The following is a 229,723-nucleotide window of genomic DNA, read 5'->3' on the forward strand; positions in this document are numbered from 1 at the left end:
CGACAACGTGACGCTGACACAGAAGGCCTCAGCTCGCGCCAGCCCCAGCTGAGGCCTTTCTATCGCTTGTGTACCGGCACCACTGGTGGTCGGAGCACTACGGGCAGCCGTCCCCAGACAGTCGCGTTTTCTATCTTAATACCTGGCCTCAAGATCGAAACTCATCCAGGACGGCCGCATCCACATCGAGAAGATCAACGCGCCCTTTCTCTCGCAGAACGGCTGCAAGGCGACGGGCGCCGAATTCAGGGCCGGCATCAAGCTTGCGATAGAGCGCGGCTGACTTGAGCTCTGAAGTCCCCCGGCAGCGGCCCCACCAACGCATCAACATATGGCGGGGCCGCTTCATCCTTCGGGCTCTGAAGCAGGGGGGCCTAAGTCCGAAGGGACGCGGCATTTTACGTCTGGCTGCAGGGACTGACAATTGCTCGAAAGAGGCACTCCCTCTGAGTGTCTGCGGGCGCTGGATGCTGCAAGTAACATGGCCGGATCGTGTCGTGGCGGAGCGCGAAGCACCCCTCGGGAATGTTTACCGCGCCCTTCAGTCCAGCTTTGTGTTGGGGGAAGCGATGAAAACGAGCGCTTGCGGCGATATGATCGACGTGAAATTGGCTCGCCAGCGCGCGCACGAAAACAACATCGCGCGATATCGCCGTTTGCTCCAAACACGACTGTCGGATGTCGAGCGCCACTTCATCGAGCATCGCCTTGCCGAAGAGCTGACTTCCCTATCAACGCTTACTCCGGTGTTCGGGCCGGCTTCGACAGGCGCCACTGGCAACCCTGGCGGCACCTGTGAGGCTGCTGCCGCCGGGCGAAGGTCTGGTCAAATAGGAACTAGGGAAACCGGCTGGCTATTGTCATCGGCTGGCTCGCCGCACGAGCCGGCGGAGCGGCCCCGGCCGATACCCCCCTAGCCCCCTGCGAGTCGGGGCCGTCTCTCCGCCCTCAAAGCCCCTCCAGCCGGCGCGTATGTCAAAGAGCGCATAGCCTGCCGCAAGCATGGCAGGTGCTGTCCGTAACTAACCCATGTTAAATTTGGGCGTGCCCTAAATAACTTTGGGGGTCCTAATTCGATTGACTGCCAAGCTCCGGAGGCTCAACCTACAAACATCACCGTCCGGATCGTGGCTAATATCTGTGCCTGAGACCGGTTGCGCTCCCGCCCGAACCACAGCGGGAGGCGTCTGATGAAAGACGTACAGGCGCACTTAGAAAAATTGCGCGCCCAAATCGCCGAATGCGAATTAATCCGACCCTGCTACCAATTCTCTGAAGCGCGACACGTTCGGAAGGATGGCGGAGCACTTCAAGGTGCTCGCGGATCAGCTTGAATCTCTCATCAAATACGGGAACGCGAACGCCCCGTGGGTCGGTCAAAATCCCCCGGGTATGGTCACTTGAAACTCCCCCACCTGATGTTCACCGTCAGCGCCGCTGAACAGCGGTAGCCGGTCAGGCAGGACGTTTATTTTCGGTCCCTTTAGCCAGCAAGGGGCCAGGGAGTTGAACGTCTTGAAGCCACACCTGCAAAGCACGGTATTTACGCTACTCGATCGCAACGCCAGCCAGCGCGAGATCCACAGGCTGACGGGGATCGATCGCAAGACGATCCGGCGTTACCGGGCGCTGCGGGCCGGTGCGGAGGCAAATTCCCCCGGGGAAGCGACCACCGGCCCGGTGAGCGTGGACGGCCAAATTCCTCCACCCCGACCACCGGCTTCTGGGGCATCAGGAGCGACGGTCACCAGCAGCCTGGCCCGTTCGGCTTGCGAACCGCATCGGACGTGGATCGAAGAACAGGTCCGCCTGAAGCGGAATGCGCAGGCGATTTACCAGGACCTTGTCGATCATTTTGGCTTTCCGTCCAGCTACCAGAGCGTCAAGCGGTTTGTGCGCACGTTGCGACACAGCGATCCCGAGCAGTTTGATCGACTTGAGTTCCTGCCCGGCGAGGAGGCCCAGGTCGACTATGGCGAGGGCGCTCTGACGATTGATCCCAGGAGCGGCCGGTACCGCCGTCCCCGCCTGTTCGTGATGACGCTGCGCTACTCGCGGCGCAGCTTCCGGCGGGTGGTCTGGAAGTCCAGCCAACACGTCTGGGCGCAGCTCCACGAAGAGGCGTTCCGGTATTTTGGCGGGGTCCCCAGCTATGTCGTGCTCGACAATCTGAAGGAAGGCGTCCTCAAGCCGGATTTGTACGAGCCCGAGCTCAACCCGATTTACAGCGCGATGCTGGCTCATTACGCCGTGGTCGCCGATCCCGCGCGTGTGGCCGATCCCAATCGGAAAGGATGCGTCGAGAGTGCGATTCAACATACCCAGGGCACCGCGCTGGCCGGACGGCGCTTCGAGACACTGGAAGCCCAGAACGAGTTCTTGAGGAACTGGGAGGAGAATTGGGCCTCCAAGCGCATCCACGGTAGCACGCGTCGTCAGGTCGAGGCGATGTTCCAGGAGGAGAAGCCACACCTGCGGCCGTTGCCAGTGGCTGCCTTCCGCATCTTCACCGAGGTCGTTCGGACCGTCTGCGACGATACCACCGTGCGTGTTGATAGCAGCTATTACGCCGCGCGGCCTGCGCCCATCGGCAGTCAGGTCGTGGTGCGGATCTACGCCTCCACGATCGAGATCCGTGATCGCCACACCCATGCGCTGCTGCGTGTTCATCCCCGGATGACGCACTCCGGTTCTGTCGTCCTGCCGACCAGCGAACGGCCGTTCAATCCGTCGCGGCAAACCGCCGTGCTGCTGGCGAGCGCCGAGCGCATCGGGCCGCAGACCAGGGCGCTGTGCCAGCAAGTGTTCGACACCGAGGGGCGCCCCGGACAGCGCGCGATGTGGGGCATTGTCGGGCTGGGCCGGAAGTATCCGGCACGGCTGGTCGAGCAAGCCTGCGCGCACGCCGTCGAGAACCGCATCTACCGCTACAAGCACGTGCGTGCGACCGTCGAGCGGTTGTTCGAACAGGCGATCGCGCAGGTTGGAGCGACGCCACAGCCGGCATCGTCGCTCACCCAGGATCATCCGCTGATCCGCGCTCCAGCCGAATACGGCGATCTCTTCAGCCGTGCCGTGCGGCACGATGCCGGCGACAATGGCCGGCAGGCCGAGGCTCACGGCGACCGCACCCCTGCAACCCGCGCTCGTGGCGCCTGCGCAACCCCGGCCAGCTCCGGCGCCACGAGCGCTCCCGCGGCTTCTCACCTCACACTGGAGACCAAACCACATGATGACCATGCCGGAAATTGAGCGTTGCCTGCGACAGCTGCGCCTGTCGGGCGTTCGCGACACGCTGCAGACGCGCGTGCTGCAGGCGCAGGGCGCCAACCAGCCATTCCTCGAGACCTTCTCCCTGATCCTGCAGGACGAACTGGACCGTCGTCAGTCCCGCCTTATCGAGCGACGATACCAGCAATCCGGGCTCGACGAAAAACTGACGCTCGCCGAGTTCGACTGGACCTTCAATCCCAGATTGCCGCGCCAGACTTGCTTCCAGCTCCACACCCTGGCGTTCATTGCCGCCGGCGAAAACGCGCTGCTTGTCGGCAAACCTGGCACCGGGAAGTCCTACATCGCCAAGGCGATTGCCTATCAGGCGATCCTGCAAAGCCACAAGGTCCAGTATCTTGAGACCGACGACTTCTTCCACCGCTACGCCATGAACTCCCCGGCACAACGCGAGGTCCGGCTGCGAACCATCATCGACTGCGATCTCCTCGTGCTGGACGATCTGTTCCTCGCACGCGCCATCCCTGACGACGCCGGCGCATTGCTGCAGACCCTGATCCATCAGCGCTACAAACTGCGCCGCAGCGTCATCGTTACCTCCAATCGCGTCGTGCAGGACTGGGGGACATACCTGGGGGACAACACCATGAGCACGACGATCCTCGATCGCCTGATGCATCATTGCCATCTGCTTGAGTTCGACGGACGCAGCTATCGGCTCAAAGAGGCCGCTGAAACTCTTGCCCGGGAAACAAAGGCAAACTAACAATCACCATGTCCTGCCTCGCGGGTGGAGGAATTTGACTGACCATACCCGGAGGAATTTGAAGTGACCCGCGGGGAACGAGACCTTTTTAGGCCGGAAGACCTAAGAGCCTTTACCAACGGGGACCTCAACCCCTAGTTCTTCGACGAATGACCGAGTGTCCTATTTCGTGGAACTATGGCGGTGTCAGGTGTAGCAGCCTCACGCCTCGACAACGTGACGCTGACACAGAAGGCCTCAGCTCGCGCCAGCCCCAGAGCGGCATCACTCGGTGCCGCAATACGCCGCCTGATCCTAGCCCTGCCGGCGATTGCCAGCGCCTGATCAATCCGCACGCGGCGGGGTGTTCGCGGAATTTGAAACGAACTTGAGGCGAGAACGTCAGCTTGAAGGAATAGCCAGCGCGAAGACGCGCGGCGTCTACAAGGGTCGTAAGGCGGCGCGCGCGCGAGCATAGACACCGCCAAGATCAAACAAATGAGGGCGGATGGCATCGGCCCTTGCCAAAGCCCTTAAGATCGGCAGGGCATCAGTCTATCGGGCACTGGCGGATTAGCGAGCAACGTCAAACCGACTGACTGGTCAGTCGATTGGCGGTTCGTTCCACCGCGCCGCAAGGTCTTTGATCTGCTCAAAATACAGGATCGCCGGGTCACCCTCACGGACGATAGTCGTCCGCTTGCGTTCCTTGGGTAGCAACATCATCGCGCGCAATACTGCCGCGCGCAGCTTCATCGAGCCGTGATCTGTCAGGGTGACGAGCTCGTCCGGGTCAAGGGTCATGGGTCCACGCCTACGCTACCGGCTGGCCCGAAGCCAGCACACGCGCCCCGAATGCCCAATTCTCCAGATAGCCCAACGTGGTTAATAGTTAGTTATCGTTTGGCTCTCTCATTTGAATTGGCGCGCGCGGTCACGCGGCGCGGTGGTCCCGTCAGGAATAATAAGCCTGCACCGGCCCCTGTTTGGTTGACCGCATCCCGCCCGATTTCAATGCAAAGGGCGGCGGGTACCACTAAGCTGACAGCGCGGGTGAGTTCGCCCTGCGGCGGCCTACCTCGCGGTAAGCCATTGCAGTCCCAATCGATCAGGCTACCGCTGCCATCCTGCCATCGGCATGCGGGTTTGCGCAAAGCAGACGCTTGCGAATGGCCTCTTCGACGAGCGCGAGCGCTTCCTTGGCTTGTCGCGTTTCGGCTTCGGCAACTTCGGCACGAAGCTCCGCGGCCGTCAACTTGTCCTTCTGCACTTCAATACAGGATTGGGCTTGTTCCAGCGCACGGCACGCATGTTGCATCTTGCGTTCGGCAGTGACGATCAGTTCACGCTGTGCCCGCTCGGCGGCCTCCGCTCGCGCTTCCGCAAGCCGCAATCTTTCCAGCGCACTCGTGCAAAGCGACTGGGCACGGGCTTCGATCTCGCGGGCGCGCTCCTCCATACCGCGGAAGACATCGGCCGCTTGATATACCAGATCGAGGGCGGTTGCTCCCTTGTCTGGTGCTAGCGGTGAGGGAAAGCTTAGGACGTCCTCATCCCCACCAACCGGTGCTGTGGAACTACGCTGCGCCATGCAGTTCGAGCTCGTCGCGAACACACACTCACGAGCAGGATCATGACTAAGCAATGGTTAACGGATTGTTAAACAGTTGCATGCCGGGAGGTGTCGCGATGGCGCACGGCGGGCAGCCTGCGTATTTACACGCAGGGTGCCGAGCAACGGCGGCGGATTTGCCGCAACGGTCGTACCGGCTGGCGCCGCTCTTACGAGTCTACGCAGAATGGGGGCGCGGACCGTGCCATCGGGTCCAAAGTAAGAAAGCGAACCGATTTAGCGGTCGAATTCATCTACGTTCGCCAGACGTCCCCTAAGAGAGGCCAAGGACCTCCAACGGCCCCGGCAGGGCCCCCAGACGCCACAGCCGGGACCGTTTTTTATCAAGGGACTGGCGTCCGAATCGCCGATCCGTCGCATCCCATCAAACCAGGCTCGCATCAGTCCGGCTAATGAGGCCTTTCACTGTCTCGACTCCGCGCTGTCACCTCCGGACGATTGCGGAGTGTCTGCGAAAAACTTTAGGACCTTCCCTTCGCCCTCAGTGGCCGCCCCATGGTTGCGCTCGCTGCGGAAAAAGGCCCACGTAAAAAGCGGGGTGAAAACCAAGCTGAAAAGCATGTAGGTCCCGATCGTCGCCGCGATGACGGTCATGCGCGTGCTCCGGCTGGGCGGCCCGGATCGTGGGCAATTGCCCGGATGGGGCCAACCTTAGCCGCTGGCGCGCAAGTCGCAACTAGACTCGCACGTTAAACTTGATATCCGCGCCCTGGAAACCATTGAGGAGCGAAGCGGCGGTCTGATCTGCGCTCTCGCCGCCGATACACAAGATGGGGGCCCCGCCCGGCGGCCAAACCGGGACCGGGTTCTGTGGGTCTCAGAGCGCGGTACGCATGACTATTTCCGCGCCAACTCACTATCGACGCTAAAGCTTAACGCGCGGTTTCGAGCGGCATGACCGGCGGGCTTCGACCGCAGTCGTTACTCGTACAATCCCGCAAGGTACTTGCGTCCTGAATTAATTCCTTTGTCGGTGCTCCGCCTGTGCCTATGATGGCAAGAAAATTGCTTCCTGGCTTTTGTCCTTTTTTTCAATTCTTTGCAACGGCGTCCCTCCCCTAGTGTTCGCGCGACAGAAAAACCGGGATGGGAACGGACATGGCCATTGGGACGGATACGTTCGAGCAACGACGCGTGACCGCGCCGACCGTGCGCGATGCCGTCATCGCTCTGCTGCGTCGTCTCAACATGACGTCCGTCTTCGCCAACCCGGGATCGACGGAATTGCCGTTGTTCCGCAATTTCCCCGACGATTTCCGCTACGTTCTCGGACTTCAGGAGGCGGTCGTCGTTGGCATGGCCGACGGTTTTGCGCAGGCGACGCGCAACGCAGCCTTCGTTAACCTGCATTCGGCCGCCGGCGTCGGCAATGCGATGGGAAACATCTTCACCGCGTTCAAGAACCGCACGGTGGACAACAGGCCCGCTCCATCCTGCCATTCGATCCGTTTCTCGCTTCCAGAGAAGCTACCGAGCTTCCGAAGCCCTATGTGAAATGGAGCATCGAGCCGGCACGTGCCGAGGACGTGCCGCACGCGATCGCGCGCGCCTACTACATTGCCATGACCCAGCCATGCGGCCCGGTCCTGGTTTCTGTGCCCGTGGACGATTGGGATCGGCCCGCCGAGTATCTGCCGGCACGCGTGGTCAGCCAGCAGGTCCGCCCCGATCCAGCCATTCTCGAGCAGATCGGAAACGCCCTCGATCGCTCCAAGCTGCCGGCCTTCGTCGTCGGAGCGGCAGTTGATCGCGACGGGGCCTTCAACGAGGTCCGCCAGCTCGCCGAAGCGCACAATGCGCGAGTCTTCACTGCGCCGATGTCCGGCCGCTGCAGCTTCCCCGAGGACCACCGATTGTTCGCGGGGTTCCTGCCGGCGATCCGCGAGAAGATCGTCCACCTGCTCGACGGACACGATCTTGTCTTCGCTATCGGCGCGCCGGCGTTCTCGTATCATGTTGAGGGGTTCGGTCCGCATCTGCCACACGGAGCCGAGCTCTTTCAGTTGACGGACGATCCCCAGACGGCCGCATGGACGCCGGAGGGAATGGCTGCGATCGGGGGCGTGCGGCTCGGCCTCCTGGAGCTTCTTGCACGTGCGACGCCACCGACACGCGCTACTCCTCCTGCTCGCACCATCGCGCGGCGCGTGGAGGCGACGGCACCGCTCTCAACGGCCTTCGTGATGCAAACCATTGCGGACATGAAGCCCACCGCTGGGATCATCGTTGAGGAAGCGCCGGGTGCCAGGCCGATGACGCAGGCGCACCTGCTTATCACGCAGAGTGAAGCCTTTTACACGATGGACAGCGGCGGCCTCGGGTACGGCATGCCGGCGGCTGTCGGCGTGGCCCTCGCAAAGCCCGGCCGCCGTGTGATTGCCCTGATGGGCGACGGCTCGAGCCTCTACTCGATCCAGGCCATCTGGAGCGCCGCACAACTTAGTCTGCCCGTCACCTTCGTCATTTTCAAGAACGGGCGTTACGCCACGCTACAGGACTTCGCGCCCGTGTTCGGCTTCAGTTCGCAAGAGCACGTCCAAGGCACCGACCTTCCCGGGCTCGATTTCGTCTCGATTGCGCGGGGCCTTGGCTGCTCTGCAGTCCATGTCGGGAACGCCAAGGGCCTCCACGACGCTTTGGCCAAGGCATTTTCGTCCGAGCGACCAACACTGATCGAAGTCGAGGTCGAGGACAGAGACCTGCAGAAATAGAACAGAACCCAGGGAGTGAATATGAACATGATTTCGATGTTGATCGCGGGCGAGCAGCGAGCTGCCACCGTTAACGCCGCGTTCGAGCGCCTCAATCCGCTCGATGGGCAGATTGCAACGCGAGCACCGGCAGCCACTGCGCACGATCCGGTTGCAGCTGTCGAAGCAGCCGCAGCAGCCTTCCCGAGTTGGTCTGCCACAGGTCCCTCGGAGCGCCGCGCCCTTCTGACCAAGGCAGCGCACGCGCTCGAAGCCAAGGCCGCTGCATTTGCCGCGTCCATCGCTGCAGAGACGGGCGGCTCTGGGATCTGGGCCGGGTTCAACGTCCATCTCGCCGCCGGCATGCTGCTCGAAGCCGCGGCCATGACAACGCAGAGCAGCGGCGAGATCATTCCCTCTGATGTGCCCGGCAGCTTCGCAATGGCGGTGCGGCAACCCGCCGGGGTGGTCTTGGGCATGGCGCCCTGGAATGCGCCTGTGATCCTCGGCGTGCGAGCTATCGCGCTTCCGCTGGCTTGCGGAAACACCGTCGTTTTGAAGGGATCCGAGCTGTGCCCCGCAACCCACGGGCTGATCTTCAAAGAGGCCGGCTTTCCCAGGGGCGTCGTCAACTACGTCACCAACGCTCCATCGGACGCAGGGCCCGTCGTCGAAGCGATGATCGCACATCCCGCCGTGCGCCGGGTCAATTTCACGGGATCGACCCGCGTCGGATCATCGCCGCCACATGCGCGAAGTACCTCAAGCCGGCGGTCCTCGAACTCGGAGGCAAGGCGCCGCTCGTGGTTCTTGATGATGCCGACATCGACGCCGCCGTGAACGCAGCGGCGTTTGGTGCTTTTGCGAATTCGGGACAGATCTGCATGTCGACCGAGCGGATCATTGTTGACGAGACCATCGCAGACGAGTTTGTGCGCCGTCTCGCCGAGAAGGCGTCCAAGCTGCCGCTTGGCGACCCGAGAAAGGGCCCCGTCGTTCTCGGCTCCGTCGTCGACATGACCACCGTCAAGCGCTGCAACGAGCTCATCGATGACGCGCTCGCGAAAGGTGCGAAGCTGCTTTGCGGCGGGAAAGCTGAAACCACACTGATGCCGGCCACGCTGATCGACCACGTCACATCCGCTATGCGTATCTACAGCGAGGAGTCCTTCGGACCGATCAAGCCGATCGTTCGGGTCAAGGGCGAGGACGCCGCGATCGCCTGCGCAAACGACAATGCCTACGGCTTGTCGTCCGCTGTGTTCACCAGGGATACGTCGAGAGGCATGCGCGTCGCCTCGCGCATTCAATCCGGGATCTGCCACATCAATGGTCCTACCGTGCATGATGAGGCCCAGATGCCGTTCGGAGGCGTCAAGGACAGCGGGTACGGACGATTTGGCGGCAAGTCTGGAATCGCGGAGTTCACAGATACCCGTTGGATGACCATCCAGACAAGCGAACGACATTATCCGTTCTGACAAGGCCCGAGCCCGATCTCAATCTCCAATGAAGTGACGTCGCCTCCTCAACATTGCTGGGGAGGCACGGGGAAGCTCATCCAGAGGGAGCGCAGGATGTCAGATCCGCAGCTACAGCGCCATGGGACCGCCATTCTCGGCTCCCCCGCGAACGGACCCTTGTTCGGTCCTTTGAAGGCCGATCGGACGTCACGGTGATCCAACACATCGATGCAAAGCAACAGGGAGGGAAGTTGTGACAGAGACGTACCCCATGGGCCCCTTGTCCACTCCGCACATCGCGGCAATCGGCTCCGATACTACTCGCCTTTCCGGAGAGGTGAGCAGCAGCTGCGACGGCGCATATCCCTCGTTGGACATTGGCCAGTTCCTTGATGATGGCCCCTGGACCGTCTTGCAAAGGGTGGTCGTCTTCATCGCCGCTCTTTCGATCATCATGGACGGGTTCGACGGGCAGCTGATTGGCTTCGCTGTCCCCGTTCTCATCAAGGAGTGGGGCGTTACCCGCGGTGACTTTGCTCCCGCACTTGCGGCCGGGCTGGTCGGGATGGGGATAGGAAGCGCCTTCGCCGGCCTCCTCGCTGACCGGTTCGGACGACGCGGCGCCGTGATCGTCAGCGTGATGGTGTTCGGGCTGGCAACCTTCTGCATCGGCTTTGCAGCCAACCTCTGGCAGATCGGCACGCTGCGATTTATTGCGGGGCTCGGCATTGGCGGAGCCTTGCCAAGCTCCACTACCGTTGCCGCGGAATTTACACCCGCACGGCGGCGGACGCTCGCCATCACGGCGACCATCGTCTGTGTCCCGCTCGGAGGGATGCTCGCCGGCCTGTTCGCCAGCGTCGTCCTGCCGAACCTCGGTTGGAGGGCCCTGTTCTTCCTTGGTGGAGCTCTGGCCGTACTGTTGGGCTTCGCTCTGCTCTTCATTCTCCCGGAAACGCCGCGTTTTCTCGTGCGCCGGCCAGCGCATTGGGCCGAGCTGCGCCAGCTCGTCGGACGCATGTCGCGTCCGGTCACAGCCGATATTATCTTCACAGATTTGAGCGAGCAAAGAATCGAGAAACGCGAGGGATTCCTTGCGTTGTTCGAGAAGGGCCGGGCCCGCGACACGATCGCGCTCTGGTGCGCCTTCTTTCTCAACCTGCTTGCCGTCTATAGCGCCTTCACCTGGCTACCGACGATGCTGACGTCCGAAGGGCTGGCCGTCGCGATCGCGGGGTCCGGTTTCACTGCCTACAACTTCGGAGGCGTGCTCGGCGCATTGACATGCGCCATGGCCATCACCCGGTACGGTTCTCGTTGGCCCCTCCTGCTGTGCAGTTTCCTCGGCGCCGCCACCGCGCTTTACCTGACCGGCGTGAACATCGCGCTGGAGGCAAGCATTCTGATAGCGGGGTTCGGTGTGCAGGGCTTCTTTGCCAATGCGGTGCAGTCGACCATGTATGCCGTGTGCGCCTATGTCTACCCGACCTCAGTCCGGGCCACGGGCACGGCGTCCGCCCTCGCCTTTGGTCGGCTTGGCGCAATCCTCAGTGCCTTTGCCGGTGCAACTGTGATCACGGTCGGCGGAAAGGACGGCTATCTCCTGATGCTGGGCATCGCCATGATCGGTCTCACCCTCTCACTCGCCGTCGTCGGTCGCCACATCCCGGCGCGAAAACGTGACGAGGACCTCAGTGATCCGAGATCCCCCACGCGCGCGGCGCTTCCAAACTCGTCGTCTCATTAGATGAGTCTGACGATGACGACGCCGGTTTCCATATGGGATTTGAGGCGCATGGCCCAGCGCCGCCTCCCGAGGATGTTGTTCGACTACCTCGAAGGTGGCGCAGAGGACGAGCGGACGATTTCGGAAAACGTCGCGGCGTTCAGCAGAATAAAACTGCTACCTCACCGCCTGCGGGACGTCAGCAGGAGAACAACGGATGTCGATCTGCTGGGCACCAGGATCGCTGCACCTCTCGTCGTCGGTCCAACTGGTCTGAACGGCGCCATCTGGCCGAACGGAGACACCGCGCTCGCAAGAGCTGCCAGGCAAGCGGGCGTTCCGTTCGCCCTCTCGACGGCCTCAAACGAGCGGCTGGAGGCCGTCGCAAAGGTCGGTGGCGAGCTCTGGTTCCAGCTCTACGTCGTCCATCGGCAGCTCGCTGAACGACTCGTCGATCGCGCAGCAAATGCGGGCTATGCAGCTCTGATCCTGACCGTCGACGTACCCGTCAATGGAAAGCGCGAGCGAGACCTCCGCAACGGGTTTCAGATCCCATTCCGCTATTCGGTCCGCACGATCCTCAACGCTCTCACTCATCCGCGATGGACAGCCAGGCTCCTCATGAATGGCACGCCAATGCTCGCAAATTTGGCCGCTGACGATGCAAACAGTCTGGAAGCACAAAATGCTCTCTTGCGGCGCGAGATGGACGCAAGCTTCGATTGGGATGATCTTGCCCGTCTTCGCGATCTCTGGCCGCGACGCCTGCTGGTCAAAGGCGTGTGCAGTCCGGAAGACATCGCGCGCTGCTTCGCGATCGGCGCCGAGGCGGTGGTGATATCGAACCATGGCGGACGACAGCTCGATGACGCTGTTTCACCCATGGAGATTCTGCCCCAGGTCCGCCATCTCGGGCCCGTGCTGGTCGACGGCGGCGTGCGCCGTGGCTCCGATATCGTCAAAGCCGTTGCTTTAGGCGCCAAGGCGGTGCTGCTCGGACGGTCCGTGCTCTACGGATTGGCTGCAAGCGGCGAGGCTGGAGCGTCAAAGGCGCTGAGTATCCTTTTCGAAGAGATCGACAGAACGCTGGCGCTCGTTGGCTGTCCCGCGGCTTCTCGGTTGGACGAGTCGTTCATCGCAGCGTCTGCGCACTTGCGCACGTTGCCTTTGGCCATCGGGCCCAAATTGGAACCACCCTAGGGGCTACACCCTGGGGCTACACCAGAGGCCTCTGGCGTGCAGTAAGACCTGATTTTTCGGGGCTTTCTCGACGCTATTTTATTATGGCGGAGAGGGAGGCGTGAGGATCGTCGGCCACTGCAGCAGGAAGCCGAACATCACCAGGATGAAGCCAACGTACTGCGGGTGGTCTCGACGAACAACGCCACCAGGAACGCGCTGAAGGCACCGAAGGAGCGCCAGTCGCGGGAGGTCTGCGGCTTGAAGAAGCTGTAGGCGAACAGGATGAAGACGGCCGAATTGACGACGACGAGGCTCCAGAGGCCGTAGGCGGGCGCGGTGTCGTGCATCACACGCTCCTTGGATCGCTCGGCCGGCCTCCGCCGTGATGGTGACCGTGTCCGCCGTGCATGAAGAAGTGCATGAGCGGACAAGCGAGCAGCGGTAGCCAGACCAGAAGCCCAAGCACATGCGCCCTGTGCTCCGTGAACAAGAGCGCGCCGGCGATGATCAGGAATCCGATCAGAACCAGGCCGGCTCTGGATTTCGTGGACATGCCCTGCTGAGGGCGTTCTCGATACGCGGGATGGTCCTGCACCGACATCGGCACGCTCCTATCGCTGTCGGGAGCTTAGCGGCGCCGTTGCCATCACTGTTGACACAAATCAACCGCGGCGGGCTGTAGGCCTCGCTTGCTTCCTTTGTTCGCCGACCGAGGTTATTGCATCGGCTTGCCGGGCTGCATTCCCATCCCCGTCGTGCCGCCACCACGCATCGCGGACATCATCGGCATCATGCCCATCTGCGGCGCGATCAGTTCGTCCGCGGTCTTCTGCTCGTCTGAGAAGGTCGCGACCAGGTTCGTGAGCGCCGATTTCATCGCGCGGGTGCCTTCGAGGCGCGCCGCCAGCCATTTCTCCTGGAACGCGAGCCTTTCGACCGGGCCCGGAGCGGCGCCCTGTTGCGACATCATCGAGCCGCGCAGCTCTCCCAAGGTCTTTGCGTTGGTCCGCAGCGCATCGGCGAAGGCGCTCCAGGCGGATTGCTGTGCGTCGGTGATCTTGAGCTCGGTGCGGAGGAACGCGATCCGACCCTCGACATGATCGATGATCTCCATGCCGCCCGTCCCCTCTCCGGACTGCCGCATCATCTCCATCATCTTCGCCATGTCCATCATGGGCATCTTGCCGCCCATCATGTCCATCATTCCGCCACCCATTTTGCCGGTAGTGCTACCCATTCCGCTTGGAGCTTCGGGGGGCGCCACGGGCTTGGCTGCCGGCGCCTCCTTCTGATCGGGATGATGGGCCTGATGATCAGCGGCGGATTGCGCGAAGGAAGGGGCGCTCGCAACTGTAAGCAGCGTCGCCGAAACAAGGATCCAGCTTCGCATGTCGTCCTCCTGCGGTTGGCATTCGACGCCAAGATAGTGCTTCGGATCAAGCTGGCGCTTGACGCAAGTCAACCGAGGGCGGCTCGGAGCGGCCGTTCGCTCTTTGAGTTAGCTCAAAGGCGTTCTTCCCGAAGACCGAAGTGCCCATCACATGGGCAAAAAGGATACCGTCGGCATGTCGAAGAACACCGCATCGAGCGGCCACCACTATACCGGCGGCCCAAACACTTCGACGCCGCACCACATGGGCGACAAGAACCAGTAGTCCGTGCCTTATACCCGTTCGCGCCGGCGAGGCCGTCGCGGACGGGTCGCCGCGTCGAGCCAGCCGATGGTCCATCCGTCAACTCCGGCCATCAGCCGACCACCCGATCTCCGACGAATCGCATGAACGGCCTCTGCCCGTCGGCTCCGAACAGCACCGCCGTATACGGCGCGGGCTGGCCGCCTTCCATTCCCGGCGATCCCACCGGCATGCCGGGGACGGCGATACCTTTCGCATTCGGGCGTTCGGCAAGCAGGCGCCGGATGGCCTCGGTCGGAACATGCCCTTCGACGAGATAGCCGGCGACTTCGGCCGTGTGACAGGCCGCCAATTCGGTCGGCACGCCCAGACGGGCTCGGATCGCATCCAGGTCCGAAGTTTCCTCCACACGCACCGTGAAGCCGGAATCGCGCAGGTGTTGGACCCAGCCAGTGCAGCAGCCGCAGTTGGGGTCCTTGTGCACCAGGACGACTGGCTCTTCGGCGCGTGCGAAGCTGCCAGGTCCCACCAGCGCCGCGGCCGCCATGAGCCGAACGAGCGACCGGCGCGTCATCGGATAGCTGAGGTCCATCATCCTTCCCTCCCCACTTCACCGTCACGTGGCCGGTCATACCGTACTCCCGATGATCGGGGATCAGGCACGAATACTCGAACGTCCCGGGCTTCGTGAACTTCCACAAGATCTCCGCCGTCTTCTTCGGCGCGACCCGAACGCCGTTCGGCTCGTCATGCTCCATGTGCGGATGCTTTTTCATGACCACGGCGTGCTTCAGGTTCTCCTTGGTCGTGGCCAGAAGGAATTCGTGGTCCTCGGTGCCGACGTTGCGCAGCACGAACTTAATTTGCTCGCCAAGCTTTACGTCGATCTTGAAGGGTTTGTAGTCCATCTCGCTCATCTCGATCTCGATGGTGCGAGACGGCTTCGCCGGATCGCCGGGCTCGCCGGCCGAGTAGGATTCGTGGTGACCGTGGCCCTGGTCGTGACCGAGCGCCGGGAAAGCGCTCGTCGAAGCCGCTGCGATGGCTGCAGCAGTGATCAGGATGGTTCTTTTCAAGTCGTCTCTCCTAACGATGGTGGTGGTGCTGCTGTGCCGGCCGCCGCAGCGAGCAAATGGTACTTGAGATGAGCCTGGCGGAGTTCGCCCTGCGTCTTTGCGATGGCCACCGTTGCCGAGCCGAGACCGACCAACCGCAGTTGGCGAAATACGCGAGGCCAAAATCTCCACTCGTTAGAACCAGCCTGTTCAGCGCGCTTTCATCTACTTCGTCGGGAAGTAGACCATGCAGATAGACAACTCCGTTCCAGCGACTGTTTTTGGGTATCGGCAGCATCGGAGCAGAATAAGACGGGAATGCCCTGCCGGGACGTTTTCTCACCCGTTCGAAGATGCGATCAAAGTTTGTCGTCACGAGACGAATGGTGCCGTCGCGTCGACGTGCAAGCTCCAGTAGAGCGACGTGAGTGTCTGTTGCACCCTTGCGCCGCCACCTTGGTGTTAAGACCTTGAGGAGCTTTTCACGGACTGCAAGACGTTGTCCGGGTATGCGCCTTTCGAGGAGATCAAGCGTAGCGTCGTACTGGCTGCGCCCATAGGCTTGTTCTTCAATAGGAGTACGGGTTGTGCCGACATGCTTGTAGATGTCGTCAACCAGTCCGCCAAATCCCGGCAGTCCGGCGGGATATGAGACCCCGCACCGCAAAAGAATACAACGCGGCCTTCTTCATGAGCCTCAAGAAGTGGATCGGGAATGTCGGGCCCGTTGGCTCCAAACTGCATATCGAAACTTGACTGGTTCGCGTATTCCTCCGCTCTAAACGTTGTCGCAATAGCGACTTTGGGTTGAGACTGAAAATTTGAAGCCTCAGACGAAGGGCACATTTCTATCGCGCTGGCATCAGTTATTATCAAGCGCCAGCTTCGCAACAGCCCGACGCAGCTTGATCTCGATGCACCAAGCGCAGATCAACTCGCCGTCCCCGGCCGGTGGCGCAAGTACGGTCAGCTCTTCTGGCGCGAACTCTTCTTCGCAGTGACCGCAGCGGCGTGGGATTTCGAGCATCCGCGCATTTGCTCAAGTGGTTGTGACAGAATTCGGTAAAGGCCGATAGAATGAACTCCCGAACCGCTGAGTTGGTGGTCTGGAAGACACAAAAGTCGCGCCGACGGGAATGGCGCGACTTTTCTCGAATAGCCAAAGATGATCAGGAACGATGCCCTCGACTATTTCTCTTTGATAACAGTCGTGCTGCTACTACCGACTGTCCCTTCCTCGCAGACTTTAGTCTGCTTGATGCGATCTTCGGCTTCCACGCGGCTCTTGAAAGCCATCGGACCGATCTGTGTTACGACCTCCTTGTCCGCCGGGCGTGTGGTGGTAACCGTACATTGGCGGCTCGGACCTTGTACGACATAGTACTCATCAGCCAGTGCTGGGGCGGTGCATCCGATGATTAATGCGCCAGCAAGCAGAAGTGGTGCCTTCATTGTCGCCTCTCTCTGTTCAAGTGCTGCCGATCGGCGCGATCAAGAAACCGTCACGTGCTACCGCCCGCGACCGCTCATGGTCCATCCTGTCGGCGGCTCTGTAACTCATTGCGGACTGCAAGAGTTCCGAAAGGCCACGCCCTCAGAAGCAAACCTTGGCTAAGATGCTATCGTTTGTGATCCTCCGCAGAGCACCGGGCCAGCCCGGCCCTTGCGGCTGGAGGGGACAAGTGGGGGGCCAGGCGGTCCGATGGCCGGCGCGTGAGGAGGCGCCGTGCAATTGGAGGCTAGTCCTCGTTGAGGATATCGCTGTGTTCACTTGTGACCGGGAACAGCATTTTGTAATGTTCCTGAACGGGAACGCCAATTGTCTAGGCGATGCCTCACGCTGTTGGCGCAAGAGGACGGACAGCGGCGAATGTTTGGACCGAAGTTCCAGCGCACTGGGGCCGCGTAGCCGATACACCTCGTCGGCTTATGAGCAGCCTACCCTCGGGTTTTAACCGACATAATCGGCCGGTGCGCCGCAATTCAAAATCCAAACGCAGCCATCGCCTTCGGCGATAATCTGCCGAGCCTGCCCGGCATCTTGCCGGCACCTCATTGTCCGCAATGCTCCAGACGGACGCTAAATCGTGAAGGCGCGGTAGGAAATGTCTTCGTCGTCGAAGGCCTTGATGGATGGGATGAAGAAGCGCGCTGAAAACCCCGAGGCCAAGGACAAGACAATCGCTTCGGCGGGAGCGGGATAGCGGCACCACGAACATCCGCAACACAAGCAGGAGCCACTGGAAGCGCTGATTCGGCCTGACAGTCGCTGCCTCGTGCATGGCGGGCTGCCAGCAGCCTGCAACTGGACGAATTCGCGACAGTCTATTTCACGCTGTTTGCACCGGCATTGGCGACCTGCCCATCCTGTGCGGGGAGCATACCCGAAACGCCCACTGCACCAATTATCTTGCCATCGACGAGAAGCGGCACGCCGCCATCGTATGGCGTTGCTCCGCGCAACCCGAGCACACGCAATCCGATCCCGCCGCCAGCGACGGCATCTTCAAACGCCTTCGACGGTCGGCGGAAGAAGACCGAAGTGCGCGCCTTATCTTCTGCCACTGCGATGGATCCAAGCTGCGTGTTGTCGAGCCGATGCATAGCGACGACGAAGCCGCCGGTATCAACGACGACGATGGCCATCGGCCAATTGTTCTTCTGAGCTTCGGCCTCCGCAGCCGCAATGACCGTCTTGGCCTGTTCGAGCGAGATCGGCGTACCATAGGGCGGTGTCGGCTGTTGTGCGACGGCCGGACCGCTCGGCGCCACGCTGAGTGCTGTGGCAGCAAGCATGAGAAGACCGCCGCACAGCAGCGGACCGATGGCACGACTTGACATTACGTTTTCTCCTTCGCATTAAGCGGCTGGTTTGATGCCTGCGGAATCGCCGCCGGTTGCGTGGCGCCACGGGCCAAGCAAATTCAGTATATTCCCCGCGCCGTCGTGGGAAACCGCAAATGCCTTTCGCGCCGCAGCGCAAGACGATCGAGTTGTATCATCGTGCGTTGACGCGATTGTGTGTTGGCGGCTTGTGTTTCTTCACGGCAGCTTCTGGCCCACGCGCAGATCGGGCGGCGTCCCCTCTGTCGGCTCATCGAGGTAGACCGGAAGCAGGCGGCCGAGCGGCCGAACGGCGCTCGGGACCCACACCAGACATCGCATCGATAGCCTTGGGACCGGCGGCGAACCCCGGGGCTTGCCTCGATGCGGCTCATTCGAAACCCTTCGCCTTCAGAACGGGCTGAGCGGCAGCCGAGGCAAGGAACGCGACCAGCGCCCTTGCAGCCTCGGCCTGATTGCTCTCGCTAACAATGCCAGGGCTGAACTGAGTGTAATTCTGAATCTCTGAGGGCAGCGGGCCAGCGAATTCGATGCTTGGTTGAGCCAACACTTCGCTGATTTGATTGAATCCAATCTCAACGTCCCCGCCGGCGACGCTTGCGTACAGCACGTTCGCGGACGGAGACAGTTTTGTCTTGGATTTCATTTCTTCAGCGATGCCCATCCGTTCGAGCAAGCTGACCATGTAGACGCCGCTGGCGCCCCCACCGGCCGGATCAGGATAGATAATCGATTTCGCGGCCAGCATCGAGCGTTTGAACGCGTCGACCGAACTGATGTCGGGCTTTGGAGCACCCTTGCGAACAAACGCACTGACGCCAACCCTCGCGAGGATGATGCGGTCGCCAGCGACGACCTTGCCCTGCGCGCGAAGCGTGTCGACGAATGGCGCAGCGTTTATGATAAGATCGGCGGATTCGCCATTTTGAAAGCGATCCGCGATAGCGCCTGCGTTTCCATAGGCGACCGTTACCTTGTGCCCGGAAGATTTTTCAAAATCCGGGATCAGGACATCGTATGCCGGATGCAATGCCACCGCACAGAGCAGCTTAATCTCGGAGGCTCTCGCCGTATTCGCGGCAGTGATGCCAAGCACGGCAAGTCCCAGTGCGGCAGCAGAAATCAACTTCATATTGCTTCCCCCTCTGCGTGTTACTTGGCCGACCGCTATCTCGGGATGAGACCAGGCCCGATTGCCAAGTACATCGTCAACGATCAATTGAGCGAGGAATGCCGAGGATGGGCTTGGTGCTATGGTTTTACCGGCTTTCTCCATCCTGAGCTCTAAAAGGCAACATCGCAGACAGGACAATAATCATGACCCATCTGTCGTCGCCGAACCGGCGCCAGCTTCTGAGCAACGCGGCCATCTGCATTGCCACGCTTAAGACCGCAGGCTCGTTTCCCGCCTCCGCTGCTGAGACACGGGCGAACGAAGCGATCCGTCCCTTCCGCATCAACATTCCCGATGCCGATCTCGTCGACCTCAAGCGGCGCCTGGCCGCGACGCGATGGCCTGAGAAGGAAACGGTCGCTGACGACACGCAGGGCGTGCCGCTGGCCATGCTGCAGGACCTCGTGCGCTACTGGGCCACCGACTACGACTGGCGCAAGGTCGAGGCCCGCCTCAACGCCCTGCCGCAGTTCACTACCGAAATCGACGGAATCGACATCCACTTCATTCACACGCGATCGAGACACGAGAACGCGCTGCCGATGATCGTCACCCATGGTTGGCCGGGGTCCGTCATCGAGCAGATGAAGATCATCGCTCCCCTCACCGATCCCACCGCCAACGGCGCCAGCGCAGACGACGCCTTCCATCTCGTAATTCCCTCGCTACCGGGTTACGGCTTCTCCGGCAAACCCACAACAACCGGCTGGGACCCCGTCCGCATCGCACGCGCCTGGATCGTGCTGATGAAGCGGCTCGGCTACGAAAAGTTTGTCGCGCAAGGCGGCGATTGGGGTTCGCCGGTATCGAACGAGATGGCCAAGCTCGGTGCGCCGGAATTGCTCGGCATCCATACCAACCTGCCGGCCGTCGTTCCGCCCGATATCTTCAAAGCTGTCGCATCCGGCGGTGACGCGCCGGCTGGCATGTCCGACGAGGAGCGGCACGCCTTCGGACAGCTCAAGATTCAGTTCGGCAAGCGTCGGGCCTATGCGCAGATCGCGGGAACGCGTCCGCAGACGCTCGCCGCGTTCGCGGATTCACCGGCGGGCCTCGCAGCCTGGCTGCTGGACCACGGCGACGGCTACGCGCAACCGGCTTCGGCGATGCAATCGGCCGTGCTTGGGCGTGCGGTCAACGGACATTCCGCGGGCGCGTTAACGCGCGACGACGTGCTCGATGACATTACGCTGTATTGGCTGACCAACACCGGGGTCTCCTCGTTGCGGATCTACTGGGAGAACAAGACCAACCTTTACCTGCCTGCAGGCGTTCAGATCCCGGCCGCGGTGACGGCGTTCCCCGGCGAAAGCTTCCTGGCGCCGAGAAGCTGGACGGAGAAGGCCTATCCCAAGCTGATCTACTTCCATCAGGCCGAGGCTGGCGGCCACTTCGCGGCCTGGGAGCAGCCGGAGATTTTCAGCCGCGAGGTGCGCGACGCGTTTCGATCGCTGCGGTAGGAATGCGAATCCATCACTGTTCCAACTTCACCTCTGCGTGACAAGATCGGAGCTGGTCGCGGGCGGCTGCGAGCGTCCTGCAAGATCGCGAAGTTGGGCCAGCAGCTCTGCTTTCAAATCCGGCAGGTTTCGGTTGCTGGTCTCTCCCGAAAACACCTTGGCCTGCTCGCGGCACAGGCGCCGATTGCCAGATTCTCCCGATCTAGGTCCATGCTTCAAACGCAGATATCGAGAAGTGTTCAGCAGAGGAATTCTTCAGGCCGCTTTGGGTCAATCGCGTGGATTTCTCCCGCGATGACTTCTGGTCAATCTCGACGGGCGGACGTGTGTCCATCGTGAGGTCTCAAACGGGCCAAGGCACAAAGTCGCTGCGCTCCAGCCCGCAGCGCGGGGGCAAGAGCCGAGGGAGCGGGGCGGCGATGGCGAGCGTTGTCTCGGCCGCCGCCTTCATCAGCAGGTCGTAGATCACGCGCTTGTTCTGGTACGCGCACTCCTCAATGCCACCCCACCCGCCGCCGACTCGCAAGAGCAGCTGGATAGGGCGACGGATGGCCACGCGTGCTGCCTTGCTCATGCCCTTGCTGCGGCGCCCGCATGATCGTGATCGAGGTGTTCGCGCACGGCTGTCAGCCGAGGTGGCGTCCTACGCCGGATAGGATCGACACCTCATGACCCAGGCCTCCCGTCGACCTCGCAGCTTCCCGCTCCGATGGCGCTGGCTCCACGCCGGCAGCGCCCGCTCTCGATCCAATCACGGTCATCAATACGGTGAGAGCCTGTTGATGCACTCCGAGCAGCCGCCGAGATGCCTATTGCATGCTCCCGACCTCGCCTGCGAACCTACCCGCAGATCTCATCCTGCCTGCGTCGCGTCCACCATCGAGGGCGGCGCCAGCATCAAATCCCCATAGCACCCGCTGCACAGCCGATGCCAAACTCCCGCGACTTCGTGCCTTGGCGCTTTTTGGACGCCGGCCAGTCGAGCGTACCGAGCCACCTTGTTGCCGGCGTCCAAAAACCTGCACACAAGCTGTCGTGGCTGATGCATTGTGTCCTCGCTCAGATCCGCCACTTAGTAGGCTTCGCACCCGCGCGCGTCGACACCTGCCCCATTAAGCTGCAGCCTCATGCCACCGCCGCTCAGTGGCAGACCTCCGTGTTGCCAGCCAACCATGCTTCGAGTCCCGACGCGTCGATCTGTTCGAAAGTTATTCCGTCCACTCCCGGCGCACCCGCGTTGGCGCGGGCCAGCTTGTAGGCATGGCTCAGAATGTCCTCGCGGCAGATCTTGTCGTACAGCACGTAGAAGCGGAAGGCAGGCTCCGCCTTCGCTTTGCAATAAAGCTCTCTCTGAAGGCTCCTGATCTTATCGGGCGTTTCAAGGCTCATCGCCAATCTACCCTTTCCCTCGCCATCTTCAAAAGCGCACCTGAAGTCAGGGTCCTTTCCTCCGCCGGAATTACCCGGTGCCATCGGCACCTTTGACCCTGTCCGACTCCCGTCCGGTCCATCGACTACTCAATGCTGAAGGCGCGACCTTCGACCAAGACGGGTCTCCCCCGATTACCCGTACTACCCTCCCAACGTGCCATGCCCATTACCCCGGTGAACCAGACAGGTGCGTGCGTCGATTGCTTCCCTGTCCGCACGGCCTTCCCCGCCATACGATCGGGTCGGCATTCACATCGTAACTTTCGAGGCGTGCTCAGGCTTCACTCACGTTACGGCCCGCTGGATTGATCGGCCGCCTAAAGCGACCTTTGTCACGAGGCTTCGATCCGTCCGATTGCTCGTCCAAACCGCTCGTCAGCTACCAGATTAATCGACAACTCTCTGGGTGGATCCTTCCTCCACTGGTAATACGCGCCGTCGGAGCGCACCGTAGGGCTTCACAGAGACCGGAGGCATCAATCGCACCGTATGCCCCAACGCCTGCAATTCACGGGACCAATGGTGCGATGATGCCCAAGCTTCGACGCCCACCAGGCATGGCGGCAACTTCTGAAACAACGCCAAGACTTGGCGGCGCCTCAACTGACGGCGTTCGACCACGTGGCCGGCTGCATCGATCGATGAAGCTTAGGTCGTGATCTATGTCAGCTACGGAACCAAATGATTGTTCAGCAGCGCTGACCAATCTCATCTCTTCGGAAAATTGAGCAGCCCGTTTTCATCACAGCTTTCGTGAGATCGTTCGGCAGCGCTGCCCTTCTTGCAGTCGATTTGCCCGACCGATCCTCTCGGCCTTATTGCTACTCGTGCCTCTGGCCTGACCACCACTGGCGATTTTCGTACGACTCTTCGATACCCTCGACCAAGGGGCACGCTCGAATTGTTCAGACGATGGGCCTAGCGGGGTTCTTTTGATCAAGACTGCTCGTTTTGTTGAAGAGCGAGGCTTGCTTGGCGCCCACCCTAGGATCCGTAGGCGGCTGCAAACTTCTAATCCAGACCGACAGGATAACCGACTCAAGTGGATCAACGGCAGACTCATCTGACGAACAGACCTTTTGCGCGACCGCGAGCCACGTTCTGACAAAGATGCGCGAGTGGTCGCGCACCGAACGTAACTCTCGCCATCCCCGGACAAGCATATTATGATCATTATTGCTCTGACGTGAGCCAGGCGAAAAGCGTACGCACGAGCTCTGCGGCTGAAAGCAACTCTAATCTTTAAATTCTCGCTCGTACTATTGTCCCAAAGGGCTGCTGCGGTAAAATGCGGCTCAATGTCCGGCGCAGGAGTACCAGTTCCAAGCGTTTTGACGACATGCAGATACTACTCTTAGCCAGATTTAGCAGGTCAATAGCTATTGATCCGCATTCGCGGTCGGCATGACCTTCGATCGCGCAGAGCAGCCGGTCTGCTTGTGTTGGCTCGTCTCTTCGTTCGTATCGACAAAAGGATTTCCCTCGAGGGCGGAGAGGCCCGCTAAATCATTAGGGTCTAGATACGTTATTTGTTGTGGAGCGGTGGTGACCATTTTGCCAATCGCGGAGATTGGGACTCCTTCCCTCGCCCAAAGCCTCGCTATCTTGATGGTCAAAAGTGTCGATCCAGCATCTTCAATGTCTCGATCGTTAGAAACAGAATGAACGCCAATCTTAGCGCCCGCTCGGAGATACCGCTTAGCAGCAGCAAAGAACACCACGGCGCAAACGGAATCGCACTTGGCCGAAACATAGACGGTGAGCTTCTTCCGCCGCGTAAGATCTGCAATACGAAGTCCTTCTTCGAGGATCCCTCCATCGGAACTTATTTCCAATCCGACGATCGGCTCTGTGCCCCGAAACTGGTACTTCAAGCGTGCGAAGTCGCCATTCAGAACATCCCCCTGCAGTCGCAAGACGACGCCTGCGCAGGTCCGAGTGCGTTCTATGTCGAAAGCGGTAGCGCTCCCGGACAATACGAGCCCTAATAGCAGAGCGATGCCGCGATAAACGAACACAGCGACTTTCCTGCGGACGACTATTGAGATGATAGCTTGTACAATGTGCCGCTCGGACATACGCGCCATTGATGTAGATCAATGGATGAGCATCCCTGCGGCATAGGGGCGACACGGCGGAGCTATTCAAGCATCTAGTGCGGTCATTCTCGCAACAGGGTATTAGCGACCACGCGGCCTGGGCCTACATGGAGAACCATGACCAGCCCACGTTGCGGATCTTCAGGGAGCGACCGTACACGCACGCTGCCGCTGACCCGTGGCGCCAAACTGCTGATGCTCCTGCAGGCTGCTCTTTCAGTTGTAACACTAACTGCAGTCGCCGGCAGCGCGATCGGCATTCTTGCTGCGGGAAAGTGATCCACAGCATCTCTCGGCTAGCCTCGGATCGTCCTCCAGCGTGGAGAGTCTGCTCGAGAATGGCCTTGCGACCAAAGCGCATTTCATCCTGGTTCAATTAATAGATCGCGGGGGAACGTGTTTGACGTCTATCGCAATGGGACGAGTGACTTGCTCGTTTTAGTCTAGAATTAGGCTCGCCGTGCGAGATGTTTGGCAGGCGCGATGTCTGTCTGGCTAAGCCGGAGATTTCGTCGCTTTAGACTTTTGGCGAAGGAAGCTGGCCTCCAATTCCTCGCCATTCACTCGGTCAAGCTGGCATCGGCGATAGGCGAGCCCGGTCGAGGAGAGCAGAAGAAAGAACTCCTTCAATGCCAGACCCTTCAACTTGAAGCGTAGCACCGACTTCCGACACATCTTTGAGGTTACACGCACGACGCCAAGTGCCATCGATTGCCATCATTTGCGCTGGCAAGCGATGCTCGAAGGTGACCCGTCGGCTTTCTTGTTGTTTGTCTTGATGCATGGGCAACTGAACCGTTGCCTCGCAAGGTAGTGAGAAGCGACTAAGAAGTCGTAACCACCTTCGGGAAGATTAGCGTCTGCCTCTTATTTCCGCGTCTTGCACAACATTTTTTCTGCCCCGTTAGGTTTATCCGGCGTTTCCTTGGGGCGACACCTCCACCGTGGGCGTCGCGCCATCCACCCGCGAGCCCCTGTCTGCCTCACGCTGGCGGGGGCTCTGCGCAGGGAGGCTCTCCCGATGCCCCTTTTTAACTACAGGCTCATCGAGGCGCACTTCGTCGCGGACTTCGGCACGCATGACCTGCCTGGCGGAACGGAAGCGCAAATAGAGGCTATCAAGCTTGCTCGGTCGCTGCGCGAGACTCGACCGGAATTGGTTGGCAGAGGCTATTCGATTGTCGTTCTCGATGATAAGGGCGTCACGTTTTGTAGCATTCCACTCGACGCGATGCTGTGATGTTGATTAGGCCCACCAGCGTCAACCGTCGGGAGTCTTGTAGTTCACCGCCTTACAAAGTGGCCTGTCCATCAACTGAGCTTGGTTTCCTCAAGACCGATTGCTGTAATATTGCCCATGGATGGCTCCCGTTACTGGTGATCTTCGACGACCACCATTATGGCACTCGATGCCGCGAGAGGGGGCCATCCACCCCATCAGTTGGCGGCCTCCTTCATTTCTTTGGTGGCTCAGGCTGGCGGCCTCTTTCATTCACAACGCGTGTCCGCTGGTGGCCCCATTCCTGTATTCCTGTCGTCACCAAGCCAAGGTTGGGTCGGCTTGCGGCCGTGGACCGGAAGCCAATCTCACTCCGTACCGGTGCCCGGATAGATGGCAGTATGGCTTCCGCCTCCTTCGGGAGCGAGCAACAGGACCTCGCTGCCCGAAGTGAGGGAGCGGAACCCGCCCGAAACACTCACCGCTTTTGAGTATTCACGTCCGCCTTTGTCTTCTTCACTGTGTCGCTGACACGGTCGATGTGCTCCGTAGCTTCCTTACGCACGACTAGTTCCTCGCCAGCCTTGACCGTCTTCTGCGCGACCGGCTCCTCGTGAACTTCGCGAACTTCCACCTCGCGCTCGCCTGGCATGGCTTGCGGGCTGCCGGTGGCAGGCCGCTTTTCGACGACGGTGCGCTCGTCGCGAAGCCGAACGTTTTTCTGAACGGGCTCCTCGACGACGTAAGTTCGAATCCGCTGGACGCGCTCCGTGGCGCGTTTGCCAACCTTCAGTTCCTCTTCCGGCAAAGGTATGACCTGCTCGCCCTGCGCTGCTCGGTTGGTCGGCGCCGCGGCGCCGCTCGCATCAGCATTTGAGCGACTCATCGTCCCGGAGCCGCCTGGGGCAGCCGCAGCTCGGGCATCCGCATCGTTCATTTCCAGCGGGTGGTACTTGTCCAAGATGATCTCGATCTCATCGAGCCTTGCAATCGAAGGCGAGTCCACCAGCACCGATAGCACCGCGCCTCCACCGGCCATCCGCTCATCATAGCTGCGTCGATCGTCTTCCGGCATCCCGCTTCCGAACAGCCAATCCCAGATACTCCCTCCATCCGCGGTCGTGTGCGCGCGGTCCTTGCTGTTCAGCCTCACGCGCTCAGCAGGAACTCCAGCGCTGACTATTTCGCTGTATGCTTGTTCGGCTTCTCCGCGTGATTTGTAGACTGCTACAACGTGGCCTTGCATGTATATGTCCTCCATTGATGTGCTCGACCAACGCGAGCCCCATGCGGTAGTTCTCGACGCGACAGAATTGTTTTTGACGGCGGGGTTGGAAGCCGCCCGTTACAGCTTGGGCGGGCGCTACAAAGGGAACTGGGGAGCGCTAAGTTCCTATTGACGGAACGAGAGCCTCGAACAGTCGCCAAGAAATTGAGATAGGGCTGCCTCTTTCACATCAGAGCCAATGTCGCTTGTTGTGGCCCATCGCTGCCGCATCCCACGACCAAGGATATGTCGGTTGTCAGGGGTAGACCGGCCCTAACTTAAACCGGCCCATATCGTCGCGATTGCCCGTGTATGGTCCGGCCGTGCGTAGCAAGAGGTTCGTCGATCGGGTGGTGAGTGGTCTTGCATCAATGTATCCGGCCTTTGATTGGAGCATTTTCTCCGGGCCACCATGGATATCAGCGCGCGTGCGTTCTTATTACCGTACAGGCTTCGATTGGGTCATTTCGGTCACCAGTGTTCGCATGCGCCGGGAAGACCGAACCTCCATCTCGTCTCATCCTCTCGCAGACCTCGGCTGGAACCGGTTGATGGGGTTACGTCATGGCTTGCTCCTCGTACCTCGTAGTTCCTTTGTTCGAGCCAGGGGCCGTTCCTTCGTCCCGGCCCGCAGGACGGCGTCGCGTCGCGCGCAGGGGCGGTCAACGCCGGCCGTGGCGCTTGGCTTGCGGCTGGCTCCGGCGTTGCCAGGCCGCGCCTTGACCGCGCCGAGCACGGCGCGAGGATCAAGCGGGTCGGACGCCTGCATCGTTGGTCCTTGTCAGTTCGAAGGCGCGCCCCTTCGCCAGCACCGCCCAGGCGATGCGGGCAAGCTTGTTGGCGAGCGCGATCGCCAGCACGTTGTGGTGCAATCGCCTCTTGGCGGCTTCGATCCAGGATCTGAGCCCGTAGCGTTCCCAGTTCTTTATCCTGACCAGCACAACCCATGCTGCCTGGACGAACAGAACGCGAAGGTGGCGATTGCCGCGCCTTGAGATTTTGCCGAGGATCGTGCGGTCTCCCGTCGAGATCTGCCTAGGCACCAGTCCGAGCCAGGCGCCGAAGTCACGGCCTTTGGAGAAGACGTCTCCAGTGGTGATCGCGGCCACCATGGCGCTCGAAATGATCGGCCCGATGCCGGGCACCGTCATCAGGCGCGAACCTGCCTGATCTTGACGGGCCAGGGCTTCGATCTCGCGGGATAGGCCATCGATGCGCTGATCCAGCCGACGCCAGTCGCCTGCCAACTCCTCGATGATACGCAACATGCGTGGCGACAGGGCATCGGTGCGCGTCGCAAGGATGGTGGGTAGTTCTGTGCGCAAAAAGCCGATCCCCTGGCGCACCGCGATCCCGCGTTCCAGCATGAAGGCGCGAATCTGGTTGATGATGCCGGTGCGTTGCGACACCAGCCGCTCGCGCACCCGATGCAGCGCCTGCAGATCCAGTTGCTCCGCGGTCTTGGTTGCTACGAACTTCATCGTCGGGCGCTGCACGGCTTCGGCAATCGCTTCGGCATCATTGATGTCCTTTTATCCCTTGCTATAGGGGCGGACATATTTGGCCGGCATCAACCTGGCATCGTGACCAAGCGATGTGAGTTTGCGGCTCAATGGTGTGCGCCGACGCAGGCTTCCATGCCGATCACGGCAAGGCGCCATATTGGCGCGCCGCGCTTCCACTTGGCCACGCGACCACTTTTGCCGTAGCACGATGGCGCCGCGTGCATCGTGGCCCATGACGTGAAACGAGTTTTTGCCGATATCTCGATGCCGATCACGGCGATCGCGGTACTGGGTGTCTTGGACATGGCGTGCTCCTTGTCTTGGCGCCCCTGGCCAGCTTGTCGCTGGCGGGGCAGGAGCACGGCCGGACCATCCCATTACCGGAAGTCCGAATGACCTCGTGATTGGCAAGGAAAAATCGCCGCGCGTTCATTCTTCCGGCATCCCGGCTCTTCGCAGGCCTAGACAGCCTTGTCAAAGCTCGCACGAACGCGTGGATCGACGGACGGAGGTGGTGCCAACGCCTTGAGCACCGCGTCGGCAAGGACCTCAGCGTGGCGGGCGAGAGCCGCTCGGTCGAAAGACGCTCTCGTTGCTCCTTCTCCTTTTCGCCTGCCGGTAGCGGGATTTTCGGTAATGGCGGCATGTGCAATTACTCTTCGTCCTCTATTACTTGGTTGAGGGATGACTCATGATCGTCGAACTGGTGACGTTCAAGACACCCAGTGGGTGGGACCGTACTCGTGTTCTTGAGGATGCAAAGCACACAATTCCGAAATGGGGGTCAAACCGCGATCTGTTGCGCAAGCATTTCGTCCTGGGGATCGGTGAAGATGAAGGTACCAGTGCCGGAGTCTATGTTTGGCCCTCGATCGATGCGGCGAAGAAGGCGCATGATGATAAATGGCGCGAAAGCGTCAAAGAGCGGACCGGTGGCTACCCAAACAGCCGTTATTTCGACCTCTTCCTGTTAATTGATAACGAACAGGGACGAGTTGTCGAATGGGCGGCCGATGGTTCGGCGCGACAGTTGGAGAAGGCATGAATAGCTTTGAGGTTCGCATACTCAATGCCTGCCCCGAGCATTGAGCTGCCCGCGCATGCGTCGGACCGTCGCGGGGACGTGCAGAGTAATACGGCAAAGCAAGGGGGCCGCGTCGGACCAACGCTAGCAAAGCCAGAAGATTCGTCTTCACGCCCCTTCCACTATCGAGGCTTACCCCGGTAAGATAGGGCAGGTTCGGCCTCCGGGGGCGGCTATGGCGAGGGATTCTCGAAGCGGCAGCAAACTGCGTACGACGAGAGTACGCAAAACCTCGCTCTCACCAGGGCAAAAGCCTGCACGGAAGCGCAGCTCCCGGTCCAATTCAAACAGGTCAAAACTCGAGATAGTTCGGAGCGAATTGCGCGAGGCCCGCGAGCAACAGGCTGCGACAACTGACATACTGAAGGTCATCGCCAGCTCGCCATCGGATGTGCAGCCGGTGTTCGACGCTATTGCGGCCCGAGCAAATCGTCTTGTCGGTGGTCTATCGACGGCGGTATTTAGCCTTGAGGGTGAGGTGCTACACCTCATGTCGTTCACATCCGTCAATGCCACGGGTGACTCGGCGCTGAAGGCTGTTGCTGACATGCCGCTAACGGCATATCCGGTGGCTGACGCGATCATCCGACACGAAGTATCGCAGATCGCGGACACGGAATGTGAGGGCATACCCGATTTTTTGCGCCATGTAGCCCGAGAACGCGGGTGGCGCAGCGCATTGACCGTGCCGATCGTCTACGAAAAGCAGCTAGCCGGCACCATCGCCGTTACCAGGGCCGAGCCGGGTCTATTCCATGATCATCACGTCCGGCTGCTGATAACTTTTGCCGAACAAGCTGCGATTGCAATCGAAAATGTGCGTCTGTTCAACGCGACAAAGGACGCGCTGGAACAGCAGCGCGCGATCGCCTCAATCTTGTCCGTCATCAATGCAGGTGGCGGCGACCTGAGCCCAATTTTTGAAAGCATTCTTGACCATGCCCACCGTCTGTGTGGTGCGCCATGCGGAAGTCTGCAGCTTTATCGTGATGGCCGCGTGCAGCCAGTCGCCATCCGAGGCATGACACCCGAGTTGGCGGCCTTTCTGCGCGCCGGCTATCCCATTACTGAGGGTATCCGGGAGAGCCTCATGGCTGACCGCCCGCTTCAAATACTGGATTTGGCCGAGGTCGTCCGCAGTCGTCCGGATGAACCGTCTCTGCGAGCCGCTGTGGAGCTCGGCGGTATCCACACCATGACGACGGTGCCGCTCGCGAAGGACGGCGTAACTTTTGGCCGCATCGTGGCAGCCCGCCAGGAGGTGCGCCGGTTCGAAGACAAGCAGATAGCGCTGCTCCAGTCCTTTGCCGCGCAGGCAGTGACCGCTATCGAAAACGCGCGGCTGTTTAACGAAGTTCAGGCAAAAACGCACGGACTCGAGGAGGCTCTTCGGCAGCAGACTGCAACAGCGGACGTACTCAAAGTAATCAGTCGCTCCACTTTAGATGTCCAGCCTGTTTTCGAAGTGATAGCGCAGAATGCGGTCAACCTTTGCGAGGCTGAAAGAGCTTTCATCTTCCGATACGATGGACAGATGCTGCACGCGGTGGCCCACTGTAATGCCGGCCCTGAGGTTCAGAGGTTTGTCTATCGGAACCCAATTACTCCGGGAAGACAAAGTATCTCGGCGCGAGCTGCACTCGAACGGCGTACCATCCATATAGCTGACGTTCAGGTCGACCGTGACTACACGTACGCTCTTAACGATGTGAGCCCGATACGAACACTCCTCGCTGTTCCCATGCTCAAGGGCAGCGAACTGGTGGGTGTGATCACGAGTTACAGACTGGAGATCAAGCCATTCTCGAACGCGCAGATCGAGCTAATGGAGGCGTTCGCAAGTCAAGCCGTGATCGCAATCGAGAACGCGAGATTGTTCGAAGCGGTTCAGACCAAAACGCAAGACCTCGAGGAGGCTCTCCAACATCAGACTAGCAGTGCCAATATTTTGAATGTCATAGCGTCTTCTCCCACGGACGTACGTCCCGTCATGGAAGCGATCGTGGAAAGCGCTTGCAGGGTTTGCGGTGCTTATGACTCGGTCGCCTTGTTGAAAGAGGGGGATGATTTGCTATTCACGGCGCATTACGGGCCCATCCCAATGCACAGCCGAAAGAGGTCGATAAATCCGAGGTGGACCGCCGGGCGTGCCTTCATCGAAAAAAGAGCGATCCACGTCCACGATTTGCAGGCCGAGCAGGACGAGTTTCCCGAAGGCATGGAAATGGCCAGGGAGATGGGCCATCGCACTATCGTGAGTGTGCCGTTGCTGCGTGAAGGCCAAAGTATTGGGGCGTTGGTTCTGCGTCGCTTGGAGGTCAATCCTTTTAGCGAGAAGCAAATCGCACTGCTGCAGACCTTTGCTGATCAGGCGGTCATCGCAATAGAGAACACGCGTCTGTTCAATGAGACGAAAGAGTCTCTGGAGCGGCAGACCGCGACAGCTGAAGTCCTGAAAGTAATCGCCAGCTCGCCCTCCGATGTGCAGCCGGTCTTCGATGCCATCGTGGGTAGCGCTGCCGAATTGTTCGATCCGTGCGCGGCGACGATCGTTACCCTCAGCGAGGGTCGGCTACATTGGGCTGCAACAGCAGCTTCAATTTCCGGATTTGATGTCGAGCAAGCTCGCACAATCTACCCGATTCCTTTCGACCCCCAGCAAATTCCTTCGGCGCGAGCCATTATCGAGCGTCGCATTGTCGAGATACCCGATGTTGATGCGCCGAATGTATCGGAAGTGACGCGGAGGGTGGCGGCTGCTGGCGGCTTTCGAGCCATGACCTTTGTGCCGCTGCTGGATGTCGATCAAGGCATCGGCACTATCGTCTTCACGAGTCCTGAAAGAGGCTTTCGTTTCGGCGAGCGGCAGCTTGCGCTCATCCAGACCTTCGCTGACCAAGCCGTTATCGCCATTCAAAACGCGCGGCATTTCAATACAACACGCGAGTCGCTTGAGCGTCAGACCGCGACGGCAGAAATCCTCAGAGTTATTGCATCGTCGCCGTCCGACGTGCAGCCTGTGTTTGATGCGATTGCTGCAAGCGCAAATCGCCTGCTTGGGGGGCTCTCGACCGCAGTGTTACGCTTCGTGGAAGGAGAGGTGCATCTTGCATCCTTTACCTCAATAAGCCACGAAGCCGACGCCGTCCTGAACTCTCACTTTCCCGCACCACTTACAGCGTTTGCTCCCTTCGAGGCCGCTGCGCGCGGGGAGCTGGTACAGATTGCGGATGCCGACGCGACGGAGAATGAAGAGGCGCGCCAAGTTGCACGTGCCAGGGGCTATCGAAGCTTCCTCCTGATTCCTCTGCTGAATGCCGGGCGCGCCGTCGGCGCAATCGGTGTCACCCGCGCCACGCCCGGCGCATTCTCGCCGCACCACATGCAATTGCTTCAGACTTTCGCCGATCAGGCTGTAATCGCGATCGAGAACGTCCGTTTATTCAATGAGACTAAGGAAGCGTTGGCGCATCAAACTGCGACCTCGGAGGTGCTGCAAGCGATCGGTAGCTCGATGGCTGATACAAAGCCTGTCTTCGAGCGGATACTCGACAGCGTGGAGCACCTTTTTGAGATCCTGCAATGCTCGATCATGCTAAACCCTGGCGACGGCCTCGTACATCTCGCGGCACGGCGCGGGGTGGGTACACAATTGTTGGACCAACTTTACCCGGTACCTCTAGCTCAAACCATGGCCGCAGAGATTCTCCGGACGCGCCACCAGACCTATTTCCCAGACGCGCGGTACGGCTCACAACTTATGCGACGTGTGGCTGAGACTGCCGGGGATTTTTCGATGGTGATGACGCCCATGGTGTGGGCTGGGACTAGCATCGGTGTGCTCAACGTATCGCGGGCTCCAAATGCGGTGTTCAGCGAAAAGGAGCTCGGCCTGCTGAAGACCTTCGCCGATCAGGCTGTCATCGCCATCAAGAACACACAGCTGTTCAATGAGACCCAGGAGGCATTACAGCAGCAAACCGCTACTGCCGAGGTGCTCAAGGTCATCGCCTCGTCGCCAACCGACGTTCAGCCAGTATTGCGTTCAATTGTGGAAAGCGCTTGCGAGCTGTGTGAGGCAATGGACGCCGTCGTGCTGCTCAGGGACGGGGATCACTTGCGCTTCAGCGCGCACCACGGGCCAATCCCCATCAACGTCGAAAGATGGCCGATCGGCCGCAATTGGGTGGCCGGCCGCGCCTTTGTAGACCAGGTAACAGTGCACGTTACCGATATCTTCTCGAAAGAAGCGGACGAATACAGCGCGAGCCGGGAATTGACTGAGCGAGCCGGCTCCATTCAGATCCACAGTGTCCTTGCCGTACCTCTGCTGCGTGAAGACGAAAGCATTGGCGCCATTCTGCTCCGGCGGCAGGAAAAACGTTCCTTCGAGGAAAAGCAGATCTCGTTGCTGCAGACTTTCGCTGACCAGGCGGTCATCGCCATCGGCAATGTTCGCCTCTTCGAGCAGGTCCAGCAGCGCACGCGCGAGCTGTCGGAGTCGCTTCAGCAGCAGGTTGCCACATCTGAGATTTTGCAAATCATCAGTTCGTCGCCGGGCGAGCTTGACCCCGTTTTCCAGAGTATCCTGGCGAACGCAACACGTCTCTGCGAGGCGGAATGTGGCGTGATGTGGCTCCGCGAAGGCGACGACTTCCGCAGTACAGCTATTCACGGGCCTCTGCCGCTCGCCTATGTCGAGCAGTGGAGGAGCGGTACCCCGGTCCATCCTGGGCCGCACAGCCCACTTGCCATTCTCGTGCAAAGCCGAAAGGCCGTACACGTTCCCGATATGCGTGAAGATCCCTCTTATCTGGAACGCCATTCCTTGCCAGTGGCGGCGGTCGAAGTAGCAGGCATCCGAACCTTGCTCCTCGTGCCCATGTCGAGGGAAACTGAGCTCGTCGGGGGTATCGCCATCTATCGCCAGGAGGTACGTCCATTCAGCGATAAGCAGGTCGCCCTGGTGGAGAACTTCGCCGCTCAGGCCGTCATCGCGATCGAGAACGCCCGTCTGCTTAACGAACTTCGACAGCGCACCGATGATCTCTCAAGATCCCTCGAGAACCTGCGCAACGCACAGGATCGTCTAGTGCAGACAGAAAAGATGGCATCCCTCGGTCAGCTCACCGCGGGGATCGCCCACGAGATCAAGAATCCGCTAAATTTCGTGAACAATTTCTCTCAGCTGTCCGTCGAACTCGTCGAGGAGATGACCGACCTATTCAAGACTCCCGCACTGGATGAGGCGGGCAGGCGAAAGGAGCTGGATGAGATCCGCGAACTCCTGAAAAGTAATCTCGAGAAGGTCGTGCAACACGGTAAACGCGCCGACTCCATCGTCAAGAACATGCTGCTGCACTCCCGCGAGGGGTCAACCGAGCGCCGGTCGACCGACATCAACAAGCTGGTGGAGGAGAGCCTCAGCCTGGCCTATCACGGCGCCCGCGCTGAAAAACCGGGCTTTACGATAACTCTCAAGCATGACCTAGACCCAGAGGCGGGAGCGCTCGATTTGTACCCGCAAGACATGACTCGGGCGCTTCTTAACCTGATTTCCAACGGCTTCTACGCAGCGACTCAGCGAAAGGCAGAAATGGTCCATGACGCCTTTGAGCCTATCCTTTGCGCGGCTACCAGAAATCTAGGCGACGTGGTCCAAATTCGTATTCGGGACAATGGAGCAGGTATACCGCCCGAGCTGAAGGAAAAGATCTTCAATCCCTTTTTCACCACCAAGCCAACCGGGGAAGGGACAGGGCTCGGTCTTTCCATGACGCACGACATCGTCGTAAAGCAACATGGTGGCCGGATTGATGTTGAGACTGAGCCCGCTGCGTTCGCTGAGTTCATCATCACCCTTCCGCGAGGCTAGGGCAACACAAAGGACGCCAAATCCTGATGACTGCTGTTGATGGCCCATCGGAGAAGCTACGATTGGCCCTGTTGAGGGCTGCTTCGCAAAGTCCAGCGGACGCGAATTGCTCGCGTTGAGCCTCTCTCAATCTTACTGTAGGTGAGAAGATGGGCATGTGGTGGCTTGTTGCCCTTGAGTTGCGGCGCGCGGTCTTGGCCGACTTTGCTCAAGCCGAGGATTCCAGATTATCGATGAGTTCATGTGGGCCGATAACCGATACCGGAGTCCCGAGTCGATTTCATCCCGGCAATAGCCCCCGGACCTCCCCGACCCCCTCCGGCGAACGAGCGCTGCGGATTTTTCGCCACATCACGTCAGAGGCGCAGTAGTGCGTTTCCAGCCCTACGTTGGTGCTGAGTAAGGGCGCAGAACAGTCGCGTGCGCGCAAGGCCGCGCAGAAGGCACTAACGAAGTTGGCTCACCGCGGAACGCGCGGGCCGCAAGCTGCGAGCGGGTCTTCAGCGACAAGTTGTCCGGCAAGAGCCGAGCCCGTCCTGAACTGGAAAAGGTCCTGCGTCGGCTGGAGCCAGGCGACACCATCGTCATCACCAAGGTGGACCGTATCGCCCGTTCGGTCCGCGATCTCTGGAATATCCTGCACGAAGTTATCGAAGAGAAGGGAGCGCAGGTGCGACGAGCATATTGTAGTCGCATCCACATCGCCTCAGTGCCTGTTCAATTGCCGGCCGCCACGACGTAATCCGCGAAATACATGTGACTGTCGGCCTTCGACCAAAGCCCGATCCGGCCGGACACCGGTTGCGCTAGCGTGTGTTCCAAATAGAGCTTTCCGTCGAGATAGCCTTCCACCTTTATGCCGTTCACGCGGACCTTGAGGTCGTGCCACTGCCGCGTCGCGGTCGGCGTATTGCGTACCCATTTAACGGAGGAGCGCTTGCCGTTCTCGAACTTCCACAGCACGATATTGTTTTCGAGACAGTTCGCGCGGATTGTCAGGTAGTTCCCGTTTGGCTTGAGGTTGAATAGGATGCCGGCGCCCTGATCGATGCGGCCGGACAAGCCTTCGAACCGCACCGAAATCTCGCCATCGGTGAAATTGTCGATCTTCGGCACAACCGCGTACGGATAGTAGGCATATGCTTGCACGCGATCGAGGAACTCTGCGTATCGTTCCCCATAGAGCGCACGTGCCTTATCCGCGATCCCCGCCGACGATTGTCCTTCCTTCCACTGGCGACCATCGACTGTGATCACCTTCTTGCCGCCCTCCTCCTCGACTCTCCAGACGCCCACCACCGGCACCAGTGACTTTGGCTCCGCGCCGATGGCCTCACTCGAGAGGTCAATCTTGATTGGTTCTGCGGCCAAGTCGGGCGCCGCAAATCCGATGACCGAAAGAATCACTATTCCGATCTTCTTGCTGGTACTCATGGCTTAACTCCTTGATGAACGAGATATCCTTTGGCTGGTCGGATCCGGCGAATCTGTCGCCATGCGAGCGCGATCAGGAGCGGCAGTCCGCCGAAGAACCACAGCAGCGCCGCGTCCGCGCTAACGGCCAAAGGATATCCAGGGTAGTCTTCGCCAACGCTAGGCGCCGGCGGCTGCGTGCCCGCAAGCGCATAGAGCAGCGGCAGTATTTCCCTCGGACTTGTGGAGCGGCTTACGTCGGTTCGATCACCGTAGACATATTCGATTTGGCCATAGGCGTCTGATGGATTGGCAACCTTCGAGCGCTCGCTCAGGAGAACGACAGTGACGTCAGGCATGGCACGTTCGAGCTTCGCGAGGACGTTCCGTTTAAGATCGACATAGCGGGGGTCCTCAGCAGCGAGGTGGACCCTAATGAGTAATGGACGCCGAAGCGTCGCGAGCAGGCGTTCATCAGCAGACGAAAAGGAATTGCGGCGATCCTCGCTAAGATCCACGGATCCTCTGATCTGCGTCGCGGCACCGAGCCCAGCCGCGATCACCAGCACCCATACCCCAGAGCGGATCATTTTTTTTTGCACGGCAGTACCAGGCGGAAGCCAAACCATTGTCAGCGCCGTGAGCCCGCCAATGACGGCAGCTATGCCGAGCACCAGGCCGGATGAGAGAAGTCCCTGCTCGAAGGGACGCAGCGTGTGGGTCAGTGACAATTGCGCAAGCCAAGCCGACAGGCCCGAGCGGCCCGCGAGTGTGAAGTCCAATACCCATGACCCGATTGTGACTGCAAGCGCCGTAATGGCTGCCGTCGCCGGATTGTCGGAGATAACTGCGGCGAACAGCCCAATGCAGCCGACGAGAAGACCGTAGATCAAATGACCGAACAAAAGGTTCAGCGTCTCCGGTGCAGCCAGATGGCCGCCCAATACAGCCCATGCGGCAAGCGAGGAAAGCGCAGGGATGCTCACCATCAGCCAAGCTGCAAGCACGGCGCAGAACTTTGCGGCGATCAGCGTCGACGGTCGGTAGGGCAATTGAACCAACAAGAGCAATGCGCCACTTTCCTTTTCCTGCCTCAGAGCCCGGATTGCCACGAAAGGAAACAACAGCGTCACCGCCACATAGAACGACCCAAATGTCGGAACCAAGATTCCATCGAATGGTGACAGGCTCCTCGCCAGAACTGGCGACTGCAGGGCCGCGGCACTTGACTCGCTGTACAGCGACACCGCTTGGACGAAGCTGTACCCGACGAGCGGACAAACCAGCAGCAACATGGTCCAAAGCGCCCGCCCGGCCGTAACCTCGCGGAGCTCTTTTGCGAGCAGCGGAATGATCGGCGCGGTAGGCCGCTTGGATGCCTCACGTGAGTGCAAGGAAGATGTCCTCCAGTGAGGCGTTCGGCAGTCCCGTCTGCCCACGTAGCTCCGCAAGTCCTCCGGACCCGCGTACCTGCCCTGCCGAGAGCAGGATGAAGCGGTCACAGACCCGTTCGGCCTCCGCCAACTGATGGATTGAGAGTATCAGCGTGCGCCCGCGTGCCGTCTGGCGACGCAATACGCCCATGACGTCGCGCGTTTGCCGCAAGTCAAATCCGTCAAACGGCTCGTCCATCAGCAACAGGTCATGCGGCGCGAGCAGACCAATGGTCAGCATCAGGCGGCGGGCATAGCCTTTTGACAAAGCGTGTACACGCTTTCGAAGCACCGGCTGCAACCCGAGAGCTTCAATGGCCGACTTGATGTCTGCGTCTGATCGTCGAAAGACGTTGGCGATAAACGACACGACATGCAGGGCCGATTGGTCTTGGTATGGGCGGATGCCATCGGGCAGGTAGAACAGGACTTCGCGCCGACGGCCTACAGGCAGCGGCTCTCCGCACCAAAAGACGTCGCCTGAGTTTATCGGTAGCAGCCCGGCAACGGCTTCCAGTAGCGTTGTTTTGCCGGCGCCATTTGGACCGATGATGCCGAGGATTTCGCCAGCGATAACAGAGAACGTCACGCCGTTGATGGCGGCACCGTCGCTGCTATAGCGCTTGGTCAGGTCCCTTACGCTGAGCAAAGACGCTGAACGATTGGGCGAAAAACCGTCGTTGACGGATGACATGCTGCGTCCTTCTCGGAAATCCGGACGCGATGCTTGGGCATGTCGCCTCATGGGGAGATCGCCATCCCCAAGCCGGCCACTCTGCCTAAGCGGAACTGCTTGTCAATTAGGAACCCACAAAAGCCCCGAACGTCGCCGACCGTTCACTTCAGTTTGATCGGGGGGAACAGAGCGCTATGGGCGGCAACAGGCCAGTCACGTGCCAGGATAGTTTCAGCACTTCTCGTCGCGTTCAGGGCGCGCCCGCCGGTCGCCGCCCACTGTTTGATGGTCCTCGTCGGTCTTCCCCGTGCATCCTTCGCGATCGGCAGCACTTCGCCTGTCTTGAACCTTCCATTCGCGTTCAATCGAAGCAGAGACGCCAACCGACGAGCTGATCGCGGTGTCAAAACGGTCGGTCAGATAGGGTGCCCTGAATCTCGCGCGCTTCTAGCAGTCAGTCGCCTTTTTCTGTGACGGTGCAGGCTCGGCCGTACCGGCCGTTGCCTTCTTCGATTGCTCGGTGGGCGCGGGGCGGGTCTGCTCGACGGTGCCTGCTGTCCTATCCGGTTGCTGCGCGGAAGGTGCAGGCTTAGTCGCCGTTGATTGCTCTGCAGCGGTAGGCTGGTTCTGCATCTGGCGCTGCGCGTCTTCTGATGACGTCGCGGTATGCTCCGAAGCCTTGCTGATGGAAGATGTCGGGGGATGCTCCCTGGAATCAGGTGCTGTGGAACCCGTGGTTTGCCCGGTGTAGCCAGGCACGTTTCCTGATCCTGCATCGCGGCTCACGGTATCGCAGGGACCCGCATAGACTGGGGTGGTGCTGAAGGCGAGTACGGCTCCCAAGATAGTCATTTTACTCGTAATCATGGTCCTTCTCCTTTGTTGGACCCTCGATATCTAAACAAAGGATTGGAGACTTCTGTTCCGGTCCTGTGAGCGCGGCTCCAACCGTTCGGCCAAAGGATCTGAGTTCGCCGATCTTTAGGATCGCGAGAGCGTCAACACACAGGGGGTAGGACAGTTAGTTACCGCGGCTTCGTCTTCGAGGTCCCGACGAGTGATTTGAGCTGGCGCAGGTCGCCTGAGGCCTCATCGAGCAGCCAGTCACGAAAGGTCACGATCTTTGGCTGCGCTGCAGAGGCCTTCGGGCATACGATCCAGTAGGTTTTGGAGAGCGGCGTTGACTCCGGAAATGCGAGTGCCAGCCGACCGTTGATCAAATCCCAGGCCGCCAGCGTCGTGCGAGCAAGCGCGACGCCCTGTCCATTGATCGCGGCATCGATAACCATGCTCGCACGATTGAGCACTGGTCCGTGTGTGACATCGGCGTCATCGATACCGACACCACGCAGCCAATTCGTCCAATCGGATCGGTTATCGAGATGGATCAGAGGAAATTTCAAGATATCACGGACCGCTCTGATCCGGCGGCGACCCGACAGCAGCTTCGGACTACACACGGCAAATAGTCGCTCCGAGGAGAGCCTTATGGCCTCGAGGCCTGGCCAATTGCCATCGCCGTGGCGCACCGCTAGGTCAACCTCTTCGCGCGCAAAATCGACGTGATGCATCGTGGCCGAGACACGGAGATCGATGCCGGAATGCGCCTCCGCGAAATGCCCGAGCCGATGCACCAGCCATTTGGCGGCAAAATCCGGTGAGGTACTGACGGTGAGAACGCCAGCGCTCTGCCGCTGCAACAGCCGCTCCGTTCCAACTGCAATACGGTCAAGCGCATCGCGGATGACGGCAAGATAGTCCCGCCCCGCTTCGGTGATGATCAGGCGCTGACGTTCACGATTGAACAGCTTGACTGCGAGCTCAGCTTCTAGCGCCTTCACCTGATGGCTCACCGCGCCTTGGGTGACACAAAGCTCTTCAGCCGCGCGCGTAAAACTCTCGTGCCGCGCGGCGGCTTCGAAGGCCTTCAGGGCATTGAGCGGCGGCAGGTGTGGACGCATCGCACCGACTTCATGAGAAAAATTAGGGCAGGCACGAGAAACGATGCTTTGCGGGGAAGTATCCCGCCGCATTATTGAACAGCTCCAGTGCAGCATTTCAAGCGATTTGGAGCTCTCATGTCCGTCCATTTAACCGATACGTGGTCGATCCCGCCGGCGCATGACCCGGCCTCCCCACTTCATCAATCCAGTTCAGGTAGGCCACCGGGCGTCCCGCGGCCCGGATGGTGGAGCTTGCTTGACCGGCCGTTTCAGCGCATGGCGTTGCGCGAAATCGCGGATGACCCGCATCTGCTTCGCGATATCGGCCTTACGCGCGACGAGGCCTTGCGCGAGGCCGCAAAGCCCTTCTGGCGCTGAGAACGATCATAGGGGAGAATCAGGATGTCCGATCCGATCGTCTACGGCTTCCGCGCAGCTGTCAGCGGCATGTCGGAACGGATGATCATCAGCCACTACGAGAACAATTATGGCGGCGGTCAAGCGCCTCAACCTTATCGACTAGAAGCTGGCCGAGCTCGACTACGCCAACGCGCCCGGCTTCCTGATCAATGGGTTGAAGCGCGAGCAGTTGATCGCGACGAACTCGATGATCCTGCACGAATATTCTTCGACAGTCTCGGCGAGGCGAGCGAACCATGCCGCGCTGAAAGGAGGCGCTTGCCCGCGACTTTGGCTCTTATGAACGCTGCGAGGCAAGGGTCTTGGAGGCGGCTCAGGCTGGGTGCCTTTTGACGTAGTCGCCGCGCGATCGCAAGCTCGTCAATCAATGTCCCTCCGTGCCACCATAAAGACGTCGACATAACTCGCGGCTTTGGCGCCATAGTCGATGTGGTAGGAATGTTCATACATATCGAGTGCCACGATCGGGGTGGCGCCGGCCAGTGTGTGGCAGTGATCGGAGGCAATCAATTGGTCAAACGTGCAGCGCGCTCTTTACGGAGTGCAGTCATGATCTGGCACGCCACCGCGTGGAGCCTCCTCCTGGCCATGGTGGCGCTCGGGCCCGCCTTGGCAGAAGATCAGTTCATGATGCTGGACGGCAAACAGATCAAGGCGCGCGTTGTCGGCCTGGACATCACCGACGGACCGCATTGATCGAGATACGTCCGCCCCCGATGGCGTCCTCATCGGCGAAGAGTCGGGAAGCGCATGGACCGGGAGCTGGACGATCTGGAACGATCACTTCTGCATGACGATGCCGAGCAGCAAAGCCGCCGACTGCAATGAAGTGTGGATGTCCGGGCGGCTCATCAGAATGCGCGGAAACACGGATCAGCAGGCGTTAAATGCAATCGTTATGCCGCATCGCGCAAAACCATGAGCGTGCAGAATCAGCCGGTTCCAATCGCCATGCCGCGGGCAAGAACACCCCTTTCTCCGAACAATGCCTAAGGCTGCGAGTTAATGCACAGTTCTGATGAAGAAGAGAGAAACCCATGAAATATTCTGCATCGGTTGCGCTCATATCCGCTTTCGCACTGGCTTTCGCATTCGGAGGAAGCTCGGCACAAGCGCAGTCCACACCGGTCCAACAGGCGCAGACACCCCAGAAAGCGGAGCAATCCCGCGAGCAGGACCGCGGTCGCGCCGAAGATGTCAGGATCGGACGCGACTGGAAGGCCGACGGCGGCGAGAGTGATCACGCCGGCCAGGCAGCGCCGCGCGATAATCACCAGACAGTTGGCCGCGACTGGCGCGTGCATCCAGAGAAGCAGGATCGCCAGTAGCCGATTGCACCGCGCTTATCGGATGCCTACCGGTGACATTTGCCGGATCGCGAGATCGCCAACGCCGGAATGAGCAGATCCCGTCGAGCGCGCCCCCGATTCCTGATGGTATCAATTCCAACCGCTCGCCCCGCACCTTCACCGCGTAGCAACCATCGTCATGCTCGCCGAACCAAAGGCATAGCTCATCCTTTTCGATGGACCATTTCCCGATCTTCTTCGTGCCCATCCCATAACTCCTCAGCGTGCCCTCACGCTCGTAGACGAAGCGATAGTGCACTTCATCTGTGAGCTGCATGCCCGCAAGCCTAGCTCTGATCTGCACGCCTGAAAGCTTGCGTGCATCTGCGCCGGCGACGCGGTCGGACGTGAGACCGCCAGCCAATACCGCAGGACTGAGCAGTACCCGCCACATCCCAACACGCCCAGCGCGGCGTTTCATTTCGTGCAGGATTTCATGCACATCCGATACTCGGGCTTGCAGGTCGGCCCCGCATAGTTCTTCATGCAGGCCTTCTGCTGATCGGCGCAGACCTTGCAACTGGTCTGGCCGATCGCGGCGTTTATGCTCGCCAGCACTCCGACTGCAACCGTGAACATCATCATGAACACTCGCATCGCTCGGTCTTCCCTTGTCAGCTTTTCGTGCTTGCCGTCTTGTCGAGCGCCGCACGCAAGCCCTCGGCCAGCTTGACGGCGTCGTCGTTCGCCCAGAAATGCATGAAGAAGAGCCGCGGCTGCTCATCCAGCATATGGCTGTGAAGCGCCGTGACCTCGATGCCGTGCGTCCGCAGGGCCAGGATGACCGGGTTCACCTCGTCGCCCGTCAGCACGAAGTCGCCCGTGATAGCCGCCTTCCCTCCCCCCGTCGGCTGGAAGTTGATGCCGATCGCAACGCCCATCGGGCCGACGGGAGCCAATGGCATGCCATCTTGCATGATCGGATCGCGACGCTTCACGTTGAACTGGTAGACGCCGCCATTGGCCTGCCCCTTGACGCCGATGATCTGGTCGAGTTTCGCCGTGTCGAGATCGACCGCTGGCGGCGGGTTTGCCGGCGCTGCGACCGTCAGCGACGTCTTGCTCTCAGCCAGAGCATCGTGGATCGCCGAGGCTAGCTTGACGGGGTCCCCGTGGCCGGCGACATGCATGTAAAAGGTCGCCGGGCTCGCGCGCAGCAGATGATTGTGCACGGCGGTAATCTCAAGACCGCTCGCGATCATCTTCGCCATCACAGGATTGATCTCGGTCTCAAGCAACACAAGGTCGCCCATGACTATGGCGCCGCCATGCGCCGGCTTGAATGCGACCCAGCCACCGAGTGCCAGCGCCGGCTTGATCGCCACGCCGTCCAGCGTCACGGACAGATCGGTGCGGGGAAAGCCGTAACGGTGCACTTCGCCCGAGACGGCAGCCTTCCGCCCCAGTGTCTCGTCGACCTTCTGCCAGTCGACGCTTTGCGCACGCGCCGGCGAAACGAAAAAGCCGAAAGCAGGTGCCAGGATGCATGCGCCGAGCGCGATCAGCGCGTGAATTGTCATTTTCATCGTACTGCTCCTCGAACTCAGTTTCGCTCTTTGATCTGGCCGCTGCTGTCGACGACAAGCGTCACCGGCTTGCCGTTCTTCATCGCCTTGGCGGTCGTGCCTTCTGCCGTCGACTTGACGTCTTTCACCTGCGAGTAGCCGGCCGCCTGAATCTTGGCGACCAACTCTTCTTGGGTGAGGGCGTGGGCAGGCGAGAAACCCACCGCAAGTGCTACGAAGAGGGCTGCCCGATAGATCGTGGATGTTCGCATAACTCATCTCCTGGTTTGTCCCTGCCCCAGAGGTCATCAGGCCTTCGGCCTCACCTGCCCTTGTTGGTCGGCCAGTTGCGCAACTCCTTGGTCGCGGCACGGCACCATCGGTGCATCGCGTCGCAGAACTGGAGACCCCGTTCAACTTGCAACAGAGCCCGGCCGCCATGCTTCTCCTAGCTTCTTGCGATTTGTGACAGACCACGACGACGGATTGACCCGTCACGCGGGCAGCCCAATCCTGGACGTCGAGATGCGAGCGCCGCACGGCGCCGGGAATCATGCGCGGGTCGGCCGAAGAGCCTTGGTCGATGCCCACATCGATGAGCGTCGGCGCGGCCGCCGTGCCTTCCAATCGAGACAGTTTAGCGGGGGAAATAGAGGTGTACGATGCGGACATGCTGCGCCCTTGGTGATCAGGACGCGATTCTTGGGCATGACGCCTCGCGGGGAGATCGCAAATCCCCGTCGCCCGAATTAAGGCCCGGATGGCGAGGCTGTCAACGGCGTGCAGCGGGAGGGTGAAAAGAAATCATCGCCCAGATTTCACCGACGAATGGAACAAACTCGAGAACAACGACAACGATGGCGATGAGGCCCGGTTAGTGACCGCCGTTCAGCGGCGGCCGCAATCAAGCGTCGTCCGAGATTTGGCCAGTCAATCCTTCCGCGTTATCGTGCGGCCGGATGACAGTGCGATCGGTGAGCTACAACATGAGGAAGTACGCCTCGATTCTTGCTATCGCGGCCCTTTCGGTCTGGACGCAGTCCGCCCAAGCCCACGGCATCGCCGGCAATCGCTATTTTGACGGCACCATGACTTTTGACGACCCAGCGGTCGCCGACGAGGCGATCGTGCCCAACTTTTCATACCTCAGCTATCCAACCCAAGACAGCAATGCGCTGGAGAATCGTATCAACTGGTCCTTCGCGCGTTTGCTAACACCCACACTTGCAGCCACGCTCGATAGCGCATCGATCCACCAGAAATGGCCAATCGGACACACGTCCGGTTTCGATAAGACCAGTCTCGGCCTCAAGTACGAAGCCTATCGCGACAACAAGCACGAAGCGCTGGCTTCAGTGAGCCTTGCTTGGGGCATTGCTCACTCTGGCGCTGTGGGTGTTGGCGCCGACGCTCCGAACACGATCCAGGCTGGCGTAACCTTCGGCAAGGGATTCGGTGATCTACCTGACTCGCTTTCCTGGCTCCGGCCTTTCGCCATCACGGGCGCCGTTGTCGACGAAGAGCCCGTTGGACAAGGTGGTCGGGCGCTTGCGCCGAACCTCGCTACGGGCACGTTTCTGAACGTCTCGTCTCCGGCCGTGCAAACCCTGCACTGGGATTTCTCCATCCAATACAGCACACTTTACCTGACCCGACGCTTCGACGGTGGCCCGCCCAAGGAAAAGCCGTTGAACCAGTGGGTGCCCTTGGTCGAGTTCAGGTTCGATAGCCCTCGCGGCCAAAAGACAGTCGCTACCGCCAACCCCGGCGTCGCCTATGTCGCGGTCACGTGGCAAGCCTCGGCCGAAATCATTCTTCCCATGAACCACGCGGGAGGAAACAGTCCGGGCTTCCGTGCTCAGATTCTGCTGTTTCTCGATGACCTCATACCTTCGGTATTTGGCAAGCCGCTCGTGACCGGTGCACCGCCCGAGAACCGACAAATAGCTTGCTGAGCGCTTTGACAACCCGGATTGCGGCTCGCGATCGGCGATTTGGCGCCAGTCCAAAGGAACAACTGGGGCCCTCTTGAAACCCGGACCCGATCTCGCATAGTGTCGGTTGCACGGGGTCGGCAGACTCCCCGTGAGACTTCGGTCCAAGTTCTGCGCAGCACGCAACACGTGGAGCTTGCGCATGGATACCGAACGATACCCCTCTCCCCGACGTACCGTCGCCATTCTCTCCCGAGGAGACGCCGCCGCGCGTCGAGACGCGACCTCAAGAAACGGCCGCTTCGTCGACGTCTTCGAGGCGCTCGCCGCCGTCGGCGTCGAGGCGCGCCCAGCGATCTACGACGAAAGCTTTGCCGACGCGGTCCGCGAAGAATTGCTCGCAGTGGATGGCGTGCTCGTCTGGGTCAATCCGATTCAAGACGGCCGGAACCGCGCCGGTCTCGATGCCCTGCTACGCGACCTAGCTGCGCAGGGCGTGTGGGTGAGCGCTCATCCGGATGTCATCCTCAAGATGGGCACCAAGGAGGTCCTCTATCGCACCCGCTCAATGGGTTGGGGATCAGACACGGCGCTGTATCAAACCGCCGAGGCGATGCGCGCCGAGCTGCCGAACCGGCTGGCCGCCGGTCCGCGCGTGATCAAGCGCAGCCGGGGCAACGGCGGCCAAGGTGTCTGGAAGGTCGAGAAGCTGCCGACCTCCCCCATGATCAGGGTGCTGGACGCGACCAAGGACGCGCCCGAGGAACTGCCGCTGGATGATTTCGCGCGTCGCTGCTCGGAGTATTTCGAGAACGGCAGCGTAATCGACCAGGCATTCCAGCCTCGCTTGAGCGAGGGCGTGGTCCGCTGCTACATGGCAGGCGACCGCTGCGCCGGCTTTGGCCATCACAAGGTCAAAGCGCTGGTCGACTCGCCGGCGGCGCGTTCGGAGGCCGGACCGCGGCTCTACACGTCGAACGCAGACCCGCGCTTCCAGCGGCTCCGGCAGTTAATGGAAAACAAATGGACGCCGCAGCTGACCTCGTTGCTGGACATCGCGCGAGGCGACCTGCCCGCGATCTGGGACGCTGACTTCATGCTCGGCCCCGTCCAAGCCCATGGGAGCGACAGCTACGTGCTCGGTGAGATCAACGTCAGCTCGGTGCATCCCTACCCGGAGCAGGCGCCGGCGGAAATCGCCAGGCGGGTTGCCGACCGACTGCAGCTTAAGCTCTGACGCATGCTGACAGTCAGAGGGCTCAAGCGACTGCACCTCTCCGTGTCATTCGACCTGCAGGACGGCGAATGCGTCGCCCTGCAGGGGGCTTCCGGAGTCGGGAAGACTTTACTACTCCGCTCCATCGCGGATCTCGATCCTAACGAAGGAACAGTCAAGCTGGACGGCATGCTCAGGGAGGCGATGCCCGCACCGGCCTGGCGAAGGCGGGTGACCTACCTCGCCGCCGAGCCGGGCTGGTGGTCCGACACCGTGCAAGAGCACTTCGCGGCCTGGGAGGCTGCCCTTCCGCTGGTCGCGCGCCTGGGGTTGCCGGACGCCTGCGGAGCGTGGTCGATCCAAAGACTTTCGACCGGCGAAAGATTGCGGTTGGGACTTGCGCGGGCGCTCATGCTGCGGTCGCGGGTACTTCTGCTGGACGAGCCGACCTCGGCCCTCGACCCGGCAGCTGTTGCGGCGGTGGAAGGTGTGATTGCCGAACGCATCTCGGATGGAACGAGCGTCCTCTGGACCACCCACGACGGCGTCCAAGCCCGCCGGGTCGGGACTAGGATTTTTGTGATGAGGCCCGACGGCGGGATCGAGGAAAGTCGACCGTGACCTACATCCAGCTTTCGTACGGCGACCTCGTCCTACCCGCGCTCCTTGTGGTCATGGACGGCCTCTTCTCGCTTGTTCTCCGTCTCAAGCTTGAGAAGCAATTGGCTATTGCGACCGTGCGCATGGTGGTCCAGCTCGTCCTCGTCGGATACGTGCTGACGTTTCTGTTTGCCGCGGTGTCGCCGCTCTGGACCGCTCTCGCCGCCCTGATCATGGTGCTCTTCGCCTCGCGGGAGATCGTCGCGCGGCAGAAGCGGCGCCTTGCGGGCGTCTGGAAGTACGGTCTGGGCACCGGATGCACACTGCTCGCCGCCGGTACCGTCACGATGTTCGCACTTCTGACGGAGCTACGTCCAGATCCGTGGTATCACCCCCGCTACGCGCTACCTTTGCTGGGCATGATGCTGGGCAACACCATGACAGGGATAAGCCTGGGCCTGGACGTGTTGACGAACAGCCTGGTGCGCGAACGAGCCGGCGTGGAAGCCTGTCTTGCGCTCGGGGGCACCCGACACCAAGCCCTGCTCCCAGTGATACGGGACGCGTTGAGAAGCGGCTTCATGCCCATCATGAACAGCATGGCGGCGATAGGCCTCGTTTCCCTGCCCGGGATGATGACCGGCCAGATCCTTGCGGGCGTCGAACCCGTCGACGCGGTCAAATATCAATTGCTGATCATGTTCCTGATCGCCGGCGGGACCGGACTAGGGACGCTGGCGGCCGTCTTGGGAGGCGCACGCCTGCTCACTGATCATCGACATCGGCTACGTCTCGATAGAATTGCAGCAGAAAGGTCAGGTTAACTGGGCGACCAATTATTCGGCCGCCCGTTGCATGTCGCTTCCTGCCTTTGCCCGCTCAACCACCGCTCTTCTAGCGAACCTCGAATAGAGCGCCGGCAACACTACAAGCGTCCCCCTCTTCGCTCTTTCCACACCCACGACCGGCAGTAGCTCGCGCTCATTCCGAGACGCTAGCGATCGATAATTTGCGAGGTGCTTACGATGCCGCTGGAGGTTCGCACTAAGGCGATCGTCTATGGCAACGTTCCGAGCTGATCGCCCTTGGTCTCCGGTGATGCCCATCACGCTTCGGGGAATGGAAAACGGACTAGCGCGCACGATTTTATTGTTGAAGGCTGCCGGCTTCGCGAAGCGAGGGGACTGGCCGCGATTGTAGAAAACACCACTCGTCGAACCCGGTTGTGCCGCGGGTCTTGTGATCTGCTCCAACGGTCTCGCCGATCAGTATCACCCTATCGAGCAACTCGAAGAAGTACCTGATTGCTCCGCGCTTACTTTGTCGCTTCGGTACTTCCCTGTGGATTGCGAGCAAACCTATAGATTTGCAGCCTTCAGGCGTGTGGACTTACAGGCGCAGGTGCTTCTCTGTGTGGAAGAATAAGTGTCAGGAGGGTGCCGACCGATGACCCAGCTCGGCTCTGTATTAACTGCTCTTGCCCTGGCGCTTACCGCCTACTTTGCCGTAGCTGCTTGGCAAGCGACTGCTGAGGATCGCCACGATGCGGCTCCAGTGATGTGGGAATCAACTGAGGCGCTGACGCAACAGTAGACGAGGAACTCGCCTCTACTATCATTTGTGAACGGCCCGGGCGGCTTTGCTCTACCGAGCTACACCACCGCAGGGGACACGACCCCGGGCAAAACACGAACTGATAAGCAAACTCTCAAAACCTTATCAGTGGGTAGCCCTGGACTCATCGGGTGGCAGCCGTGATCGAACCGGTCTCCGCCAATCGTCTCTGCGAAACGGCAATGTTTGGAATACCGCCGGAGACTTTCCGCCATTCCGAACAGGCGACTTGGATATCTGGAGCCCGGAGGCCAAGTCGAAGCGACGAAAAGCCTTTTCCGGTTGTGCGAGAGGAAACCAAACCGTCGCGCAACCAAGCCGGTCGATTTTCCGAGAAATGCCGTGCTAGACCAATCTTCGGAGTTCCAAGATTCGGAGAAAAATTCGGTTCTCCGGCTTCATTCAAGCCCATTTTGAATGACGGATGGGAGTTCTCCGCCCGCAGAAAAGCAGGAAAACGGCCGAGTTTCTGGCCTGCCTGCAGCTCCAAGTACGGGATGATTTTGGTGGGGTGGCGGAGCGAGAAGGATTCAAACTCAACGTACGCTCGGCATCGAGCCCCGACGACGAATCCCTGAGATACCTGGGACTAGCCGCCTGCGTGAATCCTTGAAGAGCGGCATCAGCAACGCCTGCAGGATTTTCGAATGCAATCTACCTCAGCAAGGATTCGTTTGCCGCCTGACTCGGCACAACCGCGCTACCGATGTGCTACGGGGACAGTAGTCTGCGAGGACGATTTTGCTAACGAACTGATATTCCGATGGAATCTTGGTAGCGGGGGAGCGCTACCTACGTTCCCCCCGACGTGTTCCGCCGAGTTTCTGGTCTCCTGGCCTAGCACTAGTTTGGCAGATTGTTGGATTTGGGCTCTTTATTAGGATTCCCGAATCGATTTTTCAATGATTCATGGGTGGTCGGCTCTTGGAGGGCTGACCACGGCGGAATGGGAAGAGGAACTCGAACGCTGGCTGAAGCCGTTCCTGGACCGGTTGGGTCATAAGGCCCGGCAGCGGATGTGTCCCCTGTACGTTGCGGGATTGATCGGCCCGGGCGATCGCAAGAGCGTTCAGCCGATGGCAGAACGCCTTGCAACCGGCAACTACGATCAGCTGCACCATTTCATCGCCGACGGTGTCTGGGACGCATCACCGCTGGAATCTGAGCTGCTCAACCAGGCGGATCGGCTTGTCGGCGGCAAGGATGCGGTATTAGTCATTGATGACACCGCAATGCCGAAAAAGGGCGAACGCTCGGTTGGTGTCGCGGCTCAATATGCGTCCTCTCTTGGCAAAACGGCAAATTGCCAAACGCTGGTGTCGCTGACCCTTGCGCGCGGCGAAGTGCCCGTGATGGTCGCATTGCGTCTCTTTCTGCCCGAGAGTTGGACAGGCAATGTGTCTCGTTTGATGCGTGCTCGGGTGCCGATCGAACACCGAACGGCAAGATCCAAGCCAGAAATCGCTTTGGCTGAGGTTGATCGAGCGATGGCAGCCAACGTGCGCTTTGGATGTGTGCTGGCGGATGCAGGATACGGGCTCAGCGCACCATTTCGACAAGGGCTAACAGAACGCGGATTGGCCTGGGCCGTCGGCATCCCTCGGCACCTCAAGGTGTATCCGGTTGATGTGAAGCTCATTTGGCCGATTACCAAAGTCCGCGGGAAACCACGAAAGCACCACGTGCCGGATATCTTATCGATTGCGGCAGAACACATGCTGGCCAGCGCCAAATGGAAAACCGTGAGTTGGCGCAGCGGGACGAAAGGTCGGCTGAAAGCCCGATTTGCTGCTCTCCGTGTCCGCACCGCCGACGGCCCTCCGCAGCGAATCTGGGATAAGGGTCAGCAGCATCTCCCGGGCGACGAAGCTTGGCTCATTGGCGAGCAGCGTGCCTCAGGGGAGAAGAAATACTATCTCGCCAACCTCCCTGCGGCGACGGATCTGCGCACACTGGCCGCCACCATCAAGGCAAGATGGATTTGTGAGCAGGCGCATCAGCAGTTGAAGGAGGAGCTTGGGCTTGATCACTTCGAAGGGCGATCATGGCAGGGTCTTCATCGCCACGCCCTGATGACAATGATTGCCTACGCCTTCTTGCAGCACCGTCGCCTCGCACATGCGGGACGGAAAAAAAAGAATCAATGGGCCTCCGCCTCAACCAACCATGCCCGCCGTACGCCACGCCATCGTCGATCTCATTCTCCGGCCGCCATCGCAGCGATGCCCGCACTGCAGAAGACAAATCCGTGAAAAACCACAGCACAAACCAAATCTGCCAAAGTAGTGCTAGTTGCTGATCGAGGCTCCTGGATGGAATGTTTCTTACTTCTCATCCGCCTGGCACTGTGCCGGCTTTTCGGCCCGTCGCTAGGGCGATGCCCACCAACCATCGGGGAATGGTTCAGACGAGCTAGTTGAAAGCGGTCGGCTCCGCAAGTTGATCAGCGATGGCACTAGCTGCGATTGTAAGAAAACGCCACTCATTGGGCCCGGTTGTGCCACGGGTCTCCTTCGTGTGATCTTGCTCCAACGGTCTCCCCGATCAGTACCAACCTACCGAGGAATTCGAAGCGGTGCATCATTGTTCCGCGCTTTCTTCGTCGCCCGACACCTGCCTGTGGATTGCGCGGGCAAACCTATAGATTTGCAGCCTTCAGTCGTGCCTATTCAAAATGAAGGTGCTTCTCTGCGGAAATGATCTCAGGGGGATGCCGGCCGATGCCCCAGTTCGGCTCTGTCTTAACTGCTCTCGCTTTGGCGCTTACTGCCTATTTCGCTGTAGCTGCCTGGCAAGCAACGGCCGAGGATAGACGCGATCCACCTCCACTCATGTGGTTGGAACCCTGTGAGGCGCTAACGCAACAGTAGCCAAGGAACTCACCTCGACGTTCATTTTTGAACGGCGATAGCTCCTCCCTACAGCTAGGATTACGTCCATTGCGAGAACGCGATGGATAGGCCGAAACCGATCATCCCAATCGACATATTGCTCATAGTCGCGATCAACGTGATCGCTGCCGTAGCGGCTTATTACCTGATCGTACTTTGGGGTTTGATAGGAAGGTAAGCCAGCAGCTTATGGCGCTCTTGCGCATGACTTTGGCACGGGCGAGCGATACCCACGATCCTGCTCCCCGTTAGCCGCTACGCTTAAGCCGAAGGCTCCCGACCAACTCAGCGGCGCTGGTGTCGCCGGATCGCCGAGAGGATTTATCAATTGATACTTCCCCTTGTGGGAAGATGAGGTTCTATCTAACCGATTGACGCAATGGGGAAACGGAAACTGGTGTCCGCATAGTGTCCCTTCCGCGGGGTTCCCCGCCGATGGCCGGCGCGGGTCCGGTCCCCGTGCCCTTGTGGCCTGCGCTGTGCGGCCCTTCCTGCGGCCTTGCCGTCGCGCGGGCGCGGCCTGCCCGGTGCGCTCTATGGCCTTCCTGCGGCCTCGACGCCTGCCGCTCCCGGCGTGCGGTGCCTGCCGACCCGTCGCCTGTCGTGGTGACGCGGTCAGTGATGGGCGCGCTGCTCTCGATGTCGCTTGCTCGATGTGATGGGCGTTGCTGTCGATCCCAGTCGATCATCGACGGCGTTTTGTTGCGTCTTCGAAAGCGCACCACCAACCAGCGCATAAGGCACCCTGCAGGTTTTCAGGCAAGTCCTGATGCAGGTCCATCAACACTTCGATGGAAGAGATGTAGCCCTGTTGCCACGCATCCTTCTCGTTGTCGGTTCTAAATTCGCCCACTCGCATCTGCATCTGACGGTTCATCTTGTCCCCCGAGCGGGCCGCCCCCGGCAGAACCTACTCTGTCGGCAAAGTCGGCGCTACTATCACTGACCCTTAAACTTGGCTTTGCTTCGGTCGCCGCACACAACTGCACCGTCTGTTCGGTGACGCGGCGCGCTCGACGTGGTGATGACGCGATGAGGTGATGCTGTCCGCTATCGGTCGCCTGTCCGCGTCGTGATGAGGGTTGCGCGTGGTCGTGATCGTGATGGCGCTGCCTTGCTTGCCTGCTGTCGTCGTGAGGCTGGCCGCTTGATGGCGATGACGATGACGCGCGCGCGACTAACAAGGCCGATGTTAGTCATAGCTGCTGGCGGTGAATGTCGAATTCGAGCCGGAAACGGGCAGCTCCAAATCCCCCAAGTTGGAGGGATTTGATCGCAGCGGCTGAACCAAGCAACCATCAGCCGCGATCTTGAGGGCTTTCAAGGCGCCTTCAAAACCTCCGCGCCCCCAGGGCGGACGCCTGAAGGGCACCGGCAAGAGCATAGCGGCAAGAGCACAGCAAAAAAGCCCAGCAAGTTCAGCCGAGAGGTCGAGGATACGGTCGCCTCGATGCTGGCGGGGACCGTGGAACGATGGCGACCCTCCGCATCGGTCGTCAGGGTCCTATGAACCCCGGACCCGGCGCGGGGACCGCCGGACGGCCCGGCGCGAGGATATTTTGCATCACGAATTCCCGGGGCTCGGCATAGTAGGCGCGCATATCCTCCATGAATGCGCGCGGACCTCCGGCGGAAGTTCGGGCTGCGTGGGCCTGTCGATCACTGCTTGCTCCTGCGACCGTCACCACTCGATCTTCGCCCGCGTCGCGGCGGCGAATGTCCTGCCCTCGTTCACCCATGCATGGAGCGGTAGGTCGTTGAGCCGTTCCGTCAGCACGATCTTGGTATCTAACAGCCCGTGGCCGTCAAATTCGAAATACCAATAGCCTTTGCCCTTGGCGCGGTAGAGCTTCAGGCAGGGGTCGCCGATCAGGTGGACGACGGTCGCTGCGGTGAACATCATCAGTTATAGCTTCGTTCGATGACCAGATGACCCGGACGCCCGCGTCATTGGTGGTGTTGCCACTTGCAGCGGCAGGAAGCCACGATGACCATCTGCCCCTTGTCGAACTGCATCAGATCAACACTGGGAGCCATCTCGACATTGAGGTCGCTGCCGATCAGTTCGAAATGACTGCCGTAACCCCGCAGACTGCACGATGCAGCAGTCAGTGATATTAGGAAGGACCTGGTGCAAATCTCTTGTGAATTTTCGCCTTTTATTTGTTATTTCGCGCCACCGCAGTTCTGGTCACGCAGTGGTGCGAGACGATCGGTTGCCACGCTGCTTGAGCGCCCACAGCCGATAGGTTTCGTCCTCGAAGGCGTCATCATCGTCGCGGGCGGCACGAGCCGCGCGCCGTGCTCGCGGAAGTGATCGAGGCCACGGCCCATCGCCCTTCATCGTGTGCTGATCGAAAGTCCAATCTGCAACTGTCGGCGCGTAGCCCTTCGAGTTGAGACCGAAGACCAATCTCCGCGCCGAAGTGACAGCCCGCACGGGATTTCGGCGCGCGGCACATCATACGGATCGCGTTGCCCACCATCAGCCGGGCTTCCTATATCGCTCCCGTGAAGCGGCGACGAACGGGAAGACGTGTGGCGCGGTAACGGGCTAGTAAGTGCTGTTAACTATCAAGGTCAGGATTGCTGACGGCTGGTGAGCAATGCGCTTTCGCCGTTGATGCCTGCGTCAAGAAATAATGATGTCGTGATGAGACGACCGAAGCGACGCCGATCCATGTGCTTGAGCGCTGCATGCGCTGCAAGGGACTGCTCGGAGGTTCGCAGCTATCCGTACAAGCGCAGCCATCTGGTCGCACGGCGCGCCACCAAGATCAGCGCGCGAGTGATCCGCCGTCGCACTGGTGGCCGGGGGAGCGATGACACCTACTCAACAAACGCAGGATGATCCTATCGATGTCGAAGTTATTTTCTAGCCCATCTAAGATGCCATTCGATATGGAGCCCTTTCTGGCAAGCATTTGTCTCGGCTCCGTCCCGGCAATAGCAGAAATGAACGTCGTTGAATTGCTGAGGCAATATGATGCATCGAGCCCGAGTCATCGCCAGTTTCTTGAGACGGTACTCTCTTCAAACCAAAACGGCCTAGCGTGGGCAAACTCGTACTTGGTCGCCCGCAAGGGGACACCCCTGTATTGCCCTCCGGGCAGGCTCGCGTTGACCGGAGCCCAGATCGCGGACATGCTCAGACGTAACATCGAAGAAACTCCAGAGAACGGTGATCTCCCGTTCGGTGTTGTCATTTTGTACGCGAGCATCAAAGTGTTCCCGTGCAAGGGTGCGAATTGAGGCGATAACCTAGACGGTGTGCAACCTCTTGTCTGATTGCGGTTGCTGGCACAAGGGTTCAGCTCGTTACCGACAGCCTGCGAGGCTCGCTCTTGTCTACGAGGTCGACGTTCATAGCCGCCTCACGATGGTAGTCCGAAGATCGGGAGCTGCTATCTATTAGGCGCGTGCTGCAGGCACAGAGGTTGCAGCATCCCGACCTCGTCCTCGCAGGACGTCGTCCCGCCTTTTCGGCGGATCCGCTGAATTGCTAATTGACCATGCGGTCGCCTCCTCGCGGGTCCACCGGAACTCGCTTCCATCTGCCCAGATCCGATGCATCACGATCGCTAATTTTCGTGCGACTGCCACGACCGCTCGGCGAAGGTCGCGTCGCTTGGCCACCCTTACACCCCAGGCTTTCAATGCGGACCAACGCTGGGTGCGGGTTAGAAGCGCAAGCGCGGCCTGATAAAGTATGGTTCTGAGCATCACATCGCCGCACCTCGAAATAGCGCCATTCCGATCGGTTTCCCCAGATGCGTATTTGCGTGGTGTGAGGCCGAGATGCGCGCCAACGTCGCGGGAGCGTTGAAAGCGATCCGGGTCATCAATGGTTGTTAGAAACGTGATTGCCGTCAGCGCACCAACGCCTGTCATGAGCCGCTGACATGTCGGTTCGCGGCGTACTATCTCGAGTACCATCTTGTGGAGGACGCCGTACTGTTCACGCAGCGCGGCTCGAGCCACAAGCATTGGGCGCAGCATCGCCGCGATTCGTGGATGGCCATCTGTGAGTTCATTAGTTTGCTGCTCAAACGTCACTTGAGATATACGACCAGACAGTTTTAAGCCGAAGACGCGTAAGACGCCGCGAATTTCATTCTCGATATCGATCTGCTTGATCAGAAGCGTTTTGCGATTTGTTGAGAAGCATTCGTAGCTCCTGGCTCAGGTCACCCTTGATATGAACGACGGTGTACCAGCCGACCCGCATTACCTGTGCAATAGCGCGAGCGTCATTTCGATCGGTCTTAATCGGCATTGTCTTAGTCACGCCACGCAGTCTTCGGGGATCGATGCAGACCGCGTATAGGCCGGCAGCACGCAGTTCGCTGTACAGCCAGCGGGCGAGACCACCAATCTCAATCCCGATCTTGACAATGGGCAATCCGCTTTCGTTGAGCCAGGCAACATAGCCTCCCCGGCGTGCTTCCAGACTATGCGGCTCCAGTGATCCGCAACACCGACGCAGGGAGCGAGATGACGCTGATGCGCTGGGGCATGCCGCCACCCCCGCGCCAGGCGGACCACTAGGTCACCAACATCGAGATACGCCGTATCTTTACACTGGGCGCATCAGGCGCCGCCAACCGCTCGGGTGATCGTGCCGCTGCCGCCACAGTTAGGACAGGGCGAGCCGTTGATGCGGCCCTTCCCATTACAATCCGGGCACACGTCTTCGCCAGTGCCTGTTGTTCCGGGGGCGGCTTCATCTCCGGGATTGAGCATCCTCGGATTGCTCGCTTGCATCTGGGTCCGCGAGGTTGATCCAGCATTTTGAGGATTGGCCTTGTTCTTCATATGCTCGCCTCCTTGGCTTTGGTCGAGAACACGCCATCGCGAAAGAGGTTGCTATTAAGTAGCGCTAAAGAGTGAAGCCGTCGCGATGCCCGTGATCCAGATGACCGACAAGGAGCGCGATGTCTGGATGCGCGCGCCATGGGATGAGGCGAAGGCGTTGCAACGACCGTTGCGGAACTACTCGGGCTCGATGATTGTTGCGCGCGGCGCCCACAAGGAGGATCGCGCGGCGGCATAAGCCATAGCATTCACTAAGAAAAAGAGGAATTAACCTTCCGTTAACCATAACCGTTCAGCCTGCTGTCGGGGCAGCTCGATGGAGTAACGGCCATGTACGACCGAGCAGCGCAACCCGATGGGAATTTGCTTTCTGCGTTCGCGTTGATGATTGGTGGCACATTAGGTATCAGCCTGCCGATAACGCTGGCTATCATTTGGATTTGCGCCTAACGGCCTTCCGATATTGCGCCGCCGCTCTTTGTCGCTCGTTGCTTGTACCGGCGCAGCTTTCGGACCCAATCGGCGAGCCCTAGCATCATCGACGGCGACACGCTCGAAATCCACGGCGAGCGCATGGCAGTTCCATTCGGTCGAATACCGACGCGTCGCAGCGTGTAACTCAAGCAACGATGGAACTCGGCAGGGCACAAGCGTATGATCTTCAGTATGGTGCCGAGGATCGCGCTGCTCGTCTACAGTCTGATAAAACCGAGGCCGCTAACCGTGAGACTTTTTTTGCGAGGGTGCAGAAAGAAATCAGCTACAAACTTGAGGATGTTCGCACCGCCGATAAAAATCTGGTAGGAGCAATAACGCGTGCCGCGACACTGAAGGGCGATGCAGAAAAGTATGATTGGACGGTGCCGATCACCTACAAGGTCGAGCAAACTTCTGATGGAAGGCTCTATGTAGCTGTGTACGGCTTGAAGAAGTCTTAGCGTGAGAAAACACCCTCGAAACGTCAAAACTGGATGGCGCCGCTGACTACGCGCGGCATCGCGCAGCTTTTCTAGTAGGACATTTCAATGAGGGACGAGTTGATGCCCCGATTGGCCCGCCTGACTAAGGTCCACGGCTTATTTTTGGATGGCAAAGACCTGGTGGTCCAATGCGCCACGAACACGGTGGAGCGCGGCGACTTAAGTTTGCCGATAGCGGAAGCGTTGAGGCTCTGTGAATGGCTTTCGAAACTCCCTTACTCAATCGCGTTAAACACGGACGAATATTCAGTAACTTACGAGCCGATGCCGTTACTCGCGCAATTGACCAAAGCGCATGCCATCGTGTCGGTTGGCACGACCGTTGTAGTTCAATGCGCCACGGCCACGGTGGAGTGGACCGACATAACAATACCAATGGAAGAAGCGGTCAAGCTACGTGAGAAGCTTTCGACGTTGCTGAGTTCGTTCGCGCCTCGAAAAAAGGCAGAGGACGGAAAGCCCGAGCGCGTTTTGCGTTTCCCTCGACCAGTCAGTTTGGAAGCGGTACTTGAGATACAGCGATTTCATTACCGCGCAAATCGGTACATGCAGGCACTCACCAGAGAGGAATTAGGCCAACGCTTGCAGGACGTAATGGCGAACGTAATGACGCTTCGCGACGACGGTAAGTACACCTTGCTAACGCCGAAGCGGAATGGAATGCATTCGCCGACGCGCAACATCGACTTTCTGCTTCTCTATACCGAATTGGGCGAGGAATTTCTAATTCGAGGACTACTTAATGGTGAGCAATCCGCTAACCCGCCGGAAAAGATCAGGCGCTTGGATGACGAAAGTTGGTGTCGTCGGCCCGAGTGGGTGAACGCCTCTCAGCATTCGCGGGAAAGCTATTTCAACAAGCCAAAGATGCTCTTCAAAGTTGGCAAGGCTGAACATATGCGCGCCTTGTATGAACGGGGCGAAGTTTTCGTCAAACCAGCGTCCGCTTTCGCGCTTGCAGATGGCGCGGCGCGTCAGGATGACGAACTGACGAAGAGTTGGTATCGCGAGGGGCAGAAAATAGAGTTTACTACCAGCGACTACTATTGTTGGTGCTGTGCTTCCGTCTACGATTATCGTTTATTTTGGGATTTCCAGAGCGACGGAAAACCCGCAGATGCGTGTCTAGCGATCCGTGACCCAGACAGTTTCATTGAGAGACTTGCGACAGCGGTGGCAGCGCAGGTGTCAGATGTGGAACGTGTGCGTCTTATACCGGCGTACTATTACGACCCGCTTTCCGTTTCAGACGATCCGGCCGAATTCGGCGCCTATCAAGATGAAGCCATCCAATGCGCTATTGTTTGTGCAGTAGACGTGGGGCGTCCCATTGGAGACATCGGACAACAACCAAGGAACCAAATCTATGGCCAGTTTGATTGAGCAACTACGAGCGGAACGAACCAGCTACGAAGAGCTCCGACAGCATGCCGCACACGTCACAGAGCAACACCCGGACAGCGATCTCGGTATCGCGATGATTGAGAGATGCCGTATCCTAGACGCTGCTATTGAAGGGATCGATCAGGCTCTGAAAGTCGCTGTCTGATGAGAGTGTCCGATCTTGGCCCGAAGGCGTTCGGAAAGCCATATAGGTTCGTTGATCGGTTAAGACCGACGGCTTTCGCCTCCACCTAGAGCGCGTCTGATAACGCGCGGCGGCCATAATTCAACCGGCCGCTATCCCTGGATCGTCGAGGCCGCGCGCAAGGTCCGCCAGAAGCAATTCGTGCTCGATGGCGAAGCGGTCGTGCTGGGCATCGATGGCGTCTCAGATTTCAACGCGCTTCACTCGCGCGGGCACGACGATTGGCGACCTTGGGCTTGATCTCAATAGAGCGGGTCGAGCTGCCCAGAGCCGCACCGCCGCATAATGATTGGGTTTCTTCACACGAGGTCGAGCCGGACTTCTGTGAAAGTCAAACTCCGGTTTCATCAGCGGAACAGTGGCGCGACAATATGCCCAATGCGGTTATTATTGCCTTTCTCAAAAACCGGGAGAGCATAGGCGCTACAGGCAAGCACTCCTTGCCATCTGCTGTCCATAAAACGGCGACGTACCGAACTCTCCGTTTCTTCGAAGTGGCAGCATTGGTGCCATCGGCAGGCTCTTCGAAACTTCCGCCTTTCTGAATGCCCATCGGACCCGCGCTTGTATGCGCATTCCTTTGCGGAGAGAGGAGGATCGCATGGCTGGTCTCACAGACGGCTTGCTCGCATATTGGACATTCGACAACACCGCTACCGATGCATCCGGTAACGGCAATACCCTGGCGTTGAACGGCGGAGCGACTTTTGCTCAAGGCTTGTTTGGTCAGGGGCTGAGCCTGGATGGGCAAGGCGGCAGCTACGCAGTGGAGGTCAACACCAACCCGGCCTGCGAGAACTGCGACAATCTTGCAGCGCAATCGAGGATGGCGGACCGTTACTCTCCATCGCGTTCCACTACGGGTCAGTTAAATGGGAGGGCGTAACCATGACTACTTACGATGTAGACCTCTCGGTTGGGACCGGCACGGTCGAGGGATCGATTCAAACGGATGGGACTTTGGGCGTTTTATCCCAAGCTGATATCACGAATGCGAACCTGACTTTGACTAATGGCTCCTACACCTGGACGATTACGGGAGCGCAGTCTTTTTCTTTGTTTGGGACGGACTTGTCAGCGACAACCAGCGGGCTCTTCTTCAACTTTGACGGGAGTGGTGGAGGCTTCGTCTGGCAACAATTGGGCTTTGAAGATACAAGCGGCCTCGTAAGTTCACATCCTTCAACTATATCGTTTAACCTACAGTCAGTTGGTGACCCATTCAGTCCGATTTGGGTCCCATACACTGGCAACGTTGAAATTGCCCACGTTCACGCTGAGATCACTGGTACCAACAAGGCAGACACACTCACCGCCGTAACGGGCGAGGCACATTTCGTGTACGGGCTGGCCGGTAACGACATACTTCAGGGCCTAGCAGGGAATGACTACCTCGACGGCGGGTCGGGGCAGGATAGGATGGCCGGCGGTGCTGGTAACGACACCTACGTGGTCGATAACGCCGCTGACGTAGTAATAGAAAATTCCGGCGAGGGCACTGACACCGTGCTGTCCTCTATTAGTTTTACGCTGGGTGCAAACCTTGAGAACCTGACGCTTACTAGCGGCAGCCAGGGGACTGGTAATTCTCTGGGCAACAACATCACCGGCAATAGCGGAGACAACACACTATCCGGCCTTGCTGGAAACGACGTACTCGATGGAGGAGCCGGCAACGATAAGCTAATCGGTGGGCTGGAAGCGGATAACCTGACCGGTGGGGCCGGAGCCGACAGCTTTGTCTTTTCCGCCCTCGCAGACAGTACGTCCGCCGCGTTTGATATCGTGCAAGATTTCGTTCATGGCGCGGACAAGATCGATTTAGGGGCCATTGACGCAAACGTCGCCAAGAATGGTAACCAAGCATTTGCATTCGCCGGTCAAAGCAGCGACGCCGTTGCTAACAGCGTGACTTGGTACGAGAGCGGCGGGAACACCTTCGTGCAGGCCGATGTGAATGGCAATACGACTGCGGACGTTTTGATCGAATTGGCGGGCACCAATCTCCATCTCAGCGCCTCGGACTTTTTGCTGTAGCTCGTGGCCATAATGGGCGATCGGAAGGTCCTTCAAAAGTTGCGCCTTTCTGAAATACCGCCTTGCGTGCGGATGCGCATTCCTTTGCGAAGAGGAAGCGGCAACTGGCTTATTTCACGGTTCTATGACGTGACTGTTCAGGTCTCGGATGGCAACGGCGGCATCGACACACAGGCGATTGCGGTGAACGTTGCCTCGTTGAAAGACTGGCGACGGTAGATATCAGTACGACACAACAATCAAGGGGAGACACCAAGATGCGTAAGACCCTGTTCGCCATGATGTTAGTCACGGGTTTCGGAACGCCGGCAGTGGCGGACGATGCGGACACGATCAAAATCCACAGCGGCTGGAAGCTGATCCAAGAACGCGTGGACAAAGGTGTTGCCTACGGCACTCTGTGGGGGGTCACCTTCAACGACGCCGGTAGCGGGGTTCTGCACAAGGCGCCTGCATACGGGACCTACAAGCTTGTGCAAGAGACCGGTAAGGGCGAAGGCGAACTCACTTGGGGGACCGGCGAGGACCAACTGACAGGGACGTTTACCATAACGGCCACGCCCGACGGTAAGGCAACAGGCGAGAACATCGTCAAGGGGGCCGGAAAGTTTGCCGGAATATCCGGCGGTCCATTTGAGTGTGCTTTTGTGGGAAAGCCCGAAGATCAGCAGGCGTGGTGTGCCGAGGTGTTTAAATCGAAAAATTAGGTCCTAGCGGATGATGATCTTGTGTGGCCCCAGGGCTTGAATAATCGTCGGCGGATTACGTCGCTTTATCTGGGCTGTGTGACGGCTCTTAGAGGCTCACACATAGCCCGAAAGCTGGTTGCCTCATCCTCGCGCTTGCGCCAGTGAGTCCGCCGCTTCCTCTCAATCGCCATCGCCTTGCGCGTCACCACGTCAGAGATGATCTCATCAATCTCACTTCCATCGAGCGTTCGCTTGATGCGCAGCGAACTGGACAGCACGATCAGTAGATCGCCATACGGCATCAACAAATCGCGCGCGGCGACATCGCAGTGCTTCAAGAAGCTCTCAATGGCTTCCTCGCTCTTGCAAATGAGCAGCGCCAGCTCACGCGCCTGGCGAAGGTCGTCAGCAGCACAGCAGGTTGACCGTCGAGCAGCATGCACTCCGCCGCCCGACCAGCAAAGAATTATTTCGCGTAGACGTTCCCGAAAGCATCGGTGACCAAAGGAGACGGTCGCCCCAATATATTGGATGTCCACCAAAGGCTAAATCGAGCGTTCGCACAGGATCTCGTCCGACTGCCAAGTGACCGACCGCGAGACAGGGGATGCAGCCCGGATGCGCTTTCGGCGGAGCGTAGACCGGCGGCCCCTGCCCCCGTTTGCTCGACCGAAGTATCAGTCGCTCCCATTGGCGAAGCCAAACCAGGCGAATGGGAGCGCGATGATGCAGAGCGCCGCCATGGGAAAGAACGCCGCGCCGGCATAGGAAGCATACAGTGCGCCGGACAATAAGGTCAGTACTGCCGTTAATAATCCCGAGCCGAACGCATAGAGAGCTTGCGCAGTTGCGGCGACGCTTGCTGCGACCAGCGTTCCCATCATCCGCATGCAAGCGAGATGGAGCAGAGCGAACGTTAATCCATGCAATGGCTGTATCAGCGAGAGCAGCAACACGGAGGTGGTCACGCCCGCTACGGACCAGCGGACGATTCCAGCCGTAGCCGCCAAGATAGCTGCGCCGCGCACGCCAAACCTTTCCAGGAGTGCTGGACCGACCAGCATGAACACCAACACCTCAGCGACCACCGCTTCCGACCACAAAAAGCTAATCGCCGAAGTGCTGATGTCCGCATCGCTCCACCTGATCACTGCAAATGCATCGTGCACTGCGTGACTGCCGTAGATCAAAGCCGATGCGATAATCATGATGCGAAACTGCGACTCGCTCATCAGGGCTTTCAGCCCTGACACAGCGAACGACGGCGACCTCGATCGGGCCTGCCCAGGTAGCAATGAAGTGGCGCCCGTGGCGGCGATCAGGAAGACAGCGTTCATCCAGATAACCGGCGTGAGATCCGCTGGGCTGACGAGTTGTCCGGCGGCCAGTGTTCCTAGGACAAAAGCCGCGGAGGCAGCCCCCCGTATCCACCCGTACTCGAATGGTCTTCCCCCGAAGCGAGGCCTCGCTGTATTGACCGATAATGCATCGGCGATCGAGGTGGTAGGGGCGAGAGCGGCAGCCTGAACCAACGCGACAAGAAGCAACCACGAAAATCTATCAGCCCAGAGCAATGCGACGGCTGCTGAGGCCGCCACGGCAGCACAGCCTGCGAGCACGAGACGCAATGACCCGAGCTGATCCGCCAGCCTAGAGACCAACGGTCCGGAAACCAGCCGCGTCAGCATTGCGGCAGCGAGGATCAGACCGATCTGCGGAGACGCCAGGGCTCTCGTTTCGAAGAATTTTGGCCAGAACGGAGATGCAGCGCCGAACGCCGCGTAGAGGGCGACGTAGAGGACTATATAGGCGATTGGTGCGGGAATGCGCACAGGAGCCTTATCAGTTGTTTATAGCCCGCGTGGCGTGCGAACGCTGAGCCAAGGCGCAATTCAACTCGGAGCTGGCTCCGACAGCGAAGTTTGGCCGCACAGACCAGTCGGATCAAGTTGGTCCGCACGCCCTGTTGACGAACTGTCGGCCTGCTTCTCTGTTCTGCAGCACTCCGGGCGCCTCCAAGCGAGTACCGTAGGTCAGTCGTGTGTCGCGCGCCATGGAAAACTGCCCCCTCGGCTCGATGAATCTCGTCCCCTCGCCGCCTTCGCCGGCATCTGGACGAACTGGACGAGCGCTCGCAAGGCAAAGGAAGGCGAGCTCAACGTCGAGGTTTTCGGGTTCCTGACGTGCGAGCCCAACGCCGAGGTGAAGCGCGTGCATCCCAAGGCCATGCCGGTAATCCTGACCACGACCGAGGAGTACGATGTGTGGATGCGGGCACCATGGGATGAAGCCAAGGCGCTGCAGCGACCATTGCCGGACGGCACGTTGAAGATCGTCGCGACTGGCGAGAAGGAAGACCCCTCGCCGCAAGCATAGCATTCTGCACAGGCGGTGCGGAACAGGTGGACAATCCGCAGCTCTGCCGATTGCGAATCCCTGCCCGTGCTAACCGCCCGGAACGAGCACGTGGGCGTAAGGATTCGCCCGCCAGGAGCCAACGCGATGCTGATGACGAAGGAACGACCTGCCATAAGGACCCTTCGTGGATGGGCCATTTCCGTGCTGCAGGAAGCCGGCGCTATCCGGGAGTGCGAAGAGCAAGGTTGGATGCAGGACCGGGCCGATCCGCACGCGCGGGAGCGAGCTTTCGAATTGGCCACGCACGAACCTCCTCCCGGAGCGTCTCCAGACGGAGCTGTCACAGAATTGCGCGAATTTCTGGAGTCAATCGGCGACACTTCCCCCCGAGTGCTCACCAAGGACGGTGTCTACGCGTTAGAAGAAGCTCGGACCGGCGTCTTGGGGTTTGTTAATATGAGCCAGAGCCACGCGATATGTTTGCGAGCCAAGGGGCGCCAGTTGAGTGTCGGCCCGCAGTTGATTTGAACGTACATTGTGGTCAGGAGGACATAAGAAGAGGGTCGGTCTCTTGTCCGGGAGGCGAGAATGCGTGCCGTACTTTGCTCGGCGTTCGACGGGATCAAATCGCTAACAGTGGGCGATACGACAGAGCCGCAGCCGGGGCCTGACGAGGTCCTGATAGAGGTGCATGCGGCCTCGGTGAGCTACATGGACTATCTGATGGTCTCGGGTGGCTACCAAATGCGGCCGCCCCTTCCTTATGTGCCAGGAACGGACGCTGCCGGAGTGGTGGTCGCGGTGGGCAGCGAGGTCGATCGATTTCGCCCAGGCGACCGCGTGACCTGCGAAAACTGGTATGGCGGCTTCGCAGAACGAATGACCGCAAAGGCCAGCCGAACAAGCCGCCTGCCCGATAACGTTGATTTTGGCGTGGGCTCGACCGTATTGCATGTTTATCTGACGGCCTATTACACACTGGTGGATCGCGCCCGCCTTCAATCCGGCGAGACTGTTTTGGTGACGGGTGCGGCCGGCGGCGTGGGTCTTGCCTGCGTCGAGCTTGCCCACATGCTCGGTGCACGCGTCATCGGTGCTGTCGGCGCCGCCGCAAAGACAGCTATCGTCCGCGACTACGGCGCCGAAGCAGTCATCAATTATTCCAGCGAGGACGTGCGTGACCGGATCAAGGCGCTTACCGCGGGTGAAGGAATCGACGTCTGCGTGGACAATGTAGGTGGCGCCTTGTTCCAGATACTGGCTCGCCTCGTACGATGGAACGGAAGGCTGTTGCCGATCGGCTTCGCTGGCGGAGAGGTGCCCTCTCTCCCGATGAATCTTCCCCTCCTGAAGAATTATTCCGTCGTCGGTGTGTTCACCGGCGCCTGGGCGGACCGCTTTCCGGATGAGAGCTCACGCGCCGCGGACAAGATCTTGCAATGGATCAGTGAAGGTAAGCTGCGCCCTCACGTCGATCGTGTGCTGCCCTTGGAGCAAGCGGCCGAGGCGATGAGTGCGATCGAAAACCGATCGGTCGCAGGTAGAATTGTACTTCAGGTGAGATGATCCGATCCTACGACGATCGATGTTAAGTTGAGGTCATCAGCGGCCCAATCAAAGGCATGGCCCGGGAAGGTGGATTGATATGCAGACGCTGACCATCCCTCGCCGCTTTCGTGGTCCGCCGAATTCCGGCAACGGCGGCTATGTGTGTGGGATGCTTGCACGGCGAATTTCCGGTGCCTCGGAAGTAACCCTACGCGCTCCACCTCCCTTGGAGACAGAGCTGGATATTGTGGAGCTCGAGACAGGCGAGTGGGAGCTGCGCCAAGGCACCGCGGCAATAGCAATCGGCCGGGCCGTGACGCTCGACGTCAGTCGCCTTGAGTGCGCGACCTATGCTGAGGCTGTTGAGGCTGAGAAACGAACTCCACTCAAACCCCATGACCATCTGCTACCAATGTGCTTCGTTTGCGGGCCCGAGCGAGCGCCCGGTGACGGGCTACGGCTTTTCGCGGGGCCGCTGCTGCAAGGCCGCAGCGGAGTATTTGCTGTACCTTGGAGGCCTGACGCCTCTCTCGCTTCCGACGATGGGCTGGTTGCGCCTGAGTTCGTGTGGTCGGCGCTGGACTGTCCGACTGGCTATGTATCCCAGTTCGATCCCGAAACCCGAAACTTCACTGTTTTGCCGATCTTGCTCGGCCGCCTTTCTGTGCGCATCGATCGGCGTCCGCGACCGGGCGAACGATGCGTGGTGACATCCTGGAAAATTGGTAGCGAAGGCCGCCGTCTTGTCGCCGAAGCTGCGCTCTTTGGTGAAGAGGAGAACTTGCTCGCAGTCGGCCGCGCCATCTGGATTGTCGTTGATCGGCAGGTGCAGCTCGGATTGAAATAGAAAGCCGCGGCTCCGCAGGCCGGACCATCCACATGCACGCAATGCCGATGTCACCTTTGAGCCTCATGCACCGCAGCAACAAGGGTTTCTGTTCGATCACCTCGTCGGCACCCGCGAACCGAGCCTATTCGGGCAACCCAGCTTTGCGAAGACCCTCGGTATACAGCTTCCAGCGTGATTGCCCGCCCCGGGCGATCCACGCAGATATTGTAAAGGCGGGATCGACTTTAAGCACATGCGCCGCCCACTCACGCGCCTCTGCGTCGCGTCCGAGATGGGCGAAAGCGGCGGCGAGACAGCGGTAAGCCGACGAATAGGGGTTCTGACGAAGGGCCTTCTTTCCAGCGACGATTGCCTCGTCAAAGCGCCGAAGCTCAATTAAGGCCACCCCCATCCCAGTAAACGGCCGGTATAGCAGCGGGTCTACCGGGCTCAAGCGGATAGCACGTTCAAAGCTGCGGAGCGCTTCCTCCGGCTGAACTGCAATTATATAGACCCAACCTCGGCCATTCCATGCATGATGTGAATTTGGATTGAGGTTGACCGCCCGCTCTACCATTTCGATCTCACGTTCACTATCGCTGACCATGAACGCCGAGGTTGCGGCAGCCATTGCTAACGCGTCTGGATCATCATCGTCCACGCTCAATGCATAGCGAGAAAGCCGGATTGCTTCCTCGCGCTCGAAATTAGGATCGTCAGCATAGCCAAAAAAGACGTTGTTCATGTGACAGACACCTGCCAGAGCAGCGACAACGCCGAACCGGGGATCTAGCTCCAAAGCCCGACGAGCCAGCCTGATCGCCTCGGCCACCCCTTCGCGGGTCATTGGGTAGTAATGTTGCGCGGCTCGAAGATAGAGATCATACGCGGTGAGGTTCTTCGGTCGTCGCCGCGCCGCCTCCGCAAGTTCTGTTTGAAGTAATTTCGGGTGAATGGCTGAGACGACCGCAACTGTGACTTCGTCCTGAAGAACGAAAATGTCAGTCAGGTCGCGCTCGAACCTGTCCACCCAAATGTGCGCGCCTGTCACCGCATCAACCAACTGCCCAGTGATGCGAACTTTGCCTGACGCCTTGCGCACCGACCCCTCAAGGACGTAGCGCACGCCCAGTCTGCGCCCGACTTCCTTAATATCGACGGCTCGGCCTTTGAAGGTGAAGCTAGAATTACGAGCGATCACGAACAACGATTTGAACCGCGAGAGCGCGGTGATGATCTCCTCAACCATTCCGTCCGCAAAATATTCCTGCTCGGGATCGCCGCTCATGTTATCGAACGGCAATACCGCGATGGAGGGCTTGTCGGGGAGCGCAAGAGCGCCCTCGGGCGCATCGCCCGGATCCGGGCCCGCAACTTCTCGCGTCTCGTGCACCGGTCCGATGAAACGGAAGCCCTTGCGCGGTAACGTCTTGATCAGGCGCTGTTCCTCCCCGGAATCGCCGATTGCGCTTCGGGCGACATTGAGCCGGGTCGTAAGTGCCGCATCCGAAACGCTGCGCCCGTTCCAAATGGCATCGATGAGGTCGTCTTTAGTGACGACGCGCTCCCTGTTGCGGATCAGGTATTCGAGCAGATCGAACACCTGTGGCGCGACGGAGACAACGTCCGCCCCGCGATGCAGCTCGCGCCGCTCAGTGTCGAATGCGTACTCCTCGAAAAGATAGCGCAAGACGCGAAACTCCTTGGACGAGAGCTCCCCGATAACCGGGCTTTAGCCGCGCTGGACGTGGCAAGAATAAGCTGCCGGTGAGGAAAATGTAAGCGGTTGATCAAGCGTGCCCGCCGTTCTCGCAGCACCCTCGCGCCGGCGGAAGGAACACCGTCCCGGGAGACACCGCAATGAGCACGACGCACAGCACAACGTGGCTGGAACGGACATCCGGATCGGCCCGGCATGTCGCCAGCGTCATCTGGAAATATTGGGATGCCTTTCAGGAGCGCCGCGAGTGCCAAAAACTGCGCACCACCTGTCCAACTTGAGCGACATGGAGCTGATGGATATCGGCACCACGCGCGGCGAGATCGATTACGTCGCCTCGCACCGAGGTATCGACCCGCGAGGCATCCGATCCGGCGAATGGCTGCGATATTTACCGACGGTGGATGGCCAGATTGGACCCGCCGACTTCCGATAGGGGTCCCAAGCTGCCTTCTATACCTGAGCTTGGTCGGATCGCCTCCCAAAAGCGGCCATAGAGGTCGTCAACCAGGCCGCTCTTCGCTCTCGTGCTCCGCAGACGTGTTCGGCCGTGCCCCGTTATTGTTGTCGCTGTTAGGAGCACAGTGAACGGCCCGTTAACCGCGGCGCGGTATCATCACCTTCGACCAGCGCAATAACCTAGAACTCACACATTGGGAGCCGTCGCCGATCTCAACCCGGTGACGGCCTTTTTTGGCTGCATGGATTACCGCGCTTTCACAAACGACAGCTTGACGATGATGTACGAGAGCGTTCGCGGCGCGCTCGCCTCTGACGATGCGCAGAAGGCCGCAGGTGAGGCTCCTCGCTTCCGAATTCGCGAGACGCCCGACTGGAAGCAGCACGCGGAAAACCTTGAAGCCGAGATGCTTAAACGAGGGATGTTCTTCGACATCATCGACTGGTCTGAGGACCAAGGCCGCCTCCCCGATAGGCCAACCTGATGCGATATCGCGTAAAGGTCCTGGCAGATTGATCCTGCAAGATCTCTTCAACCGAGCAATAGTGCCATCCTCCATCGGAGGAACTACTCGTCACCGTGGGCGTCTCCTACTGGATCCGACACATGCCTGTCATATGTGTCCGCCGGTCGACAGATACGCGGGGAGAGTTCCCGTTGCAGGACGATAACACCATGCACAAGGAGCCGCGGGACGGACAGAGGCCGTCCAGCCTAGAGGAGGCGCGCAAAGTCATCGAGGAATATGCGGCTGAGTTGCGAGAGATGCTTAGGAAGCTGCGCCGCAAAATGAATTAGATTCCAGGTTGGGAACCCTCACGGCGACAACCGGCTGTTGACCACGGGCGCAACGGAAGACTACGCTGCCTCAGGATACCTCAGGGCCCTCACCCCTGGTATGCTCACTCACGGCGGGAGGCCTTCGATGTTAGTCCGCACGACTGCAGCACATCCCGCCACTTCGCTCAGCGACTTCGGGGTCACTAGCAGCACAGATCAGGCTATCAATCTGAATGAGTTCACCTACAAAAAGGGCGCCGAAATATTCGGGGAGAGAGAACCCGCGAAATACATTTATCAAGTCAAATGCGGTGCCGTACGAACGCACAAGCTGCTTTCCGATGGGCGACGGCAGATCGGCGCATTCCACTTAATCGGGGACATTTTTGGGCTGGAAAACGCTGCCCTTCATCGGTTCACCGCCGAGGCGGTGGTCGAAACTACTGTTCGTTTGATCTTGCGAACAACCCTTGAAAATCTGGCGGAGTCTGACCCAGGTGTAGCGCGCAGCCTGCGAACGATGACCACATCCAACTTGCAGCAAGTTGAAAACCACCTGCTCCTGCTCGGGCGCAAAACCGCGATGGAGCGCGTTGCCGCGTTTCTGCGTGACATGAATGCGCGCTCGACAGCGGCAGGCGTGATGTCGCTGCCGATGTCTCGCCGCGACATCGCCGACTATTTGGGACTGACCATAGAGACCGTGTCCCGCGCGATGTCCCAACTCCATGAAGATGGCGTCATAGGTTTCCTCAGCAATACGCAGCGCGAAATCGTTGTGCTCGACCACGACCGCCTGACGGCCTTCGACACGCCGAATTACCTGCCGCCGAACAGACCCTGAGGCTCTCCCTGGACGGTCTGAGATTGGGTCGGCAAAGCTCACACCAGTAGACGAATATTCTCCACCGCCACAAATCGTTCGCGGTCCGCCCCGCAAAAACCAGCGGCGGTCATCAGAATATCTTTCCATAAAGCGAACGGCAATTGCTGTGCTAGCGGGTCGCGCCGAAGCATCAGCGAAGGAAGTTGGCGGAGCTCATCCCCCAGACTAAGCCGCATCGCTGCTTGGCTCGTCTGCACGCTATCGTGCATGCCGGGCTAGCGGGGAGAAGAAGGTGATGTTGAGATGCGACATCGATCCAAGTGGCGGCAAATTTCGCCCGCCAGCCGTAACGCCGCGGCGTTCAATGACAGTCCAGGCACAGAAAGCCCGTCGACAGGTTGGCCTTGTCGACGGGCGTCCTGTGAGTTCGTCCAAAGGGAATCGCGTTCAACCACGCGACCTCAGGATGGCTGGTAACCGTTAAGGGGACGTTACTGGCCGAACCGCCGGCCAACCCCCGGCCGTTACGCCAGGGTTGCCCCCGATGGCGCTGCTGATAGCGTCATCAACCGCCTTTGTGATGTACTTGCCGAGATCGGCGACCCCGCCACACACCGACTCGATTTCCGTGTCAGTCAGGTCACGCACTTCAATTTCACGCGTTTCGATTTCACGCACTTCAATCATGACTTCCCTCTCCATCTGGTGCGGATGACAACATTATCGGCATCGCCTGCCAACGGGGGCTGGGATCGGTGGCGCGCGCAAGAGAGTTGGGCTTCTCCCCATCGCCGCACCTCTTTCGATCAAGCGCCGAAAATCCAGCAGGTGGGTCGCCAAAAAATGATTGGGTGATGGTGCGCGGTGCAGAATTGCGGCGTTGTGCCTCTTCAAAAACATCGTCAGGCACATCCCCAAACCGATTGGCGACGCAGTATCGCTGCCGCGCGGTCGGCTTCGGAGTGTCGTTGCTCTGGGTCATGTTTGTGTTCATCCAAACAGCGCGGACCATCCACGCTGATGCGATGTGCGGATGACGACATATCGGCCTCGCCTCGACTGTGATGTACAAGCGCCGATCAATGGACTGATGATGTACGCCTATCGGATATCGAGTCGCGGTTCTTCTGCCAGTGTTGCGGCAGACGCGGTGCTGATGTCAGACCCGATTCGAGAGCGGCAAGCCGCCATTGGCAATGGGCCCCGCGTCCTGACCGGTAGTTTCCCGGACTGTCTCGTTACGTCGGTTTTAGTAATTCCGACGAACGATAGTCCTCATGATTCGACCCCCCGACCATCAAGCAGAAGCTCTCGCTGCAATGAGAAAAGCTATAGCAGCGACGTGCCCCCTGGAGCGCGAAAAGTGGGTGCGCATCGCATTGGCGTGGAACAACCTAGCGAACCTACTCGATCGTAAGGGCGCGGCGTGACTAAGTTCGCCCCGAGCCGGCCCTTTGCCGAACCAGAGGCCGCCGCGCGCAAGCTGATCGAGCTCGCCAAGAGCCTCGAGGCCTTTCAGGACGGCCGCATCCACATCGAGAAGATCAACGCGCCGTTCCTCTCAAAGGACGGCTGCAAGGCGACAGGCCCAGAGTTTGGCGCCGGCATCAAGTATGCCGTCGAGCGCGACTGGCTCGAGCTGCACGAGAGCGGGACCTATGTACGGATCAAGAAGGCCGGGGAGGATCTACTGGCGCACGCCGCGAGCGTGGGGGGCGGCCAACCCGTCTGATGCGGGTTTTCTCCAGCAGTTGGGGTACTGTCCGTATTTGGCCTCGTGGCATCGCCAAGCAACGGTTGGAACTTTGCTCATGTCACGCCGTTCCCGTGGGCAGCCGCGAACGCGAGCCCAAAACTATGAAATGGATGCTGGTAGTGCTGGTTGGCGGCGTTTCGCCCGTCAACACAGACTTGGTGTTCGACAAGTTCACTGACTGTTTGGCCGCTGAGGAGCAAATGCGGCAGCATTACTCCGATGCGTTCGATGCGTGGGACCGCTTGGCGGCGGCACGGATCGACCGACGCAGGGACTACAAGAAGGCTCGCGAGGATCAAGCCAAACGGCTGCTGAGCAACGTCGGGACCTGTGTCCCGCATGGTGGCGGCGATCAGCAGCCGGTCACAGCACCGCAGCAGCAACCTTCTGCTCCATCGGCTCAGCAGCCCGCTGCGACACCGTCGCCGCAGCCGACGCCGCGAACCTAGCCATGTGTGAAAAGTGCATTGAGATCGATCATCGCAGAGTAAGGGCCGATCCAGGCCCAGCGCGGGGGAACGCTCCTTCACGTTCCAAAATTAATCGGCAATGCCGCGATACTATTTCGACTTGAGAGATGGCACTCACCTCGGCCGGGATGAAGAGGGGCTGGACCTTCCGGACATGGAAGCCGTTCAAAATGAGGCCACCCGCGCGCTGTCGGATTTGGCGCGCGACGCCATTCGCGCGACCGCCGCGCTGGGGGTGACGCGCAACCTCTCGATTGAGGTCCGCGACGAACAGGGCCTAGTGATGCAGGCCCGGCTCCAGTTCGATATCAAGCGCCTACAGAAAGGCCAGTAAGGCCGCCGTTCCGGCGTGAACTCGCGAACTGCGCGGCTTGCCGGCTCTGGTGGGCTTCGGAACACGGGCTTAATTCGTTAATTATTGGGCCGCAGATACTCCGCAAGCGGTGCGACCATGTGTGACAAGTGCAATGAGATCGATGATAAAATAGCGCGGTTCAAGCGGATCGTTGAGCGGTTCACGGACCATCACGGCGGAGCCCGAGGAGACCAGAGCGATGACGCGCGGGCGACCCGATCCGGAGCTAGAGGCGATGTTCGCCGAGCTCGCAGAGATCTGCAAAGACCTGACGCCGCTTGAGAGCGCGCTTCTGGTCGCAGACGGGTTTCGCGACGTTTACGGCGGCGAGTGGCGGATCGAGGCGCACGTCGACGGCAGCTTTTGGATCGTCAAGCATAGCGACCAGGACTGACAAGCGTCAGGCGCTCACTGGCGGATTGTTTTCGACGCGCTCTACCGCATCAGCAGAGCAGATGGCGGCCCGGCCCCGCCGCCTGGCAATCGGTAATCCGGAAAACTGCGGACGCGGTAGCGAGTGACAGGCATCTCGGCTGCCCGCACGCGACTAAAAGCACTCACCGTCAGCGCGACCACGGTGATTGAACCGTTCAACTTGGTCTTGGTCGTCTTCGCGCTGCGAGTCGCCTAGGCCGTCAGAACTTCTGACATTGCCCTCTGATTCCGGGCTTTCAGTTTCAGGGCTGTTCGTCAGGAGTGGCTGTTTCCGCATCTCGACAAGGCGCGCACGGCAATATTCGCGGTACAGAAAACACGTATCGCAATGCGGTCGTCGCCTCGGTTCAATTGTGTTAGCCGCAACGCTTCCTGCATCTCAATAGCAGCTTTGGCAGCGCCGGTGGCACTGGGAAATTCTAGCCAGTGGCCGTCCCCCGCGGCCTTGATAATGCGCCCCTCGTAGCGGGCCGCATGGCGCGCCAAGAAGTCCCGATGTTCACGAAGAAGCGCTTTTAGATCTGCTCCCAGCAGTTCGCGAAAGCGGGGTGTTGAGCCACTTATGTCCGTCTTCATGACGACGGTAGTGCGGAGCGGAACCATCGTAAACTGACCCTGTCTGGGCTAGGGCAATCGTGAGCCGAAAGGCACGGGTTTAACGTCTTGGTGTTGGAGGTCGTCCAAAAAGGAGTACCGGATGCGCCGAGAACGGCCAATTGCCCTGTCCTATTAAGTAGCCTAGTCATAGCCGCCAATTTTATCACGTGCGGTGGAAAGTTCGCGGTTGTAGTGTTCGTACCACGGCCGCCGGCAGTTCATATCAAAAGTATGGTCTGAATAATTGCTCACTGGCTTAGCCCAGGCACAGCTCCAATCGTTGTACAGTCTGAAGGTGGCCGACGTATCCCCGTTCACCGGTCTTCGAGCGGGGCTCGTAAGCTAGGGAGGCCGACCATGGCCACAATCTCCCCCTTACCCACTCGGCGCCGCCTCCTCGCAGCCTCGGCTGCAACTGGTGCAGTCACGTTGCTTCCAATACATTTCGTCACCGCACGCGCGCAATCAAATCAAGGTGAGTCCTCGCTCGGCACCATCAAAGCCGACCCAATTCTTCCCTTCCACATCAATGTCGCGGGTGAAGACCTCACTGATCTCCGTCGGCGCCTCGCGGCCACGCGCTGGCCCACCAAAGAGCTCGTTGAGGATCGGTCACAGGGTGTGCAGCTGGCCACGCTGCAGGCGCTCGCCCGCTACTGGTCGACTGAGTACGACTGGCGCAAAGTCGAGGCGCGACTGAACGAGCTACCACAGTTCACGACCGTGATCGACGGGGTGAAAATTCATTTCATCCACGTCAAGTCCCGGCACGAGAACGCACTGCCGCTGATCATAACGCACGGCTGGCCTGGTTCGGTCATCGAGCTCCTCGATACCGTCGGTCCTCTGACTGACCCGACCAAGTATGATGGCACTGCGGAAGATGCATTTCATTTGGTGCTGCCGTCCTTGCCTGGTTACGGCTTCTCAGATGAGCCGACCGAACTCGGCTGGGACACCGCCCGCATCGCGCGGGCCTGGGCCGTGCTGATGGAGCGCCTCGGCTACACGCAATACGTCGCTCAGGGGGGCGATGTAGGAGCGGCAGTCACGGATGCGATGGGGCGGCAGGCACCTAAGGGGCTTCTCGGCATCCACGTCAACTTGCTTGCGGGTGTGGCGGCAATGTCCGACAAACTGCCTGCAGAATCTGAGAAAGAACGCGCAGCGCAGAAGGCGGCAGCGACGTTTAGAACGAGTGGCTTTGGCTACTTCCTGGAGCAGTCGACGCGACCACAGACGATCGGCTACTCACTGCTGAACTCGCCCGTCGGGCTCGCGAGCTGGATGCTCGACCATGACACAGACAGCTACTACAAGATTTCCCGGGCGTTCGTGGACGGTAAGCCCGCGGGCAATCTCACCCGGGACACCATTCTCGACAACATTATGCTCTACTGGCTGACAGGCACTGGAACCTCGGCCGCGCGGTGGTACTGGGAGGCCGGACAGGCCGCAGCCCATGCGGCCGGCAAGTCTCCTCCGGCGGTCGCGGTTCCGGTGGGATTTACGGCGTTCCCGGGCGAAATCTTTGCCGCGCCTCGCAGTTGGGTTGAGATTATGTACCCCGGCCTGGCCTACTTCAACGAGGTCGAACGTGGCGGACATTTTGCGGCGTGGGAGGAGCCGATGCTGTTTTCAGATGAGATACGCGCAGCCTTCAGATCCTTGCGCAAGTAACGAACGGGAGGCTCGACCCCGACAATGTTAGGCACTCCAACTGACGCGACTTAAACTGCGGAGGCAGCGGACAGAGAACGTGAATGGCGACCTTGGATCACGACCTGCCCTTCAGCAGAGCTTACCTCAATTCCGGCCCACTCCGCGCAGCGGACCGCTCGCATCGACGGCTCAGGACCAAGGGACCACGACTCCAGGCTGCTAGACTTTAAGCATTATCGCGATCAGGGTCAGTTCCGCAGGGTGCGTTCTTATGCAGAAGACAACAATGAGCGAGTCAAATTCGGCGACTATTCGCAAGGCCTACTCAGACTTTGCGCAAGGAAACATCCCTTCCGTCTTTGCTGTCTTCGACGCGGGCATTACTTGGCACGTTCCTGGTCATGGTCCGCTATCAGGCGAGTATACCGGCCACGATCAAATCGGAGCCTTCTTTCAACACACGATGGAGCTGTCCGCCGGCGCGTTTAGTATTGATGTGCACAATGTGCTGGCTGACAATGATCTCGTTGTCGCCTTGGTCACTGTGCATGCACAACGAAACGGGCTTTCCGCATCGTTTCCGGAGATCCACGTCTGGCGGATGAAGAACGGAAAGGCGATCGACTTCCGCGAATATCAAGGCGATGAGCAGCGGGAGGACCTGTTCTGGTCTTAAGATGCTGGCGTCTCACTTCAGACTAGACGTGGGGTTCAGGTCAACCTCTGCCGTCGAAGCTTCGTGGGACTACTTCCGCTGGTGCACCTGATCGGAGACATCAGCCGTCTAGGCGTTGGACGGCTAAGAGCCCAATATTGGAAATCAATCTTGCGCGATGAGGCACAGCATTGACCGAATATCCCGCACGTCACAAAAGGTGTGCGCCATTGCGGACAGCGTCTCGGCCTGCTCGGCATCGGTTAGCGCGGCGCAGGCATCGGCAATAAAAAACACCTTATAGTTCATCATCATTGCATCCCTCGCCGTCGAGTCGCAGCAGTGCGCGTTCCAGCCGATCGTGATCACCGATTCCAGGCCATCGTGATCACCCATTCCAGAGCATCGTGATCACCGTTTCCAGCCGATCGTGATCGCTATTTCCAGCGATCATGATCGGGGACAACCAGGAGGCGCCCACCGCTGACAGTCTGCAACCGGGGTAGCTCGGTCTTTTGCCCAACCGCAGAGGATCGAGATGCCGACAGAGAGACTGTCCATGCGCCACATTCGCGAAGTTCTACGCCTGCACTACAGCGTCGGCATGTCGCAACGCGCCGTTGCCCGCAGCCTCGGTCTGGCCCAGGGCACGGTCAGTAAGTACGTCAACCGAGCCCGCCGCGCCGGTCTGACCTGGCCGTTGCCAACGGAGCTCGATGACGACGTCCAGCTCGAGAACCGCCTGTTTCCGCCGCCTTCCGATCGGCCCAGCGACGAGCGTCCGCATCCGGACTGGGCGCTCGTGCATCGCGAGCTGCGGCGCCCGAACGTCACGCTGATGCTGTTGTGGGAGGAGTATTGCGACGCAAACTCCGACAGCTTCAGCTATGCGTGGTTCTGCGAACGCTATAAGGAATGGGCCGGCCGCCTCAAGCCGACCCTGCGCCAGGTCCATGTCGCCGGCGAGAAGCTGTTCGTCGACTATTCCGGCCACACCATGGAGGTAGTTGACGGGCTCACCGGTGAGGTGCGCAGCGCGCAGATCTTCGTCGCCGTGCTCGGCGCCTCGAACTACACCTACGCCGAGGCCAGCCTCACCCAGAGCCTGCCGGACTGGATCGCCTCGCACGTGCGGGCCTTTGCCTTTTTCGGCGGTGTGGCCCGGCAGACGGTGAGCGACAATTTGAAGGCCGGCATCACCCGGGCCTGCTTTCACGAGCCGATGGTCAACCGGACCTATGCCGATCTCGCCCGCCATTACCGCACCGCCATCGTCCCGGCGCGGCCGTATCGGCCGCGCGACAAAGCCAAGGTCGAGGTCGGGGTCCAAATCGTCGGGCGATGGATTCTGGCGCGTCTGCGCAACCGCCGCTTCTTCTCGCTCGCCGCCCTCAACGAGGCGATCCACAGCCTCCTTGTCGAGCTGAACGATCGACCTCTCCGGAGCTGGGGGCGAAGTCGGCGCGATCTGTTCGAAGAGTTCGATCATCAGGCGCTCACCCCCTTGCCGGATGAACCGTACGAGTATGCCGAGTGGAAGCGCTGCCGGGTCAACCTCGATTATCACGTCGAGATCGCCAAGCATTACTACAGCGTCCCTCACAACCTCTTGCATCAGGAGGTCGAGGCTCGCATCACCCAAAAGACCGTCGAGATCTTCCTCCGTGGCAAGCGCGTGGCCTCGCATCTGCGCAGCACCTTGCCGCATCGCCCGACCACGATTGCCGAGCATATGCCGAGTTCGCATCGCCGCTATCGTGACTGGACCCATGAGCGTATTCGTTCCGAAGCCGCCAAGGTCGGCCCCGACGCCGACACCCTGATCGACGTCATCCTGCGGTCGCGGCCGCATCCGGAACAGGGCTTCCGCTCCGCGATCGGCATTCTCGGGCTGGTCAAGCGCTACGGCCAGGAACGCGTCGACGCCGCCTGCGCCCGGGCCCTGCTGCTCAACGCCCGCTCGTACAAAACGGTCGCCGCCATCCTCAAGAACGGCACCGACAGAACCGCGCCTCCCGCCGAGGAGGCGCCCATCCTCTTCCACGCCAACATCCGTGGCCGCAGCTACTACAATTGATCAGGAGAGATCAGCATGCTTATTCACCCCACCGTCGATCGCTTGCGCGCCCTCGGCCTCGCCGCCATGGCCGATACCCTCACTGAACTGCAGAACAACCCCGAGGCGGCCGAGATGCCGCACGCCGATTGGCTCGGCCTCCTCGTCGATCGCGAGGTCACCGCCCGCGACAACCGCCGCCTCACGCGCCGCTTGACCAGTGCCAAGCTCCGGCAAGCCGCCGCCATTGAGAACGTCGACTATCGCACCGCTCGCGGCCTTGACCGTTCGCTCTTCCAAACCCTCGCCACCTGCCAATGGATCCGTGAGGCCAACCACCTGGTCATCGTCGGCCCAACCGGCACCGGCAAGTCCTGGCTTGCCTGTGCGCTCGGCAACAAGGCCTGCCGCGACGGCTTCTCCGTCCTCTACAAGCGAACATCCCGCCTGTTCGCCGATCTCGCCCAGGCGCGCGGCGAAGGCCGTCTGGCGCGCCTGATCGCCGCGCTCGAGCGCGTCAATCTCCTCATCCTTGACGACTGGGGACCCGAACCGCTCACCGCCGACCAGCGCCGCGATCTGCTCGAGATTGTCGATGATCGCTACGACAAGGGATCCTTGTTGATCACAAGTCAGGTCCCCGTGTCGCAATGGCACGACGTCATTGCCGATCCCACCCTTGGCGATGCGATATTGGACCGCATCATTCACAATGCGCACCGCCTCGAGCTCAAAGGCGACAGTCTACGGCGTCAGGCTGGCGAAAAGAAAAAACCGTGAGCACCTCGCGCACGATCGCCCCGCCGGCCCACAGGCCCCTCCCGCGCGCGTCGCTCCGTCGCTCATGGGGGCACTCCGCGCCGCGCACGGGGCCCTCCCATGGACCGCCGGAACGATCTCCGAACCAACCCGCCAGCCTTGACCAGGAGACCATTTCCAGCACACATAAACCCGTCAGTCGTGTTCGCCTCCGCATCTGATCACGATCGCTGGAATCCGTGATCACCATCGCCTGGAACACCTGATCACCATCCCTGGAATGCGCACAGCAGACCTGCGTCACGGTGCCGGAAACGATAAGGGTGTCGATCCCCCGCTCCTGCAGGCAGCGATAAATGCCCCGCTGCGGTCGCTCTTGGCCGCCTTTTTGGTTGGAGTCTGGGTCGCGCGCCGGCGTTAAGGTGAAGTCGTTCCGAGTTGTCGGAGCCGCTTCGCTCAGTCGGTCGGGAGCCCTTTCGCTCGCGGGGCACTCCGGGCACGTGTCTCCGATGGAATCGAGCACTTCCGAGGATCGCCGCGACGAGCATTCCGGCAACGCGTATCATGGGGCCGGAAATAATCGTTCGCCTATACACCGCAATCTGGGCCGGCCGCTCAAACGACAAGGGGCAGAACTCGCGTCCCGCCCTCCTTCAGTTCACTAATTCGCCCATCAGTTTTCGATCTTGGCATTCGACCACTGTTTTGCCCGACGTGTCGACCCCTATTTCTGGCTTTCCGACGCAGCCCGTTCCGAACGTCCGAACCATGGTCAAGCCGCAGCTTCAACGGGGTCTTCCTTGACGCCGCGAGCCACTACCCGCAGCGCTCCGTCCGCCAGCGGTCGTTGCAGCTTCAGAGCCTCATCCGGCCGCGCCGAACTCCGGGCCGCTAGGTAGAGGAACGGCGAAGGTCACTCTACCCCGCTGAACCGAAGGCCAGGAAGGCGAGCACGCTGCAGTCCAGACCAAGAAATGTTCAGCGATCATGACCCGCTCTTCCCTGCTAGTCTGAGGTTGCGTCACTCTCTCCCGAAGCCAAACAGGCCCGCTATAACGCGAAACGCGTATGCCATCGCTAGCGGGAGCCCCGCGCGCGGCTCATGACCGGGGCGAGATCGGCCAAGCCATCAAGCCGCTGCTCGATGATGCTGCTGGGGATAGTTGAAGTGAGAATGCCGACACTGGGCGAAACGAGTAGTCCCCATATCGAGAAGTATGCGTCGGTCCTTACCGTGAAGAAGATGAGTAACATCATCACGCGGCCTCCGCCAGCGCCGAGCGAGCTAACGCTGGCGCACAAACTTTTTGAGTTCAAAATGCAACCACCACCCGGGGGAGCTAGGGCCCTGAGCAAACACCGACAAACTCTTCACGTTCAAGGCCTAGGGCGCCCCATCAGCACGCGCGCATAGCATAGGACGAGTCACGCTCCTGCACTGTTGCAGAATCGGCACCGTGGACAAGAAAGCAGTGACGGTGGGCCTTCATCAAGAGGCTGGCCGCCACCTGATATCCGCTTAAGCCCCAAACGCGGCGAGAAGCAGCAATCTTCGGATGTCTCTGAAGGGCCAAATAGCAGACATCGCAATTAGGGGTGCAATTTGCCCAAGCGCCAGGGGCGGACGAGAAAAATATAGGCGCGGCTTGCGATTTGAGGGAGCGCATCTGTCACATACGCTCCCTTGTTGCTAAGGCTTGCCTCTGTCGGACCAGCTTCGATCCGAGGTGATGACCTACTGACCTTCGCGGTGCTTGATCATCTCTTCGATCTTCTTCTTCACCGATTCGAGATTGAAGGAAGCCGGGTCCTGCATGGGCGGATATTCGATTGCCGTCAGGGCCAACTTCCCGACATACTCCTGAACCAGAACGAAGCGCCAGAACTCGCGGGCATAGAAGTCGTTCACATATGCGGGAGAGCCGGTGTTCAGGCTTTCCCCGCGCAAGGACGGCAATCTCTCGAACGGATCCTGACGAATGTTGACCATCGAGGGCATGTCGGTGGTGGTTTTCTCGCCCGGCCAGCCCCATGGCTGCTGATAGAACTGGAACTTGAAGTTGTCGATGCGGACCGCACCAAGCTGCGCACCACCGAAGTAGAATATCTCATGACGCTTGGACGGGCCTTTTCCGGTGAGCAGATCCATCTGATTGTAGCCGTCCAGATGGTTCTTGTACGTCCGCTCGCCGAGCTTCACGCCCTTTAGCAGTTGCTCGCCGATATTGGGATTGCCCGCCGCGGCCACCAGGGTGGGGAACCAGTCCAACCCCGACATGATCTGGTTCTCGACGGTCCCCGGCTTGATCACGCCCGGCCAGCGGATGATGCACGGCACGCGGAAGCCACCTTCGCCAACGGTGCCCTTGGTGTTCTTGAACGGGGTCATGCCGCCATCCGGCCAGGTGAACACCTCCGCGCCGTTGTCCGTGGTGAAGATGACTATGGTGTTGTTAGTCTCACCGATATCGTCCAGATGCTTCAGCAGGGCACCAATGCTGTCATCCATCTGCGTCATACCGGCTTCCTCGAGACCGTAGTTCGTCTCGCTGTTCTGCATCGCGCTGTACTTCTTCGAGAGGAACGTCCAGACGTGCATCCGCGTGGTATTGTGCCAGACGAAGAACGGCTTGCCGTCCCGCTTGGCCTTGTCCATAAAGTCGCTGGAAGCCTTGACCAACACTTCGTCGAAGGTCGTCATGTCATACTTCGCTTTGAGGAAGGGCAAATCGTGCATGTTGGGCACGTTCGACATATCCGGGAACGGCGGCAACGGACCTTCATCGATGATCTTTTGCTTGCCGATTTTGCCCCAGCGCGGCATCTCGGTCGGATCGTCGGTATCAGTCGCATAGCTATGGATCAGGCTGCGCGGGCCGTTCTTGTTGTAATAGTCCTGGTTAGCGGGGAACGAGTACCAGTACGGATCTGACATCGCGTCGAGGTGGTACAGATATCCGAAGAACTCGTCGAATCCGTGCACGGTCGGGAGATATTTGTTCAGGTCGCCGAGGTGGTTCTTGCCGAACTGCCCGGTGGCATAGCCCTGCGCCTTCAGCGCGGTGGCGAGCGTCGCAGCCTCAGCCGGGATCCCCACATCGGCACCTGCTTGGCCTACGGTCGTCAGTCCGGTGCGGATCGGCAACTCGCCGGTGATGAAGTTCGCCCGACCTGCCGTACAACTTGCTTCGGCGTAATAATCCGTGAATATCATGCCTTCAGATGCCAGCTTGTCGAGGTTCGGCGTCTTGCCCGACATGATCCCGCGATGGTAGGCGCCGATGTTGAACCAACCAACGTCATCGCCCATGATGACAACGATGTTTGGACGCTTTCCGTCAGCTGCAGGAGCTCCCGGTTGCTGCTGCGCTTGGGTCGGGCTTGTGAGCCCGACAGCCGAAAGCGCGGAAGCGGCCACGAGAGAAGTACCGCTTAATAACAAATCGCGACGTTTCAATCCTGCGCTGGTCGGCTCGGCGCTCTTGGAGTTTTTAGGAATGTCACCGTTGCTCATGGCGTGATCCTCTCCTTTGACAGGTGCTGAGGCGTACAGGATCGGGAGCGGCGCACACTTCAAGGTTGATCCAGATCAAAGGATGTCCCTGTCGGCTCAAAAGCGGCAACACTCTGGCCAGTCAGAAGATTTCCGCTCGCCCCTCGGGAGCCGACATTGCTTATGATGGGGTGGACGCCCCGCCGACGGCATCCCGCGATCGCCGCTCTAGCGCCGCCGGCCGAGAGCTTTGCCAAAGGCCGTGACTTCGCGGCATGGCTCGGTCTCACGCCTCTTCAGAGATCGACTGGCGGCAAGCAGAAGCTCGGTGCGACATCCAAGATGGGCGAACGCACGCTCAGGCGCCTCCTCATCATCGGCAGCCAGCGCGGTCGTGCAACAGGCGAGCAAACGCCGTGCGCCAAGGGGTTCGTGACCCTAACAGATGCTGGCTCGCAAACCGCGCATGCTGGTAAGGGTCGCGGTCGCCAACAAGACGGCACGGATCGTCCGGGCGCTACTTATCAAGCAGGAGAATTACAGGGTTCCGGTCGCAGCCAAGACGTGATCCTGGCGGAATAATCGTTCATTGAGACTGCTTGCATTTGGACACAACGCTTCTTGATGGCTCTCGCAAGCAGACATCTTCGATACATTGTCACTGCAATCTGCGAAGGAAACACCGAGCGCCGGCCAGCACACCTAGGAAACTGCCGCAAGAGATGCGGTCGCACGCAACAGCGACTGGGCCAAGCCGGAATGCTGTCGGAGAAGACGGTTGCAGACCCAGGTCGATTCAATGCGACGCGCAGCGCGGGCATTCGCCATCTGCAGCGTCCGCGAGCTGTCGTCCGATCTCTTCCCTAAGTTTTGCGGGCTCCCAGTTGGTGCCATCGCGCTTGACGATCTTCTTCGCCCGCTCCAAGGCATGGCTCTCGGCCGCATCGTCACCTATGCGTATAATCACTTCAGGGTGAAAGGGACAGCTCGCGATTGCACGAGTTGTTTCCAAGGCATACCGCACAGTGGCGCTCAGGTCGTCGCTGTAATCTTTAGCAAACATATCTGGCCTCCTGTCGCGCGCCTGATCCGGTGAGACCAATACTCCGTAACGCATGTGCGACATCGGCAGTTAGGCGAGGCCCGGTCTGCCTACGAGACCGAGCCTCATAACCTCAGCAGCCTGACAACAGGTTGTTCGGCTACGCGTCCAGTCTATTCGAGATGCCTGGCTTCGCCTTGATGCTGCGCAAAGGCCGCCTCGGGCCAGCTGGCCCTCTTGCGGAGAGGGAGTGCGGGGCCAGGCGGCCCGACGGCTGGCGCGTCAGGATGATTGCGCATGCAAGCGAAGTCTATGTCCAATCGGCAACTTCGCTGTGTGCACTTGTGACCTGAAGAAGTATTTGTAATGTTCCTTGTCAGGGAACATGGAGGCTGCAAATCGCGATGTGCAGGTCCGGCCCGGCGAGAGAAGCGTCGGCAAGACGCCGCCGAGTGCGCAGTCGCACATTTTGAAAGTACCGGCGCTTGGCGCTCGCTAGGTCACATCGAGCCTGGCCGCCTGGCGTCCGAAGGCACACGCCAGCCAAGTCTTGCCAGTCCCGGTCAGGCCGGTGATGATGAAGTTCTCATGGGCTTTCAGCCAGGCGCCTTGCGCCAGCTGCAGGGTGTTGCGCCGGTCAAGGCCGCGGCGGGAGGCGAAGTCGACGTCTTCGATACAGGCGTCGACGAAGCGCAGCTTGGCTGCGGCCAGGCGATTGGTCAGGCGCCGGTCGGCGCGCATGGCGGCTTCGCGATGCGGCCCCACCAACGCTGGCATCGCGTGGCGAGGCCGCCTGCGCTCCGGGGCAGGGCTGGAACTGCCCGGAGGTCTGCCGATCTTATCCCCGCCGCAAAAGAATAACGATTGCCCGAAAGAGTCGTCCGTGAAGAGTGGCTAAGCGATTGAGCTAGAATCGCATTTGTCGTTGTGGACTGTTTTGCGTTTGCAGGGGTTTGATGCTTCGGGCGTCGGAACCTTGCAATTTCATTTTCAGGATTCCGTCGAATCGCCAACCATGATTCCGTCATCGCATCGGAGGTGGCGATGCGACCGAAGAAGCACAGGACGACGGGATCGGGCGATCTGTTCCGGGCCAGGCTGGACCAAATCATCAATATGAAGCACGAGCTGGTTCAGCTCGCCGGCAAGGTCGATTGGGACTGGATCGACGGCGAGATCGCGCCGCTCTATAGCGAGAATGGTCGGCCCGGGATCGCGAGCCGCTTCATGATCGGGCTGTTGCTGCTCAAGCACATTTACGGGCTGTCCGATGAGGGGGTGTGCAAGCGCTGGGTCCACGACCCATATTTCCAGTACTTCACCGGCGAAGAGTTCTTCCAGCACGCATTCCCGCACGAGCGCTCGGACCTGAGCCACTGGCGCAAGCGGCTCGGCGACAAGCTGGAGCTGTTGCTGGCCGAGAGCTTGCGGGTGGCACACGAGGCCGGCGCGTTACGCAGCCAGGACATCAAGCGGGTCACAGTCGATACCACCGTGCAGCCGAAGGCGATCACCTTCCCGACCGATGCCAAGCTCTTGCACGCGGCGATCAAGGGGCTCAACCGTCTGGCGAGGAAGCACGGGGTCAAGCTGCGGCAGTCCTATCTGCGCATTGCCAAAACCGCGACAATGATGGCGGGACGCTACGGCCATGCCAAGCAATTCAAGCGGCAGTTGCGCATCCTGCGCAGCCGACTGGGCCGGATCATCCGCGATATCCGCCGCAAGATCGAAGGTCAGGCTGTGCTTGAGAACACGTTCGCCCTCCCGCTCAGCCGGGCCTCGCAGATCCGCTCGCAGCAGCAGCGCCAGCGCGGCTTCAAGCTTTATTCCTTCCACGCCCCGGAGGTGGAGTGCATCGGCAAGGGCAAAGCAGCCGCGCCTTACGAGATCGGCGTCAAAGCCTCCATCGTCACCAACAACCGCCGTTCTCCCGGGGGCCTGTTCGTGCTGCACGCCAGGGCGCTACCCGATAACCCGTACGACGGTCACACCTTGCGGGACGTCATCGACCGCACCGAGACACTCACCGGCTGCGCGATCGAGCGGGCCTATGTCGACAAGGGATACCGCGGCCACGACGCACAAAATCCCCGACGGATCTTCATCTCCGGCCAGAAGCGCGGCGTCTTCGGTGTCATCAAGCGCGAGCTGCGCCGCCGCTCCGCCATCGAACCCATCATCGGACACCTGAAGGCCGATGGTCACCTCGGCCGCTGCTACCTCAAAGGCCGCGCCGGCGATGCGGCTAACGTCATCCTCTCAGCCGTGGGCCACAACTTCCGCCGCATCCTCGCCTGGCTCAGAGAACTCTTGTGCCTCATCCTGCTCCAGCTATGGCGCACGTTCGGCCGTCCCGCCCCGCTCAATTCGCCTTCTTAACGGACGACGAAAGAGGCACTCACTAGGAGTGCAAAGAGAAAGGCCCCAGCTCGCGGGGTACGGGGGGCATAGAGCTGGGGCCATTGGGGTTACCCTTGGGGAAGGGCATGGGGAAAACTTGGCAACCGCGCAAACGTTCCCTGTCCTAATCAGAATTGCGGGTGTCAGGACAGCGCCGCAGGCATCGACTAGCCCAGACCAAAAACTGCATCGGCGCCGGGCAACTAGCTCTTGGGCAACCGGCGTACCTCGGACAAACGATAGGCCCCATTGTCCTCTTGCCGATTTCGGCGGAGCTGTTCCAGCCCATCTTCGATCGATCGGAGATCAGCGTGAACGTACTTGGCTGCGGGGTCGGACATGGATTGGAGCAATTCGCGCCGAAGATCTCTCATGTCTTCCAGGGCCTGCTGGTTCCTCAAACGAACGTAAACCGAGACGACTGCTTTACACGACATAGCATTCCCAGATGCTCGTACTAATCGACTAACGGCAATCCAAAAGAAGGCCCCAGCTCGCCCGGAGGGTAGCGAGTTGGGGCTTAGTCGGCAACAGCGTCTTGCGGAAGGAGGCACGCAAGACGGATCGTTGAACTGACCGCAGAGGCTCTGGTTCCTAACAGCGATGGCGTCATCGGCCGAGCCGCCGCTCAACCTTCTTGCGGCTGCTGCCCACCTTCTTGACCGCCTTCTTCACTGCGGAGCAGTCGCTCATTAAATTCAGGACACTGTATCTTTTTGGACTGCGGAAGTGAATCCCGAGCGGGAGGATGCCAGCGGCGCGCGCCGCATTTAGTCTGGTGCGTCGGGCGGTCTCGGTGCGTCTCCAGCCCCAGAGATGCCCGGGGCCGTTCGTACCGCGCAATATCCGCGGCGCACTCCTCAACGTAACACCGAAATGAAACTGCCTATCTTGGACTCCGGTCAGTGGAGTTCTCGCGTATGGCCTCGCCGTCCGTCATTCCGAACGATGATGCGAAACGTTCGGCGAGCCCATTGTCAGCTCCTCGTCATACATCCGTTTGATCCTCTGACGCATCACGCCGTAACACTCACAAGCAACATGCTCGAGCCGCGTCCGGTGGACCTCCAACACGCCGCGTCGCTCCGATATGATGCAGCCGATTTCCCGAAGTTTACGCATCGTTAGAGTAACGGTCGTTCGCCGCACCCCGATAAGTTGTGCGAGCGCCTCTTGCGTTAATCGAATCTCCCCGTTCGCGACACGATCATGAATCTCAAGCAACCATCGAGCCATACGGCACTCCGCCGAGTGCACAGCGTTGCAGGCGGCCACATTCTGAAGCTGCAGCAATTGAGTGCGGAGATGGAGGCGCAGAACACGCTTAATGGCGCCGCTTTGCTCAAAAGCTTGTTGCAATCGTAAAACAGGGACCTGGAGCGCAGCACCGGCCACATAGGCAGTTGCTGTGACGGGCGAGTGCGAGGGACTAAGAACAGAGAGAGCCCCGACCGCGCCTTCCGAGCCCATGAGAGTGGACGCCACAATGTGTCCGTCCGACATCTCAACCAGGAACGCTAAGATCCCGCTAATAGGAAAATAGGCCTGTTTGAGTTCATCACCGGTTCGCACCAACACAGCGTGAGACTCGAACGATATCTTCTGAATGTGAGGCTCAAGCAGGTTGAGATCCGCTGGGGGCAAAGCCGCTAAAAGTCCATTCCCGAGGCTAGTCTGGAGCGCCATCGCGGAAGCCCCTAGAGCAGGCAGAAGCACCCAGAGCCTCAAACCAGTATCCGAGGGCATGTTCCAAACTTTCTCGATAACCCCACGGCGCGACGCAGTCGGCCACCGCTTCCGCCGTGCAGCGGTGCCTTTGGTGTTAGTGCTCCTTAATTGGCCAACTCGGACGAGCCTTCTAGATGCGGTAATGGGCCCGGCTCCGGAGCAAGGGGTCATGATGGTGGCTGTCCCCCGATAGATGATGAAACGGGGTCGCGACTTGAGTCGGCGCCAAGCATCTGGAGACGGAGGACATCCGTGGAGAATTATGCCGGAATCGACGTGTCATTGGAACTGTCGAGCGTGTGTGTTGTGGACGCCCAGGGTAAGATCCTGAAGGAAGCGAAGGTCGCAAGCGAACCCGACGCCTTAAGGTCGCCTTGGCACGCATGCTCGCAGTGATCCTGCATCGGATCTGGGTCATTGGCACGACTTACCGATGGGCCGAAGCGGGCTCAATCGCAGCATAGAAGACGTGGAGGAGATCGAGAAAGCAACCAGGATGAACTGAAGCCCAGCGCCCGAAGTCCCGTCGCCGGGACGGTGGATGCGGTGAAGCCGTTACACGCGCAGTGGCCGTCGTCCGACGAACCACGCGTATCTAGATAGGCTCACCGCTCCCTCTGACCGCATGGATGTGGCGGCCAGGCGTGGCGCGTACTCATAAATCGAGGCGGCTCGCGTCACGTGCGTTCGATTTCCGCTGTGCCCCCGACAGCCGGCGCAAAGGCGGGCGTCGCCGGAGGTTCGAGTCGGGCCAACAAGGGACATGGACCGGAACGGACCAGTTGCCTTACAGGGTATTCTTGAATATCCGCCCATCCTTCATGATAACCTTGAAGTTCTTCGCAGGGTCGGCGATCAGGTCGATATTCTCGAGCGGATTGCCGTCGACCAGCAGCAGATCGGCAAACGCACCCTGCTCCACGACGCCGAGCCTTCCTGGATACGGACTGCGCTTGCCGGACAATGCCAGCAGGTCGGCGTTGGTCCCGGTCGCCATCGCGAGCGCTTCGGCAGGCGTGTACCAGCGCACGAGCGATGCCAGGATGGCTCCCTGTTTCTGCGCCAGCGCCTGCGAGAACAACACGTCGGTGCCCCACGCCACCTTGATCTTGTATTTCTTCGCCAGCTCATAGGTGCGAGCGATGCCCGGCCAGACCTCGTCGGCCTTGGCACGCTGGACCGAGCCTTCCGAAAAGCCTTCTCTCAACGCCTCCGGAAGGGGCTGCAGACTGAGCCATATGCCCTTGTCGGCAATCAGCTTGGCAGTAGCCTCGTCCATCAGAAAGCCGTGCTCGATACATTTCACGCCAGCCGCAATGCTGCGCTGGATGGCCGCCGACGTGAATGCGTGCACGGTTACGTAAGTGCCCCAGTTCTCGGCGGCTTCTACGGCCGCCCGAAGTTCCGGCTCGGTGAACGTGGAGGCATCGATTGGACTGAACGGCGAGGACACTCCGCCGCCGCCCGTCAGTTTGATTTGGGAGGCACCCTGCATGAGTTGCTCGCGGACGCGGACGCGAACCTCGTCGGGGCTGTCGGCGACCATGCTGCCGCCGATCTGCTCCATGCGGCTCAGCATGCCGCCGACCGTCCGCGGCAGTTCAGACAACTGCCGAAAATCCCCGTGTCCGCCGGTCACCGTGATAAAGGCTCCCGAAGGATAAATACGCGGTCCTGGGACGAGGCCGGAGTCGATGGCCGCCTTCAGTCCGAACACGGGACCGCCGACGTCGCGGACCGTGGTGAAGCCGCGCATCAGCGTGTCTGTCGCCTCGACCCCCGCCTCGATATTATTGTATCCGATATTACCGACGATCGCCCCAGCAGGACCGGGGCGTATCAGCATCGCATGCCAGTGCGCGTCGATCAGACCGGGCATCAGCGTTCGTCCGTTTCCGGCAATGACGGTCACGCCCTGCTCTGGGGCGATCGGCTCCGTCGAAATCCGCTGGATAATATTGCCTTTGATCAGCACATTGGACGGCGCGGAGAGTGAACCACCTTTGCCATCGAAGATTCGCACATTTTGGAACAACGACGCAGCGGCATTGGCTGGCGGACTGACTTGCGCGCGAGTGGCGGACGCAAGCCCAACGGCTACAAACGTGAGCGTGGCGACGAAAAACCTTTGGGATACCAAGTTCATTTGGCTTGCCCTCCCAAGTGAATATTCCGGAGCCTTCACAACTTCCGTGAGCATACCAGCTCGGCAGGACGGTTCAATGGGGCCGGGGCATAGACGTGGGCAGGTGATTTCACACCTGGAAATGCTCAGTGCGGCTGTAAACAGCGCCGCATTGACAGGTCCGATGACGAGTTTCTGGCATGCGTCCTTATGCGTCAGAAAAACAAATGGTCGAATGACCTCTAACCATGAAATCGCGCGGCCGTACTCGTAGCGCCGGGTAACGGTCCCTATTGCTGACTGATGCGGACTGCGGCGCGTTCCCACGTTCACGCCGGCAAAGTGATCGCTGACAAGCCGAGCGGATGGCGAGCTATTCTACCTTTTTGATTTTCTTTTCGAGGTGCCCGTTTTTGTGATCGTGAACCAGCTGGCTTAGCCATGTCCAGAGCGGTGGCTCAGTCCGGGCCAGGTCGTCGGCTCTGAGCCAGCCGCTTTGGCCTGGCAGCAAGCTGCCGGACCGCGTTTTGTCGTAGTGGGCCATTAGAAAAGGGCCTGCCCGAGGAGGCTCGAATCATGCGCTACGAACTCACGGACGATGAGCCCCCACGTCTAGCCGCCTCAGGGCGGCATTTTCTTTTTTATTACGCCCCCGAAGGGCTTTGGGGCGCTTCGCAGAACCGACGTCACGGCGATTGAGATACCCGACCTAAGGGCCATGTGTGGACGATTACAGGCATGGCGTAACGTCGCTCATGCTCGTGGCGAGTAATCTCGCTAAGACCGGTCCGGAGTGTCGGAACGAAGACAAAACTGCGGGGTTCATCCTCGACAATCGGAAGTGATCCGATGCTTCTTGTCCGACATGAGCACGGCAGGCGGACGATGTCCGCCGGAACCTTTCTGATCGCCGTGCTGGTCATCTGCGCCGCGGTGCTCGCGACCAGCCGCGAGAGTTGACGTGTTCACGTGGGGCTCGCTTGCCTCCGATGGCGTCACGCCATGATCGCGCGAACCATCGAGATTTTCGCGGGTGTCGTTCTGGTCGTTCTTGCTCTGCGCGACGTGTTCGATACGGTCGTGGTTCCTGGCGAGAGCAGAGGCGCGTTGCGCGTTGCGCGCAGGCTCCTCGTGATAGCGGTTCCGATCTGGAAATCGGCACGTCGCGGCAAGAGTGCGGTTTCGACCAGTTTCGCACCCGCGATTTTGATGGGCTCCTTTTTCATCTGGATGAGTCTGCTCTTGCTGGGCTTCGGTCTGGTGGCACATGCTTTGAGGGACTGGTTCTCTCCGTCTCCCGATTTCCAGCAGGCACTGTTCATCGCCGGAAGCGCCCTATGTACGGTGGGGCTGAGCGGCATCGAGGCGCACGGACCCGCGCGCTGGGCTCTTGTTTCTGCGGGCTTCTCGGGCCTGTCGGTCCTCACCATGGCGGTGACGTACCTGCTCGAGGTGCAGGAGGGCATCTCTCGTCGCGACGCTGGGATTCTGAAGCTTACGACGGCCGCAGGCGAGCCGCCGTCTGCGCTGGGGCTGCTGGAACGTTACGCGGGCCTGGACTCTCCCGATGAAATCAGGCGCGTTCTCTATGGCGGGCGCGACTGGTGCGCATCCGTGCTGCAAAGCCATGCTTCGCACCCTTCCCTGATCTACTTCAGGTCGGCCTCGGTAGGCTCCGGATGGCCCGCGACCCTCGGCGCAATGATGGACCTCGCGCTCATTTTCGAACTGCTCGTCGATGATCCAAGCAGCCGGGCGCCCGCCGTCCTTCTTCGCAGCGAAGGACTGCGGCTCATCGACGAATTGAACCGCGTGATCGGCCTCGATCCGCTGGTTGACGATACGACAGGAACGTCCGTGGCGCAGCTCTGCGCCCGGCTGGCTGTCGCAGGCTACAAGCTGCAACCGTCGATCGACGTGCTGGCGTTTGCGGATCAGCGCCGTAGGCATGGAGTGTGCGTGCGAGCCGCTGCGGAACATCTTGGTACGGCGGCGGCGCCGTTGCTACCCTGATCGCCTGACCGCGCTATGCGGCCGTTAGCCGCCCGGTGGATCTATTCCGATATCCGGCAACCCAGAGCCTGCTGCTCCCTCACGATCGCGATCGATCGTCCTCCAGCGCGCGCGCCAGATAGGGCGCCGTGCGGCTCAATTCATGCTGCGCGATCTCGGTCGGCAGCCCCGCTGCGACGACCTGCCCTCCTTCATCGCCCGCACCCGGCCCGATATCGATCACCCAATCGCTTGCAGCCACGACGCTCATGTCGTGCTCCACGACGATGACAGTGCTGCCGGCGTCTACCAACCCGTTCAGCTGAACAGTCAGCCTCTCGACATCCGAGGGATGCAGGCCGGTGGTCGGCTCGTCCAGGACATAGACAGTTCCCGTTCGCTGGGTGCGCTGGAGCTCCGTGGCGAGTTTGACCCTTTGTGCCTCGCCGCCGGACAGCTCCGTTGCCGGCTGGCCGAGACGGATATATCCGAGCCCGACTTGCCCGATCACGTCGAGCGACCTCGCAATGTGGACGTCGTCCACGAAAAACGCATGGGCCTCATCGACGGTCATTCCGAGAACGTCCGCGATCGACTTGCCGTTGAGCTTGATCTTCAGCGTCTCCGGATTGTACCGCGAACCCTGGCACTCCGGACACGGTGCATAGACGCTGGGCAGGAACAGCAATTCAACGCAGACAAATCCTTCTCCCTGGCAGTTCGGACAACGTCCTTTCGGAAGGTTGAAAGAGAATCGGCTGGCATCGAAGCGGTGCCGGCGCGCATCTTTCGTCTGCGCGAACAGCTTTCGTACCTCGTCGAAAAGTCCGGTGTAGGTCGCCAAATTGGACCGAGGAGTCCTTCCGATCGGCTTCTGGTCCACCACGACGAACCGCTTCAGCCGATCAAGCCCTTCGGTGATGATGCCGCCCGAAGTGACAACCGGCGCGCGCTCAAGGATGTCTTCGCCGACCTCGTCAGATGCGCGGGCCTGCCCAAAGTGGCTGCTCAGCGCCTCCACGAGGAACTGGCTGACAAGGCTGGACTTGCCCGACCCGGATACGCCAGTGACGGTCGTCAGCAAACCCAGTGGGAAGGCGACATCGATCCCCCTGAGATTGTTGCGCGTGACGCCGCTCAGCTTGAGCCATCCCTGCGGATTGCGATGGTTTTGCCGTGGCGAAGAGGCCCGCCCGAACAGGTATCTTGCGGTGTGCGACGTCTCGACGGATTTCAATCCGTCGACGGGGCCGCTGTAAAGAATATTGCCGCCGTGCCGACCGGCGTCGGGCCCAACGTCGACGACCCAGTCGGCATGTCGCACCACGTCCAATTCATGCTCGACGACAAAGAGCGAGTTTCCGCCTGCCTTTAACTTGTCGAGGGCCCGGAGCAGCGCTTCCGTGTCAGAGGGATGAAGGCCGGCAGATGGTTCATCGAGCACATAGACGACCCCAAAGAGGTTTGAGCGGACCTGCGTCGCCAGACGCAGACGCTGGAGTTCGCCCGGTGACAAAGTCGGCGTACTGCGTTCGAGGGTAAGGTAACCGAGACCGAGGTCGAGGAGCACGCCAAGTCGTGCGCTCAGATCTTGCGCGATCCGCTGCACGACGATCGTCTTCTCGGGGTGAGCGTCCTGCCGGCCAGCTCGTCCGTCGCAATATGGCCGCATCAGCACCGCCAATTGCTTCAACGGAACCCGACCCATCTCGGCAATATCCATTCCAGCAAACTTGACCGAGAGAGCCTCGGCTTTGAGACGCTTGCCGTGGCAAAGCGGACATTCAGCGCTCAACATGAATTGCGAGACGCGCTTCTTCATCATCGCGCTGGTCGTATTGGCGAACGTCTCCATCACGTAGCGGCGGGCGCCGGTGAAAGTGCCTTGATAGCTCGGCTCCTCCTTGCGCCGGAGCGCACTCCGAACTTCCTTGGCGTCGTAACCGGCGTAGACCGGCACCGTGGGCTGCTCGTCCGTGAACAGAATCCAGTCACGGTCCTTTTTCGGAAGCTCGCGCCACGGCCTGTCCACGTCGTAGCCAAGTGTCGTCAGGATATCACGCAGGTTCTGGCCGTGCCATGCGGTTGGCCACGCCGCGACGGCGCGCTCGCGAATGGTGAGGGTATCGTCCGGCACCATCGAGCGTTCGGTTACGTCGTAGACGCGTCCGAGGCCATGGCACTTGGGGCAGGCCCCTTCCGCCGAATTGGGCGAGAACGACTCGGCATAAAGCAGAGGTTGCGATTTCGGATAGTCGCCGGCGCGCGAATAGAGCATGCGAAGCAGGTTCGACAGCGTCGTGACGCTGCCGACGCTGGATCTGGTGGTCGGCGATCCCCGCTGCTGCTGCAGTGCCACCGCTGGCGGCAGCCCCTCGACCTCGTCAACCTCAGGCACCGCCATCTGGTGAAACAGGCGACGGGCGTAGGGCGACACCGATTCCAGGTAGCGCCGTTGCGCCTCGGCATATAGCGTCCCGAATGCCAGAGATGATTTCCCGGAGCCGGATACGCCGGTGAACACGACCAGCGCGTCCCGGGGAATGTCGACGTCAATATTCTTCAGATTGTGCTCGCGCGCACCACGCACCCTAACAAGTCCCGGAGCCGATTGCTCCGCGCGCTCCTTCAGCTCGTAAACCTTCTCGTCCATGCTCGCAGCCGCCGCTGTCCTGATGAGGACAACAACTGCGTCAAAGGCCCAACGATCCCGAGAAACGAGCCGTGGTCATTTGGAACTTTCCATACTGAGACCCTAGCCGGCCCTACAGAAAGGCCATAAGCAGACCGGAAAGGAAAATGATGGCGCCGACGACGGCAATCCCAAGACAGATGCGCGCTTGGCGAGAATAAGGCTCGATTCGTGGCTCGGGGATCACGCAATCGACACCGCTATTGGAGGCCGGGCGTTCTCAGCCACTCGCTTATGTGCAAGCCCTGTTCGAATTGGCGGGCTCTGCGCAGAAAGGTCTCCGGTCGGTACCTGGAAGAGCCTTCTCGGCCTTCTCGCGCAGTGGCTCGGCCTCCGCCGCAAGGCGCTCATCTAACGATCGCGATTGCTTGAAGCGACGCCGCTTGGGCATAGCGCTCTCCCGAAGAGTTGGCTCCGACGCCGAAGCGCCGGAGCCAACGTTGGCCTCGGTACTCCCGGCTCACCGGGATCACACCGGAAACCACCTGAATGGTGCGCGGTCTGGGCTCATGCGTCAGTGACGATCGTCAATCGCCGGGACTGCGAAGAATTGAACATCCGTCGCACTGCCTCAAGGACAGAGTATCCACGGAGCCGATAGTTTGTCCGCAATGGGTCAAAATGCCGAGAACTCTGATTGTCCGCTTTGCCGCGACAACCGACCCGCCGTGAGACCTTGGTCGGAGACTGGGTCGCCATACCGTTCACATCGGTTGCGGCTTCTGCAAGAACTGCGAACGCGGCTTGACGGAGAGATTCGATGATGGGGCGGCGGAAGGGCGAGCAGGGTCATCTGTTCTATGCGTTCGACCTCGAGGCCGTAGTGCCGGACGACCATCAGGTTCGGCAAATTGCGGCAGTTCTCGATCTGTCGTGGGTGCGCGTCGAGCTTGCGCCGCATTACTCCAACACTGGCCGACCATCGGTCGATCCGGAGCTGATGATCCGGATGCTCATCCTTGGCTACGTTATTCGCGATCCGCTCGGAGCGCGCACTATGCCGCGAGGTTCAGCTCAATCTCGCCTATCGCTGGTTCTGCGGCCTTGGCATAGAAGACAGGATCCCGGATCACTCGGCATTCACGCGCGCCCGCAACGAGAGATTTCGCGATCATGATGTCGGTCACGTCTTCGAGCGCGTCGTCGCTTCGTGCATCCAGGCTGGCCTTGTCGGCGGCAATGGTTTCGCCGTCGATGCCAGCTTGATGCGGACGCCAATAAGTGTCGCTCGACGCCGGGCGATAAATGGAGCCACGACATCGACCCGATGGGGGCTAGGAGCGCCGTTCAGGACTATCTCGCCAATCTCGACGATCCAGCATGGGGTCGTGCCACCGACGTCGTGCCGAAGTTTGTCGCGCCGTCCGACCCAGCCGCGCAGTGGACTGGCGCACTGCGCAACGCCGCGTTCTTCGCCTACGCCGACAATTACCTCATCGACATCAAGTTCGGTATTATCATGGATGTCGAAGCGTCCCAGGCGATCCGCCAATCCGAGGTTGGCGCATCCCAAACGATGATCGAAAGGGGACTGAGAAGACGTTCGGCATCAAACCCGACTGGCTCGTCGCGGATACGGCCTACGGCGCGGCCCAAAATCTCCACTTCCTGGTCGATGTGAAGGGGATCGCGCCCCACATCCCGGTGATCGACAAGTCACAGCGCGACGACGGCACGTTCAGCCGCGACGCAGCGGCAAGATCCTGCCGCGCTCAAGTGGAGCACGCGGACCACGCGGAGATGACGCTATCTCGTATTTCTCGCGCGTCGCCGATTGCCGCGACTGCCCGCTCAAATCCAAGTGCTGTCCAAACTCGCCGAGCCGGAAGATCACACGCCACGTGCACGAGGCAGCGCGCGATGTCGCCCGGGCTATCGCCAAGACGCCTGCCTACGATCAGGCCCGACGAGATCGCAAGAAGGTTGAGATGCTGTTTGCGCACCTCAAGCGGATCCTGCGGCTCGACCGCCTAAGACTGCGTGGACCGGCCGGCGCGCGGTTCGAATTTACGCTTGCAGCAATAGCTCAGAACCTTCGTCGCTTTGCCAAGCTGGCGCTCCATCCACCCAACACGGCCGCACTATGCGTTGCGTAAGTGCGTCCGTCGCGTTGTTGCGTCAGGCATCAGTGCCCGGCCGTCTCCGCAGCCCATGCCGGGCAGGCGGCCAAAAGATCGCGAGCCCAAATTTTTCAGATCTTAGCCCCGGCTGAGAGCGTCGATCCTACCGACTTCTGCATCAAAATCGGCCAACAGGCGACGTCGCAGCTTGGCCCGATATGAAAGAGGCCGCCAACCGAGGCGGCCTCGGTTTGCAGAGTTCCTGCTAACTGCCTAGCTTGCTCGGCGGCGCGGCGAGCGTCGATCGCGTCGAGGACGGCGAGTTGATCCCTGTTCAACCGAGGCTATGGCATAGTCGATCGCGAAGCCGGCGTCTTCTTCCACAAGCGTTGCGCGCTCCTCGGCAAGGTTGGCCTTGATATCATGCTCTGCTTGCAGCGCGTACGGCTTCGATAAGGCTCTTAGCGAGGCACGCAGATAATCCTAACCCGCTCGCTGACATCGAGGTCCCGTCCGATCTGGCTGCCCGCCAGATAGGCCTGCGCATGCATGAAGCATGTCGCGGGATTGCCGAACTCCGCCGGCATACGCATCACAGTGCTCGCGTTGTTAAGCGTGCAGTCCCGAGGTTCGACTACGGCTGCAGCCGAGCAAATGAGTACCAACGCCGTCAGCACCACCAACCTCGCATCTATTTGACTGCCAGGCCAACAGTTGTCGGCTTTGCTGCGGTCGCCTTTGCCATTGTGCCGGGGCGTGGCTTTAAGACCGTTATCTGATGGGGAGACGCGGGCATGCCGCCGAACATAAGCGCCGGAGTGAACGCCTGCTCCTGAACACCTGTCCCGCCGACCACGGCAACCTGGTGCGGTGTGATCAAAAAGCCCTTTAGTTCAAAAGTAGGAGGTTCTGCTTGGGCCGCGCTGGTCACATCGACGAGAGCGGTTATGGTAGCTAACAAGATTACGATTTTCATGGCTGTCTTCCTCAGTTGGCTTAAAAACAAGAGATCACCCTTTGCCGTTGCGCCCCGGACCCTTTGTTGCGTTGCAGCTAGTTGCGTTGCAGCTTCTAACTCTGGGGTTTTCGGTGGCTCAGGGCAGCGCGCCCTCCGATTGTCAACGTAGCGCACGTCCGTGGTGAGACAGGGCGAAAAGGGACGATAAATGACGAAATCAGGCGCTTTGCCCCTGCCTTGAGGCGCTGCTAAGATGAATAGTGGGAGGCATGGTCATGGCCTGCCTGCGGCTGAACGGATATACGCTCGATTTGGATCGGGCGCAGTTATTTGACCGGCACGGCCAGGCCGTTGAGCTGCGGCCTCAGGCTCTGGCAGTCTTGCTCGAATTGGGGCGCCGTCCCGGAGAGCTGGTTACAAAACTCGATCTAACTGCGCGAGTGTGGCCGGGCGTTTCGGTCACCGACGACTCGCTCGTGCAATGCGTGGTCGAGATCCGGCGCGCGCTCGGCGACAGCCGTCAGCAAGTCGTGCGGACGATGCCACGACGTGGTTACCTTCTGATCGTCGACGCGGCCGACACGGCGCCGCGCGATGTGCGAAGGTTCTATCGCTGGGCCGCTGCCGTTGCGACGGTGGCAGTCGCGATCGTGCTGGTTTGGCAACTTCTATTGCTCGTCGCCGGCTCCAGGCCCCCCAAGGTACACAACAAGATGGCAGCTGACGTTGCCGTACTACCCCTGCGCGTACTCAACGCCTCTCAGGAAGGCAGTCCGGACGGCAACGGATTAGCCTACATGATTGCTTCCGAACTCGCGCGCAACCCCGACCTACACATCGTCTCAACCCTCGCCACAGATGAGCTTAGCGGCAAGAACCTGTCGCCGGTACAGATCGGCGCGATGACCCACGCTCGCTACCTCGTGGATGGCAGCGCGGAGAGACGCGGCGACCGGCTGCACCTCAACGTGCAACTGATCGATTCTGGCAACAGTCACATCGTCTGGAGCGGTCGGTTCAAGCCCCTGGCGCAAGATCTGCCCGACGTGACTGAGGCGTTGATCTCGCGTATCAGCGCCTCACTAGGTGCAACCGTGCGCGAGTCGGACCGGGCGGTGCTACGGAACCGCGCGCCAGCGTCACTTGATGTGCACGCGCGCGTGCTGCGCGCGATTGCGTTGTCTATGGCGGCGAGTCCCGATGGCCTCCGACAGGCACGGCAGGAACTCGAACTGGTGGTCCGCCTTGACCCGAACTACGCCCCCGCATGGGCCTGCCTGGGAGTGGTGAAGAAAAAGCTGATTTTTGGCCATCACGATCCTGGCCTCAGCCGTCAGGACTTGCTGCAGGCGATCGCCGACGTCAAGCACGCGATTGCGCTGGACCCGCTGCGTGCCACCTCGTGGAGCTCGCTTTCCTTAACAATCGAGGCGGGCCAGACCCCTGAGTCAGCTGAGTCAGCAGTGAGCGCGGCCGAACGGGCGATTGAGCTCGGCCCAGGCGATCCGGACAACTGGGTCGTTCTCGCCATTGCATTGCACAATGCCGGTCGAACCCAAGCAGCGATAGAAGCCTTTGAGAAGGCGATCTCCTGGAGCCCGCTACGACCACCACAATACGCGAGCGTGGCGGCAAGGCTGCGCTATTCCGTGCAGGATTACGAGAATGCGGTTCGTTTTGCCCGTGAATGTATGGATCGAACACCAGCGATGGGCTTCTGCAAGGCGATCTGGCTGTCGTCACTGATTCGGACCGGTCATGCCGTCGAGGCGGAGGCGGAGTGGCCCGCTTTGGTTGCGGCCGCACCCTCTTTGCAGACGTATCAGATGACGCCGCGGAATACGCCGATGGCTCTATCGGTTGATGAGGACCTCGACAGACTTCGCACGAAAAACACCCGGGCAATGGCCCAGTAAAGCTCCAGGCGGATGAACTTGATGTGATCTACTCCAACTCGGCTTTCGGCCTTCGAGGTCGTTCCAATTCGAGTCATCCGCGTCGCTTTGCCATTTAAAGCCGGTGTCCGCTCATCCGGAAAATCGGGAACCACTCCCTGTGAGTTCGGCCGAACCTCGTCGCCCAGGCAGCCGCTGTCGCCTTGGGGGCATTTTCGCCCCTCCTAGAAATCCTTCAATCGGCAAGCCTGATTGGGGCGCAGTCTCAATTCTGCGATCCGCTCTCGCGTCAAAAAGCGCCTAGACAACTTTGCCGTTGCGCCCGCTGACAATTGCTTCCGCACCGCTTACGGCAACGATGTGAACGCCGCCCGCGGGCCTCTTGCTGAGTGTCGGCATGTCCCATGGTTCCGCCAAGTGCTCCGGCGACCGTTGAGCGAGATCAACTATTCCGCAAAGAGTGATTAGACGGGACCCGGAGAGGGTTTGTCCGGGTCCCTGACATCCCGGAACAGACGCCATCCCTCTGAGGCCGCTCGGAATGCTAGCCCTATGAGATTCAACGAAATGGCTGAACCGAAAATGAACGCGGCGGCCACTGTCAATTCAAACTCAGGGCACTCAGGTCGGAAACAGGCCAGCGCCGCCACGCCAATGGGAACAGCCCGTGAACTCGGACTGTTTCGGGAATGTGATTGCCCGATGGCCAGGAAGCCCGCTGTGGGTCAAAACGCGAAGAACTCACAGCGAGCACAATTGGTCTGCTTCACCCCTGGGACTCGACGTACAGTAGGCGGCCCTGGGGCTATAGCGGGACGCCGCGCATTTTTTTCGCCGGCACATGGACCCACTCAGTTGGTGGGCGCAGCTATCAGTCGTACGCGGCGCTCCTCGGTCCCGAAATCCGGCGCATGCGCAATCCAGTTGTCTTCATCGCGCGATGCCCGGCATGATAGCGAGCATCGGTAGTGTTGCACCATTTTGGCAAAGACCGAGAGCTTGCCGCGGCCGAATGCCGCAAACTAACGCATGCTATGCTGCGAAGACCGGGATAACGTTTCTTTGCTGTAGTTAAAAATCGGCTGGCCGCCAATCAGAGAGTCGATAGGGCCAATGCAGCAGATTGCGGACTGGCTCAACACGCTAGGCTTGGGGCAATACGCGCAGCGCTTTGCCGAGCACGACATCGATCCGAGCGTTTTGCGTGATCTCACCGACCGAGACCTCGAGAAAATCGGTGTCTCGCTCGGCCATCGCAGGAAGATATTGCGCGCGATTGCGGAGTTCGATGAGATCAGACTGAGACCTGCTCCTCGGATCGAGCCGGAGAGACGTCAGCTCACAGTGATGTTCGCTGATCTTGTTGGTTCGACCGCTCTCTCGACAAGGCTCGACCCTGAGGACTTGAGGGAAATCATTAGCGCGTACCACCGCTGCTGTGCCGAACAAATCGAGAAATTTGGCGGGTTCGTTGCCAGATTCATGGGCGACGGCGTACTCGCATATTTCGGTTACCCGCGGGCGGATGAAGACGATGCTGAGCGCGCGGTATGCGCCGGGCTGGCATTGGTCGCAGCCGTGCAAGGGCTCGATGCCGGTCCGGAGGTAACATTGCGAGTGCGAGTTGGCATTGCCACCGGTCTGGTGATCATAGGAGAGGGCGCGTCGCAGGAGCACGAAGTCGTCGGTGAGACCCCAAATCTGGCCTCGCGGCTTCAGGCGCTGGCCGAGCCACAGACGGTGGTCATCGACGGTAACACCCGCCGCCTCGTCGGTGGACTCTTCGAGTACGTCGCTCTCGGGAGCGTGTCCATCACAGGCTTCACCGCCCCGGTGCCGGTCTGGCGAGTGATCGGTGCCAGCGCGATCGATAGCCGCTTCGAGGCCTTGCGCATCGTGAGGACGCCCCTGCTCGGCCGCGATGAGGAGATCGAGCTGTTGATGCACCGATGGCAGCAGATAAAATGCGGCGATGGCGCGGTCGTGCTGATATCGGGTGAGGCAGGCATCGGCAAGTCGCGCCTCGCCGAGACCGTGGCGGAGCGACTGAGCGATGATCCACATATCCGCTTGCGCCGTTTCTGCTCGCCGCACCACCAGGACAGCGCGCTTTTCCCGACCATCTCGCAGCTCGAACGGGCAGCGGGATTCCGGCGAGACGATACGCACCAGCAACGATTGGACAAGCTCGAGGCGTTGCTCGCGGAGGCAAACGCCGACCTCAGCCAGGCCGTCCCTGTGATCGCGGACTTGCTATCCGTGCCGATCGGTAATCGCTATCCACCGCTCAGCCTCACCCCGCGGAAGCGCAAGGAGGAGACGCTTAGGGTCCTACTGGCCCAGCTCGAGGGACTGGCGGGGCGCCGCCCCGTGCTGATGGTGTTCGAGGATGTGCACTGGATCGACCCCACCTCGCTCGACTTGTTGAACCTCATCGTCGAGCGGGTTGCAACCCTCCGGGTCTTGATGATCATCACTTTCCGGCCAGAGTTCGCGCCGGCGTGGATTGGACGCTCGCACGTGACATTGATCAGCCTCAATCGTTTGCCGCGTCGACAGCGCGCCGAGATGATCATGCGGGTGACCGGCGGCAAGGCGTTGCCCCAGGAGATCGCCGAACACATCATCGATCGGACCGATGGCGTACCGCTGTTCATCGAGGAATTGACCAAGGCAGTGATCGAGAGTGGCATGCTGACCGAGGCTGGCGACCGCTTTGATGCGAGAGGGCCAGTGCCTCCGCTTGCCATCCCTACCTCGCTCCAAGGCTCGCTCCTGGCACGGCTCGATCGCCTGGCACCCGTGCGCGAGGTGGCGCAGATTGGAGCGGCACTCGGCCGGTCGTTCTCGCATGAGCTGATCAGCGCCGTCGCGGCCATGCCGCAGCAGAAGCTAGACGGGGCCTTGGCGCAGCTCGTACACGCCGAGTTGGTCTTCCAGCGGGGCACCCTGCCCGGTGCAGAGTACACCTTCAAGCACGCGCTCGTGCAGGACGCAGCCTATAGCACATTGCTGCGCGGTCGACGACGACAGATTCACGCCCGTATTGCGACGACGCTTGAGAGCCAGTTTCCTGAAATTGTAGCCTCTCAGCCCGAACTCGTGGCCCACCATTGTTCCGAGGCCGGTTTCAACGAGAAGGCGGTCGGCTACCGGCTCAAGTCCGGCCAGCAGGCGGTCGCACGATCGGCGATGACCGAAGCTGTGTCGCAGTTGCAGAGGGGACTGGAATTGCTAGCGAACATGCCCGAGGAGTCCCGGCCCGTGAAGCACGAGCTCGACCTGCAGATCGCTCTCGGCCGAGCCCTGATGGCAACCCGTGGGTATTCGGCGCCGGCGGTGGCCGACACCCTCGCCAGGGCACGAGCGCTCGCTGAGCGGTTCGATCGAACGGATTGTCTCGCTCCGCTGCTCTATTCCCAATGGGGTTTCCATATGGTTCGGGCCGAGCACGAGCTGGCGGTGTCCCTTGCCGAACAGTTGGAGAAATTAGGCGAGACGAGAAAAGATCAAGTCACTTTGCTGCTGGGTCACTATATTCACGGCGCGAGTTGCTATTTTCGCGGGGAGTTTGTGACAGCGCGCGCCCTTCTCGAGCGGTGTGATGGCTTGAGAGATCCGACCGCTCGTGCGACTTGCGCTGCGATCGCGGTGGCCGATCCGCACGCGGCGAGCCTCGGACACTTGGCGCTGACACTGGCGCTCCTAGGCCAGATCGATCAGGGATGTGCGCGCGCGGACGAGGCATTGATGGAAGCCCGCCGGCTCGACCATCCGTTCACGGTGGCCTTTGTGCTGAGCAAGGTGTGTGCGGTGGAGGCGGCCGCCGGCTTGCTGCATGACGCAGGGCGGCATGCCGAGGAGCTCGCGGCCCTTTCGAACGAGCACGGTTTTCCGCTCTGGTTGGGCGTCGGACTTCTTCAGCATGGTCGTTCATTGACGGCACTTGGACAGGTGCATGACGGCCTCGCGCTGCTCGCGAGGGGACTCTCGGTGCTTCGTACTGCCGGAGCCGTCGTGCACACGCCGCGCGCGCTCTGCTTTCTCGCCGAGGCTCACGTCAAGGTCGGGCATTTGCAGGAGGGGGAGAATTGCCTCGTCGAGGCCGCACAACTGATCGAGACGACCAGCGAGCGGTGCGGTGAGGTCGAGCTGCATCGACTTCGAGGCGACATGATGAATGCCCGAGGCGACCAAGTTGCTACGGAGCAGAATTATCACCGGGCGCTCGCGGTGGCCGAGCGCCAGAGCGCGAAGACGTTTGGGCTTCGCGCTGCGACCAGCCTCGCCCGCCTGTGGCGCAACCAGGGCAAGTGCACGGAAGCTCGCGACCTCCTCGCGCTGGTGTACGGCTCGTTCACCGAAGGCTTCCACCTGCCTGTCCTGCGGGACGCTAAGGCGTCGCTCGACCAGCTCGCCTGATGCAGCTCACGCGCTTGGGTAGCGGGATAGGTGCTGGTCTCCTGCACTCCGAGGCTTGACGCACTTCGGTCGATCATCTCATCAAGTGTCATCTGCAGCTCGGCGTCGCCGACGCGCAGAGCGATGGTGGGATGCGATTGCCATCGCATGCGCCCCGGGCCGTCGGAATGTCCGCAGAGGTCAAAAGCGCCGTTTTGACCAGCGGTCGGGTGCTTCCGGTTTACCCCCGACTCCGGACATCTCGCCGCGACGCACTAACGGAAGCGATGGGCCATTGCACATAAGCAGACCCGTGGCAGCGACCGGGGGCGCGCGCAATTTTTGCCGATCCTAGTTGCCCAGTCAGCTTGATTTAGCCCGGGAACCGCGCATGCTGTTGTTGATGGAGGGGGCCATGTTGAACAATCGCTGGGGCATTCTCACCGTTCTGTTCGTTGTGCGTGCCACCATGGCCGTACAGTTTGCGAGCCTTGGTGCAGTGGCGCCGTTGCTCTCAAGCGAACTTGGATTCAGCATTGCTGACGTCGGCATCCTGATCGGCCTTTACCACGCCCCCGGAATTGCACTGGCACTGCCTGGTGGCGCCATCGGTCAGGGGTTCGGCGACAAGGCAACCGTACTCGGCGCGCTTGCCCTCATGCTCGCCGGTGGCGTGATGATGGCATCGGCGCCGTCGTGGCCGTTGCAGATCACAGGCCGACTTGTGGCCGGCGCTGGTGCCGCGATGATGAGCGTCATGCTGACGAAGATGTTGACGGATTGGTTCGCCGGAAAGGAAACCGCAACCGCAATGGCGATCTTTATTAATTCCTGGCCGATTGGGATTGCCCTGTCGCTGTTGCTGCTGCCGCTGCTCGGCACACGCCTTCGCGTCAGCGCTGTGCACCTCGGCGTAGCCGCCTTCATCGGCAGCAGTATGCTGCTGCTCGGGATCTGCTACCGCGCGCCACCGGATACTGTGCAGTCCCAACCAGCAAGTCAGTACCTCGGCCGTGGCGTCGTCGTGGCGCTCGTCACGGCCGGACTGATCTGGGGCTTCTTCAACATTGGATTCGCAATGATTTTTAGCTTCGGACCATCGATGCTAGTCGAGCACGGATGGTCGATTGCGGCCGCAGGTTCGGCCATCAGCATAGTTTTATGGATCTCGGCCGTAACCGTTCCCTTTGGAGGCTTCCTTGCTGACCGATTTCGGCGTCCGCAGCAAATTATCGTAGTCAGCTGTGTTGCCTTCGGTGCACTGTTACTAGCACTGCCGCGCAGCGGCGCAGTGATAGCGACCGTCATGGCCCTTGGCGCTACTGCCGGGCTGCCAGCAGGTCCGATCATGAGTCTTCCGGCGAAGGTGCTGCAGCCGGGACCACGCGCGATTGGCATGGGTCTCTTCTTTACCGTCTTCTATGTCTGTATGATGCTCGGCCCCGCCGCTGCCGGCGCAATCGGCAAATGGACGGGCAGCGCAACGTCTGCTCTTGATTTCGGCGCTGCGATGATCCTCGCCTGCCCGCTGCTTCTTTGGCTTGGCAATCGCATTCCGGCGTTCACAACCAAGCCTGGGTGACGCCAGAACATCGGTAAGTTGCGCATTGTCCGCGCTGGGTCATTCTCGACCGAGTCGGCTGGCTTTGCCTGCCAGTTGATGTCCGCGTTACTCCGAGTGCGGCTGAAGTGCTGCATTGCCACGAAATGACGCGATAGGCCCGTCGGGCCGCACCCGCTCTTGCGCCAGCGCCATCTGAACGCCAGCGCGCGCCTCCTCAACGAGAGCGACCAGTTTGGCCGTTCTCCGAACCTCGGCCAGCTTGACCAGCCGTGGGGAACTTCGTGAGAACTTGGCCACGAGAGCGCAAGCCCAGTAAAACCTGCTGCAGGCTAGAACCAACGCTGCCAAGATCAGGGCAACGATGCGGGTTGTCCGGATGGAGTCTCGTCGTCCCGGCTCGGGAACGGTTGAGACAGTCGCACCGGAACAGGGAAGTCCAGAGGGGACAGCATCTTCAGGCTTTCGGATGAAAGCACGTTCGCGCCACCGTCCGACCAATGCCGTCGGTGACTTCGGCCTGCCATGCCGCATTCCTCCCATCCTTTCCATCGCGGTCTCTATGCCCGATCAAAAAAAGAATAGCGAAGCGCAAGAGCCCAAGCCGTCCCGGCTGGAGGAAGCGCGGCGGATCATTGAGGAGTACGCCGTCGATACTCCGGGAGTTGCTAGGCCGCGTTTGGAAACTCCGGTCGGAACCAGTGGGAATGTTCTAACCGGCCACCAGCGCTCGCGCCCATGCACTTTCATCGGGAAGACGGCGACGTCCACGGTCCGCGTGCGCTCGCCCTTGCGTTTGCGGTGCTTGAAGCTGCCCAACGCGCGCTTTGCGATGACGCCCATCACGCCCGCCTCCTCGTAGGCTTCGAGCGCGGCCGTGCGATGTGGCGACGTATTGCGGATCAGTGAGCCCTTTGGGACGCTCCACCTGCGCTTGCGTCTGGTCGTGATCAGCATCACGCGGAGCTCGGAATTGTCCAGACGAAACGGCAAAGCGGCGAACTGTTTGTTTCCCATCGGGGTTTGATGGTCTAGGGAATCACGCACAGCCGTGAGACCGCTGAGTGAATTTTGCCGCAGCCTGGGAACGAATGTGCACTTTGTACTTAAGCCAATAGCTCCACTGGGGACGTGGAACTATGGGGAAGTGCAGTGCCGACCTCTGAATATTATTTGAAGCAAGCCGAAATCGCATCAAGATTGGCATTGGCAGAACTGGACCCGGAGAAAGCCCGGGCGATGCACATTATGGCGCTAGACCCTTTCGATAAAGCGCAAAAGGCTCAGGTCAAAGACACGCCCATCCTGCCGGGGAGTCACGCGCCCTATCATCGAACGGCAGTAAGGCACCTTCAGCCCTCACGCCTTTGCTATCCCGAATATGGCACCCGGAGCCGCCGAATACGAAAAAAGGAAGGCTCCAGCCCACGGGGGGAGTGAGCTGGAGCTTAGTCTGGGCGACAGCCTTGCCAAAGGATCCATGGATCATTGAGGCCGCCCGCAAGATCCGCCAGAAGCGCTTTGTCCTCGATGGGGAAGCCGTCGTCCTTGGCGTTGACGGCGCGCCGGATTTCAACGCCTTGCATAGCCGGCAGCATGACGAGGAGGTTCAGCTCTGCGCATTCGACCTCCTGGTCGAGAACGGCGACGATCTCCGCAAGCTACCCCTCCACCTTCGGAAAAATGCTCTCCGGCGCCTGCTCGCGCGGCGTCCAGAAGGCATCTTCGTCAGCCCGTTCGAGCAAGGCGAGATCGGGCCGGACCTATTTCGGGCGGCCTGCAAAATGGGCTTGGAGGGCATCGTCTCCAAACACCGTGATCGACCCTACCAGGCCGGCCGATCGAAATACTGGATTAAGGTCAAGAACCGGACTCATCCGGCGATGTACCGAGTGATGGACGCCCTCGCTTAAGGGGCCGTGCAGGGCACGCCAACAGCGTCGTACAGATTATCTTGAGCGAGGTCAAAGTGTCGCGTCGATGATCAAGGTTGGCGCGCGCCAAGCCGTGTAAAATGGCATATACTCGCAAGCCGGTAGTATTACAGCCCAACGAAAGAATGCCCCTCGGAACAAATGCAGCGCGACGTCCTACGTTAGGAGGACGTCGCGATGCAATTGTGCATCACAACCAGAGGGGAAGTTGTTATGAAGCGACGTTCATTGCTCCTGGCATTGTGTTCTTCCGCTTTCATCTCTGCACCAGTACTGGCCGATGAGGTCAAGCAGGAGGCCGAAAAATTAGCCGTCGCCTACACCGACTGCGTCGCCAAGAAAGACGCGGCCTGTGTCGCTGCGCTCTATACAAAGGACGGGGTCCAGATCAACCCGGGCGGTGTCTTTTCCGATCTCAGGACCGTATACGAAAACAACTTCAAAAACGGCACCGATCATATTGAGATCAGAGTCGGCAACATGTCCGTCATCAACAACGATCTGGTTGTTGCCAACGGCGAGACCGACATCTTCGGTAAGGACCCTAAGAGCGGCGACGCCACCAAGGTCACAGTGTTCTGGGGCGCCATCGACATACGTGAAGGCGGCGCTTTGAAAATCCGCCAGTTGACCGTCGGCATGAAGCCGCCTCCAGCTAAGGAAGCCAGCGCCGAGAAGAAGTAGGACGTCATCATGTCGTAAGTTACCACGCGCCCATCCTCTTTGAGGGTGGGCGTTTGATCTTGCTGCACGTCGGTCCGAAAGCGAATACGGGTGCCACGCTCGCGCGATGTCTGCAAGTGTGCCCTGGCCCATCGCTTCCGTTGGCGCGTCGTAGCGAGCTGTCCGGTGCCGGGCGTAAACCGGAAGCGCCGCAGCGTTGGTCGAAACGGCGCTTTTGACCCCGAACGGACATCAGGCCGCTTGGACTAACGTTGAAAACTTCCTACGCTAGATCGAACGCATAGGGCGCCAGGGCATGAAGCGGCGAGAATTTCCTACGCTTGTCGGGGGGTGTCGCAGTATGGCCCTTAGCAGCCCGATGTTGGCCAGTGCGAAAGTTCAGTTGACGTGTGCCCGGGTGGGTTGATGAGGCAGATCACACGCAATGAGCTATCAGTTGATCCAATTGCGGGAGAAGCCGCAACATCTGAAGACCGTTGCGGGGTGGATTCATCAGCAATGGTGGTCCAACACCAACACGCCGACAGATGCTATCGAGCGTTGGCTGGGCACTCATCTGGGCACCGATGGATTTCCTACTACGCTCGTGGCCATCGAGGCAGATGACGTTATCGGATCAGTTTCTCTGCACGAAACCGAAGCTGAGGATCGGCAAGCTTACAAGCCTTACCTCGGAGCACTGTACGTCAAGCCCGCCAACAGAGGCCGGGGGGTTGGCGCGACACTTGTCCAAGCTGCGGAAGCTCACGGGCGCGGCCTTGGTTTTTCGGAAATATACCTGAATGCTGCTGATCCATTAGTCGTATTCTATGAAGCACTAAGTTGGAAGGTGGTTGAACGCGACTACGGTCCCAAACACCTCAACATTATGCGGCGTCGCCTCAAAACTAGTGGAGGCTGCTGACTTCCGTTGCTGTGCAGGTTTTTGGACGCCGGCGACAAAGAGGCTTCGCACGCCGAACTGACCGGCGTCCAAAAAGCGCCAAGGCACGAAGTCGCGGGAAGTTGAGCACCGGCTAAGCAGCGAGCGCTATGGGGATTTAATGCCGGCGTCGGGCTCGATGATAGACGTGACGGCGACAGGATTGGACCTGCGTGTCCGGACGTAGGGCAGTTCAGGAGAGTGCATTAGGCTTTTGGGCGGGCGTTCGGAGCGCACCAATGCGCGATGTGCGCACTGATGGATGCCGCTGGGTTGAGCGAGATCGCCGCCGGCATTTAGCCAGCGCATCGGACCAGGACAACAGCAACGCTCACAGGAGGTCTTGGTCATGACGTGTCGATCCTGATCAGTGTCGGCCGCCAGCTCGGCTGGCAGCCGCGGGCGAACACCTCGATCACGATCATGCGGGCGCCACAGCGCGGGCATGGGCACGGCAGCATACGTGGCGTGTCCGTCGCGATATCCGGCTGCTCTCGCGGGTCGGCGGCCGGTGGGGCGACGTTGAGGAGTGCGCGGGCTGTCGCGATGCTCTGGGCGCGGTTGGCGTTGGCAAAGAGCCCGTAGTGGCGGATGCGGTGGAAGCCCTTGGGCAGCACGTGCAGCAGGAACCGCCTGATGAACTCGTGCGGGTGAAGCCGCATCGTCTTCCAGCGGTTGGCGCCGTTGAGGCGATAGTCCTTCCAGCGGAACGCAATCGCTTCGTCGTCGGCTGCAACGAGGCGGCGGTTGGAGATGGCGACACGATGGGTGTAACGGGCCAGATAACGCAGCACCTGCGCGGGCCCCGCGAACGGGGCCTTGCAATAGACCACCCACTTGATGCGCCGCAGCGGGGCGATGAAGCGCTTGAACGTTGTCTTGTCGGTGAGTCCGGCATGGGTATTGAAGAACTTTAGCTCGCCGACGTCGTGCGCATGCACGAGCATCGCCAGCATTTTGCCCTGGAACAGGCGCGCCAGCACGTTGACATGGACGAGGAAATTGGAGCGCGCGGCGATCCATCGCGCGTTATCGAGCGAGAGCCCTCCACCCGGCACGATCATATGCACGTGCGGATGATGGGTGAGCGCCGAGCCCCAGGTGTGCAGCACGGCCGTGATACCGATCCGCGCGCCGAGGCGCTTGCGATCGCTTGCGATGGCGAGCGTCGTCTCGGCCGCTGCCTTCATCAGCAGATTATAGATCACGCGCTTGTTCTGGTAGGCGATGTCACGCAACTCGCTGGGCAGCGTGTAGACGACGTGAAAATACGGCACCGGCAACAGCTCCGCTTCGCGGTCGGCCAGCCATCGGCGGGACGCCGCACCCTGGCACTTCGGACAATGCCGGTTGCCGCAGGAGTTGTAGGCGACCTCGGTATGGCCGCACGCCGCGTTCTCGCAGCGTGCGACATGGCCGCCGAGCGCTGCCGTACGACAGCGCTCGATCGCATTCATCACCTTCAATTGCCCGAGGCTCACATGGCCCTGATTGGCGTCACGCCAAGCAGAGCCGTGATCGCGGAGGATGTCCGCGACCTCCAGAACTGGCCGAGCCACGGCCGGCGGCGCTACGGCGCTGGCGGCTCCTCATTGTCTCGCTTTGCACGGCGGCGGCGCGGCGCGCTTAGCCCCTCGAGCGGGCTCTCGATCTTGGCAATCAGTCCGATCGCCACGCGACTGTAGCGGGCTGTCGTCTCAAGCTTGGAATGTCCGAGCAACGCCTGGATCACGCGAATGTCCCTGCCGCGCTCGAGCAGGTGGGTCGCGAAGCTGTGGCGAAGCGAATGCAGCGGGACCGTCTTGCGCAGCCCCGCGGCTTTGGCGGCCTCCTTGAACAACCGGCTGAACTGACGCGTGGTCAGTGGCTGACGTTGACTGCGACCGGGAAACAGCCAGCGCTGTTCGGGCGCGACGCCGTTGTTGGACGCGGTCGGCCCCGCCTTCCACCATTGCCGCAACAGCTTCAGGACCGCTGGCGGCAGCATCACGTGCCGGTCCTTGCGGCCCTTCGACTGCACAATGCGGATGATCTTTTGCTCGCTGTCGATGTCGCCCGCCCGCAGCCGCACCACCTCGCCGGCGCGCAATCCGCAACCATAGGCCAGGGTCAGCATCGCCCGCGCCTTCAGGCTCGTCGCCATGGTCAGGACGCGCTTGACCTCCTCGGGGCTCAGCACCGGCGGCAGCCTCTCGGGCTCCTTGAGGTGCCAGACCTCGGCCGCCAGATCGTGACGACGTAGCGTGACGCGGAACAAGAACCGCACCCCGGTCATGATCCGATTGCGGTTGCAGATGCTCATCCCGCTCTCGATCAGGTGCAGCTGAAATCGGCGCACCTCGTCGGCCGTCGCCGTATCGGGCGAGCGTTTGAGCCAGGCGGCGAACCGCTTGCAACTGTAAATGTGGCCACGCTGAGTGTGCGGGTTGAGCTTGCGCGCAGCCATGTCTTCGATCATACGCTGACGCAGCGGACTGACTGTGTTGGTATCGCTCATGGAGAGCTCCTTCCTGAGTGAGGGTTGCAACACCTCGATTCTCAGGACGGGGCTCTCCAGTGCTACCACTATCGTCTCAACTGGCTACCGGCCTCTCGGCTCTTGCTCCCGCGCAGCGGGCTGGAGGTGCCCTGACTCGTTTCGGAAGTCGCGTTCGTTCCCCGATGGCCTAAACCTAGAGCTTCGACATGGCCGCGCGAGCACGATCGCACCACGCTGATCGTGCCCCACGACGTGGAACGAGTTCTCGCCGATATCGATGCCGATCACGGCGGTTGCACAGTTGGCTTGCTGAGACATGGCGTGCTCCTTGTCTTCTCTGCCCGGGGCCAGCTTTGCGTGCTGTCGGGGCCGGAGCACGGCCGGACGATCCCATCAGCGGATGTGCCTTCCAACTCCGCCTCTATCGACGCATTCAGCGTAAGGTTGGTGCTACGAATCGCTCGTGGCTGGTGGGGTCTCGGGGAAGCTATGGAGAGATAAAAAGCGCAAGAAGCTCCGCGATCAGATTGATATCTAGCCATTAGTTTCCGATAATGCCTGAACTCGAAGCGCGTGGGGTTGGCAATGGACACACCGAAAGTGCCCGAAACGCAGTACGCCCAGAGCGGAATCTTTAGTATCGCCTATCAGGTGTTGGGGGATGGACCAGTAGATATCATCCTCGTGCCGGGCATCATTTCGCACATTGATTTTCAGCACGAACTGCCAGGCTATACTCGTTTTCTGCGTCGACTGGCCAAATTCGCGCGTGTCGTCACTTTCGACAAGCGAGGACAGGGTTTGTCTGATCGTCTGGCCGATGTTCCCTCGCTAGAGGAGCGCATCGACGATGTGCGGGCCATTATGGACGCGATTGACTCCAAGCGAGCGGTCCTAATCGGTTTCTCGGAGGGAGCAGCCATGAGCGTGCTGTTCGCCACGACATATCCCGAGCGCGTCTCGCAGCTAGTTTTATTTGGAGGCCTTGCTCGAATAATGGATTTGATGCCGCCGAACCTCCCGCCTGAGGTCGTCCAGGAGCGCCTTGCCGCGGTTGTCAGGGGATGGGGCAACGGACAATTCCTTAGCAGGGTGTTCGCAAGCGACTCCGGCAATCCAGAGGCACTTGCGCGTATCGCCAAATTCGAAAAGTTGGCGAGCAGCCCAGGTGCGTTGAAGTCTTACATACTTTCGAACCGTCGAATTGATATTAACCCAATCCTTCCGTCGGTCCGCACGCCTTGCTTAGTGTTGCATCGCGCGACGGACGCGCAGGTGCCGGTGATCTTGGGTCGGCAGCTCGCCACCAACATCCCGGGCGCAAGATATATTGAGTATCCATCGGGAGATCACGCTTTTTGGACGGGTGACATTGAGGCGGTCGCGGGCGATATCGAGGAGTTTGTGACGGGGCATCGTGCGGCGGCGGAGGCGGATCTGGAACGCGTTCTGGCTACTGTTCTCTTCACCGATATCGTGGACTCTACCAACCGGGCAGCGCAGATCGGCGACCAACGCTGGCGCGGCCTGCTGGACAATCACGATGATCTATCAAACCGCCTTATTAGCAAGCATCGCGGAACTCTCGTCAAAAGTACCGGGGATGGCATCCTAGCTATGTTCGATGGCCCAGGCCGCGCCGTACGTTGCGCGCTGGCGCTCAGCGAGGAGACCAAAAGTATAGGCCTGCCTCTAAGGGCCGGCCTCCATTGCGGCGAAGTCGAGGTAAGAGGGAGCGATATCGGCGGTATCACCGTTCACGCGGCAGCGCGAGTGATGTCGCAGTCGGGAAGCAGTGAAGTCCTTGTCTCGCGGGTGGTAACGGATCTTGTGGCCGGGACGGACTTAAAATTCGCTGAGAGAGGATCATACGAATTAAAGGGGCTGCCTGGGAAATGGGACCTTTATTCCGCCAGCAAGTAGTCACGTCGATGTCGATGACTACACGCAGCTTGTAAAAAGCAATCAGTGAACGCCGTAGAGTGTTTCTGGTGCATTGACCAAAAAGAAAATGCCTAGGAACATGTTCGGATGTCGGCTTGTGGCCCCAAGAGGCGACATGGCTTGATCGTTGGAAAAAGGCCACCAAGAACGACGACCCTAATACACCAGGCGTTGTTGGAGCTGCTTGATGATCTCGCGGAGGTCGTTCGCATACTCCTTGATGATGCGGCGTGCCTCTTCCGAGGTGACGGCTTGGCTTCTTTACTCTCGGTCTGTTTGTCAGGGACGGGCAGTGAGTTCCACAACCGATGTGTGGGGCGCCTACTAACCTAGGTTTCTACGGATCAGTTCGCGGTGGGCTGCCTGCGAAATCCTAAGAGCGCGATCGGTGGCGAGAACATCTATCGCCAACTCACTCTCGTGCCCGTGGAGGAGCCCTCCACACAAGCGGAAGACGGCCGCCACCTAATTCGACGAAAATTTCGTGGTGTCCTGATGCGCTGCCAAGAACATTCAACAGTCAGCATCGCTGACATGCCTTCGGAAAAATATCCGTACTCTCGATGGCCCACAGAGATGTAGCCGCATCTTGGAATTCGTTCTAGTCTTCCCGGCCCTCGGTCAACCTTCGCGACTGACCTCGAGCGAGATCATGATCAAGAATCAGAGTGCTATTGCTGCTAGGGCCGCGGCGCGACTTTCGTCCGCGCAAGTGGCGTTGGGACAAACGCAATGGAGGGCGACTTCCACGCGTCACGACAGATGACATTGTTCGGTGGGGACCGTCGACGGCCCGTGGAGAAGAAGAACAGGATCACACTGAACGAGCTTCAACGGGAGGAACCGCGATGGGTAACAACTTGAAAAGCGCATGTGACGGGGTTTTGCAGAGTGTCGTGACAGGCAAAGACCGCGTTCCGGGCGTAGTGGCAATGATCACCGATCGCTCGACCAACATCTACGAAGGCGCCGCAGGCGAGCGTATGCTTGGCGGCGGTCAGCCAATGACGGCTGATACCGTCTTTGCCATCTTCTCGACCTCCAAAGCGATCACAGGCACGGCCATTCTGCAATGTGTCGAGGAGGGCAAGCTCGACCTGGACGCCCCGGCCAAAACCTACGTTCCCGATATCGGCACGCTGGAAGTGCTCAACGGATTCGGCCCCGACGGCAAGCCGCAGTTGCGGAAGCCAAAGCGCGACATCACCACTCGAATGCTGATGCTGCACACGGCTGGCCTGGGCTACGACTTCTTTAACGCCAGCTATTTCCGCCTGGCCCAGGAGCAGGGCCAGCCGAGTGTCGTGACCTGCTCGAAGGCGTCGCTGATGACACCGCTCCTGTTCGATCCCGGTGACAAATGGGAATACGGCAGCAACATTGACTGGTGTGGGCAGATTGTCGAGAGCATCCGCGGCAAGCGCCTCGGCGAAGTCATGAAGGAGCGGATTTTTGCGCCGCTCGGGATGGAGGACATCGGCTTCTCGCTGACGCCTTCGATGCGGTCACGCCTTGCCGTCATCCACCAGCGTGGAGCCGACGGGTCGCTGACCCCGCTTCCCGACATGCAGCTGCCGCCTGACCCGGAAGTCCACATGGGCGGCCACGGGCTCTACGCCTCGATCGGCGAGTACATGAAGTTCATCCGCATGTGGCTGAACGATGGGGCGGCGCCGAATGGCCGCGTGCTCAAGCAGGAGACCGTCGCCGCGGCGGTCCGCAACGGTCTTAGGGCGGACCAGGCCGTGGTCATGCTGCCTGGCGTGATTGCAACACTGTCGAACGATGCCGAGTTCTTCCCGGGTCTGAAGAAGTCCTGGAGCTACACCTTCATGCTCAACGACGAGGACGCGCCGACAGGAAGGCCGGCCGGATCCCTTGGTTGGGCCGGCCTCGCCAACACGTTCTACTGGATCGACCGCAAAAACGGCTTCGGTGGCTATTGGGCGACGCAGATCCTCCCCTTTGGAGATCCGACTTCATTTGTCGGCTACATGAATTTCGAGACGGCCGCCTATCAAAGCGGCGAGGTGCGCGTGGCGGCGTAGGGGCGGCCGACCTGGCCTCCGACTACGGACGATGCCGGTCTGACCTATTGCCGGACCGGCGCAACGACCCGACCGAAACGACGGCGCGCAGAGACGCCCTCTGTGCCGATGATAAGCGCTCACAACGGGAGGAACATCATGACTGTGCAAGGTAGTTCGCCAGAAGCAAGCGCGAAGACCCACTTTGATGCCGTCATCATTGGTGCAGGCTTCTCCGGCATGTACATGCTGCATTCGCTGCGCGACAAGCTCGACCTCAACGTGACCGTGTTTGAGGCCGGCGACGGGGTTGGCGGCACCTGGTACTGGAATCGCTATCCCGGCGCGCGGTGCGATTCTGACAGCTACATCTATTGCTACACGTTCGACAAGAACCTGCTGCAGGAGTGGAACTGGTCAGAGCGCTATCCGGAGCAGGATGAAATTCTTCGCTATCTCGAGCATTGCGCCGAGCGCTTTGACTTGAAGCCTGACATCCAATTCGGCAAACGCGTTGTGGAGGTCATCTTTGATGACAACACCGAGCTTTGGACCGTGCGAACCGACAAGGGCGACTCAGTCACAACCCGCTTTGTCATCACCGCAGTCGGTGCTTTGTCGACCGCCAACATGCCGCCGTTCAAAGGTTTGGGGTCGTTCAAGGGCAAATGCTACCACACCAGCCAGTGGCCACATGACGGCGTCGACTTCACCGCCAAGCGGGTCGGAGTCATCGGCACCGGCGCGACCGCGGTGCAGGCAATCCCGGAGATCGCGCAGCAAGCCAAGCACCTCACGGTGTTCCAACGCACTCCCGCCTTCTGCGTGCCGGCGCGCAACGGCCGTGTCGATCCTGAGGTCACCAAGGCACGCAAGGCCGATTACGACGGGATCCGCCAGCGCATCAAGGACTCATTCTTTGGATTCGAACTCAACTTCCTGCCGAAGGTGGTGCTCGATACCACGCCCGAGGAGCGTGAGCGGGAGTTCGACAGGATGTGGGACGCCGGCGGCTTCGCGTTCTGGCTGGCCAACTACCAGGATATGTTCTTCTCCAAGGAAGCGAACGACATCATCGCCGACTATCTGAAGCGCAAGATCCGCTCGACCGTCAACGATCCGGTGGTCGCCGAGAAACTGACGCCCAAGAATTATCCCTACGGCACCAAACGCCAGCCGTTGGACACGAATTACTTCGAGACCTTCAACAAAAAGAACGTGCTGCTGGTGGATGCAGCCAGCGATGGCCCGATCGAGGAAATCACGCCGAACGGCATTCGCGCGGGCGGCAAGGAGTATCCGCTCGATATCATCGTCATCGCCACTGGCTTCGATGCGTTGACCGGCCCACTCAAGAAGCTTGGCATCAAGGGCCGCGGCGGCAGGATCCTGGCGCAGGAATGGGAGGCCGGGCCGCAGACTTATCTTGGCGTGGCTATCGCCGGCTACCCGAACCTGTTCACGATCACTGGCCCGCAAAGCCCCTCGGTGCTGTCGAACATGCCGGTGTCGATCGAGCAGCACGTCGAGTGGATCACTGAATGCATCGCCTACATGCGAAGAAGCAAGCTTTCGACCATCGAGGCGACAGCCCAGGCACAAGACGCGTGGGGCGCTCACGTGGCAGAGGTCGTGAATTCAACCCTCATGATCACGGCCAATTCTTGGTACATGGGCGCCAACATCGACGGCAAGGCGCACCGCTTCTTGCCGTATCTCGGCCCGGAAGGCGTCGGCGGATATCGCAGGAAGTGCGCCGAGATCGCCGAAAAGGGCTACGAGGGCTTTGCGTTCGCGAGCCATAGCCAGGGCGGAACCGTGCACCCGATTGCGGCCGAATAACCTGACAGTCCCTGACCGGGAGCGGCGTTGAGTGTCGCCGCTCCCGCATGGCAGTCGTGGGACGGGAGATAGGATAAACATGTTGCCCTCTGTGCGTTGCCGGAGGGCTGGTACTTTTCGGATTGCCATCGAAATCGGCCGCATCCCACGATCGTGGAGACCACCTTGCCGCAGCGGGTCCTTGATGTAGTTTGTAGATAGGACCGAGCACATCAGAGCTAGTGAGCCGGCGCAACCTGGGTGCAGGCCCGGCCGCGTCGGCTTCGGTCATCACCCCACCTCCTCGTCCTCGGCATGAGGCCACATGACCTCGTACATCCTTTCAAAGAAGCCCTCATCGCGCGGCCACTCGGCCGCCGCGCTGACCTCGTCCATCATTTCGCTCCAGATCAAATCGCTCCGGACGGTGAGCACGTCATCATCGGCGATATGCAGCGACCGGGCAATTTCGAGATATGCCGCTTGGTATTGTTCGAGCAGCGGTGCGAGCGCCAGCGCCATGTCGCGGCGCTTGTCGAGCGATGGCTCGGCGCCGATGAGCGCTAGGCCTTTCTCGTATTCAAGGCGCATGCGGTCCAGCTTCGTCGAGCGGAGGCTGTACCGATCACGAAATTTGCCGGTTTCGCGCCTCGCTTGAGGCTTCACGGCGAGGGCATTGCGGATCGTCTGCATGCTCCAGCGCGGGTGACCATGCTTGGAGTAGCCTTCGGGCGGCAGATGCCGCAGCGCGCGCACCAGCGTCGCCCTGTCCTTTTCAAGGAGATCGGCTGCGCGGTTGATAGAAAATAGATCCTTCATCCCTTTCCCGCCTGTTGTGGTGCGTCTTTATGGGATTTTATGCTGTTGTTGTGGCCTCTTGTAAAATTTTATCCCTGGGGCGACCGGGCGCGCAAGTGCGACCCACATTGGGCCACGGTCAGGAAGGACCCAATGCTTCGGATCTCGCCATCGGCTTCAGAAAGATCATCTCGTTCTGCTGGACCGGATCATGCAGAGCGACTCGACCTTCACCTGTTCGTAGTGATCCGGAATCAGACACACCCGCGCCACGGCCGCGCAAAGCAGGGGGCGCCATCTCGGCAGATCCGCGGGCAAGCGGGCCGCCAGCGCTGGCCGGCGTCTTTCCGCGAGCGTAACTGGTGTAACCCCTGAAACCAGTGTCACCAGGAGTTGCCAGAACTCCTAGAGAGTTCTTCATGCTCCCCTGCTCGTTCAATCGTTTAACTTCCTTCCTTGTTGTTACACCGGTTACACTAATTACAGGCTTGCGCTGACTGCACTTTGGGCGTCACAGGTTGCCGACGGCTACCCGTGACCACCTGCGGCATACTGGTTACTTCGCTCGGCTTCGCTCTGCGGCCTGCTGCAAGTCGATGACGTCGGCATCAGACTGGTTACGTTGGTCGTTCTGCGGTTGGGTGGCGGTTTTCGCCGCTGCGACAGCATCCTGCATCAGCTCGTCTGCGGTCGGCTCGCGCACATAGAACCAGCGCGGCTTGCTTACCGGCTTTCCCTGTATCGCAATCATGACCCGGACCTGTTTCTTCTTCCAACCAAGGCGCTTCAAGCAGCGCGCGATCGTGTTCTTTGCCTTCTGATCCCAGCGGCCCTTGTCCACGATGTCGAGGGCGTCCTTGAAGATCCGTTCGATCGTGACGCGATAGGCCGGATCGTTCGGCGGCCGGTGGAGACGACTTTCGAGGTAATCGGCGATCGGCTGTTCCCAAGCGTCTTCCTGATAGCGCGCTTCTTGCTCCTGCTTTGCCGTGGCAGCGGCATCAGCATTCTCCTGGGTGAACCACCACGGCACGCCCTGCTCGTACAGGACGCGCGCTTCGGCCCAGAGCAGGTCGCGATCCCGCTGCAAGCCCACCAAATTGACCTTTGTGACCACGACTGGAAGAAAGCGTCGGGCTCCGGTCGGATCCTTGAGATAGTCGTTGGTGTTGGTCGTTCCGAGAAAGATGCATTCACGCGGGCGTTCAATGACACGCCGGCCGTAAGGCGGCCGGAACCGATCAACCCGACGGGTGACGAAAGCCTTGGTGTTCGACACTTCGATGCGGCTCATCGCGTCGAGCTCGCCGATCTCGATTCCCCAGACGCCCGCCACCTGCATCGACGAATCCTTGGTGCCGAGCTGTTCAATGTCGTCCGTGAACCAGGGGCTGAAGAGCGTCTTGATCGCGGTGCTCTTCATCAGCCCCTGCTCACCTTCGAGAATGAGCATCGTATCAACCTGGCAACCGGGCTCGAGAATCCGAGCGACGGCACTGATCATCGTCATCCGGCCAACGGCCTCGGTATAGGCCGACTGCTCGGCACCAAAATAGACGCTGAGCATGGTGCCGAGGCGGTGCTGACCGTCCCACTCACAGGACCGGACATAATCCCGGACCGGGTGATAGGTGCGATCCCTCGCGGCCAGCTCGACGGCCTGCGCAGTGACGTTCGGCGTGATGGTAATGCGTTCGACGACCTGGAACCAGTCCGTGGCAGCGATATCGTCCTGCTCGGTCCAGGCACGGCTGCGGAATTCGACATTCTCGGCACGTTGCTCCCAGGGCGGAGCAGCGACAAGCATGATCCGATAGGCGAATTCATCGAATGCCAGCACTCCTTGCCAGCTGTCTGCGTGGCGCAGCACCATGACCGCGTTTGCAAGCAGCGGCCGCGGGTTACCCGACTTGGTGCAGATCAAATTGAAGCGCCATTTCGAGTTGCCGGTTGCTTGAGCCGCCTCGGGCGCGGCTGCGCTCGTGCTTTCTGCGGTGTTCTCCGGTTGTGCGCTGCCAGCGCCGAACGCGCGGGCATCGATCGGCTTCGCCTGCCGCGCAAGATCGGCAAGTTGGTCGACGGTGCCGCCGGCCTTGAACCAGTCCGAAACGTCACCTTTGGGCGGCAGCCCCGGCAATTCGACAAGGTACACGGCACGAGCTACTGGCAGCAGCTGCGCGGCCACCATGCGCATGTGGTCAGCGCCCACATCGTCGTTGTCCGGCAAGAGGTAGATGTTCTTGCCGGTTAGGTACTGGTTGAGATCCGGCGACCACTTCTTTGCGCCGCCCGAATTCGTCGTTGCGGTGAAGCCACGTTTGGTGAGGGCATCCGCATCTTTCTCGCCCTCGACGATGAACACGTCATCGTGCTCGGCCGCCAGCAGTTCAGGCAGGCGATACGGGATCTTCGGGCCCTTCGGGGCACCATTAACCCACTCCTGGCCATTCCAGCTCTGCTGCCAAAAGCGCTTGTCCGCCGTTCGGCGCACGCGGAGATACGGCGTGCCGTCGGCCTTCTTGTAGATGTAGTCCGTTACGCCGGTGCTCGCCGCACTCGGCTTGCGGCCGCCGGTCCAGGGCTCCAGACCGAGCTTCTGCCGAACCCAGTCTTTGCACTCAACCCCATCGTCGCCGGCGTGGCTGTACACCAGGAAGCCGTCGGGCGCGGTCGGGTCGATTTTGATGGAGAGTGACTTGTCCTTGGCGCTGTGGCCCGGACCGGGCACGTTGCAGGTATCGGGGCCGGTGACCTGACCGCCGAGCGCGGCAACGATCTGATGAACGCTGAACGGGAATGTGTGTGCGTTCACGACTACGCCTCCGGGTGGCCGCGATCGCGCAACAGGATCGCGTTACGCTCGGCGCGGGCGCGGGCGCATTCCTCGCGGCGCTTGGCCTCAACCTCGACGGCATAGGCCGACCGGCGGAGCTCGACCGCGATTTGGCGGATCGCCGCGATGCTCTTGGCATCGTCAGACTTCGTGCCGCACACTGCGTGCCGCACGACAAACCTGATCTGCTTCAGGATCAGAGAGACATGACGCGCAAGATCAATCGCGGGCGCGCTCCGATGAGTACGATCTTGCAGGCGATCGCCTTCGAGAATATCATCCTTGCTGGCCATGACGGCCTCCCACGCCGTTCTGGTGTTAAAAATCTAAAGCCGCCCCGGCTAGAGACACCAGGGCGGCTTTTCACGTGATTAGGGTTGAAAGAGGCGAGCACGCTCGCTGTCGGGGATCAGGGTGATCCCGCAATAATCGACCGCCTTGAGCTTGCCGGCCTTGATATTGCGCCAAGTGGTGACGCGGCTGGTGCCAGTCATCACCGACCATTCGGAAATGCGATATCCAAGCCGCGTCGGGCTGTCGTCGCCTTCCGGTTCGTCGGTGGATTTATCGGTGGTGAGCGTCATGCCGACGTTTCCCTCAGTTTCAACTCGAAACTAGAGGGTCTCGCGACTTCTCCCGGACTGGAAGGTTAAGTTGGAGGCGATTTGCCCTGCTGACTTAACGCGGCTTTCTTCCTCTCGTGAACCGCTACTCGGACGGCGCCCTCTTTGGGCGGGTCGACCCCGCAGGCGAGATGCAGTGACCTGATCGTGTCGATCAGCGGCTGGTGTTGGTCATAGCTTTCAATCTTGAAATCATCCAAAAGGTTGAGGAGCGGTTCCCAAAGCAGCGCTCGCACCAGCGCCTTGTGACGCTCCTCTCCGGGAGGCTGCCAAAGTACGGCGCGATAAATTTCCGGGTTATTCAACAGCTTTTCCGCGCCAGAGATGATGAGCATCAGGCTCACATCGAAGGTCGCGTCGTGGCTATACAGGGCCTCCGCAAACGTGTCACGATCTGCGATGGGCACCTTCCAGTCGCGATCCGTGACTGGCACCTCCAAAAGGTTGGCCCAGAAAATCGCGAAGCGCAGTTCGGAGTGCATGTTTTGTAGAATGCTTTTCCCCGACCTGACGATGCGGTTAAGCCGTTCTTCCCTGTCCGTGACCGTGAGAGTCGGCTCGTACTCCAGGGCTAACCGTAGGTTCTTCACCATATGGTCAAGTGCGACGACGATCCGTCGCCGGTCAGGCGGAAGCTGCTCGCCAAATGCCTTGAGGACATCAGGGATGTGCTCGGGCGCGCGGATGAAGGACGACAGCTTTAGATCGCCCTTGATCGGGTCGCGCAAGGCAGCAAGCCAATCAGGCGTGTTTGTCCGGGAAGCATCGATCATGCCGTAGTGTGCCGATCCCTGCAACACACTGCAATAGGGAGAAACGCCTTGGTCCGTATTGCTTGGCGCCAAGCTGACAAGTGGTCTTTGGGCAGCCAACTTGGGCGTTAAGTCGGCCAGCTATTTTCTGGCCAACTTAACCTTCTCGCAGGCGTACGCCCCTCTACAACGATCTACTACTCCAATGCAGATCAAGGAGGGTAATGGCAGCCGAGCCGAAGCGGGCCGCACCATCCATCAGCGATAGCGGCCCTGTTCTGACGAGCGCCATTTTCCACAAAACCTGAAAATGTCGCGCGTGACTCCCATAATACCGCCGGATCGGCCCGACGAGGCCGTTCTTCGGTATGTGCAGGAGCTTGCCAAACGACTCGCGCGCGAGGATCATGAGGCCGAGATCGCGGCCCGCCAAGCATCGAACCCCGCGATCACCAAAAGCCCATGAACCGCTGCGCCATCTACGCCAGATTTTCAAGCGACCGCCAGAAAGATCGCAGTATCGACGATCAGATCGCTCTTTGTCGCGATTTATGCGCGCGCGAGGGCATGGCCGTGATCTCGACATTTGAAGACCGGGCGATCTCGGGCTCAGCCGCCGTCAATCGCCCAGGCTATCAGGCGCTGATGCAAGCGGCCGAAAGCAAATTGTTTGATGTCATCGTCGCCGAAGATATGGATCGCATCTTCCGCGATCAGGCCGATTATCACAACGCTCGCAAGCGGCTCGATTTCCTGGGCATCACCCTGCACACTGCCACCGGCAAGGTTGGTACAATCGACGGCGCCTTGCGCGCGCTCATGAGCGAGCAATTTATCGAAAACCTGCGGGTGCACACTCGGCGCGGCCTTGAAGGCGTCTTGCGCGACGGCCGGCACGCTGGCGGACGGGCGTATGGCTACCGCGCCATCAAAGACAAGCCAGGCGAGCTAGAGATCGTTGAAGACGAAGCCGAGATTGTTCGTCAGATTTTCGCCGACTACATTTCTGGCAAGACGCCGCGCCAAATCGCGCACGACCTCAACAAGCGCGGTGTGCGCCCTCCCCGCGGCCGGCTGTGGAATAGTTCGACTATCAACGGTCACGTCGCGCGCGGCGGCGGCATGATTCTCAACGATCTGTATGCCGGTCGCATCGTGTGGAACAAGGTCAGAATGGTGAAGGACCCGACGACGGGCAAGCGCCTGTCGCGTCCGAATCCGAAAGAGCAATATAAGATCGTCGAGGCGCCGCATTTGCGTATCATCGACGACGCAACGTTCAATGCCGCGCAAGTCATCAAAGCCGAGCGCCGCCGCGAGGCGACTCCGGCAACGGCGCAAAAGGCGCGCGCGCCGAAGCGAGTGTTCTCCGGATTGATCAGATGCGGCTCGTGTGGCGGCGGCATGTGTTCGATCGGTAGCGACGCCAAAGGACTTCGGTTGCAGTGCTCGACGTATCGCGAAAGCGGATCTTGCAGCAATGGTCGCCGCGTCTATCTCGACAGCATCGAGGCGCTTGCGATCAAGGGTTTGCACCAGCACCTCGCCCATCCCGCGGTGATCGCCGAATTTGTGGATGCCTATAACGCCGAGCGCAAGCGGCTGAAGAAGGAGGCGAGCACGGAACGCACTCGGATGGAGCGGCGCCTGGGCGAAATCGAGCGCGAGATCAAGCGCATCGTCGATTTCATCGTGAAAGGCATGGCGAGCGACGCACTCATCCCACGAATGAATGAACTGGAGGCCGACCGCAAGGCGCTGGCCCGGCGCCTTGAGGAGACCAATGAAGCCGACAAGGTGATCGCCCTGCACCCGAAAGCCATCGACCGCTACAAGCGCGCCGTCATGGAACTGGCCGACGAGTTGAAGCGCGGCACCCCGACCGAGTTCGCTCCCCTCCGCGAATTGGTGACAGCCATCATCGTGCACGCCAGCCCGAGCCGGGCGGGCGGTGCCGGAACCAAGGCCAATGTTGAGGATGACCGGACCGTGCGGATCGACATCAAGGGCCGCCTCGCCGCGCTCTGCGGCAATCCGGCCTTGTTTCCGAATATGGCTATGTCGGGGGGATCGTTGGTAGCGGGGGAGGGACTCGAACCCCCGACCCCAGGATTATGATTCCTGGCACTCGGTTATCTGGTTCGCTCTTTGTCGCTCCCTTCTGCATCGATGCCCTGCTCCGCGCCGCGTCGCCGAGTTTTGGCAAGCTCCGAAAGCTGGTTCTTCAGCGCATGCCGGAGAGTTTCAACGGCGGGCATGTCGTTGACGAATTGCAGGGTCTGTCGAGCTAGCGCGTGATCCGCTACCGCTTCGGAGCGCAGTAGCTCGGCGGCATAGTCGAGGTATCGCCGCCTGATCGCGTCCTGACGTGACTTGATCTTTTCGTCCCAGGGTTGTTCGGCAGTCCTGCCGTCCCTCACTTCCGAAAGCACTTCCTTACGGGCGAGCCGGTCTACATCGGGTGTGAACTTTCGCTTGCGCATAGCGAGGACCGCCCCGCGATCGGCCTTTCGGACCCGTCCGCGAGTTCGCCGCGGCGTGGCCTCGGCCGCGATCCCGCGAAGCCGGAGTTCGCCAGCAAACCGCTCCCGCCACGCCTGAAGATCCGCCTTGCGAGGGTTGAGGCGCTTGCCGTCGTGGCCGAGTGAGCGAACCGTCAAGTGCACGTGGGGATGTTTGTCGTCGAGGTGCTGGACGAAGACGTGGTCGTGATTGTAGCCGAACGTCTCGATGGCAAATGCCCGCGCCGAATCCTTGACCGCGATCGCATCGGTTCCCGCCGGCATCGATAGAATGATGTTGATCGAAAGGGAACCATCGCGGCGGCGCTTGTCGTCGAGGACAGAATCATCCTCCCAGCGTTGCTGCAGGTCTTTCAATCCGAGACGACCCGCCAGCGTCGCGCCCTGCTCTGTTTCCGCGTCGAGCTCGCCGTTTCGTGTGATGTATGCAAGGTGCGACTTCAGATGCGCCGCGCTCTTAGTGCGACCGGTGATCTTGACCATCACTTCTGGTGCTCGGCGCACGATGCGTTCGAACTTTGCGCGCATCGCCGACGTAAGGCGGCCAGGAGCAGCCGGATCGGGAATATCCCACTCGGCCCGCCGAGGGCGCCGATTGGGCGTTTCCCAGACATACGAGATCGGCGGGAGTTCGGACGCCAGGCCGGTCCGCCATGATGAATGGCGCCGCTTCATCGCTGCCCATTCCAATAATCCGCGTTGCCATTCAACGCATTGCGCAATTGCGCGAGCTCTCTTTCAATGACCAACTTGGCCTCGCGAATTGCGGATAGATCCGGCTCGACCGCCCTGCCCTGCAGCAGGCTGGTGTTTGCAGCGCGCGCAATCTGGTTGATGTTGCCGCCGATCCGGTTGAGCTCGCGCACGATCGCACGGAGCGCCTCATGCTCGTTCGTGGAGTGCTGTATGGGCGACCCCAACCGTGAACGCACCAGCGCGACAATCCAGCCGGTTCGCGTCATGCCGCGCTGATGTGAAACTTCAGCGAGCTGCCGCATCTCGCTCTCGCGAAATCGCACCGTCACCTTCTCCGGCCGTCCGATAGGCAACGCTAAGATGCGCGACGCCGGTGCAGCTAATGCATCGGCGATGAGACGCCGCAGCAGCGCGGATTTGCCGCCCTGGGTAGCTGCAAAAGCTGAGAACTCCGCCGCGACTTCGTCGGAGACGCGAAGCGAGATCAGAGCCATGCACTCCAATTCCAATTGCGATGTAATACATCGCTGGCGCGAAGCCTATCCTGCACTAGAAAGCAAAAAAATGTGCCTCTTATTGTCGGTTCAAACCAACACTCCTTCCGTTCAGGGCGTGCCAGGGCGAAGCAATCGACGCCCCCTGCCCTCTCTTCCAGATTCTGCCCGCGGCGTCCCTTTGTCGAGATAGTCATCGCGAACACCGGTCGGCCGGCAACCGAGGAAACGAACGCACCAACTGGCATCGGCGATGTGGACCGCAACTTTCCAGCAGCCTGCGGCCCCCCTACAGCACTATGGAGAGCGCGTTCGGCCTTCGGCTGCTGCGCTAACGCGCCATCGTTGGGATGTGAAAGTCGCTCCGTTGGCACGCACCAATGGTTCGTCTTTGCGGTCGAGAAGGTGTCGAACGAGTTCATCTCCACAGGATCTCCTCGATCGTAAGCGCTGACGCTGGAACTTCCTCTGCCTTGTCCGCACCGTCGGCCAACACCACAGCGTGACGAGAGCCTTGCGTCGCGAGCCGATCGACAACAAGCTGACCGAGCCGATTGTGGTACCGAACCCTGATTGCCAGCGATGCTGCCGACCTCGATTGTGAAACGACGCGAGTTTTTGGCTGATCCTCCCGTGCCGCTTCGCGGTCGTTCACACCGTTGCGCGGGAGCGCTGCTTCCGGGAGGAGATCGGATTTTTCAGATCGAGATCGTTCAGCCGGCAATTCGTTCCGGGGATTGGCGCAGCCGTCCCCGCGCACGCCCCGGGCCAGTTGCCGAGCCTGCGCATCGGTAAAGCTGTCCTGCGTAGCGCATAGCCGTTCGATTTCATCAGGATGCGTGCGCCAAGCCTGGTAGAGTTCATAAAGAGCACGGATCGAACTGCCCTCAAGTCGCGCCCGGAGGAATTTCGGCATGCTTTTGACCGACGCGTAGCGCGACACCCAGTCTCTTGGTTTGCCTAGCTTGCGCGAGATTTCCGCTTGGGTATCGCCGGCGTCTAATCTATCTGCGATGAACTTGGCGATCTCAGGCGCGCGCAAATCATCGCGCTGGATATTCTCGATCATCTGCGCGTATCGGTCGGGCAAAGCGACGTCTTGAATGAACGCGGGCATTTCCCGCAGCCCTGCGCGCTGCGCGGCGCGGTACCGGCGCGCGCCCATGGCGATGACATAGCGTCCATCTTCATTAGAACGGCGAAGCACGATGGGTTGCAGCACGCCATGTTCGGCAATCGATTGGGAGAGCTCCTCCAGTTCCTGTTCGCTGAAGGTACGGCGTGGTTGATCGGGGTCTTCGTCAATGCAGTCAATCGCGACCAAAAGCGGTCGTCCGGTTTCGTGGCCCGGGTTTGCCGCGACGTCGACGAGCTCCTTGAAGCTGAGATCAAGCGTCATTCTTCGTCTCCTGATCGAGCCTTTCTACAATCTTGGCGAGAACCGCGCGGATTTCCCGACCCGCTTCTTGCGCAGAGCGACGTTTCAAGCTCCACACCGGCACCCGTTCCGCAACCGCTTCGGCATAGCCGTCCCGTGCAACGATCTGGCCTGGGAACACGTACTTGCCCGCTTCGCGCAACAACTGCTCCAAGTGCGTTCGTTGACGCGGCGATTTGGTGTTGAAGTTCGACGGGAGCAGGCCGAGGAATCGCGTGTTCTGGCGACCGTACCGTCGTTGCACACCGATCACGGTCTGCATCAGGGCTTTGACGCCCTTTACCGAGTAATCTTCCAGGTAAATCGGTGCCAGAACATGCGAGGCGGCGACCAGGCAGGCGACACTGCGAACGCCAAGTGATGGCGGGGTGTCGATCACGCAAATATCGAACCGGTCGGCGGCATCGGCGAGATTCTGCTGCAGGGTCATGACAGCTGCAGCATTGCCGCGATCGATATCCGTCAATGAGCTGTCGGCCGGCGCCAGTGTGATCCCGTTGTTTTCCCCAGCGACAAACCGGGTCGCCGGCTTGAACAGGTCGGCCGCCGAAATCGACCCAGTATGCTGCTTGAGCGTGTCGGTCGCGTTGCCCTGCGCATCAACATCGATCATCAAAACCCGGCGGCCCGCTTCCGCCATGAACCAGGCCAGATGCACGGCAAGCGTCGTCTTTCCGACGCCGCCCTTTTGGTTGTTGATGACGATCGTGTTCACCGGGTCGACCTTGGTGCAACCATCTGCGCCCGTTTCATCCATGTTCCTCCAGACCGTGCTTCGCCTACCGGCTCGGTCCTGATTTGACCCGCCTCTTCATCCTGGTGTTGGTTTGAACCAACGCCCGCTGCGAACCAGCACGCGGCAGAATCCTGAAAGCCAGGCACAAAATCCCCTGCCAGAAGAGTCAGGTGGAGCCGAGCCACATAGGAACGAGGCCCTCAGTCGAATGAGTTCGCATCGGTTGGGCAGGCGCACACCGGAGTTGAAGCAGGACAACGAAAACCACATGCGTGTGCCTCGAGCCGCGTTGGTTCAAACCAACACGTTCTGAGGCAGCGCCACCTCGCAATCTCCGTACAGTGTGGGAAGACGAGACGAAGCCGACGCCCACCAAACCTGGACGACGGTAAGAACCGAGCGGCGCCCTCAGGCGCAAATAGGGCATCAACCTGCTGATGCTCTACCAGTTGATGCGAAGCCCGTGGCGGCGCGATGCAAATGGTTCGAAAGCGGCGTCGAAGGGAAGAAGGCCCCGCCTCGCGGCGGAGCCTTCTTTGGAGGCTCAGTCCCGGTTCGGGCGCGACCAGATCATCTGGAGGCCTTCCTCGCCCTCCACCTCGATGAGGGTGGCGTAGATCGGAGCGGGAAAGCTCGGGTCGTCCAGCTTGACGGAGAGGTAGTCGCGCTCGGTATCGCGGGCGACCTTCTGCCAGGCGGCGCCCAGTTCGACGTTGCCGGAGTAGATGCGGAAGTGCGGCCCCTTGTCGGAGGGCGTCTCGACGCGGACGAACTTGGCCTTGACGTTGAGATTGAGGGTCTTGATAGCGCCGGAGAAGCCGTTGTCCGTCGCGGTGAAGGTGCCGATGGTAGCCATTGTCTCATTCCTTTGGTTTTCTCGGGCCGCGCCCATCGCGACCTCGATGGCAGTCGTGAGACCGGAGGCGATCGACCCGCACCTGAAGGGCCGAAACGAAGTGGAGGGCGGCCGGCAGCGACTTTCTTGTCTCGCGGGGAATGGCGCGCAGCGCCAGGGGAAGAAAGTCGAGGACGGGCGTTGCGGGGACGAGATCGAGGTCCCCCGCAGGGGGACCGTCCTTCGGTCAGACCAGCCGTAATCGAGGACGCAGGTGGGCTGCCCTCGTGAAAACAGTTGGAAGGAAGACAGGCCCCTTGGCAACATCACATCGCCGGTCACGAGCACTTGCGAAAAGATCCGATTGTCCTGACGAGGCCGGCTGAAGACCGCATATCCCGCGCAAAGGGAACGGGAGAGCAGCAGATGCGAGTCGAAGTTCGCCGCCGCCGCCAGGTCGACAAACAACCACGCCCACGAACTTGGCATGCCCGGACATCCTGCGTCTGCTGCATCGATGCTGCGATCTTCGATGAGTGCAACACCATCCACGATCCGGTCGGAGCATCGCGGACGATGGCCTCCGGAGGTTTCGCCGCGACGCCGTGCGCGCGCGGTTGGCACGTGCGGACTGGGGTGCGTGACCAAACTGGACCTAAACGGAGTCGAAGCGCCGTGCGCTGTGATGTGGCGATCACGCTGCGCCCGTATGGCAGGCGCCACACTGCTTTCGCACTCGTTCGGCAATAGATCGAGGGCGGCCACGGTCAGCATCCGTCGAGCGAATCGGCCTCGTCCAGCGGCGCGCAAGGGCGATGCAGAAAGACTTGGCCACGGACAACGCAGTGCTCGAGCGAAGCGCAGATCGGCGTCGATGACCGGAAGCCAATAAGTCCCACCTACCGCTCACGCTCGTCGCTTTTCGTGGCGCCGGGAGTTGATCTGCGACATCAGGATCGGCCCAAGAGAAAACTCTCCGACCTCCGCTTTCCGCGTCAGCCCGCGCAAGTAGCCCCCAGCCGATCTAATCGTCGTCCCACGCTGCAGGATGCAGGCGACGACGACCGCCGCTTGCACTTCACCCAGGACGGTTTGCGCCTCCTCCCAGGCACTCGGGCTGATCCCCAGCATTGATCTCACTACGGCCGCGGTGGCGAGGAAATCGCGCCAGTTCGAAATCCCACCCTTCGCATAATCGACGATGTCCGGACATGCACTCAGGACCATTCTCAACGGATACGAACTTTCGGCGACTCGCGATGATTGAGGTTTTGGCTCAGCTCTCGCCGCCCTGCCTTCTGGAAGGCTAGGTTCAAATTCAATAAGTGCGTCTGGATTTGAATTCTGTATGTGGTGCTCAGAATGGGACTCATTGGCGCTCGGATTTTTGGATTTGATGTGTGCTTCCAGCAAATTGAGCACGTCGTCAGCAAGTTGCGACAGCTCGTCGGCGATCGGCTCGAGCTCCTGGCGCGTCGCGGTGCGTGGAATCTGAGCGACCATTGCGCGGAAGGCGGCATGCACCTCCTGCCAATCAGCCGGCCCCTGCCCTGCCCTTCGCGTCGGGACGCCTTCCTCGATGCCAGTTGCAATCATCTTCGCGATGTCGCGCCGGCACAGCGTGATCCGCTCACGCACCAGTTTGAGTGCCCGGGCTTCCGCTTCGATATCGGCCGCCAGGCTCTCGAACTCTTCCGAGCGCACAACGAGTGGTGACAGATCGAAACCGAAGGCGAGCTCGATTTCGCCGGCATCGTCCTTCCGCGCATAGCGCTTGCCATTTGGGCTGTCGCGCCGAACGATCAGTCCCGCGTCGACCAGGACAGCGAGATGACGCCGCAGCGTCGATGCCGGCATGCCGTGCGCCCGTCGACTGAGCTGATGGTTTGACGGGAAGACGATCAGATCATCCTCTCCTGTCAGAGCAGTCTCAGGATGGAAGGTCAGGAGCGCGTTTAACACCGACAGCGCGCGCTCTGACACGCCAAGGCGCGGCCGTGCGGTACAGATGGCGTGGAAGATCTTCCACTTGTGCACGATCTTTTCAGGAGGGCGTTCTGTTGCGACCATTTGGCTTGCCACATGGGCAAGCGTCAACGATCGCCGCCCAAAAGGCGTCGTTGGAGAGTGTGACTGCATGTCTTTGCCTCAGGCTGGGCAAAGGAAAACTTGCTCGCCGAAACGACGATAAAATCGCGTAGAAACTCTTGACTGCGATTCGCGAAAGTGATTCTCTGTCAGTCGCCAAACTTGAAGAGAAGGGCTTCCGGAACTCCGTTTCGGGGGCCTTTTTCTTTTGCCTTGTCTGCTCCTGGTTCGTGTTTACGGGACGAGGCGGTTAGGCCTCGGTAGTTTCCTGACCGCCGCTCGTCTTGGAAAAGGCGTCGAACAGGGCCGGGATTTGGTCGACGAGAAATGCCGCAAATGTCGCCGAGACATTCTTGTCGAGGGTAAGCTTCAATTCGCGCTCGGCGCGACGCACCTGCGCAATCTTGTCGCCAGATGCGGAATAGACCGGCTTCTCTTGCGAAGCCTTCGATGCGCCGGCGGACGGCGGACGGCTTGCTGCTGTGAATGCTGCAAGAAACCGGGCGTCGGTTTCTCGCTCTGCATATTTCGGTTCAGCGATCGCCGCTCTGACACGTTTGAGGGCCACGGCATCCTTGATCAATTCAGCGAATGACTGCCAGCGGCCGCGGCCAACTTTCGGAGCCTTCCCGATTGCTTGAATAACATCGGTTGGAACTGACCGGGCCACGGCAAGAAGTTTCGAAGCCTCCGCTCGATCAATCGACAACGCGTCTTGCACGACTGATCGGCTATGCCCGGCATCTTCAATATGCATTGCGAAGGTGGCGCGCTCGATGAAACTCAGATCTTCGCGTGGTGCGTTCTCGAGTCCTTGCGCCACGACAAGCGCTTCATCTGACAGGGCTCGCAGGATCGCTTTGACCGAAATGCCTAGTTCACGCGTCGCGCGGACGCGGCGATGACCGTACGCGCTCTGGTAGCGCCCTTTTGCTTCAGGATGCTCCCGAACGAGAATGGGCACCTCTTGACCACGCTGTGCGATCGACTGCTTCAGTTCCTCGAACGAGCTATCATCCTGGTCGCGAAAGCGGTCGGCCAGCGGCGACGGATCGATAAGCGACGGGTCGATTTCAAGGATCATCGCCCCGGAGGCAATCCTGTCGCGAAGCTCCTCGTTCTCTTTCTCGACTTCGGAAAAAGAGTCTTTCAACGAGCGCACTGAGCCCGACGAGACCCGCGGCAAAGCAGCGGGCATGTTGTCAGCTGACAACGCGGGTGATTGCGGGGCCGTGAAAAGGCTCTTGATAGTGTCAGTACGTTTGCTCATCGACCCCACACCTTCTTAAGAAGTTGCGCGATTTCGGCATTGACCGCGTCGACCGATTCCAATGCACGATCGTAGGCGCCCCGCCCTACGGCGCCGCGCTCCAGCTCATACAGGGATTGCTTAGTGAGGCCGGCATTGGCGATCGCGGTCGATTTCCACACTGTGGCTTGGAGAACATCCGATCCAAAAAGGGTCCGGAGGAGTGCCACGATTTGGGCTTCGGGCACGTCATTGGGATCGTGACGCGTGATGACGTACCGGATGAAATCGTGATCCAGTCGCCCGCCAGCTTCCTCGATGACGGACATGAGGTCAGAGGTCATGAGGAGAAATTGGCTCATGGATGCAACATCGACCATCTGAGGGTGGATGGTCACGAGCATCGCGGTCGCGGCGTTTAGCGCGCCCATGGTCAAGTAACCAAGTTGGGGTGGGCAGTCGATGACGACCACGTCATAGTCGTCGGCGACCTGGTCGATAGCGCTCGCAACCCGGCGAAAGAACAGGTCGTGGCCGCGTTCACGCCGCTCGACCATTGCTCGCGGCGTGGTGTGCTCGAACTCCATAAGCTCGAGATTGCCTGGCACGAGACCTATCCCGTCAAAATAGCTCGGTCGGACAATCTCGCGCATCGGCCGTCGGTGTTCGTCGTATCGAATGGCGCCGTAGAGGGTTTCGTTCGCTGCGATGTCGAACTCGGGTTGGTACCCGAACATTGCTGACAGCGAAGCTTGCGGATCGAGATCAATCGCCAGGACCCGAAAGCCGGCAAGGGCGAGGTATTGCGAAAGATACAATGCCGTCGTCGTCTTAGCGGAACCGCCTTTGAAGTTCGCGACTGTGATGATTTGGAGCTTGTCGCCTGGGCGCCGGCGCGGGAGAAATTCCGCTGCTTCGCGCGATCGCGCGGTGGCTAGATACCCGCGCAACTCGTGAATCTGGGCCAAGGTATAAGATCGGCGTCCGCCAAGGCCCGTCGCTGGGGTTGGTCCAAGTCCGTCGAGCGAGAGTTGCCGCAGGTAGCCATCGGACACGCCCGCAATTCGCGCAACCTCCCCCGAGGTGAACGAACGGAGCGACTTGCTCGCCGAAGGTGGGAAAAGCGTCGTCGCGAGCGAGCGAAGCTGGCCGGAAAGAATGCCGGCGTGCCGAGAGATCCGCGCAGACGCAGTCTCGCTCATCGTAACCGAATCTTCCGCTAAGATCGCCATTTGCCTTCTCAAGACGGTTTCCACGCGTCAGACGCCTAATCTCCGTCTTGAAAGATGGCCACGATTCTTTGATTTGAGCAAGAAATAAAGGGTTAACGAGCTTTTTAACCGTTGATGGCTTGCCGAACAGGGAGTAGCTGCGTTTTGGGCGCATCGCCTTGCTGTTGTCAGCTGACAACAACGGCCCAGCCGGAAGAGCCTTTCCTATAGCGTGAGTCGACTGGGCTGTCGGGGTCCCAAGCGTCATTTGGTATCCCACCACCTGCGGTACCGATGGCCGTTGCTATGTAAGGATGCGCCGACATCTCCGCCCAGGTGCAGCAAAACCCCTCGATTCTGACATCATGTCAGCGGGTACCGGCCCTTGACGGGCGGTTGAGCTATCGCGCGCGAGTCTCCTATTCCCCGCTTCCCAGCCAGTCGTTTCCAACCCGAGAATCGCGTTCTCGTAATTTAAGATGGATCCGTTCAAGCTACCCAACCTGATGCCTCACGTAAGGCGCCCTCCCCGCCTGGTTTGAAGCGTCCGAGCTGGATGGCGAGTAGCGGGAACGTTGGGTCACCAGATCCAACGGTGGGCCGGGCTGTCGCCGTGGATCGACGCGCCATTCCGACATCTTGCTGGGCCGCCACTCGCCCGGGGCAAGAGCGAGCGGCACACGATAGCAGAGGTCTCTGCCAGCCGGTCGAACGAACAGGCGTCGAGCAAATCAACCGAGTCCATTCCGGTCCATCCACGATTGCTATTGCGCTGCTTGGCTACACAGGGGCGCGGACCACCGAGATCCATTGCAGCGAAGGAAGATAATGCGCGGTCGGGCCACCACCGTTAAACGGTGCGGTGGATGGAGCCTCGCGCCGGGCCGGATCCAATTATAACGTCTGGCGTCCAGATGCCCCGGGTACCATCGGGAGCTTTCGAGTTCGCGGCGAGCGCGCTGCATCGGACCCTCCCGAGACGTCTCGATCGCAGGGGGACATTGCGACGCCAGACAGATTGTTGTCAGCTGACAACATCCCCCTGGGTCCGGACGGCCAACGGGATAGCGGCGGCCGGGCAGGCGGACGCGCCACCGGACCTTGGGTGATCAGGGACGGCATTGGGTCATGACCGTCGGCCGTCGGAAAGAACCAGCCGAAGGGCAGGCTGAGCACATGCCTCGATCCGGCTGTCAGCCGCAGCATCAGCTTCGGAAGGCACTCTGTCCGAAGACAACTAGGTGGATCCACAATCCAATCTCGCCGCAGTTGCGTGACGCCGAATGGGAGCGGAGAGTCGCCCCACACTGGGGTGCTAGGTAGCGACCGGGCGCTGAAGCATTGTTGTCAGCTGACAACAATGCTGTGCGCGCGCCGACGGGAGCTGGACGTTGTCCTCGGTCGGAGTTCCGTCAAGGTGATAGGCGTTTATCGGAAACAGCGCGGCCAGCGAGTGACATTCATATAATGCTAACCATAGAACTCTATGGCCTCTGTGCGTTTACGACCTTCTTCATCAGATTTGGCGAGAATACCCCCGCCTTCACGCGGTGTATCCGGAGTGTTATATAGGGATACACGATACGCGCTAGAGGAGCGCCGCATGGCCTTCCATATCAAAAATCCCGAGACCGACGCGCTGGCCCGCCGGGTCGCCGCCCTGAAGAAAATCGGACTGACCGAGGCCGTGCACACGGCACTCGCCCATGAACTCGACCGCGAGCAGGGCAAGCCGTCATTGGTCGACCTGGGCGTCCAGTTTTGTCGCGATTTGAAGGCAAAGGGCAATCCGCAGAGCGGCAAGCCTGCTGACAAGGCGTTCCGCGACAGCCTGTACGAGGCTACCTGATGTTCATCGACGCTTCGGCGCTCACCGCGATGCTCACCGACGAAGACGAGGCGCGCGAGTTGCTGGCGCGCGTGCAAGAAAGCACAACCCGGCTGACCTCGCCGCTGGCCGTATGGGAGGCGGCGATTGCCATCGCCCGCGTGCTCGATCTGCCAATCGCCGCGGCCGCCGAAGCGGTCGAGAGCTATCTCGCGTTGATAGAAATAAAAGTGGTGAGCGTGGTGCCCGAAACAGCGCGCATCGCACTCGACGCCTTCGACCGCTTCGGCAAGGGCCGACACCCGGCTCGGCTCAATTTCGGAGACTGTTTCGCGTATGCCTGCGCACGCCGTCTCGGTGAACCCTTGATGTTCAAGGGTGCCGATTTTCCGCAGACCGACATCGAGGCGGCCTGACAAGGATTGCTATTGGAGCGAGGCTGGAAGTCAGAGAAGATGTTATGAACGGTGATTCGCGGCGAAGCAACGGAACCGTCTGTGGGAAGCCACCCCGACAGCCGTGATCGCGGAGCCATTCGGACCGTCGTTCTGACCGACGAGGACATCTGAGCTTGGACGGCAGCCGAAGGCGTCCGAAAGAGGGAAGGGAAGCTGACAAGCGGCCCATCCTGGCGCGGTTTGGAGCCGACAGCGGTGACTAGCCTGGGTCGAGTTCGCTCAAACCGCTGATTTGCGAGCTGAAAATCAAATCCTGGATGGTCTCGAATTCGACATGGCTATGACGGAATGTAAAGCCGTGTTAGCTTCCGTTTCGTCGGTTCCCATGAAGGTTATCAGGACCTTGGCGTCTAGCTACAAAATCCCCAATCCGCTGCCATGGGGCCAGCTCGCCGGGCCACTCGCGGCCGCCGAGGACGCCGTGGCGCGCCTAGACGAACGGCTGGCCAAAAGCCCAATCCGCGAGGGCGTAATCAACCGCACGCACTTCACTGATGCCTGTGCCAGTCTGTGGCTGGACGGCGAACTTGTCCACCTCGAGGACCTTGTCCTCCACGACGCCGGCATGGACATCCGCGCTCCCACCCATGAGCTGACCCGGGCACATGCCGTGCTGCGTGCCCGTCGTCGCGTCGCCGAGGCGAAGCCGAATTGGGCGCTGTCAGCTACCGGACTTGCCAGCCTCCGCGGCCGGGGCGAGCGAGAACAAGAAACAGGCAATCGGAAGGAAGGTGGGGGAAGTTTAGAGGTCGACGGATACGCCCAGCGGGAAGAGGCAAGTCTTGAAGGGCCGCTCGGCCTCCTCGAGGCCGATCTGCACCTGGCCTCAGCCTTCGCTGCGGTCGACGCCGCAAACGCCAGGATGGAGCGTAGGCTCGCCGACGAGACCCGGTTCCGGCCGGAGCGGGCTTCCCTCATCTATGATCCCGACTGGGACGAGGAGGGACGCCTCGATCACTGGCGCGATGTGGTCGACCAGACTCGGGGCTTGCCGCCGACCCTAGCGGGGGCGATTGCCGCCGACGCCTGGGGTGTGATTGAACCGCTCGAGCACACGCCTTGGCTCGGCCGCCTGCTCGCCGCGGCATTGTTGAGGGACCGCGGCAAAACGCGCTCACATCTGCCGTGCTTGCATGCTGGGCTGAAAAGTATTCCGCACGAGCGTCGGCGCCCACGCGACGCCGCCGCGCGTTTGATCGTGCAACTCGAGGCGATGACCGCCGCCGCCGAGTCTGGGCGTAAGGACCACGACCGCTGGCTGATGACCAGAAATCTGCTTGCCCGCAAACTCGCGGACCGTCGCGCCACTTCAAAACTGCCGGCTCTCCTCGATTACGTGCTGACTAGGCCGATCGTCTCCGCGGGGATGATCGCGGCGGAACTCGGGATCACTCCCCGTGCTGCCCAAAACCTGGTTGCCGAGCTCGGCCTGCGAGAGGCCACCGGCCGGGGACGCTATCGGGCGTGGTGTGTCCTGTAGACACCTTCCGGAGTGGTTCACCGAGCGCTTCCCGGCCGAGTACTACCGCAAGCGACCCTTCGAGGAAGAGCCCGGCGCGCTGCTTCATGTCAAGCCTGTCGAGAACCGCAAGGCGGTCCGCTCGTCTCGGCGCGGAACGCGCATTGCGGGCCGGGTTGGCAAATGCGGAAAGGTTCGACCCAGCAGACCGCCGGCTTCGCGCCGTGCGTGCTCCAGATGTTCGCCTGAAGCGAGCCGCAAGGTCGGCCTTGGCCCCGCTAGGCCGCAGCGCCGGCCAATTGCTGAACGCGCCGTCCGGAGCGAGGCCGGGCTGCCACGGGACGGGGAGGGGAGGTCGGGCTACGCCGCGGCCGTCCCCGGGCAGATGACGGAACTGCACCGGCAGCTTGGCCGCGATCTCTACTTCGGTGAGGTCGTCGAGCAGCTTCAGGACTGTGCCGCTCTGTCCGGCATAGACGAGTAGGGTGCGGCGGCCGCGCATCACATGCGGCCAGCGCTCGCCGGCATAGCCGCGATAATCGTCATGCGTGCTCGACCAGATGTGCTCGAGCCGCTCGTCGCGAGTCATTGCGCGCACGGGCCGTGACTCGCGCTCGATGATCGCCGCCCTCATCCGATCCGGCGACAGCCGATCGGAAAGATCGCAATAGCCCTGGAACCAGCGCCGCCTTCGTCGATGGCAAGCGCGAATAAGATGCTGGTGACGCTGCCCGTGATGAATTCGCGCATCGCAAACATGTCGGAGCGCATGAACAGCGGTGGCAGCATCTCGAGCATGTAGTCGTGCTCCCGCTCGTTGATCTCAAACCAATCACCGATGAAGAGATGCTGGCCTTCACCTTCGGCCATCGCGGGGTCACCTCGGTGGCGGTTGAATAATCGGTGCATCTCATGGCGCGTCGCAACGCCTTCGAAGACTTTGCGGATGGGGAAAGTGTGCATGGGCGGCTCCTCATGGCCTGACCGGACTGACAGCGCGAGCGATCCCCCTGATCCCTCCGTCACTTCGGTCCTTCATCACACTCCTCGCCGGCCGCATCGAAGGTGCGGAGGGCCAAGGGCCGCGGAACGCGGGCGAAGCTTCACCCTTGACGCGCCGGCCACGCATGCGGCAGCGCCTCATCCCGTTTCATTTTTTCTCTCTCATTATTCGATCTCCCTTTCCCCGCCGAGAAATGAGAGACACCACTCATGCGGAGCCTTTGGCGCGGCGTCAGCACGCATGCGCGTCGCCCTCGCTAACCACGTCATCAAGTAGCCATCAGGCCGTTAAATCCTCATTCCAGTCGCCGGCGCACGGCCGTAATCGGGCATACCGCGCACTTGCATCCGCAGCGATGGCACAAACACGGTCGGCGTAGGTGTCGCCTTGCCGATTGTTGTCGGTTGCTGCCACGAGCCAAGCGTTGCCGCGCTTGGCGAGGCCGCGAATGGCGTCATCGGTTGCAGGCGACCAACCACCGCCGGTGCTGACATAAAGGGTGTCAGGGCGCAGGACCTCGATCGCGGCGAGGCTCATGGCATCTATGGCCGCCTCGGTGATGCAGATCCGCTCGCACTCCTCCGACCCGAAGCGAAACAGCTCCTTACCGCCGTCCGTGGCGAAGCCCCGCCACGCCGGTCCACGCTCCTCCCAGCCTGTGAGCGCCCCAGCAGAATCGGTATGCGCCGCCCACATGCTGCCTTGGGGGCCCTCTCGCAACAGGTCGCTAGTGACCGCCTCTTTCACAATATTCGCCGGCAGTCCGCGCTCGCCGGTAAGATAGCGCCAGGCTGGTGAGCCGGGGCGCGGCCTGAAGCGATGTCCCCACCGCTCTAGGATGGACGCGAGGGTCTTAGGCCTTGCCGAGCGCTGCCACGCGGGTGCGCTAGGCGCGAAGCCAACCATATCCGCAACGCGGTCGCATGCCTCGACGAAACCGTCGGCACCGAGATGTTCAGCGAGCGAAAACACATCCCCTTTCGCCGGCGACAGCGGATCGAACCAGCCGCGGCCTTGGTGGATGACAATGACGATGCTGCTGTCGCGGCGATATTTGATCGCCCGCCGGGTGCTTTCCTTGACATCGACTTTCCAGCCGTCTTTCTCCAGCAGAGATGCGCAGCCAACCTTTTCGCGCAGCTCTTCAATTTCTCTCTTGTCCATGTTGTGTGCACCGGAGTCGCGCAGGCGACGTCCGGTCCCCTTCTTCTGTTGGTGTCACTTGTTCCTAGCCTTGCGGCACATCTCCGACCGGCTGCGAAGCCTGCCGAATGCAAGGGCGCCGACAAGCTGTCGGATTTGTCAGATAGCTGGGCGCGGCGAAGCTTCCCTTGCAGCCGGCATGGCGCCAGCGGCAGCCGGTCACCCGCCTCAATGAGCCGAGTACCAGGGGTCGTATTCATGGACGATCGCGTCCTGATCACCGTCGTATTCCTGGAGACCATCACGCCGAACTCGTTCTCAGTTTGGACAAGGATGACAGGCACACATCAGAGTGTGGGCCAGATCCGAAGGCGTGATTCTGAGCGAGGGTGAGTTGTGCGACATGAAGCGCTCCCGTCTTGCGGCGGGGGCCATCCCCGCTCGACGGGCACCGACGTGTTCGGGCGCGGCTGCGGTCACCTCGTAGGCGAAGCCGCTCGATTTGGCCGCCTGGCTGGCAGGTCCGACGCTTATACGCGGGGTTCCGATAGACTCGGCAGTTGGCTTGTTCGGGGACTCGGGCCGCTTCGCGTCAGGGATGGCAGCCCGTAAGGGGGAAGACCCACTCGCGGGGCTTCGGCGCAGTCTCCAGCCCGGCCCGCAGGGCGATGCCCGCTATCTTCGCAGCCAGAGGCGCATAACAGCCCTGTATTTTCAGAGACCGGCCGCTGAACACCTCAACGGCTTTCATCACTGGTATTAAACTTCTGAATCGAGAGGCCTGATCGATTCGATAAATTAATTGGACGGTGGTTTCGACAGTTGCGATTCTTACGCATGTCCGAACTCACGGTGCCATACCTCGTGCTCCAACGGTGCGATCCGGCCTGCAACATGGCCAGGTTCTATGTCCTCACGATCGAACCCACTCTGTTCGGTGATACGGCGTTGGTGCGCGAATGGGGACGTCTCGGCCAACGCGGCCGCCGGCGGATGGATCTGTTTGCGGGGAGGGTCCAGGCCGTCGAAGCCCTCGAGGCGTGGCTCGTCCGCAAAAGGCGCCGTGGTTATGCTCCAAAGAACCCCGCGCCTTGAATGCAACCGCCTCACCTACCATCCTGCTTGACCCGTCCATCCTCGAACTTCTTACAAGCCGGACAGCTGTTTTTCGCATTACGGGAGCAATCCCTGCCGAAACGCGAGCGCCACAGCGTGCGGGAGGGTCAATGCAGCCAGATTTCGCCTGGCATTGTCCAGATGAAATTTCACGCCTCGCGGCGTAACGTCAAGAAGCTCCGCAATATCCTGCATCGTCTTGCCATCAGAGATCCATGCGAGGCACTGCCGTTCGCGCTGCGTCAGCGGGCTGATGATTTCTCTTTCCGCCGAGGTCGTTCCAATCTTGGCACTCACATGTGCATGGTAGGTGAGACCCACCGTTTTCAAAATGTCCTGTGAGGTCTCCATGAAACGATCGAGTCCCAGGCTGCGCTCGTCGACCGCCAGCGTAAACGCTGCGAACTGGTTCTGACTCGAGGGAATGCGAACGGTCAGGCCGGTCCTGATCTTGAAGCTGAGCGCATCGTCGAACAGACGGCGCTCTTTCGCAGACTTTGCGCTTCGCGCCTCGCGGCCGTCCCACAGGAACACCTGGCTCGCAATTCGCGGACCCTGAAGAACCGGGTCGATGTTGTGATACCCTTCGCGAAAATAGTGAGTGGTCCAGCTCTTTGGATAGGATGAGATCAGATTGGGGCCATTCGCCCGTTGACCAAAATAGGCAAACCACCGGAATCCCAATGCATGCGCGGCTCGTTCCGCAACACGTCGAAAATCATCTTCTGTTTGGGCAGCGTGAAGACAATCGACAAATTCATCGCATGCTCTTTTGACATCTTTCATTGCGCCACTTCAGTCGTTTCTTAGTTCCCAGAACGCGAATATTTTAATGATTCGCGTTCCACGTGCAGGTCTTTATTGTGGCCTTGCGGCAGCTTTGCGGCACGAACAATTCGATATCGCCCTGTCAAAACTACAAGCAGTACCGCGCACATACGACGGGGGAGGACAGTCTCTGACTGCAGCCACTCAAGGCAAAATATTCTCTCCGCTTGGTGGATGCTAAGGAACTCCCTGCGCTGTCAGACCTGCGCATCCCGGAACTTATGCAATTGCCAAAGTGCGCGCGGATCGGCGCGCCATGTGAGTACGGTCCGCGACCGAACAGATCCAAAGCGCCCCTGTCAGAACTGACAGCGCAACGCAGAGACCCTGGCTGCTTTCTTGATCTCGAAGCTGTGATTCGTGAGTTTGAGGTTAAGAATGAAGGTCATTGTGCGTAGCCGCTTGGCACTCCTGCATGACTCCGAACTAACGCTGGGAATGCATCGCCTGCGCAGGCGCGTGTTCAAGGATCGGCTAGACTGGGACGTCTCTGTTTCCAACGGATTAGAGATCGATCCGTACGACACCTTCAGGCCCACTTATCTCCTGGTGCTTGAGCAGAACGACGTTGTCGGCTGTGTTCGCTTGCTGCCGACCACCGGGCGCAACATGCTCGCTGATACCTTCCCGGTGTTGCTCGACGGCAACCCGGCGCCGAAGGCGACCACGATTTGGGAGAGCTCGCGCTTTTGCGTCGACACCAAAAGCGCGGCGGCAACGGCAGAGAATGGTCTGCGCAAAGCGACATTCCTGCTGTTTGCAGCAATGATCGAATGGGGTCAGCAGCGCAATCTTCAGGCCATCGCAACGGTCACTGATCTGCGCATGGAACGCATCCTGCGGCGGGCCGGATGGCATCTCGATCGCCTCGGCATGCCTCGCCAAATCGGCTCGACCACAGCCGTCGCCGGTTTGTTGCCGATCACTAAGGAGGCTTTCGGCGCGATCCGAGCGGCCGGGCAGATTTCAGGCCGTGCAATTGAGGCGCCATCAAGCCTAGCGATCGCTGCCTAACATCGAGCGTCCTCAGCTCCTGACAAAAAAGGCTCTCACCATGGATCCCGCTGCATTCGCAGCTCTGGTCGAACAATGCGCCCCGACCGCAATGGCTCGGCCGCTGACGGCCATCGTGCGGCAGGCGAGCTCATTCGAGCCGCTGCTCATCACGATTGAAGGGCGCAAACCGATTCCGATTCAGGCGACCGACCCTGACGAAGCGATCCAGCTCGCAACCGAGGCCATCGCTAGCGGCCAGCAGGTCCGAACCGGTCTCGCCCAACTTGATGCTGACGAGACAAAGAAGGCCGGGCTGAGGGCTAGTAGCACCTTCGATGCGTGCCAGCACATTGCTGGGCTTGGCAGATTGTTCGACGCACGACTGCAAGCGGCGAGCACAAAAAGCGCAGACCGCGACCAGGCGATTGCCAAGGTTGTCGCGAGCTTCGCGGCCAAGGCTCCCAGCCAAGCGCCCGAGCCGCGGGTCGAGCCAACGGCGACCACCAGTCGTAATCACCTCAGCGGCGATACGGTAACCAATCCGCCAGCAGTCTCTTCCGGCGAGCACCCGCGCTGGGACGTCTATCGCTCAGGGATAGGCACATCTGCCTTCGTCTATGAACGATGAGAGCGCCTCTTTTCACCTCAACGCAATACCGCGGTCCGGGCTGGGTCCGGCTGCATTGCCAATCGGAGCCGTACCATGACTTCTCCTCTTAGACACTCCGCTGCCCTCCTTTGCATGGGGGCCGTTCTCAGCATCGCGTTGGTCGAGCCGGCCCTAGCGCAGACCGCGAACATCGAAGGCGTTCTGCAGAACATTGTGAATATGTTGACCGGCAACGTTGCTCGCCTGCTGGCGACGCTCGCGGTCATCATTGTCGGCATCGCCTGGATGTTCGGCTATCTCGATCTGCGCAAGGCGGCCTATGTCGTGCTGGGCGTCGCTATTACCTTCGGCGCCTCCGAAGTGGTCTCGACCTTGACCGGGGGTCATTGATGACCGAGGCCCCACGTCTCACCGAGGATACCTTATTCCTCGCCTGTACACGTCCCGCCATGGTCGCCGGCGTCACCATGGAAGCCATGGCGCTCAACGTGATGTTTTCCTGCATCCTGTTCCTGGTGGCTGGGAGCATCATCTATGGCCTGGTCGCAATTCCGATCCATGGGCTTTGCCGCATCATCTGCCGGCACGATCCCAACATGTTCCGGATCCTGCTTGCCTGGATCGAAACCCGAGGCCGCGCGCGCAACGCCGCATTCTGGGGCGGCTCGTCCTGCACGCCGCTCAAACTCGTCCGGAGATATCGAACAAGGGACCTCGGTTATGCGCAATAGGGCGCTTAAGAGCCGGGAGATCGAGCCCGACGTCTACCTGCCATTCGGCCGGCATGTGACCGACACGGTAATCAGTCTTACAACACGAGCCCTGCTGACGGTGATCAGGATCGATGGCACCTCGTTCGAGACTGCCGAGACATCGGATCTGAACGATCTGCACGGGAAGCTGAATCTCACGCTGCGCAATGTTGCGGATCCGCAGCTGGCACTCTGGAGCCACCTGGTGCGCCGCCGGACGTCGGTCTATCCGGGCGGGACCTTCCGATCGACCTTTGCAGCGGGGCTTGACGAGCAATATCGCCGGCGACTTTGCAAGGACGCGCTGTTTCGCAACGATCTCTATCTGACCCTGGTTTGTCATCCTGGCCGGGCGGCGACGGATATGGCTGCCGCGTTCTTTCGGCGGCTTGGCCGAAGCGCGCGAAGTTCCGCCGAGGTGGACAGCGTGGCCCTGAAGCGGCTTGACGATGCAACGCGAGATATCGTCGCGGCACTCGACCGTTACGGCGCCCGCGCGGTTGGATTGTTTGAGCGCGACGGCATCACCTTCTCAGAACCGATGGAGTTGCTCCACGCGCTCGCCTCCGGCGAATGGATGCCGATGCCCTTGCCACAAGGACCGATCGGTCCTGCGCTCTATTCAAATCGTATCATCTTCGGCCGTGAAGCACTCGAAATCCGCGCGGCCTGCGGATCGCGGTTCGCTGGCATGTTCGGCCTCAAGGAATATCCAGCGTCCACCCGGCCAGGTCTTCTGAACGCGTTGCTTTCCGCGCCGTTTGAGCTCATCGTCACGCAATCATTCGCATTTTTGGCAAAGGCTGACGCCAAGACCGTCCTGACGCGCAAACAGAACCAGCTAGTCTCAGCCCAGGATCCGGCAGCCTCACAGATCGATGAGCTGTCAGACGCGCTCGACGATCTCGAATCCAGCCGGTTCGTGCTTGGAGACCATCACCTCTCGCTTTTGGTCTACGCCGATACGCCCTCGCGATTGCAGGATCACATGAGCTTGGCGAGGCGTGCACTTGCCGATGCGGGTGCCGTGGTCGCCCGGGAAGATCTCGGACTTGAAGCCGCCTATTGGGCGCAGCTTCCGGGCCAGTTCAAGTACCGGGCACGCACGGGCGCGATCAACTCGCGGAATTTCGCGGCATTCTCGCCGTTCCACACCTATCCCACCGGACAGGCTGCGGGCAACCAATGGGGACCGGCGGTTGCGATGCTCAAGACCGCATCCGGCTCGCCCTTTTATTTTTCCTTTCATCATGGCGACCTCGGCAACACCTTCATCTGCGGCCCCTCGGGATCTGGCAAAACCGTCGTACAGAACTTTCTGCTGTCGCAGGCGGAGCGGCTTGGTGCGTCCTGCGTTTTCTTCGACAAGGATCGAGGCGCCGAAATTTTCGTGCGCGCCGCCAGTGGCACCTACCTGACGCTCCACAACGGCGTCCCGACCGGCTGCGCGCCGCTCAAGGCACTGGAGCTGACGCCAGCGAATCTCTCCTTCCTGGGCGAACTTGTCCGGAAACTCGTCACGCCGGACGACCGGCCGCTGACCGTAATCGAGGAGGAGCGCATCGATTCCGGATTGCGAGCGCTCGGTCAACTGCGGCAGGGGGAGCGATCGTTCGGGACATTGCGCACCTTTCTCGGCCAGCAAGACCGCGAGGGAATCGGCGCGCGGCTCGAGCGATGGTGCCGGGGCGCTCCTTTCGGTTGGGTGCTCGATGGCGCGCACGACGCTATCGGCTTCGACTCCCGGTTCATTGGTTTCGACATGACTGATCTCTTGGATCATCCGACCGTCCGCACACCATTAATGATGTATCTGTTCCAGCGCGTCGAGCAGCTAATCGACGGCCGGCGCCTGATCATCGACATCGACGAGTTCTGGAAGGCGCTTGGTGACGAGGCGTTTCGCGATCTCGCCAACAACAAGCTGAAAACCATCCGCAAGCAGAACGGCGTCATGGTGTTCGGGACGCAGTCGCCGCGCGACGCGCTGGCGTCGCCGATCGCGCACACTATTGTGGAACAATGCCCGACCCAGATCTTCCTACCGAACGCGCGGGGAACACGATTGGACTATGTCGATGGCTTCCATCTGACCGATACGGAATTCCGCCTGATCAAGGAGGAGCTCGCCCCCGAAAGCCGTCGGTTCTTGGTCAAGCAAGGCCATAACTCGGTGGTGGCCGAACTAGACCTTGGCGGTTTCGACGATGCGCTCGCGGTCTTGTCGGGACGCACCGAAACCGTCGAGCTGCTCGACCGCATTCGCAAACAGGTCGGCGACGACCCCAAGCAGTGGCTGCCGGTATTTCACGCGGAGCGGAGGAGGGCCCAATGATGGTTCAACGGATGAAGGCGGTGCTCACCTCCCTGTCAGTTATGACCCCGCTGACAGCCTCCCCTGCAATGGCCGAGATCGTATTCGATCCAAGCGTATATGCGCGGCAGTTTGAGCAACTGACGGAATTGAAGAAGCAGGTCGACACCCTGACGTCGCAGCTCAGGATCGCACAGGATCAATTGAGCCAGGCCAAGCAGCTCTATGACAGCTTCAACAAGCGGACCAACGCCAACGACATCGGCGCGCTCCTGAACACGCCACAGTTTCGGAAGGTCCTGCCCCAGCAGTTCTCGGACATCGAACGTCTCGTCGCGGGGCAGGGTGGCGGCAACTTCGCCGACGCGATGGACCATTATCTTGCACAGAACCGCGCCTATGCCGGCAACAACGGCAACTCGTATTACCAGAGCGAGCTCGACCGGATCGCCCGGCAGACCGGGGCGAAGCACTCCATGGGCCAGGCAGTGTATGACACGGCCTCACAGCGCATCGATGCCCTTGAGGAGCTCAGAGCTCGCATCAGCTCGGCGAGCGATGCGAAGGAGATCCTTGATCTCTCAGCGAGGCTGCAGGCCGAACAGGCGCTCCTGCAGAACGACGTGCTCCGAATGCAGGGGTTGGCGATGATCCAGCAGGCCCGCATGGACATGGACGGACAGCGGGAGCGGGAGAAACAGAAGCAACTGGTCGATGAAATGAAGGCGGCCTTGCAATGAAGACGAGGCTTGCCGTTGTTCTGCTCACCGTCGGCGGCGCCGCCGCTCTTACAGGCTGCAACGACGCCAACAAGGGTCTACAAGCCAAAACCGTGGGCTGGTTTCTGGATCATCGGTATGAGCTTGCGATGGCCCTCAAGGCGTGCCGTGACAACCCGGGCGAACTCGCAAAGACGCCAAATTGCGTCAACGCCAATGAAGCCCGCAACAAGGTCTCCGTCCAAGAATGAAAGACGCCCTGAGGTAAGGATCGCCGCGATGGCCGTTAATGTCTTCGACAGCTTCTTGAAAGAGTTCGAGCAACCGATCACGGCATTTGTGTCGACCTCGGTTTCGAATCTTACCTCCTACATCGATGGCCCGCTGCGCACCGCCGTGATGCTCTACGTTATCCTCTACGGTTTTGCTGTGATGCGTGGAGCGATTTCCGAGCCAATCATGGAATTCGCCTGGCGAGCGATGCGGATCGTGGTCGTGGTGCTGCTGGCGACGAATTCCAGCGCGTTTCAGCAATACGTCACGAGCCTATTCTTTGACTCTTTGCCGAATGAGATCGGCAATGCATTGGCGGGCTCTGGACTGAATACCACTTCCGGCGCTCCGTTCGATCAGCTTCTGTCCAAAGGGATTGACGTTGCCAACAAGATCTACGACCAGGCTGGCCTGACCAACATCGCGCCCGCACTGATTGCGGCCATTCTACTGGTCTTTGTGGCCGTCGGATCGTTCCTGCAATTCGCCATTCTGCTCTACGCCAAAGTGGGTCTTGGCGTCGTGATCGCGCTCGGCCCAGTCTTCATTGCGCTGGGGCTCTTTGAGGCGACCCGCCCGTTCACAGAGGCCTGGCTACGGCAGGTCGCCAATTTCGTGATCCTGCTGGTCCTGGTTGTCGCGATGGTCGGGTTGATGCTGTCAACTGTCAGCGGCTTCATCGACAGGTTTGGAGCCAACGCAGGAACGGCGGGCGAGACGGTGGTCGCCGCGGTCGCCATCAGTGCGGTGTTAGGTCTGTCCGGGTACATCGCGCTTCAATTGCCGACCATCGCAGGCGGTCTCGCCGGAGGTGGGGCGTCGCTCGCAAGCCGGCTGGTCACAAACCCACTGATAGCCAATGCCACGGCCGCGGCAGGAGGGGCCTACGCTGGCGCCCGCTGGTCGGCCAGCCGGGGTCTCGCCGCGGTTCGAGCGAGCCGGCAGGGCGGCAGCATCCGGCGCGTCCAATCCCAGGGGACCTCGACAACATAAGCGAAAGATCGCCGGGATCAGGCGACCATAAAGACAAGGGCATCAGAACGATGTGGCGTCGACTATTCATTATTTTCTTCATCGCATGGCAACTTGGCGGCTGCGCGAACTGGTCAAAGGGGCCACCGTCCTGTGATGGCTTCGCCCGGCGGCCACTTAATCGCTCACTATGGGATTGGGAGTCTGGTGCGCCGCCGGCGACAGCGGAGCCACCAGCTTCGCCATCCGCACCCATCATCCGGAAGGGCGAGGGCGACTCGTCCGCACCGTCGACCCATCTCGCCGCGTCCGGCGGCTGGGCCAACATTGCGGCCTCGTATCGCGCTTGCGGCAAGGAGGCGTGAGATGGTCGGAGATGATGACCTGAAGAGCTATTTCGAGAATGCGCGGCGGTGGGAACAGGATCTGCTTCTGTCGGCTCATCGCTCGAGGCGAATAGCTTGGTTTGTTGCCGCGGGCGCCTCTGCCTTGGCAGTCGCCTCGGTCGGTGCAGTCGCTGCTTTGGCACCGCTGAAAACCGTCGAGCCGTTTGTCATTCGGGTCGACAATGCCACCGGTATTGTGGACACGATCTCCGCCCTCAATTCGACGCCAGCGCGCTACGACGAAGTTGTGACCAAGTATTTCCTTGGTCGCTACGTTCGCGCGCGTGAAGGCTACAGCTACCCCGAAGCCGAAACCAATTTCCGCACGATTTCGTTGCTTTCGGGGCAGGGCGAACAGGCCCGCTTCGCAGCCTGGTACCGCGGCTCCAATCCCGAAAGCCCGCAAGTCGTTCAGGGCCGTTTCGGGGTCGCGACGGTGCGGATCAAGGCGATCTCACTCCTGGCCGACAATGTCGCTTCTGTGCGGTTCATGAAAGAGACGCGCAAGGGCGAGGAGACTCGTGTGACCCATTGGGTCTCGACCCTGACCTTCTCTTACGCCAACGCACCGATGTCATCCGCCGACCGACTGATCAATCCGCTCGGCTTTCTGGTTTCGGAATATCGCGCCGATCCGGAGGTCGTGCCATGAGACATGTCGCAATTCTGATCACCTTAGCCCTCGGATTTGCCGCACCCGCGCTCGCGCTGCAGCAGCCTACGCCGGGTCAACACGATGCGCGCGTGCGCACCGTCACCTATGACCCGGCCAATGTGGTCCGCCTCAATGGCGTCATTCGCGCCTCAACCCAGGTCGTGTTTGCCGATGACGAGGAAATCGCGCATGTCGCGATTGGTGACGCCATAGCATGGGAAGTTGCACCTGCGGGCTCGATCCTGTTCCTCAAGCCGCGCGAAAAACACCCGCCGACCAATCTGCAGGTCGTCACCACCCGGCCCGACGGGCGTAAGCGCTCTTATCAGTTCGAGTTGTCGATCGCCGAGACTACGCTTGCCGATAGCTACTTCGTCGTCCGCTTCGCCTATCCCGGCGACGAGATCGAGCGCCGGCGCATTGAGGCGGCCGCCCGGGGCGCCGAGCGGGAAGGCGCGCTGATCGATCAGACGTTTGACCTGCATCATGCTTACGGCGCCCGCAACTGGCGTTTTTCCGCCCAGGGCTCGATCGACCTCGAACCCGAAGCCGTCTTCGATGACGGTAAGGAGACCACGTTCCGCTTCGCGGGCAATCGCGAGATCCCGGCGATCTACCTGATCAACTCGGATGGCTCTGAAAGTCTGGTGCCCAAGGACGTCCGCGGCGAACTCGTGGTGGTCCACGCCACAGCCCGTGAGTTTCGACTGCGCAAGGGCGACATCGTGCTCTGCATCTTCAACGAAGCGTTCGATGCTATCGGCATCAATCCCGGCACCAACACCACGAGCCCGTCGGTCGAGCGGCGGGCGAAGAGGCCATCTCCAACCCTCAAGGCACGATAGGCGAGTGCAACATGACCGAGCTTGATAATGAGACAGTCGCCGGCGAACGGGGAATTACCCCGGTCGGGGGAGGGGACAATGGTCGAGCAGCCATGCTCAAGCGCGGCTTCGGCGCGCTCGCGCTGACCGCATTCGCCTTTCTGATCATCTGGGGGACCTGGAAAAGCGACAAGCCGGTCGGCGAGTCCGCCCGCAAGCTCATGATCCGCCAAGCAGCCGCCTTCGAGCCCGCCGCGGAGCCACCTGCCGCACCCATCACCACCGCGTCCATTCCGGTCGCACCCATTGCTGCCACGCCTGCGGCCGCCGTGCCGGCCGCGGACCAGATGCTCGAAAGTGCACGGCGCGCGCCGGTGCTAGCCTATAACCGGCCGGTCGCATCGGGGCGTCCGCCCCATAGTGGCCCGACCGGAAGCGTCCCCATCGATCCCTATGATTTTGGGCGGGCCGAGCCACGCAACGAGCTGGCGGACAAGCTGAAACCCACGGCAATCGAAGGCGTGCGCGCCGCCCGCCTTCCCAATCGCAATCTCCTCGTCACCCAGGGCACGTCGATCCCTTGCGTGCTGGAGACCGCGATGTCCTCGGATGTGGCAGGCTTCGTCTCCTGCGTCGTACTGCGCGATGTGATGTCGGATTCCGGCAACGTGGTGCTGATGGAAAAGGGCACGCAAGTGGTCGGGGAATATCGGGGCAATGTCCGGCGGGGCACCAAAAGGATGTTTGTGCTTTGGGCTCGCGCCAAGACGCCGACGGGAGTCATCGTGGCGCTGGCCTCGCCTGCCACGGATGCGCTCGGCCGGGCCGGCTTCGATGGCGAGATCGACACGCATTTCTGGGAGCGCTTCGGGTCGGCGCTGTTGTTGTCGATCGTTGGCGATGCCTCCTCCATCGGGCGCCAGCAACTGCAAGATGGCTCTATCCAGATCAACAACACCGCTGGTGCGACAAACACTGCCGCCGGCATCGCCGTCGAGCAGTCAATCAACATCCCGCCGACGCTGAACAAGAATCAGGGTGAGCTCGTGAATATCTTTGTCGCGCGCGATCTCGATTTCTCCTCGGTCTACCAACTGAAGCGGATCGAGAGCCGGACCCAGATTCTCGACCGCACCCTCCCCGGAGACATTGTGGGCCCGGCTGTGGTGACGAAATGAGCGCAGGCGCATCGGTCAATCACGATGGCGGACGGTTGGTGCTGGCGCGCTATCTTGAGCCGCTGGCGCCGTACCTCTCCGACAACGCCCTCACCGAAATCGTCATCAACCGTCCAGGCGAGGTTTTCGTGGAGGGGCCTGACGGTTGGTCCCGGCATGAAGTCGCAGCCCTCACGCACACCTATCTCTCGCATCTTGCAACCGCAGCCGCCAGTCACACGCGCCAGGACATAGGGCCGGAATACCCGGTGGTCTCGACCAGCCTGATCGGTGAGGAGCGCTGTCAAATCGTCGTGCCCCCAGCGGTGCCTGCTGGCACGATCAGCTTCACAATCCGCAAGCCCTCGACACGGACTATGAACCTGGACGCTCTTGAGCGGATAAAGCTGTTCGATGAAGTCCGCTCAGCCAGTCACGAGCTGGACGCCGACGAGCATCGATTGCTCGCGCTGAAAGAGGCCGGCCAATGGCGCGAGTTCCTCGAGTTTGCGGTAGTCACCCGCCGCAATATCCTGATCTCGGGAGCCACGGGCTCCGGCAAGACCACTCTATCCAAGGCGCTGATTGCGGCGATCCCGTCCCATGAACGGCTCATCACCATCGAGGATACGGTCGAGCTTGCAATCCCACATCAGAACTCGGTCCGGCTGCTCTATGCCAAGGACGGGCAGGGCGTGGCCAAGATCGGCCCCCGCGAGCTCCTTGAATCATCCCTGCGCATGCGGCCCGACCGCATCTTGCTGCAGGAGTTACGCGACGGCACCGCCTTCTTCTATCTCAGGAATGTGAACTCAGGGCACCCAGGATCGATCACGACGGTCCACGCGGACAGCGCCCGCCTGGCCTTCGAACAGATGACATTACTGGTCAAGGAGAGTGCCGAGGGACGTGACCTCCATCGCGACGATATTCGTTCGCTGTTGCTGCATCTCGTCGACATCGTGGTCCAGATGCAGAAGCGTAACGGTCGCTACCGCATTTCGGAAATCTACTATGACCCCGTTCGCAAACGCGACTACGCCCGTTAAGACCGCCCTCGGCACCGCGCTTGCGTTCGGCGGCGGCGCAGTCTTCCTGCTGGTCGCCTCGAACGTTCTGCTGCTCGGGCTCAGGCTCCACGATGGCGGCTTTCACTGGCTGGAGATCGCCACAGGCTGGCCGCGCTATGGCGCCGACGCACGCTTCGACCGCTGGCTGACCCTGTCGACGCTGGCTGGTTTGATTGTGGTCTTTGGCCTGCTCGGCGCCATCCTCCGGCACCGTCCGCTTCCCCTTCACGGCAAGGCCCGTTTCGCCACCGAGCGCGAGATCAAGGCCGCCGGCCTGCGGTCCAAGGACGGACTGCTGCTCGGCCGCAAGGATGGAAAAATGCTCTGCTTCGGCGGATCGGAACATGTCCTCCTCTATGCCCCAACCCGGGCCGGGAAGGGCGTCGGCTATGTCATACCGAACTTGCTCAATTGGCCGGATTCGGTTGTTGCGCTGGATGTGAAGAAGGAAAACTGGGATCGCTCGGCCGGATTTCGGGCCGCGCACGGGCAGGAGGTCCATTTGTTCGATCCGCTCGACGAGAACGGTCGTACTGCGCGTTACAATCCGCTGGGGTATGTGCGTAGCGATCCTGCCGACCTCTACGACGATCTGCAACGCATCTCGGTCATGCTGTTTCCGGCCGAGAGCCGCGGGGATCCGTTCTGGTTCGAGGCGGCGCGTACAACGTTTGTGGCTATCGGCGGCTATATTGCGGAAACCCCGGGCTTGCCGTTGACGATCGGCGAGATCCTGCGCCAGCTGTCAGCGACCCAGGATCTCAAAGCCCACTTCGAAAAGATCATCGCAGATCGCAAGGCGGGGCCTTCCCCACTGTCGCGGCACTGCATCACGGCCCTGAACGATTTCCTCGCCGCCTCCGAGAACACCCTGAATTCCGTACGCAAGACTGTAACGGCGCGGCTCGGCCTTTGGCTGAATCCCCGTATCGATGCCGCAACCTCGACCAATGATTTTGACCTGCGGAAGCTACGCCAAGAGCCAATGTCGATCTATCTCGGGGTCACGCCAGATAATCTCGACCGAATGGCGCCGCTTCTGAACCTTTTCTTTCAGCAGGTGGTTGATGTCAACACCCGCGAAGTTCCGGAGCAAAATTCGAAGCTCACGCGCAAGGTGCTGCTGTTGCTCGACGAATTTCCGGCGCTGGGCAACGTCAATGTGCTGGCAAAATCGGTCGCCTTCATCGCCGGATACGGTATCCGCCTTCTCACGGTGGTCCAGAGCCCGGCGCAGTTGCGCGCGATCTACGGGATCGATGCCGCGCGCAATTTCATGACCAACCACGCCGTGGAGGTGGTGTTTGCGCCGAAGGAGCAGGACGTGGCGAATGAGCTCTCCGAGCGCATCGGATATGAGACGGTGAACGCGCGCAGCCGTAGCGGACCAAAGGGGCTGGCGATGCGCGCGATCAGCGAGACGATTTCGGAGCATCGTCGCGCCCTGATGCTGCCTCAAGAGCTCAAGCTCCTACCGAAATCCAAGGCATTCATCCTCGGCACGGGCCTTCCACCCATCATCGCCGATAAGATCATCTACTACGAGGACAAGTCTTTTCTGGAGCGATTGCTGCCGGCGCCTCTCCCCCAAATGCCCAAAGGGCGTTCCAATGCATTGCTCGACGCCGAAATCAAGGAGCTGCGCTCCGAGATTGCCGAGCTGCGCGCGGTATTCCGGGCTCGGCCCATGACCGACGAGGAGGTGGCCGATCCCTCCACCATTCCTGCCGGTGCGAGTTTCGATTTCGGGGACGTGGATATCGATCTCCAAGGCCTTTCCGAAGACGACATGAAGGTGTGGGTCCTGAACTATATCGACGCGCAGGCCATCCCGCCGGCGCGACGGCCCGGCCGCAAGCCGAACGAGCAGCAGCATGAACGACACACGTGATGATAGCCACGAGTTCATCCCCGAACGGCAACGTCGCGACGCGGACACTACCAACACAGACAAGAGGGACGACGAGTCCGAAAGCAAGACAGCCGCGGACAAGTCTTCCTCTGCGGAACCTCTGGACAAGGCTCTTCCGGATCGCATCCGCCGCAAATATTACGTGGCCCTCAGTGAATTCGAAAAGGATGGATCCGCTCGCGAAGCGCGGCTCTATGCTGATGAGCGGAAAGAGTACCTCGCCTTCAAAGCCACTGACGATCGCCTGGTCACCCGCATAGCTGCGGCCGAGGTGATCCGGGACATGGTCAGCGTGGCACAACATCGCCAGTGGGAGGAAATTCACGTCCGTGGTTCCGTCGAGTTTCGACGCGAGGCTTGGCTCGAGGCTGGCGCGCGCGGGATGAATGTGAAGGGCTATCAACCAACCGAGCTTGACGGCCAGGCGCTCGCTGACCGACGAGCCGCATGGGATCGCGCCCACGCTCGGACCAACGATGTAGAGACCCGCTCGGCCTCCGACAAGTCAATACAGAGGGATAGGCTCGATTACGACAAGGGCATTTCCGGACGTCTGATGGAGGTCGGTATTGGCCCCTACCGCAACCGCACCGACGCGGAGCCGTCAACCTATGTAGCCATCGACCTGGACGATGGCCGGCGACATCAGGTGTGGGGAGTCGGAGTCGTAACGGACGTCGCAGATAGTGGCGCCAGGCCTGGCGACCACATCTCTCTGCGCAGGGATGGCGTCGAACCCCTCATCAGGGCGATCAAGTTTAAAGACGTCGCCACAGGAATCGGTGGCATTGAACGGGGCCAGATGTGGCGCAACAGGTGGAGTGTGACGGTCGAGGCACGCCGTGGGGACCGACCGGCGGCCGCGCATGACTCCGACCTGCTCGCGGCCCAATCCCAAATTGTCGTCATCAACAAACTTGTCGAACGCGCTCTGCCGAACGACGAGTATGCTCGCCAGAACATTATGGCTTTCGCCAAGGAGCGCATCGCCCAACATCTTGAGAAGGGGCATTCGTTCTCGCGGGCGAAAATTCTAAACTCAGTTCACGAGCGCGCCCAAGTGGCAATCGACAACGACCAGGCGCGTCGTGAAAGCCGAGTAAGAACGAAGGATCAAGAGCGCTGATGCTACGCTTCCCGTTTTGGGGATCTGCGCCAACATTAGGTTGATGTTTTTATCGCCTGCTCGTCTTAGGTTCCGGCGCGGAGCGGCAACTATGCCACCTTCGGATTGAAGCAGCTGACTCTTAATCAGCGGGTCCCAGGTTCGAGCCCTGGTGCGCCCACCAAGTTTTTCAGATACTTAGCGAAAACTTAAAGAAGCGTCATTGGCGCTTCTCTGTTTTCGGGGCCACACTTGGGGCCACTTCCGAGCAATTCTTCGTGAACCGAGCACCCGGCTGTGACGCCGGTGACATTTGTGGGCCTTAGCCCTCGATGCCACCTGGCCGGCGATCACTATTTCGGACGGGATCAGGTCCGATTGGTTGCCGAGGACGGCTGGTACGCGTGGCCAGACCGTCAACGGTGAACGTCCCTGGGATGGATTGGAGGGCACCCAAGGTAGGCGGCCCCTGATCTGAGATGCGCGTACTTATGGCAGTCCGGCGCCGAACAGCTTAAGCCTGCCTCGTTTGCACCGCGGGTTCGAACTCTCTCGCTCCGCCTGGGGCTGTGGGCCGGTCGAGCGCACCTCACGACTGGAGCGGTCCACAGCCCCCCAGCGACGTTACGCTTGTTGAGGTGGTGTGAGCTCGCGATTGATCGCCCAAATGAATGCGGATAGCTCTCGGGCAATCGCCGTGACAATTACAGTTCGCCCCTTGCCCTTCCGCTCGAGTGAGCGGAAGCGCCCGCATAGTCTGGTTTGCGCTTTCCACGCAATCGCGCGTCTCGGTGCGGCCTCCACCTTTGGCCGCTTATCTCGGCTCACGCGCGGCGGATATCGATAACTCCAGGCCGCCTCCGACGTCGCGCCCGCCCATTACCGGCCTTGGAGATGCTGCCTCGTTTGACCCTGTCACCAGTCGAGCTTCCTGTGGGCACCAGACCCAGATAGCCCATCACTCGCGCGGATTTTGAAAGCGGGAGAGATCACCGATCTCAGCCAGCACCCCACAGCTGCAATAAGATCAATCCCCCGCATCGCCTGCAGAGCCGCGACAACCTCGGCGAGCGACCACTCGGGTATTACCTCGCGGATGGCATCTTCCAAACGTTCCATTCGTTCACTTTCCTGGCGTATCCCCTCCAGTAACTCTTCGAATACGATGCGCTGCTCGCGATGCTCGAGTTTCTGCGATGTCAGCCATCTCATATGGGCTGGTCCCCACGTCGTCTTGCCCGGATAGATGCGTCCTAGCCGCAGCATCAATGACGAGATCTGTTGGCGCTTGCCCTGGACGGAAGCGCCTGGGGCTTTTGACCCTGAGCTGACGTTGTTCGCTCTGCCAATTGCATATGCTAAATTGCAGCCGCGCTAACTCTAATGTTCGGGGAAGGCATGCGACGTCGCGAGTTCATTGCATTTTTGAGCACCGCGGCAGTCGCATGGCCGCTGACAGTTCGAGGGCAACAGCCATCGTTGCCGATGATTGGCGTGCTGAGCAGCGGACCAGCCAAATTGCGCGAGGATCAGTCGGACGGTCTGCGGCGTGGGTTGAAGGAGACTGGCTTCCTGGAAGGCGAGAACTTGAACGTCGTGTACCGTGGGGCGGACGGTCATTATGACCGCTTGCCGGCACTGGCTGCGGAGCTTATTAGCCAGTCCGTCGCGGTCATTGCTACTGCCGGCGGTCCAGTGGCGGCCTTTGCGGCGAAATCGGCAACCAAAACCATCCCGATTGTATTCGCCGCGGTCGCCGACCCGGTAAAAAGCGGCTTGGTTGCAAGTCTCAATCGCCCCGGAGGGAACGTCACCGGGAACGCAGGATTGACCATAGAACTCGACGCCAAGCGGCTTGAGCTGCTGAGCGAGCTTGTCCCGAAGCCGCGGGTCCTCGGCGCGCTGGTAAACGCCAATCGACCGGGGGTCGAAGCCGAAGAGGAAGATTTGCTTGAAGCGGCAAAAAACCTCGGCCGCGAACTCGTGGTTCTTCGCACGGCTGACGGCCCGTCGATTGAAGCGGCTTTCGACACGTTAGCCAAACGCAACATTGCCGGGTTTTTAGTGGGTGCGGATGCGCTGTTCAATGATCACCGTCAGCAGGTCGTCTCGCTCGCAGCGCGCTACGCAATGGCAGGTGTCTATCCATGGCGCGAATATGTGACCGCAGGGGGTCTTATGAGTTACGGTGCAAACCTGCTGGAAGGGTATCGGTTGTCGGGGCTGTATGTCGGTCGCATCCTAAAGGGAGAAAAGCCAGCCGATCTGCCGGTCATTCAACCCGAAACGTTTGACCTTGCGATCAACCTTAGAACGGCGAAGATGGTTGGTTTTGACATTCCGCCCGCAGTAATCGCCCGCGCTAACGAGGTGATCGAATAGCGCTATTTTGCTGCGACGCATAAGTCCGGAGGCCCTGAGCGGAACTCACATTGACCGCCACGACGGCGGTGAGGCTTTCTGACCCCACGCGATCGGACTGCTATAATCTGGTGGTGGCCTGTCGTGGAGGACCAATGAGACGCCGCGATCTCATCGCATTTGTCGGTGCGGCTAGTATACTTGCATTCGCCGCCGCCGCGCAGCAGCCGAAAATGCCAACCATCGGCGTTCTTGTTGTTGGATCTCCCGCCTCGGACCGCTTTTGGCGGCTCTTTCAGCAGGATATGCGCGAGCTCGGCTACATCGAGGGGAGAAATGTTCGATATGAATTTCGATCGGACGCGGGGCAGACAAGCCAGCTTCCCTCTTTGGCTGAGGAGCTGGTGCGGCTCAAGGTGGACCTGATTGTGGCCTGGTTCACGCCGGCAGCCCTCGCCGCCAGGCAGGCAACTCATCAGATCCCGATCGTGATGGCACTAGTCGGCAATCCGGTCGAGACGGGGCTTGTCGCGAGCGTCGCCCAGCCGGGAGGCAATATAACCGGCATGGCAGCGATCGGTGCGGAACTGGCAGGCAAATTGGTTGACGTCGTCCGCGAACTGATTGCACCGCATCGCATCGCGGCGCTGGTCAATGTACCGGACCCCTTCTCAAAGCCATTTTTGCAGCGGGTCGAGAGCGCCGGGAAAGCTGCCGGGATCATGATTAATCCCGTCATGATCCACAGCAGCACCGAGCTTGATGCTGCCTTTTCGGCATTGGATCAGAAAACTCCGGATGCACTAATCGTGCAGCCCAGTTTGCCGATCCGGCGGGTCGCCGAACTGGCGGTCCGCTACCGGATTCCGGCGATGTCCTTCGTTCGCGAATTCGCAGATCAGGGCGGCCTGCTGAGCTATGGGTCCGATGAGGCCGATGCTTACCGGAAAGCCGCAACCTATGTCGATAAGATCCTGAAAGGCGCTAAGCCTGCCGACCTGCCTGTGCAGCAACCAACGAAATTCGAGCTCGTGATCAATCTGAAGACGGCGAAGGCGATCGGCCTTACCGTGCCGCAATCATTTCTCCTCCGCGCGGACGAGGTGATCGAATAGCTTTGCTTGCTGCGGCGCATGAGTCCGCAAGTGTGAAGATGCTATGGGGTGGGCGGCGAGGGTATGGGACCTTCGATGCTCTTCACAAATGAGCGACGGAGCGCCCCATGTTGGAAGCTTTCAACCCAAGCAGGTCCCTTACCGCCCTCGAAAAAGATAGCACGGTCATCGCCGTGATTGAGATGAGCCGGCGAATTCGATAGTCCCGGCCTTCAGAATGCGACGACACGGTGCTGCCCTATGTTCACCCATGGGGCGATTTAGATCGAATCTCTTCTTAAATGGGGGATTTCGAAAACTTAGATCACCGTCGCGCCCAAGAGAACCGCTTGCCTAGGTCGGCTCTGGCAGTCGAAACAGCTCGACTATGCGCAGTCTGTCCTAGCTGATCAGGCGATCATCGGTCTGAGCAGGCCAATGGCGCTTCATCAGGTCGCAATTTCCGCTAGAAAGATCGAATATCTCGCGGTGACGACATCGCCTGCAGGTAAAGAGAGTCTCGTTCGTGGCGCGGCCCCCAATGTGCGAGTGGCCCCGCAAAAGCCATCGGCCATGCTATGCACTGCGGGCACGAGACCAGAATATCGTCGGGTTTTGGCATTTCAGAACCGCTCGTCGGTGCGCATTTCATAGAGTCGAAGTGCGCCGTTTCATAGGTTCAAGCGCCCGCATTCAGCTCGGAAAGCATGCCTGCGCCGTCAGCGTCAGCGGCGAGAGATTAAGCACTTGCGGAAACTGAAATGCATAAGCGGCGCTCACCTGATTGCCGCATGTTGACGTGGAGTAGGTGAATGTCTGCGCCGGCAGATCGAGGCCGAACGCCTGCTGGGCTGCGTAACCGACAATGGCGTTGCTGCTCGGGCAAAGCGTTGGATTGACGGTTGCGCAGCGCGCCGCCATCTCCGTCCCATGTTGCAGGCCGAGCTGAGTCCAAAACAGCAGCCCGAACTCAATAATTCCGAATAAGAACAGGAAAAAGACCGGGGCGGTCAGAGCAAATTCCAGCGCCGAAGCCGCTCGAGTGTCTCGCCATATTGTCGTGAACGTCACTGCAGCCTCGCGGTGGATTGAGCGCTGTAGGTATAGGTGGCGGCGACAATCTGATAATTGATCAGCGTAGAGTACGTCGCCTGCGCCGAGACCGTCGTATATGTTCCAGCCTGCGCGCCGCCCGCGCAAACCGTACCGCAGCTCACACTGCTGACTCCTCCCCTTGTTGGGCAGCCGCAAAACAGGAGGGGCGCAGGTGAAGCAGTGATGGCTGCGGAGTTCGTTGCGCTCGTTACCGCGCTGGAAATTCCGCTCGTATCAAAGCCGCGCGCAATGGCATATTGGGCTCCCGCTTGCGCCGCATTCTCAACCTGCATCTTGCGGTAGACCGCGAGCCCAATATCAGTCACCGAGACAACCATCAGAGACAATAACGGGATCATCACGCCGAATTCGATGGCAGCCGCGCCACTTGTATCGCCGACAGCAGCGCGCACGTACCGACGCAAGACGGAAGGTAATCGACCTCGGCTCTGGGATAATGACATTTGGATTTGCATCGGAACCACCTTCATTCGACCAGTTGCGCGGTCTGCGAACCGATCGTTGCAGTACCGAGGGCGGAACAATTGACCTGAAGATTCGACGTGCCGGTGAACGTCAGCGTATCGGCGATGATCTTGGTGCAGGAGGTACTCGTGCCGTTACCGCCACTGAAGCTAAGATTGGCCTTCGGCAGGTAGATGGCGCCGCCGAAGTTTTGGGTGCCGCCGCCGGTTAGATTAAAGGCAGTTCCTGCAGGCATTTTGCGGTCGCCATACATGACGATTCCCTTGGTGGAGCCGGTGGTCGGCGCCGTCAAGTCGATGATCGCGTTGCTGCCGATCGAGGCCGTGCCCCAGTTGCTGCCCGACCCCGTAAACACCAGAGTCACGCCCGTGCCGGTAATCGTTGCGTTACCCGCGACGCTTAAATTAGCACCGTCCAGGTAATAGATGCCCGGGCTTAGGTTTAGAGTGGCTCCGGCATTGACAGTGATGCTGCCGCTGTAGCAGCCAGGGCTGAGGGAGTTGGTCTTCCCATTGGCGTTGATCGTGTACTTCTTGTTGTCGCAGCTCGGCTCCGCGGGGGGAACTACGTCTGCATAGGGATCGGGCAGCGCCCGCATGTGGCTCCGGATGCCGTGGGTCGCGGTGATGTTGCTCGCGCCGGAGACATCGCCAACCACTCCGACCTGATTGGCAGCAACGGAGGCGCTGCCGGCAACGTTGAGGGACGGGCTCGCGCCGGAGTTGCTGTAGAGGTTGCACTTGATCAGATTGAGTTGATTGCCTCCGCTCACGTTCACAGCCGGGCTCGCGCTCGAATTGAGCGCGAGTACGCAACCTGTCCCGGAATTGGGTAGGGCGACCGCACGCGCGGTGATTAGCACAGGATCTGAGCCGAACAGCGACGATAGCAGCCGCTGTTGCGGCTGGCTCACCACGACTTCCACTGCCTGTGTGTTCGAGGTATACGTGCCCGTCTTCGGCGGTTGGTTGACCACGACGGTGACGTTGTTCACAGCATTCGCGTAACCATAGTTCGCTGTAACGGCATTGGCTTCGGAGGTCAGGTCGCCGCTCGCAGTTGCGGCTGTTGCCGCACTCACCGCGCCTGAGTCCGCGGCACTCTGCATATTCTTATGCTTGTAGTACCACCATCCAACCTCAGTGCCGAGGCCGGCTGTGCCAACCAAGACAGGCATCAATAGCGCAGACAGAATTACGTAGCTACCGGACTGGTCTCGAACGAACTGCTGAAACAAACTGGTCTGGTGGAGGCGCGGACTCGCTCCGCTGTGCGAGCGGCGTTGTGAAACATTGTAGGAGCGGCTCCAGATAGTCCTGAGGCTCATGTATCCTCTCCGGGTACTTGCCACTTTTTCCTGGAAGAGGTTGATGCAGACCGATTTAAAGGCGCCTCAATCGAGCTAAGACAATTTTAGCGAATTCGGACACGTGAGAGCGGCCCTGTGGCAGCTTCCATATTGCGCTCACCTCCGTGAAAATCGGGACCGCGACGGTGGTCGTCCCCAGAAGCCCCTACTGACCGAAAGCTTCGTCTGCTGTGGGTCTAAGAGGCGTTGAGAAGAAGAGTCCTTCTAGCAGAGGCGGCCTTACTCGTCGAAAGCTACGCCGATCTGACCGTCCTTTCGCCAAACAATATGGCAGCGCCTAGAAGTGCCATCCGAGGTTATCGCGAGCACGAAGCTGTCAGGAAACCAAAGCGGGCCCCGCGCTTGGATACGAGCACCCGTCGCGGAGATATCGCGCACAATGCAATCAACGGCCGATGAGCCGAATACGATTTGGCCGGCCTTGAGAATGCGACGGCGTTGGGAGGATCGGTCCCGCATCTCTAGAAGCTCCCACTGAGTTCCAAAAACTGGATTAGGCTCTTTCCGGCCTTGTTCTTGACCTTTACGAGCGGCCTCTGACTGCGGTGGCCCGACCTCCCCGTACGACACGAAAGCGAGGGGCTACCAGCTTGTCGGGCGGGACGCGAATGGGCGTGAACTTAGTGTCAGTCCGCTGGGCGCGTTTGCAGTTGGGGCAGACGAAAAGGTGAGCGATGACGCTTTCCTGGTCGTCTCGCACCAGCTCTGAGCGAAACCATTTCATCGTAATCCGACAATTCGGGCATTCCGGCGCTTCGAGGTGCGCCAACGCCTTCTTTAGCCGATCCATGCCTGCCTCCTATGTTCAGCAAGCAGTATCAAAGTAGCCGGGAGCGCAGTGTATCAAATGATACACAACGCGAGCTCAGAGGCCGAATGATTCTAGTGTCTAAGAGGCTGCAACGGCGGCCCGCTGAACTTTTTGCTTCGCGGTCACTACTTCGGCGTGCGGATTTCCCGGAAGGTTTGCTCCGCTACGGCGAGGGCAGACGCGGAGCATCGGCCCGGCCATACTGCGTGTTCAGCTTCAAGGGACTGGCTCTAATTGACCGCTTTGGATCAAAGCCGACCTGGGCAACTCCACGATGCTATTCCGCTCAGCTTTCGGAGGCGGACATTGCGAGGCGAGGAGCGCAAGGCATCTAAGGCCAGGATCGGAAGTCGCGAACCTCATTCGATCACCTCGTCGGCGCGCAGCACAAACGCCTCTGAGATCTTCACGCCAAGCGCTTTGGCGGTCTTGAGGTTAACAGACAGCAGCATCTTGCTCGGAAACTCCACCGGCAGGTTGCCCGGCGGCGTGCCGTGCAGAATCTTGTGGACGAAATAGGCGCTGCGGTGATAGCACCAGCGCAAATCGACGCCGTAGCTGATCAGCCCGCCGGCCGCCACGTGCTCGCGATATCCGTAGATGGTCGGCAATTTCTTTGCCACCGCCAATTCGGCGATCCGCCGGCCCAGGCTCAAGAGCAGCGTGGTCTGCAGCACGACGACGACGTCAACGTGCTGGCTTGCCAGCACCTGCATCGCGTCATCGATCTCTTCGCTCCGGTTGACGTCGGCCGCCGTGATCGTCACTTCCAGCACCTTGGCCGCAGCTTCCAACTCTTGCGCCTGGGGTGGTGCCTTGGGATCCCGCATGTTTGTAAGCAGTCCGACCCGTTGCGCCCCTGGCGCAACCTCGCGCACGAGCTCCATCTGTTTGGCAGGCAATCCCGCCACGTAGGGTTCTATTCCGGTAACGTTGCCGCCCGGCCGCGCCTCGCTCACAACCAGGCCGAGATGCACGGCGTCGGCCAGCGCAGGGCAGACAATTGGGATTACCGACGTCGCCTTCCGGGCCGGGACTGCGGTGCTGACGGCGGCGGCTAGGATAATGTCTGGCTTGAGCCGAACGATCTCCGCTGCAAGTGCTGGCACTCGGTCCAAAACGCCCTCGGCAGAGCGATACGCCATGTCGAAGTCACGGCCTTCAACGTAACCGAGCTCTCGCATGCCGTCCAAAAAACTGGCGACGAACGGTCGGGCAACCTCAGTTGTACCCCCGGACAGCCATGCGACGAGCGGCCGTTTCTCGGGGGAAGCCCGCGCCGCAAGCGGCCAGACAAGCGCACCACCAAGCAGGACGAAATCGCGCCGTCTCATCGAGCGCCCTCCCTGGCCTGAGCTGAAAGGGCGGATTGTACGCGAACTCTCGCATGTGCGCCATGCCATTTCGAATCACGGATGAGGCTAAGCGCGCCCGACGTGGATAGCCGCTGTGGGTCCAACGCTTCCCGCGGCAGCTCCAAGACGATATTCCGCTCAGCTTTCGGGAGCGGACAATGCGTGGGCAAAAGGGCGCCATAGCACAAAGTCGCTGCGCTCCAGCCCGCTGCGCGGGAGCAAGAGCCGAGAGGCCGGTAGCCAGTTGAGACGATAGTGGTAGCACTGGAGAGCCCCGTCCTGAGAATCGAGGTGTTGCAACCCTCACTCAGGAAGGAGCTCTCCATGAGCGATACCAACACAGTCAGTCCGCTGCGTCAGCGTATGATCGAAGACATGGCTGCGCGCAAGCTCAACCCGCACACTCAGCGTGGCCACATTTACAGTTGCAAGCGGTTCGCCGCCTGGCTCAAACGCTCGCCCGATACGGCGACGGCCGACGAGGTGCGCCGATTTCAGCTGCACCTGATCGAGAGCGGGATGAGCATCTGCAACCGCAATCGGATCATGACCGGGGTGCGGTTCTTGTTCCGCGTCACGCTACGTCGTCACGATCTGGCGAGGTCTGGCACCTCAAGGAGCCCGAGAGGCTGCCGCCGGTGCTGAGCCCCGAGGAGGTCAAGCGCGTCCTGACCATGGCGACGAGCCTGAAGGCGCGGGCGATGCTGACCCTGGCCTATGGTTGCGGATTGCGCGCCGGCGAGGTGGTGCGGCTGCGGGCGGGCGACATCGACAGCGAGCAAAAGATCATCCGCATTGTGCAGTCGAAGGGCCGCAAGGACCGGCACGTGATGCTGCCGCCAGCGGTCCTGAAGCTGTTGCGGCAATGGTGGAAGGCGGGGCCGACCGCGTCCAACAACGGCGTCGCGCCCGAACAGCGCTGGCTGTTTCCCGGTCGCAGTCAACGTCAGCCACTGACCACGCGTCAGTTCAGCCGGTTGTTCAAGGAGGCCGCCAAAGCCGCGGGGCTGCGCAAGAGGGTCCCGCTGCATTCGCTTCGCCACAGCTTCGCGACCCACCTGCTCGAGCGCGGCAGGGACATTCGCGTGATCCAGGCGTTGCTCGGACATTCCAAGCTTGAGACGACAGCCCGCTACAGTCGCGTGGCGATCGGACTGATTGCCAAGATCGAGAGCCCGCTCGAGGGGCTAAGCGCGCCGCGCCGCCGCCGTGCAAAGCGAGACAATGAGGAGCCGCCAGCGCCGTAGCGCCGCCGGCCGTGGCTCGGCCCGTTCTGGAGGTCGCGGACATCCTCCGCGATCACGGCTCTGCTTGGCGTGACGCCAATCAGGGCCATGTGAGCCTCGGGCAATTGAAGGTGATGAATGCGATCGAGCGCTGTCGTACGGCAGCGCTCGGCGGCCATGTCGCACGCTGCGAGAACGCGGCCTGCGGCCATACCGAGGTCGCCTACAACTCCTGCGGCAACCGGCATTGTCCGAAGTGCCAGGGTGCGGCGTCCCGCCGATGGCTGGCCGACCGCGAAGCGGAGCTGTTGCCGGTGCCGTATTTTCACGTCGTCTACACGCTGCCCAGCGAGTTGCGTGACATCGCCTACCAGAACAAGCGCGTGATCTATAATCTGCTGATGAAGGCAGCGGCCGAGACGACGCTCGCCATCGCAAGCGATCGCAAGCGCCTCGGCGCGCGGATCGGTATCACGGCCGTGCTGCACACCTGGGGCTCGGCGCTCACCCATCATCCGCACGTGCATATGATCGTGCCGGGTGGAGGGCTCTCGCTCGATAACGCGCGATGGATCGCCGCGCGCTCCAATTTCCTCGTCCATGTCAACGTGCTGGCGCGCCTGTTCCAGGGCAAAATGCTGGCGATGCTCGTGCATGCGCACGACGTCGGCGAGCTAAAGTTCTTCAATACCCATGCCGGACTCACCGACAAGACAACGTTCAAGCGCTTCATCGCCCCGCTGCGGCGCATCAAGTGGGTGGTCTATTGCAAGGCCCCGTTCGCGGGGCCCGCGCAGGTGCTGCGTTATCTGGCCCGTTACACCCATCGTGTCGCCATCTCCAACCGCCGCCTCGTTGCAGCCGACGACGAAGCGATTGCGTTCCGCTGGAAGGACTATCGCCTCAACGGCGCCAACCGCTGGAAGACGATGCGGCTTCACCCGCACGAGTTCATCAGGCGGTTCCTGCTGCACGTGCTGCCCAAGGGCTTCCACCGCATCCGCCACTACGGGCTCTTTGCCAACGCCAACCGCGCCCAGAGCATCGCGACAGCCCGCGCACTCCTCAACGTCGCCCCGCCGGCCGCCGACCCGCGAGAGCAGCCGGATATCGCGACGGACACGCCACGTATGCTGCCGTGCCCATGCCCGCGCTGTGGCGCCCGCATGATCGTGATCGAGGTGTTCGCCCGCGGCTGCCAGCCGAGCTGGCGGCCGACACTGATCAGGATCGACACGTCATTACCAAGACCTCCTGTGAGCGTTGCTGTTGTCCTGGTCCGATGCGCTGGCTAAATGCCGGCGGCGATCTCGCTCAACCCAGCGGCATCCATCAGTGCGCACATCGCGCATTGGTGCGCTCCGAACGCCCGCCCAAAAGCCTAATGCACTCTCCTGAACTGCCCTACGTCCGGACACGCAGGTCCAATCCTGTCGCCGTCACGTCTATCATCGAGCCCGACGCCGGCATTAAATCCCCATAGCGCTCGCTGCTTAGCCGGTGCTCAACTTCCCGCGACTTCGTGCCTTGGCGCTTTTTGGACGCCGGTCAGTTCGGCGTGCGAAGCCTCTTTGTCGCCGGCGTCCAAAAACCTGCACAACAGCTGACATTAATTGGTCGGTCAGGTATGGCCTCCCAATCCACTCTTTGATCACCGACCGAACGTTCGGAAAGGTAGCGCGTTTATCGGATGGGGCGCTGCACTGGAGAAGAAGCATGCGAACCGTAACTCTCGCGATGGCTGTAGTTGCCGCAAGCGTAATTGCCTTCCAAGCGACGGCGCAACAGCAAAAGGCCGCGCCTAGTGAGCAAACCAAAAACGAGATGCACACTGATGTAGACAAAGGACTTAAGACAAACGAACCCAACGAGGAGATGCAACACGAAGCAGATAAAGGAGCCAAGACACGCAATTCAGGAGCGTCCGGATACGTTGCCGACCAAAATAAGCCGGGTGCCTCTGCGCATCCGCCGGGCCAACCGGGAAGCGAGCAGACGAGCGGTTCTGGCAGTCAGACTGGCTCTTCGAAATAAAGCGCAAAAGCGCTCTGTATTCGACGGCTCCTGGGACCTCACTTTCGTGACGCAAAGAGGACCTTGCGATGCGAGCCAAGGCTGCAACGCGTCTGGAAAACCGCGCGTAAATTCAGCGGCCCGGCTCTCGTCGCCAGATCTGTGTCTTAGTGCCCGTCGGTTTGAGTTCTTACAGTCAATGTCAGCGTGGCTGGGGTGGTGATCGCGACAGGTTGGCCTAAGGCAGGAACGCCCTCGTAGCGCCGGAGTTAAGCCGACAAAACCACCTAGGAAGGAGACAAAGTCATGGCCCGCGCAACAGCTCATCCGGATCATCACTGCATCTCGAGCGAAGACATTCAGGGAACCAAGGTGTACGGAGCAGATGGAAAGAACATCGGTGAGATTGATCACCTCATCATCGACAAAGTGTCAGGCCGAGTGGCTTATGCCGTTATGAGCTTCGGCGGATTTGTCGGTTTGGGTCACAGCCATTACCCCATTCCCTGGGGCGCTCTGACGTATGACACGTCACTACAAGGCTTCCGAACCAACATCACGGAGCAACAGCTGAGGGACGCGCCTGAGTTCAGCGATGACTCCTGGCAAGATCGAGACTGGGAAACGCGAACCCACCGCTACTATGGGACGCCCACCTACTGGGAAGGGCGAGGTGGCCTATAACGCCAAGGGCGCATCAGATTGTGAGCGCCGGCTGAACTGATCGGCCGGCCCTCTTTTTGCGGCCGGATTTGATCTGGCCGACTGACGCTGGCGTTGTTTTCTCGCGAGGTGCGGACCTTGCGGCGAGAACCTCCTGTGTTCATTGACTTGCATTGCATCAATGAAGCCAGCCGCAGCATCGGCTGTCGTCGGTATCCCGGCACAGTGCGAATCGGCAACTCGAGAGCGTGCCGGCGAACCTCCTTGATCGGCAGTTCGCCGCCGAGCGGCCGAACCAGAAGTGGATCGCCGACTTCACCTATCTCTGGACGGCCGAGGGTTGGCTCTATGTCGCAGGGGTGATCGACCTGTTCTCACGCCGGGTGGTAGGCTGGTGGATGAGCGCCGTCATGACCGCACAGCTCGTGACAGACGCGCTATTGATGGCCGCCTGGCGACGCGGCAAGCCGGACGCGCTGTTGCATCATTCCGACCAGGGCCCAATACACCAGCGAGCAGTTCCAGCGTTTGATGGCCGATCACGGCATTGTCTGCAGCATGAGCCGCTCCGGCAATGTCTGGGACAATGCGGCGATGGAGAGTTTCTTCTCGTCGCTCAAGACCGAACGGACGGCCAACAAAATTTACCGGACCAGAGACGAGGCACGAGCCGATGTGTTCGACTACATCGAAAGGTTTTACAACAAGATCCGCAGGCACTCGACCATCGGCTACCTCAGCCCGGTTGAGTTCGAGCGCAAGGTGGGATTAGCTTAACCCGGTGTCCATCAAACCGGCAGCAGCTCAACGAGTAAAGTGCGCCTCGGGGCCGTTCCTTTCGAGACACCACACCATCGGGCCCGACGCTGACAAGGAGGCGCGGCGCTTTATTGAGGAGTACCTAGAAGACCTCCGCGAGATTATCCGGAAACTCCGCGGCAAGATGAATTAAGGCCGCCTCAGGCGGCCTCTTTCATTCCGGCTCCAGTGGGCCGCCGAACCAGGCTGATCCTGCTGTGATGTGGGCTATCATCGGTAGCGCGTACGCAGGCCAGCGCTCGCTTCGACCGCCGCGCGCGGCCCTGAGCCGACAGAGGCCAGTCGCAATTCCAGGGTGCTTGCTGCTCATTATCGTTTCATGTCGGCTGCCAAGATCACCTTGCTCCACTTCTTGACTTCATCGGCGATCAGTTTTGCAAAGTCGGCGGGAGACCCGCCAAGCGCCGTGCCGCCCAGATCCGCAAGCCGCGCTTGGAGTTTCGGATCGGCGAGGCTGACGTTGACCTCTTTGTTCAGCGTTTCGATGACTTCTGCCGGCGTGTGCTTTGGAGCGCCAACGCCATACCAGGAACTTGCTTCGTAACCGGGCAAGATTTCGCCCAGAGCTGGAACGCCCGGCAATATCGACGAGCGCGCCACCGTGGTGACCCCGAGGGCGCGGAAATTGCCGGCCCTGATATATTCGATCGATGAGAGTAGCGGACCAAAATAGACCTGCGCTTCCCCGGTCAGAAGGGCAGGAAATACCTGCGCGCCTCGGTAAGGTACGTGAAAGAGATCGACGCCGGCCATCGTTTTGAACATTTCGCCAGCCAAGTGGGTCAGAGAGCCGGTCCCGGCTGACGCCATATTGACCTTGCCAGGACGGGCCTTCGCGTAGTCGATGAACTCCGCGACTGTCTTGGCGGGAACCGATGGGTGGACCTCCATAACCAGAGGCACACGAACGATGCCTGCGATCGGCGCGATATCGCGAACGAAGTCGAAATTGACGCTGAGCATGGTCGCATTTATCGGGTTATTTGCGGTAATCAACAGCAGCGTGTAGCCGTCGGGGGATGCTCGCACGACCGCCTCAGTTGCGATGGTGCCGGTAGCGCCACTGCGGTTCTCAATGACAAATGGCTGTCCAAGTCGCTCCGACAGCGATTCACCCATCAATCGCGCGACGATGTCGGGTGCACCGCCCGCGCCAAAGCCTTCAAGGAGGTGCACCTGTCGGGTCGGGTAGCTCCGCGCGCGAGCGACCCGGGACAAGGCCGGAAGCGCGGCAGCGGCCGCTGCCAGATGCAGAAATTGACGGCGCAGAACTTTCATTGCGGCCTCCCCACTGCTGGCATGTGGAGTGCTTGCGGAGCCGCACTGGGTCCGTAGACATCGGTTGAATTTCGATCCGAACTTGCCGGCGGCATGAGCGCTGCGACTAAGATAAAAGGGACTTCGGCACGTCCCGCTCGGCAGCTCGTATGAAAGCTACACCTGTTGCACGATGGGCGGAAGGCATGATTTGGGAGCCCTATTGCACCGCACGAGTTAGTATCCGGCTCCTGAGTTCGCTAAAACGTGGCAACATTCCTGCTGTAACCGGCCTTTGGGGCTCGTTAGATTCGTTTCGGTCGGGCTTCCAGGAAACAGGCGGCAACCATGTCACATCTCGCGCGAATGGCACTCGCGCTCTTGCTGGCGACGGTTCAACTTTCGGCAACATTTGCGCTCGACAATGCACCAGCGACTATTTCTCAGGAGCTTGTGCTATTCTCGTCGGATGAGGGGCTTGCTCGGCTGGCCCGCTCAACTGCCAAGGTAGACTTTCCGGCCCTTGCTAATCAGTTCGAAGCCGAGTCGAACGCCGCATTCTGTGGGCCCGCGTCGGCCGCAATTGTGCTCAACGCCGTTCGAGGTCGAAGCCCGGATCTCCCGCGGGACCGGAGCCGATTACATTCGGAAGATCTTAGATACATTCCGAGCGCCTTTGATCCCACAATCCCTCGCTTCACGCAGGACAATGTGATCACCAAAGGCCAGAAGACCCGCGCGCAAGTTCTCGGCGAACCCATAACGATCAATGGAAAACAGATACAGGACTTCGGCTACCAGATCCGACAGCTAGATGAGATGCTGAGGGCAAACGGTCTCACAACCCGGCTTGTCATCGTTGATGACAGCAACCTTGAGCAGGATATCCGGACTGATTTGGTTGAAAACCTCGAGCGTCGGGGTGACTATGTGATCGTAAACTACCAACGCAAGGCTGTAGGCCAACAGGGCGCCGGACATGTCTCGCCGCTTGGCGCATACGACGCTGAATCCGACTCGTTCCTTGTCCTTGACGTCAACCCCGCGAGCGCTGGCTGGGTGTGGATGCCAACTACGACCCTCGTTAAGGGTATGCGCACGTTCGATACGGTTGAGAACCGCGGGTATATTCTCGTGCAGACCCCTTGAGGCGTTCTACTGATCGTCCCCTGTTGACTCTCGCTAATGCCCCGCTTTGAGGACATAAGCCGCATTTTTGGCACTTGAGCTGCCAAGAGCAGGTTTCGATCTGGGCCGATGTTATAGCGCCCGCGTCCTGGACGACTACTTACCCGAGTAAGCGAGCTCGATCTGCGTTCCGAACGGAGCTGGTTGGAAGCGAAAGGCTACCGGCATCTAGCCGACTGTGCGCCGTCGCTTTCTTGGTCCTATGGCAAATGCCCAGGCGGCTGCAGCAACATTCTCGCGTTTCGGTCGTGTCAGGCTGTGGTCAGCTTTCTAAGATTGAAAAAGGGCTTCAGCTGCAGAGTGTTAGCTAGTTCATAATTCTGTGGTGCTGCGAGCTTTAGCTTATTGAGGACAAACGCTCGGGAGGCAACGATGACACCCGGCTGGCTCATTGTCCCTGTGACGATCGCCTCTATCTCCATCCTGACGGTTGTGACTTTGATCATTGTTGGTGCTTGGTAGGCAGCTGAAGAGTATCGTCGAGAGCGCCCTGAGGGGGCGCCCATGGACCGATGCGACCTCACCGAAACTCGATTGGGTGCGGCATGGATTGCCCGAAGTGCGGCAGATTCAACCCAGAGGGAAAGAAGGTCTGCGGCGATTGCGGCGCGCCGCTATCCTTTCGCTGCGCCGCGTGCGGAGCCGACAATCCGAAAGGAAAGAACTTCTGTGGTGACTGCGGTGCGGCGCTCACGCCAACAGTACTGCCGCAAGTCATGGCGGCTGCCGGTGCATCGGCCTCCATATTGTCACGGGTCACCGAGCGCTCGAGCTTATCCCTCGTACCAAGTTCTTCCGCCGAGCGCCGCCAGCTCACAATCATGTTCTGCGACCTTGTCGGCTCGACAGCACTTGCGGCAAAGCTCGATCCAGAAGATCTACGGGACATAATCGCCAAGTACCGCGATAGCGTAGCGGCGGTCGTCCGCAAATACGGAGGAACCATCAGCCGCTACATCGGCGACGGCATGCTCATCCTCTTCGGTCATCCTTCAGCGCATGAGGACGATGCCGAACGCAGCGTGCGCGCTGCGCTTGAGATTGCCGCGACCAGGCATGTGCCTGGAGGGCCGCCCGAGTTCGAGTTGCGGGTTCGTCTTGGGCTCGCGACTGGTCTCGTCATCGTAGGTGATCTTATCGGCAGCGAGGCTGCAGAGACACAGGCGGTCCTGGGTGAGACGCCGAACCTTGCTGCTCGGCTGCAGGCGCTCGCTGAACCAGATGGCGTGGTCATCGCTGAGGACACGCGACGGCTCATCGGCGGGCTTTTTGACTACGAGAACCTCGGCGCGGTGGCTCTGAAAGGCTTTGCCGCCCCGGTCCAAGCCTGGCGAGTGCTTCATGAGGGAACGGCAGAAAGCCGCTTCGAGGCGTTGCACCCATCGGTGCTAGTCCCGCTGGTTGGGCGTGAGGAGGAACTCGCGCGACTGGAGCGGAGCTGGGACCTGGCGAAGGCGGGTAGCGGCCAAGTAATGCTGCTCGTCGGCGAGGCCGGCATTGGCAAGTCGCGCCTCGTTGCGGCTCTCCAGGAGCGTATCGAGCGCGAGCCGCACACCTTCTTGCGATACTTCTGCTCGCCTCATCATCAGGAAAGTGCGCTCTATCCCTTCACCGCACAACTTCAGCGAGCTGCTGGTTTCGATCGTGAGGACGCCCCAAAGGTGAAGCTCAACAAGCTCCGGCTGCTACTATCGCCAGCATTGCCGTCCGACGAGGACGTGGCGATCCTGGCCGAGTTGCTGTCGATTCCCAGCGGTGACCTGTATCTGCCGGTTGCTGCTACGCCGCAACAAAAGAAGGAGAGAAGCTTCGCCGCTCTGGTCCGCCTGCTTGAAACTCTTGTTGAAAAGCACCCAGTCATGGTCGTCTGCGAGGACATGCAATGGATCGATCCGAGCTCCCGCGAGCTCCTGGACCGGACGGTCGATCGCGTAGCAAGCCTGCCAGTTTTGGTCCTGATCACCTACCGCCCCGAGCTCCAGCTGGTATGGAGCGGAAAGCCGCACGTCAGTTTGCTTGTGATGAACCGGCTGGACCAGAAAGCGGGTGCCACGCTGATCCGAAGCGTGGCCGGCAGCCGCACGTTGCCGACCGAAATTGTTAATGAGATTGCTGAACGAACGGATGGCGTGCCGCTGTTCGTTGAGGAGTTGACCAAAGCGGTGCTCGAGACAAGCAACGAGGGGATCCCGCGAGCCATCTCCTTCGCGCCGCTACCCGGACTTGCTGTGCCGGCCACGCTTCATGCTTCATTGATGGCGCGGCTCGACCGGATCGGTCCGATAGCTAAGGAAGTTGCGCAAGTCGGGGCGGCCATCGGCCGGGAGTTTTCCTACGACCTGCTTGCCGCAGTTGTACAGCGATGCGACAACGAGCTGCAGGCGGCACTTGATCGGCTGATCAATGCCGAGCTCATGTTTGGGCGTGGCGAACCGCCTGACGCCAATTACTTGTTCAAACACGCGCTCATCCAAGATGCGGCGTACGGCACGCTGTTGCGCAGCCAACGCCGCGAGCTGCACGCTCGAATCGTGGGCGCGCTCGAGGAGAGGCTCTATAAGGGCATTCAAGAGCGACCGGAGATCCTCGCCCATCATTGCACGCATGCAGGTCTGATCGAAAAGGCGGTGTCGTATTGGCAGGACGCCGGCGAGCGTTCAAAGGCTCGATCGGCAATGACAGAAGCAATCGCGCAGATGCGAAAGGCGCTCGATCAACTATCCCATCTGCCCGATACCCCCGAGCGTCAGCGCACCGAAACTGAACTTCAGCTTGCGCTCGGCGGCGCACTGATTGCCGCGAAGGGCCATGCGGCCGAAGAGACCGGCCAGGCCTACGCCCGGGCGCGCCGCCTCTGCGAGTTATTGAACGACAGGCCGAACCTGCTCAAAGCACTCTGGGGCGAGTTCGTGCATTATCACGTGCGTGGCGAAACGGAGCGATCGCATCGCATTGCCGAGGACCTGCTCGATTTGGCCGGACGACAGAACGATGCGGCCATTCTTGTCGCCGGTCATCGGGCCGTTGGCGATAGCTGGCTTCATCGCGGACAATTAGCCTTGGCCCGCGTCCATCTTGAGCGCGGGCTCGCCCTGTACGATCCGGCGCAGCAGCGCTCTCTGACGGCTCTGTTCGCGGAAAACGCTCGGGTGGCGATGCTCTCGTTCCTCTCGTTGACCTGCGGCCTTCTTGGCTTCGCCGATCAGGCGCGCGTGCAGAGCGGGGACGCCCTGACAGAGGCGCGCGGGTCGTCGCACCCGATCAGCCTCGCATTCGCGCTGAGCGTCGCTTGCCGGCTGCATTTCGTCCTCAATGACGCGGGTATGGTTGGGCGACTGGCCGAGGAGCTAGTTGCACTTACCTCGGAGCAGCGCTTTGCCTTCTTTCTCGCGATGGGGACCGCCTATCGCGGTTGGACGCTGGCCGAAGCCGGCCACCCCGACGCCGGGGTCGACTTATTGCGGCGCGGTATCGAGGGCTTCCAAGCCTCCGGCGCAGCATGGACTCTTCCGTTCTACCTTGCGCAGCTCGCGGCAGCCGAGGCAAAGAGAGCACGATTTGAAACCGGCCTCGGTCAACTCTCCGACGCCTTGGTACTAACCGAGAAATTGGGGGTGCGATGGTTCGAGGCCGAGCTGCATCGGCGACGAGGCGAGTTGATACTGACGGCTCGCCCGGACGCCGAGGCCGAAGCTGAGACCGAGTTTCGACACTCCATTGCGATTGCTCGCCAGCAGGAGGCGAAACTCTGGGAGCTTCGCTCTGCCGTCACTCTCGCCCGGCTTTGGCATCACCAGGGCAAGGGTGATGAAGCACGCGACCTTCTCGCCCCGATCCACAGTTGCTTCAACGAGGGGTTCGATGTTTGCGACTTGAAGGACAGCAAGTCGCTGCTAGAGGAACTCTGCACCTAGGATGAACTTATCGGCCTTTCCCGTCGACGTGTCGGTTAACCGGAATGCCTGAGTCGTTGGGTAGCTGCTGAATGCCGAGGCCAAGTTTATTGGACCCCATTACTGGGTCGGCCTTGATGAAGATGTTGCCGCCATCACGAAAATTGATCAGGTGCTCACCCTCTCCGTCATCAAGCAGCACGCGATGCCAAGCAGCCAGGATATCGTGGCGAAGTCGGACAGTCCGGTGCTGCTCCATTGGCCATATTCTACTGAAAAAACCACAATGGCAGAATGCTGCACCACGAGCGACGCCCACGGCCAAAGTCGGCTTTGGATCAACAGCGCCTGTCAGGGCCGATGCAGGTCGTTTCCGGTCTATACCCGACTGCGGACCTTCGGGCGAACGCCGAGTTAGACAGCCTTGGGCCAGCGCACAAAGTCGCTGCGCTCCAGCCCGCTGCGCGGGAGCAAGAGCCGAGGGGCCGGTGGTTGGTCGAAAGGACAGCAGTAGCGGGGTGGCTAGGGTCAACACGATCGACTCGCGTCGCGACCGCCTGCTCAGTATGGTCAAGACCAGCAGATCATCTCCGGGCCAGCACCTGGCGAGCCACATCGAGCGCAATGCAGTCTGCTTGAATGTGCCGTGCATCTTTTGGGTCGCAAGAAATTGACTCGTCCTATGCCGCTAGACACCGATCGAGCGATCAATCGCGCAGTGGTTGTCAGATGTGCCATTTCCGCCACGCGCAACTATTTGAAATTGCACGGGCCAAGAAGATTAAATCCCCCATTTAGCAATACTCGTGCCAAGCCGCTTAAGTTGTGCGCACATCGAGACCCCTACTCTTCGAATTTTCCTAGGTCGAGCACCTCATAGCACTCGCTGCTCCGCCGGTGCCTAACTTCCCGCGACTTCGTGCCTTGGCGCTTTTTGGACGCCGGCCAGTGAGCTTGCGGAGCCACCTTGTTGCCGGCGTCCAAAAACCTGCACATTTCCGGACCTGCGGCCGATGCGCCGCATGCGCGCAGGCAATATGGCGCTGAGCAGTCGGAACCGCTAAGCTGCATGGGGAGCACATCATGACAGCGTTGAGTCTTCCGCGCGCGGCATTCCTCGCGTCAGTCTTTGTTACATTTCTGGTCGAGAACGGCCAGGCAGCCGAGCTGCGCGTTCTGGCGGGCGGCGCGATGACCGCGGTGTGGGCCGAGGTGAAACCGAAATTCGAGCAGGTTTCTGGACACAAGCTCGACATCTTCTTCGGCACCACGCCAAATTTGATCAAGGAGGCGACGTCGGGAAAGTCGTTTGACGTCGGCGTCGTGCCGGTCGAGGTGATGCAGGACCCAGCAGCACGTGCAAGGTTCGCCGCCGGCACGACGTCCGATGTTGCGCGCGTTGGCCTCGGCATTGCGGTGCGAGCTGGCGCTCCGAAGCCCGACATCGGCACACCTGACGCATTTAAGGCTGCGCTGCTCAAAGCACAGTCGATTGCAACACTGCCGGCAAGCGCTGCAGGTGCGCAAGTGACGAAAGCATTCGATCGACTTGGTGTCGCCGAGGCGATCAAGGGCAAGCTTCAGGCAAAAGCGGCACCAGCCGAGATCGTTGCGGCGGTTGCAAAGGGCGAAGCGGAGCTGGGCGTGTTCTTGCTGAATGTGCTCACCGCCCCTGGACTAGACATCGTCGGCCCATTCCCTACGGACCTGCAGCAAGAAGTCGTCTTTACGGGCGCGGCTGCCGCGGACACAAAGCAAGGAGATGCCGCAAAAGCGCTGCTCGGGTACCTCAAGTCGCCAGAAGCAAGCGTCATCATCAAAGCGAAGGGAATGACGCCGGGCTGAGGCATTGGCCCTGAGCTGCCAAGCCGCAGAACAGAACAACCTTCGTTTGGGTCCGGCGCTCTCCTTTTCGACAAAGATACTTTTGCTCAAGTTCTCGAAGGGGATAGGGTAAACGTTTCGCAGCTCTTCATTCGGATATGCGGGATAGCCGGCATACGGACATCAGCATCGTCGAAGCAAAGCCAAAGCCGGTCACAGATCGCAGGTTCGCCGATTGGGCTATGGCTCTGATAGAAAACCCGGCGGCGTTTCCCGTCGGCACGAACTTCGTTTCTGGCGACGGGGTAGTCGAGATGATGGCCGAACAGCTCCAGAATTCGGATGGCTCGCTGAGGGTTTCTGTTCCCGTCTGGTGAGGAGGTTAGGCTGCCGGCAACTGTTCAAGCCGCTTTCGAGAACGAGGGCGTTGCCGCAATTTTTGGTGGACGGTCGCTTCTGAACGATCTCTTCGTACAACTTGCTGCGAGAAGCTCAGTCCGCCGACCGTCCCGAACGCGCACGCCCTGTCGAACGCGAGCGTCGCACCCTACGTCGTCGGTGGCCAGAATTGCCGATGAATAGATACGCTGCCGCCTCGAGCCTATCGGTGAGACCGGGAATTATCTCACATTCGATAGGAGACCCTCCGCGACGCCTCCCTAAGCAGATCCAAGGGCTGCCAGCTTTTCGGGAGCACGTGGACATCTTGTGGAATTTCGGCGCTGTCGTCCGAGACCACGATGATATGCAAGTTCGGAAATCTGCGCTTGACTCGAACCAGCCATTCCATCCCTGCCGCTTCGAGATCCAGATCCATGTCGACCACCAGCACCTCGACGGAGTCTCCCAGATGGAAGAGCGCCCGCTGTGCTTTGCTCAGAGTGTCATACGTCAATACCGTCAATCTGCCCGACTGGAGAAGATTGTCCATCGCTGCCCTTTGGTCCCGATCGCATTCGACGACGACAGCGAACTTTCCGAAAGGCTTGGATTGTCCCATGAGCGCCTCCACCAACATGGGTTAAGCCCTCTTTTTTGGAGAAGTTCCGGGGAACCGGCCCGAAGAGCGGCCCGGCATTGGCTTCGGAAATCAGATCGCCGCCCGCAGTTGCGCCCAGGTCGTGTCGTCGCGTAGCCGGCGCGGCAAACGGCGGCACCTGCGTGCTGTGGCTGGATTTAGCCGACCCCGAGCCCGGCCGGTACGTTGCCTAGCGGGGGGCCGATGGGCGACGCGTACCAGGTGTATTTCGAGGAGCGGTGGCGGAGGGGCGATCGCTGTCGTGGTGGGCTCCGCGAAGGAGGCTCTTGCCAAGGCCTGCGAACTCGCTGAATCCGGTGGCGAGGTCCTGATCAGGACCTTTCCGGAAAGACGATCGATCCCGAGGCGGTCGCAGAGGTCGCTGCACGGGAATAGGAGCGCGTGCTGAGTCGCGCGTGGCTGTTAGAACCGAAGCGAAAACGCATTCACGGACGCAGCTAATCGTTCTGCTATCTGCGCGGCATCCGGCAAGAACTGTTTTTCGGAAGTGTGTGAGCCGACAGAGTTGACCGCCAGTGCCGTACTATAGGCGAAAACAGCTATTACCATCGCAGCGAGATATCCGGTCCTCATGGCAATGGTCCCTTTATCGGAACCCTCCCCACAAACCAACAGGCTCACTTAGAACGGGTTCCCAAACCTCCGATAAAATTTACCTATGAAAGGGAATTTCGGTTCCTCGGATAGGGGTGAGTTCGACGTGATGGCGGCGGCAGGAAGCACTGCACATGCGAGGAAGCTGTGCAAATTTAGCCAACATGGTGGCAGCCATGGCGAAACCGCTTCCGCCTCAAGACTACTGACTTGAGACATTGCAGGGCGATTTGCGAGGAGATCGGCGAACGCCTTCGGCATGGCCTCGCGCGGGACACTTCGCGGGTGCCACCGCGTCTACGAAAGCTGGTCGTTCGGTCCTGGAGCATCGGCTTCCGATCCTCGTCCGGTACGGCATCTCGGCTTGCATCATGCTCGTCTGTGCCGTTGTGCAGATGACGCTTCAAACGCACCATGAGATGGTGCGCTGACACATAAGCGGGAACAGTCATGTGGCGCAAGTGTCCGACGTCCAAGCAGTGAATCCTACGGACGTGAAAAAGCCGGCTGAACACGTCCAGCGCAGCGAGCCGAATTCCACGAAGGCTCGCCTGGAAGAGGCGCCTCGGGCCGCGGAGGAATACGCCGCTGATCTCCGGGAAATCATCAGAAAGCTCCGCGCGCGTCTGCTTAATTGAGACCGGGCACGCGGCATCAATGCTGGCCGCGCGGTGGAACTCGCTCGCTTGGCGGCCGTTGCATGGCCGCGGCAGCAGTAGCGGATAGGAGAGCACGTGAACCGACGGCAACTTGTTCAAGGGTCGGCGTTGCTGCCGGCGTTGCTGCTCGCCTCGCCCAGCGGTTACGCCGCCGCGTCGCATGACGCGTTTGGGCCGTCCACGGTCAGGGACTTGGCCCGTGCGCTGGCAGGCAAACCGTACGAGGCGCCGGACGAGAAGGTCCCGAACGGATTGAAGGACCTAGACTACGATCAGTACCGTTCGATCCGCTTTTTGCCCGAGCGCGCGCTCTGGCGCGGGAATAGTCTACCCTTCGAGGCGCAGTTCTTTCATCGCGGCTTCTTCTACAAGAACAGGGTGACGATCTTCGAGGTCGCGGACAGGAAGGCTACCGAGATCAAGTACCGCAAGGCGGATTTCTCCTTCGGCGAGAAGGTCCCGGCTTTCGAGGACATCGATCTCGGGTTCGCGGGCTTCCGCATACACGCGCCCATGAACCGCGCCGACTACTACGACGAGGTCTGCGTCTTCCTGGGCGCGAGCTACTTCCGTGCCGTTGCCAAGGGTCAGACATACGGGCTTTCCGCCCGGGGACTTTCGATTGATACGGGCGAAGCCAAGGGCGAGGAATTTCCGTACTTCAAGACGTTCTGGCTGGAGCGGCCGGCGCCGGGCGCGACCTCGTTGGTGATCCATGCTTTGCTCGACAGCAAGAGCTGCGCAGCAAGCTACCGGTTCACCGTGCGCCCCGGGGAGACCACGGTCTTCGACGTCGAGATGTCGGTCTACCCGCGCGTCGAGATGCCGCGGGCCGGTCTCGCGCCCATGACCAGCATGTTCTTCTACGGTCCGAACGACCGCAACGACATCGACGATTTCCGCCCCTCGGTCCACGATTCCGATGGCCTTGGGATCTTCAATGGCAAGAGCGAGAGCCTGTGGCGGCCGCTCAGCAATCCCCGCGATCTCCAGATCAGCACCTTTCAGGATCTCAATCCGCGTGGCTTCGGGCTGATGCAGCGGGAGAGAAACTTCTTCGCCTACCAGGACATCGAATCCAACTTCGAAAAACGTCCAAGTCTCTGGATGGAGCCGATCGGCGATTGGGGCGAGGGCGGCGTCGTCCTGTTCGAGATCCCGACCAAGGAAGAGGTCCACGACAACATCGCCGCGTTCTGGCGGCCGAAGAATCCGCTGCAGGCCAAGGGCGAACACAACTACACCTATCGGCTGCATTGGGGCCCGGACAGCCCGAAGCCGCATTCGCTGGCCCGCTTCACGCGAAGCGGAATAGGGGCGCGGGGCGAGGACGCCCGCCTCTTCGTCCTCGATCTGGTCGGTGAGAACCTGAAGGGCATCGATCCTGCCGGCGTCAAAGGCGTGGTGACGGCGGAGAAGTCCGAGGTGAAGAACATCGTCACGCAGCCCAATCCCTACACCGGTGGCTGGCGGCTCAGCTTCCAGTGCCAGGTGAAAGGCGAGCCGATCGAGTTGCGCGCGTTGCTGGCCGAAGGCGACAAGCCCCTGTCGGAAATCTGGGTCTACCGATGGGCACCTTGAGCACGCTACCGCGGCCGCTTGCCGGCGATATCGCGACCCAGCGCCTGCTACCGAGCGAGTCCCCCCTTCCGATGTCTCCTGGCAACCTCGGAAAAAACCGGATAGCCGACCGCATTCCTGCGCCGGTTGCCCCCGCAATGGCCTGGCGGCGCGGCCTTATCCTCTTCTCGACGGCGGCGCTCACGGCGGCTGGCGGCTATGAGATGTATCGCGTGCTGCAGGTCGGTGGCGTCACCGTCCTGGAAGCCATGGTGCTGGCGCTCTTCCTGGTCCTGCTCGCCTGGGTCGCCTTTTCCTTCGCCTCCGCGCTGGCCGGCTTCTTCGTGCTGCTCGCCCATCGTCCGGGCGCCTTCGCGCAAGATGCGGCCCTGCCCGAGATCGCAAGCCGTACCGCCATGCTCCTTCCCACCTACAACGAAGACCCGCACCGATTGACGGCGCGGCTTCGTGCGATTATCGAATCCCTGGAGACGAGCTCGCATGGACAGCTGTTCGACTGGTACGTTCTGAGCGACAGCACCGATCCGGACATCTGGGTCGCCGAAGAGAAAGCGCTTCTCGCGCTGCGACAGGCGGTCGGAATGCCACGGCTCTACTATCGCCACCGAGCCGAGAATACAGCGCGCAAAGCCGGGAATATTTCCGAGTGGATCACGCGGTTCGGCGGCGCCTACGACTTCATGATCGTGCTCGACGCTGATAGTCTCATGAGCGGGCAGACCATCGTCCGACTGGTCCATGCCATCGAGACAAATCCGACCGCGGGGCTCGTCCAGACGCTGCCGATGATCGTCAATGCGCGAAGTCTGTTCAGCCGCGTCCAGCAATTCGCAGGCCGCCTGTACGGACCGATGATCGCCGCCGGCGTCGCCTGGTGGCACGGCTCCGAGGGCAATTATTGGGGACACAACGCGATCATCCGGGTGAAGGCGTTCGCCGAAGCGGCGGCGCTGCCGCAACTTCGGGGGCCCAAGCCATTCGGCGGGCACATCCTCAGCCACGATTTCGTCGAAGCCGCGCTGATGCGGCGGGCCGGGTGGGGCATCTACATGCTGCCGATGCTCGGCGGAAGCTACGAAGAGGTACCGCCTTCGCTGCTCGATTTCGCCGCGCGCGATCGGCGTTGGTGCCAGGGCAATCTTCAGCATCTCGCTGTCGTGCCTGCACGCGGTCTCCATTGGCTGTCGCGTCTGCACTTCATGGTGGGCATCGGCGCCTATCTGACGGCGCCGCTGTGGCTGCTGTTCCTGCTATTGGGGATGCTGATCTCGCTACAGGCCCGCTTCGTGCGGCCGGAGTATTTTCCGAAGGGCTTCTCGTTGTTTCCGACCTGGCCGGCTCAGGATCCGGTCCTCGCCATCTGGGTGTTCGTCGCCACCATGGGGCTGCTGCTGTTGCCGAAGCTGCTCAGCCTGCTCCTCGTCTCGATGCGGGGCTCGGAGCGACGTCAATTCGGCGGGGCATTGCGAACCTCGGCCGGAGTTTTCGCAGAGATCGTCATGTCGGCGTTGATGGCGCCTGTGATGATGATCTTCCAGTCGATCGCGGTCGTGGAGATACTGTCCGGCCGCGATGCGGGCTGGCAGACGCAAAGGCGCGACGACGGCACGGTGGAGCGCCGCGAGCTCTATCGGAAGTACGGGGTCCCGACCTTGTGCGGCGTTGCGATGGCGGCAAGCGCCTACGCCGTTTCGCTTCCCCTTCTGCTCTGGATGTTGCCGGTCATCGTTGGCCTGCTGTTCGCGGTCCCCATCGGGGCGCTGACGGCCAGACCTGCATCCGGCAAACTGTTCGCCACCCCTGAGGACAGAGAGCCGCCTCCCGTCTTACGCCGGGCCAACGAATTGAGCGCGTCGGCTGATGTAGGGATCAGACCCGCGTTGGTGGAGCTGCGCCAAGACCCCGCGCTCCTGGCATTCCATCTCGCGCAGCTGCCACCCCCTCGCTCCACCAGGCCCGACACGGTCGATGCCAACCTAGCGGTCGGCCGCGCCAAGGTCGAGGCGAGCGATACTTTCGAGCAGGTCGCAGAGCACCTGTCCTCGCGTGAGGTCTTCTCGATCTTGAACGACGGTTCGGCGCTCTCGACCGTGTTGCAGAAGCTATGAGGCCGGGTGCGCCCATCGGCGAAGGATTGCATGAGCGATCATTCGATCAGTTCGTCCGCTTCGATCAAAACCGATGGAGGTACGGCAAGGCCGAGTGTCTTGGCGGTTTTGGTGTTGATGACCAATTCGAACTTCGTCGGCCGCCAAACCGGAAGCTCGTCCGGTTTCGCGCCTTTAAGGATTTTGCCCGCGTATACGCCCAACTGGCGATACGTGTCGGAGAGGCTGGCGCCATAGCTCATGAGACCCCCTCCAGCGGGGAATTCCCGGATATGAAAGATGCCCGGCAGTCGATCCCGAGCCGAAAGTCCCAAGATTTTCTCGCGGCGGCTGTCGAAGAACGGATCATTCTGCACGATCAGTCCTGAGATTCCTGCCTTGACCAGCTCCGCAAAACTGGAGTCGATCTCGGCGTCGGTGCTCGCTTGCTGGACCCGGATTTCGCGCCCGAGCGTGCGGGCGGCCGCCGCGATCGATTGCTTGTGTTCTTCGGCCGCCTCGGCGCCGAAGCGCGGGTTCACAAGTAGTCCCAGCACTTGGGCCGCAGGAACCATCGAGCACAGGAGCGCTAGTCGCTTTCCTCCCAAGTCGCCGGTGAAGAAGTTGACGCCAGTCGCCATGCCGGGACGATTCATGCTCTTCACAAGGCCCGCCTGCACGGGATCTTCGCCGACCACGAAGACCATCGGGACCGGAAAGTTCGCCGCCTTCGCCGCCTTCGCGGCGGGGTCGCCGGCCGCGACCACCAACGAGGGCCGCCGATCGCGGAGGTCGGCGGCGAGCGGGGGCAATTGGCCGTAATCGCCCTTCGCCCAGCGATACTCGACGACGACGTTGCGGCCCTCGGCGTACCCCATCTCCTCGAGCCCCCGCCGAAAGGCATTCGTGTGAGTTTGGGCTTCTTCGGGCGAGCGGGTGCTGAGAAATCCGACGACGGGCTGCCCCTGCTGGGCACGTACGATTGCCGGCAGGCCGGCCGCGACGGCAAACGCTCGGATGAAATCGCGCCTTCGCACTGTTTCCCCCTCTTACAACTAAGGTACACATTCTGCAGGTCACGCGCAGAGGTTTCGGGTCGAAGTTGGGATATCGCCATCGTGACCGGTGAACGCAGCGATCACGGCAGGAATCAGTCCTGGGTCGGCGACCCAGAACTCGCGCAATCGACGAGAAGGCCCCTCCTCAAACCCTCAGGTGGCCTGCTTACCCCCGTCGATGACCTGAAATCGCGGTCCGGCCGGCTCGTCGGGCGGCACGATGACCGGTGTGAAATCCGTCTCCTGTCGTTCGGCGCGCTTGCAGTTGGGACAGACGAAGAGGTGCGCGATCCTCGTCGGGGATTGTCCCGCACGAGTTCGGATCGAAACCATTTCATGGCGATGCGGCAATTGGGGCAGGTCGGGTTGCCGAGTTGTCCCAAGGAATCCTTCAGTCGTTTCATCGGCCGCCCCCGCCGCTTCGTGCCGGTAAGTCGTAGCAGCTCTGACGGGCCGCGAAAGTATCAAAGGATACACAACCCGCCGCGATGCTCCATATTGCCGTGAGACGCACCGCGTTCGAGCTCAGATCGCGCAGCGCGGCGAACGTCCTTATGGTTAACGTGCGCTTGCCGTTCCACCAACCTGCATTTCCGGTTCGCTAAACAAAACCCATGCGTCAATCTCGCGCCAGTTGCCGAGATTTCCCGATCCGGAACCGAACGCCGCTCCGAGGGTTGATCGGCGTCCGCATGGAGGTTTCAGATGAACAAGCGTTTATTTTTGGCCACGACCGCGGCGGTCGCCCTCGCGACTTCGGCGTTCGCGCAGTCTTCTCCGAGCACGTCGAGCACCAATCCGTCCGCGACGCAGCGTCAGCAGGATTCCACGTCGACCACGTCGCCGTCGACTGCGACAACGTCACCCAGCTCCTCGTCGGGGTCCGCGCAGAGCAATCCCTCGATGAACTCCGCCCAGACGCAGTCTCCGTCCTCGTCAGGCCAGAATGCGGCGGGCCAGTCGTCCAATTCCGGCACCGGCACAAACACGACGCAGGCGCCTGCCTCGAACAATTCGACCAACCAGGCTCAGACCAATCCCTCCAACCAGAGCACGACGCCCTCCAACCAGGCGCAGACCACCCCACCGTCGAGCACGAACAATCAGACGCAGAGCGCCAATCCGCCCGCTTCGGGCTCCAGCCAGGCGCAGTCGCCGACGGGTAGCGGCTCGACCAACACCGCTCAGCAGCCGAACAATCAGCAGAACACGGCGGATCGTTCGTCGAACACCGACGTGAACGCGTCGGTGAACATCAACGACCAGCAACGAACCCGCATCAGCGCGTCGATCTCGCACCTGAACGTGCAGCCGCTCACCAAAGTGAACTTCTCCTTGTCGGCGGGCACCGTCGTCCCGCGCGACGTCCGCCTGCAACCGCTGCCGGCCGAGGTCATCGAGATCGTGCCGCAGTATCGCGGCTACAACTTCGTCCTGGTGAAGGACGAGATCGCGATCGTCGAGCCGTCGACCTACAAGATCGTGACGGTCCTGCCGTACTCTGGCCGTTCGACGGCAGCCGCGCCGGCGCCTGCGGAGCAGCGCAAGGTAACGTTTAGCGACCGCGATCGCGAAGTCGTCCGCAAGCACGCCAAGGCGCGTCCGGTCGAGCGCGAGAAGCGGGTGACCACCGGCAGCTCGGTCCGGACCGAAATCCGTACCGGCGAGCGCGTGCCCGAAGGGGTGGAGATCGAGGCGTTCCCGGAGGAGGTCTATCGGGATGCTCCGACCCTTCGCGAGTACCGGTACATCAACCGGGACAGCCGCACCTACATCGTCGAACCCCGTGAACGTCGCGTCATCGAAGAGATCGATTGATCTCGCAACTGAAGGAGAAGAACCATGAAGACCATTGTGCTGGGAGCGCTCACAGCGACCCTGATGGCGGCGTCCGCGAATGCCGCCCCGCTCGCGCCTGCGGCCATGGCGGCGGCCGAGCTTGGTAGCGTCGAGCAGATCCGGCTCGTCTGTGACGAGTTTGGCCGCTGCTACCGGACCCGCGGCCCCCGCTATGTCCAGCGTTACTACGGCGGGGACGACGGGTACGTCGTGCGCCGCAGCTATGGGTACTATGGCGGGCCGGGCTACTACGACCGCGGCTACGGCTACTACGGCGGCGGGCCGAGCATCGGTTTCAGCTTCGGCACCCGAAGCTGGTGAAGACAAGGGGCCGCTCGTAGAGCGGCCCCTTCGACGTTCTGCTCCATTCGGCGGAGACGACATGCCTGCTATCGCGAAGCTCCTGACAGAGAAAGAACAGTTGCTCGCGCGTCTCGACTCGGAGCCGGGTGAGAACGAGCGCGTCCAAATCCAGGCACTGCTCGCGAAGATCGAGACTGCGCTCAAGCTGCTTGGCGTCCAGGATTCCGCCGCTGCCAGCGCGGACGAATAGCGATCGGCGACCTGGAAGTTCACGGAAGCTCTGCTCGCGGGAGAGGCCCCAGCTCTGGGGGCTAGGGGGGTTGTGAGCTGGGGCCAGTACGGGGTTCGCCCCTGGGGCAGGGGCATTGGGAAAACTTGGCACTGGCGCCTTCGTTCCTCGATTCGGAGCGAACATTCGGTTGGTCGCACGACGCCGACGCAACTAAGTCGGGGAGCCACCCTTCATCTCGCCGAGCTCCTCCACTAATCGAACGATTTCCTCCGGATGAAAGGGCTTCTTCACGATGCGACTGCCGGGGACGGGGCGTGGAGTGACCGGCGAGAAGCCGGTGGCGTAGATGACCGGCAGCGCCGGATCCTGCTCACGGTATCGCTCCGCAACCTGCCAGCCATCTAACTGCCCGGGTAGCCTGACGTCGGTAACCAGCACATCCGCCACGCGGCGATTGCACCAAGCCAGCGCCTCCTCGCCGGTGCTTGCGTGGATCACGTGATAGCCCGCCTCGCGCAACGCCTCGACGACGAATTCGCGGATCAGAGGATCGTCTTCGACGAGAAGTATGCTCACTGGTGACTCTTTAGGCAAGGTATGTGTCACGCATCGAACGGCGAAAAGGCTGGGGCGTTCCCGGCTTCAATGGCTTTTGCGGATGAGCCGGCCAGGTGGAATAGGATCCAGGCAGGAACGGCTGTCCGCGGCAAGTAGTTTTCACGATGAACAGGCTCTATCCGCTGGTTCTGGAGCACTCGCTTCCAGTCGTGGTCCGGATCTCGGCTTGCATCATGCTCGTCTGCGCCGTCCTGCAGTTGGCGCTTCAGATGGAGACCGGCGCGCCGGGGTACTTCCTGTTGCTTCCGGGCGTGTTTCTGTCCGGCCTGATCTTCGATCGAGGCTCGGGAATCTTCGCGGCCTTGATTGCCGTGGCGGTCGGCGCCTACGTCAGCTACGCGGGCGGCATCGGCCTCGATTTCCTGACCACGAATTCGCTCTTCGCAATCACGGCGGCCGGGACCGCCACGGTCCCTTAATTCCAGCGGGCGGAGCTCCGGCGGGTGATGCTGGCCGACAAGACCAATGCAGTGCTGCTGCAGGAGATGGCGCACCGGACCAAGAACAACCTCGCGATTCTCAGCGGCATGATCCGGCTGGAGGCAAGACATGGCGGGCCGGAGGTCGCGGCTGCGCTGGAGGCGACCGCACGCCGGCTGCAGGTAATGCGGAGGTCTACGACCATCTCTCAATCAAGGAGGACTCGCGCTCGGTGAACATGCGCTACTTCCTGACTGAGGTGGTCGAGAAGGTCTTCCAGGCCCGGGTTCCGTCTGGACCAGTCGCCTTCAAGGTGCTCTGCGACGACATCTACCTGCCTAACAGCCATGCGCTCGCGATCGGCATGATCGCGAACGAACTGGTGACGAACGCGCTGAAGTATGCCTTTCCCGGCGACAGGGCGGGAAGCGTCCTCGTCTCCTTGTCAAAAGGAGATGGGATCGAACTATCGGCGTCTGACAATGGGATCGGTCTTCAGGGCAACACCGATCCGGGTGGACTGGGTTCGCGCATCGTACAGCTTCTCGCCCAACAGCTGGACGGCGAGATCGCATACGAGCGGTTGGAGCCGGGCCTGTGCGTTAGGGTGCGGGCGCGCCCGCGTTAGAGGGACGTGCCGCTGTCCTCGGACGCACCGAGCCGATCGAGCAGCGACTTCAGAGAGGGCGGAAGTTCCTTCTCGATGCCTATCCACGGGCCCAGCCGCTCGCATATTTTCGCCGCGCTGGCGCGGCTTCTGCTTGGTATGGATTGAGATCGGGTTCCTTCATCGGAGCTCCTCGATCTTGCGAACATACAGTACTCGTTCGGGGGAGCGCTGGCACAACAGCAACGGAGGCGACCGTTCGCGAACACGGGCGTGCGGATCGACTTGATCCGACTGGTCTGTGCGACCAAAGCCAGTGCTTCGATTTGACTTGCGCATCGGCACCAGCGTTCACACCATGCAGGCTACAAAGAAAGGGACAAGGCTCCTGTGCGCATTCCCGCACCAATCGCCTATATAGTCCTCTATGTCGCCCTCTACGCGGCGTTCGGCGCCGCATCTCCGTTCTGGCCAAAATTCTTCGAAACGAGAGCTCTGGCGTCTCAGCAGATCGGTCTGATCCTCGCTGCCGCAATGCTGACGCGACTCGTTTTTGGACCGTTGGTTGCAAGGCTAGCGGATCAGCTCGGGTCATTGCGCCTCGTGCTCGCAGGCTGTGCTGCTGTGGCGGCCTCAGCAGCCGTCGCATTGCTCTGGGCCGATAGATTCTGGTGGTTGCTTCTTGTCGCGTTGGCCCAGGCTGCCGCTCTCGCCCCTACCACCTCGCTCGCCGATGCGTTATCGGTCAATACAGCGCGGCCTCGCTTCGCGGGAAGGCCATTCGAGTACGGGTGGATACGGGGGGCTGCCTCCGCGGCTTTTGTCCTGGGAACACTGGTCGCCGGACAACTCGTCAGCCCAGCCGATCTCACGCCGGTTATCTGGATGAACGCTGTCTTCCTGATCGCCGCCACTGGCGCCACTGCATTGCTACCTGGGCAAGCCCGATCGCAGAGGTCGCCGTCCTTCGCTGTCTCAGGGCTGAAAGCCCTGATGAGCGTGTCGCAGTTTCGCATCATGATTATCGCATCGGCTTTGATCTATGGCAGTCATGCAGTGCACGATGCATTTGCAGTGATCAGGTGGAGCGATGCGGACATCAGCGCTTCGGCGATTAGCTTTTTGTGGTCGGAAGCGGTGGTCGCTGAAGTGTTGGTGTTCATGCTGGTCGGCCCAGCACTCCTGGAAAGGTTTGGCGTGCGTGGCGCGGCTATCTTGGCAGCTGCGGCTGGAATCGTCCGCTGGTCCGTCGCGGGCGTGACCACCTCCCTGTTGCTGCTCTCGCTGATACAGCCATTGCATTGATTAACGTTCGCTCTGCTCCATCTCGCTTGCATGCGGATGATGGGAACGCTGGTCGCAGCAAGCGTTGCCGCAACTGCGCAAGCTCTCTATGCGTTTGGCTCAGGATTGCTAACGGCAGTACTGACTTTATTGTCCGGCGCACTGTATGCTTCCTATGCCGGGGCGGCGTTCTTTCCCATGGTGGCGCTCTGCATCATCGCGCTCCCATTAGCCTGGTTTGGCTTCGCCGATGGGAGCGACTGATTCTTCGGTCGAGCAAACGGGGGCAGGGGCCGCCGGTCTGCACTCCGCCGAAAGCGCATCCGGGCTGCATCTCCTGTCTCGCGTCGTTATGGGACCTTGCAGAAAGGTGTCCCCATCGATGTCAGCTCCTCGTCTTCGATCTCCGGTCCAGCCATTCGCGAGTTCAAGAAGGAAGATCGCCTGACGAGCGTCATCTATTGTTTTAGTTTCGAGAGCTTTAACCTGCGACAACACGGATGGCTGTTGAAATTTTATCACTGACGACATCTGTCGCAAATCGCTAATGCGGATGGGCCTTGTCCTGCCGAAAGATGAAAAAAAGCGATGATGAAAAAAGACAGCTATGCGCGAGCACAAGGGACAGGTCCACTTGGGCAAGCATTTGCCGTCGCACCGCGCACCGCCAGGGCGGCAATGGAGGCGCGCAAGGTCGTCGACCGGCTTGCCTTGCGCTACAACGTGACGCAATCCATCAAGCGTTCGGCTTCCCGGCTAACGCCGCTTTCATTCTGACCGCAACACTCGCCAGCGCCAGCCAGTCTCGCATGAACTCATCGCCAAGCGCTTTGATATGATCATCCTCCATCGCCGCGACGGCAACCACATGCGAGCAGATGCCTAGCTGCTCGAACTTTGTGCAGTTGCACGACCATTCGGCCTACCGATCCCGCTTCACCAAATTGTCGGGACCGATCAGCCACCCTTCTGGGATTTTGACTATCCGACCGTTCTCCACGGTCATGCCGGTTTGAATTTCATACAGGATCATCCGCGCCCCCCGCCTCTTGACCACTGGTGATCTCTATGGTCGTGGCCGTGCGGCTGCAACTACGTGGAGGTTGCAGGCCTTTGCGCTACATCGGCATGCCCTTCGCTCTGAACGGCTGACCTGATCTCGTTGTTGACTTTGGAAACGACGCTCCGCGACTTCTGCTTCACTGCGCTTGTCGCTGACCACCGTTTTGGGCTTGCCGCGCTCGATGATCAGCCGATCGAGCTCCCGAGCCACCCCGCCCGACAGCGAGGTGTCGGCCACCAACGCCAGGCACTCGCGCGTGCACTCGTCGACCACGCTCAGGATGCGGAAGCGGCGGCCATCGGTAAGGTGATCGTCGAGTGGCCAGCGGTCATTCGGCACTATCGGCACCATCATCGGCGCCCTGGTCCCGCGACCGCCACGACGATCCGGGCCATTCCGCGAGCTATCCCTTTGAAGAATGCCCCTTCAAGCATGGTGCGCGTCCAGAGCACGCCGGGTGTATCTTCGAGTAATTTGGCACTCAGCTCCTGACGGCCGAGACGGGTGCCGCCGTACCGTTTTGTCACCGGCGGGCGGAAGGTTCGCCGCATTTTGCGAGCGTGCTGTCGCGGGGATCACAACCCCATACCCCATGCCCATGCCCTACGAGAGCAAACCGGCCAGCTTCGCCGGTCTCCACCATCTCCCGAACCCATTCGGCGGTCGTCACTAGTCAACCGCGGTGCGGAATGCCGGCGCGGACATGGATCGGCGTCACATCCTCGGTGTAGCCGGGCAACCGAGTCGGACCGTCGAAAGTACGGTGCCAGCTTCTATTGGCCATTCATTTCACCAAGGCCGCAACACGCTCGGCACGTTCGATCAGGTCATCAAGCTGCGCCTGATTGTCGATTCGACCGTGGCGTTCGAGGTGTTTGGCTACACGTTCGATAGCTGGCCAGTGCTGCTCGACCAGCGCGGCGCTTTCGCGAAGGAGGCGAGAATAGATGTCGCGTATTTGTTGCTGCATGGCTGAGTCTATGTCGTCGATCTCACCCTCCGACACCGGCCGGCCCGACTTCAAGCAGACCATCCGATAGATCGCACTGCACGCAAGTTGGGTGTCACTGTCGTCTTGGTCGATCAGCACGTCGAACACCCGAATCTCAGGATAGTCATGCCGGTTGGCTGCGGTCCCTGCCAGCGCGATGATGGCGTCCTTCTCGATACCGGCAATCTGCGCTGCCACATCGTTCGGGTCAGCCGCATGGCCCGCCGATGCAATGATGGCCGCCCCATCGCCCCGCGCCTCCACGCACTTGACATCGAGACCGAGTGTGCGGGCAACCACGGCGTGTCCGGCTTCGTGTTTGGCCTTGAAGGCCCGTTTTCTTACCATTGTCTTAGCCCTACTTCACCTTTTTCTTGATGTCGACTTCGGCTGCACCACTTCGCAACATGAGTCGTTGGAACGGGCCGCAGGCATCGGCGGATGCCGTACGCGTGACCTAGATGCCTTCCTTTTCTGCGAACCTCGACAGCAGTTTTCAGTCCGGGCGAGACACGGAGATACAAAGTCGCCGCGGGTTCGCCACCTCGGCGGCATATTACCGATGCCCTGTAGGATAGTCATATCCCAGGCTCGTGTGGTGGGCCGAGTGTCGATGCGTGGCATGAAACCCCAAGCCTTTTCGGAGGCCAAAGAAAATTCGTTCCGAGGGACGACAAGGAAATCACAAGCGGACTTGCTGATGCTTGTACGCCAAATGACGTTTCTCTATATCTAATTACGGCGTAGGACTCTCCCTGGACTCCCCGAGTTTTCTCGCTAGGCTCGTCCAGACGTTTGCAACGAGGACCTGTAAATGGCCGACCCGCCCGCCGAGGCGATCATAGAGGCGGAGTCGGATTTCGAGCCATCCGCCGCGGCCTAAACAAGAAGAGGGCGGTTCAACGGGCGGCGGCCCGCTTGGATCCTTTTGCGATCTCGTCAGCCATTGGTCACCATAGCGATTGAGCCGGTTTGTCGACGGAGAACGCCCAGATGTCATGATCGATCACCACCGAATTGAGCTCAGTTAATTGCCCAGACGAGCGCGTTCATCCGGTCCGGCGAGTAGCCGGCCGCCTTGCGGTCGAAGTCGGAGGTAAAGGCGCACATCTGGTCCTCGAGCTTTTGTGGCCGCGTGTCGGTGGAGGAGTTGCAAAGCGGTGATTGATTTTTCGAACTACGTGATTGCAGCCACGACGAGACAGACCGCTTGAGCCGGTCAGCGCTACTTCTTATGAACAGCACTCGACGCGATCCAGCGGAGGAAAAGTGAAATCACATCATTTCTTTTTCGCACGCTTTCACCATAGACTCCGCAGCGGGGCTTGCACAGAGACAATGCCGCCGATGTCGTCATCGATGACCCTCGTCAGCAACTCGGTGCAAGCCCACACGAGGGCGTCGGCTCGATCCGGCGACCCGTTGCCAACATAGCCATCAGATGTCATCGCAGCGAGTTGGTCCTCGAGCTCGACGAACGAGCCTGCATGGCGGACCCGCCCCTGTTCGTACAACGCGGCTATCGGCTCCGCCCGAGCTATCTTTCCCCGAGAGGCAGTCACTTCCCGATATGAGACATTGCGGTCGACCGTCCGGATCGTGTGCTCGACCAAAGCTCCGCCGAAATTTCTCTCCGCGATGATCCGGTCCGCTCTGAACTCGTGATACGCGTTCACCGTCTCACCCGACGCCGAGGCCAGCAACCGATGATGCCGATCCTATCTCCCGCATCGATCGGGCGACTGGGCCATGGAAACCGCCGGACATGAAGCGGGTTGTCGTTGCCGTCGGTCTAAGCTCTCGAGCATCGCTTGCGGTCGGAGCAATCAACCCTATCCGGGTAGCCGCGGCACTCTCAACCGCTTCCTTCACCCATTCGGAGCCGGTGCGCGTCTTCCCGAAACCCCGACCTGCGCAAACAACCCAACCATTCCAATCGCCAGCTAGAATGCCTATTCTAATGACATGCGAGCAAAGTTCGCCGAAGCCGATTACCTATCCGCCGCCCTGGCCATTGCTTTTGAGCATGGACCCGCAGCCGCAACGGTGGCGTCCATCAGCGAACGCCTCAAGGCACCCACCGGATCGTTCTATCATCGGTGTCCCTCGCGGGACGTTTTACTTGGGAACCTGTGGCTCAAAACGATTCTCCAGTTTCAGCAGGGCGTTTCGGAGGCACTTGCTGCCGGCGACGGATTAGCCGCGGCGCTGCACACACCGAGATGGTGTCGAGAACATCTCAACGAAGCCCGTCTTTTGCTGCTTTTCAGTCGAGAAGATTTTGTCGCAGGCGAGTGGCCGGTAGAGTTGCGGGAGCGTGTGGCCGCCATGAACCGTCGAATGAAGAACGATGCACAGCGCCGTGCCCGTGTCGTTTTCGGCCAAGATGGTGCCGAAGAGAGGCGCCTCGCTGACTTCGTGATAGCGAATGTGCCGGTAGCGGCTGTGCGCGAGCACTTGAAAGGGCGAGAGTCGCCGCCGCCGATTGTCGATCACATGATTTTCACGACATATTCGGCGATCGTAGCCGACTACCGCGCGCGTCACGCGGGAAGTGAATAGATCGATCTGCTCGCCGAGCACAAGGAGGTGTCGATGTTTAGTCACTTGACCGTCGGTACTCATGACCTCGTCCGCGCTGCCGCGTTCTATGATGCGGTGCTCACACCACTTGGGATCGAGCGGGTTCCTTCCAAATATTCGAGTTGGGCATCGTGGCGGCGTCCGGGTGAGGCGCAGACGTTTTGGGTAGGTTTGCCCTTCAACAAGCTGCCCGCACATCAGGGCAATGGCTGGATGGCAGCGTTCTCGGCCTCCAGCAGAAAGGCCGTCGACGAGGCATATGCAGCAGCTATCTCCGCCGGCGCGGAAGACGAAGGTGCCCCGGGATTGCGGCCCCACTTCGCACCCAATTACTACGGCGCGTATGTTCGTGATCTCGATGGCAACAAAATTCACTTCGTTTGCCGGGAAAAAGAAGCGACCGACACCGCAAATCCAGCGTGATGCGGTTTCGCATTGAGGGCGGACGACGCGCCGGCCGGTGCGGGCTGTCGGCAAGATGGAGGGGCGAATGCTGCGCTTGATCATTGCGCTAGTCCTCGCGGTCCAGCTGACGAGCTCTTTTGTTTCGGCAACGGACATTCGCCGCATCGTAACCGGACCGGACGCGGCCGACAGATCGACGGCGCTGTTCGATACCCCGGTCCGTCTCGAGGAGATCCGCCCTGATCTCAGTCTGGGCTATCTTTGCGTTACTCACGCATTTCCGGTCGACCTCTCTCACGCGGACACCAAGGAAGAGGCCGCGGGTACATCGCCGCCCCCAACGGAACACAGTTCGGGGTGGTCGAGCTTCGGCCGATTGATCCCGCCAATCCGCCTGCACCTATGTGGCACCGCACGCGCACTGTTGATTACGTGATGGTTGTCTCAGGCGAGGCCGATCTCATCCTTGAGCAGTCCGTCCTGCACCTCAAGACCGGCGACACCGTGGTTCAGTAGGCCACGAACCATGCCCTGGTAAATCGCGGAATGAAGTTTGCCGATTATTGTTTGTGGTGATGGACGCAAAGCCGTAACGTGGTCAGGCTAGAGACGCACATCATGGCGAATAAAAAAGCAAGTGCCTATGCTGCCAAGGTGAGCGAGTACGTCGCGGGACGCCCTGACTATCCAGCGACGTTGCTTTCGGATTTGCCGACGGCAAATACGGTGATTGAACTGGGCGCCGGCACCGGGAAGTTTACAGAACTCCTGGCTCTGACCGGCAAACGAATTCTGGCCGTCGAACCAATCGAGAAAATGGCCGCGCGCATCCCGGTTAGTCGGATGAAGAACGTTGAGGTGCTAATCGCCAGAGCCGAAGCAATACCAGTGACGGATCATGTCGCGGACCTAGTTTGTTGTGCGACAGCCTTCCATTGGTTTGACTATGAGAAGGCGACGCGCGAAATCGATCGCATCTTGACGCCGGGTGGCACTCTTGCGTTGATCTGGAATGTGCGTGACCAGCGCGTGCCGTGGGTCGCTGAGTTCTCCAGAGTATTGGATAGTTATGCAGGTGACACTCCGCGGCAGTCCAACGGAAAATGGCGGATCATCTTCGACGATGACCGGCTTCGATTTGTGGGCCAGAAGAGTTATTCGTTCAGCCAACCCATGCCCGTCAGCGGAATCGTTGACCGCGCACTGTCAACGAGCTTCATAGCGGCACTGCCGAACACTGAGCAGAAGACCGTTCGATCGAGGATCGAAGGCGTGATCGAACGCGAGCCGGCGCTCGCGGCGCAGGAGGTAATCAAATTTCCCTATGTGACCGAACTCTATCTATTCAGAAAATAGAAGCCGAACCTGAGCCAACGATTTCTGCTCATGGCTCCGACGAGAGATAGCGCCCAACACCGTACTCCTGCAGCGCAGGAAACCCCTCACGTGATCCTCGGCAATTCGCTATGCTGCTACTCTCGCCGATGGCAGCAGCGATGCGGTTTTTTGTTAGACGGCGCGAAGTCATCAGGGACAGCCGATGCGGCGGCGGGAGTTCATTGTGGTTCTCAGCGGTGCGGCAGCAACCCGGCCGCTGGCGAGCTGGGCGCAGCAAATGCAGAGAGAGCATCGCATCGCATTTGTTCATTCGGGCATACCGGCTGCTGAGCTGACTAAAACGATTGGCCCCTTCTGGGTACGACGGTTTTTTTAAACGCTGCGCGGACTCGGCTATGTCGAGGAAGGCAATGTTATCGTTGAGCGTTATTCAGCCGAGGGACGCTCCCAGCAATTTGGGCGCAAAACGATGGCTGCGAGAGCAAGCTCTCTGGGGGCGCCTTCGGGGAGTGAAGCTTCGAATGCGTGCGCGTCGCGCGTTCGCAATTGGGGCAGATAAAAAGATGGGCGATGAGCGCCGGGGCATCCCGGCATAGCTCAGAGCGGAACCACCTCATCTCGATGTGGCAAGTCGGACACGTTGGCGGCCCGAGCTGCTCGAGTGAGATTTTAAGCCGTTCGACCATTGACCTCTCCGCCCGGCGAAGCCGCAACCTGGCTCCGGACGTTCGGCCCAGTCTGTATACTTTTGCACACATGCCAACATTTGCCGTTGCTCGTCCCCAGGTAATCCACCGTGAACATTTCGGTCTCCTGAACGTACTTACTCTAGATTATCTCGAGTTTTGCGTATGGACACCGGGGAACAGCTTCAAAGCTTGAAACGCCAGCTCGCCGCGGCAAATCGAGCGATGCGGATGATCGTTGACGAGGTTACCATCGAGCGCCTGCTAAGCTTTGCGCAGACCATCGAACGCAAGCTGGCGGACATACAGGTGGGACTCGAAAAGCAACAAACTCGGACCGGGCGCATCAGCTTTGGGAGGAGGTTGGACGTCCGGAGGGACGCGATCTGGAGTTTTGGCTTAGGGCAGAGCGCGAGATTAAAGGAACGCACATGCCGGAATCTCACGAGGCCCGGCGCCAGCGCTTAAGCACCTTTACGTGGTAGCTGCCAAGCACTCCGCGCTGAATGGTGATGAGTCAGAAATTCCCTGAACCTTCACTTGCTCTCAGACCTATCTTCACCGGGATTTTGCGATACCCTCTTGGGCTGGATCAACCGCCGCTCGCGCTGAATTTAAGCGAGCGGCGTTGTTGTTGGTACATACGGAAAACGGCCCAAGCGGCTTCCCTGGGGTTGGCCGGGAATGCTGGGCCGTTTCTCAGTGCGGATGATTCAACCCGCACGAGGTTGTGCCTGGATACTCCAGGCAACGCACTAGAGTAAAACTACGGTGATTGTTGTTGGGGGTTGGCTAACCGTCGAGCTGTGAATGGAGCACGCCTGGTCGCAACAGCGCGGGCAACAACTTGCTAAATTACTTTAGCGAGCTGCTGATCGAACCGAACTTGTCATTCATGGTCGTGCCGATATTGTTGACCACTGTGATGATGGCCAGGGCGATCCCTGCGGCGATCAAGCCATACTCAATCGCAGTGGCACCATTCTCGTCTTTTACGAAACGCTTCAGCAAAATCATCACAGCCTCTTGAGTTGCCGTTGTGCAGCTTGCTCAGTAGCCCGCCCGTATTAATACGATGTAAAACCGCCACTGTAAGTTGTGCCTAATTGGCTGTTTGTTGGCGCCCTACGCGTTGTTTGAGGACGATAAATGGCGCAGCGGGGTGGAGCTTGGAGAGCACGGCGAGCCGAAGTCGCGCTTAGACGGTGTTCCGAACCCCATCGCCGGAGCGGGTGCCCTTTCCAATTAAAGTCAGGCCGCACGTCCGCACCAGGGCAGCCACAGGCACTGCAAACAAACCTAGGCTCCAGATCGGACAGGCGCACGTCATCAGGCCAGCGATCGGCGCTCAGAGCGATGTGATGGCCGCAATGGCAGTAGACCAGGACGCTGCGGAAACCCATCTCGCGCCTCTCGCCGAACGTGATCTTGCGCGGGCGGCCATCGGGAGGGGCTGGTCTGGACATGCGGCCAATGATCGCTCCGATCACATGCTGAGAGAAGCGGCTAGGGGTTGGCCTTGAGGCCGGCCGAACCCGCCACGCATTGGTCAACCCTGACAAAGAGGCCGTTGCTTGCGTTTAAGTGGACCTTGCTCCTGACAGGAGCAAGGTCCGCGGCCCGGACCTTGAAGACATCGGGGTGTCGAGGCAACGCGAAGACGGCAGAAGAGCACGCAATTGTCGAGGCTATGGAGGAGTGGCGCCCTATGTTTGAATGACTTATGCCGCACCAGATTCGTTCTGCTGGCTCTTTTCGTGTTGCGCGTTGCTGCAAATCGATTCGAACAAAAATCAGCGGGTTACTACCGACTACCAATCGCTCCACGCAACACGGGCGCGGCATGGCAATTCGCGGTCTATTCTTACGGGTAGGTGCGTTGAAGGCAGCCAGTTTACCATTGCCAAGTTTTCCCGGCCGAAGGCGGAACTTCGAATGTTCGTCCAGCTTGACACTCCGGTCGCCAATGCGGCGCCACATCGGAGAAAAATGTCAGATGAAGCGGCTATTGCTTAGTGGGTTTGCTGCCAGCATCCTCATTCTATCTTCAATCGTATCAGCGTCAGCGATGCCGGCGGCGTCGCCAAGTGCGCTGGGAAACTCAAATAGCGGAGTTATCCAAGTTAAAGGCGGTCATGGTCATGGTAGCGGCCACGGGTGGGGCCATCATGGCGGGCGAGGCCATCACTACGGATGGTATAGAGGTCGAGGTCATCACTACGGCTGGCGGCATCACCGCTGGTAACTGGTCGACGGCTGTTTTCGAGAGGCCGCCTCCTTTGGCGGCCTCTGCTCAGCGCAATCTTGCAATGACCGGAAGCACGCTTGTCGCGTCCGCCACTGGCGGCCCGACTAGAGCCCAAATGGCGAAGCCCAAGCCAAGCGCCCAGGCAAAGGTCCATAATCCCAACCGCACTACGGCATCACCGTCATAGTCATCAGATCGGCATCAGTGAAGCTTGGGCCGCCAGATGCAAAATAGATTGCCGCGAGCATCAGTACAGAAAACGCGATGTATCCGAAAATAATCAAGCCGTCATAACTGCGAACAGAAGACGGCATGGTGTGCGAAATCGCCATGACCAATTCCCTATTCAGAATATGCTTCGTTGCGCGTTATGATCTTAGGGCTGATCTGCGAAAGCGCTGTGAAGCAATTCACAGCACCAGCGCACAAATTTTCGTCATTAGCGTTGTCTTCCGCCAGATTGCTCGCACGGCATCATCGGGCCGCATATAGGCAAGGCAACGAGTGCTCCCCGCGATTGGCTACAGATTACTTAGGAGATCATCACCGCACTCTCGCGTTTCAAATGGCTGTTCGTTATCGCTCGCAACTCGAGCTACGGCTCCCCCAGGCGGCTCCGGGACGATGAGTCGCCCAAATGCTGGTGCCATCGGAGCCGCAGCGCCGACGAGCTCAAGAGCAGGGCAGGGCGAGCAGGTGATACCTTTGCCGGAAGAGGAACTGAAGGTTGGCAAACGCGCCACGGAGCGCGTCCAGCGGATTCGAACTTACGTCGTCGAGGAGCCTGTTCAGAAGGACGTTCGGCTGCGCGACGAGCGCACCGTTGTCGAAAGGCGGCCTGCCACGGGCAGCCCGGAAGCCATGCCAGGCGAGCGCGAGGTTGAAGTTCGCGAAGTCCACGAGGAACCGATCGCGCAAAAGACGGTCAAGGCTGGCGAGGAACTCGTTGTCCGTAAGGAAGCTACGGAGCGCACCGAGCGTGTCAGTGACACAGTGAAGAAGACCAAGGCGGAGGTGAATACTCAAAAGCGGTGATCATTTAGCACACCAGCTGATTATCGGCCTGAGGCATTCGCATCGCGCGTTCGGGCGGCGACGTAATGGTTGCAACGGGGCGGGCCGCCGATCGGCCCCGCAACAGCCGCGCGCGATGTGCTCGCGGCCCGAGCTCGATCTGAAGCCAGTTTACCCATCGCGCGCCTCAGCCAAGCCTACCCGGAGGGCTCCCCCCCACTACCGGCATTCCTCGAGCTAGTCGAGGCGAATGATCAAGCTTGGCTCAGCAAAGCACTCAGACTTAGCTGCCGAACGTACTTGCAGTTCCGGCATAAGATGAATGCACGGAGCCATGCGATGCCACACTTGCGCTCTCCACGATTCGGCTCGGCTCTTGAAAGTTGGGCCATCTTCCTCACCCCGAGATCTCATCGCGAGCCAAACGTCTGGCGCATTGCAACGCTTCGATTTAGCAGCTTTGATAACGCGAGCGTCGCGAAGAGCTTTGTGTAAAACCGGCCAATGACAATCAAGACAGCGACCCGCTAACTGCGGAGCCGTTTCCAGAAGACGCCTCCTCATAGAAACGAATGAATTACCTCTCCGCGAGTCTGATAGTGGAAACCGGCCACTTTCCTTCGTGGCCTCGGATCGCAATTCGTAGTCCGTGTAATTCGTCCAAGCAGACGTGCTCGACCGTCCCCGCTTTACCGTCCGTCAAAACAACCGCTTTTCCGAGGAGCTCCAGTTCAGCTTTATGGAACTCAACAAGGATGTGGGATGCGCGTACTTTTGCTGCGGGCACGGACTATCCCTTGGGGCTGTGAGCAGCGAAGTCGCACAGGAAATGGACAAACTCGCGACAGAGACACCGTTCTTTCGGATAGCTGCCCTGCTCTGAGGAGGTGCAAGCTCGACAGTCTCTAGCTATACGCGACTCTGCGGCCGGACCTTGGCGCGTGCGCACGCACGATCCGGTGACCCTGCCGCAGTCGCCGGCTATATGGGCAAGAGCGAGGTATTTGATGATGCGATCGCCGGGTTTGCTATGCTGTATGCTGATGTTTCGTGACCATACCGCTCTTGTAACGTCCAAGACGGCAGCGCCGAAGGTGATGTCGAGCGGGACCGCAAAGGCAGCCTGATAGTGGGGTCTACGATGCGCTCGCAGTCGCGTAGCCTCGACGGCATGGGCGCGACGCACTTCCTGACGAAGCGCTTGCCGAGGGTCGCCACTGAGATGGCGCTGCACGTGCTGGCCTACAATCTCACGCGCGTGATGAACATCATGGGTGCTGGTGCGCTGATCGCGGCGATTCAGGCATGAGCAGGAGCCGCGCGTGCCGCCAACCCCATCATCAATCACAGCAACTCGGGCAAGCCACTGGGCTGGTTTCCGGCGCTTCGCCAGAAATTTTGGGGCCAATCGGGACCCATGGGGCGGTTCAAAGCGGTGTCCCCCCGCAATGAAACGTTTTCACGCGGCCAAGACCCGGAGCAGACATCTAGAGTTGGAACCTGCACTATGGCTTTCACCTCCACTCACTAAAGTCGCTCCGATAAGGTATGGTACATTGTTTTGATTTCTGTGTGGTCCCGGCGGGAGGACTCCATGAAGCGGCGCGAGTTCATTGCGTTGGTCGGTAGTACGGCTGCGTGGTCTTCGTTGGCGCTGGCGCAATCGAAAGGCCCACGGCGGCTCGGTGCACTTCTCTACAGTGATCCTCAAAGCGACCCGCAGATGGCGGCGATCGGTCGCCGTCTAAAGGAGTTGGGCTATGTTGAAGGACGAAACATTGCAATCGAATACCGATATGCGGAAGGTCGGTTGGATCGACTTCCGAATTTGGCAGTCGAGCTCGTGGCCCTTCAACCGAATGTGATCCTCGCCGTCGGAGGAGACGTCGCTCCAATCGCTAAGAAGGTTGATCAGAAGATTCCTCTCGTATTCGTCAGCAGCGCTGACCCGGAGCAGCTAGGCCTTGTCGCGAGCCTGCGCCGACCTAGTGGAAATGCGACGGGAGTTACGCTGCTTCAAGACGCACTCGCTTCCAAGCGGCTCGAGCTGCTTAAGGAGGCGCTCCCTAATATCTCTAGACTAGGCTTTGTCTGGTATCCCGACCACCCGGATAATGAGTACCGGGAAGCTGAGCGAGCTGCACAAACGCTCGGTTTGCGGCTTCATTCGGCTGAGGTGCGCAGTTCCGATGATTTCGAGGCGGCCTTAAGCAGAGCCAATGACGAGGGAATAGACGCTATATATGTTGTCTCGTCGAGGCTTACGGTGCTCAATTTAAAGAGGCTGGTTCAGTTTGCGACACAACATCATCTTCCTCTGGTGGGCGGTTGGGGAGCTTGGGCTAAAGAAGGCGGCTTGTTTTCGTATGGACCTGACGGCGTTGCCATGGCTGGCCGCGCCGCCGACTACATCGACAAGATATTTAAAGGCGCAAATCCGGGTGACCTTCCCGTCGAGCAGCCGGCAAAATTTGAATTGATCATCAACCTCAATACCGCGCACGCTTTAGGTCTCAATCTCCCGCATTCGTTTCTTTCGCGTGCTGACGAATTAGTAGATTAGCGAGCCGTTTTGCCTCGCCGCGCATTCTGCTGTTGTGCAGGTTTTGGACGCCGGCAACAGGGGGGCTCCGCACGGTCAACTGGCGGGCGTCCAAAAAGCGCCAAGGCACGAAGTCGCGGGAGGTTTGGCACTGGCGGAGCAGCGGATGCTACGAGGTGCTCGACTTAGGAAAATTCGAAGAGTGGCGGCTTGGAAGGCGAGCGCAACTTAAGCGTTTTGGCACGATCGCTCGAATGATCTAGGGGGTCCCTCCGCTGTTACTCAAGGTGGATGTCTGCCAAGGGATCAATCGTGTCTTTTTGCGTTTGCGCGGGAGTAGAAGTCCTGCTTTTACACTGCCTTGGATGTACGTTCGGACCTGATGGGTAGTGATTGATAGATGCCCCCGATGAGCCGCAAGCGCAGGCGACGCACCGTCAGCGGCAAAGGCAACAAACCCCAACACGACAACAACGGGGCTTGCTGATTTGTAACTGGTCACAAGAATCTCCCTGAATGCATTGCGAGCATCGGAACTGGTCTGGTTTGCTCGTCTCTATTCGGAAGGATGGCTCCCACCGCATTTCCATTCCATGAAATTGTCGTGAGGTAACGCCTGCTGCTTGAGCGACAAAGGCTGCGAAAAATGATTTGGTGAACGGCCCGATCACTCGAGGGCGGCAGCGTGTGAGCTGGTCTGCTCAAGGCCTGTCAGAAAATCAGCGCTGCACCGGATACGAACAACAGGGCCAAGACAATGTTGCGGAATGTTGCCTCGTTGATGCTTCCGAACAGCCTGAGCCCGAGCCAAGTGCCCGCGATGAGGCACGGCAATCCGAATGCGAACAGTTTGACTGTTTCCGCCGTGATCGTCCCTTTCGCACCGAGCCACAACGCACTCATCAGGAAGATCGCGACGGCGACCGGCTGGAATACCGCGCGCTGGGCCTCCTTGGTCCAGCCGCGCAGTCCGGCCCAGATCGTCACCAGAATCCCGGCGAGACCAGTGAGACCCGCAAGGATACCGTTGGCGAAGCCGACGGCGGCATCCGCCGCGCGGCCTCCTATTTCGACTGGCTTAGGCGCGGGCCGACAGAACGCGTAAAAGCTATACAGCAGCAGAAAAAGGCCTATCACGATGCGGACGCTGTGTGGATCGGCCCATGTCAGCACCGCCACGCCAGCGGGCACGCCGAACGACGCGCCTAACACGAATGGCCACAGCCTTCGCCAGTCCAGCGCATACCGCAGCTTCCAAACCGAGTATCCCTGCACGATCAGGCCGAACGCCACGATCAACGTCGCGCTCTGCAATGGGGTGAGGATGTAGAGCCAGAGTGACGCGGCCACGAGACCGAAGGCAAAACCGGAAAGGCCGGCGACTAAAGCACCCGCGAAAGTCGCGATCAAAAAGAGCGGCAGCGTTAGGGATGATCCGTCCATGTGCTCGCCCCATGAGTTGGCGAGCAGCGCTTGCATGGGGTCACCACTTGACGGGAGGGCTGCGACACCCCCGGAGGTCCGATATTAGCACGAGTAGCGCGGGCGACAAGGTCGGCCGCAGGTTGGCAATTCTCGTGATTTAGACGGCCGCTGCCGGGCGGATAGCTCCACCGTCGCACCGCCGTGGCGAGGCTTCACCAACAGGGTGGCGAGCCCGAGCTGAAATTCCGTCAGAGTACGATTGTTTCCTCGACAACATGTTTCAGCGGCGTCCCCTCAGCAGACAAAGTCATCTGCAGTTTCAGCCTGCCATCTTTCACCGCCCCACTACGGACTAGGTTTTCAATCTCACGCTGAGAACTAACTCCGACATGCTTCAGAAATGCACGAATAGCCATATTGAAGCGGTCTTCTTCGAACGTTGTGTCCATGGCCTGTACTCCCGTCGGATAGGGGACACTAAGACGAGGGGTGCAAAGGCCAAACAAAAGGCCCAGCTCGCATCTGGCCGACTCTCTCCTGCAGATTGGGGCCTAGCCTCTGCAACGTCGGCCCTTAAGCACAAGGTTCCAAATGATGGCTTCCTTGCGCTCTGAGAGTGGCGATGTCCCGTAAGACAATCGCTACTTCCCGGAAACTAGCATGCGGACAAGCACCTTCGTTCCTAGCCTAAAGAGGACATCATGAGTTTCGCCAGCCAAATGAAGGAAGCCAAAAAGCCAAAAAGCGACTTGACGCGTGTGTAGGGGTCGTGTCCCCAGTGATGGTGTAGCTCGGTAGAGCAAAGCCGTCCGCCCGCGCGCCCTCAAATAGCGCCGTAGCGGGTGGACGGCTTTGCGGTGGTCACCGGCAATTCGCCGGTAGGGTCGGGTTGCTGACACCAACCTGATTCGAGGAACCACCGATGACCGACGAGATGATGAACCTTCGCGCGCTTGTGGAGAAGGCCCCCGACGCCGACCTGCTGCGCGAGATGATTGGCTTTGCCGCCCAGCGGCTGATGGAGTTGGAGGTCGCCGGGCTGACCGGCGCGGCCTACGGCGAGAAGAACGCCGAGCGCCTGGCCCAGCGCAACGGCTACCGCGATCGGAGCTGGGAGACGCGCGCCGGGGCCGTCGAGCTGCGCATTCCCAAGCTGCGCAAGGGGAGCTACTTCCCGGGTTTCCTGGAGCCGCGCCGGATGGCCGAGAAGGCGCTGACCGCCGTGATCCAGGAAGCTTATGTGCAGGGCGTCTCGACCCGCTCGGTCGACGACCTCGTGCAGGCGATGGGCATGAGCGGGATCTCCAAGAGCCAGGTGAGCCGGCTGTGCGGTGAGATCGACGACAAAGTGAAGGCCTTCCTCGCCCGCCCGATCGAGGGCGACTGGCTGTATCTGTGGATCGACGCCACCTACGTGAAGGTGCGCCAGCAGGGGCGCATCGTCTCGGTCGCGGTGATCGTCGCAGTGGGTGTCAACAGCGATGGCCGGCGCGAGATCCTGGGCATGGATATCGGCCCCTCCGAGGCCGAGACGTTCTGGACCGCGTTCTTGCGCAAGCTCGCCCGCCGCGGGCTGCGCGGCGTCAAGCTCGTGATCTCCGATGCGCATGAGGGCATCAAGGCCGCCGTCAGTAAGGTGCTCAATACCGCTTGGCAGCGCTGCCGCGTCCACTTCATGCGCAACGTCCTGGCACATGCTGGCAAGAGCGGCCGGCGCGTCGTCTCCGCCTTCATCGCCACCGCCTTCGCCCAGGACGATGCCGAAGCGGCCAGGACGCAATGGCGCAAGGTCGCAGATCAGCTCCGTCCCAAACTGCCAAAGCTCGCCGCCTTCATGGATGACGCCGAGCCCGACGTGCTGGCCTATATGAGCTTCCCGGCTCCGCACCGTGCCAAACTGCATTCGACCAATCCGATCGAGCGCCTCAACGGTGAGATCAAGCGGCGGACCGAGGTGGTCGGCATCTTCCCAAACGAGGACGCCATTGTCCGCCTCGTCGGTGCGATCCTGCTCGAACAGAACGACGAATGGGCCGTCCAGCGCGCCCGCTACATGACGCTGGAAACCATCGCTCCCTTGAGCGATGATCCCATCGTCGGCTTGCCCGCCGTGGCAGGCTGATGCCTTCCGACCCGCCGGAAAATTGGCGGTGGCCTGCTGTCAGTTACACCACGCCACGGGGCACGATCTGTGTAGGACCTGAAGACCCTTGGTTCCACCGGCTCGAGCCTGAGCTCGTCAACGTCGAGCAAATATCCTCGCACGCCTTAATGGACATCCTGCGGGTCGATGCCACGACGGCCAAGGGGCGCCGGGTAGCGGCCGTGATGCGGGCTCTTGGCTACATTCCGATCAGGTCTCGGCGTCTTATGCCCGGCGGCTTCCGGGATACGTGCACCCGCGGCTGGGCCAGGCCGGTGAGGGGGGCTTCGGCGCTCTGAAGGATCGCGCACTGAACACTTTATGGGCAGAAATGGGTGCCGGATGGGCCTACTTCAAAGCCTCCGGTCTGGAAGCTCGCGCGGTTCTTACGACCGCACCGGCTCCGCAAAGAACTTGATATCCGGTTCGCAATCGCAGGCCTGGCCATCGTAAATTCGGCACGTGTCATCGTGGTAAAGCACCATGTTGGTTTACCCAAAACCTCAGGGCCAACCTGGCAGGTGTTTCACGTAAAAGTCCTACCTCCAAATAAACCGATGCGCGACAGCTCATTAGCTGCGCCGGCCGGGGTCAATATCATGAGCCGGCTTTAATCAGTCTGCGGGATTAAAATCCAACTATTCGATGTTGGATCTACAGACAGCGCATGTGGTCAGAATACGGGGCCCGCAATCGGAGAGGTGTCCCGATGCGCAGGCGTGATCTCAACCGGAACAAGCACCGGCGCGGCATCCCCGATCAACTTGCCTTCGCGCGCCAACCGGCGCCACGTGAACAATTGGCTTGTCGACAGCCCGTTACGTCGTGCCGTCACCGACACCAGACGTGGCCCGTCATAGCTCTCGGTGACGATCCGCTGCTTTTCTTCCAGTGTCCAACGGCGTCGAGCGCCCGTCGAGACGACTTCAAGTCGGGAAACCTTCGGCATAGGCATATGGTCAGTCATACGCCTATGTCTTCATCCTCCATCAAACCGCACAAGGCCTCACCGGAGCGATACGAAACGATACGCAAAAAGGTAAGATGAACGGCATCCAGACAATTACGGGCATTGACACTTAGCCGGGCGCTTGGTCGCCAGCGGCACTGGAATGGCAAAGGTGTTAGTGGCGCTGTTGTCGCTGCCGATTACCTGGAGGGCGCTGCAATCACCGGCCGATGTAACAAGTCGAAGCTCAGCTGATTCGGTGCGTAAAGTAGGAATCGCCTATCGCGGTCAGACCTGAAAGCAGCCAAGCCAAGCTGGCTGCTTTTCCTGCATTGGCGACGCCTGGCCTATCGGATTAGCGGGCGGGAGCGCCACCCACGGTGTCGGCCATGCTGGCGCCTCGCGCCCCGAGCGGCTTGGGCGAGCCGGTGGTGGTATCGCGAGCGGTTTGGTGCTCCATCTCAGCATCCAGTTCCGCCCCGAGCAGGATCACAATAGCGGAGATCCACAGCCACGTCATGAAGCCAATGACGGCTCCAAGCGAACCGTAGGTCTCGTTGAACTTGCCGAAGCTGGCGGCGTACCACGAGAACAGCCCGGAGGCCGCCAGCCAGAGCAAGGTGGCGACCACGCTGCCCCATGTGATCCAGCGCCAGCGCGGAGCCTCGCGGCTCGGACCGAACCTGTAAATGCAGGCGAGCGCAAGCGTGATGGCGACGAACATGGCCGGCCATCGTGCGATGCGAATGAGGAGATCGGCGAAGTTCGAGAGATGGAGATAATTCAGGACGACCGGTATCGCGACGACGGAGCCGATTGCCACGAGCACGAAGGTGATACCGGCTATCGTGAACGACAGAGATACGAGATTCAGTTTGATGAAGCCGCGCTTTTCTTCCTCTCCATAGACGATGTTTAGGGTGTCGAAAAGCGATTTCATAGCGGCATTGGCGCTCCATAGGGAGACTGCGAGGCCGATGACGAACGTCACGCCCAATGCGTGGTTGCCGTGGGAAGACACGCGCGTGAGCTGTTCGCGTGCTACTTCGATGGCGCCTCCCGGAACGAAGCCGGAGATCTGGTCCAGATGCTTGGCGATGCTGCTCGGGTCGGAAAAAAGGCCGTAGATGGCGACCAGCGCCGCCAGCGCGGGGAAGATCGCCAGTAAGCTGTAGTAGGCCATGCCAGCGGCCAAGGCGAGAATCCGATGCTTGCCGATGTTCTCATAGACGCGCAGCAGGATGTCCTTCCAGCCCTTTGCCGGAATTTCCGAAGGTGCCGAGGCATCGCGCCCGCGGTCCTCTCGTTCGCTGGCCAGATCGTTCGCCGACGCATCGCGTCCCTCTTCCCGCCTTCTCGAAAGACCGTCGCTCTCAGGCGGTGAAATGCGCTCCCAAAGAAACGCGGCGGCCACCAGCCCGAGCGTGGCTGCCAAACTCCAGCCGCCAAAGTCGGAGCTACGAGAGCGAGTGAGTTCCGTATCGACCATGAAATCCTCTGTGGCACGCCAATCCTTTTTAAGGCCGCGAGTTCCTGCGAGCGGCTTGAGAATACTCTCCGACTTTTTGGGGATTCATACCGAAGCGGCGCGTGAGGCCACGATCAATGTGCTTCTCTACAAGTTCTCCAAGATGAGCAGACGGCCAAAGGCTGACGGCGCCATCGCGAGGCCGTTGCACGAAGTGTTCACTGCAGTTCATCCCCGCGGGTCACTTCAAATTCCTCCGGGTATGGTCAGTCAAATTCCTCCACCCGCGAGGCAGGACATGGTGATTGTTAGTTTGCCTTTGTTTCCCGGGCAAGAGTTTCAGCGGCCTCTTTGAGCCGATAGCTGCGTCCGTCGAACTCAAGCAGATGGCAATGATGCATCAGGCGATCGAGGATCGTCGTGCTCATGGTGTTGTCCCCCAGGTATGTCCCCCAGTCCTGCACGACGCGATTGGAGGTAACGATGACGCTGCGGCGCAGTTTGTAGCGCTGATGGATCAGGGTCTGCAGCAATGCGCCGGCGTCGTCAGGGATGGCGCGTGCGAGGAACAGATCGTCCAGCACGAGGAGATCGCAGTCGATGATGGTTCGCAGCCGGACCTCGCGTTGTGCCGGGGAGTTCATGGCGTAGCGGTGGAAGAAGTCGTCGGTCTCAAGATACTGGACCTTGTGGCTTTGCAGGATCGCCTGATAGGCAATCGCCTTGGCGATGTAGGACTTCCCGGTGCCAGGTTTGCCGACAAGCAGCGCGTTTTCGCCGGCGGCAATGAACGCCAGGGTGTGGAGCTGGAAGCAAGTCTGGCGCGGCAATCTGGGATTGAAGGTCCAGTCGAACTCGGCGAGCGTCAGTTTTTCGTCGAGCCCGGATTGCTGGTATCGTCGCTCGATAAGGCGGGACTGACGACGGTCCAGTTCGTCCTGCAGGATCAGGGAGAAGGTCTCGAGGAATGGCTGGTTGGCGCCCTGCGCCTGCAGCACGCGCGTCTGCAGCGTGTCGCGAACGCCCGACAGGCGCAGCTGTCGCAGGCAACGCTCAATTTCCGGCATGGTCATCATGTGGTTTGGTCTCCAGTGTGAGGTGAGAAGCCGCGGGAGCGCTCGTGGCGCCGGAGCTGGCCGGGGTTGCGCAGGCGCCACGAGCGCGGGTTGCAGGGGTGCGGTCGCCGTGAGCCTCGGCCTGCCGGCCATTGTCGCCGGCATCGTGCCGCACGGCACGGCTGAAGAGATCGCCGTATTCGGCTGGAGCGCGGATCAGCGGATGATCCTGGGTGAGCGACGATGCCGGCTGTGGCGTCGCTCCAACCTGCGCGATCGCCTGTTCGAACAACCGCTCGACGGTCGCACGCACGTGCTTGTAGCGGTAGATGCGGTTCTCGACGGCGTGCGCGCAGGCTTGCTCGACCAGCCGTGCCGGATACTTCCGGCCCAGCCCGACAATGCCCCACATCGCGCGCTGTCCGGGGCGCCCCTCGGTGTCGAACACTTGCTGGCACAGCGCCCTGGTCTGCGGCCCGATGCGCTCGGCGCTCGCCAGCAGCACGGCGGTTTGCCGCGACGGATTGAACGGCCGTTCGCTGGTCGGCAGGACGACAGAACCGGAGTGCGTCATCCGGGGATGAACACGCAGCAGCGCATGGGTGTGGCGATCACGGATCTCGATCGTGGAGGCGTAGATCCGCACCACGACCTGACTGCCGATGGGCGCAGGCCGCGCGGCGTAATAGCTGCTATCAACACGCACGGTGGTATCGTCGCAGACGGTCCGAACGACCTCGGTGAAGATGCGGAAGGCAGCCACTGGCAACGGCCGCAGGTGTGGCTTCTCCTCCTGGAACATCGCCTCGACCTGACGACGCGTGCTACCGTGGATGCGCTTGGAGGCCCAATTCTCCTCCCAGTTCCTCAAGAACTCGTTCTGGGCTTCCAGTGTCTCGAAGCGCCGTCCGGCCAGCGCGGTGCCCTGGGTATGTTGAATCGCACTCTCGACGCATCCTTTCCGATTGGGATCGGCCACACGCGCGGGATCGGCGACCACGGCGTAATGAGCCAGCATCGCGCTGTAAATCGGGTTGAGCTCGGGCTCGTACAAATCCGGCTTGAGGACGCCTTCCTTCAGATTGTCGAGCACGACATAGCTGGGGACCCCGCCAAAATACCGGAACGCCTCTTCGTGGAGCTGCGCCCAGACGTGTTGGCTGGACTTCCAGACCACCCGCCGGAAGCTGCGCCGCGAGTAGCGCAGCGTCATCACGAACAGGCGGGGACGGCGGTACCGGCCGCTCCTGGGATCAATCGTCAGAGCGCCCTCGCCATAGTCGACCTGGGCCTCCTCGCCGGGCAGGAACTCAAGTCGATCAAACTGCTCGGGATCGCTGTGTCGCAACGTGCGCACAAACCGCTTGACGCTCTGGTAGCTGGACGGAAAGCCAAAATGATCGACAAGGTCCTGGTAAATCGCCTGCGCATTCCGCTTCAGGCGGACCTGTTCTTCGATCCACGTCCGATGCGGTTCGCAAGCCGAACGGGCCAGGCTGCTGGTGACCGTCGCTCCTGATGCCCCAGAAGCCGGTGGTCGGGGTGGAGGAATTTGGCCGTCCACGCTCACCGGGCCGGTGGTCGCTTCCCCGGGGGAATTTGCCTCCGCACCGGCCCGCAGCGCCCGGTAACGCCGGATCGTCTTGCGATCGATCCCCGTCAGCCTGTGGATCTCGCGCTGGCTGGCGTTGCGATCGAGTAGCGTAAATACCGTGCTTTGCAGGTGTGGCTTCAAGACGTTCAACTCCCTGGCCCCTTGCTGGCTAAAGGGACCGAAAATAAACGTCCTGCCTGACCGGCTACCGCTGTTCAGCGGCGCTGACGGTGAACATCAGGTGGGGGAGTTTCAAGTGACCATACCCGGGGGATTTTGACCGACCCACGGGGGTTCATCGCGCCGTTCCGCGCTATCTCAAGTGGGGAGGCTATGCTGGACAGATTGCCATCGAAGGCGTCAACGGCAAGGTGATGCGGGAATTCATTCTGTCGCGTCGAGATTACTACGCTTCGTTCGACAAGCTGCCGAAGAACATGGGCACTTCAGTCGAAATCATCCAAGAGTACTACGGAAAGCGAGGAACCGCCGGCACGTTTGCAACGCGGCTAGGAGATTAAGGCTTGTGTGTCGATTCAATGCGCAGAGCTGACAACATCGCCGGGATGTCGGGCGACATGGGAAATATGCGGGGTTAAATCCGGACGTCGCTTGACACGGGATGGTTAGCCCGATCGTTGTCATGCCCATGTGCACTGCAAATGGCCTACATTTCGATGTCGCCCGCAACATGGGCTCATCGGTCCAGATGATCCAGGAGTATTAGGAAAGGCTACGTCGATTGTATTTGTCACGAGGTTGGGGGATTGAGAAATCCAAGCCTGCCCGAGTGGCCCGGCAGCTCAATTGGAACTTCTTCGAGTAGGGACGACCTTGAGACCGGTTGGTTTGCAGATCGCTAAAAATAGATTGAAAGCGCAAACATGGTTATCGTTGCTGCTGCAATGCAGAAGCAGGTGATCTCACCAAAGCTCGTGACTTCGATGATGCGTCGTATACCTCGATCTTGAGCATCGGATATTTGCGCAACAGCTCTGCCGCCGCTTTCGTGGCGGCGCCCTCGTCAACGAATTCAATCTTGAAGTGCCCGTCGACCACGATCGCATAACCGACGGTAGGTGCGAGATCGGCACGCTGCACTGGGCGTCCTTGTCGTCCTTCGATGTGAAGTATTGATTTCGTCATTCTTGGCTAACCGATTCGATACCCGTTTTGCCAGGACTCTGAAGGTCTCCAGACGGGAAGCTTGCGGTCTCCCAGCCGGCGTAAGCAAAGCACACAAGGACCAAGATTCGAAAGCCGATCGACATGCGATTCCCTTTCTTCTTTTGGAGACTGTAGAGAGGAGGACTTACGAGCAGCTTAGGAGAAAGGGTTGCCCAGCGGTTACTTCGAGGAGCGCACACGGCGGGGCAGAGCACCTCTTAGAGTTCCGTCTTCGCTTGCCCCGTTTGTGCGTTCATATATGAATTCGCTATAGTGACTAGATGCACCGCTGCGGTTCCCAGACGCTTCATTTCCTCATCAGCTGTGTAGACCGCGGCAGCACGGCGGTAGGCGATGGCCACGGTGGCATAAGCATCTGTAATCAGGACGGCTGAGTGATCGAGCTCATCCGTTCCTTGTCGAAGACGTGACTTCACGACTTTGGTGGCTATCTCTGCGCTCTGCCTGGCGAGCATCTCGTTTCCCAGGGTCGGATCGGAGACATCGCCTTGGCACGCTGCCGCGGCACCGGCGATAACCTGATAGTAGCGCCGCTTTTCCTCGTCATCCGACCTAAGGTAGCTCTGCAGGAGTCGGCGAGCCATTGCCTGGAGCTCTCTTCGATCCTGCCGTGTCCTTCGGCGATCTGGGATGAACCAATTGAACATTGTCAGTGGACTCTTCCGCTGGTTGGGCAAAACGCAAAAGACTACCCTCAAGGAATGGATATCAGCAGGATGATACTGCGATGTCTACCACCCGCGCAGTATAGCTTGGCAATTCGACAAGCCACAGGACGTCGGCATCGCTATAGGGCCACACGTTCGATGGCCTTCCTTGCGTGCTTTGGACCTCGCCAACCGAGGAATTTCAGTTCCTTGTCCTCTAGAGCATTGGTGGCTCGGAAAAATTTTTCCAGCTCATCGCATGCTCGCGAGGGCAGATGGCGAATGTCCGTCAAATCTGTCTCAAGCGGTGCACGGTCCGGCACGTCGAACACTCGATCGTTGCGCTCCCTCTTGCCGTCACTCTTCTGCTCCAACTCGAGAACACCGACAGGTTTGCATCTGAGCACCACCCCCGGGTAAGTCTGAGCGTCATGAATGATCAGCACGTCGAGTGGATCGCCATCTGGAGCTTTCGTTGAGGGGATAAAGCCCCAATCATAGGGATAGCTAAGACCGGCCATTAGAGGTTTGGCTAACGTGAAGAAGCCGAGCTCGGTATCGAGATCAAGCTTGCAGGTGCTTCCGCGGGGAGTTTCCACAACCGCGAATACATGTTCATCGTCGGCCCATGTCGGTAGTTTTAGCAATTTGCTCATCGCACGTGTCCTTTTGCCGCACACGTAAAGAAACTCGCACGGCCGACGGAGGTTGCTGTAGGCCGCGTAGCGTGCACCTCCGACCTGCTCATGACCGGCATTGACCGTTTGGCGCAGGACTTGGGCGCGTCTTTGCGGGCGAGCTCCACCGCGGGCTCGCGGGCATGGGTCGGGCCGGTTCTAGTTAGTCATCGGCATCGAGATCGCTCCTCCTGGAAGAATCCTTCCGCCCGCCTGCTCGTTCCGGGCGGTTAGCACGGATTCTCAAAGTGCAGAGGCGGGGCTTGTCCACGTGTTCCGGGCGACCTGTGGACTAAGGCGCCGGCGCAGCGTCTTCCTTCACGCCGCGCGCGACGATTTGCAACGCGCCGTCCCCGGAGCAATTCCTTCATCGACGGTCTTGCCCTTGGCCTGCAGTTTCTCGGCTCGCTTCTTGGTCGCGTCCATCAATGCTTTCGACGATGACGGCATTTCTCCGCCATTCTTGCCAGCAGAGCTCGAGATGGACTTTCACTACCGTCTTCGAGAGCGGCTAAGCGCTCCGTTGCACGCGCTTTTCGGCTGTCTCTGATACCAAGAGCGACGGCGGCGCGACTGGGCGACAGGCCCGCTGTCTCCCGAGCCCAACGCAGTATCTCTGGGTTTACATCCGGCATTTTGAGGGTTCGCCAGCGCTAATCGGCTCAATACTGTAGTACAACTTGGAACAAACCGTTTACTACCCCTAGGACAGACGAAAATTGACCGGCCGCCGGGGTGTCAATCGGGCCGGCTCCAGCCGGCATAATCGAGTGAGACGAGACGCCCGTCGAGATAACCCCAATCGGTCTCCTTGTATTCGACCGGCTCGCGCGGGCCTCCCGGCACGCAATCCCAATCTGGGAAGTCGCCCGTATCAAGACCATCGAGCTGGTCTTCGCGAGTTAGTGGAATGGCACGTCTCATGACATCCAAGGCCAAACGAGCGCAGCTCCAACGATCGGGCAAAGCATCTCGCGTCTTTCAGGCGTTGCCCTCGTCCATTCGATGCGTTCGCGCGGGTCAGCATCGCGGCCGCGCTGTCCTCGGGCAAACTTTAGGGCGTACCGGCCGATGCACAGCGTCAAGCGCATAGTGCCGGCGGTGTGCCATTCGATGTCGAACACGGATCGGCTTTGGGGAAGATCGAGGAGGGAATTCGTCAGAGGGCTAGGTTCTTGGGAGATAAGTACAGGACATCATGCAACCATTTGCAACCCAATGTAAGTAAATCAGACGGAACCGGAAAAAACGGATCGGGATGATCAGGGACATGAAAGCGAGAAAGGCCCAAGAAACAAGGACATCTCGGGATTAGAACAAAAAGGGGAGGATGGATTGTACCTCACTCTAAAACCGGTGGTTGCAGGTTCGAGCCCTGCCACTCCTGCCAGTTAAACTGCTGTTATTGCTCATATAAATCAGATAATCCTTTCCCGTTTCAGTCCGGTTTGACACTTTCAGTCGCCAGGTTTGACAATTTTCGTTCCGCGTTTGTGCAGTTCGGCGTCGAGGACCCGCACCACACCGCGCATCTTCGGCTTGAGGTCGGCGCCCTTCGGTAGTGGCGAGCCATCTCGACCGTCCTCTGTCCGAGCGCATCGGCAATGGTGCGTTCATCGCAGCCGATCTCACGCAGGATCACTGCAACCGTCTTCCGGAGTCCGTACAGCGTCAAGTCTGGGCCCACTTGGCCGGCCCTCTCGAGCTTGACCCTGATTGGCCGCCAGGACGCCCGATAGCCGCTCAGCGTCCACGGCAGGCCCTTGGAGTTGGCTACCAGGGTGACGGCGCTAGGAGTATAGCGGCGAGCTGGGCAGGGCAGGGCCAGAAAACCGGCTCCCCGGTCTTGGAGCGGCGGGTCGAGATTTCGCCGCCCTTGTAGAAGTTCCGCGGTAGCGTGAGCGCATCTTTTGGGCCCAGGCCGATGTACATCATCAGAGCTAAGGCCGGCTTCATGTGCGCCGGTGGGGCCTCGAGCACCCGTTCCTCGTCAGCCCATTGCCTGTTTGCGTCGGGTAGGCCCTTTTTGCGGCGGATGTCCTTGATGCCGGCCGCGGCGTTGCCGCCCACATATTCGCACCGAGCCTTTCGAACTTTGTGAGCTCGCGAATGAAAGTGTCGGGGCCTGAGAAATCGACCAAAGAACTCATGTCGATCCTCCCGGGAAAGATTCAGGATCGTCCTTTCCAGATGCGAGCGTCTGAGGAATTCCTGAAGGCCATCGATGCATGGCGCCGAAAGCAAGCAGATCAGCCATCGCGTGCAGAGGCGATTCGTCGGCTGGTCCAGATCGGGCTGGAATCGAAGGCTAAAGACAGGCGGCCTTAGCGCGGCCGGACTACCCGCGCCTGTGCCCCGTCGAGTAGAAGGCCAGGAAGGCAACTACGCCCAGCAGCGCAGCCCAGACCAACAAGTGCTCAGTTATCATTTGTCCGCGCCCCCTATCCCTTCCCGGACTGGGCAAAGCACGAAACGGGCCAAGCCGGATGGCAAGGCAAGCAACGGCCCTTTGTCAGGGTTGACCGATGCGTGGCGGGTTCGACCGGCCTTCAGGCCAACCGATAGCGGCTTCTCTCTGCATGTGATCGGAGCGATCATTGGCGGCATGCCCGACACCACACGCCCACGCATGCGGATGGCCGCCCGCGCAAGGTCACATTCGGCGAGTTGCGCGAGATGGGTTGCGCGGCGTCCTGGTCTACTGTCACTGCGGCCACCACGTTGCACTGAGAGCCGATCGCTGGCCGGATGAGGTCCGCCTGTCTGATATCGAGCCGCGGTTCGCCTGCGGCGCATGCGGAAGCCGGGGATCTGATGTCAGGCCGGATTTCGAGCGCGGCAGGCCACCTCAGCTCGTGAATTCGTCAACGAAAGAGGCCGCCAGATGGGGCGGCCTCCCTAGCGATCTGGCAACGCTTGGGGGCTGGCTCAAACGCCGCCATTGATCGCTTATAGGACCAGCGCGGACAGGCTACATTGATTGGCGCACGTGCCAACTGACGCGGCCCTTTTTAGGACTGACTTTCGCTGATGGTGATGGTGTCGACCCTTCGGCACGGAAAACATCGAAAAGCGTATACGGCTGGTAGATTTGCAATCTTAGGAAGTGTCGCGAGATAATCCATAGGACGCCTGCACTCCTTGCAAAGTAGCGTGGGTGGATTGTCCCGCGTCATCGTCCAGCACAGTAGGTTTCGATGATGCCGGCTGCACCACCGGTCGAATACTGATGACTGTCGGAAATCGGCAGGCCGTGCGTCCCTGTGGCCGCTTTAACACGCCTCCCAATATTCCACTCCCTGCCGTTGCCTTCGACACCAGACTCTGGCTTCTTGTTGGAGGCAGGAATGCTTCTATGGAGGCGGGCGTGCACGGCGAAGCGGGATGCATAAGTTGCTGCCAACCTAGAGTGCTAAGGGCGCTTTTTCCCGTGGCTGAAGGCGTTGAGCTAAAGCTTTATGAATGTGCGGGCTGCACTAGTAGCATGTGGCTCATCACCAAGGTATCTGCTCCCAAGCCCGAGAAAATGCTGTTTACGACGATCGACGCCGCGCTAGAGGCCGCCGCTTTGGGAGCGCGCAGACCAAGGCACTAGAGTTGAGCCGGTCTGGATGCCGCACGCCAACTGATGGGGTGGATGGCCCCCTCTCGCGGCATCGAGTGCCATAATGGTGGTCGTCGAAGATCACCAGTAACGGGAGCCATCCATGGGCAATATTACAGCAATCGGTCTTGATCTGGCAAAGAACGTTTTCCAGGTGCATGCGGTCGATGAGGCGGGCAGCGTAGTCATGCGCAAGCGGCTGCGACGAGGCCAAGTTCTTCTAGCATGGCACAAGGACAACCCAGTCAGCCAACGACTGGCCACCATCCGGGGATAGGGCCGATCATCGCCACCGCCATTGCAGCAACTGTTAGCGATCCAGGGATCTGCAGCGGCAGAGACTTCGCCGCTTGGCTTGGGTTGGTGCCGCGACAAAACTCCACTGGTGGTAAAGCGCGTCTGGGCGGGATTAGCAAACGAGGTGACTGTTATCTCCGCCGCCTGCTCGTTAATAGCGCTCACACCGTGCTGCTCTGTTCGAAACAAGCCAAGACCGACCCTTGGCTAAGCTCCTTGCTCAGTCGAAAGCCAAGACTAGATGCGGTAATGGGCCCGGCTCCGGAGCAAGGGGTCATGATGGTGGCTGTCCCCCGATAGATGATGAAACGGGGTCACGACTTGAGTCGGCCCCAAGCATCTGGAGACGGAGGACAGCCGTGGAGAATTATGCCGGAATCGACGTGTCATTGGAACTGTCGAGCGTGTGTGTTGTGGACGCCCAGGGTAAGATCCTGAAGGAAGCGAAGGTCGCAAGCGAACCCGACGCCTTAGTTGACTTTTTTGAGACGCTCGGCTTTGCAGTGAAGCGGATCGGGCTGGAGGCTGGGCCGCTGTCGCAATGGCTGCATGCAGGCCTGAAAGGTGCAGGATTTGAAACAGTTCTGCTGGAAACGCGGCACGTGAAGGCCGCATTATCTGCAATGACGGTCAAGACGGATCGCAAGGATGCCCGCGGGATCGCCCAGTTGATCCGGATGGGATGGTTTCGGCAGGTACACGCAAAGTCGGTTGATGCGCAAGAGATCCGGGCACTCCTGATCGCACGCAAACAGCTTCTCGGGCGGCTGATCGATGTAGAATTAAGTATCCGAGGGATTTTGCGCGGCTTCGGTCTGAAGGTTGGCCCGGTGACGCGAAGGAATTTTGAAGCGCGGATTCGAGAGTTGGTTGCAGGCCAGGCGACATTGGAGCGCATTGCTGGTGCGATGCTTTCGGCACGATCGGCCCTGAAGGCAGAATACGGAAGACTACACAAGGCTGTGCTGGCAATTGTGCGTGATGATGCAGTCTGCCGCCGGCTTATGACAGTACCAGGCGTTGGCCCCCTGGTGGCCATCACCTACAAATCGGCGATTGATGATCCTCATCGCATTGTAAAGTCAAAGGCAGCAGGCGCGCTGTTCGGGCTCACGCCAAAGAAATATCAATCGGGAGAAAAGGACGTCACGGGCGGAATCACGCTGGCCGGCGATGAGACGGTGCGGACGGCCTTGTATGAAGCCGCCAACGTTCTGTTATCGCGCATCACGCGGTTCTCAAAACTCAAACGCTGGGGGATGGACGTCGCCAAGCGGAGAGGCTCGAAGCGCGCAAAGGTCGCCTTGGCACGCAAGCTCGCAGTGATCCTGCATCGGATCTGGGTCGATGGCACGACTTACCGATGGGCCGAAGCGGGCTCAATCGCAGCATAGAAGACGTGGAGGAGATCGAGAACGCAACCGGGATGAACTGAAGCCCGGTGCCCGAAGTCCCGTCGCCGGGACGGTGGATGCGGTGAAGCCGTTACACACCCAGTGGCCGTCGTCCGACGAACCACGCGTATCTAGATAGGCTCTACCGCTCCCTCTGACAGCATGATGTGGCGGCCAGGCGTCGACCACGAACAGAAGCATGAGCTCGGCGGCGTGGCGTTCACTCGGGAGGCTTGACATCATCGGGCCCATTACAGAAGGGTCTGTACCTAATTAGCGAACTGTGATTCCCTCGCAGCGGGTTGATTCCACGCGGGGGACTTCGATGCGCAAAGGACTGTTCTGGCTCAACGACAAGCAATGGGCTCTGATAGAGCCGCATCTGCCAACGAACCAGACCGGACCGGTGCGCGATGACGATCGACGCGTCATCAGCGGTATCATTCACATGCTTCAGTGCGGCGCACGCTGGCGCGATTGCCCGCCCGACTATGGTCCGTACACGACGATCTACAATCGTTTCAATCGCTGGGCCAAGCGCGGACATTGGCGGGCGATCTTTGAAGCGCTCGCCCGCTGCGGCAAAGACGGCGTGACTTTGTCCATCGACTCCACCACGATCAAAGCGCATCGCTCGGCGAGCGGCGGAAAAGGGGGGAGCATGAACAAGCGATCGGCCGCTCGCGCGGCGGGCGGACCACGAAAATCCACGCGCTGAGCGACCCTGACTGCAGACCTTGCGCATTTCATCTCACTCCAGGCCAGGACGCTGATATTGCCGCAGCGCCAGCCCTTTTGGAACTCGCGCCACCCATGTCTGCCCTCATTGGCGACAAAGGGTACGACGGCGACGGCTTTCGAGCCGAAATCGTCGATCGTGGTGCCAAGCCCGTCATTCCAAACAAATCCAACAGGGTCACTCTCCACAGCTTCAGCAAACGCGCCTACAAGGGGCGCAACGTTATCGAGCGCTGTTTCTGCCGCCTCAAGGATTTCAGGCGTGTCGCAACTCGCTACGACAAACTAGCCAGGAACTTCTTGGCTGCCGTCCATCTCGCCGCCATCGTTGCCTATTGGAGCAATTGAGTCCGAGCCCTAGCACTACTTTGGCAGATTTGGTTTGTGCTGTGGTTTTTCACGGATTCGTCTTCTGCAGTGCGGGCATCGCTGCGATGGCGGCCGGAGAATGAGATCGACGATGGCGTGGCGTACGGCGGGCATGGTTGGTTGAGGCGGAGGCCCATTGATTCTTTTTTTTCCGTCCCGCATGTGCGAGGCGACGGTGCTGCAAGAAGGCGTAGGCAATCATTGTCAACAGGGCGTGGCGATGAAGACCCTGCCATGATCGCCCTTCGAAGTGATCAAGCCCAAGCTCCTCCTTCGACTGCTGATGCGCCTGCTCACAAATCCATCGTGCCTTGATGGTGGCGGCCAGTGTGCGCAGATCCGTCGCCGCAGGGAGGTTGGCGAGATAGTATTTCTTCTCCCCTGAGGCACGCTGCTCGCCAATGAGCCAAGCTTCGTCGCCCGGGAGATGCTGCTGACCCTTATCCCAGATTCGCTGCGGAGGGCCGTCGGCGGTGCGGACACGGAGAGCAGCAAATCGGGCTTTCAGCCGACCTTTCGTCCCGCTGCGCCAACTCACGGTTTTCCATTTGGCGCTCGCCAGCATGTGTTCTGCCGCAATCGATAAGATATCCGGCACGTGGTGCTTTCGTGGTTTCCCGCGGACTCTGGTAATCGGCCAAATGAGCTTCACATCAACCGGATACACCTTGAGGTGCCGAGGGATGCCGACGGCCCAGGCCAATCCGCGTTCTGTTAGCCCTTGTCGAAATGGTGCGCTGAGCCCGTATCCTACATCCGCCAGCACACATCCAAAGCGCACGTTGGCTGCCATCGCTCGATCAACCTCAGCCAAAGCGATTTCGGCTTGGATCTTGCCGTTCGGTGTTCGATCGGCACCCGAGCACGCATCAAACGAGACACATTGCCTGTCCAACTCTCGGGCAGAAAGAGACGCAATGCGACCATCACGGGCACTTCGCCGCGCGCAAGGGTCAGCGACACCAGCGTTTGGCAATTTGCCGTTTTGCCAAGAGAGGACGCATATTGAGCCGCGACACCAACCGAGCGTTCGCCCTTTTTCGGCATTGCGGTGTCATCAATGACTAATACCGCATCCTTGCCGCCGACAAGCCGATCCGCCTGGTTGAGCAGCTCAGATTCCAGCGGTGATGCGTCCCAGACACCGTCGGCGATGAAATGGTGCAGCTGATCGTAGTTGCCGGTTGCAAGGCGTTCTGCCATTGGCTGAACGCTCTTGCGATCGCCCGGGCCGATCAATCCCGCAACGTACAGGGGACACATCCGCTGCCGGGTCTTATGACCCAACCGGTCCAGGAACGGCTTCAGCCAGCGTTCGAGTTCGTCTTCCCATTCCGCCATGGTCAGCCCTCCAAGAGCCGACCACCCATGAAGCATTGAAAAATCGATTCGGGAATCCTAATAAAGAGCCCAAATCCAACAATCTGCCAAAGTAGTGCTAGTTGCCGCAGTTGGCCAATAAAACGGCACGTGTAGCTTGGGCGATTATGAGCAGACAGGAAACCTACTGAAATGCGACATTGGCGGCCTGACCTCTGAGGGCGTACCGCCAGCTCGCGAGAGTGAAAACACGTGATGGCACAGTCGGTCACCCGACGGATCGAGAGAAACCTGACCGCCTCAGTGGCGTTCGAACCCGGCCAACTGATAAGGCCTCGATCCGCGGAATCCATCAAGGCCAGCGGTTATGTACGACCGCGAAGAAAGGCCGGACACATGACTGCAAGCGACCACTGCTCATCACGCAAAAAATTCTTGCAAGCTCGCCGCGGTGGAATCTCGAGCGTCAACTGCAGTGAAGGAGGATATCATGCAGGTCGTTCGGATAGGTCTAGATCTAGCGAAGTATGTCTTCGAAGTTCACGGCGTCGACAACCACGGGAAAGTCGTTGTGCGAAAGAGGTTGCGTCGCGATGCGGTGGCCGGCTTTTTCGCCAATTTACCGGCCTGCCTAGTGGGCATGGAGGCTTCCAACGGGGCACACTATTGGGCTCGCGTACTCACGGCGCTTGGCCATCAGGTCCGACTGATCAGCCCTCAGTTCGTGACACCATACGTCAAGTCAAACAAGAACGACCAGAACGATGCGGAAGCCATCTGCGAAGCGGTCGGCCGTCCGTCCATGCGCTTCGTGCCACCGAAATCAACCGATCAGCTGGCGGTACAGGCTGTCCACCGCATTCGCCGACGCCTGGTCGCCGACCGGGTCAGGCTCGCTAACCAGATTCGCGGTCTTCTGTCCGAGCATGGCATTGTCATTACCCGTGACATAGCGCAGCTGCGGCGCGGCCTCGCTGTCATCGTAGGGAACATCAATGACGGCCTCAGCGAGATGCTCCGAGCGCTCATGAGGGAATTGCAAGAGGAGTTGTCCGAACTTGATACCCGCGTTGCAGCCTATGACCGGCGGATAAGGGAAATCTTCCGTACGAATGAGCAGTGCCAGCGGCTCGGCAAAATCGAAGGCATCGGACCTGTGACAGCAACAGCCTTGATCGCCGCCGTGGGCGATAGAAGCTGTTTCAAGAACGGCCGCCAGTTCGCGGCTTGGCTTGGCCTGGTGCCGAAGCAGCGATCCAGTGGAGGGCGGGCCCGCTTGTTCGGCATCAGCAAACGCGGCGATCGATACCTGCGGACGCTGATGATTCACGGAGCTCGCGCCGCTTTAAGCCGGGCCACTGGCAAGCGGGATCCGCGAAGCCTCTGGCTCGGCAAAATCCGACAACGGCGCCATCCCAATGTCGCGGCCGTGGCTCTTGCCAACAAGAACGCGCGGATCGTGTGGGCTATGCTCACAGGCGACGCAGCTTATGAGCCGGCGCTGTCGGTGAAGGCGGCCTGAAGCGAAGCTGCAATCAAGGAAAGGAGGTCTCACCCGGCGATTGCAACAAATGGCAGGAGATGGCGAAACGGTCACCCCGTCGCTTCCCGAACCTGATGTGTGGACCGGCACGGCTTGCGCCGATGTCTCGGGGCCGTTGAGGTGGAAGCGGGCGAAAACCATCGAGGCTCGCGGCGGAGACGTGGTCCAGCCGCATCAAGAAGCCGGATATACGTCTGCAGTTGTGACCGTCGATCCTGATCAAGCCGGTCGTTGCAATCGGGCGGGGTCCATATACATCCACACATGAGGCGGCCTCCTAGAAATTCTTCAATCGGCAAGCGTGATCGGGGCGCAGTTTTAATTGTGCGATCCGCTCTCGCCTCAAAAAGCGCCTGGACAACTTTGCCGTTGCGCCCGCTGGCAATTGCTTCCCGGTGGGAACTTCCGCCTCGTAAACACACGCGACAAGAAAAGCTGGGTCGCCGAAGTGCTCAGTACAGTCAAGGACGGATCGGGCGAGATCGCAATGGTACGCGTTTTCCACGGCTGGGGCCCGGGCCCTGGTCACCGGCGTCACGTGGGCAGGATCAATCAAAAGGCGAAGCCTGGCGAGACGCACAAGGTGACACGACGAAAGCGATAGCTACTTCATCTCAGCCGAACTTGCCGGAGCGCGGGCTGACCTGCTCACCGGCCGTCACGGCTTTTTCTCCTGCTACGAGGCAGGCCGCTGTAATCGGCGTATCGCGCGCGGTCGTCGTCTCGGTGTGACCGGCGCCATCGATGCCGGAGGCGGCTTCCAGAACTACCCCGATGATTATGCGGTGATCCAGAAGCTCTCGGACGACGGGCAGCTCACGACACGCGTTGCGCGACGCGAGCGCCTGGTGATCCGCCACGAGACGGAAGAACTCGAGCTCACTCGGGAAAATCCGCTCGCCATCCGGTCGGTGAGCAGGAGCTGAGAACGGCAGCACGGTGGTGCACGTTACCCTGTGCGCGTGGGCTTTGATTTCGCTCAACACCATGTCTTTGCTAAGGCGGCACATTGTCTAGATTGATCAATTCCGGAGAAATGCAGGATGACCAAGAATCCGGCCGTGAGACAGCCGATCGCAATCGGGTCGCATTCGGTCTCACCGGAAAATGAGAAGCAGACAGCTGAGCGGCGCCGGTTTGAAGATGCCTTGGAGGACGACGAGGTGTACGAAGCCTTGATGTCGCTTCATGCGAAAAGGCAAGCAAACAAGAGTGATTGGCGCAGGTGATCTCTGAAGGGCAAGCCCAGAGCGAGTCCTCTGACGCCGACCTTGCTTGGCTCGCATGTGCGCACCGAGGCCCAACTTTGGCGGCACACAACACAGTAGTTTCCTGCATTAAAGTCGGCTGCGGACCTCAAGGTTGTCAGTCACACACTGTAACGTAGCTGTGACGCCTGGAGCTGTAAGTTCTGTAACAGCCGTAGCTGTCATACTCGGAGTTGCCGTAGCTATATCCGGCGGCGGCGCCGGCCGTATAAGCTGCGCCATATCCTGCCCAGCGTCCGTCTCGCCGGTCATACCCATAGCCCGGATAGCCGCGCGTGGACCCATATCCTGCAGCACCAACGCGATAAGCACTTCGCGGAGCGCCATGACTGAGCGAACTGCCAAGCCCAGCTCTGCTGGGCAGCCCGGCCTCGCGCGGCAAAGCAGGTGGACCGCCGCGACCAGGCAGCCCGCCGGGAGGAGGTCCGGCTCGGCCAAGCGGGCCGGCCGGGCCCAGGCCGCCGGGCAGTGGACCGGGCGGAGGGCCGCCCAGCCCAGGGCCAACGGGAGGAGGGCCTGGCGGTGGCGGCGGTAGCTGCGCCAGCGCAGCGTGTGGCAGAACCGCGGCGGCGCCGATGATGGCGCTGGCGGACAGGGCAAAAATCGCTCTTCGCAGCATGGCGTGTCTCTTTCGATCTGAAGAAAGCTGCGGATGATTCAACGATGATCTCAGATGCGGGAGGCATGTTGATCTACGTCAACGGCCACGCCATCCGGGCGCGGGTCAGAACTCGCAGCCGAGTGCTCGTGATCCCTCAAGAATGCGACTGCCGCTCCAACAATCTCTGCTGGCGGCTCCCCCTTCTTTGCCTTCAGGTCCTCGCAGCTTGAAGATTTGTATTTTTGGATAACCATTCCCGCGACCATCTCCAGAATCGGTCCGTGCGGTGGCATCTCAGGCGGGGGGGGGCGGCGGCAAAGATTGAGCGATCGCGGAGGCGGTCAACATCAGCGATATCGTGGCTGCGATCAAACCTTTCACGGGCATGTCACAGCTCGCGGCAACAGACGAGACCGACAAGTGGGCGCGTCCACTGCCGTTGCGATAAAGATGATCCAGTGTCATCGCACGCGTTATGCAACGTATTCCATATCTCCAGCTGAACTTCACTATACGGTATAGTGTTTTTAGCGCGCCGTCACCTGTATGAAGACCTCACCGCGTATGTGAAGCGGCTGCCGACGGGCAGCTCCAGCGCCGAGCTGAGCTTGGAGATCATTGTCGGAATCATGCTCCAGGTACTGGGCGCGATTTCCGAGGGCCGCCTGTCATCACGGCATCGTCTGGGAGCGCTCGCAGCAATTCTTCGCGCAATCGGTCTTGATGCGCGCCACGTCAGGTCCGTGCTCGCGCGCCTGCAGGCGCATGAGGATGCAGTGCCCGGCAAGGCTGCGAAGCCGCGCACGCGGGCCATGCGCAGCGCTGCCGTCTAGTTTAGATCCAATTCAGCGCTCATGAGCCGATGATCTCGGTCACCTGCTCGCCGAGATCAACAGCGCCGTTGCGGCTGCCGATCCGCGCCGCGATTCGATCGCCGGGCCCGAGGTATTGTGGCCGGCGTGCCTGCCCCTTGAGGAACAGCTTCCACAGCACGCGTTCTGGCAGAACCTGAAGCAGCCGACGCACTGGAGGCGGCGGCACCCGCAGTGCACAGCCGCCTGGCGTGCCGGTCAGGAGCACATCGCCGGGAGCAATATTGGCGAAGGTTGAAAGTTCCGAGATTGTCTCGGCGGGCTTGAAAACCAGGTTAGCGGTGGTGTCGCGCTGCCGCGCGGTGCGTTGACGTCGAGCTCGAGCGCGAGGTCGTCGAGATCGGAAAATTCGTCCCGTTCCGGCACGGTGAGCCATGGCCCGATCGGGCAGAAACCGCGGTAGCTTTTGCCCTTGAAGAACTGGGTCTGTGGCAGCTGCACGTCACGGGCACTGAGATCGTTGGCGACGCCTTTTAGACGCCCTCGTGCGACAAACGTCCCGCTGAATTGTGGAACCCCATGTTCTTGAACATCGCGTCTAGCTTGGGGACGGCGCTTTCTGTCAACCTCACGTCGCGACCGTGTTTGTCGAGGATGCTCTCGACTTCCTTCAGACTGTGGCCTGTGAAGGTCGCGATCGCCGGAACCGTTGATCCAGCAAGTGCCAAGCGGATCACCGCCGAACCGCGCAGGTCATGGAACGTCAGGTATAAACTATGGATTTCTTTCGGGATATTGAAGATGCGGAGAGGACTTCAGTTATTTCACTAACACTCAGCCCGTTTCTTCGGACAAGTGGGAATGCTGGACAACCGTGTCAGCCGCGCCTTGAACGACACTAGGTGGTCTGGCAGGGTAATGATGTCATGCGAGATGCACGCGCGCTGTTTGCGTCTAAGACCTAGGAGTTTCCTCAGGTTGATTTGGTTGGAGGTGGCACTCTAAGTCTGATGCTAACTCGAAGGGTGGCGCGCGAGCGCCGGTAACGGCAAACGTCGGGCGGCTGGATCGAGATTATCGCACTACCCTTCCAGCGCCTGCTGGAGCCTCCAACCCCAGGCCCAGCGAGCGAGCGCAGGTGAGGCTGCGCCAGCTGATAGCAACGCGCCGGCATCACCGGTACAGCCTGAGGAGGAGCTTGGTATGCTGAGATCACAGACAAATCTGCCGAGGGCTGTCGCCGCCATCGTATCGGTGAGCCTCGTCGCGTTCAGCCCGGCGCGCTCGGCGTCGGTTGCGCCGGTCGCCGCGGAAAACGGCATGGTGGTGTCCGCGCAGCATCTGGCGACCCAGGTGGGCGTCGAGGTGCTCAAGCGCGGCGGCAATGCCGTCGATGCCGCCGTGGCCGTCGGTTATGCCCTTGCCGTCGTCTATCCGGCAGCCGGCAATCTCGGCGGTGGCGGCTTCATGACGATCCAGCTCGCCGACGGCCGAAAGACCTTCCTCGACTTCCGCGAGACGGCCCCCAAGGGGGCGACGGCCAATATGTATCTCGACAAGGACGGCAACGTCATCAAGGGCATCTCGACCAAGGGGCATCTGGCTGTGGGCGTGCCGGGATCCGTCTCGGGTATGGAATATGCCCGCGAAAAATACGGCACCATGAAGCGGGCCGATTTACTCGCTCCCGCGATCCAGCTCGCCGAACAGGGATTCGTCCTCGATCAGGGCGACATCGACCTGCTGCGCACGGCAACCGACGATTTCAAGGACGATCCGGCATCCAGCGCCATCTTCCTCAACAACGGCCAGCCATTCGCCGTGGGCGACAGACTGGTGCAATCCGAGCTGGCGAAGACCCTGCGCGAGATCAGCAGCAAGGGCACCGACGGCTTCTACAAGGGCTGGGTCGCCAGCGCCATCGTGGCATCCAGCCAGGCCGACAAGGGCCTACTGACGCAGGACGACCTTGACGGCTACAAGACGCGTGAGCTCGCACCTGTCGAATGCGACTATCGCGGCTATCACGTGGTTTCAGCGCCGCCGCCGAGCTCGGGCGGCGTCATCATCTGCGAAGTCCTGAATATCCTGGAAGGCTATCCGCTCAAGGAGCTGGGCTATCACTCCGCAGCTGCCATGCACGTGCAGATCGAAGCGATGCGGCACGCCTACGTGGACCGCAACAGCTATCTCGGCGATCCCGACTTCGTGAAGAATCCGCTCGACCGCCTGCTCAACAAGGCCTACGCGGCCAAGATCCGCGCCGTGATCGACCCGAACAAGGCCGGCGTCTCCAAGGACATCAAGCCGGGCGTCGCGCCGCACGAGGGCAGCAACACCACGCACTATTCAATCGCGGACAAGGACGGCAATGCCGTGTCCGTCACCTACACGCTGAACGACTGGTTCGGCGCCAAGGTCACGGCGGCAAAGACCGGCGTGCTACTCAATGATGAAATGGATGACTTCACCGCCAAGGTTGGCGTTCCGAACCTGTATGGACTGGTGCAGGGTGAGGCCAACGCCATCGCGCCCGGCAAGCGACCGCTCTCCTCGATGAGCCCGACCATCGTCAGCAAGGCCGGCAAGCCGGTGATGGTGGTGGGCACGCCCGGCGGCAGCCGCATCATCACGGCCGTACTGCAAACCATGATCAACGCCATGGACTACGGCATGAACGCGCAGGAAGCCGTCGACATGCCGCGCATCCACCAGCAGTGGCTGCCTGACCTGACCAATGTCGAGAACTACGCGCTGTCGCCGGACACGCGCAAGATTCTGGAGGGCATGGGCCACAAATTCGGGCCGCCGCAACCTGCGAACCATCTCGCGGTCATCATCCTCGGCGCGCCGTCGCTTGATGGCAAGCAGGTCGGCAACAATCGCTACTACGGTGCGAACGATCCGCGCCGCAACAGCGGGCTGGCGGCGGGCTATTGACCGGCAATTTGGATGGCGCCAAAAGCCTATTAGTTCTTCGCCCAACGGGATCCCGAGGGCGACGCCGACGGTTGGTCGCTGATGGAACGGGACCAGCACCCGCTTCATCGTCGCAAATTGCGTTACGGTCACTGCTCCTTAGCTGAACAGCTGACGACGCGGGGCGCACGCTGGATTTGGTGGCCTTTGCTGTAAATGTTGGCTAGACACCCGAGGAGGTTTAAAATTGATTGCGGCCGAGGGTTGCCGTTATTGTAAACACGTCAGGTACTCGGCCATATCCGACGTAGCGCAGCAGTGATATCTTTATCGAGAGCGGGTCCTTTTTCCCGAACATCTGGCCGGCAATCGCGAATTCGTTCGAAGAAATCCTGTTGCCACCAAGCGCGTGGTGCGCGCCATGCTCCGAGCCACCGATTTATGTGTGAGCGAACCGACCGTCGTTGCGAAGCGTATGGTGGATGGGGGTTTCGGGCCTCGCTTGGATTACGCGGTCCAGACCCTTGCGGACGTGCCGTACAACCGCCGTGAGTACGATCCTGAGGACACAATCCGCTTTTACGCACTTCGTTTCCGCGAAGCTGGAATGATCAAGTCAGGCCCTGCGAAACTCATCAGGGATGGAGCTGACCGGCCGTTCCTCAACGCGGTGCGACGTGAATTGGCTGATCAACTACAGCGATTTTCGAGGAGGTCCCGATGCATACAAGCCGTCGCGACTTGCTGCTGGCTGGGGCCTGCGCGGCTTCCGCAGCCCTGTTTGGGAGCGTCTCAGCTCGACTGAGGGCCGAAGAGTCCAATCCGCCGCCGGAGACGCCTACAATTCGGCTTGCGAAAAACCCAAGCATTTGTATCGCACCTCAGTACGTGGTCAGCGATCTATTGAATGCCGAGGGGTTTACAAATGTGGTTTACGTCGACTCCGACGCTGGCGTAGAGCAAACCAGAGCAGTCGCGAAGGGCGACATCGACTTCACCTTGCATTTTTCTGGTCCTCTTCTTCTCGAGATCGATCGAGGTGCGAGCATTACAATTGTGGCCGGAGTTCATGTCGGCTGCTTCGAGCTGTTCGCCAAAGAGGGCATACGCAGTGTTGCCGAATTGAAGGGGCGAACTGTCGGCCAGCAGGGACTCGGCAGTAGCCCGCACGTTTTCATCAGTGCGATGGCGGCGCTTGTCGGACTTGATCCAGCCAAGGATATCGAGTGGGTGACGAGTGCGTCGGCCAAGCCGATCGAGTTGTTTGCTGAGGGCAAGATTGACGCGTTCCTTGGATTCCCTCCGGAACCACAGCGCCTGCGTGCGCAGAATATCGGTCATGTCATTGTTAACAGTGCGCAGGAT

At 60.3% G+C, this 229,723-nt stretch carries 192 protein-coding genes and 35 pseudogenes (1 of these 227 cut by a window edge); 119 read left to right on the plus strand and 108 right to left on the minus strand.

All coding sequences use genetic code 11. From position 1 onward, the window contains the following. The first annotated feature begins 1,470 nt into the window (after positions 1–1,470). From istA (ACRQ5Q_RS42495) to ACRQ5Q_RS42505, 3 genes and pseudogenes are all read left to right on the plus strand, one after another. On the plus strand, positions 1,471–3,252 hold the full coding sequence (istA, locus tag ACRQ5Q_RS42495; RefSeq protein ID WP_439399826.1) for an IS21 family transposase: 1,782 nt from the start codon (positions 1,471–1,473) through the stop codon (positions 3,250–3,252). Further along, positions 3,230–3,997, plus strand: coding sequence for an IS21-like element IS1631 family helper ATPase IstB (gene istB, locus ACRQ5Q_RS42500; RefSeq protein WP_271608671.1), 768 nt, complete (start codon positions 3,230–3,232; stop codon positions 3,995–3,997). The genes istA (ACRQ5Q_RS42495) and istB (ACRQ5Q_RS42500) overlap by 23 nt, the downstream gene beginning before the upstream one ends. 313 nt (positions 3,998–4,310) lie before the next feature. Next, positions 4,311–4,553, plus strand: a pseudogene (locus ACRQ5Q_RS42505) (hypothetical protein); the annotation flags it as partial. Positions 4,554–4,579: 26 nt separating this feature from the next. Here the strand turns inward: ACRQ5Q_RS42505 and ACRQ5Q_RS42510 are convergent. The 3 genes from ACRQ5Q_RS42510 to ACRQ5Q_RS42520 all read right to left on the minus strand — a co-directional run bounded on the left by ACRQ5Q_RS42510 (position 4,580) and on the right by ACRQ5Q_RS42520 (position 6,203). After that, complete coding sequence (locus ACRQ5Q_RS42510) at positions 4,580–4,780, minus strand: hypothetical protein (protein WP_439400246.1); 201 nt, start codon at positions 4,778–4,780, stop codon at positions 4,580–4,582. 304 nt (positions 4,781–5,084) lie between these two features. Beyond that, entirely contained in the window at positions 5,085–5,567 is a 483-nt protein-coding gene (locus ACRQ5Q_RS42515) for a hypothetical protein (protein WP_439400247.1), read from the minus strand. Positions 5,568–6,011: 444 nt separating this feature from the next. Further along, positions 6,012–6,203 carry a hypothetical protein gene (locus ACRQ5Q_RS42520; protein WP_439400248.1) on the minus strand — a complete coding sequence of 64 codons (192 nt, stop codon included), beginning with the start codon at positions 6,201–6,203 and terminating at the stop codon, positions 6,012–6,014. Positions 6,204–6,707: 504 nt separating this feature from the next. Here ACRQ5Q_RS42520 and mdlC point away from each other — a divergent pair. The 4 genes and pseudogenes from mdlC to ACRQ5Q_RS42540 all read left to right on the plus strand — a co-directional run bounded on the left by mdlC (position 6,708) and on the right by ACRQ5Q_RS42540 (position 12,688). Further along, a pseudogene (gene mdlC, locus ACRQ5Q_RS42525) lies at positions 6,708–8,320 on the plus strand (benzoylformate decarboxylase). Between the two features lie 21 nt (positions 8,321–8,341). After that, positions 8,342–9,780: pseudogene (locus tag ACRQ5Q_RS42530) on the plus strand (aldehyde dehydrogenase). Between the two features lie 262 nt (positions 9,781–10,042). Then, positions 10,043–11,509, plus strand: a complete 1,467-nt coding sequence (locus ACRQ5Q_RS42535) for an MFS transporter (protein WP_439400523.1) — start codon at positions 10,043–10,045, stop codon at positions 11,507–11,509. A gap of 12 nt (positions 11,510–11,521) precedes the next feature. Then, positions 11,522–12,688, plus strand: coding sequence for an alpha-hydroxy-acid oxidizing protein (locus ACRQ5Q_RS42540; RefSeq protein WP_439400249.1), 1,167 nt, complete (start codon positions 11,522–11,524; stop codon positions 12,686–12,688). 99 nt (positions 12,689–12,787) lie between these two features. Here ACRQ5Q_RS42540 and ACRQ5Q_RS42545 read toward each other — a convergent pair. From ACRQ5Q_RS42545 to ACRQ5Q_RS42590, 10 genes and pseudogenes are all read right to left on the minus strand, one after another. Beyond that, positions 12,788–13,017: pseudogene (locus ACRQ5Q_RS42545) on the minus strand (hypothetical protein); the annotation flags it as partial. Then, positions 13,017–13,271, minus strand: a complete 255-nt coding sequence (locus ACRQ5Q_RS42550; protein WP_439400250.1) for a DUF2933 domain-containing protein — start codon at positions 13,269–13,271, stop codon at positions 13,017–13,019. The gene ACRQ5Q_RS42550 and the pseudogene ACRQ5Q_RS42545, both read right to left, overlap by 1 nt. Positions 13,272–13,385: 114 nt before the next feature. Continuing rightward, the gene (locus ACRQ5Q_RS42555; RefSeq protein WP_439400251.1) at positions 13,386–14,060 is read right to left on the minus strand and encodes a Spy/CpxP family protein refolding chaperone; all 675 of its coding nucleotides are present in this window, start codon (positions 14,058–14,060) and stop codon (positions 13,386–13,388) included. 356 nt (positions 14,061–14,416) lie between these two features. Then, the gene (locus ACRQ5Q_RS42560; protein WP_439400524.1) at positions 14,417–14,896 is read right to left on the minus strand and encodes a DUF411 domain-containing protein; all 480 of its coding nucleotides are present in this window, start codon (positions 14,894–14,896) and stop codon (positions 14,417–14,419) included. Between the two features lie 16 nt (positions 14,897–14,912). Then, positions 14,913–15,368: pseudogene (locus ACRQ5Q_RS42565) on the minus strand (cupredoxin domain-containing protein); the annotation flags it as partial. A 160-nt stretch (positions 15,369–15,528) separates the two neighbouring features. Further along, a pseudogene (locus tag ACRQ5Q_RS42570) lies at positions 15,529–16,103 on the minus strand (SIR2 family protein); the annotation flags it as partial. Positions 16,104–16,221: 118 nt separating this feature from the next. After that, a complete protein-coding gene (locus ACRQ5Q_RS42575) occupies positions 16,222–16,386 on the minus strand; it encodes a hypothetical protein (protein WP_439400252.1) in 165 nt (54 codons plus the stop codon). Between the two features lie 161 nt (positions 16,387–16,547). Further along, positions 16,548–16,811 (minus strand): hypothetical protein, encoded by a 264-nt coding sequence (locus tag ACRQ5Q_RS42580; RefSeq protein WP_439400253.1) that lies wholly within the window; start codon positions 16,809–16,811, stop codon positions 16,548–16,550. Positions 16,812–17,684: 873 nt separating this feature from the next. Beyond that, complete coding sequence (locus ACRQ5Q_RS42585; protein ID WP_439400254.1) at positions 17,685–18,200, minus strand: GlcG/HbpS family heme-binding protein; 516 nt, start codon at positions 18,198–18,200, stop codon at positions 17,685–17,687. A 373-nt stretch (positions 18,201–18,573) separates the two neighbouring features. Next, the gene (locus ACRQ5Q_RS42590) at positions 18,574–19,479 is read right to left on the minus strand and encodes a molybdate ABC transporter substrate-binding protein (protein ID WP_439400255.1); all 906 of its coding nucleotides are present in this window, start codon (positions 19,477–19,479) and stop codon (positions 18,574–18,576) included. A 41-nt stretch (positions 19,480–19,520) separates the two neighbouring features. Between ACRQ5Q_RS42590 and ACRQ5Q_RS42595 the strand changes: the two genes are divergently transcribed. Continuing rightward, complete coding sequence (locus tag ACRQ5Q_RS42595) at positions 19,521–20,837, plus strand: epoxide hydrolase family protein (protein ID WP_439400256.1); 1,317 nt, start codon at positions 19,521–19,523, stop codon at positions 20,835–20,837. A gap of 376 nt (positions 20,838–21,213) precedes the next feature. Here the strand turns inward: ACRQ5Q_RS42595 and ACRQ5Q_RS42600 are convergent. The 4 genes and pseudogenes from ACRQ5Q_RS42600 to ACRQ5Q_RS42615 form a co-directional block, all read right to left on the minus strand. Next, a pseudogene (locus ACRQ5Q_RS42600) lies at positions 21,214–21,336 on the minus strand (IS91 family transposase); the annotation flags it as partial. A gap of 641 nt (positions 21,337–21,977) precedes the next feature. Further along, on the minus strand, positions 21,978–22,232 hold the full coding sequence (locus ACRQ5Q_RS42605) for a hypothetical protein (RefSeq protein ID WP_439400257.1): 255 nt from the start codon (positions 22,230–22,232) through the stop codon (positions 21,978–21,980). Positions 22,233–22,718: 486 nt separating this feature from the next. Then, positions 22,719–22,907: pseudogene (locus ACRQ5Q_RS42610) on the minus strand (IS110 family transposase); the annotation flags it as partial. 740 nt (positions 22,908–23,647) lie between these two features. Continuing rightward, positions 23,648–24,286, minus strand: coding sequence for a hypothetical protein (locus tag ACRQ5Q_RS42615; protein WP_439400258.1), 639 nt, complete (start codon positions 24,284–24,286; stop codon positions 23,648–23,650). A 198-nt stretch (positions 24,287–24,484) separates the two neighbouring features. Between ACRQ5Q_RS42615 and ACRQ5Q_RS42620 the strand changes: the two genes are divergently transcribed. Then, entirely contained in the window at positions 24,485–24,646 is a 162-nt protein-coding gene (locus ACRQ5Q_RS42620; protein ID WP_439400259.1) for a hypothetical protein, read from the plus strand. Positions 24,647–24,862: 216 nt separating this feature from the next. Here ACRQ5Q_RS42620 and ACRQ5Q_RS42625 read toward each other — a convergent pair. Next, positions 24,863–25,151 (minus strand): annotated as a pseudogene (locus tag ACRQ5Q_RS42625) (hypothetical protein). A gap of 237 nt (positions 25,152–25,388) precedes the next feature. Here ACRQ5Q_RS42625 and ACRQ5Q_RS42630 point away from each other — a divergent pair. Further along, positions 25,389–25,607, plus strand: a complete 219-nt coding sequence (locus tag ACRQ5Q_RS42630) for a DUF6894 family protein (protein ID WP_439400260.1) — start codon at positions 25,389–25,391, stop codon at positions 25,605–25,607. A gap of 457 nt (positions 25,608–26,064) precedes the next feature. On the opposite strand, the gene ACRQ5Q_RS42635 is transcribed toward ACRQ5Q_RS42630, so the two are convergent. Both ACRQ5Q_RS42635 and ACRQ5Q_RS42640 read right to left on the minus strand, forming a co-directional pair. Further along, the gene (locus ACRQ5Q_RS42635) at positions 26,065–26,832 is read right to left on the minus strand and encodes a YsnF/AvaK domain-containing protein (protein WP_439400261.1); all 768 of its coding nucleotides are present in this window, start codon (positions 26,830–26,832) and stop codon (positions 26,065–26,067) included. A gap of 767 nt (positions 26,833–27,599) precedes the next feature. Then, positions 27,600–28,663: pseudogene (locus ACRQ5Q_RS42640) on the minus strand (IS110 family transposase). 386 nt (positions 28,664–29,049) lie between these two features. Here ACRQ5Q_RS42640 and ACRQ5Q_RS42645 point away from each other — a divergent pair. From ACRQ5Q_RS42645 to ACRQ5Q_RS42655, 3 genes and pseudogenes are all read left to right on the plus strand, one after another. Continuing rightward, positions 29,050–29,403 carry a hypothetical protein gene (locus tag ACRQ5Q_RS42645; RefSeq protein WP_439400262.1) on the plus strand — a complete coding sequence of 118 codons (354 nt, stop codon included), beginning with the start codon at positions 29,050–29,052 and terminating at the stop codon, positions 29,401–29,403. Between the two features lie 358 nt (positions 29,404–29,761). Further along, a complete protein-coding gene (locus ACRQ5Q_RS42650) occupies positions 29,762–35,317 on the plus strand; it encodes a GAF domain-containing protein (protein WP_439400263.1) in 5,556 nt (1,851 codons plus the stop codon). Positions 35,318–35,804: 487 nt separating this feature from the next. Next, positions 35,805–36,059 (plus strand): annotated as a pseudogene (locus tag ACRQ5Q_RS42655) (recombinase family protein); the annotation flags it as partial. On the opposite strand, the gene ACRQ5Q_RS42660 reads toward ACRQ5Q_RS42655, so the two are convergent. The 4 genes from ACRQ5Q_RS42660 to ACRQ5Q_RS42675 form a co-directional block, all read right to left on the minus strand. Then, on the minus strand, positions 36,035–36,751 hold the full coding sequence (locus ACRQ5Q_RS42660) for a hypothetical protein (RefSeq protein ID WP_439400264.1): 717 nt from the start codon (positions 36,749–36,751) through the stop codon (positions 36,035–36,037). The pseudogene ACRQ5Q_RS42655 and the gene ACRQ5Q_RS42660 overlap by 25 nt on opposite strands. Continuing rightward, positions 36,748–38,169 carry an ABC transporter permease subunit gene (locus ACRQ5Q_RS42665; protein ID WP_439400265.1) on the minus strand — a complete coding sequence of 474 codons (1,422 nt, stop codon included), beginning with the start codon at positions 38,167–38,169 and terminating at the stop codon, positions 36,748–36,750. Before ACRQ5Q_RS42665 ends, ACRQ5Q_RS42660 begins: the two co-directional genes overlap by 4 nt. Then, on the minus strand, positions 38,111–38,857 hold the full coding sequence (locus tag ACRQ5Q_RS42670; RefSeq protein WP_439400266.1) for an ABC transporter ATP-binding protein: 747 nt from the start codon (positions 38,855–38,857) through the stop codon (positions 38,111–38,113). The genes ACRQ5Q_RS42665 and ACRQ5Q_RS42670 overlap by 59 nt, the downstream gene beginning before the upstream one ends. 1,007 nt (positions 38,858–39,864) lie before the next feature. Then, positions 39,865–40,800 (minus strand): transcriptional regulator GcvA, encoded by a 936-nt coding sequence (locus ACRQ5Q_RS42675; RefSeq protein ID WP_439400525.1) that lies wholly within the window; start codon positions 40,798–40,800, stop codon positions 39,865–39,867. A gap of 234 nt (positions 40,801–41,034) precedes the next feature. Here ACRQ5Q_RS42675 and ACRQ5Q_RS42680 point away from each other — a divergent pair, with 234 nt between their 5' ends. Further along, positions 41,035–41,160: a DUF1127 domain-containing protein gene (locus tag ACRQ5Q_RS42680; RefSeq protein ID WP_439400267.1), complete on the plus strand. Its 126-nt coding sequence runs from the start codon at positions 41,035–41,037 to the stop codon at positions 41,158–41,160. Positions 41,161–41,229: 69 nt separating this feature from the next. After that, positions 41,230–41,570, plus strand: a pseudogene (locus ACRQ5Q_RS42685) (superoxide dismutase); the annotation flags it as partial. On the opposite strand, the pseudogene ACRQ5Q_RS42690 reads toward ACRQ5Q_RS42685, so the two are convergent. Beyond that, positions 41,563–41,706, minus strand: a pseudogene (locus ACRQ5Q_RS42690) (Fe-Mn family superoxide dismutase); the annotation flags it as partial. The pseudogenes ACRQ5Q_RS42685 and ACRQ5Q_RS42690 overlap by 8 nt on opposite strands. Before the next feature lie 45 nt (positions 41,707–41,751). Here ACRQ5Q_RS42690 and ACRQ5Q_RS42695 point away from each other — a divergent pair. Next, positions 41,752–41,898, plus strand: a complete 147-nt coding sequence (locus tag ACRQ5Q_RS42695) for a hypothetical protein (RefSeq protein WP_439400268.1) — start codon at positions 41,752–41,754, stop codon at positions 41,896–41,898. Between the two features lie 501 nt (positions 41,899–42,399). Here the strand turns inward: ACRQ5Q_RS42695 and ACRQ5Q_RS42700 are convergent. The 4 genes from ACRQ5Q_RS42700 to ACRQ5Q_RS42715 are packed head-to-tail and all read right to left on the minus strand — an operon-like array spanning position 42,400 to position 44,328. After that, the gene (locus tag ACRQ5Q_RS42700) at positions 42,400–42,993 is read right to left on the minus strand and encodes a hypothetical protein (protein WP_439400269.1); all 594 of its coding nucleotides are present in this window, start codon (positions 42,991–42,993) and stop codon (positions 42,400–42,402) included. Beyond that, positions 42,969–43,148 (minus strand): hypothetical protein, encoded by a 180-nt coding sequence (locus tag ACRQ5Q_RS42705; RefSeq protein ID WP_439400270.1) that lies wholly within the window; start codon positions 43,146–43,148, stop codon positions 42,969–42,971. Before ACRQ5Q_RS42705 ends, ACRQ5Q_RS42700 begins: the two co-directional genes overlap by 25 nt. Positions 43,149–43,165: 17 nt before the next feature. Beyond that, on the minus strand, positions 43,166–44,077 hold the full coding sequence (locus ACRQ5Q_RS42710; protein WP_439400271.1) for a DUF1259 domain-containing protein: 912 nt from the start codon (positions 44,075–44,077) through the stop codon (positions 43,166–43,168). A 17-nt stretch (positions 44,078–44,094) separates the two neighbouring features. Further along, the gene (locus ACRQ5Q_RS42715) at positions 44,095–44,328 is read right to left on the minus strand and encodes a hypothetical protein (protein WP_439400272.1); all 234 of its coding nucleotides are present in this window, start codon (positions 44,326–44,328) and stop codon (positions 44,095–44,097) included. Between the two features lie 714 nt (positions 44,329–45,042). On the opposite strand from ACRQ5Q_RS42715, the gene ACRQ5Q_RS42720 reads away from it, so the two are divergent. The 6 genes from ACRQ5Q_RS42720 (at position 45,043) to ACRQ5Q_RS42745 (ending at position 51,672) form a co-directional block, all read left to right on the plus strand. Continuing rightward, positions 45,043–46,011 carry a hypothetical protein gene (locus ACRQ5Q_RS42720; protein ID WP_439400273.1) on the plus strand — a complete coding sequence of 323 codons (969 nt, stop codon included), beginning with the start codon at positions 45,043–45,045 and terminating at the stop codon, positions 46,009–46,011. Between the two features lie 181 nt (positions 46,012–46,192). Further along, complete coding sequence (locus tag ACRQ5Q_RS42725; RefSeq protein ID WP_439400274.1) at positions 46,193–47,227, plus strand: Cj0069 family protein; 1,035 nt, start codon at positions 46,193–46,195, stop codon at positions 47,225–47,227. A gap of 3 nt (positions 47,228–47,230) precedes the next feature. Continuing rightward, entirely contained in the window at positions 47,231–47,827 is a 597-nt protein-coding gene (locus tag ACRQ5Q_RS42730; protein ID WP_439400275.1) for an ABC transporter ATP-binding protein, read from the plus strand. Further along, a complete protein-coding gene (locus ACRQ5Q_RS42735) occupies positions 47,824–48,630 on the plus strand; it encodes an ABC transporter permease (protein ID WP_439400276.1) in 807 nt (268 codons plus the stop codon). Before ACRQ5Q_RS42730 ends, ACRQ5Q_RS42735 begins: the two co-directional genes overlap by 4 nt. A 622-nt stretch (positions 48,631–49,252) precedes the next feature. Continuing rightward, positions 49,253–49,399, plus strand: coding sequence for a hypothetical protein (locus ACRQ5Q_RS42740; protein ID WP_439400277.1), 147 nt, complete (start codon positions 49,253–49,255; stop codon positions 49,397–49,399). A gap of 923 nt (positions 49,400–50,322) precedes the next feature. Beyond that, entirely contained in the window at positions 50,323–51,672 is a 1,350-nt protein-coding gene (locus tag ACRQ5Q_RS42745; protein WP_439400278.1) for an IS701 family transposase, read from the plus strand. 1,324 nt (positions 51,673–52,996) lie between these two features. On the opposite strand, the gene ACRQ5Q_RS42750 is transcribed toward ACRQ5Q_RS42745, so the two are convergent. The 5 genes from ACRQ5Q_RS42750 to ACRQ5Q_RS42770 all read right to left on the minus strand — a co-directional run bounded on the left by ACRQ5Q_RS42750 (position 52,997) and on the right by ACRQ5Q_RS42770 (position 57,126). Further along, complete coding sequence (locus ACRQ5Q_RS42750) at positions 52,997–53,188, minus strand: hypothetical protein (RefSeq protein WP_439400279.1); 192 nt, start codon at positions 53,186–53,188, stop codon at positions 52,997–52,999. 804 nt (positions 53,189–53,992) lie between these two features. Continuing rightward, entirely contained in the window at positions 53,993–54,214 is a 222-nt protein-coding gene (locus tag ACRQ5Q_RS42755; protein ID WP_439400280.1) for a hypothetical protein, read from the minus strand. Positions 54,215–55,722: 1,508 nt separating this feature from the next. Beyond that, positions 55,723–56,310: a transposase gene (locus tag ACRQ5Q_RS42760; protein ID WP_439400526.1), complete on the minus strand. Its 588-nt coding sequence runs from the start codon at positions 56,308–56,310 to the stop codon at positions 55,723–55,725. A gap of 112 nt (positions 56,311–56,422) precedes the next feature. Further along, positions 56,423–56,713: an IS110 family transposase gene (locus ACRQ5Q_RS42765; RefSeq protein ID WP_439400281.1), complete on the minus strand. Its 291-nt coding sequence runs from the start codon at positions 56,711–56,713 to the stop codon at positions 56,423–56,425. 188 nt (positions 56,714–56,901) lie between these two features. Further along, positions 56,902–57,126: a hypothetical protein gene (locus ACRQ5Q_RS42770; RefSeq protein ID WP_439400282.1), complete on the minus strand. Its 225-nt coding sequence runs from the start codon at positions 57,124–57,126 to the stop codon at positions 56,902–56,904. Positions 57,127–57,211: 85 nt separating this feature from the next. Between ACRQ5Q_RS42770 and ACRQ5Q_RS42775 the strand changes: the two genes are divergently transcribed. The 8 genes and pseudogenes from ACRQ5Q_RS42775 to ACRQ5Q_RS42810 all read left to right on the plus strand — a co-directional run bounded on the left by ACRQ5Q_RS42775 (position 57,212) and on the right by ACRQ5Q_RS42810 (position 62,438). Continuing rightward, complete coding sequence (locus ACRQ5Q_RS42775) at positions 57,212–57,364, plus strand: hypothetical protein (RefSeq protein WP_439400283.1); 153 nt, start codon at positions 57,212–57,214, stop codon at positions 57,362–57,364. Between the two features lie 391 nt (positions 57,365–57,755). After that, positions 57,756–58,064 (plus strand): hypothetical protein, encoded by a 309-nt coding sequence (locus tag ACRQ5Q_RS42780; RefSeq protein WP_439400284.1) that lies wholly within the window; start codon positions 57,756–57,758, stop codon positions 58,062–58,064. Between the two features lie 87 nt (positions 58,065–58,151). Continuing rightward, positions 58,152–59,489, plus strand: coding sequence for a hypothetical protein (locus ACRQ5Q_RS42785; protein ID WP_439400285.1), 1,338 nt, complete (start codon positions 58,152–58,154; stop codon positions 59,487–59,489). A gap of 253 nt (positions 59,490–59,742) precedes the next feature. Continuing rightward, positions 59,743–59,913: pseudogene (locus ACRQ5Q_RS42790) on the plus strand (DNA ligase); the annotation flags it as partial. 382 nt (positions 59,914–60,295) lie between these two features. Then, complete coding sequence (locus ACRQ5Q_RS42795) at positions 60,296–60,580, plus strand: hypothetical protein (RefSeq protein ID WP_439400286.1); 285 nt, start codon at positions 60,296–60,298, stop codon at positions 60,578–60,580. A gap of 2 nt (positions 60,581–60,582) precedes the next feature. Continuing rightward, positions 60,583–61,731 (plus strand): calcium-binding protein, encoded by a 1,149-nt coding sequence (locus ACRQ5Q_RS42800; RefSeq protein ID WP_439400287.1) that lies wholly within the window; start codon positions 60,583–60,585, stop codon positions 61,729–61,731. Between the two features lie 12 nt (positions 61,732–61,743). Then, positions 61,744–61,950: a hypothetical protein gene (locus tag ACRQ5Q_RS42805; protein WP_439400288.1), complete on the plus strand. Its 207-nt coding sequence runs from the start codon at positions 61,744–61,746 to the stop codon at positions 61,948–61,950. A gap of 38 nt (positions 61,951–61,988) precedes the next feature. Continuing rightward, positions 61,989–62,438 carry a hypothetical protein gene (locus ACRQ5Q_RS42810; RefSeq protein ID WP_439400289.1) on the plus strand — a complete coding sequence of 150 codons (450 nt, stop codon included), beginning with the start codon at positions 61,989–61,991 and terminating at the stop codon, positions 62,436–62,438. 65 nt (positions 62,439–62,503) lie between these two features. Here ACRQ5Q_RS42810 and ACRQ5Q_RS42815 read toward each other — a convergent pair whose 3' ends face one another. Both ACRQ5Q_RS42815 and ACRQ5Q_RS42820 read right to left on the minus strand, forming a co-directional pair. Beyond that, positions 62,504–62,959, minus strand: coding sequence for a hypothetical protein (locus ACRQ5Q_RS42815; protein ID WP_439400290.1), 456 nt, complete (start codon positions 62,957–62,959; stop codon positions 62,504–62,506). Positions 62,960–63,097: 138 nt separating this feature from the next. Then, positions 63,098–64,252, minus strand: coding sequence for an MFS transporter (locus ACRQ5Q_RS42820; RefSeq protein ID WP_439400291.1), 1,155 nt, complete (start codon positions 64,250–64,252; stop codon positions 63,098–63,100). 244 nt (positions 64,253–64,496) lie between these two features. On the opposite strand from ACRQ5Q_RS42820, the pseudogene ACRQ5Q_RS42825 reads away from it, so the two are divergent. The 4 genes and pseudogenes from ACRQ5Q_RS42825 to ACRQ5Q_RS42840 form a co-directional block, all read left to right on the plus strand. After that, positions 64,497–64,796: pseudogene (locus tag ACRQ5Q_RS42825) on the plus strand (SOS response-associated peptidase family protein); the annotation flags it as partial. A 126-nt stretch (positions 64,797–64,922) separates the two neighbouring features. Further along, positions 64,923–65,306 carry a hypothetical protein gene (locus ACRQ5Q_RS42830; RefSeq protein WP_439400292.1) on the plus strand — a complete coding sequence of 128 codons (384 nt, stop codon included), beginning with the start codon at positions 64,923–64,925 and terminating at the stop codon, positions 65,304–65,306. A gap of 60 nt (positions 65,307–65,366) precedes the next feature. Continuing rightward, entirely contained in the window at positions 65,367–66,344 is a 978-nt protein-coding gene (locus ACRQ5Q_RS42835; RefSeq protein ID WP_439400293.1) for an NADPH:quinone oxidoreductase family protein, read from the plus strand. Between the two features lie 79 nt (positions 66,345–66,423). Continuing rightward, the gene (locus ACRQ5Q_RS42840) at positions 66,424–67,173 is read left to right on the plus strand and encodes a hypothetical protein (RefSeq protein WP_439400294.1); all 750 of its coding nucleotides are present in this window, start codon (positions 66,424–66,426) and stop codon (positions 67,171–67,173) included. A gap of 124 nt (positions 67,174–67,297) precedes the next feature. Here the strand turns inward: ACRQ5Q_RS42840 and ACRQ5Q_RS42845 are convergent, their stop codons facing one another. Then, positions 67,298–68,845, minus strand: a complete 1,548-nt coding sequence (locus tag ACRQ5Q_RS42845) for a winged helix-turn-helix domain-containing protein (RefSeq protein WP_439400295.1) — start codon at positions 68,843–68,845, stop codon at positions 67,298–67,300. Positions 68,846–69,015: 170 nt separating this feature from the next. Here ACRQ5Q_RS42845 and ACRQ5Q_RS42850 point away from each other — a divergent pair, with 170 nt between their 5' ends. The 3 genes from ACRQ5Q_RS42850 (at position 69,016) to ACRQ5Q_RS42860 (ending at position 70,959) form a co-directional block, all read left to right on the plus strand. Beyond that, entirely contained in the window at positions 69,016–69,156 is a 141-nt protein-coding gene (locus ACRQ5Q_RS42850; protein WP_439400296.1) for a hypothetical protein, read from the plus strand. Positions 69,157–69,528: 372 nt separating this feature from the next. Beyond that, positions 69,529–69,819: a hypothetical protein gene (locus ACRQ5Q_RS42855; protein WP_439400297.1), complete on the plus strand. Its 291-nt coding sequence runs from the start codon at positions 69,529–69,531 to the stop codon at positions 69,817–69,819. Between the two features lie 441 nt (positions 69,820–70,260). After that, positions 70,261–70,959, plus strand: a complete 699-nt coding sequence (locus ACRQ5Q_RS42860) for a helix-turn-helix domain-containing protein (RefSeq protein ID WP_439400298.1) — start codon at positions 70,261–70,263, stop codon at positions 70,957–70,959. A 38-nt stretch (positions 70,960–70,997) separates the two neighbouring features. Here the strand turns inward: ACRQ5Q_RS42860 and ACRQ5Q_RS42865 are convergent, their stop codons facing one another. From ACRQ5Q_RS42865 to ACRQ5Q_RS42875, 3 genes are all read right to left on the minus strand, one after another. Continuing rightward, complete coding sequence (locus ACRQ5Q_RS42865) at positions 70,998–71,177, minus strand: hypothetical protein (protein WP_439400299.1); 180 nt, start codon at positions 71,175–71,177, stop codon at positions 70,998–71,000. 244 nt (positions 71,178–71,421) lie between these two features. Further along, positions 71,422–71,628 (minus strand): hypothetical protein, encoded by a 207-nt coding sequence (locus ACRQ5Q_RS42870; protein ID WP_439400300.1) that lies wholly within the window; start codon positions 71,626–71,628, stop codon positions 71,422–71,424. Further along, positions 71,621–71,923 carry a hypothetical protein gene (locus ACRQ5Q_RS42875; protein ID WP_439400301.1) on the minus strand — a complete coding sequence of 101 codons (303 nt, stop codon included), beginning with the start codon at positions 71,921–71,923 and terminating at the stop codon, positions 71,621–71,623. Before ACRQ5Q_RS42875 ends, ACRQ5Q_RS42870 begins: the two co-directional genes overlap by 8 nt. 444 nt (positions 71,924–72,367) lie before the next feature. Here ACRQ5Q_RS42875 and ACRQ5Q_RS42880 point away from each other — a divergent pair, with 444 nt between their 5' ends. The 4 genes from ACRQ5Q_RS42880 (at position 72,368) to ACRQ5Q_RS42895 (ending at position 73,916) form a co-directional block, all read left to right on the plus strand. Continuing rightward, positions 72,368–72,673: a hypothetical protein gene (locus ACRQ5Q_RS42880; protein ID WP_439400302.1), complete on the plus strand. Its 306-nt coding sequence runs from the start codon at positions 72,368–72,370 to the stop codon at positions 72,671–72,673. Positions 72,674–72,798: 125 nt separating this feature from the next. Next, a complete protein-coding gene (locus ACRQ5Q_RS42885; protein ID WP_439400303.1) occupies positions 72,799–73,146 on the plus strand; it encodes a hypothetical protein in 348 nt (115 codons plus the stop codon). Between the two features lie 100 nt (positions 73,147–73,246). Beyond that, positions 73,247–73,501 carry a DUF6894 family protein gene (locus ACRQ5Q_RS42890; RefSeq protein ID WP_439400304.1) on the plus strand — a complete coding sequence of 85 codons (255 nt, stop codon included), beginning with the start codon at positions 73,247–73,249 and terminating at the stop codon, positions 73,499–73,501. Positions 73,502–73,721: 220 nt separating this feature from the next. Next, positions 73,722–73,916 carry a hypothetical protein gene (locus tag ACRQ5Q_RS42895; protein ID WP_439400305.1) on the plus strand — a complete coding sequence of 65 codons (195 nt, stop codon included), beginning with the start codon at positions 73,722–73,724 and terminating at the stop codon, positions 73,914–73,916. A 296-nt stretch (positions 73,917–74,212) separates the two neighbouring features. Here ACRQ5Q_RS42895 and ACRQ5Q_RS42900 read toward each other — a convergent pair whose 3' ends face one another. Further along, a complete protein-coding gene (locus ACRQ5Q_RS42900) occupies positions 74,213–74,560 on the minus strand; it encodes a hypothetical protein (protein WP_439400306.1) in 348 nt (115 codons plus the stop codon). 351 nt (positions 74,561–74,911) lie between these two features. Between ACRQ5Q_RS42900 and ACRQ5Q_RS42905 the strand changes: the two genes are divergently transcribed. After that, the gene (locus tag ACRQ5Q_RS42905) at positions 74,912–76,234 is read left to right on the plus strand and encodes an epoxide hydrolase family protein (protein ID WP_439400307.1); all 1,323 of its coding nucleotides are present in this window, start codon (positions 74,912–74,914) and stop codon (positions 76,232–76,234) included. A gap of 268 nt (positions 76,235–76,502) precedes the next feature. Then, on the plus strand, positions 76,503–76,892 hold the full coding sequence (locus tag ACRQ5Q_RS42910; protein ID WP_439400308.1) for a nuclear transport factor 2 family protein: 390 nt from the start codon (positions 76,503–76,505) through the stop codon (positions 76,890–76,892). Positions 76,893–77,036: 144 nt separating this feature from the next. Here the strand turns inward: ACRQ5Q_RS42910 and ACRQ5Q_RS42915 are convergent, their stop codons facing one another. Then, the gene (locus ACRQ5Q_RS42915; protein WP_439400309.1) at positions 77,037–77,267 is read right to left on the minus strand and encodes an isochorismatase family protein; all 231 of its coding nucleotides are present in this window, start codon (positions 77,265–77,267) and stop codon (positions 77,037–77,039) included. A 142-nt stretch (positions 77,268–77,409) separates the two neighbouring features. Here ACRQ5Q_RS42915 and istA (ACRQ5Q_RS42920) point away from each other — a divergent pair, with 142 nt between their 5' ends. Beyond that, complete coding sequence (gene istA, locus ACRQ5Q_RS42920; RefSeq protein ID WP_439392910.1) at positions 77,410–78,948, plus strand: IS21 family transposase; 1,539 nt, start codon at positions 77,410–77,412, stop codon at positions 78,946–78,948. Positions 78,949–78,963: 15 nt separating this feature from the next. Then, entirely contained in the window at positions 78,964–79,707 is a 744-nt protein-coding gene (istB, locus tag ACRQ5Q_RS42925; RefSeq protein WP_439392912.1) for an IS21-like element helper ATPase IstB, read from the plus strand. A 751-nt stretch (positions 79,708–80,458) separates the two neighbouring features. Here the strand turns inward: istB (ACRQ5Q_RS42925) and ACRQ5Q_RS42930 are convergent. From ACRQ5Q_RS42930 to ACRQ5Q_RS42940, 3 genes and pseudogenes are all read right to left on the minus strand, one after another. Next, a pseudogene (locus ACRQ5Q_RS42930) lies at positions 80,459–80,566 on the minus strand (SOS response-associated peptidase); the annotation flags it as partial. Positions 80,567–80,763: 197 nt separating this feature from the next. Next, a complete protein-coding gene (locus ACRQ5Q_RS42935) occupies positions 80,764–80,943 on the minus strand; it encodes a hypothetical protein (protein WP_439400310.1) in 180 nt (59 codons plus the stop codon). 478 nt (positions 80,944–81,421) lie between these two features. Then, on the minus strand, positions 81,422–83,200 hold the full coding sequence (locus tag ACRQ5Q_RS42940; RefSeq protein ID WP_439400311.1) for an arylsulfatase: 1,779 nt from the start codon (positions 83,198–83,200) through the stop codon (positions 81,422–81,424). A 195-nt stretch (positions 83,201–83,395) separates the two neighbouring features. On the opposite strand from ACRQ5Q_RS42940, the pseudogene ACRQ5Q_RS42945 reads away from it, so the two are divergent. Beyond that, positions 83,396–83,747: pseudogene (locus ACRQ5Q_RS42945) on the plus strand (transposase); the annotation flags it as partial. A gap of 228 nt (positions 83,748–83,975) precedes the next feature. On the opposite strand, the gene ACRQ5Q_RS42950 reads toward ACRQ5Q_RS42945, so the two are convergent. Then, a complete protein-coding gene (locus ACRQ5Q_RS42950) occupies positions 83,976–84,242 on the minus strand; it encodes a hypothetical protein (RefSeq protein WP_439400312.1) in 267 nt (88 codons plus the stop codon). 483 nt (positions 84,243–84,725) lie between these two features. Next, positions 84,726–84,974 (minus strand): annotated as a pseudogene (locus ACRQ5Q_RS42955) (ATP-binding protein); the annotation flags it as partial. A 291-nt stretch (positions 84,975–85,265) separates the two neighbouring features. Here ACRQ5Q_RS42955 and ACRQ5Q_RS42960 point away from each other — a divergent pair. Continuing rightward, on the plus strand, positions 85,266–86,603 hold the full coding sequence (locus ACRQ5Q_RS42960; protein ID WP_439400313.1) for an IS5 family transposase: 1,338 nt from the start codon (positions 85,266–85,268) through the stop codon (positions 86,601–86,603). 630 nt (positions 86,604–87,233) lie between these two features. Here ACRQ5Q_RS42960 and ACRQ5Q_RS42965 read toward each other — a convergent pair. Both ACRQ5Q_RS42965 and ACRQ5Q_RS42970 read right to left on the minus strand, forming a co-directional pair. After that, a complete protein-coding gene (locus tag ACRQ5Q_RS42965; RefSeq protein ID WP_439400314.1) occupies positions 87,234–87,467 on the minus strand; it encodes a DUF3606 domain-containing protein in 234 nt (77 codons plus the stop codon). A 93-nt stretch (positions 87,468–87,560) separates the two neighbouring features. Then, positions 87,561–88,310 carry a Crp/Fnr family transcriptional regulator gene (locus ACRQ5Q_RS42970; protein ID WP_439400315.1) on the minus strand — a complete coding sequence of 250 codons (750 nt, stop codon included), beginning with the start codon at positions 88,308–88,310 and terminating at the stop codon, positions 87,561–87,563. A gap of 294 nt (positions 88,311–88,604) precedes the next feature. Between ACRQ5Q_RS42970 and ACRQ5Q_RS42975 the strand changes: the two are divergent. Further along, positions 88,605–88,718, plus strand: a pseudogene (locus ACRQ5Q_RS42975) (IS110 family transposase); the annotation flags it as partial. A gap of 421 nt (positions 88,719–89,139) precedes the next feature. On the opposite strand, the gene ACRQ5Q_RS42980 reads toward ACRQ5Q_RS42975, so the two are convergent. Beyond that, positions 89,140–90,498, minus strand: a complete 1,359-nt coding sequence (locus ACRQ5Q_RS42980) for an amidohydrolase family protein (protein WP_439400316.1) — start codon at positions 90,496–90,498, stop codon at positions 89,140–89,142. A gap of 981 nt (positions 90,499–91,479) precedes the next feature. Between ACRQ5Q_RS42980 and ACRQ5Q_RS42985 the strand changes: the two genes are divergently transcribed. Next, on the plus strand, positions 91,480–92,490 hold the full coding sequence (locus ACRQ5Q_RS42985; RefSeq protein ID WP_439400317.1) for a hypothetical protein: 1,011 nt from the start codon (positions 91,480–91,482) through the stop codon (positions 92,488–92,490). 79 nt (positions 92,491–92,569) lie between these two features. On the opposite strand, the gene ACRQ5Q_RS42990 is transcribed toward ACRQ5Q_RS42985, so the two are convergent. After that, positions 92,570–95,122, minus strand: coding sequence for an excinuclease ABC subunit A (locus tag ACRQ5Q_RS42990; protein ID WP_439400318.1), 2,553 nt, complete (start codon positions 95,120–95,122; stop codon positions 92,570–92,572). Between the two features lie 799 nt (positions 95,123–95,921). Here ACRQ5Q_RS42990 and ACRQ5Q_RS42995 point away from each other — a divergent pair. Beyond that, positions 95,922–97,257 (plus strand): annotated as a pseudogene (locus tag ACRQ5Q_RS42995) (transposase). Between the two features lie 655 nt (positions 97,258–97,912). On the opposite strand, the gene ACRQ5Q_RS43000 reads toward ACRQ5Q_RS42995, so the two are convergent. Beyond that, a complete protein-coding gene (locus ACRQ5Q_RS43000; protein ID WP_439400319.1) occupies positions 97,913–98,197 on the minus strand; it encodes a hypothetical protein in 285 nt (94 codons plus the stop codon). Between the two features lie 257 nt (positions 98,198–98,454). Between ACRQ5Q_RS43000 and ACRQ5Q_RS43005 the strand changes: the two genes are divergently transcribed. The 3 genes from ACRQ5Q_RS43005 (at position 98,455) to ACRQ5Q_RS43015 (ending at position 106,057) form a co-directional block, all read left to right on the plus strand. Further along, positions 98,455–100,095 carry a winged helix-turn-helix domain-containing protein gene (locus tag ACRQ5Q_RS43005; RefSeq protein ID WP_439400320.1) on the plus strand — a complete coding sequence of 547 codons (1,641 nt, stop codon included), beginning with the start codon at positions 98,455–98,457 and terminating at the stop codon, positions 100,093–100,095. A gap of 1,092 nt (positions 100,096–101,187) precedes the next feature. Then, on the plus strand, positions 101,188–104,496 hold the full coding sequence (locus ACRQ5Q_RS43010; RefSeq protein WP_439400321.1) for an AAA family ATPase: 3,309 nt from the start codon (positions 101,188–101,190) through the stop codon (positions 104,494–104,496). A gap of 370 nt (positions 104,497–104,866) precedes the next feature. Further along, complete coding sequence (locus ACRQ5Q_RS43015; protein ID WP_439400322.1) at positions 104,867–106,057, plus strand: MFS transporter; 1,191 nt, start codon at positions 104,867–104,869, stop codon at positions 106,055–106,057. 549 nt (positions 106,058–106,606) lie between these two features. Here the strand turns inward: ACRQ5Q_RS43015 and ACRQ5Q_RS43020 are convergent. Beyond that, positions 106,607–107,053: an NUDIX hydrolase gene (locus ACRQ5Q_RS43020; RefSeq protein WP_439400323.1), complete on the minus strand. Its 447-nt coding sequence runs from the start codon at positions 107,051–107,053 to the stop codon at positions 106,607–106,609. Between the two features lie 449 nt (positions 107,054–107,502). Between ACRQ5Q_RS43020 and ACRQ5Q_RS43025 the strand changes: the two genes are divergently transcribed. The 3 genes from ACRQ5Q_RS43025 to ACRQ5Q_RS43035 all read left to right on the plus strand — a co-directional run bounded on the left by ACRQ5Q_RS43025 (position 107,503) and on the right by ACRQ5Q_RS43035 (position 109,558). Further along, positions 107,503–107,949: an ATP-dependent DNA ligase gene (locus tag ACRQ5Q_RS43025; RefSeq protein WP_439400324.1), complete on the plus strand. Its 447-nt coding sequence runs from the start codon at positions 107,503–107,505 to the stop codon at positions 107,947–107,949. A gap of 234 nt (positions 107,950–108,183) precedes the next feature. After that, complete coding sequence (locus ACRQ5Q_RS43030) at positions 108,184–108,654, plus strand: nuclear transport factor 2 family protein (RefSeq protein ID WP_439400325.1); 471 nt, start codon at positions 108,184–108,186, stop codon at positions 108,652–108,654. A 424-nt stretch (positions 108,655–109,078) separates the two neighbouring features. After that, entirely contained in the window at positions 109,079–109,558 is a 480-nt protein-coding gene (locus tag ACRQ5Q_RS43035; protein ID WP_439400326.1) for a GNAT family N-acetyltransferase, read from the plus strand. Positions 109,559–109,923: 365 nt separating this feature from the next. Here ACRQ5Q_RS43035 and ACRQ5Q_RS43040 read toward each other — a convergent pair whose 3' ends face one another. Together ACRQ5Q_RS43040 and ACRQ5Q_RS43045 are read right to left on the minus strand one after the other, a co-directional pair. After that, positions 109,924–111,135 carry an IS91 family transposase gene (locus tag ACRQ5Q_RS43040; protein WP_439400327.1) on the minus strand — a complete coding sequence of 404 codons (1,212 nt, stop codon included), beginning with the start codon at positions 111,133–111,135 and terminating at the stop codon, positions 109,924–109,926. 11 nt (positions 111,136–111,146) lie between these two features. Further along, positions 111,147–112,073, minus strand: a complete 927-nt coding sequence (locus ACRQ5Q_RS43045) for a tyrosine-type recombinase/integrase (protein ID WP_439400527.1) — start codon at positions 112,071–112,073, stop codon at positions 111,147–111,149. Positions 112,074–112,640: 567 nt separating this feature from the next. On the opposite strand from ACRQ5Q_RS43045, the gene ACRQ5Q_RS43050 reads away from it, so the two are divergent. From ACRQ5Q_RS43050 to ACRQ5Q_RS43060, 3 genes are all read left to right on the plus strand, one after another. Next, a complete protein-coding gene (locus ACRQ5Q_RS43050) occupies positions 112,641–113,978 on the plus strand; it encodes an adenylate/guanylate cyclase domain-containing protein (protein WP_439400328.1) in 1,338 nt (445 codons plus the stop codon). An 869-nt stretch (positions 113,979–114,847) separates the two neighbouring features. After that, positions 114,848–116,047, plus strand: a complete 1,200-nt coding sequence (locus tag ACRQ5Q_RS43055) for a serine hydrolase domain-containing protein (RefSeq protein WP_439400329.1) — start codon at positions 114,848–114,850, stop codon at positions 116,045–116,047. A 138-nt stretch (positions 116,048–116,185) separates the two neighbouring features. Then, the gene (locus ACRQ5Q_RS43060) at positions 116,186–117,868 is read left to right on the plus strand and encodes a flavin-containing monooxygenase (RefSeq protein WP_439400330.1); all 1,683 of its coding nucleotides are present in this window, start codon (positions 116,186–116,188) and stop codon (positions 117,866–117,868) included. 270 nt (positions 117,869–118,138) lie between these two features. Here the strand turns inward: ACRQ5Q_RS43060 and ACRQ5Q_RS43065 are convergent, their stop codons facing one another. From ACRQ5Q_RS43065 to ACRQ5Q_RS43090, 6 genes are all read right to left on the minus strand, one after another. Next, positions 118,139–118,666: a hypothetical protein gene (locus ACRQ5Q_RS43065; protein WP_439400331.1), complete on the minus strand. Its 528-nt coding sequence runs from the start codon at positions 118,664–118,666 to the stop codon at positions 118,139–118,141. 535 nt (positions 118,667–119,201) lie between these two features. After that, on the minus strand, positions 119,202–121,457 hold the full coding sequence (locus ACRQ5Q_RS43070; RefSeq protein WP_439400332.1) for a VapE domain-containing protein: 2,256 nt from the start codon (positions 121,455–121,457) through the stop codon (positions 119,202–119,204). A 2-nt stretch (positions 121,458–121,459) separates the two neighbouring features. Then, a complete protein-coding gene (locus ACRQ5Q_RS43075; protein WP_439400333.1) occupies positions 121,460–121,771 on the minus strand; it encodes a hypothetical protein in 312 nt (103 codons plus the stop codon). Positions 121,772–121,849: 78 nt separating this feature from the next. After that, entirely contained in the window at positions 121,850–122,062 is a 213-nt protein-coding gene (locus tag ACRQ5Q_RS43080; RefSeq protein ID WP_439400334.1) for a hypothetical protein, read from the minus strand. Between the two features lie 65 nt (positions 122,063–122,127). Beyond that, positions 122,128–122,874, minus strand: coding sequence for a hypothetical protein (locus ACRQ5Q_RS43085; RefSeq protein WP_439400335.1), 747 nt, complete (start codon positions 122,872–122,874; stop codon positions 122,128–122,130). Positions 122,875–123,037: 163 nt separating this feature from the next. Then, positions 123,038–123,286, minus strand: a complete 249-nt coding sequence (locus ACRQ5Q_RS43090; protein ID WP_439400336.1) for a hypothetical protein — start codon at positions 123,284–123,286, stop codon at positions 123,038–123,040. 29 nt (positions 123,287–123,315) lie between these two features. On the opposite strand from ACRQ5Q_RS43090, the gene ACRQ5Q_RS43095 reads away from it, so the two are divergent. Then, complete coding sequence (locus ACRQ5Q_RS43095; protein ID WP_439400337.1) at positions 123,316–124,971, plus strand: recombinase family protein; 1,656 nt, start codon at positions 123,316–123,318, stop codon at positions 124,969–124,971. A 14-nt stretch (positions 124,972–124,985) separates the two neighbouring features. Here the strand turns inward: ACRQ5Q_RS43095 and ACRQ5Q_RS43100 are convergent, their stop codons facing one another. The 8 genes from ACRQ5Q_RS43100 to repA all read right to left on the minus strand — a co-directional run bounded on the left by ACRQ5Q_RS43100 (position 124,986) and on the right by repA (position 134,143). Next, positions 124,986–126,050 carry a relaxase/mobilization nuclease domain-containing protein gene (locus tag ACRQ5Q_RS43100; RefSeq protein WP_439400338.1) on the minus strand — a complete coding sequence of 355 codons (1,065 nt, stop codon included), beginning with the start codon at positions 126,048–126,050 and terminating at the stop codon, positions 124,986–124,988. After that, entirely contained in the window at positions 126,047–126,565 is a 519-nt protein-coding gene (locus ACRQ5Q_RS43105) for a plasmid mobilization protein (protein ID WP_439400339.1), read from the minus strand. Before ACRQ5Q_RS43105 ends, ACRQ5Q_RS43100 begins: the two co-directional genes overlap by 4 nt. Positions 126,566–126,983: 418 nt before the next feature. Then, a complete protein-coding gene (locus ACRQ5Q_RS43110) occupies positions 126,984–127,964 on the minus strand; it encodes a ParB/RepB/Spo0J family partition protein (RefSeq protein ID WP_439400340.1) in 981 nt (326 codons plus the stop codon). Further along, positions 127,954–128,760 carry a ParA family protein gene (locus ACRQ5Q_RS43115; protein ID WP_439400341.1) on the minus strand — a complete coding sequence of 269 codons (807 nt, stop codon included), beginning with the start codon at positions 128,758–128,760 and terminating at the stop codon, positions 127,954–127,956. Before ACRQ5Q_RS43115 ends, ACRQ5Q_RS43110 begins: the two co-directional genes overlap by 11 nt. A 523-nt stretch (positions 128,761–129,283) precedes the next feature. Continuing rightward, positions 129,284–129,595, minus strand: a complete 312-nt coding sequence (locus tag ACRQ5Q_RS43120; protein WP_036045117.1) for a DUF736 domain-containing protein — start codon at positions 129,593–129,595, stop codon at positions 129,284–129,286. 885 nt (positions 129,596–130,480) lie between these two features. Next, positions 130,481–131,713 carry a plasmid replication protein RepC gene (gene repC, locus ACRQ5Q_RS43125; RefSeq protein ID WP_439400342.1) on the minus strand — a complete coding sequence of 411 codons (1,233 nt, stop codon included), beginning with the start codon at positions 131,711–131,713 and terminating at the stop codon, positions 130,481–130,483. A 199-nt stretch (positions 131,714–131,912) separates the two neighbouring features. Continuing rightward, entirely contained in the window at positions 131,913–132,932 is a 1,020-nt protein-coding gene (gene repB / locus ACRQ5Q_RS43130) for a plasmid partitioning protein RepB (protein ID WP_439400343.1), read from the minus strand. Then, entirely contained in the window at positions 132,929–134,143 is a 1,215-nt protein-coding gene (gene repA, locus ACRQ5Q_RS43135; protein ID WP_439400344.1) for a plasmid partitioning protein RepA, read from the minus strand. The genes repB and repA overlap by 4 nt, the downstream gene beginning before the upstream one ends. 1,582 nt (positions 134,144–135,725) lie before the next feature. Here repA and ACRQ5Q_RS43140 point away from each other — a divergent pair. From ACRQ5Q_RS43140 to ACRQ5Q_RS43150, 3 genes are all read left to right on the plus strand, one after another. Further along, entirely contained in the window at positions 135,726–135,971 is a 246-nt protein-coding gene (locus ACRQ5Q_RS43140; RefSeq protein WP_439400345.1) for a type II toxin-antitoxin system VapB family antitoxin, read from the plus strand. Beyond that, positions 135,971–136,366 (plus strand): type II toxin-antitoxin system VapC family toxin, encoded by a 396-nt coding sequence (locus ACRQ5Q_RS43145; RefSeq protein WP_439400346.1) that lies wholly within the window; start codon positions 135,971–135,973, stop codon positions 136,364–136,366. The genes ACRQ5Q_RS43140 and ACRQ5Q_RS43145 overlap by 1 nt, the downstream gene beginning before the upstream one ends. A 322-nt stretch (positions 136,367–136,688) precedes the next feature. Beyond that, positions 136,689–137,888, plus strand: coding sequence for an RHE_PE00001 family protein (locus ACRQ5Q_RS43150; RefSeq protein ID WP_439400528.1), 1,200 nt, complete (start codon positions 136,689–136,691; stop codon positions 137,886–137,888). A gap of 358 nt (positions 137,889–138,246) precedes the next feature. Here ACRQ5Q_RS43150 and ACRQ5Q_RS43155 read toward each other — a convergent pair. Both ACRQ5Q_RS43155 and ACRQ5Q_RS43160 read right to left on the minus strand, forming a co-directional pair. Beyond that, positions 138,247–138,830, minus strand: a pseudogene (locus tag ACRQ5Q_RS43155) (DUF1419 domain-containing protein); the annotation flags it as partial. A 319-nt stretch (positions 138,831–139,149) separates the two neighbouring features. Continuing rightward, positions 139,150–140,034, minus strand: a complete 885-nt coding sequence (locus ACRQ5Q_RS43160) for a DUF3991 and toprim domain-containing protein (RefSeq protein ID WP_439400347.1) — start codon at positions 140,032–140,034, stop codon at positions 139,150–139,152. Between the two features lie 816 nt (positions 140,035–140,850). Here ACRQ5Q_RS43160 and ACRQ5Q_RS43165 point away from each other — a divergent pair. Beyond that, positions 140,851–141,108, plus strand: coding sequence for a WGR domain-containing protein (locus ACRQ5Q_RS43165; RefSeq protein ID WP_439400348.1), 258 nt, complete (start codon positions 140,851–140,853; stop codon positions 141,106–141,108). Positions 141,109–141,186: 78 nt separating this feature from the next. Here ACRQ5Q_RS43165 and ACRQ5Q_RS43170 read toward each other — a convergent pair whose 3' ends face one another. After that, positions 141,187–141,915: an autoinducer binding domain-containing protein gene (locus ACRQ5Q_RS43170; RefSeq protein WP_439400349.1), complete on the minus strand. Its 729-nt coding sequence runs from the start codon at positions 141,913–141,915 to the stop codon at positions 141,187–141,189. A gap of 420 nt (positions 141,916–142,335) precedes the next feature. Here ACRQ5Q_RS43170 and ACRQ5Q_RS43175 point away from each other — a divergent pair, with 420 nt between their 5' ends. From ACRQ5Q_RS43175 to ACRQ5Q_RS43240, 14 genes are all read left to right on the plus strand, one after another. Continuing rightward, a complete protein-coding gene (locus ACRQ5Q_RS43175; protein WP_439400350.1) occupies positions 142,336–142,971 on the plus strand; it encodes an acyl-homoserine-lactone synthase in 636 nt (211 codons plus the stop codon). A 40-nt stretch (positions 142,972–143,011) separates the two neighbouring features. Then, positions 143,012–143,581, plus strand: coding sequence for a type IV secretion protein (locus ACRQ5Q_RS43180; RefSeq protein ID WP_439400351.1), 570 nt, complete (start codon positions 143,012–143,014; stop codon positions 143,579–143,581). Positions 143,582–143,656: 75 nt separating this feature from the next. Beyond that, positions 143,657–143,953, plus strand: coding sequence for a TrbC/VirB2 family protein (locus ACRQ5Q_RS43185; protein WP_439400352.1), 297 nt, complete (start codon positions 143,657–143,659; stop codon positions 143,951–143,953). After that, positions 143,953–144,294 (plus strand): type IV secretion system protein VirB3, encoded by a 342-nt coding sequence (locus ACRQ5Q_RS43190; RefSeq protein WP_439400353.1) that lies wholly within the window; start codon positions 143,953–143,955, stop codon positions 144,292–144,294. Before ACRQ5Q_RS43185 ends, ACRQ5Q_RS43190 begins: the two co-directional genes overlap by 1 nt. Next, entirely contained in the window at positions 144,284–146,650 is a 2,367-nt protein-coding gene (locus ACRQ5Q_RS43195; protein ID WP_439400529.1) for a VirB4 family type IV secretion/conjugal transfer ATPase, read from the plus strand. Before ACRQ5Q_RS43190 ends, ACRQ5Q_RS43195 begins: the two co-directional genes overlap by 11 nt. Then, positions 146,647–147,369, plus strand: a complete 723-nt coding sequence (gene virB5 / locus ACRQ5Q_RS43200) for a P-type DNA transfer protein VirB5 (protein ID WP_439400354.1) — start codon at positions 146,647–146,649, stop codon at positions 147,367–147,369. The genes ACRQ5Q_RS43195 and virB5 overlap by 4 nt, the downstream gene beginning before the upstream one ends. Next, on the plus strand, positions 147,366–147,599 hold the full coding sequence (locus ACRQ5Q_RS43205; RefSeq protein ID WP_439400355.1) for an EexN family lipoprotein: 234 nt from the start codon (positions 147,366–147,368) through the stop codon (positions 147,597–147,599). Before virB5 ends, ACRQ5Q_RS43205 begins: the two co-directional genes overlap by 4 nt. Positions 147,600–147,627: 28 nt before the next feature. Further along, on the plus strand, positions 147,628–148,614 hold the full coding sequence (locus ACRQ5Q_RS43210; RefSeq protein WP_439400356.1) for a type IV secretion system protein: 987 nt from the start codon (positions 147,628–147,630) through the stop codon (positions 148,612–148,614). Between the two features lie 345 nt (positions 148,615–148,959). After that, a complete protein-coding gene (locus ACRQ5Q_RS43215; protein ID WP_439400357.1) occupies positions 148,960–149,631 on the plus strand; it encodes a virB8 family protein in 672 nt (223 codons plus the stop codon). Further along, on the plus strand, positions 149,628–150,479 hold the full coding sequence (gene virB9, locus ACRQ5Q_RS43220) for a P-type conjugative transfer protein VirB9 (RefSeq protein ID WP_439400358.1): 852 nt from the start codon (positions 149,628–149,630) through the stop codon (positions 150,477–150,479). The genes ACRQ5Q_RS43215 and virB9 overlap by 4 nt, the downstream gene beginning before the upstream one ends. Before the next feature lie 11 nt (positions 150,480–150,490). Beyond that, the gene (gene virB10, locus ACRQ5Q_RS43225; protein ID WP_439400359.1) at positions 150,491–151,636 is read left to right on the plus strand and encodes a type IV secretion system protein VirB10; all 1,146 of its coding nucleotides are present in this window, start codon (positions 150,491–150,493) and stop codon (positions 151,634–151,636) included. Continuing rightward, positions 151,633–152,664 (plus strand): P-type DNA transfer ATPase VirB11, encoded by a 1,032-nt coding sequence (virB11, locus tag ACRQ5Q_RS43230; protein ID WP_439400360.1) that lies wholly within the window; start codon positions 151,633–151,635, stop codon positions 152,662–152,664. The genes virB10 and virB11 overlap by 4 nt, the downstream gene beginning before the upstream one ends. Next, complete coding sequence (locus ACRQ5Q_RS43235; protein ID WP_439400361.1) at positions 152,630–154,576, plus strand: type IV secretory system conjugative DNA transfer family protein; 1,947 nt, start codon at positions 152,630–152,632, stop codon at positions 154,574–154,576. The genes virB11 and ACRQ5Q_RS43235 overlap by 35 nt, the downstream gene beginning before the upstream one ends. Then, a complete protein-coding gene (locus tag ACRQ5Q_RS43240; protein ID WP_439400362.1) occupies positions 154,560–155,723 on the plus strand; it encodes an LPD7 domain-containing protein in 1,164 nt (387 codons plus the stop codon). The genes ACRQ5Q_RS43235 and ACRQ5Q_RS43240 overlap by 17 nt, the downstream gene beginning before the upstream one ends. An 803-nt stretch (positions 155,724–156,526) precedes the next feature. Here the strand turns inward: ACRQ5Q_RS43240 and ACRQ5Q_RS43245 are convergent. After that, positions 156,527–156,661, minus strand: a complete 135-nt coding sequence (locus tag ACRQ5Q_RS43245; RefSeq protein WP_439400363.1) for a transposase — start codon at positions 156,659–156,661, stop codon at positions 156,527–156,529. Continuing rightward, positions 156,618–156,914, minus strand: coding sequence for a hypothetical protein (locus ACRQ5Q_RS43250; RefSeq protein ID WP_439400543.1), 297 nt, complete (start codon positions 156,912–156,914; stop codon positions 156,618–156,620). The genes ACRQ5Q_RS43245 and ACRQ5Q_RS43250 overlap by 44 nt, the downstream gene beginning before the upstream one ends. A gap of 186 nt (positions 156,915–157,100) precedes the next feature. Between ACRQ5Q_RS43250 and ACRQ5Q_RS43255 the strand changes: the two genes are divergently transcribed. Continuing rightward, positions 157,101–158,084: an ABC transporter substrate-binding protein gene (locus ACRQ5Q_RS43255; RefSeq protein WP_439400364.1), complete on the plus strand. Its 984-nt coding sequence runs from the start codon at positions 157,101–157,103 to the stop codon at positions 158,082–158,084. 134 nt (positions 158,085–158,218) lie between these two features. Next, positions 158,219–159,178: an ABC transporter substrate-binding protein gene (locus ACRQ5Q_RS43260; RefSeq protein ID WP_439400365.1), complete on the plus strand. Its 960-nt coding sequence runs from the start codon at positions 158,219–158,221 to the stop codon at positions 159,176–159,178. Positions 159,179–159,850: 672 nt separating this feature from the next. On the opposite strand, the gene ACRQ5Q_RS43265 is transcribed toward ACRQ5Q_RS43260, so the two are convergent. The 5 genes from ACRQ5Q_RS43265 to ACRQ5Q_RS43285 all read right to left on the minus strand — a co-directional run bounded on the left by ACRQ5Q_RS43265 (position 159,851) and on the right by ACRQ5Q_RS43285 (position 164,252). Further along, positions 159,851–160,228 (minus strand): TadE/TadG family type IV pilus assembly protein, encoded by a 378-nt coding sequence (locus tag ACRQ5Q_RS43265; protein ID WP_439400366.1) that lies wholly within the window; start codon positions 160,226–160,228, stop codon positions 159,851–159,853. Further along, the gene (locus tag ACRQ5Q_RS43270) at positions 160,225–160,743 is read right to left on the minus strand and encodes a TadE/TadG family type IV pilus assembly protein (RefSeq protein WP_439400367.1); all 519 of its coding nucleotides are present in this window, start codon (positions 160,741–160,743) and stop codon (positions 160,225–160,227) included. Before ACRQ5Q_RS43270 ends, ACRQ5Q_RS43265 begins: the two co-directional genes overlap by 4 nt. Then, on the minus strand, positions 160,740–162,065 hold the full coding sequence (locus ACRQ5Q_RS43275) for a TadE/TadG family type IV pilus assembly protein (protein WP_439400368.1): 1,326 nt from the start codon (positions 162,063–162,065) through the stop codon (positions 160,740–160,742). The genes ACRQ5Q_RS43270 and ACRQ5Q_RS43275 overlap by 4 nt, the downstream gene beginning before the upstream one ends. A 261-nt stretch (positions 162,066–162,326) precedes the next feature. After that, positions 162,327–162,566: a PilZ domain-containing protein gene (locus tag ACRQ5Q_RS43280; protein ID WP_439400369.1), complete on the minus strand. Its 240-nt coding sequence runs from the start codon at positions 162,564–162,566 to the stop codon at positions 162,327–162,329. A gap of 711 nt (positions 162,567–163,277) precedes the next feature. Beyond that, a complete protein-coding gene (locus ACRQ5Q_RS43285; protein WP_439400370.1) occupies positions 163,278–164,252 on the minus strand; it encodes an ABC transporter substrate-binding protein in 975 nt (324 codons plus the stop codon). A 345-nt stretch (positions 164,253–164,597) separates the two neighbouring features. Between ACRQ5Q_RS43285 and ACRQ5Q_RS43290 the strand changes: the two are divergent. From ACRQ5Q_RS43290 to ACRQ5Q_RS43305, 4 genes and pseudogenes are all read left to right on the plus strand, one after another. Further along, positions 164,598–165,520: pseudogene (locus tag ACRQ5Q_RS43290) on the plus strand (tyrosine-type recombinase/integrase). Positions 165,521–165,531: 11 nt separating this feature from the next. Next, positions 165,532–166,794 (plus strand): IS91 family transposase, encoded by a 1,263-nt coding sequence (locus ACRQ5Q_RS43295; RefSeq protein WP_439400371.1) that lies wholly within the window; start codon positions 165,532–165,534, stop codon positions 166,792–166,794. 1,024 nt (positions 166,795–167,818) lie between these two features. Further along, positions 167,819–168,196 (plus strand): PRC-barrel domain-containing protein, encoded by a 378-nt coding sequence (locus ACRQ5Q_RS43300; protein ID WP_439400372.1) that lies wholly within the window; start codon positions 167,819–167,821, stop codon positions 168,194–168,196. A 230-nt stretch (positions 168,197–168,426) separates the two neighbouring features. Then, a pseudogene (locus tag ACRQ5Q_RS43305) lies at positions 168,427–168,952 on the plus strand (IS3 family transposase); the annotation flags it as partial. A 351-nt stretch (positions 168,953–169,303) separates the two neighbouring features. Here the strand turns inward: ACRQ5Q_RS43305 and ACRQ5Q_RS43310 are convergent. Continuing rightward, positions 169,304–170,272 (minus strand): tripartite tricarboxylate transporter substrate binding protein, encoded by a 969-nt coding sequence (locus ACRQ5Q_RS43310; protein ID WP_439400373.1) that lies wholly within the window; start codon positions 170,270–170,272, stop codon positions 169,304–169,306. Positions 170,273–170,599: 327 nt separating this feature from the next. On the opposite strand from ACRQ5Q_RS43310, the gene ACRQ5Q_RS43315 reads away from it, so the two are divergent. Then, positions 170,600–171,400: a phytochelatin synthase family protein gene (locus ACRQ5Q_RS43315; protein WP_439400374.1), complete on the plus strand. Its 801-nt coding sequence runs from the start codon at positions 170,600–170,602 to the stop codon at positions 171,398–171,400. Between the two features lie 584 nt (positions 171,401–171,984). Then, on the plus strand, positions 171,985–175,353 hold the full coding sequence (locus tag ACRQ5Q_RS43320; RefSeq protein ID WP_439400375.1) for an AAA family ATPase: 3,369 nt from the start codon (positions 171,985–171,987) through the stop codon (positions 175,351–175,353). Between the two features lie 7 nt (positions 175,354–175,360). On the opposite strand, the gene ACRQ5Q_RS43325 is transcribed toward ACRQ5Q_RS43320, so the two are convergent. Next, entirely contained in the window at positions 175,361–175,591 is a 231-nt protein-coding gene (locus ACRQ5Q_RS43325) for a hypothetical protein (RefSeq protein WP_439400376.1), read from the minus strand. 824 nt (positions 175,592–176,415) lie between these two features. Between ACRQ5Q_RS43325 and ACRQ5Q_RS43330 the strand changes: the two genes are divergently transcribed. Continuing rightward, positions 176,416–177,177, plus strand: a complete 762-nt coding sequence (locus ACRQ5Q_RS43330; protein WP_439400377.1) for a molybdate ABC transporter substrate-binding protein — start codon at positions 176,416–176,418, stop codon at positions 177,175–177,177. Positions 177,178–177,192: 15 nt separating this feature from the next. After that, entirely contained in the window at positions 177,193–177,408 is a 216-nt protein-coding gene (locus ACRQ5Q_RS43335) for a BLUF domain-containing protein (protein ID WP_439400530.1), read from the plus strand. Between the two features lie 373 nt (positions 177,409–177,781). On the opposite strand, the gene ACRQ5Q_RS43340 is transcribed toward ACRQ5Q_RS43335, so the two are convergent. After that, entirely contained in the window at positions 177,782–178,156 is a 375-nt protein-coding gene (locus ACRQ5Q_RS43340) for a hypothetical protein (protein WP_439400378.1), read from the minus strand. A gap of 1,412 nt (positions 178,157–179,568) precedes the next feature. Between ACRQ5Q_RS43340 and ACRQ5Q_RS43345 the strand changes: the two genes are divergently transcribed. Next, a complete protein-coding gene (locus tag ACRQ5Q_RS43345) occupies positions 179,569–181,029 on the plus strand; it encodes a glucan biosynthesis protein G (protein WP_439400531.1) in 1,461 nt (486 codons plus the stop codon). Continuing rightward, positions 181,017–183,137, plus strand: a complete 2,121-nt coding sequence (gene mdoH / locus ACRQ5Q_RS43350) for a glucans biosynthesis glucosyltransferase MdoH (RefSeq protein ID WP_439400379.1) — start codon at positions 181,017–181,019, stop codon at positions 183,135–183,137. The genes ACRQ5Q_RS43345 and mdoH overlap by 13 nt, the downstream gene beginning before the upstream one ends. Positions 183,138–183,175: 38 nt before the next feature. Here mdoH and ACRQ5Q_RS43355 read toward each other — a convergent pair whose 3' ends face one another. Then, on the minus strand, positions 183,176–184,153 hold the full coding sequence (locus tag ACRQ5Q_RS43355; RefSeq protein ID WP_439400380.1) for an ABC transporter substrate-binding protein: 978 nt from the start codon (positions 184,151–184,153) through the stop codon (positions 183,176–183,178). A 726-nt stretch (positions 184,154–184,879) separates the two neighbouring features. On the opposite strand from ACRQ5Q_RS43355, the gene ACRQ5Q_RS43360 reads away from it, so the two are divergent. The 3 genes from ACRQ5Q_RS43360 to ACRQ5Q_RS43370 all read left to right on the plus strand — a co-directional run bounded on the left by ACRQ5Q_RS43360 (position 184,880) and on the right by ACRQ5Q_RS43370 (position 186,566). Then, entirely contained in the window at positions 184,880–185,992 is a 1,113-nt protein-coding gene (locus ACRQ5Q_RS43360; protein ID WP_439400381.1) for a DUF1236 domain-containing protein, read from the plus strand. 24 nt (positions 185,993–186,016) lie between these two features. Continuing rightward, the gene (locus ACRQ5Q_RS43365; RefSeq protein WP_439400382.1) at positions 186,017–186,334 is read left to right on the plus strand and encodes a hypothetical protein; all 318 of its coding nucleotides are present in this window, start codon (positions 186,017–186,019) and stop codon (positions 186,332–186,334) included. Positions 186,335–186,395: 61 nt separating this feature from the next. Beyond that, a complete protein-coding gene (locus ACRQ5Q_RS43370) occupies positions 186,396–186,566 on the plus strand; it encodes a hypothetical protein (protein WP_439400383.1) in 171 nt (56 codons plus the stop codon). A 192-nt stretch (positions 186,567–186,758) separates the two neighbouring features. Here the strand turns inward: ACRQ5Q_RS43370 and ACRQ5Q_RS43375 are convergent, their stop codons facing one another. Next, positions 186,759–187,124, minus strand: coding sequence for a response regulator transcription factor (locus ACRQ5Q_RS43375; protein ID WP_439400384.1), 366 nt, complete (start codon positions 187,122–187,124; stop codon positions 186,759–186,761). A gap of 146 nt (positions 187,125–187,270) precedes the next feature. Between ACRQ5Q_RS43375 and ACRQ5Q_RS43380 the strand changes: the two genes are divergently transcribed. The 6 genes from ACRQ5Q_RS43380 to ACRQ5Q_RS43405 all read left to right on the plus strand — a co-directional run bounded on the left by ACRQ5Q_RS43380 (position 187,271) and on the right by ACRQ5Q_RS43405 (position 190,254). Then, on the plus strand, positions 187,271–187,585 hold the full coding sequence (locus ACRQ5Q_RS43380) for a hypothetical protein (RefSeq protein WP_439400385.1): 315 nt from the start codon (positions 187,271–187,273) through the stop codon (positions 187,583–187,585). 27 nt (positions 187,586–187,612) lie between these two features. Next, positions 187,613–187,822, plus strand: a complete 210-nt coding sequence (locus tag ACRQ5Q_RS43385; protein ID WP_439400386.1) for a histidine kinase dimerization/phosphoacceptor domain -containing protein — start codon at positions 187,613–187,615, stop codon at positions 187,820–187,822. A gap of 2 nt (positions 187,823–187,824) precedes the next feature. Beyond that, complete coding sequence (locus ACRQ5Q_RS43390) at positions 187,825–188,214, plus strand: sensor histidine kinase (RefSeq protein WP_439400532.1); 390 nt, start codon at positions 187,825–187,827, stop codon at positions 188,212–188,214. Positions 188,215–188,583: 369 nt separating this feature from the next. Then, positions 188,584–189,498, plus strand: coding sequence for an MFS transporter (locus tag ACRQ5Q_RS43395; protein ID WP_439400387.1), 915 nt, complete (start codon positions 188,584–188,586; stop codon positions 189,496–189,498). A gap of 36 nt (positions 189,499–189,534) precedes the next feature. Continuing rightward, entirely contained in the window at positions 189,535–189,741 is a 207-nt protein-coding gene (locus ACRQ5Q_RS43400; protein WP_439400388.1) for a hypothetical protein, read from the plus strand. Positions 189,742–190,065: 324 nt separating this feature from the next. After that, a complete protein-coding gene (locus ACRQ5Q_RS43405) occupies positions 190,066–190,254 on the plus strand; it encodes a hypothetical protein (RefSeq protein WP_439400389.1) in 189 nt (62 codons plus the stop codon). Here ACRQ5Q_RS43405 and ACRQ5Q_RS43410 read toward each other — a convergent pair. From ACRQ5Q_RS43410 to ACRQ5Q_RS43425, 4 genes and pseudogenes are all read right to left on the minus strand, one after another. Beyond that, a pseudogene (locus tag ACRQ5Q_RS43410) lies at positions 190,214–190,390 on the minus strand (SWIM zinc finger family protein); the annotation flags it as partial. The gene ACRQ5Q_RS43405 and the pseudogene ACRQ5Q_RS43410 sit on opposite strands and share 41 nt — an antisense overlap. A 285-nt stretch (positions 190,391–190,675) precedes the next feature. After that, positions 190,676–190,924 (minus strand): annotated as a pseudogene (locus tag ACRQ5Q_RS43415) (IS3 family transposase); the annotation flags it as partial. Between the two features lie 400 nt (positions 190,925–191,324). After that, the gene (locus ACRQ5Q_RS43420) at positions 191,325–191,879 is read right to left on the minus strand and encodes a hypothetical protein (protein ID WP_439400390.1); all 555 of its coding nucleotides are present in this window, start codon (positions 191,877–191,879) and stop codon (positions 191,325–191,327) included. A 953-nt stretch (positions 191,880–192,832) separates the two neighbouring features. After that, positions 192,833–193,207, minus strand: a pseudogene (locus ACRQ5Q_RS43425) (hypothetical protein); the annotation flags it as partial. Positions 193,208–193,496: 289 nt separating this feature from the next. Here ACRQ5Q_RS43425 and ACRQ5Q_RS43430 point away from each other — a divergent pair. The 5 genes and pseudogenes from ACRQ5Q_RS43430 to ACRQ5Q_RS43450 all read left to right on the plus strand — a co-directional run. Further along, complete coding sequence (locus ACRQ5Q_RS43430; RefSeq protein WP_439400391.1) at positions 193,497–194,093, plus strand: TetR/AcrR family transcriptional regulator; 597 nt, start codon at positions 193,497–193,499, stop codon at positions 194,091–194,093. A gap of 33 nt (positions 194,094–194,126) precedes the next feature. Further along, a complete protein-coding gene (locus tag ACRQ5Q_RS43435; protein ID WP_439400392.1) occupies positions 194,127–194,537 on the plus strand; it encodes a VOC family protein in 411 nt (136 codons plus the stop codon). Positions 194,538–194,604: 67 nt separating this feature from the next. Further along, positions 194,605–194,955 carry a hypothetical protein gene (locus ACRQ5Q_RS43440; RefSeq protein ID WP_439400393.1) on the plus strand — a complete coding sequence of 117 codons (351 nt, stop codon included), beginning with the start codon at positions 194,605–194,607 and terminating at the stop codon, positions 194,953–194,955. Between the two features lie 182 nt (positions 194,956–195,137). Beyond that, a complete protein-coding gene (locus tag ACRQ5Q_RS43445) occupies positions 195,138–195,875 on the plus strand; it encodes a class I SAM-dependent methyltransferase (RefSeq protein WP_439400394.1) in 738 nt (245 codons plus the stop codon). Positions 195,876–196,890: 1,015 nt separating this feature from the next. Beyond that, positions 196,891–197,028 (plus strand): annotated as a pseudogene (locus tag ACRQ5Q_RS43450) (DUF2934 domain-containing protein); the annotation flags it as partial. Between the two features lie 370 nt (positions 197,029–197,398). Here ACRQ5Q_RS43450 and ACRQ5Q_RS43455 read toward each other — a convergent pair. The 3 genes and pseudogenes from ACRQ5Q_RS43455 to ACRQ5Q_RS43465 all read right to left on the minus strand — a co-directional run bounded on the left by ACRQ5Q_RS43455 (position 197,399) and on the right by ACRQ5Q_RS43465 (position 199,123). Beyond that, the gene (locus ACRQ5Q_RS43455; protein ID WP_439400395.1) at positions 197,399–197,560 is read right to left on the minus strand and encodes a Flp family type IVb pilin; all 162 of its coding nucleotides are present in this window, start codon (positions 197,558–197,560) and stop codon (positions 197,399–197,401) included. A 224-nt stretch (positions 197,561–197,784) separates the two neighbouring features. Further along, positions 197,785–198,009 (minus strand): annotated as a pseudogene (locus tag ACRQ5Q_RS43460) (hypothetical protein); the annotation flags it as partial. Positions 198,010–198,958: 949 nt separating this feature from the next. Further along, complete coding sequence (locus ACRQ5Q_RS43465; protein WP_439400396.1) at positions 198,959–199,123, minus strand: hypothetical protein; 165 nt, start codon at positions 199,121–199,123, stop codon at positions 198,959–198,961. 373 nt (positions 199,124–199,496) lie between these two features. Here ACRQ5Q_RS43465 and ACRQ5Q_RS43470 point away from each other — a divergent pair, with 373 nt between their 5' ends. Beyond that, the gene (locus ACRQ5Q_RS43470; protein WP_439400397.1) at positions 199,497–199,826 is read left to right on the plus strand and encodes a DUF2382 domain-containing protein; all 330 of its coding nucleotides are present in this window, start codon (positions 199,497–199,499) and stop codon (positions 199,824–199,826) included. Positions 199,827–200,382: 556 nt separating this feature from the next. On the opposite strand, the gene ACRQ5Q_RS43475 is transcribed toward ACRQ5Q_RS43470, so the two are convergent. After that, a complete protein-coding gene (locus tag ACRQ5Q_RS43475; protein ID WP_439400398.1) occupies positions 200,383–200,592 on the minus strand; it encodes a PRC-barrel domain containing protein in 210 nt (69 codons plus the stop codon). A 123-nt stretch (positions 200,593–200,715) separates the two neighbouring features. Between ACRQ5Q_RS43475 and ACRQ5Q_RS43480 the strand changes: the two are divergent. The 3 genes and pseudogenes from ACRQ5Q_RS43480 to ACRQ5Q_RS43490 all read left to right on the plus strand — a co-directional run. Continuing rightward, positions 200,716–200,859, plus strand: a pseudogene (locus ACRQ5Q_RS43480) (DUF2252 family protein); the annotation flags it as partial. An 87-nt stretch (positions 200,860–200,946) separates the two neighbouring features. Beyond that, the gene (locus tag ACRQ5Q_RS43485; protein WP_439400544.1) at positions 200,947–201,114 is read left to right on the plus strand and encodes a hypothetical protein; all 168 of its coding nucleotides are present in this window, start codon (positions 200,947–200,949) and stop codon (positions 201,112–201,114) included. Between the two features lie 285 nt (positions 201,115–201,399). Further along, positions 201,400–202,368, plus strand: a complete 969-nt coding sequence (locus ACRQ5Q_RS43490; RefSeq protein WP_439400399.1) for an ABC transporter substrate-binding protein — start codon at positions 201,400–201,402, stop codon at positions 202,366–202,368. 690 nt (positions 202,369–203,058) lie between these two features. On the opposite strand, the gene ACRQ5Q_RS43495 is transcribed toward ACRQ5Q_RS43490, so the two are convergent. Together ACRQ5Q_RS43495 and ACRQ5Q_RS43500 are read right to left on the minus strand one after the other, a co-directional pair. Beyond that, positions 203,059–203,826: a sulfite exporter TauE/SafE family protein gene (locus tag ACRQ5Q_RS43495; protein ID WP_439400400.1), complete on the minus strand. Its 768-nt coding sequence runs from the start codon at positions 203,824–203,826 to the stop codon at positions 203,059–203,061. Positions 203,827–204,020: 194 nt separating this feature from the next. Then, positions 204,021–204,221 (minus strand): DUF6494 family protein, encoded by a 201-nt coding sequence (locus ACRQ5Q_RS43500; protein WP_439400401.1) that lies wholly within the window; start codon positions 204,219–204,221, stop codon positions 204,021–204,023. Between the two features lie 473 nt (positions 204,222–204,694). Between ACRQ5Q_RS43500 and ACRQ5Q_RS43505 the strand changes: the two genes are divergently transcribed. Then, positions 204,695–205,894, plus strand: coding sequence for an IS256 family transposase (locus ACRQ5Q_RS43505; RefSeq protein WP_439392260.1), 1,200 nt, complete (start codon positions 204,695–204,697; stop codon positions 205,892–205,894). 694 nt (positions 205,895–206,588) lie between these two features. Here the strand turns inward: ACRQ5Q_RS43505 and ACRQ5Q_RS43510 are convergent. From ACRQ5Q_RS43510 to ACRQ5Q_RS43555, 10 genes and pseudogenes are all read right to left on the minus strand, one after another. After that, entirely contained in the window at positions 206,589–206,882 is a 294-nt protein-coding gene (locus ACRQ5Q_RS43510; protein WP_439400402.1) for a transposase, read from the minus strand. A 337-nt stretch (positions 206,883–207,219) separates the two neighbouring features. After that, positions 207,220–208,353, minus strand: coding sequence for a YihY/virulence factor BrkB family protein (locus tag ACRQ5Q_RS43515; RefSeq protein WP_439400403.1), 1,134 nt, complete (start codon positions 208,351–208,353; stop codon positions 207,220–207,222). A gap of 287 nt (positions 208,354–208,640) precedes the next feature. After that, a complete protein-coding gene (gene istB, locus ACRQ5Q_RS43520) occupies positions 208,641–209,408 on the minus strand; it encodes an IS21-like element IS1631 family helper ATPase IstB (RefSeq protein ID WP_271608671.1) in 768 nt (255 codons plus the stop codon). Further along, complete coding sequence (istA, locus tag ACRQ5Q_RS43525; RefSeq protein WP_439399826.1) at positions 209,386–211,167, minus strand: IS21 family transposase; 1,782 nt, start codon at positions 211,165–211,167, stop codon at positions 209,386–209,388. Before istA (ACRQ5Q_RS43525) ends, istB (ACRQ5Q_RS43520) begins: the two co-directional genes overlap by 23 nt. A 702-nt stretch (positions 211,168–211,869) precedes the next feature. Then, a complete protein-coding gene (locus ACRQ5Q_RS43530) occupies positions 211,870–212,082 on the minus strand; it encodes a hypothetical protein (protein ID WP_439400404.1) in 213 nt (70 codons plus the stop codon). Positions 212,083–212,366: 284 nt separating this feature from the next. After that, entirely contained in the window at positions 212,367–212,753 is a 387-nt protein-coding gene (locus ACRQ5Q_RS43535) for a hypothetical protein (RefSeq protein WP_439400405.1), read from the minus strand. A 203-nt stretch (positions 212,754–212,956) separates the two neighbouring features. Continuing rightward, positions 212,957–213,472 carry an inorganic diphosphatase gene (locus tag ACRQ5Q_RS43540; RefSeq protein WP_439400406.1) on the minus strand — a complete coding sequence of 172 codons (516 nt, stop codon included), beginning with the start codon at positions 213,470–213,472 and terminating at the stop codon, positions 212,957–212,959. 390 nt (positions 213,473–213,862) lie between these two features. Next, positions 213,863–213,943: pseudogene (locus tag ACRQ5Q_RS43545) on the minus strand (SOS response-associated peptidase); the annotation flags it as partial. Positions 213,944–214,231: 288 nt separating this feature from the next. Next, positions 214,232–214,417 carry a hypothetical protein gene (locus ACRQ5Q_RS43550; protein WP_439400407.1) on the minus strand — a complete coding sequence of 62 codons (186 nt, stop codon included), beginning with the start codon at positions 214,415–214,417 and terminating at the stop codon, positions 214,232–214,234. 849 nt (positions 214,418–215,266) lie between these two features. Next, a complete protein-coding gene (locus tag ACRQ5Q_RS43555) occupies positions 215,267–215,563 on the minus strand; it encodes a hypothetical protein (RefSeq protein WP_439400408.1) in 297 nt (98 codons plus the stop codon). Between the two features lie 39 nt (positions 215,564–215,602). On the opposite strand from ACRQ5Q_RS43555, the gene ACRQ5Q_RS43560 reads away from it, so the two are divergent. The 5 genes and pseudogenes from ACRQ5Q_RS43560 to ACRQ5Q_RS43580 all read left to right on the plus strand — a co-directional run bounded on the left by ACRQ5Q_RS43560 (position 215,603) and on the right by ACRQ5Q_RS43580 (position 219,874). Further along, on the plus strand, positions 215,603–215,821 hold the full coding sequence (locus ACRQ5Q_RS43560) for a hypothetical protein (protein ID WP_439400409.1): 219 nt from the start codon (positions 215,603–215,605) through the stop codon (positions 215,819–215,821). Between the two features lie 1,379 nt (positions 215,822–217,200). Next, positions 217,201–217,374, plus strand: a complete 174-nt coding sequence (locus ACRQ5Q_RS43565; RefSeq protein ID WP_439400545.1) for a hypothetical protein — start codon at positions 217,201–217,203, stop codon at positions 217,372–217,374. Next, positions 217,365–217,628: pseudogene (locus tag ACRQ5Q_RS43570) on the plus strand (transposase); the annotation flags it as partial. The gene ACRQ5Q_RS43565 and the pseudogene ACRQ5Q_RS43570, both read left to right, overlap by 10 nt. A 125-nt stretch (positions 217,629–217,753) precedes the next feature. After that, positions 217,754–218,788, plus strand: coding sequence for an IS110 family transposase (locus tag ACRQ5Q_RS43575; RefSeq protein ID WP_439397461.1), 1,035 nt, complete (start codon positions 217,754–217,756; stop codon positions 218,786–218,788). Between the two features lie 325 nt (positions 218,789–219,113). Continuing rightward, positions 219,114–219,874, plus strand: a pseudogene (locus tag ACRQ5Q_RS43580) (IS5 family transposase). Positions 219,875–219,923: 49 nt separating this feature from the next. On the opposite strand, the pseudogene ACRQ5Q_RS43585 reads toward ACRQ5Q_RS43580, so the two are convergent. After that, a pseudogene (locus tag ACRQ5Q_RS43585) lies at positions 219,924–221,158 on the minus strand (IS701 family transposase). Positions 221,159–221,705: 547 nt separating this feature from the next. Between ACRQ5Q_RS43585 and ACRQ5Q_RS43590 the strand changes: the two are divergent. Beyond that, on the plus strand, positions 221,706–222,737 hold the full coding sequence (locus ACRQ5Q_RS43590) for an IS110 family transposase (RefSeq protein WP_439400410.1): 1,032 nt from the start codon (positions 221,706–221,708) through the stop codon (positions 222,735–222,737). A gap of 635 nt (positions 222,738–223,372) precedes the next feature. Here the strand turns inward: ACRQ5Q_RS43590 and ACRQ5Q_RS43595 are convergent. Next, the gene (locus ACRQ5Q_RS43595) at positions 223,373–223,741 is read right to left on the minus strand and encodes a hypothetical protein (protein ID WP_439400411.1); all 369 of its coding nucleotides are present in this window, start codon (positions 223,739–223,741) and stop codon (positions 223,373–223,375) included. 60 nt (positions 223,742–223,801) lie between these two features. Here ACRQ5Q_RS43595 and ACRQ5Q_RS43600 point away from each other — a divergent pair, with 60 nt between their 5' ends. Together ACRQ5Q_RS43600 and ACRQ5Q_RS43605 are read left to right on the plus strand one after the other, a co-directional pair. Beyond that, positions 223,802–223,987 carry a hypothetical protein gene (locus ACRQ5Q_RS43600; protein ID WP_439400412.1) on the plus strand — a complete coding sequence of 62 codons (186 nt, stop codon included), beginning with the start codon at positions 223,802–223,804 and terminating at the stop codon, positions 223,985–223,987. Positions 223,988–225,148: 1,161 nt separating this feature from the next. Beyond that, positions 225,149–225,460 (plus strand): hypothetical protein, encoded by a 312-nt coding sequence (locus ACRQ5Q_RS43605; protein WP_439400413.1) that lies wholly within the window; start codon positions 225,149–225,151, stop codon positions 225,458–225,460. A 19-nt stretch (positions 225,461–225,479) separates the two neighbouring features. On the opposite strand, the pseudogene ACRQ5Q_RS43610 reads toward ACRQ5Q_RS43605, so the two are convergent. Together ACRQ5Q_RS43610 and ACRQ5Q_RS43615 are read right to left on the minus strand one after the other, a co-directional pair. After that, positions 225,480–225,940, minus strand: a pseudogene (locus tag ACRQ5Q_RS43610) (fumarylacetoacetate hydrolase family protein). A gap of 32 nt (positions 225,941–225,972) precedes the next feature. Further along, positions 225,973–226,206: pseudogene (locus ACRQ5Q_RS43615) on the minus strand (hypothetical protein); the annotation flags it as partial. Positions 226,207–226,642: 436 nt separating this feature from the next. On the opposite strand from ACRQ5Q_RS43615, the gene ggt reads away from it, so the two are divergent. Beyond that, positions 226,643–228,379: a gamma-glutamyltransferase gene (gene ggt, locus ACRQ5Q_RS43620; protein WP_439400414.1), complete on the plus strand. Its 1,737-nt coding sequence runs from the start codon at positions 226,643–226,645 to the stop codon at positions 228,377–228,379. A gap of 699 nt (positions 228,380–229,078) precedes the next feature. Next, positions 229,079–229,723, plus strand: the 5' portion of a protein-coding gene (locus ACRQ5Q_RS43625; protein ID WP_439400415.1) for an ABC transporter substrate-binding protein. 369 nt of this gene lie beyond the right edge of the window; the window shows 645 of its 1,014 coding nt (coding positions 1–645); it begins with the start codon at positions 229,079–229,081; the stop codon falls past the right edge of the window.

This window comes from Bradyrhizobium sp. PMVTL-01, assembly GCF_051861855.1.
Lineage (GTDB): Bacteria > Pseudomonadota > Alphaproteobacteria > Rhizobiales > Xanthobacteraceae > Bradyrhizobium.

Bases quoted from the DNA above. Each gene is read 5' to 3' on its own strand.
- istB (WP_271608671.1), top strand. From the start codon at position 3,230: ATGATGACCATGCCGGAAATTGAGCGTTGCCTGCGACAGCTGCGCCTG.
- ACRQ5Q_RS42510 (WP_439400246.1), bottom strand. From the start codon at position 4,780: ATGACCCTTGACCCGGACGAGCTCGTCACCCTGACAGATCACGGCTCG.
- ACRQ5Q_RS42515 (WP_439400247.1), bottom strand. From the start codon at position 5,567: ATGGCGCAGCGTAGTTCCACAGCACCGGTTGGTGGGGATGAGGACGTC.
- ACRQ5Q_RS42520 (WP_439400248.1), bottom strand. From the start codon at position 6,203: ATGACCGTCATCGCGGCGACGATCGGGACCTACATGCTTTTCAGCTTG.
- ACRQ5Q_RS42540 (WP_439400249.1), top strand. From the start codon at position 11,522: ATGACGACGCCGGTTTCCATATGGGATTTGAGGCGCATGGCCCAGCGC.
- ACRQ5Q_RS42550 (WP_439400250.1), bottom strand. From the start codon at position 13,271: ATGTCGGTGCAGGACCATCCCGCGTATCGAGAACGCCCTCAGCAGGGC.
- ACRQ5Q_RS42555 (WP_439400251.1), bottom strand. From the start codon at position 14,060: ATGCGAAGCTGGATCCTTGTTTCGGCGACGCTGCTTACAGTTGCGAGC.
- ACRQ5Q_RS42560 (WP_439400524.1), bottom strand. From the start codon at position 14,896: ATGGACCTCAGCTATCCGATGACGCGCCGGTCGCTCGTTCGGCTCATG.
- ACRQ5Q_RS42575 (WP_439400252.1), bottom strand. From the start codon at position 16,386: ATGCTCGAAATCCCACGCCGCTGCGGTCACTGCGAAGAAGAGTTCGCG.
- ACRQ5Q_RS42580 (WP_439400253.1), bottom strand. From the start codon at position 16,811: ATGAAGGCACCACTTCTGCTTGCTGGCGCATTAATCATCGGATGCACC.
- ACRQ5Q_RS42585 (WP_439400254.1), bottom strand. From the start codon at position 18,200: ATGTCAAGTCGTGCCATCGGTCCGCTGCTGTGCGGCGGTCTTCTCATG.
- ACRQ5Q_RS42590 (WP_439400255.1), bottom strand. From the start codon at position 19,479: ATGGAGAAAGCCGGTAAAACCATAGCACCAAGCCCATCCTCGGCATTC.
- ACRQ5Q_RS42595 (WP_439400256.1), top strand. From the start codon at position 19,521: ATGACCCATCTGTCGTCGCCGAACCGGCGCCAGCTTCTGAGCAACGCG.
- ACRQ5Q_RS42620 (WP_439400259.1), top strand. From the start codon at position 24,485: ATGACCAGCCCACGTTGCGGATCTTCAGGGAGCGACCGTACACGCACG.
- ACRQ5Q_RS42630 (WP_439400260.1), top strand. From the start codon at position 25,389: ATGCCCCTTTTTAACTACAGGCTCATCGAGGCGCACTTCGTCGCGGAC.
- ACRQ5Q_RS42635 (WP_439400261.1), bottom strand. From the start codon at position 26,832: ATGCAAGGCCACGTTGTAGCAGTCTACAAATCACGCGGAGAAGCCGAA.
- ACRQ5Q_RS42645 (WP_439400262.1), top strand. From the start codon at position 29,050: ATGATCGTCGAACTGGTGACGTTCAAGACACCCAGTGGGTGGGACCGT.
- ACRQ5Q_RS42660 (WP_439400264.1), bottom strand. From the start codon at position 36,751: ATGAGTACCAGCAAGAAGATCGGAATAGTGATTCTTTCGGTCATCGGA.
- ACRQ5Q_RS42670 (WP_439400266.1), bottom strand. From the start codon at position 38,857: ATGTCATCCGTCAACGACGGTTTTTCGCCCAATCGTTCAGCGTCTTTG.
- ACRQ5Q_RS42675 (WP_439400525.1), bottom strand. From the start codon at position 40,800: ATGCGTCCACACCTGCCGCCGCTCAATGCCCTGAAGGCCTTCGAAGCC.
- ACRQ5Q_RS42695 (WP_439400268.1), top strand. From the start codon at position 41,752: ATGATCTGGCACGCCACCGCGTGGAGCCTCCTCCTGGCCATGGTGGCG.
- ACRQ5Q_RS42705 (WP_439400270.1), bottom strand. From the start codon at position 43,148: ATGCGAGTGTTCATGATGATGTTCACGGTTGCAGTCGGAGTGCTGGCG.
- ACRQ5Q_RS42710 (WP_439400271.1), bottom strand. From the start codon at position 44,077: ATGAAAATGACAATTCACGCGCTGATCGCGCTCGGCGCATGCATCCTG.
- ACRQ5Q_RS42715 (WP_439400272.1), bottom strand. From the start codon at position 44,328: ATGCGAACATCCACGATCTATCGGGCAGCCCTCTTCGTAGCACTTGCG.
- ACRQ5Q_RS42720 (WP_439400273.1), top strand. From the start codon at position 45,043: ATGAGGAAGTACGCCTCGATTCTTGCTATCGCGGCCCTTTCGGTCTGG.
- ACRQ5Q_RS42725 (WP_439400274.1), top strand. From the start codon at position 46,193: ATGGATACCGAACGATACCCCTCTCCCCGACGTACCGTCGCCATTCTC.
- ACRQ5Q_RS42730 (WP_439400275.1), top strand. From the start codon at position 47,231: ATGCTGACAGTCAGAGGGCTCAAGCGACTGCACCTCTCCGTGTCATTC.
- ACRQ5Q_RS42740 (WP_439400277.1), top strand. From the start codon at position 49,253: ATGACCCAGCTCGGCTCTGTATTAACTGCTCTTGCCCTGGCGCTTACC.
- ACRQ5Q_RS42745 (WP_439400278.1), top strand. From the start codon at position 50,323: ATGATTCATGGGTGGTCGGCTCTTGGAGGGCTGACCACGGCGGAATGG.
- ACRQ5Q_RS42750 (WP_439400279.1), bottom strand. From the start codon at position 53,188: ATGAACCGTCAGATGCAGATGCGAGTGGGCGAATTTAGAACCGACAAC.
- ACRQ5Q_RS42755 (WP_439400280.1), bottom strand. From the start codon at position 54,214: ATGATGTTCACCGCAGCGACCGTCGTCCACCTGATCGGCGACCCCTGC.
- ACRQ5Q_RS42760 (WP_439400526.1), bottom strand. From the start codon at position 56,310: ATGCTGCGCCCAATGCTTGTGGCTCGAGCCGCGCTGCGTGAACAGTAC.
- ACRQ5Q_RS42770 (WP_439400282.1), bottom strand. From the start codon at position 57,126: ATGAAGAACAAGGCCAATCCTCAAAATGCTGGATCAACCTCGCGGACC.
- ACRQ5Q_RS42775 (WP_439400283.1), top strand. From the start codon at position 57,212: ATGCCCGTGATCCAGATGACCGACAAGGAGCGCGATGTCTGGATGCGC.
- ACRQ5Q_RS42780 (WP_439400284.1), top strand. From the start codon at position 57,756: ATGGAACTCGGCAGGGCACAAGCGTATGATCTTCAGTATGGTGCCGAG.
- ACRQ5Q_RS42785 (WP_439400285.1), top strand. From the start codon at position 58,152: ATGAGGGACGAGTTGATGCCCCGATTGGCCCGCCTGACTAAGGTCCAC.
- ACRQ5Q_RS42795 (WP_439400286.1), top strand. From the start codon at position 60,296: ATGGCTGGTCTCACAGACGGCTTGCTCGCATATTGGACATTCGACAAC.
- ACRQ5Q_RS42800 (WP_439400287.1), top strand. From the start codon at position 60,583: ATGACTACTTACGATGTAGACCTCTCGGTTGGGACCGGCACGGTCGAG.
- ACRQ5Q_RS42805 (WP_439400288.1), top strand. From the start codon at position 61,744: ATGGGCGATCGGAAGGTCCTTCAAAAGTTGCGCCTTTCTGAAATACCG.
- ACRQ5Q_RS42810 (WP_439400289.1), top strand. From the start codon at position 61,989: ATGCGTAAGACCCTGTTCGCCATGATGTTAGTCACGGGTTTCGGAACG.
- ACRQ5Q_RS42830 (WP_439400292.1), top strand. From the start codon at position 64,923: ATGCTGATGACGAAGGAACGACCTGCCATAAGGACCCTTCGTGGATGG.
- ACRQ5Q_RS42835 (WP_439400293.1), top strand. From the start codon at position 65,367: ATGCGTGCCGTACTTTGCTCGGCGTTCGACGGGATCAAATCGCTAACA.
- ACRQ5Q_RS42840 (WP_439400294.1), top strand. From the start codon at position 66,424: ATGCAGACGCTGACCATCCCTCGCCGCTTTCGTGGTCCGCCGAATTCC.
- ACRQ5Q_RS42850 (WP_439400296.1), top strand. From the start codon at position 69,016: ATGAGCACGACGCACAGCACAACGTGGCTGGAACGGACATCCGGATCG.
- ACRQ5Q_RS42860 (WP_439400298.1), top strand. From the start codon at position 70,261: ATGTTAGTCCGCACGACTGCAGCACATCCCGCCACTTCGCTCAGCGAC.
- ACRQ5Q_RS42865 (WP_439400299.1), bottom strand. From the start codon at position 71,177: ATGCGGCTTAGTCTGGGGGATGAGCTCCGCCAACTTCCTTCGCTGATG.
- ACRQ5Q_RS42870 (WP_439400300.1), bottom strand. From the start codon at position 71,628: ATGATTGAAGTGCGTGAAATCGAAACGCGTGAAATTGAAGTGCGTGAC.
- ACRQ5Q_RS42875 (WP_439400301.1), bottom strand. From the start codon at position 71,923: ATGACCCAGAGCAACGACACTCCGAAGCCGACCGCGCGGCAGCGATAC.
- ACRQ5Q_RS42885 (WP_439400303.1), top strand. From the start codon at position 72,799: ATGAAATGGATGCTGGTAGTGCTGGTTGGCGGCGTTTCGCCCGTCAAC.
- ACRQ5Q_RS42890 (WP_439400304.1), top strand. From the start codon at position 73,247: ATGCCGCGATACTATTTCGACTTGAGAGATGGCACTCACCTCGGCCGG.
- ACRQ5Q_RS42895 (WP_439400305.1), top strand. From the start codon at position 73,722: ATGACGCGCGGGCGACCCGATCCGGAGCTAGAGGCGATGTTCGCCGAG.
- ACRQ5Q_RS42900 (WP_439400306.1), bottom strand. From the start codon at position 74,560: ATGGTTCCGCTCCGCACTACCGTCGTCATGAAGACGGACATAAGTGGC.
- ACRQ5Q_RS42905 (WP_439400307.1), top strand. From the start codon at position 74,912: ATGGCCACAATCTCCCCCTTACCCACTCGGCGCCGCCTCCTCGCAGCC.
- ACRQ5Q_RS42910 (WP_439400308.1), top strand. From the start codon at position 76,503: ATGAGCGAGTCAAATTCGGCGACTATTCGCAAGGCCTACTCAGACTTT.
- ACRQ5Q_RS42915 (WP_439400309.1), bottom strand. From the start codon at position 77,267: ATGGGTGATCACGATGGCCTGGAATCGGTGATCACGATCGGCTGGAAC.
- istA (WP_439392910.1), top strand. From the start codon at position 77,410: ATGCCGACAGAGAGACTGTCCATGCGCCACATTCGCGAAGTTCTACGC.
- istB (WP_439392912.1), top strand. From the start codon at position 78,964: ATGCTTATTCACCCCACCGTCGATCGCTTGCGCGCCCTCGGCCTCGCC.
- ACRQ5Q_RS42935 (WP_439400310.1), bottom strand. From the start codon at position 80,943: ATGATGTTACTCATCTTCTTCACGGTAAGGACCGACGCATACTTCTCG.
- ACRQ5Q_RS42940 (WP_439400311.1), bottom strand. From the start codon at position 83,200: ATGAGCAACGGTGACATTCCTAAAAACTCCAAGAGCGCCGAGCCGACC.
- ACRQ5Q_RS42950 (WP_439400312.1), bottom strand. From the start codon at position 84,242: ATGTTTGCTAAAGATTACAGCGACGACCTGAGCGCCACTGTGCGGTAT.
- ACRQ5Q_RS42960 (WP_439400313.1), top strand. From the start codon at position 85,266: ATGCGACCGAAGAAGCACAGGACGACGGGATCGGGCGATCTGTTCCGG.
- ACRQ5Q_RS42970 (WP_439400315.1), bottom strand. From the start codon at position 88,310: ATGGCGCTCCAGACTAGCCTCGGGAATGGACTTTTAGCGGCTTTGCCC.
- ACRQ5Q_RS42980 (WP_439400316.1), bottom strand. From the start codon at position 90,498: ATGAACTTGGTATCCCAAAGGTTTTTCGTCGCCACGCTCACGTTTGTA.
- ACRQ5Q_RS42985 (WP_439400317.1), top strand. From the start codon at position 91,480: ATGATCGCGCGAACCATCGAGATTTTCGCGGGTGTCGTTCTGGTCGTT.
- ACRQ5Q_RS42990 (WP_439400318.1), bottom strand. From the start codon at position 95,122: ATGGACGAGAAGGTTTACGAGCTGAAGGAGCGCGCGGAGCAATCGGCT.
- ACRQ5Q_RS43000 (WP_439400319.1), bottom strand. From the start codon at position 98,197: ATGAAAATCGTAATCTTGTTAGCTACCATAACCGCTCTCGTCGATGTG.
- ACRQ5Q_RS43005 (WP_439400320.1), top strand. From the start codon at position 98,455: ATGGCCTGCCTGCGGCTGAACGGATATACGCTCGATTTGGATCGGGCG.
- ACRQ5Q_RS43010 (WP_439400321.1), top strand. From the start codon at position 101,188: ATGCAGCAGATTGCGGACTGGCTCAACACGCTAGGCTTGGGGCAATAC.
- ACRQ5Q_RS43015 (WP_439400322.1), top strand. From the start codon at position 104,867: ATGCTGTTGTTGATGGAGGGGGCCATGTTGAACAATCGCTGGGGCATT.
- ACRQ5Q_RS43020 (WP_439400323.1), bottom strand. From the start codon at position 107,053: ATGGGAAACAAACAGTTCGCCGCTTTGCCGTTTCGTCTGGACAATTCC.
- ACRQ5Q_RS43030 (WP_439400325.1), top strand. From the start codon at position 108,184: ATGAAGCGACGTTCATTGCTCCTGGCATTGTGTTCTTCCGCTTTCATC.
- ACRQ5Q_RS43035 (WP_439400326.1), top strand. From the start codon at position 109,079: ATGAGCTATCAGTTGATCCAATTGCGGGAGAAGCCGCAACATCTGAAG.
- ACRQ5Q_RS43045 (WP_439400527.1), bottom strand. From the start codon at position 112,073: ATGAGCGATACCAACACAGTCAGTCCGCTGCGTCAGCGTATGATCGAA.
- ACRQ5Q_RS43050 (WP_439400328.1), top strand. From the start codon at position 112,641: ATGGACACACCGAAAGTGCCCGAAACGCAGTACGCCCAGAGCGGAATC.
- ACRQ5Q_RS43055 (WP_439400329.1), top strand. From the start codon at position 114,848: ATGGGTAACAACTTGAAAAGCGCATGTGACGGGGTTTTGCAGAGTGTC.
- ACRQ5Q_RS43060 (WP_439400330.1), top strand. From the start codon at position 116,186: ATGACTGTGCAAGGTAGTTCGCCAGAAGCAAGCGCGAAGACCCACTTT.
- ACRQ5Q_RS43065 (WP_439400331.1), bottom strand. From the start codon at position 118,666: ATGAAGGATCTATTTTCTATCAACCGCGCAGCCGATCTCCTTGAAAAG.
- ACRQ5Q_RS43075 (WP_439400333.1), bottom strand. From the start codon at position 121,771: ATGGCCAGCAAGGATGATATTCTCGAAGGCGATCGCCTGCAAGATCGT.
- ACRQ5Q_RS43080 (WP_439400334.1), bottom strand. From the start codon at position 122,062: ATGACGCTCACCACCGATAAATCCACCGACGAACCGGAAGGCGACGAC.
- ACRQ5Q_RS43085 (WP_439400335.1), bottom strand. From the start codon at position 122,874: ATGATCGATGCTTCCCGGACAAACACGCCTGATTGGCTTGCTGCCTTG.
- ACRQ5Q_RS43095 (WP_439400337.1), top strand. From the start codon at position 123,316: ATGAACCGCTGCGCCATCTACGCCAGATTTTCAAGCGACCGCCAGAAA.
- ACRQ5Q_RS43100 (WP_439400338.1), bottom strand. From the start codon at position 126,050: ATGAAGCGGCGCCATTCATCATGGCGGACCGGCCTGGCGTCCGAACTC.
- ACRQ5Q_RS43105 (WP_439400339.1), bottom strand. From the start codon at position 126,565: ATGGCTCTGATCTCGCTTCGCGTCTCCGACGAAGTCGCGGCGGAGTTC.
- ACRQ5Q_RS43110 (WP_439400340.1), bottom strand. From the start codon at position 127,964: ATGACGCTTGATCTCAGCTTCAAGGAGCTCGTCGACGTCGCGGCAAAC.
- ACRQ5Q_RS43115 (WP_439400341.1), bottom strand. From the start codon at position 128,760: ATGGATGAAACGGGCGCAGATGGTTGCACCAAGGTCGACCCGGTGAAC.
- ACRQ5Q_RS43120 (WP_036045117.1), bottom strand. From the start codon at position 129,595: ATGGCTACCATCGGCACCTTCACCGCGACGGACAACGGCTTCTCCGGC.
- repC (WP_439400342.1), bottom strand. From the start codon at position 131,713: ATGCAGTCACACTCTCCAACGACGCCTTTTGGGCGGCGATCGTTGACG.
- repB (WP_439400343.1), bottom strand. From the start codon at position 132,932: ATGAGCAAACGTACTGACACTATCAAGAGCCTTTTCACGGCCCCGCAA.
- repA (WP_439400344.1), bottom strand. From the start codon at position 134,143: ATGGCGATCTTAGCGGAAGATTCGGTTACGATGAGCGAGACTGCGTCT.
- ACRQ5Q_RS43140 (WP_439400345.1), top strand. From the start codon at position 135,726: ATGGCCTTCCATATCAAAAATCCCGAGACCGACGCGCTGGCCCGCCGG.
- ACRQ5Q_RS43145 (WP_439400346.1), top strand. From the start codon at position 135,971: ATGTTCATCGACGCTTCGGCGCTCACCGCGATGCTCACCGACGAAGAC.
- ACRQ5Q_RS43150 (WP_439400528.1), top strand. From the start codon at position 136,689: ATGACGGAATGTAAAGCCGTGTTAGCTTCCGTTTCGTCGGTTCCCATG.
- ACRQ5Q_RS43160 (WP_439400347.1), bottom strand. From the start codon at position 140,034: ATGGACAAGAGAGAAATTGAAGAGCTGCGCGAAAAGGTTGGCTGCGCA.
- ACRQ5Q_RS43165 (WP_439400348.1), top strand. From the start codon at position 140,851: ATGTCCGAACTCACGGTGCCATACCTCGTGCTCCAACGGTGCGATCCG.
- ACRQ5Q_RS43170 (WP_439400349.1), bottom strand. From the start codon at position 141,915: ATGAAAGATGTCAAAAGAGCATGCGATGAATTTGTCGATTGTCTTCAC.
- ACRQ5Q_RS43175 (WP_439400350.1), top strand. From the start codon at position 142,336: ATGAAGGTCATTGTGCGTAGCCGCTTGGCACTCCTGCATGACTCCGAA.
- ACRQ5Q_RS43180 (WP_439400351.1), top strand. From the start codon at position 143,012: ATGGATCCCGCTGCATTCGCAGCTCTGGTCGAACAATGCGCCCCGACC.
- ACRQ5Q_RS43185 (WP_439400352.1), top strand. From the start codon at position 143,657: ATGACTTCTCCTCTTAGACACTCCGCTGCCCTCCTTTGCATGGGGGCC.
- ACRQ5Q_RS43190 (WP_439400353.1), top strand. From the start codon at position 143,953: ATGACCGAGGCCCCACGTCTCACCGAGGATACCTTATTCCTCGCCTGT.
- ACRQ5Q_RS43195 (WP_439400529.1), top strand. From the start codon at position 144,284: ATGCGCAATAGGGCGCTTAAGAGCCGGGAGATCGAGCCCGACGTCTAC.
- virB5 (WP_439400354.1), top strand. From the start codon at position 146,647: ATGATGGTTCAACGGATGAAGGCGGTGCTCACCTCCCTGTCAGTTATG.
- ACRQ5Q_RS43205 (WP_439400355.1), top strand. From the start codon at position 147,366: ATGAAGACGAGGCTTGCCGTTGTTCTGCTCACCGTCGGCGGCGCCGCC.
- ACRQ5Q_RS43210 (WP_439400356.1), top strand. From the start codon at position 147,628: ATGGCCGTTAATGTCTTCGACAGCTTCTTGAAAGAGTTCGAGCAACCG.
- ACRQ5Q_RS43215 (WP_439400357.1), top strand. From the start codon at position 148,960: ATGGTCGGAGATGATGACCTGAAGAGCTATTTCGAGAATGCGCGGCGG.
- virB9 (WP_439400358.1), top strand. From the start codon at position 149,628: ATGAGACATGTCGCAATTCTGATCACCTTAGCCCTCGGATTTGCCGCA.
- virB10 (WP_439400359.1), top strand. From the start codon at position 150,491: ATGACCGAGCTTGATAATGAGACAGTCGCCGGCGAACGGGGAATTACC.
- virB11 (WP_439400360.1), top strand. From the start codon at position 151,633: ATGAGCGCAGGCGCATCGGTCAATCACGATGGCGGACGGTTGGTGCTG.
- ACRQ5Q_RS43235 (WP_439400361.1), top strand. From the start codon at position 152,630: ATGACCCCGTTCGCAAACGCGACTACGCCCGTTAAGACCGCCCTCGGC.
- ACRQ5Q_RS43240 (WP_439400362.1), top strand. From the start codon at position 154,560: ATGAACGACACACGTGATGATAGCCACGAGTTCATCCCCGAACGGCAA.
- ACRQ5Q_RS43245 (WP_439400363.1), bottom strand. From the start codon at position 156,661: ATGGGCTATCTGGGTCTGGTGCCCACAGGAAGCTCGACTGGTGACAGG.
- ACRQ5Q_RS43250 (WP_439400543.1), bottom strand. From the start codon at position 156,914: ATGAGATGGCTGACATCGCAGAAACTCGAGCATCGCGAGCAGCGCATC.
- ACRQ5Q_RS43255 (WP_439400364.1), top strand. From the start codon at position 157,101: ATGCGACGTCGCGAGTTCATTGCATTTTTGAGCACCGCGGCAGTCGCA.
- ACRQ5Q_RS43260 (WP_439400365.1), top strand. From the start codon at position 158,219: ATGAGACGCCGCGATCTCATCGCATTTGTCGGTGCGGCTAGTATACTT.
- ACRQ5Q_RS43270 (WP_439400367.1), bottom strand. From the start codon at position 160,743: ATGAAGGTGGTTCCGATGCAAATCCAAATGTCATTATCCCAGAGCCGA.
- ACRQ5Q_RS43275 (WP_439400368.1), bottom strand. From the start codon at position 162,065: ATGAGCCTCAGGACTATCTGGAGCCGCTCCTACAATGTTTCACAACGC.
- ACRQ5Q_RS43280 (WP_439400369.1), bottom strand. From the start codon at position 162,566: ATGCGGGACCGATCCTCCCAACGCCGTCGCATTCTCAAGGCCGGCCAA.
- ACRQ5Q_RS43285 (WP_439400370.1), bottom strand. From the start codon at position 164,252: ATGAGACGGCGCGATTTCGTCCTGCTTGGTGGTGCGCTTGTCTGGCCG.
- ACRQ5Q_RS43300 (WP_439400372.1), top strand. From the start codon at position 167,819: ATGGCCCGCGCAACAGCTCATCCGGATCATCACTGCATCTCGAGCGAA.
- ACRQ5Q_RS43310 (WP_439400373.1), bottom strand. From the start codon at position 170,272: ATGAAAGTTCTGCGCCGTCAATTTCTGCATCTGGCAGCGGCCGCTGCC.
- ACRQ5Q_RS43315 (WP_439400374.1), top strand. From the start codon at position 170,600: ATGTCACATCTCGCGCGAATGGCACTCGCGCTCTTGCTGGCGACGGTT.
- ACRQ5Q_RS43320 (WP_439400375.1), top strand. From the start codon at position 171,985: ATGGATTGCCCGAAGTGCGGCAGATTCAACCCAGAGGGAAAGAAGGTC.
- ACRQ5Q_RS43325 (WP_439400376.1), bottom strand. From the start codon at position 175,591: ATGGAGCAGCACCGGACTGTCCGACTTCGCCACGATATCCTGGCTGCT.
- ACRQ5Q_RS43330 (WP_439400377.1), top strand. From the start codon at position 176,416: ATGACAGCGTTGAGTCTTCCGCGCGCGGCATTCCTCGCGTCAGTCTTT.
- ACRQ5Q_RS43340 (WP_439400378.1), bottom strand. From the start codon at position 178,156: ATGGGACAATCCAAGCCTTTCGGAAAGTTCGCTGTCGTCGTCGAATGC.
- mdoH (WP_439400379.1), top strand. From the start codon at position 181,017: ATGGGCACCTTGAGCACGCTACCGCGGCCGCTTGCCGGCGATATCGCG.
- ACRQ5Q_RS43360 (WP_439400381.1), top strand. From the start codon at position 184,880: ATGAACAAGCGTTTATTTTTGGCCACGACCGCGGCGGTCGCCCTCGCG.
- ACRQ5Q_RS43365 (WP_439400382.1), top strand. From the start codon at position 186,017: ATGAAGACCATTGTGCTGGGAGCGCTCACAGCGACCCTGATGGCGGCG.
- ACRQ5Q_RS43370 (WP_439400383.1), top strand. From the start codon at position 186,396: ATGCCTGCTATCGCGAAGCTCCTGACAGAGAAAGAACAGTTGCTCGCG.
- ACRQ5Q_RS43380 (WP_439400385.1), top strand. From the start codon at position 187,271: ATGAACAGGCTCTATCCGCTGGTTCTGGAGCACTCGCTTCCAGTCGTG.
- ACRQ5Q_RS43385 (WP_439400386.1), top strand. From the start codon at position 187,613: ATGCTGGCCGACAAGACCAATGCAGTGCTGCTGCAGGAGATGGCGCAC.
- ACRQ5Q_RS43390 (WP_439400532.1), top strand. From the start codon at position 187,825: ATGCGCTACTTCCTGACTGAGGTGGTCGAGAAGGTCTTCCAGGCCCGG.
- ACRQ5Q_RS43400 (WP_439400388.1), top strand. From the start codon at position 189,535: ATGATGGGAACGCTGGTCGCAGCAAGCGTTGCCGCAACTGCGCAAGCT.
- ACRQ5Q_RS43405 (WP_439400389.1), top strand. From the start codon at position 190,066: ATGATGAAAAAAGACAGCTATGCGCGAGCACAAGGGACAGGTCCACTT.
- ACRQ5Q_RS43420 (WP_439400390.1), bottom strand. From the start codon at position 191,879: ATGGTAAGAAAACGGGCCTTCAAGGCCAAACACGAAGCCGGACACGCC.
- ACRQ5Q_RS43430 (WP_439400391.1), top strand. From the start codon at position 193,497: ATGCGAGCAAAGTTCGCCGAAGCCGATTACCTATCCGCCGCCCTGGCC.
- ACRQ5Q_RS43435 (WP_439400392.1), top strand. From the start codon at position 194,127: ATGTTTAGTCACTTGACCGTCGGTACTCATGACCTCGTCCGCGCTGCC.
- ACRQ5Q_RS43440 (WP_439400393.1), top strand. From the start codon at position 194,605: ATGCTGCGCTTGATCATTGCGCTAGTCCTCGCGGTCCAGCTGACGAGC.
- ACRQ5Q_RS43445 (WP_439400394.1), top strand. From the start codon at position 195,138: ATGGCGAATAAAAAAGCAAGTGCCTATGCTGCCAAGGTGAGCGAGTAC.
- ACRQ5Q_RS43455 (WP_439400395.1), bottom strand. From the start codon at position 197,560: ATGATTTTGCTGAAGCGTTTCGTAAAAGACGAGAATGGTGCCACTGCG.
- ACRQ5Q_RS43465 (WP_439400396.1), bottom strand. From the start codon at position 199,123: ATGGCGATTTCGCACACCATGCCGTCTTCTGTTCGCAGTTATGACGGC.
- ACRQ5Q_RS43485 (WP_439400544.1), top strand. From the start codon at position 200,947: ATGCGCTCGCAGTCGCGTAGCCTCGACGGCATGGGCGCGACGCACTTC.
- ACRQ5Q_RS43490 (WP_439400399.1), top strand. From the start codon at position 201,400: ATGAAGCGGCGCGAGTTCATTGCGTTGGTCGGTAGTACGGCTGCGTGG.
- ACRQ5Q_RS43495 (WP_439400400.1), bottom strand. From the start codon at position 203,826: ATGCAAGCGCTGCTCGCCAACTCATGGGGCGAGCACATGGACGGATCA.
- ACRQ5Q_RS43500 (WP_439400401.1), bottom strand. From the start codon at position 204,221: ATGGACACAACGTTCGAAGAAGACCGCTTCAATATGGCTATTCGTGCA.
- ACRQ5Q_RS43505 (WP_439392260.1), top strand. From the start codon at position 204,695: ATGACCGACGAGATGATGAACCTTCGCGCGCTTGTGGAGAAGGCCCCC.
- ACRQ5Q_RS43510 (WP_439400402.1), bottom strand. From the start codon at position 206,882: ATGACTGACCATATGCCTATGCCGAAGGTTTCCCGACTTGAAGTCGTC.
- ACRQ5Q_RS43515 (WP_439400403.1), bottom strand. From the start codon at position 208,353: ATGGTCGATACGGAACTCACTCGCTCTCGTAGCTCCGACTTTGGCGGC.
- istB (WP_271608671.1), bottom strand. From the start codon at position 209,408: ATGATGACCATGCCGGAAATTGAGCGTTGCCTGCGACAGCTGCGCCTG.
- ACRQ5Q_RS43535 (WP_439400405.1), bottom strand. From the start codon at position 212,753: ATGGCTCGCCGACTCCTGCAGAGCTACCTTAGGTCGGATGACGAGGAA.
- ACRQ5Q_RS43540 (WP_439400406.1), bottom strand. From the start codon at position 213,472: ATGAGCAAATTGCTAAAACTACCGACATGGGCCGACGATGAACATGTA.
- ACRQ5Q_RS43550 (WP_439400407.1), bottom strand. From the start codon at position 214,417: ATGAGACGTGCCATTCCACTAACTCGCGAAGACCAGCTCGATGGTCTT.
- ACRQ5Q_RS43560 (WP_439400409.1), top strand. From the start codon at position 215,603: ATGAAAGTGTCGGGGCCTGAGAAATCGACCAAAGAACTCATGTCGATC.
- ACRQ5Q_RS43565 (WP_439400545.1), top strand. From the start codon at position 217,201: ATGGGCAATATTACAGCAATCGGTCTTGATCTGGCAAAGAACGTTTTC.
- ACRQ5Q_RS43590 (WP_439400410.1), top strand. From the start codon at position 221,706: ATGCAGGTCGTTCGGATAGGTCTAGATCTAGCGAAGTATGTCTTCGAA.
- ACRQ5Q_RS43600 (WP_439400412.1), top strand. From the start codon at position 223,802: ATGACCAAGAATCCGGCCGTGAGACAGCCGATCGCAATCGGGTCGCAT.
- ggt (WP_439400414.1), top strand. From the start codon at position 226,643: ATGCTGAGATCACAGACAAATCTGCCGAGGGCTGTCGCCGCCATCGTA.